Source organism: Pseudomonas sp. TMW22090 (assembly GCF_022496665.1).
GTDB classification, from domain to species: Bacteria; Pseudomonadota; Gammaproteobacteria; order Pseudomonadales; family Pseudomonadaceae; genus Aquipseudomonas; species Aquipseudomonas gregormendelii.
On record NZ_SCFH01000008.1, the window covers coordinates 114383 to 307441 of the forward strand.

Here is a 193059-nt window from a genome sequence, read left to right on the forward strand (position 1 = left end):
CGATAAACGCCATCGACCCCAAGGCATTACGCTCGCTCTCCGGCAGATAAAGTTCAAGGTTGCCCATGCCCGGCATACCCGACGGCCACAGAGTCTGCTTGAGCCAGCGCGGATGGCGGATCACGTCGAATTTGTTGCGCCACGACAGCTGTCGCGGCCTGGCAAAACTGCGCCGGTCCCATTCGCGATTGCCCAGCACCATCGCATCGCAGGTCAACACCAGCGTCCGGCAACCGACCGCGCTGGCTCGCTGCAACAAATCCTTCTGCACGTGTGGATCGCGCATGGCGTACAGCTGGAACCACAGGTCGACCCCAGGTACCGCCGCAAGAAGGTCTTCGAGTGAGGTGTTGGACGCGGTGCTCAACGTGAACGGCAGCCCCCTGGCCGTTGCAGCCCTGGCCAGGTGGATGTCGGCATCGCGATGCAGCAGACCGTTGTAACCCGTTGGCCCGATCAGCATCGGCAGGGGCAGCACCTGGCGCAGCAACAGCCGGGAAGTGTCCGGGGCATGGCACGGCACCATGGCTCTGGTGTGCAGGCCGTAGCCGTTGAAGGCGTTGAGATTATCGCGCAGCGTCAGCTCGTCCTGGGCGCCGCCGTTGAGGTATTCCCACGCGAAGTACGGCAGGCGCCGTTGGGCCATGTGGGCCAGTTCGGCAATGCTGTGGACACGGTCCAGGTCCGTGCCGGTATAAAAACGGCGCATAGGCAGTCCTTGAGAGGTGTGCGTCAGACAACAAGCGATCACAAAAAAAAGCCCGGGAGGAGCAATCCGGGCGAAGGTAATCGGTGCTGAAAAGTGCCCGATGCGCGAGCACCTGAGTCAGCCATTTCAAACAACCGCAAACAACGCTCCCGGACCTCAGAACTTCCAGGTGTACGTGGTGATCAGGCGGTTTTCCTGATAGTCCGGCCCAGACGCATTGCCATTGCCATAACGGGTCTTCACGTCGATGCGACGCCATTCAAAACCCACGTCCTTGAGCGCACCGCTTTGCACAACATAACCGAGCACGATGTTGCGTTCGCTTTCGACGTTCTGGTCCAGGGCATTGCTCCCACGGTCGACTCCAGTGCCGCGCATGTAGCGGGTCATGAACTTCAGGCCCGGTAAACCCATGCCCGCGAAGTTGTAGTCATAACGCAACTGCCATGAGCTCTCGTTAGGCTTGACGAAGGCCACGGTCGACCAGTTCACCAGGTAGGGTTGCGGCGCATAGCCATTGAGCGTCGGGAACGTCGACTCGCCGAGCATGCGCTGATAACCGACACCAAAGGCATGGGCACCCTTTTTCAGGGTGGTCATGAGCCCGTAGGATTTGTTGTCGATATCACCGTACAGCGCCTTGCCGTCTTCACTGTTATTGAAGTAACGGAGGTCGGTCTTCAAGCCGTAACCGGCGCCCAGGTCATGGTTATAGGTCAACCCCAGGTAATGCTGTTTATAGATATCTTCCAGTTGCCCGAAAAAATAAGTGCCTGACAAGTTTGGGGTGAACGCATAAGTGGCACCGCCGAAATTCAAACCGTCACTGCGCCGTTTAACATTGGGGCCATTAAACAGATACATCTTCTCCCGGTTGGAAGACTCCCGGGAACTGATTTCGGTAAATCGCCCACCGGTCAGCGTGAGGTTGTCCACTTCCCTGGATTCGAGCTGCACGCCGTGATAGGTGGTGATCAACTGCCGGGAATCATCCATGTAGGCCACCGGCAGGGTCGGTCGAAGCTCGCCCACTTTCAACTCGGTCTTGTTGTAGCGAACCTTGCCGGTCAACGCCGCACGACCATAGTCGCGGACCTGCTCGCCTTTACTGGCGTCGTAGGGAATGATCGTGTCCGGGCCACGCCCGCCGCCGCCATCCAGGCGATAGGCATACTGGGCCGAGAGGTCCAGGCCGAACTGCAGCGTGCCCTCGGTATAACCCGAGACAGCACGAAAATCGAAGCCCTGGGTCCAGCTGCCGACCCGCGATTGCGGTGCATCGGGCTGTTTGAAATCGCGGTCGATGTAGAAATTGCGCATACCCAGGCTGACCTGACTGTCATCTACAAAGTCGGCGTGGGCAAGCAACGGTGTGAAGACCCCCATCACGGCCGCGGTGGAGAGGCCACGGTTTATCCAGCTCTTCTCAAACATCAAACTTTCCTTCTTTTTTTACATGCACAAAGGCACGACTAGTGGAAGCAGATCAATTCAGCAAAGTGCAACTTTGGCAGTCAATCCGCAGTATTATTTTTATAACCACTTACTGCAAAAAAGTCGTAGCACAGTCATCCGCCGGGACAGCGCCAACCGCTTATAGTTATTTTCAACACTCAACGAAACGGGAAAGTTTTATCGCGATTCAAATGACTCAACAGTTAGCCTTGGAGGCATCTCCCAAGCGGTGGTAGGCACGATTGAAATACACCAGGCCCTCCTGGCTTTCACCGTTGCGGATGCCCAACACCTCACAATAGAAAATGGTGTGCGACCCAACTTCATGGGCCTGGGCGATCCGGCAGTCGAAACTCACCAGTGCCTCATCGAGCAGCGGCGCACCGCTTTCCAGCGTGCTCCAGGAGGCGCAGGCAAATCGCTGGTCGGTGTCGAGGTGACGATTGGAAAACGCCCCCGATACTTCCTGGTGACCTGCGGTCAGCACGTTCACGCTGAGCACACCGTTGCTCTTGAAATGCACGTTGGAAAACGACGAGCGATTCATGCACACCAGCAACGTCGGTGGCTGATCGGTGACGCTGCACACGGCCGAAGCGGTGAAGCCGAAACGACCTGCAGGGCCATCGGTGGTGATGACCGAAACCGCGCCACCAAGCATTGCCATTGAGTTACGAAATCCAGTTGTATCGACCATGGTCTTACCCTCCGGTCTATCAGATATCCAGCACCAGCTTCTTGGATTTGGCCCGGGAACAGCACACCAGAATCTGGTCATTGGCGGACTTTTCGTCATCCGTGAGGTAGACGTCGCGGTGATCCGGTTCGCCTTCGATGACGTCGCACAAACAGGTGCCGCAAACGCCCTGTTCACAGGACACCTCAATCTTGATGCCCACGGCGGTCAGGGCATCGACAATGCTCTGGCCTTCGGCGACCTGGACCGTCTTGCCGCTGCGCTGCGCCACTACCTCAAAACCGGCACCGGAGGCATCGACTTCCACCTGGAAGTACTCGCGGTGCACATGATCGTCGGCGTAACCCGCTTCCAGGGCCTGGGCGATGACCCAGTCCATGAACCCGGCCGGGCCGCAGACATACACATGGACACCGGCTTGCGGGGTGCCCAGCACGCGGGCCAGGTCCAGCTTCTGCTCGGCGGCTTCGTCGTCGAAATGCGTGTGCAGGCGGGCGGCGAATGCGGCGTTGCCCAGTTCATCGAGAAACGCGCTGCGGCTGCGGGAGCGGCCGCAGTAGTGCAGCTCGAAATCACTGTCACGGGCATTCAACGCGTAGGCCATCGCGACCATAGGAGTAATGCCGATACCCCCGCCGATCAGGATCGAGCGCCGGGCATCGCTGGCCAGCGGGAAGTGATTGCGTGGCACGCTGATCTCGATCTCGCGACCTTCCTGCAGCAACTCATGCACGGCCACTGAACCGCCACGGGAGGCCGGGTCCTTGAGCACGCCCAGGCGATAGGCGCCGGCATTGGCCGGGTCGCCACACAGCGAATACTGGCGAACCAGGCCGGTCTTGAGGTGGATATCGACATGCGCGCCCGCCTCGAAGGCGGGTAAAGGCTGGCCGGCCGGATCACTCAGGTCCAGTACGACCACACCTTCGCCCTGCTCTTCGCGCTTGCGCACGACGACTTTCAACAATTGATCGCTCATACAGGACCATCCGAATTTGTTGTCAGGGGGACGCATGTGCGCGGCCCCGCTAATGATTCAAAACATGCAGCGGTGTCTCAGCGCATGAAGATCCCGCCGTTCACGTCCCAGGTGGCCCCAGTAGTGAAGCAGGCGTCTGCGCTGGCCAGTTGCACGATCAGCTTGCCGAGGAACGCGGCATTGCCCAATTGCCGGACCGGGATCGCCTCGATCAGTTTTTCCAGGCGCTCGGGTGGCACGGCGGCACGCACCGCGGGCGACTCGATGGGCCCCGGAGCCACGGCATTGACCGTGACCCCGGACGCTGCCAGTTCCTTGGCGAAAATTTTCGTCAGGGTAATGATTGCGCCCTTGGACGCGGCGTAATGGGCGCCCGTCGCCGTGCCGCCGTTCTGCCCGGCCAGGGAGGCCATGTTGATGATCCGCCCGTAACCCTGGGCCGCCAGGTAGCTGCCGAACACCTGGCAACCGACGAAGGTGCCGCGCAGATTGACGCTGACGACATGGTCGAATTCTTCCGGGCTGATCTGCATCACCGGGGTGGTCATGGTGACTGCGGCGTTGTTCACCGCCACGTGCAATACACCCCAATGTGCAATCACTGCCGCCAGCGCTTGCTCGAAATCAGCCTTGCTCGACACATCGAGCTTGAGCGCCAGGACCCGCTCGCCCGAAGCGTCCAGCTCAGTGGCGGTGGCCTGTGCCGACTCCAGCGAACGGTCGCTGATCACCACCCGGTAACCAGCGGCCAGCAGCTGTTCGGCGATGCTCTTGCCCAGGCCCTGGGCCGCGCCGGTGACCAATGCAACCTGTGTCATGGCAACGTCCTCAAAGGATGTAGCCGATACCGGCAAGGGTATCGGTGGAGTTGATCAGCTGGATCAGCTTGCGCTGGATCTTGAAACTGTCGCCGTTGCGCACCAGTTGAAACGTGACATCGGCGGTGTACTGCTTGAGCACGTCCTTGCGGAATTCGCGCAGGTTCTGCGCACAGCGTACGGTGACTACCCCGTCCTCATCCGACAGCACCCGAAAGCGTGACTGACTGCGCACGGTGCGCGCCCGCGGGGTGGTCGAAATCGACTCGCCGCTGGTCAGCCGGGTCACGCGCAATTGCCGCATGTGGTGATCGTCGTAGGCGTAGTTCAGGGTGTTCTCGAAGTCGGTCTCCAGCGGATCGATCGGGATGATGTAGGTGGCGGTCTCGGTCCACAGGTCGAGCCAATCGACGAAGTCGCCGTGGTCGAGCATGTCCGCTTCCTGCCAGATGAAAGCGCTGACCTGATTGAGCAATTGCAGATTGATCATGGTGTTCTCCGTCGACTCAGGCCGACATCATCTTTTTCCACTGCTGGTAGCCAGCGCGCATGCCGGTCTCGGCGCTCACATCGCTTACCAGCCCGTCTTCGGATTGGGTTTCGCCCGGCAAGCCGCGGTTGAGCATGATCCACAGGTCGGTGCCGGCACTGGCGCCACGCTGTACACGTTCCCAGGCTTCGGAATCGTCCGGGGTACCAAAACCCATCGGGCCCTGGAAGTGCTCATGCAAACGCAGGCGATAACGGTTAGCCACGGCCGGGCCGCCATCCATGGTGATCACGGCGTGATGAATTTCGGTCTCGTCCACCGCGATCGGCTGCAACACCCGGAAGAACGCCATGGAGCAGGCGATGTTGGGGAACAGGTTGAGGTTGAATCCCGACCCGCCCACTGCCCGCACGATGCGGCGCACCGATGCTTCGTCCTGGCCTTCGTTGCGCAACTGCGCGGCCAGGTCTTCGAAACGCTCAGGGATCGGCAGGTCGAGGTTGGCTTCCAGGTCGACCAGGTCGGGGATCATCACCATCACGCTGTGGCCGTTACCCAGGTCTTCGACGTAGCCCGGCCCTTTGACAAAGTCGAACAGCTCAAGGGTCTGCTCATCCACCGACGACAGGAACGACTTGTGCACCAGCGGGAAGTGGTAGGCATCGGTGGTGTTTTCCAGCTGGATCTTCCAGTTGCCGGGGAAGCGAAAGCGATGCTCGCCGCCAACCTTCACCGGGTAGCCGGCGCCCTGCTTCATGAACAGGTCGATCCATTTTTTCGCCGGGCCGAGGAAGTCGACCAGGGGCTCGATGTCATCCTTGAAGGTGGCGAAGATCATGCCGTTGTATTGCTCTACCCGCAGGCTGACCAAAGGCAGCTCGGCCTTGTCCAGGCAGTCGCCGTAGCTCTCCGGATGCGGTACGCCGCGCAGGCTGCCATCCAGGGCGTAGCTCCAGCCGTGGTAAGGGCAAACGAAGCTGTTGGCCTTGCCCTTTTTGTGTTCGCATACCGTGGCACCACGGTGGCGGCAGCGATTGAGCAGCACGTGCACGTCTTTTTTGCGATCACGCACAACGATCACCGGCTGCTTGCCGATGTAGGTGCTCTTGTAGCTGCCGGATTCGGGAATCTCACTGGCGTGAGCGACCCAGATCCAGGTGCTGTAGAAAATCTTGTCCAGCTCTTGATCGAAGATCTTGCCGTCGGTGTACAGCGAGGTGTGCACGCGATCAGGCAAGACCAGGTCGGACGGGCTGGCGTCCAGGTTTACGGCGGTTATCAGGTTATTCACGATCACTCCTCGTCGGCTGGCTCGCCGACTCTAAGAATTCCGGGTAGTACTTGAGGACTGGCCGGGCTTGCCGGGGACAGGCAGGTGCTCGGCACTGTTCCAGCTGTCGACCGGACGGCTGAACAGGTTCTCGGTCTGGAAGTGCGCCATGCGCCACTGCCCTTGTTCCCGGGCGAACCGTACTGTCAGGCGGGCACTGTTGAGGTGCGAGGCACCCGAGGCAAAGGTCGAGGTCTGCAACATCACCCAGCTGGCATCGGCGTCATCACCGCGAACCTGGATCAGTTCCGAGGTCAGGAAGTGCACGTTCAGCGCAAAGTGCGCCGGTTCGACCATGTAGGTGGCGAACATGGCCTTGATGGCCTCGCGTCCGTGGTAACCGCCGAAGCTGTTCTGGTACCGGGCACCCTTGCCTTCCCAGATCGCCTCGGTGGTGAACAGGCCGGCCAGCTCGTCGAGCGGCGAGTGCACGCCCAACTCATCGCACAGAACCATGTAGCGGTTCATGCAGGCACGGATCGCGTTCTCGCTTTCCAGTTGGTCGAGCCGCTGCTCCAGGGTGGGCAAATGCGCGTGTGATGACATGGCGACCTCTCTCGATTCAGCGCTGGATGATCAGTTCGCGACCGGTACGGGCCTCGACCTTGCAGTACTTCCAGAGTTTGTACGGGCCGTTGCCGACGTCGGTGGTGCGAAACAAGTTGCACGCGGCGTGGACGGTTTCGATGTCAGGGACATCGGCCAGCAGGTACGTGGTCCAGGGCCAGCCGGCCGATGGCCCGACCATGCTCTGGTCGTCGTCCATGTTGCCCAGCACAGTGACGCCCGGCAGGTCGGCGATGCCGTTCCACATGGCGCCGAACGCGGCCCAGACTTCGAGAGCCTCGGGACGAGGGGCATCGAAGAAGTTCTGGTTGATGCCGATGCAGAACAACACTCGCAGGGCTTTTTTATCGGTCATGGGGTTCACCATTCAGTAGGAAAAAATTACAGGTAGCCAGGCAACGGCTTGTTGCCGAAGAAGATCGCGCCGGCGTTCTGGTAGGTCATATCGCCCATGAAGGCGTGCTGGGTAATGACTTGGGTGTCGTTGACGAAGCGCGACAGCGGACTGGTGCGGTACACGCCACTCATGCCCGAGAGCATCTGCGCGGTGCGTGCGACTTCGGCGGCAATACGCGTGGCGTGGGTCGATGACAGGCGCAGCATATTGGTCTGCTCGACGCTCACCGGATCGCCCGCCAGGACGCTGGCCCAGGCATCGTCGATGGCCTGGTAGAACCACGAACGTGCGGCGCGCAGCGACGCTTCAGCCTTGGCCATCTCGACCTGGGCCAGTGGCCGGTCAGACAACGATGGCGCACCGGTCACGGAGATCCGCCCGCTGGCCATGCCGCTCAACTCGTCGAGTGCGGCCCGCGCAACGCCCAGGCCAACCACCGACAGCACCTGGGTGGCAAAAGACAGCGACGGATAACGGAAGAACGGCTCATCCAGATTCGATGGGCCGCCGCGCACGAAGGTCCACTCCTCAGGCACCACCACACCTTCGACGACCACGTCATGGCTGCCGGTGCCTACCAGGCCAACCACGTTCCAGGTTTCCTCGATTCGCACTTTTTCCCGAGGCATGACCGCCAGGCGTGGCAGGCCGAGCATGTCGCCGTTTTTCGGGCTGATGCCCACGCCGATCAGTGAAGCACCCATGCAGCCGCTGGAAAATTTCCAGCGCCCGTTGACCTCCAGGCCACCTTCGACAAAGGATGCGGGCTGGGGTGGGAAGATCCCGCCGGCGAACACCACGTCAGGCGATTCGGCATAGATTTTCTTGATGGTTTCCAGCGGCAATGCCGACAGGTAGACCGGGCTCATGCCGAAGCTGGCCACCCAACCGGCCGAACCGTCGGCGATGGAGATGTCCTCGACCATCTGGCAAAACTCGGCCGGCGAACGCTCGTCGCCGCCAAAGCGCTTGGGCACCAGGGCGCGATACACGCCGAGGGTACGGAACTGCTCGATCACATCCTGCGAGATGAATTTCTGTTGGTCGAACTCTTCGCTCCGGGCCCGCTCACGAATCTCGACCAACAGCTTCTGAAACGCTTCATTCGCCGTGATCGGCACGCGGCGCTGTTGATCCAGCTCGCTTGGCGCAGTCATGGTTTTCTCCATAGTCAGCATGTCGATTACTCTTCCAGGCGCCGGACCAGCTCGCGGCCGACTGCACACAGCAGTTCGTCCGCGCCATGGGCGGCAATCAGTTGAAGGCCTACCGGAAGTCCCGAAGCGCTTTCCAGGGGAATGCTCAGAGCCGGGTGACCGGAAAGGTTGAAAGCGCGCACCAGGGAGGTCATCCCCAGGGCCGCACGTGTGTCGGCCGCGTCGGCGACCAGCAAGGGAAAATCGGGCATGGTGGGCATGGCCAGGATCGGCGTGATGGCCAGCGCGGCGTCCACCTCGGCGGTAAACGCCTGGCGCACCTGCTCGGCTTCTGTAACGGACTCCTCACAGGTCAGGCTGGCGGCGCGCAGCCGATCGGCAACATCCTGGCCGACCCGTCCGGTTTCCAGCAGATGGCCACAGGCGGCCCAGGTTTCGGCGTTGATCACCGCCATTCCCGCGCCATATGCCGCCGACATGCCTGGCAGTGATTGCTCGCTAAGCGTGAAGCGCGAACGCTCCAGCGCCTGGTTCACCACCGCCTGGACCTGCTCGTTGGCGTGCACACTGACCAGGCCAATGCGCAGGTTCTGCGGGACAGTTGCCGCCTTGAAGGTCGGGTCGATGATGCGCATGGCAATCATCAGGCTGTCCATGTCCCGCGCCAGCGGCCCAACGCAATCGAGGGTGCTGCGCGCCGGCATGACGCCCTTGCGGCTAACCCGGCCAAAGCTTGGCTTGAGACCGAAGACACCACAGCACGCTGCCGGAATCCGCACCGAACCGCCGGTATCGGTGCCCAAGGCGAAGTCGCACAGACCCGCCGCCACCGCCGCCGCCGAGCCACTGGAAGAGCCACCGGGTATGTACCCCGGGTAGCGCGGATTGGCAGCCGTGCCCGTCCAGGCATTAAGGCCGGTGGTGCCGAACGCCAGTTCATGAAGACTGGTTTTACCGATGATGCGGCAGCCCGCATCCAGGACAGCCTGAACCACTTGTGCGTGTTCGCTGGCGGCTGGCGCATCGGCCAGTGCCTGACTGGAAGCGCGGGTCGAATAGCCGGCAATGTCGATGGTGTCTTTCACCATGACCGAAGGGCCGCTCCCGCCTAAGGCTAAATCCTCGACAACAATCGACATGCTCTATACCTGCTCGTTAGGTGTCACCCGATGGACGCCCTCGGGGTGAAGGCGGCGCAAACGCTTAAATCTAAAATCGTAATATTTACGTGAATTGTCAATTGAATTTTACCGAATAAATGAGTGTGTATTTTCGGTGCAATTTTTCTCCGAGCGCACCACCTGCGTGCAGATTGGTAACACACCTACACAGAGATAAAAATATCGAATTGTTATTATTTATCCATACAAAACATGCACTTAACACCTGCAGGCTGTTCAGAGACCGGCAAATATTTCGAAAAATTTCGAATGCGTCTTTCGGGTAAAACACCGGCATGAAAAAAATAAATAATCAAAAACAAGCCCGCCAAAAACAGTCAAAAATATGGTGTTTTTCTTGTATTTTTATCAGGCATTTTTTAGCTATTTCAGCACTTGGTGATCCAGATCAAAGCCTTGTCGGACATGGCGTGGTGGCGACTTGCCCTGCCTGCGAACGCCCCGCTTCGAACCCGGTCACCGACCTCTCCCTGAAGGTCTCCAGAAGCGTGTGCTGGAGGGTCCGGTAACACCTTGTGGCGCTGCACCAGAAAAATTTCTGGCATGCAATCTGCTGTTTGCTCCGGCAGCAGTTAGAAAAAAAACAGGGCCGTACCTTGGGCCGCTCTCGCTCACATCGTGATCAGGGCGGTCAGCCCATTAGCCTTTTGCAGCGTTGCAACTCCTCGGAGAAAGTCATGCTTTTCAGAAAAGTCGTGTCCACCTTATTGTTGAGTGCCGCTTGCGCCGCCGCCGCGCAGGCTGAAGTGAAAATTGGTGTCATCACCTCCTCCACCGGACCGATCGCACTGGTCGGCCTGCCGCAGAAAAACACCGTGCCGTTGCTGCCAACCCAGGCGGGCGATCAGACGGTGAAGTACATCTCCCTGGATGACGCGAGCGACCCGACTGCCACAGTGAAAGCCCTGAAAAAGCTGATCGACGAGGAAAAGGTCGATGCGATCATCGGCCCAAGCGGCTCACCCAACGCCATGGGCGTAATCCAGTTCGTTGCCGAAGCGGGCGTGCCGTTGCTGGCCCCGGTGGGCACCGCGGCCGTGGTGCTGCCCATGACCGAGCAGAAGAAGTGGGTGTTCAAGACCACGCAAAACGATGACCTGATCGCCAAGGCGCTGTTCGAACACATGGCCAGCAAAGGCGTAAAAACCCTTGGCTTCATCGGTACCGGCGACCCGTATGGCGAGAACTGGGCCAAGGTCATGGCTGGCCTGGCAGCGCAGCAGAACATCAAGGTCGTGGCCAATGAACGCTTCCAGCGCCAGGACACCTCGGTAACCGGGCAGAGCCTGAAAATCCTCGCCTCCCGTCCCGATGCAGTACTGGTCGCAGCACCCGGCAGCTCGGCAGTGATGCCCCAGACCACGCTGTTCGACCAGGGCTATCGCGGCCAGGTCTACCAGACCCACGGCGCCGCACTGCCGGACTTCCTCAAGCTCGGCGGCAAAAAGGTCGAGGGCACCGTCCTGGCCGCCAGCCTGATGCTGGTCCTGGATGAGATCCCGGACAGCCACCCTTCGAAGAAGATCGCCAGCGACTACACCGCCGCCTACGAAAAGCTCAACGGCAGCAAACCGGCGACCTTCGGCGGTAACACCTTCGACGCCGGCCTGCTATTGCAGAAGGCAATCCCGATTGCCGCCGCCAAAGCAGCACCGGGCACCGCCGAGTTCCGTGCAGCCCTGCGTGATGCACTTGAGCAAAGCCACGAACTGGCGGGCACCCAAGGCGTTTACAACATGACAGCGCAAGACCACAGCGGCTTCGACGAGCGCGGGCGCGAACTGATCGTGGTGAAGAACGGCAACTGGATGTTGTTGAAAGACAACTGACCCCGGGCGCACAGCCCGCTGCCTGATTGCCGGCGAGCCGACCTGCGCCGGCAGTCGGGCCTGATATTCAATCTGTAGAAAAGAGCTCCCATTATGAATTTCCAGATAGCCATGCTGCTGGGCCAGGACGGCATGACCAACGGCGCGATCTACGCGTTGCTGGCCCTGTCGATCCTCCTGGTGTTCACCGTGACGCGGATCCTGTTGATCCCCCAGGGTGAATTCGTGACCTATGGCGCCTTGACCATGGCCACTTTGCAAAGCGGTCACCCGACTGCACTGGTCTGGCTGCTGCTCGGCCTGACGCTGATCGATTGCGCACTCGATGTGTGGGGCGCGGCGCGCTCGAGCCAGGCGTTCCGGTTTCCCACGCGAATTGTGTTCAAGCTCGGTTACGCAGGGCTGCTGGCGGTGCTGATCAACACCCTGCCCCTGGCCGAACTGCCGATGGCGGTCCAGGCGTTGTTGACCCTGGCACTGGTGGTGCCGCTGGGGCCGCAGATCTATCGGCTGGTGTTCCAGCCGATCGCCTCGGCCAGTTCGCTGGTGCTGCTGATCGTGTCGATCGCGGTGCACGTCAGCATGGTCGGCATCGCGCTGTTGCTGTTCGGTCCTGAAGGTGCGCGCACCCAGCCATTCTCCGAGGCCGGCCTGGAACTGGGCCCCGTGACCTTCAACAGTCAGACCCTGTGGGTGCTGGCGGTATCCCTGGGCCTGATCGTCGGCCTGTATCTGTTCTTCGAGCGCACGCTGTACGGCAAGGCCTTGCGCGCCACCGCGGTCAATCGCATGGGTGCGCGCCTGATGGGCATTTCGCCGACCCTGGCCGGCAAGTCGACCTTCCTTCTCGCCGCCCTGATCGGCACCCTTTCGGGGATCCTGATCGCACCGATCACCACCCTGTATTTCGACTCCGGTTTTGTCATCAGCCTCAAAGGCTTTGTCGGCGCGATCATCGGCGGGCTGGTCAGCTATCCGGTCGCAGCGCTGGGCGCCCTGGCAGTGGGTCTGATCGAAGCGTTCTCGATGTTCTGGGCCAGCACTTATAAAGAAATCATCGTGTTCACGCTGATCATTCCGTTCCTGCTTTGGCGTTCGTTCACCAGCCGTCATGTGGAGGAAGAAGAATGAATCCGCGCTATCTGTTACTTGCCTTGTTGCTGGTGGTGGGTGTCGCGCCGCTGCTGCTGCCGCCCTACTACGTCACCCTGCTCAATTACATCGGCATGTATGCCCTGGTGGTGCTGGGGCTGGTGCTGCTCACCGGGGTGGGCGGCATGACCAGCTTCGGCCAGGCGGCGTTCGTTGGCCTGGGCGCGTACACATCCGCTTACCTGACCACTACCGAGCAGTTGCCGGCCTGGCTGGCCTGGGCCGGCTCCTCACCCTGGCTGACGTTATTGGTGGGCGTGGCACTCACCGCCTCGGTGGCGTTGATTCTCGGCGCGCTGACGCTCAAGTTGTCCGGGCACTACTTGCCGCTGGGGACGATTGCCTGGGGCTTGTCGCTGTATTACCTGTTCGGCACGCTGGAGTCATTGGGCGGGCATACGGGTGTCGGCGGCCTGCCCTCGATTTCGTTGTTCGGCCTGACGCTGGACAAAGGCGAAAACATTTTCTACCTGATCTGGGCGCTGCTGCTGGTGGCCATCGTCATCACGCAAAACCTCCTCGATTCCCGAGAAGGCCGGGCCATTCGTGCGCTCAAGGGCGGCCAGGTCATGGCCGAGTCGATGGGCGTGAACACCTTCCGTTCGAAGATGGTGATATTTGTCATTTCCGCAGTGTTTGCGGCGATATCCGGCTGGCTGTACGCGCACACCCAACGCTTCGTCAACCCGACGCCCTTCGGCCTGAACATGGGTATCGATTATCTGTTCATGGCGCTGATCGGCGGCGTCGGCAGCGTCTGGGGCGCCTTGCTCGGCGCAGGCATCCTGACGATGCTCAAGCAATGGCTGCAGGACTGGTTGCCGCACCTGCTGGGTAACACCGGCAACTACGAAATCATCGTGTTCGGCATCCTGATCGTGGTGCTGATGCAGCGCGCGCCCGGCGGTCTGTGGCCATTGCTGACGCGCCTGGTACCGGCCCGTTGGCGGGTCCGCGCCAAGGCACAGAAAGTCGATGCAGACGCCGCACCCCTGCCTCGCCGCCAACTGCCCGGGCATGGCGAACTGATCCTCGAGGCCCGGCATGTGACCAAGCGCTTCGGCGGGCTGGTAGCCAACAATGACATGAGCCTGGAGATCCGCTCCGGGGAAATCCTCGCCCTGATCGGCCCCAACGGTGCCGGCAAGAGCACGATGTTCAACCAGCTCTCCGGGGTCGATACACCCACCAGCGGCGACGTGTTGTTCATGGGCCGGAAGATCAACGGCCTGAGCTCGCGGCAAGTTGCCCGCCTGGGCATGAGCCGCACCTTCCAGCACGTGAAACTGCTGGGCAACATGAGTGTGCTGGAAAACGTAGCCATTGGCGCGCATCTGCGTGGCACCCAAGGGGTGCTGTCGGCGGCCCTGCATCTGGATCGTCGCGAGGAGGCCGAACTGCTTGGCGAGGCCCGGCGCCAGCTGGAGCGCGTCGGCCTGGGTGACTACCTGAATGCCGAGGCCGGAAGCCTGTCCCTCGGCCAGCAACGCATCCTCGAAATCGCCCGCGCCCTGTGCGCCGACCCGTGCCTGCTGCTGCTCGATGAGCCCGCCGCCGGCCTGCGCCACAAGGAAAAAGAAGCCCTGGGCATCCTGCTCAGTCGCCTGCGCAGCGAAGGCATGGCGATTCTGCTGGTCGAGCACGACATGGACTTCGTGATGGGCCTGGTGGATCGCGTGGTGGTCATGGAATTCGGCCAGCGGATCGCCCAAGGCCTGCCCGAAGACGTACAGAAGGATCCGGCGGTGCTGGAAGCCTATCTGGGAGGAGTTGAATGATGAACATGCAAGTGGAACCGCTGCTCGCACCGCTTAACCGGGTCGACGACGCCGTGCTCGAAATCAGGGACCTGAGCGTGGCCTACGGCAAAGTCGAGGCACTGAGCAACGCCAGCCTGACGGTGGGCAAGGGCCAGATCGTGACAGTGATCGGCCCCAACGGCGCCGGCAAGACCACCCTGCTGTCGGCGATCATGGGCGTGCTCGGCTCCCGGGGCCAGGTGCATTTCGACGGCAGCCTGGAAACCTTGCCGGAAGTGGAAGTGATGGTCTCCCGGGGCCTGGGCCTGGTGCCGGAAAAACGCGAGCTGTTCACCAGCATGAGCGTGGCCGACAACTTGCTGCTGGGCGCCTTCCAGCGGCATCGCCGGGGTGACCGGCGCTATAGCGAGACCCTGGCCGAAGTGTATGAGCTGTTCCCGCGCCTGTGGGAACGCCGCGAACAATTGGCCGCGACCTTGTCTGGCGGTGAGCGGCAGATGCTCGCCGTGGGTCGCGCGCTGATGGCCAAGCCCAAGCTGTTGATGCTCGATGAGCCGAGCCTGGGCCTGGCGCCACTGATCACCCGGGAGATCTTCCGCATCATCACCTCCCTGCGCGAGCACGGGGTGTCGATCCTGCTGGTAGAGCAGAACGCCCGGGCAGCGTTGCGGGTGGCTGACTATGCCTATGTCCTGGAGACAGGGCAGATTGCAATGCAGGGCCCGGCCCGACAACTCGCGGATGATCCACGGGTGATCGATGCGTATCTGGGGCTGGCGAGCAAGCATCAGGAAATGCTTGCGACCTGAAATTTTGCTACGGCACTTCCCCCTGTGGGAGCCGGCTTGCCGGCGATGGGGCCCTTTAGCCCTGCGTCGATCTGGCGGGCGCATGGCCGGCAAGCCGGCTCCCACAGGGGATCGCGGCGGGCCCGAAGGGATGATTATCGCCTGAGTAGGCGCCTTGTTGAATAATGTGGAGTTACGATGAACGCTTCCCTCCTGCGCATCGGCATTGCCGGTGCCGGTGCCATCGGCTGCACCCTGGCCGCACGGCTGGCCGCTGGCGGCCATCAAGTCAATGTCCTGGCCCGTGGTGACACACTGGCTGCGATCCAGCGAAACGGTGTTCGCCTGACCGACCTGGACGGCCAGCACCATGTGCGGGTCGAGGCCAGTGACAACGCCGCCAGCCTTGGTGAACAAGACCTGATTTTTCTCTGCACCAAGGCCCAGGGCCTGGCCGGCCTGCTGCCGCAGCTGCAACCGATGATCGGTGCCGACACGGTGGTGATCCCGGTAGTCAACGGCGTGCCCTGGTGGTACTTCCACGGCGAAGGCGGACGCTACGACGGGCGCCGGGTCGATGCGGTCGACCCACAGTCGATTCTCAGCCAGGCCCTGGACCTGCGCCACGTGATCGGCTGCGTGGTGTTCATCACCGCGCACTGCCCGGCCATCGCCGTGGCTGAATCCCGGACCCCGCACCTGATGATTTTCGGCGAGCCCGACAACCGTCTCAGCCCACGCCTGGAGCAGGTGCGCGCACTGATCGAAAGTGTCGGCATCGAAGCCCGGGCAACGGATCGCATCCGCGACAACCTGTGGACCAAGATCATCGCCAACATCACCTCCAACCCGCTCTCCGTCATCACTGGCGCCACCCTCGAGCAGCTTTACAGCCTGCCGGAGCTGCGCGAAGTGGTCAGCAGCTGCCTGCACGAAACCCTGCTGACAGCCGCCGCCCACGGCGCACGCGTGAGCATCGACCCGCAGACGTTCCTCGAACTCGGTGCCGGCATGGGCGCAGTGCGCACCTCGATGCTGCAGGACTATGACAAAGGCCGCCCCCTGGAGCTGGCCGCCATCGGTGATGCGGTACTGGAACTGGCCGATTGCATGGCGATCCCGATGCCCGTCACCCGCCACCTTATTGCCCTCGCCCGCTTTCGCGGCGAACAGGCTCGTCATTGACCTACCCAGAAAAGGAATCCGACATGGACCAGACTGCATTGGCACAACCCCGGCAGTACAGCGACGAAGAATGGGCCCTGCGCGTGCAACTTGCGCATTGCTACCACCTGGTGGATTTCTTTGGCTGGACCGAGACCATTTTCAACCATATCTCTGCACGCCTGCCCGGGCCGGCGCACCATTACCTGGTCAACCCGTTCGGCCTCAATTACACCGAAGTGACCCCGGCCAACCTGCTCAAGGTCGACCTGCACGGCAAGAAACTCGAAGACTCGCCCTACGACGGCAACCCGGCCGGTTTCGCCCTGCACAGCGCGGTGCACGGTGCACGCGCGGACATTCAGTGCCTGATCCACACGCACACCACGCCGATTTCGGCCATCGTCATGAAGAAGGCCGGCTTTGCCCATAACGACTTCTACGGTGCCCAGCTCTACGGCCGCATCGGCTACCACACCTTCGAAGGCATCACCCTGTTCGACGACGAAAAAGCCCGGATGATCGACAGCCTCGGCGACAAGCACATCCTGGTGCTGCGCAACCATGGCATTGCCGTCGGCGAAAGCAGCATCGCCAAGGCGTTCTTCCTGTTGTGGACGGTGCAGCGCGCCGCCGAGATCCAGTGCCAGGCCGGCGCCTTGGGCGGCGAAGACAATCCGCTGCCCGAAGAGATCAGCCACAAGTGCGCCGATCTCACGGCCATGCTCATTCGCGACAGCGGCTTCGCGGTGAAATTCTTCGACGCCATGGTGCGCAAAATGCGCGCCGAACGCGGCCAGTGCTGGTAATCGCAGGAGCGGTCAGTGGCTAATCCAAAGGACCAAAGTGTGCCGGCAAGCGTTGCGGCGCAGCAGGAAATCCCGATCTCACGGCTGGACACTCGCGGTCATCTGCTGGCCTGCAACGACGCCTATCTGGCGCTCAGCAAATACGCCAGGGAAGACGTGCTGAACCAGCCCCACGAGCTGATCAATCACCCGCTCATGCCCAGGCGGGTCATCGAGCGCATGTGGCAAACCCTGCGCAGCGGTGTGCCCTGGACGGCCCCCCTCATGGGCCGTGACAAACATGGCACGACTTTCTGGTGCAATCTTTACGTGGTGCCGCTGCTGGAAGAAGGTCAGTTGACGGCACTGGGCACGGCGTATCACCCGATGGACGAGGCCCAAAGCCTGCGTGCTGCGAAACTCTATCAACGCTTGAATGAGGGCCACGGCCCCCTGTCACTGGCCCGGTGCATCCAGGATCACGCCAGCCGCCAAGGCATGACCTGGCTGCTCGGACTGGCCGTCGCCGGCGCCATGGTCGGCGGGCAGATCGGTTGGGCACCGAGCCTGCTGGTGCTCGGTGGCGTGATCGGCGCGGCGTGGCATTGGCGAGCCGGACTGCAAGCAGACATCCGCCGCATCCTGGCCCGACATGATCAAGTCTACAGCGACACCTTGCTGGCCTCGCTGCAGAACGGTTCGGCCTCCCTGACCAACCGTTTCGACATGGCCCTCAACAGCCAGAACACCCGGATGCGCACGGTGATGGCGCGGATCCGCATCAACGGCGAGACCGTGCGCCAGCGTGCGCAGGAGTCTTCGATGCTGGTACAGACCCAGTCTGGCCACCTGCAACGGCAACTGGAGGAAGCCGAACAGTCCGCCGCTGCGGTGCATCAAATGAGCGCGACGATCCAGGAATTGTCGCGCAACTTGCAGCACACCGCCGAGGCCACTCAAGCCGTGGACACTCTGGCTCACGATGGCGTGCGCCTGTCCGGGCAAAGCCAGGGGTCGATGACGGGCCTGAGCCATTCAGTCGAAGAGATCGGCCAGGCGGTCAGTCGCCTGGCGGAGTCCATCGAATCGATCAGCGGCGTCGCCCATGTGATTCGCAGCATCGCTGAGCAGACCAACTTGCTGGCCCTTAACGCGGCCATCGAAGCCGCTCGCGCTGGTGAGAGCGGCCGCGGATTTGCGGTGGTCGCCGATGAGGTGCGCAGCCTCGCCACCCGCACCCGCGAGTCCACCGAACAGATCCAGCGCTCCATCGAGCAGCTGCGCGACGGCAGCGCCCTGGCGCTGGCCACTGCACAACGGGGCGAGTCGGCCGCTCGGGAATCGCGCGCGGATGTGGCACAGGTGCAAACGGCTTTGCAGCGCATCTGCGAGGAAGTGGGGCAGATTTCCGGCATGAGTTTGCAGATGGCCTCAGCCATCGAGCAGCAGGGGCAAGTGGCCCAGGAGATCAACGGGCAGATCGGGCAAATCGTCAGCCTGGCGCAAACCAGCCGCGATCAGTCCCGACGCAGTACTCAGATTGGTGAAGAGCTGCATCAACTGGCCAACTCGCAACTGGACCTGGCGCAGCGTTTTGTCCAGGGGTGAAGGGCCCGGCGGCACGTATCAGGCCTGCCGGCGCAGGGTCTCGGACGGCAGACAGCCGTATTGCTTGCGATACTGCATCGCAAAATGACCGAAGCTGGCGACGCCGTGACGCAGCAGGATATCCGTCACGCTGTCCGCCGGCCCGGCTTGTTGCAAGGCCAGGTGCACCAGCGCCAGGCGCCGGGTGCGCACGTAGTCACTGGGGGTTTGCTGGAGAAAGCGAGTGAAGCCATTTTGCAGGGTGCGGATCGACACTTCACAAAACTGCGCCAGGCTTGCCAGGGCAATGGGTTCGGCAAGGTGCTGCTCGATGTAGTCGCGTGCCTTCTTGACGTGGTGTGGCATGGGCTGGCGTTGATCTTGCAGCAGATCCACCGAGTAATTGTGCGGTAACTGGGTCAGCAGCACCGACAGCAGATAGTCCGACAGGCTTGCACCCATGGCCGAGGGCTGCAGCGACTGGCTGGCGTCGCCATACAACTGGCAGATGTAGTCCAGGGTGCTGCGAACCGTCGCCATGCCCTGATGTGTCGGGTCGACCTGGATATCGAACACCAGAGGCTGACGCAAACGCCGATTGAGCAACACCTGCAACTGGCGTTCGAGGGCCTGCCGATCGACCCGCAAGATGAGGTTGCGGCAGTCCTTGTCGATGCGGATGAAGCTGCGTTGCGAAGGCGAGGAAATGGTCAGCCCACCCTTGCGCAAGACAGCCTGCTGCTTGCCCATACTGACCATCCCGCCACCTTCAAGCGTGACGCGAATCAGGTAGTAGTCGCTGATATCGCCGGCGTCGATTTCCACCGGTGCGCCGTAGTGCAGATCGAACAGCGCCGAACTGCCGAAGAACACGCCGTACAGCTGTGATTGCAAGGCGCCGCCCTGCTGCATTTTCATCTGGTGTGGCCACAGGTAATGACTGACGCGGTCCCTGACCTCGCCGAACCCACCGGAACTCAGCAGGCAATGATCCTGGAGTGAAAAACGTTGATCAAACATGCGCAAGTGCCTCCGAAAACAATGGGCGACCGGTTGTAGACGCCTCGAAATTTAGTGGAAATGGAAAGCAATTTTCACGCCACGCAAACGCTTTCTGCGCGCCCGGAACAGCCTCTGCGCCTGGCGCATAGAGGCCCGCTGAACAAGGGCTTAAAAAGGTCCTGCAACACCCTTAAGCCAAGGGATTGGCAACCTGGACCGCACAACAAAACCAATAAACGCACCAGGGCAATGCGCTCGGGTAACGCTGGCGTCACCGATGCACCCAACTGCGAACAAACGCTGCCGCCGACTGACCGATTGCCAACCCTGAAGGGGCCAACAGCATGACCAGTAAAACACCCACCGAGGTCACCCGTAAAAGCTATGCCTATGAATGGTACATCGTTGCCATTTGCATGTTGGCGTACATTTTTTCGTTCATCGATCGGCAAATCCTGGCGTTGATGATCGAGCCGATCAAACACGATCTGCAGCTCTCCGACACTCAGTTCAGCCTGTTGCATGGCCTGGCTTTTTCGCTGTTCTATGCCTTCATGGGCATGCCCATCGCGCTGCTGGCAGACAAGTTCTCCCGACCAAAAATCATCGCCATCGGCGTGGCGTTCTGGAGCCTGGCCACGGCCCTGTGCGGGCTGAGCAAAAACTTCCTGCAGATGTTCTTGGCGCGCATCGGCGTGGGCATCGGCGAAGCAGCGCTGTCACCGGCCACCTACTCGATGCTCAGCGACATGTTCCCCCGGGAGAAGCTCGGCCGCGCCGTGGCTATCTACTCCATTGGCTCGTTTATTGGCGGCGGCGTGGCCTTTCTGATTGGCGGCTACGTCATCGATTTGCTGAAGAACCTCGACAGCGTCGTGGTCCCGCTGCTGGGAGAAATGCGTCCCTGGCAGGTGACCTTCTTCCTGGTGGGGCTACCGGGGGTGTTGGTGGCACTGTTGATTGCGCTCACGGTCCGCGACCCGGCGCGCAAGGGCCTGAAACTGGACGCCGCGGGCAAGGTCCATGCGCCCAGCATGAAACAGGCATTCACGTTCCTGGGGGTGCACCGCAAGACTTTCGCCTGCCACTACCTGGGATTCTCGTTCTACGCGATGACGCTGTTCTGCATGCTCAGCTGGACCCCGGCTTTCTACATGCGCAAATTCGGCCTCGCCCCCAGCGACACCGGCTACATGCTTGGAATTGTGGTGTTACTGGCCAACACCAGTGGCGTGTTCTGCGGCGGTTGGCTGATCGACTGGCTGGCGAAAAAGGGCTATAGCGACGCGCCGATTCGCGCGGGAGTGATTGGTGCGATCGGCATGGCCGTGCCCGCAGTCGCGTTTACCCAGGTCAACGAACTGTGGATGTCCATTGCGCTACTGGCGCCGGCCATGTTCTTTGCCTCGTTTCCGATGCCGGCGTCCACTGCTGCCATGCAGATCCTGCCGCCCAACCAGATGCGCGCACAGATCAGCGCGCTGTTCCTGCTGATTTCCAACCTGATCGGCCTGGGTGTCGGCACCACGGCGGTCGCACTGCTCACCGACCGGCTGTTCGAAAATCCGGCGCTGGTCGGTTCGTCGATCTCCCTGCTTAACGCCTTTGCCGTCGCCCTGACCCTGTTGTTGCTGATCAAGGGCTGCCGACACTTTCGTGAAAGCCTCAAGCACGAAGGCCTGGCCTGAGGCAAACCGTGGCGTGTCCGCTGGTTTTTTGCGGCGGGCGGCGCGACAATGGCGCCCGCTATCAAACCCAGCTCATCAGAAAGACTACGCCACCTTTATGACCACCCCGAAAAAGCGCCTGAGCCGATACAACCCCGCCAGCGAAGACTTCAAGAAGGAAGAGTTCCCCTTCTATTGGCTCGCGCGCCTGCACGGGCGCTACTCCATGGCGATGGAAAAGGCGCTGAAAAAGATCGACATGGACATCCCGCGCTGGCGGATTCTGTTCATCCTCAAGGAAAATGGCGAGTCGAGCATTTCGGAAATCTCCATCCATGCCATCGCCAAGCTGTCCACCATCACCAAGATCGTCTATCGCATGAAGGCCGATGGCCTGGTGGAAACCAACACCAGCGCCAGCGATGGGCGGGTCACCCAGGTCTCGCTGACCGATGTCGGGCGCCATACCATCGAAGAAATCCAGCTGGGCACCAGCGACATCTTCCGCACCAGTTTCAAGGGCCTCACTGAAGCCCAGATCACCAAACTGAATGCCACGCTGGAAAAAATCTTCAACAACCTGCCGGAAGACTGACCCGAAGGGTCAATCCGGCACCGGTGTCGGCAACGGCTCGCCGGCGAAATGCGCAGCGAGGTTGGCCAAGGTCAAATCCGACATCGCCCGCCGCGTATCCCAGGTGGCACTGGCCATATGCGGCGCCAGCAGCACGTTGTCCAGATCCAGCAACCGCGCATGCGGACGCGGTTCATCCTCGAACACGTCCAGCCCGGCCCCCAGCAGCCGCCCCTCAGCCAACGCCTGTGCCAGCGCAGCCTCATCGACCACACTGCCGCGCCCCACGTTGATCAGGATGCCCTGGCTGCCCAACGCATCGAGCACGCCGGCATCGACCAGGTGATAAGTCGAGTCCCCACCGCCCACTGCAACCAGCAGGAAATCCACCGCCGCCGCCAGGTCGGTGACCGAAGCGTAATAAGGGTAATCCACCGCGAGCGGACGCCGGCCGTGGTAGCTGATCTGCATGTCGAACGCCGCCGCGCGCTGCGCAATCGCCTTGCCGATGCGCCCCAGACCAACGATTCCGAGGCGCTTGCCACTGACCTTGCGAGTGAACGGAAAAGGCCCCTGCTGCCAGCGCCCTTCGCGCACAAAACGGTCCGCCCGGGCAATGCGCCGCGCCGTGCCGAGCAGCAAGGTCATAGCAAAATCGGCGACGTCGTCGGTCAGCACGTCCGGCGTATGCGTGACCGCAATGCCACGGGCCCGGGCCGCTTCGACGTCGATGCCGTCATAACCGACGCCAAACACCACGATCACTTGCAGATCCGGCAGGCGCTCGATCAAACCGGCGCTCACCCGCGACTCGCCATTGGCGATCAGCGCGCGGATACCGCGCAACGTTTGCGTCTCCAGTTCCTCGCCGCTCTCACTGCCCTCAAGCACGTCATAGTCGGCATACAGCCGCTCGCTGAGCATGTCTGGCAGACGCGCAACTTTAAGCACGGTTGATTTCATCGATGCCTCCCGGAACAGAAATGGTAGTGACCTTGCGGCTGCGTTTGCCGCCGCCCAAATAGAGCCCCAACAGGCCCCCGGCCAGCAGCGCGGCGGCCACCAGCAACAAGGCATAGTCATAGCTATGGGTGGCGTCCTTGATCCAGCCCATCACCGGCGGCAAGCCCAGGCCGGCAATGTTGGCAATGGAGTTGATCAAGGCAATCGATACGGCAGCCGCCGGCCCGGACAGGTATTCGGTGGTGGTCGCCCAGAACACCGGCGTCGCCGCCCAATTCAGCCCCACCGCCACCACCAGCAGCACGTACGCCAGCCACTGATTGCCGGTAAACACCGCCAGGGCCAGCAGCACCCCGGCCGCCAACAATGGCCCACCCAAATGCCAGCCCCGCTCGCCAGTGCGATCGGAGTGACGGCCGTTCAGGTACATGAACACGCACGCCAGGAAGAACGGCATCGCCGACAGCAGGCTGACCACGAACGAGCCCTGCTTCGATACCGACTGCACAATCAGTGGCAGAAACAGCGTGACGCCAATGGTGCCAAACGCCTGCAACAACCAGAACAGGCTGAGCAACCACACCTGGCGACTGCGAAAAGCCACATGCCAGGCGTCCTTGTGCGAGATCACCATCGTCGCCTGCTCGGCCTGCATGGTGCGGCTGAGCCAGTCCTTCTGCGCGCTGTCGAGCCAGTGGGTGGAGGCCGGCGTTTCGGGCATGTAACGCAACACCACGTAGCCCAGCACAATCGCCGGAATGCCTTCGAGCAGGAACAACCAGCGCCAGCCATTAACGCCGAACAGGCCATCCAGATTCAGCAACGCACCCGACATCGGCAGACCAATCACCGATGCCAGCGCCGCGCCGATGTAGAACCACGACATGGCCCTGGCCCGGTCGCTGCGCGGGAACCACTGGGAGAGGTAGTAGATGATCCCGGGCGTGAAACCCGCTTCGGCGGCGCCCAGCAGCAAACGCATCACGTACAGCTGGTTGGCGCTCTGGATCAGGCTCATGCCCGCGGCAATGATGCCCCAGGTGATCATGATCCGCGCAATCCAGCGCCGCGCACCGACCTTGGTCAGGATCAGGCTGCTCGGCACTTCGAACAGGATATAGGTCAGGAAAAACAACCCCACGCCAATGCCATACATGCGCAGGCTCAGGCCGAGGTCGGCATTCATCGTCAACGCCGCCACCGAAATGTTCGACTTGTCGATGTAGGCCACCATGTACAGCAACATCAGGAACGGAATCAGCTTCAGGTTGAGCTTCTTCATGGTGCTGGCGTGCAAACGGCTGTCCAGCGAAGGACCAGTCATGGGGGAATTCCTCTTATTGTCTTTATTCTCGGTGGCCGGACGGCGTCGGGTCACTGGGTGGTGACTGACCTTAAACCAGCCGAGAACTTAGTTCAATATGTGAATTATAAACCCATTATGTGGGATTCTAGCTGAAACGAATAAGCCTGCTCATCTGGCGCAATGCTGTTCACTAATGGGAACATCGACCACTGCAGGAGCGAGCTTGCTCGCGAGATACGCCAACGATAACGCGTGAAGCCTGAGTAAACGCGGCGCCTATAAGTTCTTCGCGAGCAAGCTCGCTCCTACAACGGCATTGGAGCCTGCGGGCTTTTTGCCGGGAGATTTCGTCTACGCCTGGAGTGAAGAAGTCCATCTATTGAGATGCCCTCTCCCGTCGGGCAAACTCCGCCGTCCCCATTGGCCGATAACAGGAGTTTACGGATGCCATTTCCACTGACGGAATACAATGAGTTGTTGGCCCTCAAGGGCGTAGGGCCGGCCGTTATCGCTCGACTTGAGCAGATGGGCATTGACTCACTGGCAGTGCTCAGCGAGGCGAGTGTTCCTGACATCCTGGCTCATGCGTCGGCGGCCACGGGGTCGACTTGCTGGAAAAATAGCCCCCAAGCCCGTGCCGCTATTATGGCGGCCATTGAGCTTGCGAAAGGCGCTCAGCTGAGCACGCCTGGTACGTAAGGCAGATCGCCTGTTTCAATCGGTAAATCGTGTCGGGCAAGCGGGAAATCTACCTGGTAAATACCCCGTGCCGCGCGGACGGTCACAGGGTGCGTGACCAGTCTTAAGTCACTGAGCTCCCTCTACGCCGATTGCTGACATCAAAGCCACCCAACGTGCTCTCTGCGATCTCGCCACGCTCTGCCAGGTATTTCGAACAGCCTCATGCTGGCAGAAATAACGGCGGATCGGATGCTGGTCCCGATCGCCCCTCGTGAGTGGGCGATAAAGCAATCGCGGGTCCTGGCGACCGATTGCCGGGCCTCTAACACTGAGGCCCAACACACAGACATGAACTGGATCTATGCATCCGGTCACCAGCACCCGAAGGTAGTCCCCTGAGGGCTCGCTGCCCTGACCGTAAGCGGTCAATTGCATCTCATCAATACAATCATAGAGAGTGCAAAATGAAGTTCAGTTTTGTGGATACTTGCAATCCAGGTCGCCGACGCATCCTGCGCGATGCGTTCACCCTGGCGCTCGCGGCCTCCCCGCTCGCCAGCCTGGCCAGGGCGGCGAGCGACACCAGGACGACCGACACAAATGCAGATGAAGTGACCTTTGCAGCTGGCCCACGGCCGCTGGTGCAATACCCGCAAAAGCGTCCACTGACCTTGGTCACCACCCGCCCACCGCATCTGGAGACGCCTTTTTCGGTTTTCGACCAAGGACCGATCACCCCCAATGACGCTTTTTTTGTACGTTATCACCTGGCTAATTTTCCGCTCAGCATTGACCCGGACAGCTATCGGTTGACCATCAAGGGCGCGGTCAATACGCCGCTGTCACTGTCCCTTGCAGAACTCAAAACCCTTGCCGACCCGGTAGAGATGGTGGCCGTCAATCAGTGCTCGGGAAACAGCCGCGGCTTTTTCACGCCTCGGGTGTTCGGAGCCCAACTGGGCAATGGTTCGATGGGCAATGCCCGCTGGGTGGGAGTGCCGCTCAGGGCGGTGCTGGACAAGGCCGGTGTGAAAGCCGGCGCCAGGCAAGTGACCTGCAATGCAACGTTGCCGGATTAGCACCTTTGGCGCGGCATCGCCTGACACCATGACCTGCCTTGCTCACTCGATACCTACGCCTAGATCAGCGCCCAAACATTACTCCACCTCAGTATCTAATTGTATCGACACGACTAACGCTCGACGATAATGTAAAGGCGATGCATGAAAATCAACGACCCGCACGTGAGGTGCAACGGACACCAATGTCTTTATCCGTTCCACAGGAACTGAGACGTAAACCGAGAGCAATCGACCATTTGCGCTCATCGAGCCAATACTTGGAGTAACAGACTCTTTGGCGATGAAGGCAAACCCTTCCACCAATTGAATCTCTATCTCCGGATACTTAAATTCCTCTGGATAAACCACAGCACCTTTGAAAGTGAGGACAGCGAATTCTTGGATAGCGTCCTCCCCAGACGATACTTCGCGTCGGGTAGCCATTCGAAATGACCACGAAAAGTCCCAAGAAGTAATCTTCGCCTGGTACCATTTAAGAGTATATGGTGAAAGAGTCTGAGCACGCCTAGCACTTTTACCTCGACCGTTGTTAGGCTTTACCATATCCACCTCCCTACAGGGCCGAGTGTCGAGCCAGACAAGAAAACTATCACTAAACTCGACAATAAAAGCCTAGACATACCCAGTAAACTACACACTACGCATAGTTCTACTTTCTTTACACGAGAGTGGTTATACCTCCGGCCCTCTATAAATACATCCACTTGTACATGTCTCGTGAATACGTATTGCGGATAGCTCTGGAAGCAATGGCTTTAGCTCCTGCCAAACCCAAACGGCTAAAACCTCGCTTGTCGGATTTTCCAGCCCGGGAATTTCATTAAGATAATTGTGATCTAAGCGTTCATACAGAGGCGCGAAAATTTCCTTTATCTCGGAAAAATCCCTGACCCAACCCGACGCTCTATCAACAGGGCCATCAATATGAATTGCAATACGAAAGGAATGACCATGCAGACGCCCACATTTGTGCCCTTCTGGAACATTGGGCAGTCGATGAGCGGCCTCAAAAACGAACTCTTTAAAAATCTCCACTGATTCCTCCCGTATCTCACGCGACAAAAAACCAAACAGTTAGACTAAACCTTCCAAGACTCAAGATCGACGCATAGCGTTTCAAACAAAAACTCTACAACTTTGGCTCGCCCCTCACCCAGCGCTGATGCAATGGTGATCACGGAAACCAAAATGGAGTTAACAGTGTGCAAATCGGCGACATCACTCAGGCAATTTAATATTTCTTCAAATTTCCCCAACATAGCAGTTTGGGAAAAGTTTAATGCCTGCACCACATGGGTAGATGGCGTCAGGTAGAGAATATTCGCACGCGTCCGCAAACCGTAGGCTTCAGTCAGCATGCCATACCCTTCAGAAGGGAAAGCTTCGTCCTGCCCTGCAAGCCTCCTCAATGCCTCCTGAAAAGCCATTGATAGATGAAGAATTACTTCTGAGAACTCTTTTACACTGGCGTCACTGGCCAGGGCTGGAGACAGATCCGATGAAACCAAAGTAGGCATATTGCCTCCTAAATAATAGTAATTAACCCTGTTAGCTAGGTACGAGTTCCGAACTTCGAACCACCCTGGTCAAATGATCAGTCAAAAGATGAATATCACCATGTAAATTCTGAACTCCATTCCATGGCCGGTTGCCTGTTTTAAAGGACCACTCTCCCGAATCGAGCGTCCAAGCTGTATATCCTTGTAGCTTTCTAAGGCCTAACTTGAATACTGGGGCCAGTGGCGCTCCTGTAGCACACAACTGCTCCATGACGAACCCCATGGAAATAATCCCCGCGCTATGGACGAGACGAGAGCTTTTAGGGGTGTGACCATGCCAAGCATTTCCAAACACCTCCTGGACCGCCTGGAAAAACTCACTGATGGCCAAGAAACACCGATCCTCACCTCCCGACAACTCAATCACCTCCCGACAGTAACCGTCAGATAGGGAATTCATTACCAGTTTCTGGAGCGACGTATCACCGATGACCCCTGAGGGGTTGGTATGCTGCTTAATCTGTCCTTGCAAAGAAGATCGATCGTCATAATTCAGCATTTCCACGATGCGCGCTGCGCGGGCGCGGGAGGTCATTCTGAATGGAAGGCCGCTGACAGACGGGAGCAGTTCATATACCAGCGACTTCGGTAATGGACTGGTGTTGTTGACGAGAATGAATTGCCGGCGAAGCTCTTCCTGATTTTCACACACAAGAGCAGACACCAGTAGCTGGAACGAACTCCCCTCGAGCCCAGCTAACGCAGATAGGCGCTGCTGACCATCCACAACGAACCCAGGAGGGCCGGATGAAATATCCACCTCAATTTCTGCATAGGCTCCATTTCCTTCCACCACCCGGACTCCACTGGTAAACGCTAACACCACAGCATTGGGCATTACCGCATCGGGACGGGAGAGGTAGTCGCGGATCTCTCGTATGTGCTTGGACACCTGTGGCCGCTGAAAGCCATGAAGGGCGCCACGATCATCACGCTTGACTCGGTCGATGCTAGCGATCGCCAAAATCTGCTCAACGGTAGCCGCAAACGATACCACTTGGTGGGTTGGGCTCTGTAACGCCTTGATTGCGCTGAACTTAAGCAATGAGTCTCTTCCTTCATCGAACGGCCCCCCAGAAAGAGGGGTAGCAGCAGTATTGAGGCTCTTATACCAACCCTTCCGCATAAAAACTAGCCTAAGCTCATTGGCCCATACAGTTATTAAATGGTAAATTGTCAGCCTCAGATAAATGCAACACCCGTCAAAACAGGCCTACAGTTTTCCCATGAGAACCGTCATCATCACCAACTGCACCAATCGAAAACGTCTCGACGGCCTGCCGCCGGTGGTGCTGAACGACGAGTGTTATTCATCGATTGCAGCCATGGCAAAGGCGTGGAAGGGGCAAATAGACCAACGTCCCACCACTCTGATGGCATCTTCACTTTACGTGGGCAGGAGCGTTTCTGACGCGAGGCGCGTAGCAACGAAGTTGGACGCGAAGCTAATGTTTGCGTCGACCGGCTTAGGGTTGATTGAAGGCGATCAGAGATGTCCACCGTACAACCTGACGGTGGCTCAGGATCCGAATTCTATCATCCCACGTCTCGAAAAATTGGGTGTGCGCGCATCAGATTGGTGGGAAGCCGTGAATGTCACCCAATCAAAGGGAAGCGCCCTAGCGGACCTCGTCAGCCAACCCGACATCGACTTGGTGCTCATTGCCCTCTCTTCAAACTATGTCCAGTTGATAGGCGAAGACCTTGGAAAAATCAGGGACACGCAGATTGACAAGCTCAGAATATTCACTTCGCGCCCAGGCATCGAGATGCTTCCCAGCCATTTACGACGCATCGCGATGCCCTATGACGAACGCCTTGAAACCTCAACACTTCCAGGCACTCGCAACGATTTCCCTCAGAGAGCTCTGCGTCATTTCATTGAGATTCTTGAACTGTCGAGTGCTCCTGCTGAGATCGCTCGAAAGAGCGTCAGCGCGGCGATGGATCTTTTATCCCTAGCAAAAACGACCATCCGGCGGCGCGCATCGGACAGTGAAATTGCCTACATGCTTGAGTGTGTGTGGGCTGACTACCAAGGCAGTTCCACCCGATTGTTACGCTACTTAAGGGACGAGGCCCTGGTGTCGTGCGAGCAATCGCGCTTTCGGAGGATCTGGCAAGACATCAAAGGTCAAGACAGCATAGAGAGCAAAGCATGACGAGCGAAGATGCGATTGTGGTGCGTGCACTACGCACCACGCAAGGCGACAACCTTGATGTGTATGCATTATTCATCAGGGGATCTGACCTGGTCCGAATTGCCGACATCAGCCGCCTGTCGCGCGAAGACAGCAGTCCCCTCAAGGGTTTTCAGCGCCCCGAGATTAAGAGTCATGTCAAAGGGATCACTGAGTACCTCAATCAGGGGAATGTACTTTTTCCCAATGCAATTATCTTAGCGCTGTCTCCTGACCTGCGTTTTGTTGCAGCACGCGGAAGCAAGCCGACAGGCGACGCGGGGCTTTCGCAAGCGGGTACGCTGACGATCCCTATCAGGGAGGAAGGAATGAGGTCTGCCTGGATCGTGGACGGCCAACAGCGCTCATTGGCGTTGGCGAAAGCGGCCAATTCGGATCTTCCTGTGCCAGTGATCGGTTTTGTGTCCGACAGCCTGACCACCCAGCGCGAGCAATTCATTTTGGTCAACAAGGCCAAACCGTTGCCCACTCGACTGATCAACGAACTACTGCCGGAGACAGGCAGCATCCTTTTGCCCCGCGAACTGAGTGCTCGCAAAGCACCAGCTGAGTTGTGCGGGCTTCTTAGTCGTGACCCCAACTCCCCTTTCCACAAACTCATAAAGCGGTCGTCCGAGCAAAATAGCAAAGCAGTGATCACTGACACCGCTGTAATAACGATGATCCGCAACAGCATCGGTAATCCGTTGGGGGCGTTGGCACCCTATACCTCCAGCATCGACGGTGCGGCGAACGTTGAGTCAATGTACAACCTACTGACGACCTTCTGGCGGGCAGTGCGTGATACGTTTCCTGAGGCATGGGCACTTGAATCCAAGAACAGTCGACTCATGCACTCAGCGGGGATCATCGCCATGGGCGTGCTTATGGATCGGATCTACGCCAAAATCGGTGGTCAGCGCGAAACCTACGAAGGCGTGTTACAAGAACTGGCCAGAGTCGCCCCTTACTGCGCATGGACAACAGGCCAGTGGCCGATGATTAATGTCCAGTGGAATGAAATCCAAAGCACCCCTCAAGATATCAAGGCGCTGCAAGAAACCTTGATCCGCCTCTATATGACCAGCGCTCACCAATGAAATTTTTATACGCCGACACCCAAGACTACGTAGACCCAGACTACGATTTCATCAACGATCGAAATGCGCCGGGCCGGAAGAGATACTGGGATGACCAGTATGCGCACGAAATGATGACGCCCGTCCCTTATGACGGGCTCTTGGTCTCGATGAGCGCAGTGCGACCGGCAAATGGCGTCGCTAATTCAAAGGTCCGGTACTCGACTTCCGAGCAGCAGCGCTTCTTGAGAGAAGGCGCACGCAAATTTCTACGACTCGATGGCATTCAGTTCAAAGATACGATGGTCCTAGGGGACTGCGGGGCTTTCGCCTATGTAGAGCACCCTACCCCTGCGTATAGCCCAAGCGAAGTAGTAGAGTTCTACTCAGACGCGGGGTTCACCCACGGTTGCTCGCCGGACCACATCATATTCAACTGCGACTCCAGCAATCCTCCAGCGCTGAGCCAGTCGGAAGATGTGCTGTTTCGGTACGAAATTACGCTCAAAAATGCGCAAGAGTTTCTGCGTTTAGTGAAGGAGGCGGAATGGCCTTTCGAACCTCTTGGAGCGGTACAGGGTTGGTCTCCTCAAAGCATGGCGAACGCTGCAAAACAACTCGAAGACATGGGTTATCGCTACTTGGCGATCGGAGGTCTAGTACCTTTGAAAGTCGATCAAATCCATGAGGTGCTGAAAGAGCTTCGAGCGGTCCTTAAGCCCGAGACAAATATTCATCTGCTGGGTTTTGCTAAAGCGGAGAACATCCATGAATTCACCGGATATGGCATTACCAGCTTTGACTCAACCTCCCCCCTTATACGCGCATTTAAAGATGCGAAGTGTAATTACTACCTGGGCAATAACACGAGCAAACTGGATTACTACACAGCTATTCGCATTCCTCAGGCGATTGAAAATCCACGCCTGATGCAAGGAATAAAAAAAGGCATTCTGAGCGCAGAAGAGTTACAAATCAAAGAAAAAGCAGCGTTGCTAGCAATCCGCGACTACGATAAAAACCTGCTCGACTTTGATTCAACTTTAGCCGTGCTAGTAGACTATCTCCGACTGACTCTTTCCGGCTCAATATCGTCATCATTAGAAATGGAAAAGGAAATCGCCAAGCACGTCCGACTAATCTCACCCACGCTGAGAGATAAACCGTGGCAAAAATGCCAATGTTCGATTTGTCAGTCAGCAGGCATCGAAACTATTATCTTTCGGGCCAGCAATCGAAACAAGAGACGTGGATTTCATAACTTAGGCGTGTACCACCGCCACCTTCAGAAAACTCTGGAACTTTCGAAACAATGATCTATCGATTTAAGGGTGTGCGTGCCCAACAGGCCTCCGGGCATGATGTATTTTCGTTTGCGGCCACTCCAAATGAAATTTTAGATTTTTCTGAAATTGAGAGAGTCGGCCGCGATGAAGAAGGCCACCTCAAAGGCTTTCAGCGCCATCAAGTCGCGTCGCACATCAGAGATATTCGTGACTATCTTCAGCGCGACGATGCATTGCTTCCTAACGCAATTATCTTGGCCTTTCTGGATGGGGTAACGATTAAAGACCTCGGCGAGGGTATTGTAGAAATCATTATTGATGCTACCGAATCCAAGCCAGGCTTTGTGGTCGATGGACAACAACGACTCAGCGCCCTTGCGACGATGGAAAAACCTGGATTCCAGGTATTTGTATCTGCATTGATTTGTAAAGACTACAACGAACTGCGACAGCAGTTTGTGCTCGTCAACAATACGCGACCGCTGCCAAAATCGCTGATCTATGAACTTTTACCGACGGTTGACGGCCTGCCAGAACGGTTCACGAGTCGTAAATTTGCTGCTCGCATTATTGATTTGTTGAATTTTCTGCCTAACTCCTCTCTATTTGGCGAGATCAAACAACATACGAATCCTAGAGGAGTACTAAGCGACATGGCGATGCAGAAGTTCGTGATGAACTCTGCGAATGATGGCGCGATTCGTAGCTTCATGAAGTTTGATGACTTTGAGGGGCGCAGCATCGAACTTATCAATAACTTCTTCCATGCAGTGCGTGTAGTTTTCAAATCGGAATGGGAAGGACTAGCGCCCAGGAATTCACGCTTGAAGCACGGGGCGGGTCTGGTTTCTTTGAGCTTCGTTATGGAGTTGCTTTACTCCGATCAAGGCACAACCAGCAAGGAAGGTTTTATCAAAGGTCTAAAGCTTTTGAAACCTCATACGGCATGGACAAGTGGCGATTGGCACATTTCTGAAACCGACCGCCGCCCCTGGAATGGTATCCAGAACACACCCACTGATATCGGATTACTCACCAAGTATCTGACCGAAAAACTCAAGCAAGAACTGAAGCGGCGCTAAATCAGACCCAGTCCCGAGGAGAGCAGTATGCACACCAAAGCCTTAGTTCTTTTTTCAGGCGGACAAGATTCCACCACCTGCCTTGCCTGGGCGCTGGAACGTTACGAGCACGTAGAGACCATTGGCTTTGATTATGGCCAGAGGCATCGAATCGAACTCGAATGTCGGCTGAGTATCTTGCAGGAGGTACGTAACGGATTTCCGAACTGGGCCAAGCGACTCGGTGAGGATCACGTGCTTGACCTCAAATTACTCGGACAGATCAGCGATACGGCGATGACCGCTGAAAAAACCATAGAGTTTGAAAAGAATGGACTTCCCAATACGTTTGTACCCGGTAGGAATCTGCTGTTTTTGACGTCCGCAGCCACTATTGCCTACCGACGGGGCCTCACAGTACTAGTCGGGGGAATGTGCGAAACCGACTACTCAGGCTACCCAGACTGCCGGGACAACACCCTTAAAGCCACCCAGGTGGCCTTGAGTCTCGGAATGGACGCTCCCGTGATCATTGAAACCCCCTTGATGTGGCTCGACAAAGCTCAGACCTGGCGTTTGGCTGAAAACCTAGGCGGTCAAGATTTGGTCAGCCTGATTCAAGAAGAGTCCCACACCTGCTACCTCGGGACTCGACAGGATAAACATGAATGGGGCTACGGATGTGGAACGTGCCCAGCTTGCGAACTGCGCAAAACTGGGTATGAGCAGTACATTCAAGAACGAGATTAACGAAGGTTCAGCGGTGGCGGATCAAAGCACTCGCCACCCCGCTGAATCAGGTGAGTAAACCAAATGACTTACAGTATCAAAGAAATGTTTTACACCCTTCAGGGGGAAGGTAACCAAGCGGGTCGACCCGCGGTATTCTGCCGATTCTCTGGATGTAACCTCTGGTCTGGACGGGAGCAGGACAGGGCTAACGCCATCTGTACATTCTGCGACACCGACTTCGTCGGAACAGATGGTCAAGGTGGGGATAAATTCAAAAATGCTGAAGCTCTCGCTCATGCTATTGATTCGTTTTGGCCAATATCCCACCAGAATCATAAGTATGTGGTATTGACCGGCGGAGAACCTTTACTTCAGGTCGATGACGCATTGGTAGATGCTCTGCACAAGCTAAACTTCAGCATAGCTGTTGAAACCAACGGCACCGTCGCTCCCCCCTTGGGTATAGACTGGCTTTGTGTTAGCCCAAAATCAAGCGTTCAATTAAAGATCACCCAAGGTGATGAACTGAAGCTTGTATTCCCGCAAAGTGACGCCATGCCATATTTGTATGAGCACCTAAATTTTAAACATTTCTACCTTCAACCAATGGATGGCCCACATGCAAAAAAAAATACTGAGGCCACTGTTGATTATTGCAAGAGCAACCCTAAGTGGCGACTTAGCTTGCAGCAACATAAAATATTGATGATTCAGTAGAAATTACTTAACTCAGCTTTAACGCAGGATACAACTGCTTTCCTCGCGGCTGAACTGCTTGAGAACGACCTCATCCTATATCGCAGAAAAAGCATCGCACGTCGTTAGAAAATATATAGTAGATCTCGTCCCTACCCTACCTCTTGACCCTACCTCTTGCGGTCGCATCGCAGGTCTGCAATGCTCGGGATACAAATCTCTATTTTGAGTTTCGAATGGCCCTTTCGCTTAGCGCTTCTACGATTAAATCTTGGTTTCAGTACCGCTGCGAGCGCAAGACGCGCTACGAAATGATGGAATCCAATGAATTGGTCACTGCCGGTGTGGACAAGGTGCCCACGGATGTTGGCGCATGGGCTAGCCTAGGGAACGAGTTTGAAACTGCCATCGTACAAAAACTTATCGCCACGGGACAAGCCTTGCCCCTTGCCCCTGGCGAAGACAAACTGAGCCAAGCACGTACAGAAGCTTTTTTACGAGGCAGCCTCTCGCATAATTATGCCCCACAGGCAACTCTAGACGCCCACCGTACTGCGAGTACCGCGCTGACCCTCCCAGACGGGATATCTCTTCGTCGCTCGTTTCCTGATCTCATACGAGTCGATCGTAGCGTAGAGCCGCCTGTATTCAGTATTATCGACATCAAAGGCACTCAGTCCGCTCGTGCGTTTCACAAAGCTCAAGTGGCTTTTTACGCCGAGTTGCTTGAAAAGCTTCTGGTAGATTTGCGAGTGCCAGGAGTTATTTCCTCTCAAGGAGAAATCTGGTGCATCAAGGAAGGAACCCTTGCAGACGAAGGCATACATCGGTCTGAGGTTTTTGACCTACAACCCTACCGCCGACTCGTGAAAGACTTTTTTAGTCGTGAACTGCTAACAATCAGCCAAAAAGAAGTATCACGTTATCGCGATGACACTTTTTTCCACATCTACTACAAATGCGAACAGTGCCAATACCTGCCGCACTGCATTAAAAGCATCAATAAAGCCGATGCCGCGGATAGAGATATCTCAGCTGTTCCTGGACTTACCCACGAAGGCAAAAAAACGTTACTGCGTAGAGGAATAAGCAATTTAGGTGCGCTCACTGAAGCCCATCTTAACGCCCAAAGCCCTAACCTAAATTGGTCACTACAGCGAAGGGCTGAAGTATTGATCGCCCGTGCAAAGGCTCAGACTCAAGGAAGGCTTCAACGCATTCCGGACCTAGCGACATATTTAATGCCTCCGCGCGTGGACGCGGCACTCTACATTGTTGCGGACTATGACCCGGTAGAAGACAATTTAGTCACCCTCGGATACCGATTCAAGAGCGCGACTAAGAGTCACTCGATAGTGCGCGTACTGAAGGAAGGTGACAAATCAGCAGAAGCAAATGCAATTTCTGATGTTATGGGCAGTCTCATTGAAGACCTCACCGCGATTGATGCACATAATCAACAACACGTTGGAGATCCAAATGCGGAATTGCACGCACATATATTTCTGTTTGAGCCGACAGAAGCTCAGTACTTGCAGAACGCCATCGGTAGACATTTAGACGACCCAAGGATTAGAACCGGACTACTGCATGCGGTGAGGCTCTTTCCGCCTGAAGATTTGGTACCAGAACCGGAGTTGCGCGGTATACACCACCTTCCTGCGACAGCGCTCAGAAGCGTGTTCGAGCAATTGTTTGCATTGCCTGTACGAGTATCCTATGACCTTCGCCAAGTCAGCGAAGCGATCGCCGTCTGCGACGCGAATTTCTGCAACGTTTATAGGCCGCACGGACCGTTCCGGCGCGAGTTTTCATCGCTCTTAGCCATGGATGTAATTCGAGCTCTTCGTAACTCAGAAGATCGAGGAAATCTTGAAGCGATTAAAGCAGATGTCGAGGCTCGGCTTGAGACGACAGCGTCACTAGTTGAATGGTTACTTGAGGAAAACCTTAACTCCGCAAAACGTTTTTTGAGACTTAACAAAAGGCCATTTCGCTTCCAAGCTATGCTCGACCCACTAAACGCGAAGGACTTGGACATATTGCAGGCATACGAGTTACTAGAGGCGCGCTCGTCGATGCTAGCTACGCTGGTTCGGCTTACTCAGGCGTTCCCGCAACGACGCGCAAGCGGACAGTGCATGGCAGAACTCAAACTTTTGAAAAGTGGCAATACTAACGGAAAACTATGGTTACTCTTCAAAATACCTCTGGAAAGCCAAGATAGCGATATATCCTCTGATGATTTCGCTCTAATTTTGACGAACGATGATCCTGATATTCGCCTCAACCCATATCGCTGGGGCGAATGCCGAGTATCGATCGCTCCTAGACAAGATAAACACCAATTCGACAGTATCCTCGTGACCATTCACAAGCCACAAGAAAAACCGCTATTTCAGCAGTGGCTACGCGAAATCGAGGGCCCAGGCTGGTTCCTTGATCGGGTTTACGAAGACTTCACCAGCTACCGCGCTCAAGAATTTCTAGCCTACCTTGACGCTAAATAGAGTCCCGCCCGTGCAAACCAAGGATGACATCAAGCTTTTCCTTCGCAACCCCCAAGAATTTGCGTCCACGCTGCTCCCGAACGATGCCGAACTGTGGATGCAAGGCCTTACCGAGGTGGTGGAACCAGCAATTAATGCTCGAGAACAAGATAAGCCACTACGGCAAGCGCAGCGCGATGCCTGGTTGGGGCTTTCTAATCAACGGGTAGGACTCATTCTTGGACCGCCTGGAACCGGTAAGACTCATGCTCTCTCATGGATGGCAACTGGATATCTAGAAGCTTGCCGACGCAGTGATACGCCCTGCCGGGTTTTAGTGACAGCATTCACCCGTAACGCTATTTCCAATCTCATGGAAGGCCTCACGAAGCGCCTATCTAAGCACCTTCCAGTACCAGTACCAATGTACTACCTAGGGAAACCTGCCGGCCCTCTGCCTGAGGGGGTTGAACAACTACCTGCCATCAGTGATAGCTCAATTGACGAGATCTGGAATAAGCTTTCCGAACCACATGCGATCTTAGGCTGCACGGTCTGGCAACTGAATCGGCTTATCACAAAAGCTCCGAAGCCACCAAGCGATGGCCATACAGTTGCGCTATTTCGGCTCGTCTGCATGGATGAGGCCTCCCAGATGTTGGTATCGCAGGGGCTTATGGCGCTTGCGGCGCTGGCACCAGGCGGGCGCGTATTAATTGCGGGCGATGATCGCCAACTGCCGCCGATTCGGGAGGAACACAAGCACCATACCTCCGGCCCTCGGCTAGGCGGATCGCTGTATTCCTTTTTGCGCTCCTGCAATACCAGCGAATTCTCGCTAGACGAGACATTTCGTCTCAACGGACCTCTAACCCGATATCCCCAGCGCAAGTTTTACGAAGGTAAATATTTTAGTGCTGCGCCTGTTTACGAACGTCGTTTAAACCTACGATCGAACTGGCGCGAGGGACTACAGGAATGGGAACAGCGTGTTCTCGACCCCGAACACCCATTGTGCGTCCTATTGCACGACGGCCCTTCTGCCGCTACTAGCAATGAATTCGAAGCAAAGCTTACCGCTCATCTTACGAGGCTTCTTCGAACCCGACTTGAACCAGGAGACTCAGACGACTCTGACCAAGCTTTTTGGGCCGAGCGCCTTGCAGTAGTAAGCCCTCACCGAGCGCAGAATGCCCTTATTCGCAAACTTCTTGGTGATAGCCGGGGCAGCAAGGTTGTGGTCGAGACAGTTGATCGAATTCAAGGCAAAGAACGCGATGCAATTATTGCGAGTTACACAGTTGCAGACTCAGAGTTTGCGTTAGCTGAAGCAGATTTCATCTTCAGTCCACTTCGGCTGAACGTCACTATCACTCGGGCACGCTCAAAGTTCATACTGCTCGTGTCGCGTAATTTGCTGGATGCCGTTCCGTCCGAACAGGACCAACTCGACTCGGCTCAAATTCTACGAGAGTTTGTATTCGAAGCCCGAGACGCAGGACAGATCGGACTCCCACTACCCAATGGGACGCCTGTTCAAGTCAACATTCGACTGGGCAGTTTCGATGAGTCCAGCGAATTACCGCAGATCAGCACACTACCAAATCCTTTGGTTGTCGACCTTCCACCGATGAGCGCTTGGCTCCAAAGCATGCTGGCGACGATTCGTAGTCAGGCCATGTTGGACAATAAGGGTGTAGCACGCGACTATCTTTTGGCAAAAGCGTTAGCTAGGCAAACAAAGGAAATCTTGTCAGATCTGATTACACTTCACCGACATGGCGTTATTAGCCTAATTCCTGTTCAGACCCAACACGGCGAGTACTTTCGTATTTATCCTCTGGAACCTGCGCGCCGACTCTATAATATCGCCAAAGATACGCTTCTGGCTCACTTGGAAGAAGTGATTCAGCAGACTCGCAATGGTCGATTTCCCCCGCTCTACTACCTAGTGAGAGACCGCTTTGACTGCTTAAGCCCAGACGGTAGCGATCTATTACATCCGATCTGTGCAGACTTGGCAGCGCAGGGCCTAGTCTGCTTCTCCCAGGATAAGTACCAGCGTCTCGTTGTGGATTTGAGTGGAAACAATCCGGAATCAAAAGAAAGAGACATTCCACCAGCTCCCCTTGATGAAAAGTTGTCGGACGTTGACTTTAGCGTTCTGAATCGCCTTGAGGATTTGGAGGCCCGCCGAATAAATTTCGGAGTCTTCGAGGGCTGGCACAATATAGGAGGACTGGCAGAGAGTCTTGTCTTAAGCAAATCAGTAGTAGCAGGAGCAGTGCGCCGCTTAGAACTACATGGCCATTTGCTGCATACCGGAGATGGGCGACTGCGTAGCCGTATGGCCGAACTTGCACGCGAAGTGCGCTATGTTAAGCAGCGCTTCACTCCCGAAGACTCTGACCGACGACCTTTTCTCGTTCGAGGACTTAAGGTTGAGATACGCAATCGCGACAAGCCGAAACCTACTCACCTCTTAAGCACTGTTGTTGCTCAACTCAAAATTTTGGTGCCTAAAGAACCACTGTTTTCAGTTGCGGTTGACGCTTTATCGGCCGCACTATGTCGCGATTGGAAGGTCAAAGACCCCACGTTACGCGGCTTTCAAGCACGTTCTTTACTTACATTAGTACCCGCTTGGATGCAAACAGACGAAGCCTGTGATCGGTTTGTCATAACTGCAGACACAGGAGCAGGCAAGACCGAAGCTGCCTGTCTACCGCTCATCATCGGCGCTTTATATGATCGGCTACGACACATCCATGGCACCCGAGCCATTCTCGTCTATCCCCGTGTGCGTTTGGCGGCGAATCAGGCCCAACGCCTAACCCGCTACTTAGCTGAACTCGCCGTAGATTCTTCGGTGCCCTTACTAACAATTGGACTTCAGAACGGTGACGTGCCTAGAAGCTTCTCCCTCAAAGTAAATGAGGAAGTATGGAAGCCCGGCGTAGGAGCGACTGGATGTTATGAATTTCCCTTCTTCCATTGTCCAAAATGCGACTCTCTCCTGCATTTAAATCCAGGAGCAGGCATCAAGGGTGCCGACCGCCTCGCGTGTATCGGAGCTAAATGCGACTGGGGGTACAGTGGATGGATCGGAAGCAAGCAAGGCCTAATAGAAACTCCACCAGCATTGTTTTTACCGACAACTGAGTCTCTACACCAGTGGTTAGGAGATCCCAGGTACGGATCTCTCTTCGGGGATCACCCAGAGCATGCACCTCCGAGAGCGCTACTGGCTGATGAAATTCACCTCTACTCGCATATTCACGGTGCACAAATCGGATATGCATTACGACGACTACTGGCGCGAGCCGAGGCTAACGGCGGAAAATGTCTCGCCATCGGGATGAGCGCCACACTCGGCGAACCAACCGAAGTGTGGCGTACTCTGGCAGGAGGTAACGCCGTCACGGCAATCCAAGTTGACGATCACGAGCGCGAACTCAGTATCGAGGGCCGCGAGTACTTCTACTTCATTCAACCAGAAGTTGAGTCGCGAGGTAAGGACATCGCGGGCGCCTCCTCTACCATTCAAAGTCTGATGGTACTGGCTCATGGCATGCGACGGCGTACGGGTACAGAAGGTGGTTTCCGCAGTATCGTCTTTCTGGACTCGGTCGATAAAGTCAAGCGTCTGCACCACGACTATCAGGATGCCGAAGAGAACAATAATCTAGCGCGACTTCGCACCTATTCTTTCCCAGACTCCGCCACTGGAGGCCTGCGTCAGCATTGCTGTAAACAGCCCATTGGCTGCGATTGCTTTACGAAGGGTGAATGCTGGTTCTTCGCCGCCAACGACAATCGGCAATGGACGGCAAACGGACTTTATAAGCCGAACTCCCCCCTAAAGGTTACTAATAGCCCGGTATGGTCTGGTGCCGGTGCTCGTGCCGAGGAAATGATAAAAGACAGCGATATCGTCTTTGCTACATCGTCCTTGGAGGTCGGTTATGACGACCCAGATATGACCCTCGTTTACCAACATTATGCCCCGGTCAATCTCGCAAGCTTCATTCAGCGGAAAGGTCGTGGAGGACGCGGGGCAGACGACAGGCCCTTAACCGGAATTACATTGTCGCCCTACTCAGCCCGCGACAGTTGGTATTTTAGAAAGCCTCAAACCCTCCTCGATAGTAAGCACTTTGAAGTACCACTGAACATGACCAACCACGCGGTCGTACGTGGTCAAGCCATCACTCTGGTATTAGATGTAATCGCCCGTCACGAGGCAAAAAAGCGATCGTCGGGAATCGACGGATCGGGTTGCCTACACCCGAGTGTAGCAACCGACGCGGATAGAGCTTTGAAACAAATATTCGGGAACAGCGTCTATTCCATTCTCGATACCGCTTGCATAGATACCTTCTGGCGGACAGTCCAACTGGCGGCAGAACACCCACTCCAATCTGCAGAGAATGCCAACCAGAGGCGTGCCTGGACGCCTTGGGTACCCAAAACTCTATTTGAGACCGTGAACCTCCCAGTACTTACAGTGCATTTTGAGCGGGAGCAAAAAGACGAATGCGTGAATGAGGATATTTCCCTGGCGCTCAACAATATTGCTCCGGGCAACATGACGCACCGCTATGGAAGTAGGGAACTTCACTGGCGAGCCCCTTCCGCTGGACGTCAGCCCTGGCTGGATGCACAGGAAATGGCCGATGCCAATCAACTCGACTTTGGCGGTGCGGATGCCCTATTGCAGTTGCTTCCAGCAGAGGCACGTAAAGAAATCGGCAAAAGCAGCAGCCTGCATCCAGTTGTATTCTGCCCAACGCACATAAAAACTGAAGTTGGCGGTAAGTTGCAAGGTCAGTGGGTCTCTCGATGGCAGGCAAATAAAGACTACACAGAGCTCTTTCAAATTCCTGCCGGCACCCAAACATTGGATGAAGCGCTGAAAGTTCATCACAAGAGCAGCGGCCAGTTACGAGGTTTTCCAGTTATCCAAGCCGACGCCTCGTCTGCGCACAGCAATGACCCAGGTGTGCTATCTGGGATAATCGAACGGTTGGACATCCATACCGGCGGCACACTTACACACGTTGAGAGCGGACTACAACTGGCCCGTGTATATTGGGGGGCTGATAGCGAAGTTCGATTCTGTGATGCACGTGTAGATTCACTTCAGATCAGCCAATTGTTCACCCACCCAAAGACTCTCGAAGCGGTGCTCTTCGGTTATCGAGTAACTACTGAAGGTGTCCGATTCCACATCGATAGTGCAGCCCTTTCTCGATTTGTCGATCATGAGATCGCGGCAATGAGCCCCGATAGTGAAGAGGGCAAGTGGTACCGCCTACAAATGCTGCGATACATCGTTCAGCGGCGTGCACGCAGCGTCGACATGAATAGCTATCAGGCCCAGCGAGCCGCCGAAATTATTGCGGCAGCAGCAGGTAACCCAACTCTGCGCAAGAAACTCCTACAACTGACTAAACTATGGGACAGGCGACGTGTCCGCGAGTTGTTCTTGCAGACCTATCAGGAGGTACTTCATCAGCACCCCTTGCTGTCCGAGCGCCGCACCGAACAGGTCGCGGAGGCTGCGGGTTCACAAGCCTTCCAAGATTTGCTGAGGGAAGTGTTCACCAACCTGGAGAACCCAGAACACTTTAAAATGTATCTGCGCAGCCTTGTGTTGCATAGTCTAGCGATTCGCCTTAAGCACGCTTTTGTTCTGCACGGGCGAGGGGACGAACGCCGTGTAGTCTGTCACGCTAAACTACCAATCCAGTTTGGCATGGCAGCAGACGATATCGTAACGATCGCCGAGAATGGTGAGTATGGAGATGGAACTACACGCACATTCGTGGGACGGTTGGATGATGCCCTCAAGGATCTTGCTGAGGGTTTCCTCACTGAATGTCCCAATGCAGCCGAAGATGCGCTACTAGCACGGGCATGGCAAATGAAGGAGAACCACCCTCAATGGAGACTCCTGAGCCCTCGGGATGCCACAACACTCGATAGTCTTAGGAGAGATCTTCGGCTAGCCGAAAGCGACGAAGTCCCATTCCATACTTTGCTACGTGTGTTGTACGGCGTTGAGTCAATCGGCGACTATGAGTTCGCCTATTACGATCTATGGAGTGAGGCTCGACATATTGAAGATGCGTTGCGAGAACAAATGGGGCGCCAACCCTCGACCTGGGAGTTAGTAAGTGCAGTTGTCGGACGTGCTCGGGAAGGATCTGGAGCAGCCCCCACTACGCACGCTCTGCTGCATTGCTACGCCAGCATTGAGGACGCGAACCAGGAAGACAGCTTGTCAGCAGAAGCACGTCTCGCCGATCAGATTTATCGAATAAGTGGCCACCTGTGCGTCGATGGGTGCCAGGCATGCTTGCACACCGGCAGCGATATTATGCCCGCCGGCATAGTCGAGGCCGCTGTTAGTCGCCGACTGCTAAAGAAATTCGTAGACGCGAACCTACGACAGTAGGCAGAGATGAAACCGAGGCATTGCCGCCTACGCGCTTAGGGAAATAGTTAGCAATCCGACCGCGTGATGTTGTTCAAGCCAGGGCAAAACGCTACCGTTAATACGTGACAAGGGTAGCGCGCCCTGGCTGATGTCTTGCAAGAACGCTAACACGGCTTCATCGGCACCAAAACTATCGAGTTCATCCCGCATAACTTGGCGCTCAGACCGTAAGCGTTCGACCTCGACGACAACCTGAGTTGTCGAACGTTTGCTTACCTCTTTTGCTTGACGTCCTAACATCTCCATGCGTTTTCCCAACTCTCTTGTCTCATCTACCTTGCTGAGGACAGCGCCAAGCGCCCCTATACTGGCGAACTCGCGCTGGATCATCCTTTCAAACGCTTGGTTCACTGCTCTTTTGAGAGCACCGATCTCTCGCTCAAGGTTCGATACGTGGTGGCGAACGTCAAGATAATCTTCACGACTATCGACGCCTGCCACCCGACTACCAAGCTGCTGAATGCACTTTAACTCCGTCCGCACTTCCTCAGGGAGATCTAGATACTTCGTGCACATGGCGAAGTAGACCTCAACTTCTCGAAGTGACTCAACTAGAGACTCGCTTTGTACCACTTGCTCATATGCTTTAACTAATGCATTTCCAAAAAAGGTTCGTTCCTTTGCCGCCGGAATATCCTTCAGCAACACCTCCAGTTCCTCCAAAGGTGCGAGTTCGACATCTGTTGCGTTTTCGAGCACTAAATTCATGACATTTTCTCCAAGTCCGTAAGCATCCCTGCAGCAGAGTCATGCACCTGCAGGCCAAATTGGCGCACCCGCGTAGAATCTCCGCTACTAGTTCCAGAAGTGCCAATAAACTCAAGGGCGTAGTCATAACTCCGCTTAATTGCGTTTTCTCCAAGTGTTAGCAGATCTCGAGCCTGCCGCATGTCGCCTGCTGGTGCTTCAATGCATTTCGCAAGTTTTTCAGCTAACCCTAGTTCCGGTTCGCTGCAATTATCCTCAAGAGAATCCAGCAGAAAGGCTTCTACTCGTCCAGCTGGAGAGCTTTCATTATCATCGAAAAAGTTATCGCTCTTGGCCTTAGTGTAGGCCCCCTTCCAGTCCTTGATTGCATCGGGCGCAGCCTGTGGCAATTGCTTACTAACTTCCACAAGTGCATGGTCGATCCTTTCGACGTGATCGCTCAGACTGCGACCGCGCATCATTGCGAACAGCGCCTGACCACGGTTCTTTAGCCGTTCGCCTTCGTACCGAGGGAGATCCTTTAGACGCCCATCAATCTCCTTAACCAAATCAATAATTTGTGCCATTGCATCTAGCCCTGGGCCCACTTCCCGAGGCGTGGGGGAAAGCCGCAAGCTCTCCTGCATCTGCAGAAGAGCACGAACCACCGCACCAGCATCAGCCACGCCATAACCCCTCCCTTCTCCCTGACGCAACGAGAGCGAAGACCGCAGATTCTCGCGCAGAAGCTTGTGATTTTTATCGGTTTTGGTAAGAACCTCGTTCCAGGAATTAACACGGTCCGTCGGGTTGGTAGTCGGACGGCCTTCATCGCTAAGCAAGCGAACAAATTGTTCAGCTAGCGGTTGATCTGGCTTGACGTCGCCACGGAGCCACGCCCTCGCCAGGAGTACTTGGGCGATATTGCCAGCCACCTGCCAAGGCTCCCCACCATCTAAAGCCAGTAAGCGACGCTCTAGATGTGCTTGAGCAAGTTCGGCCACCCGCCGAAGCATCCGAGAATGAAGGCGGCGATAGGCCTCCTCCACATCGGCTTGCAACTCGGAGCCCGACAATAAGGTGACATGCGCCTCAAGCCCCAGAATGAGCCATTTCTCTTTGGGTACCACAAAGTTACGAACGTCACTTTTGCGCTCGCCCTCGAACTTAATATTGTTCTCAGTGAACACGCGATCAAACAGCCAATCGGAGACGTCGAAACGATGGCGAGGCAGTCCTCTGACCAAGCTGCTGAGCAGACCTTCCCAATCATTCAGACTTCCCAATCGCCCGCCAGACCGCCACTCTGTGAGCTCTTGTACCATCTGCTGCCATTTGTTCCGAATGGAAGCAGTCTTTGCCCCATGTGAACGATGGGTAGCAGGTTGAGCCGTCCGGGGCGTGATCGATGAGGGGGTTCGGCGCAAGGCAGGGGGATCAAAGGACTGCCCCAACTCTTCTGTTGTATCGGTCCTTCCAACTTCACTAGCCACCTGGGTCCTGACAGAAATCGCCCCGCTCGCTGCAGGCATGGCGGTCGCTTCCCCTGGCCAAGGAAGTCCAAAACTTTCAAAGATGGGCGCTGGGATTGCTGCAAACGCTAAGCCTTCATTCCACAGAGTTGTACCTTGCGCACCTGGCGCCCCCCAGAGCGTGACAAGCCGCCGTAAGCGCTCTGCGATTTCCGGTTCATTGCTAGCCGCATACGATAGTTGGTCCTCAAGCCTTGCAGTGACTCGCGTAGCTTCCTGCGGGAGCCAATCGCTACTTTCCACCTCAGATGGAGGAAATATTCGATCATCGAGGGTGGAAGGCGTGAGCAGGACGGGGCCCAGAACGCCTTGGATCATCCCACGCGGAGTCTTGAGCGTCATGCGACCCGACGGATCCGATAGAGCCTCATACATCGTCGTAAGAGCTTGCGATGTTAACGGATAAAGCCCGACCCCCTCACTTGCCCCAAAGGCTTGATGACAACCAAGCCTAACTAGGCATTGATCACATCGATTGGGGATTTGGTCTTGCCTCGCGCCATTATGCCGCCACTCATCCAGAGCGGTGAGGCCCGCCCGTATAGCCCGCAGATAGTTCGCGGCGAAGTGCTCCCGACTCTCGGACGTTAGCAATTGGCTGGTCTCAAGAAACTGCCCTCTATCGCCCTCCCGACCGAGTGTCACACGGTGGGTGATCCTGCCAAGATAGTTGCCTCGCAGGGAATTCATATAATTCGGTGTCAAGCCCACTACAGAGATTAAATCGCACAGATCATCGCTCTGTCTTGTGGTGCTGTCGGTCACGAGGACGTCGATCAATTGGCTGTCAAGACCCTCCCAAGCAGTGATGTCTTCCAGTAGCAGTACTAGGCGTCGCTCTTCGCTCTTCAGTCGACGACGCAGCGTTAGAAAGATCTCCTTGAGCCCGTCCATAGAGATGCCCAATACATTCTGCACGCCATAGTCGCGACGCCGGTTCAGCGCCTCCATGAGTAGGCAGGAATAAGGAACATCATTCTTCAGATCAGCCAGCACCTGATCCGGAGTGTCATTAGCTTCAAGTTGCGCCAATATCGCTCGACTTTCGTGGCGTAGCTTTCTGAGAAACATTAGTGCCCTTGGCGGACAGTCCCGAACCGCAGGCTCAAGCTGACCTAGTTCGGCAATGTCGTACAAGTTAAATCGCGCTACTGCCTGGTCCCGTTGCCCCCCCATACCAGCCATGATTTTAAGCACGCGTTCGGGTCCTTTCCAGCGCTCTTGCACGACAGCCGAATCCAGCAGTCGTGCCAGATCATGTTTTCCGCACTCCTTAGCATCATCTAGCGGTTGTTCAAAATGTGCTTCAGCCAGGCTAGCGGCAAGTGTGCGCTGAAACACATGAACGCGCCCCTCAAAGCTAGCTTCTAGCCGCTGCCCTAACTGATCAAAGAGGTTGCCATACTCGCCCCCAAGTGCATTTTTTAACTCTCGTAAGGCCCCCGGCAAGCTACCGTCGGCGCGCTGGATAAGCAGCACCATGTCCTTCTTTGGCCACTTGACCTTCATCCAACGAATCAGATGCGACTTGCCAGAACCCGGTTCGCCCTCCACTACACAGAAGACGTGACGATTTTCTGGACGCGCTAGTGCCTGCAGAACGCCTTCATCAGTCCCTTCGTCTACATCACTGGCGCGCGCGCCACCGATCGCAAGATTAGTAATGGACTGGTGTACCGCTAAAAAGGCACCTTCGCGGTTAGCTAAAGCTTCCGTCTGGAGAATTTCACGCGCCGCCTGTGCACTCCAACATGCTTTGTAAGGAAGCTCAGGCATGATTATCGGCTCCCAGTGTAAATCTGATGCTAGTAACGGCCCGAACTGGGTGGGCTTCGCCCACTAGCTCATACATACCGGCCGTATCCCCAACCGCAATTAACTCAATGCGGCCATCGTCATGCAGATCCCTTAGTGCATTACTCAACACTCGGGAAAGCCTCCGGCCCATGGGACGCAACCCCTTCCGCTGGGCAAGGTCGATGAACAATGCTCCCCCGTCGATGTAGGGCATTCGTTGTCCGAGGCTGACGAGAAAGTCTGCGAAAACATGTTCGGTAACCGGTGAAAGCGTGTCGACCAATACAGAAAGCTCTCTTTCTAGACGCTCAGTAATTGTTGGGTATAGCGCCCCACGTGCCTGTTGTGGCATAGCGAGCCCCATAAAAGTTACCCACCGAACCCAAGGCGTCAGCTTTGTACTATTAAACCGGCGCTCCTCCTCCGAGTCTGCTCGCAGCGCCTGGGCAAGGACCGTATCGGCCAATTCAGTGTTGTTTCGCTCACGAATCCAATGGGTCCCACCGTACTTTTCAGTAAGAATGACGATGGCGGCATATGCCTCGAGCACCACGTAGTCGGCATGGCCAGAAGGCAACTGGCAGAGTGTTTGATGTACCGCATCTGCAAAGCCGTCGAAACGAAGAGGTACGTTCTCTAAGAGTAAGCGGTAGCCACCATCGGTGGCAGCAATTAACCCTACACTAACAGCCGCGCCGACTGTCTGGCTTAAAGCGGTAGCGTCCGGACCCGGTGCGACAGAGGATTCAGCCGTAAATTGCGGATTCATCCACTGCGGCACTTCATCGCGCTTCATCCATCCACCGTTAGCGTCAAGCAAACGAAGAAGAGACCAAATGCGCTCGGCGGAACCCTGAATGTCTGACAACAAACTCATAAAAATAACCTCACAAGACTAGTCTCCTCGCCATTGACTCAAGCGCTCGCTCCCGAATCGGAGCGACAACAGAGGCAACCTGCGCCATTGGTCGCCCCTCAACTTGCAGATCAGATGATACGACCAGGACAAAACACTGTTCGCGCGCCACGTCTTCCAATGACTCAAGTCGCTGCAAAAGCTGGCGAGGATTTTTATAGTCAACAGAAATAAGTACTGCAGTAGGCAAATTGGCAATCGCGGCATCCGCACGTTCAAGCGTCTCAAAATCATGCACAAAACCAAATTGGCAAGGTGAGTCCTTCAGCAATAATGAAAGCCGCTCCGCAACCCCGGACGGCGCAACAAACTGCTCAATGCCTGCTGCAGCCAGGCGGATTACGAGATCCCTCAACCCCTCTCCGAAATGCTCATCCAGAGGATGCACAACGCTTACGCCTGCGACGAAAGCATGAGGTTTGAAAAAGCACGGCTCCGACCAACGAGCCTTCAAGCCATGGAACGTGACTTCCTGCGGGGGAGTAAACTCGTTGCGCCGGCAAAATTCGCACCGTCCGCATGGATCGACGATATTCGAGCCCGCCTCGACTAAATCAAACGTTCCAGTAAGTATGCAATTTGGTTCGCTTCCATCTATTAAGCAACGAAAGTGTTCAAGGTCTTCACGAGATGCTTGCTGCTCCGCGTCGCGAAGCGCTATCACTGGCACCCAGCGCAGGTCCGTGGCTAATGGCGACTCCAAAAGCCAATTTGCTAGGAGAGTAATCCGCCATACAGGCATCTCAGCGCTATCTTCCACCACATCCACTTGCAATAGCCCGCTACGCTGCAGCAGGTTGAGCAAACTCATGTTCCAAAGCCGGTGGTAATCCCCCTTAATGTCGCCCGATTTATTCCGGCCGGCGTCCAGGACCATGGCAAACCTTGGCTCCCCAGTTTTTTCGTCTGGACTGGAAGTCTGTGCATTAGCTAGTAATGTTTGCCACCGTGATGCCAATAGCTCAGGTGTCAACCAACCGGAGACAGCCTGCCGCCGCGCCAATCTCCAGTCATTATCACTGCCGGCGCTACCAACCCACAGGATAACGGCTAGTCCCTGATGTCCGTCGCGGGAAGCGCGACCAATCTCCTGATAGTAACGTGCCGGGCTTTCAGGCACGCAAGCATGGACCACCGCTCGGACATCGCGCTTATCTATGCCCATACCAAAGGCCGACGTCGCCACCACCAGATCGAGTCGGTCGGCCAACCAATCGTCAACAACCCGCTTACGCTCTCCCTCGCTGCCCATTTCACCGGTATATACCGCCAGGCGCTTGTAACCCCTCTTTGCTAACGTATCTCCAAGTTCGAGTGCATCGGTCACCAAGGTCGTGTAAACCAGGGCCGGACGCGGGAGGCGATCCACCAACTCGATTACCCGTCGCATCCGCTCCTGCGCATTTGGACAACGGTAGGTGACAAGATCGAGTTCATAACGTGGCACGCGGGCGTCAATAGCGAGGAAACGTCCAGAAACTTCATAGGCACGAATGATCTCGTTTCTCGCTGCATCGCCAATGGTGGCAGAAAGCAGAATCGTTCTAATCTCAGGACTAGTCTTCCGGAGCATATGAACTAATCCGGGTAAGCGCTGAAAGTCAGGCCGAAAACTTCGCCCCCAACTCTCGATAATATGGGCCTCATCTATAAACACACCCATCAACCGAGCATTTAGACCAAGAGGCTTGTCGGTCGAATGGCGCGATGCCTCTATCAGCACCTGTCTCACACTTGTACTTAAAGCCATCTCAGGCGATAAAAACAAAAGCGGTACTTCGCCACGCCGGAAAGCATCAAGCAGCGCTCCCCTTTTTTCACCCGATAGCTCCGATACTAACGCGGCGCTCCCTTTAAGCCCGGGATGGGTGGCAAAATGGCTTGCATGGGCCAACGCCAGTGCAACCGTTGGAACAATCACAACCGCACACGCCCGTTCCAGCCCCATCAGAGTGGTTTGCCACCATGCGGGGGCCAACTCAAACAGCAAACTCTTTCCTGCGCCTGTTGGCATCGTCACCAGCAAGCTAGCCCCACTGGGCATACAAGCTAGGGCTTGTATCGCTGCCTTTTGGGTTGGAGTTCGGTAGTGTAGGTAGCGTGAAAATCGCAGAAGTAGAGCATCGGCCACAGCAGTCTGATAAGGCTGTCGCAGTGACACATCTAGCTGCAAGGCCTCATCGATACATACATGAAGCGGATCATGATCTTCCTTCGCATCGAGCAGCAACACTGGCTGACTCTCGATACCGCCAAGACGCAACCCGAATCTGCTCAGAAACTCCTGATCTCCTGGGTGCAGCGCTTCACGGCTTACTGGCAACCGCCCCCCCACCAGCCGCACAGCCTCCTGCCACAGCGCACCACGGTCAGCTCTGGCCTCAGCGGCTTGAAGAGCTTTGAAACAACGCAGTAGGCTTCGAAAGCGCCAGCACTCGCTCTCAGAAACCGCCTCGGCAAGCGTGGTTTTACAGACAGCAATTGCCGTTTCCATACTCTGTGCTGTGGCTTTGAACACTACATCTAAATCAGACATATCAACGCCAAGCCTTCTATTTCGGTAATAGGCTGCCTCACACTTTCCAGCAGCGCCTGGCGTGCTTCGAGGTCGATTCGTGCTTTGCTAGCGGTCTCTGCGGATCCTTGCTCGGCTTGCCATTTAAGCCAGCCGAGTTCAGATCGCAGATATCCCTTCAATTGCTCTACTCGGACCGCAGCCACATCACGCTGACGCTGGGCAATGACGGAGCGTGCTAGCTCAGCGCCCTGCGAGAGCGCAGAGAAAAGGTCCGCTAAATTCGGCAACTCCGAGAGTTGCTCGCGCTTAATCGGAATGGTTCGGGGTGGCTCAGATGGGGTAGTTAAGAGCTTTCGAACTGAGGAGTTTGTTACAACAGCCGCACCCGGGTCCCGCCCCGGTAACAACGCGACCAATTCGGGTATCACTTCCGGCCAATAGACTGATTCTGCCCGCAGCGCCAACCCTGCGGTCATGCCGTCCTCGGCCCACAGTGCCTCGTTGACTCGCGTTTTCACCAGCACATGCAGCAGCCAAGTCCCTTTGAACTTGGGTTCGAATGGGATGGCAAAAGCCGTAACCCGGCCGAGGTCATCACTGCTAAGTGAAGCAAGCATGCTGTCGATCAGTTGATGACCAGGCCCAAAATATTGAAGGTTTTCATGTGCTAGTGCCTGTGACCGATTAAAGGTGCCTTGGAGAAAACCTCCATGGCCACTGGTTAGCCCTGGCAGATCTACCCGGAGGTCATCCTTTTCCCATTTAAACTCGACAGCACCGCTTTCAATTCGACGCGTACGTAGACCAAGCCGGCGCGCCCAGCGGGTCACAACCTCCTCAGCCAGTTGTGAATCACAGGCCTCATCCAAATGCTGCGCTTGCACTGTCGCAAGATCGAGTTGAGGCTTAGTAGCGTCCCAAGAGAGCTCAAAAGCCTCGTCGGTGGCTGCCAGCGCTTCATCAACACGAGCAGACAACTGGGGCAACAAACCTCTAAGTACCTGCGCACCTTCGCCGTAAGCGATGGCCATATCTCTCTGCAAGCGGGGCAAGATAAATTCAAGACCGCCCACTGAGCGTTCAAACACTTTGAACACCTCAACATGGACTGCAAGCAGAGCCTGCTCCGCCGCGAGCGGGCCAGTTAGGGTGATGGAAATCACTGGGCGATCCGCCGCTCGACCGATCCGATCAAGGCGCCCAACCCGCTGTTCAATCCGGGCAGTGGAAAGAGGCAGATCCAAATGAACAACGGCACTAGCATTTTGAAAGTTACGTCCTTCGCCCCCCAGCTCATCGCTAACGAGGAGCCTGCATTTCGGATTATGCTGGAAGACGAAGGCCACCTCAGCCAAATCTGCCTCGGGCATTTCGGAGTGAAATTCCTGAATTTCGCTTGAACTTAAGCATGCCCGAAGAATGCCCACCACCTCCTTCACAGCCTGGGCATCCTGAGTAAAAACCAGGACTTGATGCGAGGCCTCTTCGGCCAAGTGAGTCTCAATCCAACGGACCGCAGATTGAATTCGTTCACAAACCCCTGTTTCCAACCAAGCTTCAGCCAACGGGACTGCGATGTTCAACCACGCCCTCTCAGCTTCAAACGGCGGAGTAGCTGCCAGGATCCGATCGATGATCAACTGCTCCTCGCTTGGACCAGGATCAGATAGAAGCCAGTCTAGGCTGCACTCGTTTCTATGGTTGACTCTATCGACTCCTAACGTAGTCAGTGCCTCCTGGCGCTTGCGTAGAAACGCTAGTGCGTTGTCAGCCGTACTTGTAGCGAAGCGCCAATACAAAGATCGCAGCGCGACCGAAGCCAAGCCATCGCCAACCGGCAACGCCTCCATGTGCCCAAGGAAGATCGCCTCATCGCGAGATGGGGCGTATTCAAGTTGGATGTGCTGGCGAGGCGCCCAATTAAGGCCCAATTGCCGCAAGGTTTTTCTTCGGTTGCGAATTACTCGGTGATCCAGTCGGTAGAACTCCTGGACGTAGGCCACCAGTTCCATGGCAGCGTCGGCGTTGCCCGCGCGCAACCGGTCTATCATCCCACAAGCGTTTGGATCATCGGGCAGAACTTCCACCCATTCCTCAGCGAGGAACTCCAACGAGTCTTGGTCTAGTTGCCTGCCCTCGGCCCTGGCTGACTCCAGAATATTTGCTGTAAAGTTCAAGCGGTCCCAGATGCTCTGCTGCTGAATCTGTCGCTGCTCAAGCATTTCGCCATCTTCCGCTTTATAGACGTCCGGAGCGACCAGCGCCAGAAGCCCTACCAGACTTGCAACGTCGCGCTTGGAAGGCGTTGCTGAAAGTAGCAATACTCCCCAAGCGTTGAGCGCTAGTACTTCCAACAGGCTGTAAATAGGTGTTCCCGGAGGAAACTGGTGAGCTTCGTCGATTACGACAATATCCCACTCTTTGGCGCCCAAAGTCCTGGCAAAGACAGGATCAGTCGTGAGCGCCGTACTCGATACAATTAGCCTCCGTTGCTCCGCGAGGGTTGTTAGTTCAGTTCCGGTGGATGATAAAAGTCGGTTGGCGTCTATATGGACAAACGCCCTCGCACCAAATTTCAGATAGAGTTCATTAAGCCATTGGCGTGACATGGACCCCGGAGCAATGATGAGGATGCGTAATTCAGGATTTTGTGTAAGCAGGGATTGAAGAACCAAGCCGGCTTCAATGGTTTTGCCAAGCCCAACCTCGTCGGCAAGTATGAAACGAGGTAAACGATCCCACAAGACGCGGCGTGCAGTATAGAGTTGATGTCCAAGAGGTCGGACTCGGGCCCCCAGCATCGCAGGCAAACCACTGGCCCCCTCACACCAAAGAGAAAAAACATCTTGAAATGCCCATCTCGCAAAATATTCTTTGGGCTGATACCAATTGAATGAGCGAATAGAGGTCAGGGGATCGCCCTTGCCTCCAATAGGAACAAACTGGCCTTCAACCAAAACCAGTTGAACGCCATCTGCCTGTCGAATTAGATAAGAGAAGAGGCCATCATCATTAGGTTCACGTCGCTCGACAACGATACCGAAGGATACCTTTCTAGGATGGTTGGGATCGGGATACCGTACCTTTGCACCCGAACTGACGGCGAACCTGAATAATGGCTGAGCCCGAAATGAAATGAGAAATTCGGTTCGCTCGGTATAAGAGAAAAGCCTGATCTGCCCCCTATCTGCACTCACCAAGCGACAGGTTCCTTTTTCGGGCAAATTTGGAAGGCTCACCAAAGCGCCGACTGGAATTTCCTTTTGATTAGAATCCTGTGGACCCCGATCCTTCCTATCCAACTCCATGACTACTCCATATGAACCGCTGCGCCAGCGCTCGACGCTAGCCTCGAATACCATACTTTTTTTGCGAAAACCTCGTTGGCATCAATGATAGTCAGCCAAATCGAAGAGGAAACTAACAATGCCTGCGAACTACCAATTTTTCGCTGCAAAGGCGATATCGTGATGGCAAGATTTCGTACATTCCCGCGTCAGCGGTTCGACATTTAGCGAATATCCATCCTTGACTGCCTGGATCATGCAACTGTCCTAGCCTAACTCGTGCTCTCGGGGGTACCTATTCTTCCTTACCGCGCCAGACAATCTGGGCTAACTGGAAATAATGCCACTATGATATCAGCGGAGAAAATTCTACGCAGCGCGCAATTACACCCACGCCTATCGATCGAACGACTAGATCCTGCTTGAGAATCGAGAGAGTATTAATTTTTTTGTGGGGGTAAATGTGGGGGTATTTTTCAGACATGAAAAAGACAAACCTTTTCAGATTAGGCTAAGTCATTGAAAAATATGGTCGGGACGGAGTGATTAGAACACTCGACCCCTAGCACCCCATACATGGGGTAGCCGGATATTAGCGCTCACATCGGCGATGGTCAAATGGGCGGCAAAGGTCGCTGTCGGATGCTAATCCGGTCCTGGCCGCCCCCCGACGCGGCGTCGACGCCAAAGACCAGGTCGGCGCAGAAGCCTGCTGCGAGCACGAAGACATCGTAGTCATCGACCGCCATTAGCGAGTCGTTGCCGTTACCGCCGGTGATGGTGTTGGTCAACGGGTTGTCGGCACCGGTGAAACTGCTGCCGGTGTAGGTGAGTTCCTAGACGTTGTTGCCGAGCAGGTAGCAGACCAGGCTGGTCTGCAACAGGTCGATACCCCCGCCTGCGGCTTCGTTGACCCCATCGCCGAGATTATCGACCACGAAGGTGCCGTTGCCGGGACCGCCTTTCAGCGGGGCTTCGCTGAGCCCGCCATTGAGGCGGGCTTTGCCGCCCAGCCCAAGCAGGACATTGTTGCCCTCCGTGCCCCCAACATCACCGGGCGAGTCAAGACTGTCTCAGCCGACCAGGCCCACCCTGGACTTCGTCGCCGGCTATACCGTCGGCGAAAGCCAGTCGCTGTCGGAGTTGAACCAGCGTAACTACTACAGTTCGACCGGCCTGGATACCAACATCCCGCTGTACCGCGTTGCTGGAGTCAGCGTCCTCAGCCGCCATGCAAGCGCCAACAACCCAAAGTCCAGGACAAACTCAACTCCACCTGTCAGGAAGTCATCACCGGCACCACCCGCGAGTATCGCGGCGTGCAAATCGGCGCCCTGGAAAGGCCGTGGCCTCCAACAAACGCTCGCTGCTGTCGAATCGCATTGACTTCGTGAGGCATGCACAAAAGGGCGGCTCATGGCCATCATTCACCATTCGCGGTAGGATTGCCGCCCTTTCAGGGGATGCCCAGCGCAAGGATTCGCCAACGATGATCAGGAACAAAGCTGTGAAGGTCGCAGTTACCCATTTCGAGGCGCTGCTTGCCTCGCAACGGATGCCACTGGCACTGGACACCTACCAGCGTCCCTACGTCTGGGGCAAGGACAAGGTTCAACAGTTGCTCAAGGACCTGCACGAGTTTAAGTTGGAGATGGCGAACGGACTCGACTACTACATGGGTGCGTTGCTCATTCACCAGGACCGCGCACGGAACAGGCAATTCGTCATTGACGGGCAGCAGCGCCTTACAACGCTGTGCATTCTCTACCATGTGCTGCATGGCACGCTGCCAACCGGGGCCGACTTTGCCTACCGGTCACCGGAGTCGGTCAACAATATCCAACAGGCCCAGCGGATCATCGAAGCCGAGGGGTTAACGAATGACTGCAAGGCCCTGTTCCAGCGCATCATGTTCAGCGTGATAACGGTACCCAACGAAGACCTGGCGTTCACCTTCTTCGATAACCAGAACAGCCGCGGCGTGCCGCTGGGCGCCGCGGACCTGCTCAAGGCTTTCCACCTGCGGGCCATCGAGGGCGAGCACCGGGAGAAACTGCAGGCACGGTTCGCCGGGCGCTGGGAGCATTGGCAGAAACATGACCACTGCCAAGGTATCGCGGGTGACTTTGACGAGTTACTTTTCGGCAAATTGCTCTGGCGCGGCCGGCGCTGGCGTGGTCAGAAGGCACTTCAGGAAGAATCCCGGGACGGCGTGATCAATGAGTTCCAGGCAAATACCCTGCGCCCTGACCAAGGGAACCGGCTGGACATCTCGCCCGCGCCGCTCGCCTATGCTTCGGCGCAGTTGCTGGTCTCCCGGGCGGGCAATCTCAGGTTGAGCCGCGGCGCCTTGCCCGAGCCGGACGACATCGCTGCCCTGCCCTTTTCCCTACGCCAGCCGATCCAGCGCGGGCTCGGTTTCTTCCTGTATGTCGAAAAGTACGCCGCCCTGGTCAACCAGCTTTTCGGCATCTCGACGCAGGAGCGGGCATTCCGGCAGTTCTACAGCGCGGTGACCCTACGCCTCTCGCCGTATCTGCGTGAGCTCTTCTGCCTGGCGGTGGTGATGTTTGTCGATCGTTTCGGTACCCGCGACCTGCTGCGCTTCGCTCTCAGCCTGGACTTTGTCATCGGCGCCATCCGCATCGAAAAGAGCTACATCTTCGCTGCAGCGGTCACCGTCTACCTGCGCGACGCGTCGCTGAACCTGCTGGATGTCATCGCCCAAGCCTATACCCCGGACGAAGTCATCGGTTTCCTGATGTCCGACCCACGCGCCGCGGCCATCTATGCGGCCGAAGAAATCCAAACAGACTCGACGGTACGCGGACGCTACAAGGCCGCGGTGTTGGCGTTCTATGGCAAGGAAGGCAAACTGGCCGGGCGTGAGGCCTGGATCAAGGAGCAATGCGCATGACCATACAATCGCACGCCATCACGTTGCGGCAGATCACCGAGCAGGGCATGTTCTTCCGGATCCCGGTGTTCCAGCGCCTATATGTCTGGAGCGATGAACAGGTACGCACCTTGCTGGAGGACCTGTGGGCCGCGTATGAAGAGCGACGCCCCATCGTCTACTTGGGCGGCATCCTCGTGATGCCCCGGCACCAGAAAGGCTCGACCGTCGAATACGACCTGATCGATGGCCAGCAACGCTTCACCACCTTGTGGTTGTTGGCGCTGACCTTGGGCCAGAACCTCAGACCGTTCCTCGCAGGCGAACACGAAGGCGGGCTTCGCCCGCGCCTGGGTTTTCCCATCCGGCCGGACATCGACAAAGCGTTCAGGGCCATCTGCACCTCCGGCCAGGCACCATCTGTAGAACATGACAAGATCGACAACGCGCTTGGGATCATCGAGGAGTTCAGGAACAGGCATGAGAACGCCGAGTTGGCTGCGTTCAGCGAATATGTGTTGAACAGCTTGACCGTGGTCATGACCCAGTTCCCGGCGACGATGGACCTCAACAAGGTGTTCGAGGTGGTTAACAACCGAGGCGCGCAGTTGCAGCACCATGAGATTCTTAAAGCCAGGTTGCTCCAGCACATCGATAATAGCGCCGAGCGAGAGCGGCATGCCGCGCTGTGGGAGGCTTGCGCCTACATGGACGACTATGTGGAGCGCAATCTGCACCGGATCACTCGGCTCGATGTGCACCACCTGTTCTCGAATGCAGATGCAAAGCGCGATGACGAGCAACTGGCCTGGTCGTCCCGCGTTCTGCAAGCTCTGCGCGATGAGTTCTCCACCACCCGCGCCGCCCCCCCGCTGGCCCTGAGCGAGATCCTGGCCGGCAAGGCGGCTGCGCCCCCCCAGATCGGTGGCGAGCACCTCGAAATATTCCAGGGCACGCGCAAGGTGCGCAGCATCATCAGCTTCTCGATGCTGCTACAGCACGCGTTGCGCATATGGCTGCACGAGCAGGGTGAAGCGGACATTCCCAGGATCAGCGACAAGGACCTGCTGTCCCTGTTCGACACACATTTCCTCAAGCCGTCCTGCCCGGGCTCCAAGGTCCGAAAGTTCATCGCCCTGGTGTGGGAAGTGCGCTACTGCTTCGACAAACATGTCATCAAATGGGTGGAGGTCGATGGCGAAGAACACCACCTCATCCACAACATGCACAAGCGGCAAAGTCCAGCCGCTTCGGGCAAGGTCTACACGACGTTGTTCCGGGAAGAAAGCAGCGATCACGAATTCGCCTTGCTGCAAAGCATGCTCTACCACTCGCAGCAGATCACTACTCACTACTGGCTCACTCCTCTGCTGGCGTACATTCGTGCAAATCGAACGGGCCGGGCCAGCTACCTGCAGCAACTCAAGCACCTGGATAACCACTTACTGTGCACTAGCGACAGCCGGCCATTGATCGAACGCAGCCATGTCTTGCTCAACGATGACGTGGCAACCTTGCCGTTACTCGACCCCAATATGGTTTTGGGCGCAGCCTTGGGCCTGAAGTTCGCGCATTACTGGTTCTACAAGCTGGAGTTCGTCCTCTGGAGCACCAATGCCGCACAGTTGAATAACCAGCAGCGCGCCCAATTTAGGATGACGGCGAAGAGTTCGATCGAGCATATTTCGCCGCAGACGGCACAGGACGTCGACCTCGATACCGTCTCGGACCAGGTACTGGACACCTTCGGCAACCTGGCTCTGGTTTCGCGGGGCATCAACTCCGAATACGGCAACAAGCCGTTCAACGAGAAGCGCCAGCACTTCCAAAACCGGAACAGGGAACGCGTCGACTCGCTGAAAATGAAGCTGATCTACGCCCACAAGCAATGGGGTGACGCGCAGGCCGCGCAACATCAACAGAACATGATCGATGTGCTGGCCGGTTATCTTGCTAGTCAAACCGCTCGCCGATGACAAGCTGCCGGGTATGTTCACCAGAACCGTTTGATTGAGCCACCGGAACGCAGTGGACCGGGGCGCATTTCAGCCGTGCTTTTTCTTGACCTGCGATGCGAGTGGGAGCAATGCAAAATTTTTAGGAACTGAAAGCACCGCATTAGAGCCAAGGCAAAATGTTCTTCGCAGATCCGAATAGCCTATGAGGGCATCGAAAAATACTCCTAAGCCTCGACTGGCCCCTTTGGGACGGGCGCCAGCCAGCCAATACTGACAACCTGGCATCCGTGCTCGGTCCGCAGAGCCCCCCTGAGTCGAGACGCCGAGCACCGGCATTGAGGCTTACACGCCGCTTTCGAAAGACGCCAAAAGACTTTGGTCTTATGCCCCACAGGTAGATGGCATATTGCCCGCAAAATGAGTAGCATCGACGCAAACTTGATGTTTGTCAGTTGAGATGTAGAACAAGGAAGTCTCATGTCCCAAGCGAAAATTACTCTGCCCAGACTGTTCGCGTTGTCACGCCTGATCCCCACCTCAACGCATCCAGTTCCGTACCCACTCGCCAATAGCGATATCCAGGATCAGGCCTGAGGGTTCCCTGTGGACATCCCTCAGTGACGCGCACCATTTTCATCTCACCGGGCGTCATGCGATGTAGGACGCATCGGCATGGATGCTATGCCCATCCATTTCATAATTCTCAAGGAGTCTTGCCATGAGCAACACCCCATTCGACCCGTCGAAATTCACGGTGCCGAAGGCCAAGCCGCTCCCGGTCATTCTTCTGCTCGATGTCAGCGCCAGCATGAGCGGAGATAAGATCCGCAATCTGAATGATGCAGTGCGCGACATGCTGCATACGTTCCGTGGCACTGAATCCAGTGAGACTGAAATCTGGGTCTCGATCATCACCTTCGGATCGCACGTCAATCTGCATCAATCCCTGGCCAGTGCCGGCGATATCCAATGGCAAGCACTTTCCGCCAGTGGCACCACGCCGCTCGGCGTAGCGCTCGACATGGCGAAAGCGATGATCGAAGACAAAGATGTCGTGCCATCACGTGCCTACCGTCCCACCGTTGTGCTTGTCTCCGATGGGCAGCCGGACAGCGGCTGGAAGGAGCCGCTGAACAGGTTCGTCAGCGATGGCCGTTCCGCGAAATGCGATCGCATGGCGATTGCCATCGGTGTTGACGCTGACAAGGCGGTACTCGGCCAATTTATCGAAGGCACGCAGAACGATCTCTTCTATGCGGAGAACGCCAAACAGCTACGGGACAGATTCAAGTTCGTCACCATGTCGGTGGTGATTCGTACGAAGTCGCAGACGCCTAATACCCTGCCGGCCGCGAGCGAGATCGAGGATCGTCAGGCATCGCTGGAACCACAGCCACAGAACACTTCAGATGACGATGGGGGCTACTGGTAATGGCACAAGCAATCGGAGACCCGGACGAACTGGAGCGATTCGCGTATGCGTTGCAACAATTCATCGACTCGCTCAACGACTCAGTAGGCACACTGGACGGTGCATTCGCGTCGCTTGGTGATAGTTGGCAAGACGAGAAGCGCTTGCAGTTCGAGGAGGATTACCAGTCGCTCGTTCAGCAATTGCATCAGTTCAGTGCACATGCAACGGAACAGGTGCCGTATCTGGCCGCACTTGCTTCGCGTCTGCGCGACTATCTGCAGAGCTAGGGAGCTGGGTCGCGATGGCACAAGTTTCAATCGGCAAAGTGGAGAATCTGGAAGACCTCGTGCGCGATTTGCAGTCAGTACGCGAGGCGCTGGAGTTCTCCTGCCACGCCCAAATTGCGGCGGTAGAACACCAATGCGAAGACACTCGCAACGAGTCGCAGTGCAGCGAAAACCTGCTGGAAAGTGCTATCCAGCAGGAGCAAGCGGCCCATCAGGCGCTTGAAAGCGCTCAGCAGGCCCTGGATAGCAGCCAATCGTGGATCGGTTCTGCCGAGTCCTCGCTGTCGGCCTGTCTTGCTCAGCCGGATGCCAACGACGACGGGGCAGGCCCGGACTGCTCGTGGGAGTACGCTTGCGTTGACGAAGCGCAAGCGGATACATACCAGGCCCAGAGCATGCTGGAGTTGGCACAGGCCGATTTCGAACGGGCCACAGAGAACCGTCAGGCCATGGAGCGACGGGTAGATCTGACAAAGCAGGCTCTGGCGATGGCGAGCCAGGCGTTGGCTCAGGCGTTGCTGGAATGCAATGCACGACTCCTGTCCGTGACGCAGGCCATCGATATCGGCATCGCTCGTTTGGCGGCTGCGCAACAGGCACTGGATGCCTACCTCGCGACGAATCCCAGCGCTGCTGACTTCCATGCCTGGCTGAAATGGGACCCGACGCAACACGGTGGCCCTATCACGCCGGATGTACTGCGAGACCGGATGAACCTGTCGGCAGAGCACCGACACTTGCTGCAGGAATATCTCTACCAGCGTAATCCTGATTACCGCAGGCTGATTGACAAGTATCGCGGCCAGTGGGTCACCGCCAATGGCGACGTAGAGCGCAACATCGTCGCACGTCGGGCACGGATACACCTGTGTGGCGAGTTCGGCGAGCAAATCGTTCGACACGCACTTGCTCCACTGGGAGGACGGATCGAAACGCAAGGCCGGACGTTCGTTGGCGACAACGGGCGATACACCAAAACCGACCTGCTGATAACGGACTTGCGAGTGCCGGTGATTCTGGGGCGTGGCGAGGGTATGGGCGCGCCGGTGGGCGGTTCGATGGCATTCGAAGTGAAATGCGGCAAGGCGCAGTACCTGTATGCGCAGAAGGACCACATGGTTTTTCAAGCCGAGGGCCACAAGCAGGCGGATGCGCAATGCACGCTTTGCTCGCGAGACGTCCAGGACCTCTCACCGCAGAAGCAGAAAGAGCTTCGCGACGCCTTGCGCCAGGCCGGTTCGCCGATGGTGGGAATGCTGCCGAGGAAAAACGACATAGATCAGTCCTGCCTGGATTTCATTCGCCAAAGCGAGGAGGAACGGCCATGAAAGTACGATTTGCCATTGTTGACCCCGACATCCTCACGCCGGTCCGGGCTGCCGTTGACCTGCTTAAACATGCGGTCAACAACGGCCACATGGATGACATTGACGCGGCCACGGAGCAACTCCTGGTATTGACAGCCGATTGCCAATCGATCGACTTGTCCGAAGAGGATTGGCGAGCGTTCCTGAATGGGATCTGGAAAGGCAATCCCCGGATCGAATCCAGTTATCTATTGCCGGGCGCGGTATGTGTATCGCTGTTTCCGACAATCGCCGCTGATGCTCAGGTTCTGGAGTTGCCCATGGATGATGAGACGGGAGACACAAATGTTTGACGATGTCATGGGGCTGATGAAGGTTTGCGCTGGCAAATTCAACGAAGGAGTTGCGGATGCATTTTCCAGCTCCATTATCGCCGAGGTGCTGACCCCGATACTCAAGGATATCGATTCACTGCGCAGTTTCAGCGAGGGCTACCAACGGCAGGTGCTGATCATCGATGGAATCCTGGAAGAGGCGCAAACCCTCCAGGCGAGATCAGAGGGACCAGATGCATGAACGGCTCCCTGAAGGCCCCCGATCACACCATGACCAGGATCACCGACGCCCTCGCTGATTATCGCGAAGGACTGGCGCGCATCAACCGTGAATTCGATGCCGCCGCGCTGAAGAAAGATCGGGCTATCCTCGATCTGCAAAAAGACATGGCACAACACCTTACCCCCTTGGCTGAAGAGACGGTGCACCGTCTCATGGCCGAAAGAAAGCAAGAGGACGCCAGCCGGGATCAACGCAAATCGAGCTGGCGATCAGCGTTCACCCGCGAATGGGAAACTATTGCGGCCGAAGCCGTACATTCGAATGTACGACTTCGCCGACAACAGCCCGCGTTAGTAGACTTGGCGCCGACTGCTCCGTCGGTGGCAACAGAAATACCCACAAGCATTTCTCTCGGCGCGTATCGAGTAGGATTTGAGGACCTCGCCTGCTTTGTCCCGCACGTCCTTCCCTTCCCGTTCGTCCATGCCCTCGCCCTATCGGAAGACAACTCGGCACACAAGAAATGGGCACATCTGTTGCTCTTGCGATTGCTCTCGGCTTTGCCACCAGGACAACTGGAGTTAACACTCGTCGACCCGCTGCGCCTCGGGCAATCGCTCGAGCCGTTTTTGTCTCTGCTCAAAGTCGAACAATTGGTACCGGAACAACGAGTGCTCACGCGCTCGGACGAAATCGAGGCCGCGCTTGGCAAAGTGCAGGATGAAGTCGAGCAACTGATTCAACATCGCTTCAATGACCTGTCGTCCAACTGGTCGGAACATAACGCAAACAACGCCGACAACCCCCTTCCTTACAAGGTGCTGGTGTTGTTCAACGTGCCGGAACAGCTCTCGGACAAGAGCCTGTGGTTCCTCCAGCGGATTTGCGAGAACGGTCCGCGTTGCGGGGTCTTGCCCATCATCGCGATTGACGGCGCACGCCTTCAAGACCCGCGCTACGAGAAATTTCGGGCGACGATAAACGCTTGTACCACAGCATTCGACACACTGTTCAACGCCGGGAACAGCGAGCATTGCGGACTTTCATTGACGTACCAGCCCGAGCAATGGCCTCGGCAAGACTCGCTGGGCAGCTATTTCTCTGCGCTCGCCGATCTGTATGCCGCGAAAGCGCGGTTAAGCAAATCGATGCCTGATCTCTGGACGGATTTTGCCAAAGGTGCGACGACCTGCGGCGGCTTCGACATCCCCATCGGCTGGACCAGCGCCGGAGGTCCCACGCCTCTGATCCTCGGTGCAACAACCTCCGAGCACCATGCACTGCTCGCCGGTAAAACCGGGTCCGGAAAATCCAACCTGCTGCATGTGCTGATCCACACGCTATGTGAAAGATACTCACCGGCAGAAGTTGATCTTTACCTGCTGGATTACAAGGAATCAACAGAGTTCAACATCTACGCGGACCCGCCGCTTCCCCATGCCCGGCTGGTCGCTACGGAGAGCGATCCCGAATACGGAGTGACGGTGCTCCAACACCTCGTGGGCGAACTGGAAAAGCGGGCATCCATGTTCAAGACTGTAAAAGTCCGCGACTTCGTCGAATATCGCGAAGCCACCAAGGCTCCGTTGCCGCGAATTATTCTGGTCATAGACGAATTTCAGGTTCTCTTTGCAGGTAATCGCCCGGTCGCGGAGTCAGCAGAGCACCGGCTCTCGCAATTGTTGAAGCAGGGTCGCTCATTCGGCATTCATATTCTTCTCGCGACGCAGACCCTTAAAGGCATCAATGCCCTGTCGCTGGGAAGCATCATTACCCAACTGGGCTGTCGCATAGCACTGGCCTGTGGCCAGGAAGACTCCGCAATGATCCTCGGTGCGAACAACTGGGCGGCAACCGAGTTGCGTAGCCCACCAGAGGGAATCATCAATAATGCCAACGGTGCCAAGTCCGGCAATTTGAAGTTTTCGATTCCACTGGCAGAAAGCAGCTTCTGCCGAACACACATCAGAAGGCTGGCGGATTACGCGACAGCGCGGGGCATGTCGGGCAAAACGAAAGTGTTCAGTGGCTCCCACATGCCCGAGCCGCCAGTCGCGATCGACTATCAGTCGGCCTGCGCAAAACAAGAGGTGCTGCTTCTGGGGGAGCGGCTGACATTTGATGCCGACAAACTGACGGTCCCACTTGTCCACCGCTCGGCATTCAATGTGCTGTTCAGTGGCTACAACGACCCTATCCATGACGGCTTGCTCACCACCACCCTTTCCAGCCTGGCTGCGCTCGACAGTTTCGATGAGGTCATTTATTTCAACGGCCGTGGCGTCACTTCCGACGGCGGTTTCCTCGATGCCTCGCGGGCACTCGGCACACGCTTGAGAGTGTTCGACAACGTCGCTGAGTTACCGCTGCAAGCAATAGCGGACGGTATCGGCACTCGCCGTGTCGCGTTGATCATCGATGGCCTTGATTCCGAGAAACAACTGTATCCATCCGCCTCGTACAAACCGGCGAAAGCAGGCGAACCGCCCTCTCCTGGCGATCTCCTCAAGCGCATTGCCGAAGATGGACCGCGCAAAGGCGTGTTCGTTTTCGCCTTCGTGGACCGATGGCAACGCTGCGCTGCCCTTTGTAAGGATCTCTTCGCCTTTTTTGAGCTGCGCGTAGCATATTGCATGAACGAAGACGACGCCGGATCACTGCTGGCCAGTGGAGGCATTGGCAAGTTCAAAGGTATCGAAAAATCCAATCGCGCCGTTCTGATGAACAGAATGACCAATGAGACTTCATGGTTCCGGCCCTACGTTCAGAAGAGTTCCCTATGAAGAAATTCCTGCTTACCTGGTATGGCCTCACGGATTTCCGCGCCTCACTGGGGTTCGAGAACACCATCGGTCCGATCGCCGGAGCCCTCGAGGCGGAGGACTACTGTGAAGTCGTTATCCTTTGCTATACACGGACGGATGACGAAACCGACAAGCACGCCGGGAGTCAGGGCGATCTGGCAGAAAAGCTGGCGTTGATCCACGACTCTAACCAACAACATGAATACAGCGTCACCAGCGAGTTTGTGTCGACTTTTGCCAACACTCCTGCGGCACATGAACACTATGCCCGCTGGCTGAAAGATAAGCTGCAAGCTCTCGGCAAGCGTACAGACATCTCCCTCAAGAGCGAGAAGCTGCGCGAACTCAACGATAGCGAGGGCATCTACGCTTGCGCCATGCGTGCCTTGGATTCTGTTGCGAAGACAGCCGGAGACAAACTGGTCACCCTCTATTTGAGCCCGGGCACACCGGTGATGGCCTTCATCTGGGCATTGACGGCACTCGCACATCCAACCCTTAAAAAGCGCCTGATCGTTTCGCCTGTCATTGGCAAACCACCCGAAGCCATCAGCTTGCCTGCGGAGTGGCTTGAACGGCATGGTGTCAGCCAGAGTGCGGCACGCAACGCCCATGACGGTTTCGATGTGACTTTTCACCTTTTTGGCGAGCAACGCATGCCCTCTTTGCTCGGCATCCGCCAGTTTGCATCGAGCCGGCATGTTTTCGTCAACTCGAAGGACTTTCCAGCGGCCTGCATGCGGGCATTCATTCACGACGCAAACTTTGACGAACTGGCCGTCGATCCCTGGGATGCCCACGACGTCCAGGAAAAAATCATCGGTCATGCGAGGACTTTGCCGGCAGGCGCGCGCATCGGCGTCAACCTGACGGGCGGAACGAAACTGATGTTCGCCGGGGCGCTCTCCGCAGCCCGTGCGCTGGGGGGCATCCCGTTCTACTTTGACAGTCGCAACCAGCGCGTGACGTATGTCGACAGCCTTCGCCGCGAAACCATCAGACCGATTGACTCGGTCGAAACGTTTTTGCTGCTCAATGCCGACGGACTGAAACTGTCCTCCGTGGCGCCGTTACAGGAGCTATCGTCAGAACGCCGCCGCCTGACCGAAATGCTCTGGAAGCACCGTCGCAAGCTCTCAAAAGACTACAAAAAATTGTGCAGCTTCAGCAGCCAACACGAAAAAGAGCAGCAAAGAAATGCGCCGCTCACGCCCTTCGTTATCGAAAGCAGTGGATTCGTTTTCAGCTTTGCCAAAGGCAACGTCGCCTCCGTCGTGGGCAACGGACTGGATCTGCGTTTCAACGACTGGGCCGACTTTGCGAAATACCTGTCGGGCGGTTGGTTCGAGGAATACGTCTATCTGCGCTGCAAACCTTACGAAGACCGCGGGATCATCAAGGACCTGCGCATCAATCTGACGCTGCAATTGAATCGGGCAAGTGCCAATTCATTCAATGGTAACGTTCCACATAATGAACTCGATGTCACGTTCACAGACGGTCGCTCGCTCTACATAGTGGAATGCAAGGCGGGCTACGTAAGCCAGGAACAAGTGATGAAATTGCAGAACCTGGTTCGCTACTACGGTGGCGTCGAGGGGCGTGGAATCATTGCCTGCTGTTTTGCTCCCCAGTCGGAGTCGGTGCGCAAAAAGATCGACGATGCACGCTTGACGCCCTGGTGCGGAGACACCTTTTCAGCGCAACTCGACGCGCTGATGACCGCGATCGCGCAACGTACCAAATCGATAAGAGCGTCTGTATGACGCTCTTTATGGTGTGTGACATCTCCGGCAGCATGGCTGATCTGGCAAAGCCATTCATCATGCGAACAACCGTCATGACGATTGCGCAGTGGGTACGCTTGGGTTATGGCCGCACACCAATCAGATTGTGTGCCTGGGCCGGCGAAGCTTACTTCCCCGATTGGTCCGAGAATCAGGAGTATCCGGCGCAACTGCTTGCTTGCCGTGGGACGTCTAGCGTTGCAGCCCTGATTCAGTTGCTCGGAACGCAACCTGAAGGGAAAATCCTGCTGCTTTCCGATGGGTTCTGGTCTCACGCCGATACGAAACTACTGAAGCAATGGTCCGCGAGCCTGCCGCCGGACACGCTACGCATTATCAAAACAGGCGCAGATGCGAATCCACGACTCAAAGGCCCCGATGTGTTTGTGACTGACGAGCTCTTCGCCGCGCTCGACGGCTGGCTGGAAGACTGTTCAGCATGATGCTCTGGAAAAGTTTTGGTGCAAGCGTTCGAGGCCCGGCACATATAGCCTCGCGGACTCCCAACCAGGATGCCTGGGCATCGTTCCATCATAACTGGGGGGATGGCATCGTTGTTTGCGACGGGCTCGGCTCCAAGCCGTTGTCCAATGTTGGCAGCGCGGCTGCCTGTGTTGCAGTGGAACGCGCGGCACACGCCTGCCGTGGACAAAGCGAAATAACCCCTCGATTCCTGTCGCAATGTATCCAGTCCAACTGGTTATCACTTATTGCGCCGCTTGAACCCCGCGATTGTGCAGCCACCTGCCTGTTCGCATTCCGGCTTGGAAATGGCGTCATCCACTTGGGAATGCTGGGCGATGGCTTGCTCTCCGCCGTCAGGTTCGACGGCTCGATGTTGGCGCTTAGCGAGGACAAGTCACAGAGCTTTTCAAACATCACGGCCGCACTGTCATCGATCGACTCCGGGAGGGACTGGCAGATTACATCGCTGCCAGAACAAGACTGCCTGGGCATCTTGCTCTGCACCGACGGTGTCGCAGACGACCTGGACGATGTCGACGGCTTCGTGACCGGCGTAATGGAGGCACATCGTTCTCTCGCCACGATGACTGCCAACCAGCGTTTGCAAGAGATGCTCGAAAACTGGCCAACACCAAAGCACAACGACGACAAGACTATCGCCTGCCTCTGCTGTGAGGAGATCAGCCATGGATAAGCCCGCACGAACCGCTCACACAAAACCACTCTGCGATGACTACGGCAATCAGCATTACCTCACTGAAGAACTTGCCAGAGGTGGCCAGGGCGTCGTGTACCGTACGCGAGATGCTGATCTGGCGATCAAGCAACCACTCGACACCTCGGGTGAGCCGGACACAAAAGCCGACCTGCGCCGTCGCTTCCAGAACATCCGTCTGTTGCCAATTCCGTCGCGCATTCCTGTTTCTCTGCCTCTGGCCATTCTGCGAGATGAGCCTGGCTATGTAATGCGGCTATTGAACGGTATGAAACCCTTCAATTTTTTCGATCTAGACGGCGATGCGAAAAAAGCGCTCGAATCTCAGAACCCTGCACTTCCTCGGTGGCTGGCAGCCGTTCCTGATCGGGAGTTGGCATTGCGTCTGTGGCATTACGCCAACACAGGCTCAACCCGGCGCCGCCTGTTTGCGTTGGCGGAATGTGCCTCGATCCTCGCCCGTTTGCACAGCGCGGGATTGGTGTACGGCGACATCTCCGCGGACAATGCGTTCATTGCCGAGCACGCAAGCGATGTCTGGCTTATTGATGCCGACAATATGCGTCTGGAAATGCCTGGTGAAGGCACTTCCGTCTATACGCCGGGTTATGGTGCTCCGGAAGTTGTTCGGGCAACCGATGCTTCGCGCCCGCGATCGGACTGCTGGGCATTTGCCGTGATGGCATTCAAGACACTCGCACTCTGCCATCCATTCATCGGCAAGAAAGTGCTGGAGCCCGAGGATGAAGACAGCGGTTGGGACGCCGAGCCGACGACAGACGAGCGCCCTGCCGATCTGCAGGACCAGGCCTATGCCGGGTATTTCCCTTTTATCGATGACGAGGACGACGATTCGAACGAGGGTGATACCGGTTTGCCCCGCGAACTGGTCGCGACGGCTGGGCTGCGGCGGCTTTTCCACGAAACCTTCGGCGCCGGGAGAAATCAGCCGCATCGCCGTCCGACGATTGCGTTCTGGGCGCTGGAATTGAAGAAAGCCTTCGACCTTTCGCTGCAATGCCATGCCTGCGCCATGAGTTACTTTGCCGATAACCATACGCAATGTCCTTTTTGCCGTGCCCCCCGACCGCCCTTTGCCCGCGCCATAACGCCACGTGGGGAAATCGTGATCCCGGCCGACGCAAAAGAGTTTTCCTTGCCGCACCGTTTGTTTCACCCATTTTCATTCGAGCATAACAACGCGCAAGCGTACGAGGCCGTTCTCGACTTCGACGACAAGACTGCACACCCCGTGCGAGGGACGAAAACCTTTCCCGACACCCTGGTTTTCAAATTCGCAGGAGCAGAGAAATGAAGTTCGACGACATTCCGGCCGAGATCCTTACGATCCGCGTCAAGCAGCCTGACAACGCGGTGGAAGGCTTGCAGGGTCGCGCAGTCCTTTCGATTGAGACCAGTGCGGCGCGTCCCGACGATTTCGATCTGCGTCTCAAAGACTCACTCCTCTGCGTGCGGACCGTCGCGGCCATCGACACCCGTCGCCTCAATGCGGAACTCGCCAGCGGACGCGCAATGCTGGCGCGATTGGTCAATCCTGCCGCTGATGGCAGCATGGAGTTGCAAATCGCATTCTTCTCAGGTGGGTGCCTGGAGATGGGTGAAGTCGACATCGGGGTGGACGAATATGTGGAAACCAAGATCAACGAAATCACCGGGCGCAAGGGTCAAACCAAAGGTGAACGTCTTTACAGACTGCTTGATGAGCATTGCTGCTTCCGACAAGACGGCAGCTCATTCTTTTTCTTGATCGCTGGCCCCGCAATTGATGAAGCGTTGAAGCCGGAGCCTGCCGTGAACAAGACGAGCAGCGACAGTGACGCTCACTTGGAACAAGACCCGGAAACCGCAGATGAGGACGATATCGCGATTGGCCACGCAGCCCTCAGCCAGGACAAACAGCCGACCCGCAGCAATTCCTTCTGTGTTACTGGCGATGGCATTCGCTTTGTTGCGACACAAACCTCGCTGCCGGAGGGTAAATCGATATTCTTGACCACGCGCATGACCAAGTCCCGAGGCAGGACGGATCGCGCACTGCGCCTGGTCAAAGGCACGCTGCGCTTTACTAATTGGTCGCAGACAGGTCAGATCAGCGCTTTCGCCAAGGCGCAGTTAACCGAACTGACGCAGGACGATGTCAGCTATCTGAAAAAATGGGACGAATTCGGCGATCTCGAAGGCGAATTGCTGCTCAAGCGAGCACGGACAGTCGGCGCCTTGCAGTTCTCCGACATGGCCGAGAAACGCGACGGAACGGTCTCTGTTCGCATTTCCCAAGCCAGCGAGACTGCTTTGAAAGCCTTGGAGCAGGGCCTTGTGCCCGAAGTCAAATTGATCGAACAACTCCCGGATTACCTGGAAGACGCATCATTGCGCTTCAAGGATTTCGCGAGCGGAATAGAGCGAGCCGTAGAAAAAGAAAAGCTTCTTCAGCAAGAAGAGCGGAAAAAAACAAACACCCATTTCAAGGTGATCGCTTTCGACAAGGAATCGAAAATACTGACGCTCAAGACTGAAACCTTGCCAGCGCCGTCGGGCCGTTTCATCCTCTCGCTGGCGGGAGAAATCACCCAGATCAAGCGACGGTTATCCGCCCGGCACTCGATCAGTGAGGGCCGCGCAGCCAACCCGCAACTCGGGTTGCTGGTAGAGGAAAAAGGGAAAATCGCACCGGCCCGCAAGCCACCGTCAATCGCACCGCTGACGGCATTTGTTCGCCGCAAGGTGTTCAAGGAAGACCCCACCCCGAAACAACTGGAGGCAATTAGTTGCGCATTGGAAACACCCGACATTGCGCTGATTCAAGGGCCACCCGGGACCGGAAAGACCACCGTTATCGCCGCGATCCTCGAACGGCTGAACGAGATGGCCGACAAACGCGGCGCGAGTATAAAAGGCCAAGTGCTGCTGACCGGTTTTCAGCATGACGCGGTCGAAAACATGATCGAGCGAATGTCGCTTAATGGTCTTCCCGTTCCCAAGTTCGGCACGCGCTCCAATACACCGCTGGAAGAATTAAGCATCTTCGAAAAAAGGATGGACGAATGGTGCGCAAAGCTTGCAACTGAACTGCGCGAGCGAAATCCGCAAATTGCCGAAATCGAGCAGGAAACGGAAATCAAGCTTCTGTGCCTACACTATATCCAGACGCCTACGCGTGCATTGGGTGCAGACCTTGCCGAAAAAGTTGCTTCGCTAGGCATTCGGGTTCTCGGCGAAAACGGTGCACGTCAAGCCGTGAATCTCCTGAACAGGATGCGCCAGGAAGAACAACTGAATGACAGTTCCGGTCAATGGCTGGATGTCGTGCGCCGTATTCGCTGCCGTTTCGAGAGTTTCGCAGACGATGGACCGGATCGAGCCGCTGACGCATTGGACGACTTGCGCGACATGCTCGATCAGGCGGATCACGATTTACTGGACAACGCCAGCCTGTGGCGCAGCGAAGATGGACCGCCGCCATTTCTCGAGGCGCTGGCAAACCTGAAGAAAACACTGCTCGTCCGCTTCACCACTCCTCCCGTCTTTCGCGTAGAAAAACGCAATGACGCCGTCGTTGCGCTGGCAGAGTTGGCCATCAAACGTATCAAGTCCGTGGGACATACTGCCAGGGACAAGCGGTCTGCCGCGTTGGCCGAATTCCTCGCTGAACTCGACAGCAACCCTTACAGCATGCTGGAGGCAGTGTCCGATTACAGTTTCGCGTTCGCGGCCACCTGCCAGCAGAGCGTGAGTGGGAACATGCAAAAACAGAAAGGCATCAGGGGCGATGATGAAAACGACAACCAACAGAGACTGGAATACGAGTATGTGATCGTCGACGAGGCCGCACGAGTCTCGCCGCGCGACCTCATGGTGCCGATGGCACAGGGCAAGCGCATCATTCTCGTCGGCGACCACCGCCAATTGCCCCACATCATCGACGAAGAAGTGGCCGGTCAGATGGAAACCGGCGAAACAGGACCGTCAGAATCCGAATGGCTCAAGAAGTCGATGTTCCAGTACCTGTTCTCAGAACGCCTGAAGACACTGGAGGACAACGACAAGATCCCGCGGCGGGTCACGCTCGACAAACAATATCGCATGCACCCGACCCTCGGCGATTTCATCAGCCGTAACTTCTATGAGCATTTCGATCCATCCGAGAAATTCAAATCCGGGCGGCCTGCCAGCGATTTCGTCCATGCCCTTCCAGACACCGACGGCAAACCCGCGGTCTGGCTGGAGGTGCCCGCGGAAAAAGGGAAGCATCTGCGCCGCGACACCAGTTGGATACGTCCGGCCGAAGCCACTGTCATCTCACGCCAGTTAAGGGTGTGGATGGATTGCGACGCTGGCAAGGATCTGTCGTTCGGGGTGATCTCGTTCTATAAGGCGCAGTCCGAACTCATCAGGGAGCAACTCGGTGCGTTTGCGGAAAACGAGAAGAGGCTCCGTATCGGGACGGTGGACTCGTTCCAGGGCATGGAATTCGATGTCGTGTTTCTGTCGACCGTGAGGACCATGCCACAAGATTGGAAAACCTCTCTAGAGAGTCAAGAGAAGCAGGCACGGTCCCTGTTCGGTCACCTCTGCCTCTATAACCGCCTCAATGTCTCGATGAGCCGCCAGAAAAAACTGCTGGTGGTGGTCGGCGACTCAGGTCTGCTGCACGGGAGACTGGCCGCCGAGCATATCCCGGGACTGGTGGATTTCCATCGTCTCTGCCAGGAACAGGGAGTCATTCTGCAATGTTGAAACTCCTGGACTACGGCACACCAAAGCCGTTCGGTGCTGCCATTGGCGGGCAACGCGATCTGATGTGGCCAGTGAACACTTATCGCGTGACCCTGCCAAAACCCGTTGCAGATGGCGAGCGCCTCAACGCCTTCGAACAACTCATTCTCAAGCTCCTCGCGGTATCCGGTGCGATGGACGCTCAGGCACTGGCGGAGGAAACCCGCATTCCACTCGACCTGATCGAAAGCATCCTTCTGCGCTTGCAGGACAAGGCACTGATTGATCCATTCAACGTTATTGTCGAAAAGGAAGATGTCGGTGCGAACGACGATGAGCAAGTGCCGGTTTTTGCCACCGCGCTGGTGTTTCGCGAACTCGTCACCGGACAGATGCTGCCATTCATGCACTGGTTGGACGACAACAATCCATTGCAGAAACAGGAAGAGAACAAGCGCTATAGGCGCATCCCACTGAATGACGCCCACACGCATAGCCCTCCCACTCAGCGCGATATCATCAGCTTAGTACGCTTGATACAGAGAAGATCGGCGGCTTCGGGACGGGAGGAAAATATTCCGCCGATTCAGAAGATCATGATCATCGATAAAGCAGAACGGCATTTCCTCCACTGTCCGATTGCAATCCAGAAAAGCGATGGTGAATTCCGTATCGCCGACCCGTTCGGCAATGGTTTCTCATTGATCCTTGAACGGGCATTCGACCATCTGCTTGAACAAGATGAAGCGCAGGCCAACTGGTTGAAAAACTGGAAAGCCTCACTGAGCAACCCGAAGGCGCACAACCAGGACGAAAAGCCGAAGGAGGCATTCGAGACCGAAGACAATTGGCTGCGCTTTCCAAAACTTCTTCACAGTCTGCGCCTGCGGCCCAATGCCCCCTTTCACTCTATCGCTCAGATCTACTCGGCCCTGGAATGGGCCCTGTTTTACGCATGCATCAAGTCTCCCTATGAAAGTGAGTTGGAAGGGCTCAAGTTCACAGAGCCTAAAGAGCATTGCGCCTTGCTCGCGCAGGCCGCGACCAAGATCGGCCTGACCGCGCCGCGATCGGGCTTCAGACCCATAAGAGAAGGCAAACTCATCGATTTTCAGAATGGCAAGGCGGAACTGGAGACCCTCCTCGCCATCGCCATCCTGCAAGCAGAAGACGACGAGTCCAATCCCTTGCGGCGCCTCGCGAAACAGCAACCAGAGCTCATAAACCAGCTTCTTCACATCAAAAAGCAGCGCGATGAAAAGGGCCACGGCAAAGGCAAGGCTGACGCCCCGGAGATGGAACTGTCGGACGCAACGTTGATGCGTGAAATCATCGAGACACTGCTTGTGCAGATCAAGTTTTCACAGACTCTCGCGTCCACCTCTCCTTCCGACACAGACAGCGATTTTCGCGCAGACTCGTTGCTGGATGCCCGCGCCAGCCTGCAGAGCGAGTTCGGCTACAAGACATTCAACCGCTTCGGGGCCAACCTGCAAGACCGGCTCGTTCATGTCGAGCGCGCCTTTCTGTCTTTCAAGGACGGGGACGATGCACTCCCATTCGTTCGCGATCTCTACGCAGCTTTGCAGTCCGTCTTCGAGGTGTCGCTGATCTATTGGTTACCCCCTGAGGCCGACGATGCGCAGCTTATCGCGGTCGCCGGAACCAGAGCTGTCAATGCCGGCCTCTGCAGCAAACTGCCTGAAGGTCTGCGCACGGTCAGGCCTGCAGCGGTGCGGCAAACCTTGCAGGGTGTCGGACAGTCGCTGGGGGCATGCGTGATCGCCCTTCTGCTGATGGCTGATGAGGACGTATTGAAGTCAATTGCCAGTACTGCCCCGTCTTTCGTGGACGATATGACAGCTGTGATTACCAAGCGGGGCCACGGCAATGAGCCGCTGCCAATGCTAAAAGAGCAAGTCGCGCAACTTCGCAAAGCATCTTACAAAATAATCAAGACACTGATAGAGGTATAGGGAATGGAGCACTCTGGCAAATTGGAAGATGCCGCGAAGCAGGATGCCGCTGAGCTAATCCGAGAAACCGAAATAGCTGCCCGTGAACAGGCGCTTGCCAAGCGTCAACAATCCTTTGATGAAGAGAAACAGCGCACGATTGCCAAAGTGAATCAGAAGGTGGCCGAACTCAATCAGCTCGAGCAAAAACTCAAGGCCGATGAACAAAAACGCGAGGCCGGATTTGCCAACGAACGCGCTGCGCTGGCAACTGAATTGCGCGACAAGCGCACCGAGCTGGCAGTTGAATTGAGCGATAAACGTACCGGACTGGAAGTCGAACTGCGCGACAAACGTGCCGCGCTCGAAGGTGAATTGCACGATAAACGTGCCGAACTGCAAGTTGAGCTGCACAATAAACGTGTCGGGCTGGAAGTTGAACTGCGCAATAAACGTACCGGCCTGAGCGATGAGTTACGCACTCTGCGTGCCGACGCCGAACGAAAGATTGCCGAAAACCGTGAACAGCAAATTTCCTCCCTCGAAGAAGAGATCGCCAAGCTGAGGGCCAAACGCCTGTCCGAAGTTTGCGATGCCGAAAACGTTGAGCGCGACCGCATCCGCACCGACATCGCCAAAGAACGCGATGCCTGGGCGAAGCATCACGAAGACGCCCGCGCATTGCTAGACAAGGAATATTCGGAGCTTGCGAAACAGAAAGCCGCGCTGTCTGCCCTGCAAGGCGACATCCACGGCCGAAAAATGGAGCTGGAAATTTCCGAGCGGAATCTGGAGCGCAGAGAGCAGCGGCAGGAGCAACAATGGAGCAGACGGAACGACTTACTCGCTGAGGAACTTGCTGCGAATCTGGAAGAAGCACACAAATCACTGAACAAGCACAAACAATCCTATGTCGAGGATAACCAGCGCCTGCGGGACAGCCTCGCTACACAAACCGACCTACTGGGCGTATTTGAGCAGTTGAAACGTCAGCTTGGCGGTAACGACCCGGCCGAGGTCCTTCGCGAGTTGAACAGCCAGTCCGATGAACTCAAGCGTCTGCGGGAAGATCTCGCCACAAGGCCCACCGAAGAAATGCGTCTGAGGACCCAGGCGCTCGAATCGGAGTACAAAACTCAGAAGGCCCGAGCAGACGAACTGTCCCGACAACTCGAGAGCAACAGCGCCGATGTTGCGGAGGTCGGCGAGTTGCGCCGCAAAAACGCCGAGTTCCATGCGCAAAACGTGTCCCTGTCGCATAGGGCTTCTATCTTCGAAGGTTCGGCAAACGAAGCGCAAGCCGAACTCAACCGCCTTCGCGCTGCTTACGAACGCCCTGCGGAAGTCGAGGCGCGTCACAAGGAAATCGAGATTCCGCATATCGCTGCAGAAAAAGTCGTGCAGCCTGCGCAGCGCAAAATCAATGAAATGAAATGGCTCACGGACATTGGCAACGCATGCACCGCCTACGGGTTGAATTTCAATCCGCGCATCCTGAAAGCCTTCCATACAGCGCTGAAAACGTCCGAATGGTCTCCGGTTACCGTACTCTCAGGCGTTTCCGGCACCGGTAAATCCGAACTGCCGCGCCTCTACTCGCACTTTGGCGGCATTTACTTCGAGCCGCTGTCGGTCCAGCCAAACTGGGATTCGCAGGAGTCGATGCTTGGCTTCTTCAATTCGATTGACAACAAGTTCGACGCCCAGCCGGTTCTGCATTTGCTCGCGCAAAGCCAGAAGCAATGGAGTGAAGAATATCCGGGGTTGTCTGACTCCGTCTGCCTGGTACTGCTTGATGAAATGAACCTTGCTCACCCTGAACTCTACTTTGCCGAGTTCTTGAGCAAGCTTGAACTGCGGCGTGGCAAGAAAGGCAAGGATGTACCGTTTCTGCCGGTAAAAATCGGCGCGGGAATGGAGCCTTACAAACTTCCGCTAGGCCGTAACGTCCTGTGGGCGGGAACAATGAATCAGGATGAAACCACCAAATCACTTTCTGACAAGGTGATTGACCGCTCGATTATCATCAACTTCCCGCGTCCGACCGAGCTTAAACGTCGCCTGAAACTTAAGCCTCTTAATGAGAGTAATCGTGGCAACACGCTACACAGAAAGACTTGGGATGACTGGCTGACCAGAGAAAGCATCTTCTCGGAAGAACAAATCAACCCCTTCATGCAGTTCATCGAGAAACTGAATGAGGCGTTGTCTGTGTCCGGCCGGGCGCTTGGCCACCGGGTCTGGCAGTCCATCGAATATTACATGGCCAACTACCCGGACGTCCGGGCGGCTCAAGACGCTAAGGACGAAACCCTGCTGGCCGAGGCCATGCACACCGCCTTCGAAGATCAACTTGTGCAGAAGGTCATGCCCAAGCTTCGCGGGATAGACACTCGCGGCAAGAGCCAGACTGACTGCCTCGATAAAATCCGCAACCAGCTCAATACGGGGGTTTTTATCGGTAAACCATTCAATCTTCGCGAAGACTTCGACCTCGCCTGCGAACTGGGCTACGGCCAGTTCATCTGGCAATCGGCAAACTATCTGAATACGCCAGTCTCGCAATCGCCGACAGAGGACAACAAACGAGTCGCGAGTTCGACCACGGCCGCTGAAGAAACCCCTCCAACCTTGTACATGAAAGACGAGGTCGATCAGAACAAGCGCCACAAGATGTGGAACGGGAGGTCTGCTGAAAAACGCGATGAGTTGCGCAGACAACTGGAGGAAAGCGTAAAGGCCGGGAGAATCGTCGGCAATGATATCTGACCTTTCATCACCGGCGGACATCTCGCTGTCCGGGCTTTACGCCGATAACCGAGGCACGCAAAAGGACAGCGACGTCATCCGCACGTTGCTCGATCAGTCAGACTGGTTTTGCCATGCCGTCGAATTCGACCCGAGAAGCGGACAAGCGCTGCCTCAATCGCTGTCATCGGTGCTGGCAAGAATGTCCGGGTATTCGCCGCCTTCTGCAGGGCGTCCGGTTCGCGACCGCCTCTGGCGCATCGTTGAACACAGCCGCCACTCGGTTGAGCGCCTTTTCCGTGGGCTTAACGAAGCGCCTCGTCGCGAACATGCGCTGCTGCCGGTTCATGCCGTACGCGAACTCGATGCCAACAGTTTCATCAAGCTCAGCAACCGCCCAGGGCGCAATATCCGAGAAAAACTGGCAGGTAACCCTTACCTGCAGGCCGTTCGTCGGTTTCAATCGATCAACTTGCCAGAAAACCGCCTGCTAAAAGCCTTTGTCGAGCACCTCGCACAGCTACTGGAACTGCGCCGGGATATTCTCGGACACGAAGATGATCTGCTCCTGCAAATCCTGACCTGGCTACGTTCCGGCGACGCCCGCGACATCGGTCGCTGGGAGAACCTGCCGCCGAACAACACGCTCCTGTCGCACCGCGACTACCGCCGTGTATGGGATGCCTGGCGCTTGCTTCAGTCGCTGGAGGATGACCTCTCTGCCGATCATTCGAGGCTGCCGGAACGTATCCGGACCAAACGTTTGTGGAACACCTATGCCCAGATGTGGCGGGACGGCACTCACCGCTTCGCGGACATGCCGGTATTTTTCGATTACGACCGTTTCGAAATTCGACCGTGGCTTTCAAAAGTCGTCGCTCAGCGAGTAACGGAGACAATCAACCGCAACGTCAGTGTTGAAGATATCTGTGCTCCGGTTTGTGTCGATTTCGCCACCCTGCGCCCTCGTTATGCCACAGGTACAACCCTCAGCTCTCTGCCCGACGCGTTTCTCTGGCAAAAATGGCGCGATGCGAATACCGCAGTGGCGCTCGACCTTTTCGCCTCCGATGGGATTTATGCTCATGCGCAGGCGACTACCCTGTCTTGGGCGGATCTGTTTTTCTCCAGAACCGATCCCGAGCAACTGGACTCTGCCGCCCGCGTATTTGCCTCAAGACTACACAGCGTGTTCAGGCACGAGACGCTGATCTGGCTGGTTCCCGACACCCTCAACGATTTCGAGCTTGACGTTATCCGGCGCCATGTCAACGCCCGGTTCCAGAATGCGACCCCCCTGCCCCGCAGCATCGCCGCGGCCTTTCAGCGAGCTGATTACTCGAAAGTCAGAAATGACTCCGCGATCGTGGTTATCGATAGCGTCGGCGGCAAAACTTGCGTCACCAAGTTGATTGCCAGGTTCGACCCGGAACTCAAGAAAGTCTTGCCCGAAACGAACGGTTTTTATTGGGAGCGCCATCCTTCGGTCATCATCTCGAACGCGTCTCCAGAGATGCACGAAGAAAAAAAGTACGAGATCCCCACACTCGACGATCAAGGGCAATGGCTTGAAGCACCTCGCGCAATAAAGCTCCCTGTCGTCGACGCCGCGGACTTGAAAAACGACCCGCGCATCGGGCAATTCGCTTTCGCGATCAACTTGACGAACAGTCCGGTGATCGGAGGCACACGCCTTCATTCCCTGCAACAACGCGCAGGGGGGGTCGCACTGTGGCGCGACCAGATTCCCGAACTCTCGATCAAGGCCGTCAGGGATGGACTTCATCGGCGCTGCCACCTTGTTTCCCGTGGTACGACCGTCAAACCGCTGCGTGGCAAGCCGGTCGCAGTTGAGGTTCGCGAAGATTTCACGCTCCCCGCTAACAAAGCTTTTTATCAATTTCCTTTGTTTCTGGGCGACAGTACCGAAGACCTCGGATATTCGGCCCGTTTGGAATCGCCGGCGTTTCCACTCGAGAAAGACGCCGTATGCGAGCTCCGCCTGACTTTTGAATATGGTGCGGACGATCCTTACAAACTGATTTTTAAACCGCGAAACGGATCGTTCCAGCAGGTACACGCTACATGGTGCCGCACTGCAGACGTGATCATCACCGACGCCCCTGCCCCCCAATATCCTGCCCCGATGACATGGGCGGATCTGCACCACGTACAGAAGGATGGCGGCGATGAAACTTCTGATCTACTTGATTGGATAACGAACGCAGTCGCACGGCTGGATCAGGATATCTATATACGTCCCCGAAACAGGACAACCGGTGTCATCAGTACGATATGGCGCCCGGACAAGCACGAAGGGGATTTCACGTTTGCCAACATGGATCTATCTGCAAAAAAGGTCTTCATTCATCAAAAAAAGTTCATTGATGGCACAAGCCACGCGGACTTTGTCGAAGGCAGCAGGATTTCATTTGAAGTCGTCGAGAACGCTGGAAAGTACTCCGGCCGAAATATTGCAGGTGAACATCATCAGGAAATAGAGCGCCTCAAGGTTTTCGATGACGCGTCAATCAGTGCGCAGGTCATCAAAATGCGCAAAGCCCTTTACTACCCTGTGATCCAGATCTGGCGTGATGGGCGTTCGATTGACGATGCAGAATGCCCCCAGGCCTTTGCTGACACAACCCGAACCAACACCCACTACCTCGCGTCACTGTTGCACGAAACTCAGCTTCCGAAACAGATCAAAGACGAAATCCGTTTTTTAATGTGCTGCATGCACAGCGATGCTCCCGATGAATGCGTTCAGTGGATAACCGAGCAGGTCAGCAAGGACAGAATTGACAACCCACGGGCCATCGGTTTTGCGCTCGGTCGTGTTGTCGAGCCATGGCAGCAATCCATCTTGTCCGGATTTATGGAACGTCCGACGGAGAGCGCCCTTCGTGTGTTTGCTTACGCCATCTGGCGAGACAGGCACTTTGTTGAACGATTTGATGTGGAACAGATGACGGCCATCCTTGATTCGCTGAACACTGTCCTGAGTCAAATCAAACCGTGTCCGTCCAAAAAGAGGCCTAATGACAAGAGGACGACCCTCAACTGGCTCCAACAAACCACCGAACCGCTTGAGCTTCTGCTGGGCCTGCTTCGAGCACGTAACTCCCGGGACGCTCAGATCAGGATGCTCCTTCAGCCCCATCAGAAAATTACCAAGGCGTTGGCCACTCAAGTCGAACGGGTGACGGAGTTCGTCGCGCAATCGAATGGTTACCTTTATTCCCGTGTACAGATCAACATCGACAAGCCCGACGGCGACCAGACACCTGATCTGCTGTTCGCCCTGCGGATGTATCTGACCGGTGACGATGGTGCAAACGCGATCCATATCACCAGCATTTCCGATAAAAATGACGAATGAGCAACAGAAACCCGATATCAGATTTCATAAAATCTTGGGAGTCCAGCCAGACCAAGCTGCGTGTACAAGGTCGTGTGTAATCCGTGTTCATTTTCGATGAGGCGCCGATCGCGATCACTCTTGCCACGCAAATGAGTTTGCATGCTGTCTACAGAATCCGGGGCGATTCAAGGTGCTGAGAAACAGATCCGACATCTCCGCTTGAAGATATCGACTCATTACCCATTTCCTCTTCCGAACGAGCAAGGATTTGCCAGATACGGGCTGCTCATCCAGTATACCGAGGCGCGCTGAATACCAATCACTGCCATATTGGAGTTGCTCAGAAATAGCCATTCTCGATCGCTCGCGCACCCGGTGCGCATGGGGGCAAAATTGGGGGCACAATTAGCTTTTTCTGGTTGTAACTACCGTGCTAGAGCGAAGTCAAAATGTTTTTTGGAGAAAACGAGCTTGACTGTATTTACAGGCTTCGGATTCACCAAGCTTTCCGGCGCCGCAATCACGTAAGCATGGCATCCATAGCTTAAACAATCAGGTTAATGCGCGTGATCGGCCCCGAGCTTCCATCACCAGGAAGTTCATAGTCCCCATCGACACGAACCTCCGTCGCGGGAAGCATGTGATATCCGATGACTCTACCGGAGTCTGAGCGACGTCCGGATCACCTCACCAGCAACAGAGAGCTCCGCGCTACCTATAGCCATAGCCCGAAGCTTGCCTCGCGGAATGTCCAGATCGGTAACCCACTGACGAACGTCTTCGCATCTTTAGATTCTTGCATTGGTAGGGGGCGACTAGAAGACACGAAACTTGAACGCCTCTCAGATGGTATAGCTACCGAGATCCAAGATATCCGTGGGAGTAAATGTGGGAGTAATTTTCCAAACATGAAAAAGCCGAACTTATAAGAGTTCGGCTAAGTCATTGAAAAATATGGTCGGGACGGAGTGATTCGAACACTCGACCCCTAGCACCCCATGCTGGGGCCTATATTAACCTAATGACTTGTTTTACAAGGATAATATTGATTCTAGGTGGTGGCAAAACATCCGCTTTTTTGTGCTCATGCAAACGGAAACACGCGGGCTCTAGAGGAGGTTTTGCGCAAGACGGATCCCACGCGAGCGCCAGGCAGACCAACTCGTGTAGCATCCTCAACCCAGCAGTATCGAAAATATAAACAATGGAATGTTTCATGAAAAAGCTCGCGCTATATTTTATCCTTTTCTCTCTGGCTGGCTGCACCACGCAACCAAAGTCTGCACCTACCAAACCCTCGGTCCTTTACCGATATTCGATGAACGAAAATATCGTCCAGTTAGCCCACACGACGGCAAGTTACTACCTGAAGGATCCTGAAAGCGCGAAGTTTCGAGACACATTTTTCCTGACGTCGGACGACCGAGGGGAAGCCAGAGACAGATCGAAAGACTCTTGGTATATCGAAATTAACGGGAAAAATAGCTATGGGGCATACGCTGGGTACACGTGGGCTCTTCTTCCTGCGGGTGGAAAGTCGGTGATCATGGGTAGCTCTCCGACCGGGGCAATAGCAGGTCAGCTTTGCTCGTCAGCAATCTACCCGCCAGCGTGATAGCTCTATCCACCTACGGTTGAGTAATTAAACCATCGTGGCGCATGCCGTCATCAGTTGTACAGTCTTTGTGCTTGGAGAGGTTACGCATCACAGAGGCAAGCATGCATAATAATGGCCTTCAGCCATCCCCCATCTGAAAACCTTGAGCGGCAGACAAAGAGGAAATCTCTGTTGAATAAATTTGGCGTTGCAGGCCTGGTGATTGGTGGTGTTTATTGCGCTTACCTAGCAGTCGGTTTTTTGAGCACAATCGGCAGCTATGGTGCCGTTAAAGATTTGAATGAATGCATGGAAATCTCGGCAAAAGATCCCATTTCAAAGCCTAGAGCAAAAGAGTTTTTGATTAAAATTGACAGTCGGGTGGTAGCTGAAACCACAGCAGCTAATGTCGTACAAGGAGGCGTTGCGCTTGCAGACGCTGCAGTGGGACAACATAGCCAGGACCCCAGCCTTGCTCCAGCACTAAAAGAGTGTCTTGCAAAACTGCAGCAGGCTACCAAAAATTGACAACCTGTCTGACGGACGTCTACTAGACGTTAATTTTGACGGCTCCAGGTTCGCCAGGCACCGGGGTATGAAAGTGAAAATAGCAGCCCCGGAGCCTCAAATCTTCGGCGCTTGGCATTTCAGAACCTCGCCCACGATACCCGCGACATAATAGTCAATGGATGCGGGCACTTACCTACTCAGGAGAACCTGGTTTTGACCTGCTTTCATGGTCACTGGTACAAAAACTGGTACAAGCCCCCCCTTTCTCTAGCGTCCTGCCAAGCTCATATTGCCTCACCCTTAAAGCGAATCGACCGTCCTCATGCCCCGAATGACTGATATCGACCGATTCTGTTGAAAAAGTCGGCCTGACTACACTGCCTGATCATCGACTGATGAAAACGCCCTTTTTTTACGCTGCTACGTGAAATCCGAGCTCGGAAGCCTCTGCCAGAAGTAAAGATTTCAATCTCGGATGCGTACTTTTCTGATGCGCAGACCATGGCCGACTTTCTGAACAGAATCGGCCAACAGCAGTCAATCTACGACGGTGGCTCGACGTAGATCTACGTCCATCGCAAACTCCAAAATAACGAGATCATAACGCGCCGTTATTCCCACCAGTTATAGGGCTGAAATCGTAAAAGGTGTCCATTTTTGATACAGAAATACTCTACTGCTTGAAATTTTTTATCGGACCTTGCGCTGTCAAACTTTGAAGCTACGCTGAGTTTGGTAATTAGCACCTTTTCAGTTACTAACTCACTTCTAACGTGGAGGGCTTGGACATGTCAGGTGATAACGCAGCAAGAACAGCGACACTTAAAACTTTTACTGACCTAGGCATGCAGGGCGCCGAGTGCCTGTCTCAAAATGAAATTGACGCTCTCGGAAATTTGACACTGAATGAGATCAAGGCGTTAATAAAGGCTCAACAGATTCTTCCCAAGGATGCTGCGACCCCCGCAAACATATGTGGCGGAAAAATTTTCTGAGTCGACATAAATTATGGGAAGGGGGCGGCGCCCCCTTCTCATAAAAAAAAGAGAGTAATTGTATGGGCTCAAAAAATTTAAAAACACTATCGATGGCTACTGACAAACTAATCGGAAGTCCTTACGGAACTATATTGAACTCTATAAACCCAGAGACTCAATTTTTGAATTATCTAGCAGCTACGTGTCACATAATTAGATCTAGTGTGGACATCATGAAGGTCGCCATAACGAGCCCCGTAGAACCATATAACCCCAAGCTAACGCCGTACCTTGAGAAGCACATGGAGGAAGAGTCTAATCACTACGAGTGGGCTCTCGAGGATCTCAGATGCGCGACTGATAAGTCTGAAAGCTATTTAACCAATACGTTGTGCGCTGAGGTTTTAGCCGTCCCTGGAATCGCTTACTACCAAATTAGAAATATCACCCCATTTGCCGTAATAGGATATATGTTAGCACTCGAATCACACCCTCCAACAGTACAAGCCATATCGTACTTACAGGCAAAAACTTCTCTCGACGAGTCTGCTTTTAGAACGCTGGCGATTCATGCTGAAGCAGACGTTGGGCACGCTGCGGAAATTTACGAACTAATAGATAGTATAAAGCCAGACGATAGAGAATACTGCGCCATTAGATCCTCGCTTTTAATGACAAATATCGCCTATGGCGCGGCGTGCCGCGCCATACTGGGTTAATGCTTGTGAGCTTCAGGGAGAACTTTAGCGACCGCGGAGCGGTGATAGGTCTGTTTCTTTCAAATAAGTGCAATTTTATTTGTGCCCACTGCTGCACCGAAAGCTCGCCAAGCAAGAATGACATTCTACCGCTCGCTGTGTTGGAAGAGTTCCTAAATTCAGTTTCATCCTCGGATAACGTCAAAGCTTTTCATGCGAGTGGCGGCGAACCTTTTTTACACCCTAAACATCTTCAGAAAATATCTGACTACGCCCATGAACATGGAAAGCTATTTGGCGTCAACACAAACGGCTACTGGACAAATAGCAAACTGATAAAAAAAATGTTAGCCGGAAATGAACTTATCGGGCTCACACATTTGTTTATAAGCTACAGCAAATGGCATGAAAAATTTATTTCTATCGAACTGATAAATGAAGCTATTGACATTGGAATCTCATCACACAAAACAGTTGAGATAATGATAGTTTATGAAAGTGCTGACGAGCTGGAACGCTATCAGGCTGCATTAACATCAGGAAGAAAAAACTTAATAGTCATGAGTTCCCCGATCGATTACATAGGTCGCGCATCTCAACTGCAGCCCGCAGATCGGAGCGTCCAAAAAGATATGGCTTACTCCGCATGCAATGAAGCCAATCGACCTACCCTCCTGAGTAACGGGGATTTTATTGCGTGTTGCAATACAGTCTCATACAGCGCCGGAAATAATGGGCTGCAATTAGGTTCCGCAATGATCAAAAGCGGCGACCAACTATTGCGAGAATATACACAAAGCTTCCATTTCAAAGCTATCGCTCAACTGGGGCCCCAGCTAGTTTCAGCAATTCTAAAAAAAACCCCAGACAAACATGATAACGCATCTAGCGACAAATGTTTATCATGCGAAAAATTGTTGAACACTCATGAGGGCACTGATATTTCATCAGGATTGAGAGGAAGTGGCATAATAAAACTCATCAATTTGTGATGGAGAAAATTGACAATTGACAAGGGCACAAATCCGTATACCGAACCGCTTACAACGTGATGAATTGACTTTCAGTCTCCGGCCGATTTCTTCCTGGCGCAAAGGGCATCGATCAGCCAAAGGCGGCCCGAAAACCCCCTCTCGACTGCGTCTTAGCTCGTAGGACAATAACTAAATCAGGCGTTCTCCGAATACAGCAACACCGAACGCACGAATGATATAGTTAACGTTATATAACGCTGTAGCCGCAGAGGAGGCAGTGTCGTCACACACCACCCCCTATACTAAGATTAGCTTTGAATTGACTCGTCAATCGCATCAATACCCTGGCTAGCAATTGGCCCAATACTAGCTTTTGCTCGGTCCAGCCCATCCCTAACGTTTCTTCGAATTAAGCGTTCTGGTAAATCTTTAAACTGTTCTCTCAACGTACCAGCCTCCGCCATAAGCTCAGGAGTTAACTGAGAAGCGTTGCCAAGGATCATTAGCAAAGGAAGATGAGATTCATCAGTCTTATTAACCTTTCTCCTCAAGGGACCAATTGCAAGATAGTTTACGAGAAAATCCGCGCTCATAACTGGTGAGTCAGGCGGTACGTCATTCATCATAGAACGCAGTCGATGCTTCAAATCAAATGTTTGCCTATCAACAGTTAACCACCAAGCGCTGTAACCGAACGGGGACGCACGCTCCTGAGTCCTAAGTTGTACTACTCCCGCATAACATTCAATATCATGACTGACTAAACGAGATATGGCCATATCGTCCAAAGGAGCCCCGTACTTTTCCTGCCTTCTCTCATATCTTTCCAGCCAAATACTTTGTAGTGCACTTCTTAATTCGGCTGAAGCACGCATACATTCCTCCTCAAGACCAAGAGTCTCAATTCCAAATGTATCATGCAAATAATCAGATAAGTCCTGAATAGGTCTAGACTCTCCCCGGAAGTTGTTGAGCCAATCAGCAAAAGAGCCGGTAGAGCGACCACTTGCAACATAGCGCTCTAGCAAGTAAGGAATAGCGCCTTGCCACTGCGCATGTGGCCGACGAGCGCATATCAAGGATCTATTCATATGTCTTTCAACCTCCTCGATTACACCTGGAGTTACGAATAGTTTCAGCCCAACATCTAGCGCTGTATCTATCATCCTAGTAAACCTGCCCCTGCCGTCCTCGCTAGACAAAAGCGTATCTGAAATTAGAGGTAGAACTACGGTGGTATCGAGCCAAAGAGTGCCGTGCGAAAACATCTTTTCTACTGCCCGCTGCACGTCGGGCGTCTGCTGCAGAAACGCCATCAAAGTGTAAGAGTCAGCAAGGGAGCGCAAATAAGATTGAATTGGCAACGCTTCGCTTAGAAGCACTTCACGTATACCAAGTTGAATCACCGACAACCAATCAACCCCTGCCAGCTTTGGAAGGGTCGATTTAGCTATCTCAGAAATTATTGTATCTTTAAAATCTGCATCGGCCAGCGCAGCAAGCGCTCCTGATTGAACGGCCAATGCGAATGACTGGCTACGCTCAAATAGAACTGCATCCACGACAATCCTCAGCCTTTTAGATAACTCTACTTGGTGCTGGCCCGGTATGCCTCGGGCAGTAACTAGCAGCTTAGCGATTGAATCGACCGACTCCATAAGTTCGGTTTCCGCCAGAGCATTTGCAGCCCTAAACTCGTTAAACCGTACAACCTCATCGTGCGCAAGACAGTATTCATCGCCGGGCCATGCTTTAATTGCGCCTTTACCTAAACGTGTTATTGCAGTATCGACGTGAACACGGAGCTCTTCCGCCTTATGTCTTGGAAAGACCTTTTCGATCCGAGAATACAACTCTAATTTAGTTACACGACTATCCGAGTGCGTGTCGATAAGAGCGGAGCGTACCAAAGCCTCGAAGGCCAGCTTAGTCAACCCTTTTTCTCTGACATCATCCTGCCACTGCAGCCCCAAAAATGTGAGTGCTGCAATTGCCTCGGGGGAGTTTAGTTCAGCACTTACGTGCGGCGACGCATCATATGAAGCTAAATATGGATCTACTATTAAGCAAGCAAGCTCTTCGGCCGCGATTTGTCTCGACTGGGATTCATTTACTCGCTCGCCAAACCAACTTCTATCTCGAATATCCAGTGCTAGGCCGTACTTCGTGCGCAGAGTTTTTTTAAGATCATCCGCGTCCGCTCCAACTTGCTTGTTGGTTACATACATAAGAACCAATGCTTCGGGGAAAGTGTCCTTGAGGCGGCGAACGGTTGCATTGATCTTTGCACGCCAGTCTACTGAGACTGAATATTGTGCGAGCACTTTGGGATCGTCCATTGGAGCAAATAATTCAGAGTCTCTTCCTCCGTCCCCAGATGGGCTCGCCACCGTACGTAACTCATCAAATTCAGCAACTAAAAATACTGAGGCGAGACGTTCGAATGCGGCCCAATCCGAGGACTGAAGTCGGTCCAGCGCTAATTCAAACCGTTTAGATTTCACGCATACTCCTTGGCAACAAACAGCGCCAGCGTAGGTGGTAGAGAGGGTCTGAGAGTTCTGTCAATACGGACTCGCCAGATGCCGGCGGAGGACAAGACCCATAGCTCCGCAGCATCGCAATCAACTGGTTGAATGGCAAGTGGCCGTGCTAACTATGGGCTCACACCAGATCTATGCTGCAGTCCAAGAGAGACTCGCGAATGATCGGCCTGGGTGGAATAGGACCGGTCCATCGACACAGGGCTCCAATTGCGCTAAAAAAGTTTTTACATAGCCTCGGTCGAATGCGGACAGGTGGTCTGCCAGCTCATTCGAACTATCGCACCCCTTGCCGGGCGTTCTGCCGAAAGGCATCTCCTCAAACGCAAAATACCCTCCACAGCTGGTCCAGCTTGGTGGTGTAGCTCTGACTCATCATTTCCCGGCGCATGCCCCAGTCTGGATTGGTGGGTACACTGGCTGCGCGCAGTGTCCCCCTACCCCACCGCCCGTTTATCTCGTCCAGCACTGCCATCACTCTTGTTGCCTCAGCCGGCTGGGAAATGGCGAACAGATCATCGGTGTACTCGCCTGGCTGGCAAAGATTCAGTAACAGCACTTCGGCTTTGCTGTAATTGAAGCCCGGGCGAAACACTCTATCGAGGGCGTCGACGGCAGCCTTGGTCAGCAGGCGTACGTCATCCGTCGGATAGGGTAAATCCACTATCACGCCGTTCGCATATTTGGCCTCTTCAGGATTGAACATCCCGGTTCGAATGCTGACCCTGATTTTCTTGCACAGCGACTTCTGGGCTCGCAGCTTCTCAGATGCCCTCATCATGTAAGTGGCCACGGCCTCCTTGATGGGCGGTAATTCCTTCAACCGTTTTCCGAACATCCGACTGCAGCAGATCTCCTGCTTCGGCGGGTCTGGCTCATCCAGCTCCAAGCAAGCAGTACCAGCCAGCTCCCTGGCGGTTTTCTCGACCACTACACTGAAGTTTTTGCGTAAAGACCACGCATCAGCCTTTGCCAAGTCCATAGCGGTTTTGATGCCCAAGGCGTCCAAGTGCACTTTCATGCGCCTGCCTACACCCCAAACTTCGGCCACGTCCGTGTTGCGCAACACCCAGTCGCGTTTGACCTGGTCGCAAATATTCACGACACCGCCAGTCTGGGCCTGCAAACGTTTTGCTGTGTGATTGGCCAGCTTGGCCAGGGTCTTGGTAGGAGCGATGCCCACGCCGACGGGAATGCCGGTACATCGCAGTACCTGGCTGCGGATCTGGCGCCCGAGTGCATCCAGCCCTTCGATGCCGGTGAGATCGGCAAACGCCTCGTCGATGCTGTAAACCTCAACCGCAGGGACCATCGATTCAATCAACGTCATCACTCGCTCACTCATGTCTCCATAAAGCGCGTAGTTGGACGAGAACGCGACGATGCCGTGGTGCCGCAGCTTCTCTTTGATCTGGAAATACGGTTCACCCATCTTCACGAAAGGCTTGGCATCGTAGCTACGAGCAATCACGCAACCATCGTTGTTTGAAAGCACCACGATCGGAACTTTGGCGAGGTCCGGACGAAATACCCGTTCGCAGCTGGCATAGAAGCTGTTGCAATCGATCAACCCAAAAACCGGCGTTGGCTTAGACATGGCTGCGGACGCTGCAGGTGATCACGCCCCAGATAGAGAGCTCGTCACCCTCGAGTACATACCGCGGAGGGTATTTGGGGTTTTCAGACAACAGGATCACGTCCTTGCCCCTGATGCACAGACGCTTGCAGACCGGGTCATTGTTCAACAGTGCCACAACGATGTTGCCGTGGGCTGGTTCAAGCGAGCGATCCACTACCCCCAAATCGCCGTCGAAAATTCCAGCTCCCTGCATGCTGTCCCCGGTAATCGATACCAGGTAGACGTGTGGTGCACGGATGTTCATCACCTCATCCAGCGATATGTGCGCCTCGATGTGATCAGCCGCCGGCGAAGGAAAGCCCGCCGGGACATGGAACAGGCAAAGTGGCAATTTCCTGCCGCCAACGGCAATGGGGCCTAGAATTGAAAAGCTCATGACGCACGATTCCGATACTGTACAGATATACAGTTAACTTGATTCATGTGCAGCGGTCAATTTCAGGTGCCGAGCGGGCAAAGGGATTCACCGGTATGTGTCCCTACCCATGCCGCCTTCAATGCCCCGGGTGTCACGGTACGTCCTTGAAGAATACGTGGTGCCCCACCTTCAAAGTCTGCTTGGCGCCTTTCGCCCAGGATGGGGGCTTCGGCATGGTCGTCGCGTAGTAGTGAGTCGCGCCGCCGGTGGGGTCTGGCACCTTGCCCGCGATCACCTGGTCAGCAGCGATCCTTGCCTGAGCCAACTCGCGGAACGGGATCGGCTTCGCGCTGCTCAGGTACGCATAATTGGGGTCGTTTTTGTTCCAGCAGCTGAACTGGTACGGTTTCTGGCACACCCCAGCGTAGCCCTCCCCCCACCACGACTTGGCTTTGCCATCGTTGACGCGGTTGCGGATGGTCCAGGCCACAGCGATCTGGCCGGCGAGACTTTCGCCGCGTGCCTCGCCCCACAGTGTTCGAGCCAGGATGTCGCGATCGTTCTCAGTTGCAGTCATAACTTTCCTCCAGACGAAAAAAAGCCCGCACGGGGCGGGCGTGAATCACGTGCTTCTGTCAGCTGGCAGGCGAATCCGGAACGATCTGCACCGGCTTCGAAGTGACGGTTACCTTCGCGGTGTAGGTGTTGATCAGTTGAGCCGTGCGAACGACTGCCTGAGGTTGCGTTGTCACAATTTCCCGCGCATGGGCGTCGGCCTCTTCGGCGGTCGCGAATTCCATCTGGTGAATTGGATCGTAGTTATTGCTGGTGTTGATGACGATAAAGGACATGGTGAATCTCCGGTTTCAAAATTTAGGCAAAAATAAACCCGCTCGATGGCGGGTGATGGGTATTGCAGGGGTGTTACTGGGTTTCGGAAGCCATGGCCTCGGGATCTGCCGGGATGTCAGGCATGGCGGGCTCAAGCGGCCAGACAGGTGAAGCAGGCCAAGTGGCCTGGATGGTGACCTTGCCCAGGGCGAACTTGTAGCCCTTCCACGCTTTGAGGCTGAGCTGCAGCAGTGCTTGTTCGGCTTCGTCCTCTTCGCTCGCCTCGCCGGCTTCGATGCCGTAGCTAAGGGTTTCGATACGGTCATTGATTCGCGTTATGCGTAACGCAGCGTCGGTATTACGCTGCACCAAGGATTCCTTGGCGGCGAGCAGCACTGCAGCACTGGCGGCCGCCTCTTTCATGGCCTTGGTTACAACCTGAGACCAGTCAATCACGCCTAACCGCGCGGGATGGACGGGGTTAAACTTAACCAGCTCTTCGTAAACACCATTTTCATCTGGCAGGGGTCGAGGGAATACCACTTGGCCGTCCGGGACATTTACCAGCGGGACTGGAAAGGCCTGAGCTGGACTGTAGTTCACCGGGTTCGGTAACAGCAGTGTCAGTTCCAGTTCTCCCGCGCGGCGCTCCACGTTACCGAAAAACCAGTTGGACCCTATGGCATTACTCGGCAGAGTGTCGCCCTCGCCCAACTTAGAAAAATCAAACTCTTCATAGTTCAGGTTCAGCTTATTCCCGGTTTTAAAAGCCACCAGAGTGTCATCACGCCGCTGAGGCGAAAGATTGATAATCATCAGTTCCACTTCCCAATTGCGACATAAACTACTACGTTAGAAACTCGCGTATTCGGTGAATAAAAGTTGAATTGCGTGCTGCCACACCAATATGTGGGCGAACCTTCATACCCGGTCGATGGGATGACTGATACCGCACAACCGTTACTACCGTCAACGAATGGCATGGGTAAGTTGACAGTCTTCAAAACGCCTCCCGAATATCCCGTAAACTCACCCCGGCAAATCATCAAACCGTTCGCGAATTTGAAGTAGGTGCCATTGGCATTTGCTCCGACTTCCATGATGTCGCCAGCCGCCATGGTGCCCACAATGTTAACCAAAGCGCCCGTTTTCAAACCCAAGTTGGCGCGCGCACCGGCTACCGTGGTCGACCCCGTACCGCCATCGATCACAGGAAGCGCGGCGGGCAGCGCCCCGGAGGCTGGCGCGCCCAACGCGGCATACAGTTCGTCGATGTTGGCCTGTACTTTAGTGAAGGCACTTCGCGGCGTATCACCACCGGCTCCGTTCGGCGTTGCACCTAGGTTGACTGTTTGTTTAGCCATTATGACTTCCTGAATTTTCTAGAAACATACGCGCGCTCCAGAGACTGAAGTCTTTTGGATTACGCGTTAATTTTGGCGAATACTGCAGGCAGGAAAAACGCGTATGGGTTGTTGAATCCAGCGGTCACCGCATACAGCACACCGGCATTAAAATCCCAAAGCGTTTTCAGAAGTCGGCCAGAGGGCGACCCGGTCACCATGTACATGCCGAAGTTGTTAATCAGCAGATATTCGTTCTCTGGAAAGTTGAACGGAACCGTATAGAAGTTACTGAAGCTCCCAGTCGGCGATGTTTCCGAACGAACGTAGGTCCAGTTTTGAAACGCCCGGGTGAACAGCACGCATGGCGTGCCCGAATCGAACAACAACTTGCTCGAGCCATCCCACAGCCGAAGCCCAAACTGCGCCACCGGTTGTGCGCCAAATGAAGCAGCGAAGTATCGGCCGTTGGGCTGGTTGGTGTTGACGTCATACGCCCGGACGTAAAAACCGGTCCAGTTGCCCGCCGATCCGATCACCTGCATGGCCGTCAGCCCGGCGATACCCCCACTGTCTGGCCGACAGAAAACCAGGGGTGGCTCGACACTCGTGATCACCCTGGGAAAATAAGTGGTCGACCCCAGCCCAGACTCTTGCGTCGGCGCATAGCGGCCGCTGCAGATGAAGTTAAGCCGGGCGTATTCGGAATCGATGACCACCTTGTTGCTGTTATTGGTGAAGCTGAGTCCGAAGCTCATCAGGCAAACCTTATAACCATCAATCGCATGGTTCCACTGGTGGACAGACTGGCTGCGTAAGTGCGCGTGTAGTTGTAGACACGCGCAACCCCAGACAGCATTTCAGTTTCAAATTGATAGGAAGTCGCTTCGTTATATGGCCCCACCGGAATAACGATTGCGACCGAGTTGGAAGCATCACTGCCAGGCACAGAGAAGTCTTGATTGGCTTTATTGTTGGTCGAGAAGGTGACGACCGCAGACATCACCACACGCATCGTGAACGAGTTTTCATCCATCTGGAGCGCCCCATCGGCGCCCCACATCCTCATGCCAAAACTCATGCGGCAAGATCTCCCAGTTGCACGCGCAGGATGCCGTTGGCATCCCAGACCTTCACCGCCCGATTGGTAACCTGCACCCTGCCCTGGCCGGCGACCGTCGAGTTCAGCTCCATGCCACCCGACTTGCTCAGCTTCCAACCGGTGCTATTAGCCACATAGTTGTCCGACTGGATGTTGTCGGCGATCTTGCCGAACGACAATGAGAGGTCTTGGATAAACGCAGACCGGATAAATACCTGGCCGCCCGTTACTGCAAAAGGCGATGACAGCGTGCCATTGATCCCGTTTACGACCGCGAATGTGTCAGCACTCACAAGGAAAGAACTTTGCAAGCCCGCCGGACCGTTCTCGATACCCAGACCCACGCCGGCCGCCACATACTGCCCCTGTGCGTTTACCTGCAGCTTGACCGCCCACATGGCCGACGCTTTGCCATCCGCCGTAATCTGCGCCTGGCTAACCTGCTGAACGACTGCACTGACCTGCTGCACAGCGGCGCTGTTCTGCTGGCCAAGGTTCACGCCTTGTTGCCCTAAGTTCACGCCTTGTTGGCCCAGGTTCACGCCTTGTTGGCCTAAATCCACGGCAATATTGGCGGTCGCCTCGACAGTGTCGGTACGTTTGGCAGAGAGAATGCCTTCCTCGATTCGCGCGGATTGCTCGGTCCATACCCCCACAAAACTGGTCGTTGCCCCTGCAAAGCCAGCCGAATCGCCTGCCATGTCCGGGTTCACCTGCACATAGATCCCGTCCAACTTGGTAGCCTGGGCCGTGATCTGTTGTTCGGTGCTGGTCACGCGCGTGGTCAAGCTGCTGACCGCCGAGGCGTCTGCCTTGGTGTTGGCCACTGACAAGGCGCTGGCCGCTGCTGCAGCTGCGTCGGCGGCCACCTTGTCCGTCACCGCCGCCCAGGCCGAACCCGTCCAGCGTTTGGGCGTGTTTGCGCCACCAGTGATGTCGATCCACAGGTTTTGCGTCAGTTGATCCGCTGCCGCCGGTGCGCCGGTTTGCACGATCACCTTGCCCTTGCCACCGGCCAGGGTGTTCGCCGCGTTTGCCGCGTTTTGCGCAGCAGTCACGTTGCCGTTGGTAGTCGTCAGGCTATTGCTCAGCGACGTCAGGCTGGTGCCCTGACTGGTCAGGGTGGCGCCTTGCTGAGTGACCTTCGAATCAATCGACGACAGCGCCGCGCTGCTGGCCCCCGGACCTGCTCGACCGACAACCACCCAGTCGACTGCGAACACGTCTGCCGCAGATCCGCCGCCAATGTCGAGGCGGATCTGCGAGATAGTGGAGTTGACCCAATCCGAGCCGCCCACGGAGAGCGCCGCCATGTCCCATTCCAGCACCGCGCTTTGCCCATTGGCCAACATTGGGTTTGCCAAGGTTTTGTAGTAACCCGACCCCACAGCGTGCGATGGCGTGGCATAAAACACCTTGCCATCCCAACCCGCACCGGCGATTCGCGTGATCCGCGCCCGAACCTTGGTATACAGCGAGCCGCTGATCCCCAACCCGGATGGGCTGGAGAACGTTGGGTCAGTACCTGTTGAGCTGATCGTTACCTGGCCATCCGCCCAGGCAACAGTGGACCCTCCATTAGTCCAACCCTCCACACCGGTATCGAACTGCCAAAGCGCATTGGGTGCTGGGTCCAAGCCCAGCCCCGCTACATCACCTTGCAACGACGACAGGCTGTTGTTGAGCTGCGTCAGGCTGTCACTTTGGGAAGTGATTGTGCCTTCGGCGTTGGTCACCCGTGAATTCAAGGCCGTGACCGCTGCTGCGTCGGCTTTGGTGTTAGCCACCGAAAGGGCGTTGGCTGCCGCCGTCGCCGCATCGGTTGCCACCTTGTCCGTCACCGCCGCCCAGGCCGAACCCGTCCAACGCTTCGGCGTGTTCGCCCCGCCGGTGATGTCGATCCACAGGTTTTGCACCTGCTGATCGGCCGCCGCCGGTGCGCCGGTTTGCACGATCACCTTGCCCTTGCCGCCGGCCAGGGTGTTCGCCGCGTTCGCCGCAGTCTGCGCCGCCGTCACGTTGGTGTTGGTGGTGGTCAGGCTGTTGTTCAGCCCGGTGATCGAGGTGCCCTGGCTGCTGATCGTCCCTTCCGCCGAGGTCACCCGGCTGGTCAGGCTGGTCAGCGCCGCAGCGTCGGCCTTGGTGTTGGCCACCGACAGGGCGTTGGCTGCCGCCGTTGCCGCATCCGTTGCCACCTTGTCCGTCACCGCCGCCCAGGCCGAACCCGTCCAGCGTTTGGGCGTGTTCGCGCCGCCGGTGATGTCGATCCACAGGTTTTGCACCTGCTGATCGGCCACCGCCGGCGCACCGGTCTGCACGATCACCTTGCCTTTGCCACCGGCCAGGGTGTTCGCCGCGTTCGCTGCAGTTTGCGCCGCCGTCACGTTGGTGTTGGTGGTCGTCAGGCTGTTGTTCAGCCCAGTGATCGAGGTGCCCTGACTGGTCAGCGTCGCGCCTTGCTGGGTCACCGTGGAATCCAGCGAAGCCACTGCAGCCGAAGTTGCATCGATCTGCACCTGATCGGTCACGTCGTCGATGGTGAAATAGTCCAGCGCGACCACGCCACCCAAGTTGTTGTATCCCGCAATCAACATCGGCGAGATGTAACGCGCCCCTGCCTTGAGGGGTTTAGGACTGGCGATGGTGCCCAGTCCCGAACCTCCCGTGCCCGTGGTGTGCCCCTTCACATACGTGACCAGCTCGGTCCATTCCCCCACGACCAGGGTTTTTGAGTTCGCCAGCAGGTAATGCGACGAACTTGAGGAGTTCGCCCCGCTGGTGTTCACCCGGGTCACACCGTCATCGGCGAAACAATCGAGGCCCGCGAAAAACTGCGGCGGCGTACCGGCCCGCACAGACACTTGCTGCACCCGTACCGAAAGCTTGTACAGCCGAGTCGGATCGAACCGGATCTTTTTGTTGGTGGCCCCCCACCAGTTCGAGGCCCCTGGAATGTCGATTGTGAGCGTGGCGCCGCTGACGTTACCTTCCACGTTCGACAACGACTCAACGCCAAATGTTGAAGCCAGAGTCTTCGCCCAGGTATCCACGGCCAGACCGTTGAACAAGCTCTGATAGACACTCGTCGGCGAGTTATCACCGAAGCGCGTCAGGCTGTTGTTGAGCTGCGTTAGGCTGTCACTTTGCGAAGTGATCGCGCCTTCGGTGCTGGTCACTCGCGAGTTCAACGCCGTCAACGCAGCCGCGTCTGCCTTGGTGTTGGCCACCGACAGGGCATTGGCTGCCGCCGCTGCCGCATCGGTTGCCACCTTGTCCGTCACCGCCGCCCAGGCCGAGCCCGTCCAGCGTTTTGGCGTGTTCGCGCCGCCGGTGATGTCGATCCACAGGTTTTGCGCCAGTTGATCCGCCACCGCCGGCGCAGCGGTCTGTACGATCACCTTGCCCTTGCCGCCGGCCAGGGTGTTCGCCGCGTTCGCCGCGTTTTGCGCAGCAGTCACGTTGCCGTTGGTGGTGGTCAGGCTGTTGTTCAGCCCGGTGATCGAGGTGCCCTGGCTGCTGATCGTCCCTTCCGCCGAGGTAACCCGGGTCGTCAGGCTGGTCAGTGCCGCCGCGTCGGCCTTGGTGTTGGCCACCGACAGGGCGTTGGCTGCCGCCGCTGCCGCATCGGTTGCCACCTTGTCCGTCACTGCGACCCACGCCGAGCCATTCCAGCGTTTGGGCGTGTTGGCACTGCCGGTGATGTCGATCCACAGGTTTTGCGCCAGTTGATCGGCCACCGCCGGCGCAGCAGTCTGCACGATCACCTTGCCCTTGCCGCCGGCCAGGGTGTTCGCCGCGTTCGCTGCGTTTTGCGCAGCGGTCACGTTGCCGTTGGTGGTCGTCAGGCTGTTGTTCAGCCCGGTGATAGAGGTGCCCTGGCTGCTGATCGTCCCTTCTGCAGACTCCACCCGAGTAGTCAGGCTGGTCAGCGCGGCCGCGTCGGCCTTGGTGTTGGCCACCGACAGGGCATTGGCTGCCGCTGCTGCCGCGTCGGTTGCCACCTTGTCTGTTACTATGGCCCAGGCACCACCCGTCCAACGCTTCGGCGTGTTCGCACCGCCGGTGATGTCGATCCACAGGTTTTGCACCTGCTGATCGGCCGCCGCCGGCGCGCCGGTCTGCACGATCACCTTGCCCTTGCCGCCGGCCAGGGTGTTCGCCGCGTTCGCTGCAGTCTGCGCAGCGGTCACGTTGGTGTTGGTAGTCGTCAGGCTGTTGTTCAGCCCAGTGATCGAGGTGCCTTGGCTGCTTATCGTCCCTTCCGCCGAGGTAACCCGGGTGGTCAGGCGGGTCAGCGCCGCCGCGTCGGCCTTGGTATTGGCCACCGACAGAGCGTTGGCCGCAGCCGCTGCCGCATCGGTTGCCACCTTGTCCGTCACCGCCGCCCAGGCCGATCCCGTCCAGCGTTTGGGCGTGTTCGCGCCGCCGGTGATGTCGATCCACAAGTTTTGCGCCAGTTGATCCGCCACCGCCGGCGCAGCGGACTGCACGATCACCTTGCCTTTGCCGCCGGCCAGGGTGTTCGCCGCGTTCGCTGCCGTTTGCGCGGCGGTCACGTTGCCGTTGGTGGTCGTCAGGCTGTTGTTCAGCCCGGTGATCGCTGTGCCCTGGCTGCTGATCGTCCCTTCTGTAGATTCCACGCGAGTGGTCAGGCTGGTCAAAGCCGCCGCGTCTGCCTTGGTGTTGGCCACCGACAGGGCATTGGCTGCCGCCGCTGCCGCATCAGTTGCCACCTTGTCCGTCACCGCTGCCCAGGCCGCACCCGTCCAGCGCTTAGGCGTGTTCGCGCCGCCGGTGATGTCGATCCACAGGTTCTGCGCCAGTTGATCGGCTGCCGCCGGTGCGCCGGTCTGCACGATCACCTTGCCTTTGCCACCGGCCAGGGTGTTCGCCGCGTTCGCTGCAGACTGCGCGGCGGTAACGTTGCCGTTGGTGGTCGTCAGGCTGTTGTTCAGCCCGGTGATCGCCGTGCCCTGGCTGGTGTTGACCCCTTCGATGTTGGTGATTTTGCTTTCAGCGGTGCTGACACGTGTGGCCAGACCGTTGGAATCCGTCACGACCTGGCCGACATCCAGCCAATAGGTGGCGTTGGGTGGCGACTTAGCCCCGGTCGCATCCGCCGGTACCGCGATCTTGGCCTGATACAGACGATCGTTCAGACGTGTGGATGCGCCGACGCCATAGGCCTTGTCCTTTTGATACTCGCCCGATTTGGCGATGGTGCTGACCTGGTTGAGCTGCAGCTGCATCGCCGCTTGAGCTTCGGTCAGCGTCTCCTGTGCCTCGGTGAAGTTCGCCTGAGCTTCGGCGAGTGCTTGCTGGCCTTCGTTAACGCGTTCCTGAAGATGATCAGTCACTTCACCGATTTGCTGGTCAAGCTCTACCAGGCGATTGTTCACAGAACCTGGCAATGCCGGCGGACCATCGATCAGCTCGATTCGATCCAACAGCTCTTGGCCCAACTGACTCTCGGTGAGCTTTCCATCCAGCGCATCGAGGTAGGCCCCGACATCGTTTGAAGTCGAAGCCGGCACGTACAGAAAAGCACTTTTGCCGTAGGCGTTCGAGGACCGGACGAAGTAGTAATAGTTGGTGAAAAACCCAAGGCCGGTGTGAGTGAACGACAGGCCCTGTCCCACATACACCGCATCCTTCGGATCGGACTGAGGGACTGTGCTGAAGAAATACTCGTACGTCCCACCGTTCAGACCGCGCAGGGTGTTGGACGGAATCAGGGTGATCGAGTCGATGGACGACTGCACCACACAGGCCTCCGGAATGGGAGGCCCATTCACATTGACGGCGAGCGTAGTTTCGCCCGATCGTGCCATAGGCCCCACTGCTGCCACACTCATCGTGTAGTTGCCGGACACCAAACCGTTGATCGTGCACGTCGTGGAGGTGGCCGGCACATTGTGCGACTGAATCGCCGTTCCGCCCTGGCGAACGATGACCACGTATTCCTTCACGATACCGGCCGGCGGCAGCCATGACAGAACGCCCTGCGTTACCTCGCCCGATCCCAACGGCGCCCATTTGAGGTTGGTCGGCGAGCCAAGGCCACCGGCGGGCAGGTTGATAAAGCCGATCGGGTTGTAGGGCTTCCCAACCGCGTCGCTGAAAATAGGCTGCTCGTATTGGGCCACCGAGACACTGCAGCCCTCTTTGTCGCCCATCGACCAGTTGGTGACGATGAACTCGCCCAAGATATTCAGCGACGGCAAATTCACCCGGATCACGCGCCCGGGCCGGCAGTTGTAGCCGGAGAGGTTCATGGGAATGTTGATGGTCCCGCCGGCGCGCCGGCGCCGAAGCTCGATGTTCGCGAGGCGCTGGCACTGATAGGGGTCGGTGACGTAGGAAAAAGTCAGCGTCTCTGCGGCTTCGCCGCCATCCTCAATGACCCATTGATCGACTCGCACCTCCGGATAGTCAGTTTCAGTCCACGATTGCGAAGGATCAACGAAGGTACCGCGCACGACATTGATCGCTGCATCATTGGCTGGCTCGGTGCTGCCAGTGATCGTGCCCACCACCATGTCTTCGGTGATTTCAAAATCGTGCGGGCCGTAATAGGCACCTGCTTGGAGCATCCAGCGCCCGCCCACGCGAATGAGTTTGCCGGCACACGCCGCTTCCAGCTTCTGCAGTACGCCGGTGCGCTGCTCGTCTGCGCCAATGACGCAGGCGGTCCGGTAACGCTGACTGACCGAGCCGTCGGCATTGGTGACGGTTTCATCGCACACGTTGGCCGCACTGGCGAAGGTCGAAAACACAATCTCGTCATCCGGAACGCCGCAGCGTGCGCGCAGGTACCACAGAATGTGCAGTGCGGTGTTCGCGCTGTAGCCCGTGGCGCCGGTGCGCGGGTCAAAAATATCCTTGCGCCCTTTCACCACAAACCGCGCATCCGGAATGCCGGAGGGGAATTTTTCAGCGCTGTAACGCAGCGAAACGCGCACGAACGAAAGGCCACGGCCGATCTGACTGTCCTTCCAGCCTGGGCAGTTGGTTTTGAGGAACGCGTTCACCTGGGTGGGATTGACGATCAGCTCATAGCTGGCATATGCGCCGAACGAACCGATTTCCTCTTCGCCCAGATAAATGTTCTCCAGCGAGTCGATATCCCCTTCGCTCAGCACGTAGACCATGTGCAGCCATTCGCCATCCGCCTGGTTGCCGGATTGTTCCTGGGCCCACACGAGCACGCCACCCGTGGCAACACGGCCGAGGATAAAACGCACTGGTGCCTTTGAGGATCGGACGGTTTGCGCCGAAGGCTCGTTATCGCGCAAAGGCGACTTGGTGCTGAGCTTCTCCTGTTGCTCAGCCGCATAGAACGCCAGCCCCGCACCGATTGCGGCGCCCCAAGGGCCACCCTGGGCGAACCCTACAACCGCCCCCACCACGACCTGCGCAAGTTTTTTTACGCCCGCACTCATTATTCAACCCTCCATGCCGCCAACGGCTCACACTCAACCCGGGTAACGCCTTCATCGGTCGTGGACCAGAAGTCGCCCGCCCAGAAAACCGCCATGCTTCGCCCGTTCGGGGCGTCGTACAGCACCACGTCGCCACGCTGAACGAAGGCCAAAGACACCCGCTGAAAGCATGCGTCCCAAGCCGCCTCAAGGCTGCCGTGCTGCTTTTTCAGCTGCCGCTTGGCGCCCGCCTCCGATGTGTATTTGCCGCGATACTGCGCAGCTGGATCGACACCACAAACGGCGGCCGAGCAATCAGCGGCGAACAGGCAGCAGTCAAATTCGCCCCAAGAAAAAGGCCGCCCTTGGGCAGCCTTGATCACGTCATGCAGACGCGTGGTCCAGTCCTGATAGCGCATGGCTTTACTCGTAGGTGAATACTGGTGCGTCCTTGGTGGAACCCCAGTAAATGGGCCACTCGGACATTTGGGCGATGGCATAGAAGAAGCGATCGCCTTCATGGCGAGCACGGTGGTTTTCATCGGTGAAACGTTCGGTACCGGTGCGGTTCCACTCGGCCATGCGATCAATCACCGGAACGGTGATGCTGTTGCCTTCCTGGCCATTGCCGGCAAATGAGAACTTGGCGGCATCCATGCGACCCGAGAAGAGGATGTCAGCGGCATAGGTGCCGTTCTCGTCGAACACCACGAACATCACTTTCGCCAGGCGCCCACGACAGCCGCGCACATTGGTTTCGGACAGGATGTAGGCATCGAGGCCGCTCAGGGTCAGCTCGACCGACATGGGAGAGTTGGAGTTATCGCTTTCCTGCGACTGGCTCACCTCGCCAAAGGTGCCGACACCCTCGTAGGTGATGCCGTCGATTACCAGCTGGCCGGTACCGGTGTGCGCGAACACCATGCCGTCGGCAAAATCCAGCTGCACGGCATAGACCGGCATGAACTTGCCGGTGGCGATGATGTTCACCACGCTTTGGCTGAAAGGGAACGAAGACGGCATCAGAAGGCCTCCCTGAATTGAAAGCTGCCATTGGCCACGACGGGCTGCACCGTCAGCTGGTTGGTGTCGTCGACACGGCGCATTTCCGAATACGGATTTTTGTACTCCACGACGGCGCCGGCGGGCAGCGACCGCCGGATCCGCTTGTTGAGAAACACCTGGACCCGTCCCTGCGCCGTCGAAACGGCGTCCTCAACCACCTCAAACATTTCACCCGCGATCGTGATGTAGTCGCCGTAGGCAAAGACTTTTTTGCTGGGCGTCACGCCGCCGATGGTCAGGTTGGTGGCCTGGGCATTACCCGTCACGATGACCGGGGCGCCGATGTTGTCGGTTCTGATCCTGGTGAATACAGGGATATTCACGGTGCCAAACATGCCATGCAGCCTGCCCAGCAACGCTGTCAGCTCGCGCTCATCCTCGTCGAATAGATCGTCGAAGTTGAGCGTGCACAGCCAATACGCACCGGGGTAGCCCATGATTTGTTGTGCATTGGAAAGCGTCGACGTGAATGCCCGGTTGTTGTAGACCATGCCCCAGGTCATTTGCGACGGCCACAGCGAAGCCGGCCAAACGATAGCCATAAAACTCCTACAGCCGGTTATCGGCGCTTGATTAATTGAAGTGCTGGGCCGTTCTGCTTGAGGTCTTTCAGCATCAGTTGGTAGCCGCCTTCAGCGCCGCGACGAGCTGCGTCCTGGATCTGCGCCAGGGTCGACTCATCAGCATTGCCCTTCACCGTGATGTATTGGGTGATCCCGCCGACGGTGGTGGTGGACGCACTTTCATTACCGGCAGCACCTCCCGCTGAACCGCCCACCGCTCGAACACCCAGCGATCCGTCAGCGGCCCGGGTGAGCGGCATGATTGCCTCGGGTCCGGCCTCCGCAAAGATGCCCGCGCCCTTTGCAAAGGCAAAGGTCTGCGGGGTGTTGTAAACACCGCCCGAATAGGACGAGAGACTGGCCGAGCTGTACACACCGCCCTTAGCATTCGCGACCATTGCGCCTTCGCTGAATCCGGTCATCGTGCCCTGCCCCAGCGCCTGGCTGCCGCCGGACATAAAGCCGAAGGCGCTGCTGAGAAAACCGGCAGCGGCCTGCCTGACCTGGATGCGGATCAGGTCCTCGATGATCGAGTCGGCCATGTCCTTGAAGGACAGCTTCCCGGTTTTCACGAAATTGACGATGCCATCTTCCAGGTTGCCGAACGCGTTAGAGAACAGCTCCTGCGTCTGGCCCGCGACGTCTGCAGCCTGGTCCACGTAGTTCTGCAGAGCGTTCGACGCGCCATTGGCCCAGTTGGATTGCGCTACATCCACCTGGCTGTAATAGCTCTGCTGAGCCGACAAGCGCTTGCCGAGCTCGTCCTGCAGAACTTTGGTCTCGCTGGCATAGAGCTCCGGCGAGATCTGCCCGGTGTTGCGCTGCTCGTTCAAGGCGGCCAGGTCGGCCGCATACTTCTGCCGAAGCGCCAGATCGGCGCGAATACGATCACGGGCTTTATCGCCCAGGCCGATACCAGCCAGCTCTTGATCGAATCCATCCTGTGAGGTTTGCGTGCCAGTGCGTTGTGCCGCTTTGAAGGCGGTCAACTTCAGGTCGTCTTCGTTGGCCTTCTTGATCTTGTTTAACGCGTCCAGCTCAGCAGCCATGCCCAGCAGACGTGTCTTCTGCGCCTCGGACAATTTGCCCAGCTTGCCTTCCTGGAGCTCGAAGGAAAGTTTGGCGACCTCGGACGCGTCTTTTTGCTTGTCGCCTGTGGTGTTGATCAGTTCGATCTGGCGTTTGTAGCCCTCCTCCGTAGTTTGGAAGGATTTGAGCTGCTGCTTCGCGGCAGATTCTGATTCGCTTGTGTGCTTCTTAGACGCTTTAGCCGCGGCATCATCGGACGCCTTCTGAGCATCCTTGGCGGCAGCGGCCGAACGAATGGCGACAATCATGCCTTCCGTGAGCAGCGTATTCTCAGCTATGAACCGGTTAGCCGCCGCGAGCGCTGTCTTGTCTTGGGCTGCGCCAAGCTGTTTCTGCAACTGCTCCAGATATTTCTGGCCAACGCCTGCGGCAGTAGCTTTGGCGGCAGCGTTCTCCAACTGGGCGCGGGTGTTTTCATCGGTCTGGCCAGTAAGCGCAGCCAGGGCGGCTTTAAGTTGGGCGACCTGTTCGGCATTCTCTGCCGCAGCGCCTCCACTTTTCTCCAGCGCGTCTGCCATTTCAGCAGTCACACCAGGGACAACGCGTACCTGGTCCGCTACCGATTTCCAGTCGACAACCATACCAGCGGACTGGTCGGCAGAGGCCTTGTTGATGACATCCATCGCAGACTGGAACTCAGCCGGCAGCGGCGCAATGCCGCCCATGAAGCCGGAGGCGCCTGCCAATCCTGCATTGGTCAGACTGCTTTGGAACTCAAACGCAATCGAACCGGCAGCCGTCGATAGATCCTTCTCAGCATCCTCGATGGAAGCCTTTAGTTCGCGAAGGGTGACCGATTGGGTGGCTCGATTGAGTTTGTTGAATGGGTCGACCAATTTGTCGATGGGATCGCTAAGGTCGCCCAGCTTCTTTTCGAGAACACTAGTGTTGTCGCGCAGAGTGAGGAACGCAGCAGCAGCGCCAATGGCGAGAGCTGCGATACCTATAGGGCCGCCGAGCAGCCCCATGATGACGCCACCGGCCCGACCCAGGCCGGCCTGGGCAGCGGCGACCGCGTTTGTTGCCCGCGCTTCGACCATTCGCGCTTCGGCAAGCTGGATCGACATTTGTGTCTGCACAGCCGTGCCGCGTGCTGCGGCCACTTCTTTTTCAGCCAGGAACACCGATGTTTGAGCTTTCTTTTGCTCTGCCTCTGCGGCGAGGAGAATGGCTGCAGCTTGGGCTTTGCGAGCCGCCGCATCTTGAAATGCCGAATAGATGGCCACGCCAGCGGAATCAGCGGCGCTCACGCCGTACTTGGTCAGAGCAGCGATGGCCGCAACGATCGCGATATCCGCTAACGTTCCGAAATTGTCGCCGAGCGCACCGATGCTCCCTGCCAAGACGCCGGTGAAATCGGTAGTCTCATTTAACCTACCGAGATACACAGTGAAGGCATTCGAGAGGTTTTGCACTGCGTCGCGCACTGCAACGCTCATGCTGTCCGCCAATATACCGTTGGCCTCAGCAGTCTTTTGCAACCCCTCAGTGAGCACGCCCAAACCGAGTTGGCCTTGTGCGCCGAGACTTCGGATCTCCTCCGCTGTCTTCCCGGTCGATTTTGCGATGGTGTCCACAACCGTCGGCATCGCTGCAAGTATCGACTGCCAACCATCAGCCTCGACTTTTCCGGTTTGCAGCGCCTTGGAGTAGGCATCGATCGCCGAGCTGGCCTTGTCGGCTGAAGCAGAGTTGGTCACCAGCAAAAAGCTGAAGCTGTCCATCACGTCCAGGGCCTGACCGGTGTCGTATCCCATCGACTTCAGGCTGTCAGAGGTGCGGATGTATAACTCTTGTGCTTCGCTTAGCGGTCGATAGGTGCGCTTGGCAGTGTCCAACAGACGCTGTTGGACCAGGTCGTATTCACCCACGCTGCTCGTGGCCATGCCGATCCGGTCAGACATCTGGCCGTAGGAATCCGCCGCCTCGACGATCTTGCTGATTGAAGCAATCCCGATCGCCCCAGCCAGCGCGCTCTTGATGAAACCGGTAGCTCCTTGCGCGCTTTCTCCGGCTCGATCGAACGCCTCATCAATACCTGCCAAGCTCTTATCAATTTTGCCCGATGCTTGGGCAACACTGGAGTCAGCCCGAGCCATTTCCTGCCGCAGTTGTGCGGTAGTTGCCTCAATCCTGACCAGCATTCCCTGAACGTCTGTGTCAGCCATTGCTTTCTCCGGGCGTAAAAAAACTCGCCGAAGCGAGTTGTTTTTTTGTTGAGCCTTCAGGGCAGCAGCTAATACTGCTGCCCCTCTTCAGACTATTGCTTCGTGTATTTAAAAGGAGAAGGAGTGGTGAGCAGCGGTTCAGGCTTGTCCCACATACCCCGGTAACCTCGAACCTGATAGGAGAGGCCCGGCTTGAGCTCCAGCAGCAGGCCGCTCAAGTCACCACCAGCGCACATGGCGTTGTTCTTGATACTGAGCTGCGCCGGACCCGGCGCGTGATAGAGCTTCACACTTTCCCCATGACTAGTCTTTGCTGCAAGTTGACCATCAAGGTAAACAGACATCCCCGCTCCAAAACAGCTCATTGCCCCCGCATCCTGGGTGAACACGATCCTCGCGTCGTCGGGATTTTTTTGACGGCTGAACGCGTAAACATCTGATTGAGCTACTTGTTTTGCGCGATCCGCAGACACTTGAGTGGTCTCACATCCCGAAATCACGAACGCCAAAACCGTCACGCATATCACTCTCAGCACTTTCAACCCTCCCTGTAGATGGCGGCAATCTATCATCACATCGGGGACAGCAAAAAGACTAAATTATGCCTGCCGCCCCGTCAGAACCTGCCGCAGCTTTTCTGCAACGGTCGACGGTTTCGGCTTCTCCTTCGATCCGGACGGCTTGCCGCCAAAAGGATTCGTCATCTGCGCCCATTCGATTCTGGCGTCCATGGCCAGAAACAACTCAGGGAGCGGCGTACGCCAAGCTACCTCAGGCGACCAGCCCAGCCAGCCCGTGGCCACGGCATACAACCGATCAACATAGCTACCGTCCTCGACAGCGCTTACTCCTTCCCCGCTTCGTTCTTTCCCGACTCTTTCCCTCGCGGGTTATAGAGCGCGACCAAGTAAGCATTGAGTTGGACGGACACATCGAGCACACCGGACTGCCAAACTTGTTCGGCAAGCGCTTCACCCTCCTTGCCCGACAAGCCTGCACCCGCTGCAATTATGCGCGCGCACCCATCAACACTCAGAGCGCTCACTACTTGAGAGGCACCTCGCAGTCCGCCGAAGTGCGCCTCGATTGCACGAACGGCGCCCAAGGTAGGCACCATCATGTAAACGTCATCGCCCACGGTGACCTCAATGGTGCCGTGAAGAGTTTTACTCATGGGTCAAGTCCTTAAAGGCTGGGGCCGAAGCCCCGCCAGTTACGTTGGAAGGATTTCAAGAATGTCGGAGTTGATGCCGATGGTGACGTTACGGCGAACCACGTTATCGGCGGCGCCGGGGGCGACGGTGTTGTTCATCACCTTGCCGCGCATGTAAAAGGTGGTCGGCAGAACGGCCGGGGACGCATCAGGATCGCCGTCATTCAGGGTGACCTTGATGTTGTAGTCGCCTTTGCTGCGGTCCTTGTGAGCCACTTTCAGTTTGGCCTGGCCCAGGTCGCCGTTGTCCAGGCCCACGGTCAGGGTCAGGTCGCCCGCATCCGCAGTACCCTTGTACTTGCGCACTCGACCGTCGCGAAGGGAGGTGAAGTTCACCGCGCTGAAGGTGTCACCGAACTCACCGAGGTCTTCGATCTCGCCCACTTCGACATAGGTATCAGCTTTGTACAGCGCTTCGGTGTCTGCGCCGTTCTTACTGCCGATCGAGAATCGGCAGCCGGCGGCTGTGTTGAGGTTGTCATCGGCCATGGGGAGTCCTCCAAAGGCGCATTGGATAAAGCCGCAGGGCGGCCGGGTGTAGGGTTTAGTGGGTGGTGATTACGCGGACCGTGATTGAGCCCTGGTAAGTGACGCCGTCAGCATCGCGCTGGGCATCGGCTTGTTCGACCCGGACGGATACAGCGCGACCTACAGAAAGAGGCAGCCGGCGTTCGTCTAGGGCGGCAACAACCTCACCGTTGATGCGCTTCACCTCAGCCTGGCCGTGGGCATCAGACCAAACCGACATATAGAGCATGCGAGTCTCGCGCTTACGGCCAGAGATGGGTCGGGCGTTCACCGAGACTTCACGATCAATCGAGATGTAAGGCATCGGCGTGTCCATCGGCGCGCCGTCGTAAACAGGACACGAGACCTCGGCTTCCAGTCGCGCCACCAACGCTTCTTGAAGTGCAAGAGACGGATCAGCCATCGGTAATTCCCTTGCTTGCTTTGCTCAAAGTCCTGGCCACAGCGGCGCGGATATTGGCCAGAACGAACTCTCGATTCACGGCCATCGCCGGTCGAAGCCATGGATGCGCAGGTCGAGCCGGGATATCAGGATAGTTACCGTAGAAGTGGCCACCATCACTTTTGTTCTTAGTGGGCCGCTCGTTCAGGGCATTGCGCCGCCCTTTCAGTTGCGACTTGTCCCGGTTATTGGTGTGTTGTCCACCCACTGCGTTGGCATCAGCACGTCGATAAAGCGCACCGTTGTAACCCTTGGTACCGTACTCGAGAAAGCGTAAATAGAAGAACCGGCGCATGTCCCTTTTACCGCGAATACCGATTTGTGCATCCAAGCCGCTTTTGGAAACGAACGTCTTTAGAGCACCTGCAGCGGCCCCGGTGTCCCTCGGTACCAACTGCCGCATGGTTGCCAAAATCTGGTCCGCAGACTCCTGCATCACTGGGACCAACTCGTTATCCATGGTCTGGTGAATGTTGCGCAGCGTCCGCCGCAACTTAAAGTCGCCAGACATGCGCGAGCGGCGAGCCATGGCTTACTCCTTGACCGCCTCGGTCTTTTTCGTTCCAGGCAACTCCACGACTTCACGAACAAGACCGTGTTTGACCAGGTCGGTGCCTGTCTTGGCGTCGACGGTGAATTCCTCACCTTTGGCTTTTTCGCCAATGGCACCCGACAGGTTGCCTAATGCGATTACTTTCATTGCTCACCTCTATGAATTAGGGACGTTTGAACAAAGCAGTCGAAACATCGACCGTGCGTTGTCGGGCAAAACTGCTTCGATGAGATAGGTCACGCTGAGCCCGTTGGCTACATGCACTAGACGCATGCCAGCGATCACATCAGCGCGAGGCCGAATGCGAATTTCAGCTGAGACGACTGCCTTCAGCTGTTCTGCTATAGGCGCGATGCGCCCGGTGGGCAGAGAAATATCAGCCCATGTTTTGCCAATGTCCGACCAGGTGACGTCGAAGCCGGCCGATGGGTTTTTAACGCGCACTGGCCTCTGCATGATGCAACGATGACGCAATGATCCGGCTCTCATTAAACCCCCCAGCCAACACGATATGGCGTCAACAACGAGCGGGAGCCCATGGGCAATTCAGAAGAAATTGTCCCGACGACCACATCCTCCCGATTCGCGTAGAGACTGCCCGCGATCAGCAGGCAGGCGGCGCGAATGGAAGGATTAATGACTATCGGCTTGCTGCCAGCGGAGCCATCCGCCAATGCAGCAGCGAGCGAAACTTCATCAGCATAAAATCGCCGGTTTAGAAACTGCGCTGCGCTGTCTTCGGCCGCGGCCAAGAACAGCTCGACACTGTCACGATCGTCGTCCTCAGCCCGCAGGTGCTGCATCGCTTCCTCTGTCGAGATTGCGTTCATATCAAGCCTTTGGGTCGGTCTCAGTCGCCAGCCCCTTTGCAATAAGCAAAAGCGCTTCGTGTTTAGGTGAGTCATACCCTGCACCACCAGCCTGACGAATTTCTTTGCCATCCAGGTAACTTCGAATTGGATAGATAACCATCCGATTGCCGGGACTGTCGTCAGTGTCAGCCTCTGATGCTGGAGAGCTGAGCGTTGGCCCATCAACGCTCGTCGCGTCCTGATCGAGTTCGGAAGAAGTAGTGCTGCCCCTTCCATCGGGACCACTAGTGCCATCGGGGACGGGCGTTGATGCTGTTTTTGCTTGAGTCACGCGAGCCATTTTTGTGTCTCCAAAAAAGTAAGAGCCGCTTTTAGGCGGCTCTACATGAAGTCGTGAGAATTAAGGCGCGGCAATCAAAGGGCCAGTGACGAATGCTTCTGGTCGATACACCGCAAACGCCAGGCGCTCCTCAGCGCGGATGGTGACCATGTTGTTCTCGAAATCTTTGTCGTTCTCGGTCGAGACGAGCACTTCAATGCCCATGCGATCAAAGATTTGCGCAGCGAGGCTGAATGCACCCGTGAGGAATTGGTTTTGGACAATCGCCTGTGTTTCAACCACGGGCAGATTCCAAAGCCGCGGCGAAGTGCCCTCTTGTGGCTTGCCGATGATGTAACGATTTTCGCCGTCTTTGAGCAGTTCGATCGCGGCCCAGTCAATCGGGTTAAGCACGATGCCAGTGGATGGAAATTCAGCCAGCGTTGCCTGGAGCAACGCCAGTCGAATGCGATCGATGCGTTGCTCTGCTTCGACGATGATGCCGGCCGGCGAAACATATGCTTGAGCCTGCGGGATGATGCCGTGCAGGTTGTTCCCGGTTCCGTTGCCGTAAAGCAGCTGCGCTTCTTCAGCGAGCAGCAACCCGTAACGCGCCCGGGCATCGATGTAGCTTTGCAAAGCGGCAGCATCATCGAGGATCTGGCGGCTACCTTTGAACAGGTGCGCGATCGTGCGAACGTTGGCGTTTTCCAAGCCGAAGGTCAGTTCACTGTAAGGCTTGGCCAGGCCCTCACCAACAATCGCGGCATTGTTGGTAAAGCCCGTCTCGCGAACGTATTCCACCGCGTTGGAACCTGTGGTGCCGGGGGCAACCAAATCGCGAATGGTCAGTCGACGCTGCGGTGCGAGAATCACACCCAGGCGTTCAGCGGGTACCAGTGCTCCACCCGATGCAGGGGCAGAGGTCAGCGCTGCACGAGGGACCTCGACCCGGCGAGATCCACGGAACGAGCTGCTAACCCCCTCTTCCTGCATCTTGGCCGACACCAACTGACCGGCCGATTGCTGAATTTCTGGATCATGCTGCTTGCCGGCATTGACCAGCTTCTGTTCGGCCTCCTGTACCCGGGCCTGCAGCTCGCCTTGCTTGAGCAGGAGCTCGTCCACCTTGCCGCGGGTTTCAGCCTGCATTTCACCGGAGGCCTTGATTTCCTTCTCGGTGCGCTCGGCATAGGTTTTGATCTGATCGCCAACGGCTTTCAGATCGGCCTGGGTTTGCTTTTGAGAAGCTTCGATTTGGGAAAGATCTACTGGCATGGTTTTGCTTCCTTCAGAAATGAAAAAACCGCCACTTGGGCGGTTACTGATCGGGTTGCTAATTCAGTCGTCTAGCGAATGGGAATGAGGTTCCGTAATGCAGACGCCTGGGTTGCGGTTTCTTCAAACGCGGATACATCAAGGACAGCGCAAGGCATACCCGGCACGACAGCGCGAGGCGTGTCGCCGCCGGCAGCGCTAGGCGTACCGGTCTTGATTTCGGAAAGCAGTTTGCGTCTTTCAGTGCGGGGCATGCCGGACTTTGCGAGGGCCGCATCCAGACGGCGGGCAGAATGCGCTTGGCTCTGCTCCTGATCGGCGGCTTCCTTCACCTCATCGGCGGAAATAAGCCCGGTTGCGAAACCTTTGTCCATGGCAGTGGCGCCGCCCATGTAGGTTTCAGCGTCCAGCATCGCTTCAACGGTTTTCTCATCCTGACCGCTCGTGTCCGCATACAGGCCGATCATCGCGCGGTCGAACTCTTCCATTGTGTCGGCCAGCTCACGGATCGCGTGTCGATTCCCGGCAAAATAGGTCCAGCAGTTGTGGATCATCAGGAAGGCTGTTTTGGCCACCTCACGCTTTTCGCCGGCCATCGCAATAACTGACGCCGCCGAGGCGGCCAGGCCCAACACCTTAGTGGTGACCTCTTGAGAGTGTTCCCGCAAACGGTTGTAGATCGCGATGCCTTCAAACATGTCCCCACCGGGCGAGTTGATGTACACGGTGACGGGCTTGTCGCCGATGGCACGTAGTGCCGCGTCCACCCGCTTAACTGTCACGCCCTCGCCCCACCAATCCTCACCGATGATCCCGTACATGGTGATGGTGTCCGTTCCGGTTTCCATGGCAGCGCGGATATCCGGATTCCACATCTCGAGCGCACGAGGGCTCAGCTCACAGCGGAAGCCGCTGGCTTTGATATTCAGCGCCATTGCTTACTCCTGTTTCTGGCCGAGCCAGTTTTTCAACGCAGCCTGCGCAGCCTGCCCGTCGGTTGTTTGCCCCAATTGATCAATCGGGGTGAGATTGGTTTGTACGGTGAGCACGGCAGCGTTGCCACCCTTGCGGGGAAGGTTCTCTTTAACGCGGCAATCGTCCCGGGTATAGATACCGTTCTGCACCATGGTGCTGTACAGCGCAGCCCGGGCCGCACTGTCCGCTTTGAGAAACGCTTCCAGGGAGTACTCCGCGTAAAAAGTGCGGCGCTCAACCGCAGTCAAAAGACGCTTGTTCACACACTGCTGTATCTGATTGGTGATCGAGCTGATGCTAAAGGTGAGGAAAGCGATCATTTGCTGCTCGAGGCCCGTGCCCCAGTTGCTACCGGCATCGGTTTTGCCGACCATCCAAGGAGGAACCCCAAACCAGCGACAGACCTCCTCAATGCTGTAACCCCGGGACTCCAATAATTGCGCATCAACCGGATTAATCCCGATCGACTCTGGAGTAATGCCCTGCTCCAGCACAGGCGAACGACCGGCATTTAGCGCGCCCGAGACCTGCTTTACGTAATCACGGAATTCTTCGCGCTGCTCAGGCTTAAGTACCCGGTCGACCTTGAAAGCTACCGCAGGAAGAAGGCCGTTTTTGAAGGTGCCGTTAGCAGCGTCATCTGCCGACATCGCAGCGCCGAACACATCCGCACCGTAGCGGATGGCTGATAGCCCAACTCGACCATCCAGACTGAAGGCCGGGATGTGCAGCATGTTTTCGCGATCGATTTTACGTCTGGCGCCTTTTCTCGGACGAAACCAATACTCCACACGGCCATCAGCATCAACCTCGAGGTCGACCCTTGATGGCAAGAGGAAATCCAATGCAACGATCCGCCCTCCAATACGCATGATCTCGGCGAAAGCATTGCCACGCAGCAACATGGCAGAGACCATCGCCTGCCAGAACTGAAAGGCGGTCATGTCTTCGTTGGGACTGGTGTGGATGACGTCGTAGATTGGAAAATCACGCGCATCGCTCCTGCCGCCGTCCAACTCTCGTCGGTAAACGCCAAGGGGCAATCCTGCCACCGAGGTAGAGATGATTCGCACGCAGGACCAGACCGCCGACAGTTTCATGGCGTTATCGACGTTCACCGTTTTTCCGGAACTGGACTGACCACCCAGGAACTGCCCCCAGAATCCGCCGTCGCTCAGTTTTATCGATTTTCCAAACCACTCTCCCACGGAAGCACTGGGCTTTCGGGCTGCACGGCCGATTACGGCCGATAAGGATCTATTCACCGGTCAGCCCCCTACGCACAAAGCCCGCGATGAGAAACAACGCGCCGGCGCCGGCCAGCAAAGACCAGCCAAGGCCTGCCAGAATGTAGACGGCTGCAACCGCTAGACCGAAGCCGCACAAAGCGGTCAATACGAAGACGTGTAATGGTTTCATACGATGATCGGATTCCGAATGGCAGCCATGAAGTCATCATTACCCCGGCCTTCAGGGTTAAGAGAAATCAGGGTCACTGCGTTGAATAGGGCCATCAAGGGATCGATCTTGGCCGAGCCGCTGGCTTGTTTGGTGATCAGGATGGAGTTCGCGCGCGGCTCGACTTTCGCGTTGCTGACGCACCAGGCCATCATGGGTTGTCCGCCGTGCTTCATACCGCCTTCAGCCAACTTGCGTTCGGCGGTCTTGATTGCCCCGCCCAGCTTCCAGCCTTGGCTAATGGCCACAATTTTTTCCGGTGGAATCTCGCGCTCGATCATCGCGTCGTAAATCGCGCCAATTCCGACTGGATCGACACCGACTTTGTCCAGCAAACCCGACGCTTCGACCTGCTCAACCAAGTCGGCCACCTCAAGCACGTCATCGCCAATTCGCTTCGACAAGGTCAGATCGCCGTCTTTCTCAAAATCATGGAAGCGCGGAGCTTCTGCTTTTCTTCGCTCCAGCACGGAGGGATGTGCCCAGGCATGGGTCCACACCAACCAGTCACGGGTTCGTTTGTCGCGTCCAACGGCGGCAAAACCCAGCAAGTCGTCCAGACCACCGCCGTCGATCCCAATGTCGATAACGTCGCATCGGGTAATCAGATCATCGAGAGTGAGTTTCTTCTCTGCTGCAGCGACCCAGTAATCGGCACCGGCCCAACGATCCGAGCGCAATGCGAGTCCAATCTCGACGTTGAGATGCTTTGACATAAAGCCAAGCACCTCAGCCTCGCCCGCCTCCTCCGCTTTTTTCATTTCTCGAATCAGGAATTTCTCGCTGACTGAGTACCCCATGTTCGGGTTGGTGATGTAGAAGTTCTCTGGCTTCCGGTGATCATCGGCATTAAGGATTTTCTGGGGAAACTCGTAAATCACCGGCAGGAAATTAGGATCGATGATCGTGCCGTCACGAACGCCCCTAGCGTATTGCAGCTTTTCCCGAAACACACCCGCAGGTGGCTGGTCGGACTGCGTCGTCAGGTAGATGACGAAACCTTCGGGACGAGACGCTAGCCCGCCGGTGGCTTCGCGCAGCATGTTGGCTGCGTGCGGGTTTTTGCCGAACAGGTGCAATTCATCGACTAGGACGACCGCCGCCTTCTTGCCACCGACTGTGTTCTGATCCGCTGCGACTACCTTCAAAGTGGCGCCGGACTCGCGATGCGTAATGGTTCGCACGTGATCCTGCACATGCAGGAGTGCCGAGAGCTCTTCGTCGTGCTTGACCATATCGCGTGCCGGCGCGTACGCGTTGTTCGCGACCTCTATCGTCGGCGCCAAAATGATGAACTCGGCTGATTGGCGCCAGTTGCGGATCAGGACGGTCAGCATGATCGCCGCGGCAATGGTGCTTTTTGCGTTCTTCTTACTGATGAGGAGGAAGAACTCCTGGATCAGCCGTTCTCCGGTATCGGAGTTGTAAGCCCCGAAAATCGCGCCGGCCAGATCACTGATCCATGGTGCACAGGATTCGCCAATCAGCGGGCTACCAGGTGCGTCGACAATCCGCAGGTCGTTCAAGACCTGCATGCACGCCGCTGCTTCGTCCGGAAACAAAGGCGGGAACGGCACCAACGATTGCCGGTTGATGATCCGCGATTCCCAGTCTGGGCACGCAGTGTCCCAGGTGGGTTCGTTCACTTACTTCACCGATCTCAAATGTGTAGGGGGTGGAGGCGCGGCGCCGAATTTGCCTTTGCCGGCTTTCTTTGCGGCGTCTTCCTTTTCTTCCTTCTTTCCGCCCTCGCCTTTACGCGGATGAATGAACGGCATTAGTGCCTTGGCGGCATCGACCCGGAGCTTCGCGTCGGCGTCGTAGTCATTCATGGTCGCGATCAAAAATGCTTTGGGGTCGGTAAATGTCATCGCCTTGGAAAAGTCGAAAGCCGCTGCGTCATCGCTCTCGCCGACGTCCTGAGGTGGGAGATTCGCGTTCGCGGCTCGGGCCACCCCGTTAACATTTTTGTTAATGGACGAAGCTGCCAGTGCAGCGATTACATTCGGGTGTTTCGCCAATCGTGAACCGGCTACAGAAGCGCTGGAGGCCGCGTATCCTGCGGCAATGGCTGCATCTTTATTGGACGCACCTCCCCTCACAGCGTCGACAAAAGCACGCTGCTTGGTTGTTAACGCCATTAACAAAAAACCTGTGTGAGGGAAAAAATCTGTCCGTGCGGTCGGGGGCGGTGTCCTATGCAAAACCTTCCACGGTTTCGACCCGCCCCGGGGTACTGGAGTGCCACAGACGCCAGTCGATACCGATTCTCATTTGACCGACGAAATCGCTGAACATCACGCTCGCCCCGCGCCTTCGGCTGACTCGGCGGCGGTCTTGTCCTTGTGACAGGGGACGCAGAGAGCCTGGAGGTTGTCCTCATCATCCGAACCACCTCGGGCACGGTTGACGATGTGATCCGCCTCAAGCTGCAGCGTGATGACGCCACAGGCTTGGCATGTGTACTCATCGCGCAAGAGGATTGCGGCGCGTTTACGGCGCCAAGGTCGACCTCCACGACCCGAGCCCCAACCATCCGCTCCCTCCGCTGCAACTGGCGCAGCGAATGGCCTACCTTCAGGTTGTTGCATACGGGCCAGAAGGGTTCTCAGTCGAGACATACGCAACTCCGATCACGGTTGGTGGGCTTACTTGCTCTGACTCCGCTTGATCTGCGCGTCGACTTGGTCGGCACAGGTATCCAGCAGCTTGATCGCCTTGTCCTTCAACTCCCACACGTCGCCATTGAGACGCAGGTCAGCATCGTCCTGATGGACTCGCTCGCAAGGGATTAGCTCAGGGGCCTCTATCCTTACCGCTTGGGTCTTTGTTACCACTGGCGACTTTACTGCGCAGGCCGTCAGGCAAAGGCTGAGCAGCCCAATCACGAACAGGCTTGCTGTTGCGTTTGAGTTTTTCAAAATCCTTCCTCGCCTTGTCGGCCTTCTGTTCGCTGGCCTGGATGCGCAGCGCCAGGTCGGCGCTGTAGGCAGCATTGCGCTGAGCTTCAGCCAGTAATGTAGTGATGGTGGCTTGGCTCTCGGTGTTGGCCTTAAGGGCTTCGTCCTTGGCCTGCGTCTCGATGCGCTTCTCTTCGCGTAAATCCTCAACCCGGAGCTGCTGAATACCGACGAGCAATAAGCCGACAAGAGCGATGATGATTGCTGCTGCGATCGCCTTCATGCTGAGTCCGCCTTCCGACCGAGAAACTTGATGATCAAGTCTCTGATTGCGGTCACGCCGATGAATCCGATCGCGCCCCCTGCGGCAACTGACAGGCTCGGCGGCCAAGCCATCCATTCGATAACGCTACTGGCTGACAGGCTTAAAGCACCGCAGATCAGCGCTTCGAAGATGATCCGCCACTTGTTGGGCTCTTTGGCTTCATACAACACACGCAGCAGCGTGATCGTGAAAGCCATGATCGCGCCCTGCCAGAGCGGAGTGCTGAGGATTAGCCACACCTGCGCCCAGAAGTCGGGATTTTTCTCGGGCATTTTGGACATCCGGGAGTCCTCCCCCTCGGGGAGCGTGAACAAAAAAAAGCCCCAGCAAATGCTGAGGCCTTGAGTAGAATCTAACTCAAATACTACATATGTGTTGTATAAATACATAAATGTTGTAGAATGGACTCATCCAAACAACGAGGCGAGGTGATGAAGTTCAGCGAGTTCAGACGATGGTTGAAGGCCCAAGGGGTGACCTTCGAAGCAGGCAAAGGAAGCCACTTCAAAGTCACCGCCCCAAACGGCAACAAGACCACCTTCGCGGATCACGGCAGCAAGGAAATGCCAGAACCGACCCGCAAGGCGATCATTAAACAACTGGGGCTCTGAGAGCCCCCTTCACAACATCTGAAGCTGAACGATCACCTCCAAGGAGTGACCATGTACGACTACGCAATCCGCTTTGAGGAAGACGATTCCCAAGGCTTGGCCGTGTTCTGCCGAGATCTGCCGGAGCTGAACAGTTTCGGTGAAGACAAGTCTCACGCGATCAGCGAAACCCTGGACGCAATTGAAACCACCCTCTCCATCTATGTCGATCAGCGCCGCGCTATTCCGGCGGCGTCTGAGCCGCAGAACGGAGAGCACGTCGTTCACTTACCAGCGGTAGTCGTGGCCAAGATCGCGCTATGGAACGAGATGATGAGCAGAGGCATGCGCAAGGCTGATTTGTGTCGATCTTTGGGCGTTAGCCAAACTCAAGGCGATCGCCTGGTCGACTTCCTGCATACCTCGAAGATGGAACAACTCGAGAGCGCATTGGCCGTCCTCGGCAAACGCCTATCAGTATCTGTCGAAGCGGCATGACAGGAGGGGTCTTTCGCCCAACTGATTGAATCAGCTCCAACGGCACTCCCAGCTTGGAGCGATGGGTGTGGTAAAGCCGAAAAAAGAAAAAGCCCCGGCAAATGCCGAGGCTCAGTGCACTGTAGAAGCAACAAATGGTGGCCAGCCAGATCTGTAGCGCCTCTCAAGCCACTCCGCGTTTGAAGGGCGATTGACCAGAAAGGAACGGGGGAAACGAGGTGAAATTCAAGAAAAATGAGCCATAAAAAACCCGGCAATCAAGCCGGGTTTTTATAAGCTTTTTTATCAACACATCATGACGGGCTTCTCAATTCCCAGCTCCGCACATGCTTCCTTCAGGTTTTGGTCTGCCTCTTGGAAACGACGAACGCGTGCCAGGGTGAATTCACGATTCGTCAGCCCGTCTTTACGAGGGGTTTCGGAATGCTTGGCCTGGTACTCACTAGCGCTAAAGCTTTTCATGTCTGATTCCTTTCCTTACAAGGGAATAAAGCAATCTTTGTTGCTTTGATATGCTTCTAACAGGTGTTGCAATTCGTGCTTGAAGGTCACGTGAGGCGTAGAAAACGTTGCTGCATGCACTGCATCGAGCCCTTGGTGTGCAAGGTAACGATAGAACAGGTCATCAAACATATCCACCTGATCTCGAACGCTAGCACGAACCGTCTTATCCTTAAAATCATCGATGAAATGATAGTAAGGACCATTAGGCCAACGTGGCCGGTGATACATGAGCACCGCGGGCTTAAGCGGATCAACTGACACAACGCGACCTTGAGTAGGGTCGTTATTGGGGTTGATCGGATCTAGCGCATACCACAACCACAGAGTAGCTGCGCAGCTCATTGCGAAACGCCCTACCGCAATCTCCACATCGGCTTTCGTAAGAGCTAAAGCCTCGATAAGGGTTTTCAACTGCAGTACGTTGCCCCCTGGGTTGGCCCGCAAATAAACGCGAATTTTTCTTCCCAGAGCAGCGTTTTGTAGCACTTGAATTAGCGGCTCTACCGACGCTGGGTCAATGCAGGTGAGCTCAATCGTTTCCCTATCATCCACCTTCACAACCTGAAGCTGTGACACTACAGAGTCAATAGCAGTTCCATCCTGCTCGGCAATCGCACTCACGTCCATGAAAAACCTATGCCAGAGACGCGAAATAGCGTCAAAAAACGTATCCGAATAGTGGCAAATGGCCACTATTACAACTGCAAAAAAGCCCGGCTCTTCAAGGCCAGGCTCTTCTTCAATCCCCTTAACGCGCAGGGATCAGATGATGGGCGGCAATTTCGCTCATTTGCTCACCCCTGTCAAGCCACTTCATCCAGCAACTGCTCTCTGTCCAAGATCTCGGTGACATGTACCACGGCGGCTTCCTCCATCGCATCCAAACACTTGTGGATGCCCAGCCGCCAGCGCCCTCGGGTTGAGTCTGGCCGCGCTTCGGTTTCCCAAGTGTTGATGTCGTAGAACTCATCAGGAAGGATTGCCACGTCAGTAGAGCGTTTGCCCTGCTTGCCCTTCATCTTCGGAATAAACCACACCGTTGTCGCTTTGTAGATGAACAGGGTCGGCGCCGGTGAACAGATGCGCGGAATCGTTCGGGAAATGGCTCCGACACGATTGCCCCTGTTTGTCGAATACCGGCCAACCAGCAGATCCCAGTGGGCGGTGCTCAGCTCCCGATGCAGGAGTGCATGCAGGCAGCAGTCATAGTCGAACTGGTCGCGGGCTGACAGCATAGCCCTGAACCCGCCATTTCGCGGGCCAGAATCTATCAGCTTCTGCCAACTCTGCTTGGTACTGTTGTCGATGTTATCGGCAGCCAGTACACGGACCAGCGTACTCATCACGTCTTTATAGATGCCCATTGTTCAATCCCCTGTGTAGTTCGATCCGCCGGCGCCACGGCGGTTGTTCCGTTCGTATTGTTCGTGAGCACCGCCGATGACCTGGCGCACCTTGGCAATTTCCCCAATAGCGTCCCGCAACCTTGCGTTGAGCATTTGCACGACCTCGATAAGCGGTAGGGTTTTCAGCGTCTTACCGCACACCCAGCCCGAGGCGTGACAGTTCTCGCAGGTCATTTGATGGAAGACGCCGGTGTAAATGCCGGTACCGCGGCAAACGTTGCATTCGACGATGAATTTCAACTCACGCTTGAAGGTCGGGCCGTGCGACTTTTTCATACGGCCTCCATCAGCTGCTTGCGGACCTGGTAAACGTCATCGCCATTTGCGCAGGTGGGCTCGTGGTGGACCTGATACTTCCCGCCGGATCGCATCTGCACTTCCAAGATAGGTTCGTGGTTCACCGTGTACATGAAGATGGCGCTGATATCAGCCGGGCTCACGACGAGTCGGGTGCGCTTCATGATCTGAATCATCATTTTTAAACCTCGCCTATGGTTGATTCTTGAATAGGCCCGCAAGCCTTCTGTTCTGCGGCTTCCAGCGCATTACCAGAATCTCCCGATCTAAAGCGGGTCAATGTCTGAATGCGGTCAAGGCCCTTTGAATCTAGATGCGCGTGCCACTTCTCAAGGGCATCACGCTTGCGGCTCATCACGTCCGACTGGATGTACACCTTCACGTTGTGGCCCATGGCGTGGTTGATCAGCAGCTCACCGATCAGGTGGTCAATGCCGATGTCTGCCCATCCTGTACGGGCCACCTTGCGCAGGTCGTGGCTGGTCCACTCGCCCTGCCCCAGCCGCACGAATACGGCGCTGGCCTGGCCTTCACTGAGTGCATTGCCGCTGCGCGACGGAAACAGGAACTGACCGTCATACCCGCCGGCCCGCTGGATATCGCGATAGCTGATCAACAGCTGTCGCACTTGCTCGGTCAATGGCAGGTGGTGCTCTACACCGGTCTTGGTGTGCTCCGCTGGAATGAACCACTCCCGCTCTGCCAAGCTGATGTGAGCCCAGCGCGCTTGCCGGGTTTCGCCGATGCGAGTGCCATGGCAGAGCATCATCAGGGCCAGCAGGCCGTCTGCCGGGGCACTGTCGATTGCATCAAGCAGACGGGCAATCAGGTCCTGCAGTTGGGTACCGCGCAGCCGTGACGGCTTGATCCCTACCTTGGCCTTGGAGAAGTCGCTGAACTTTACGTCCTTCATCGGGTTGGTCGCGATCAGCCGAAGCTTGAACGCCTGGCGGAAGGCCAGGGCCAGCAGCTGGAAGGCTGATCGCACGTAGTCAATGCCGATGGCTTCTTGTGCGGGCCACATGAACTGATCGTCCAGGGTGGCCTTGTCGACTGACGCCAGCGGCACAGCACCCAGCAGTGGCTTAAGGTGGCATTTGATCAACGACGCGCCGGTCTTTTTGCGCTTGCTCGAAAGGCTCCGGTCCCGCGCCATTCGATCGGCGTACCAGTCCAGTAGCTCATCAGTGGTGACCCACTTCGACAGATTGGAGCCCGTACCCGCTTCGAGGCGCAGACGAATGCCTGGCAGCGCAGCAACGACCTGCTTGGCACTCAGGTCAGGGAAGCTGCCCACGAGATTCCATTTGCCCTTACGCACCAGGTACCACGATGCCCGGGCGCGGTCGCGGGTGAAGCGCAGGTACAGGCCACGGTTCTCAGTGTCACGCAGGTCGCGCACGGCGCCGGCAGCCTGCCGTTTGATTTCGGCATCGGTGATCTTCACAGCAGCGCTGGTCATGCCAGCACCGCCTTGGACTGCTGCTCGGCAGGAACGAAGTTGCCACGCAGTGGCATCAAGTTCTTTTCGTGCTTGATGGCCCACTCACCTCGGAAACTGCACATCCATCCGCCGATCCCGGCCGCGGGCCTGAACTGATATTTTTTCCCCGTGCCGGGCGATACCACTACCTCGCCCGGCAACACGAATCGAACAAGCTCTGCTGTCTCGCCCATATACCCGCCAGAAATCACCAGCGCCAGATCGCCCGGCTTGAAGTTATGGTTCATGCGGCCACCACTGTAGGAGCGAGTCGAAGGTAAGCGCGGATCTGCTCCATCGCATCGAAGTGCCCACGGCACACCACTGCTAGATAGCCCTGCTCGTTCAGTCTACGAATACAGGCCGCCTGGCTCGCCGACACCGCTGCGGGATCAACCGTGGCCTTGAATTCGATGTACAGACCGAAGAACCCGCCCCGGGCCATCGGCAGCACCAGGTCAGGAATACCCGCCTTCACCCCCTGCTGCTTCAACTTCATCGCCACCAGCTTGTGCCGGTGACCACCGTTCGGGACGTGGTAGATCAGCTCAAACACCTGCGGATAGCGCAGCTCGATCTCGGACAGTAGTGCGGCCTGCTCCTGGCCCTCACGATCCACAGATTTGGCGCGCGGAGCCTTCGATTTGAAAAGCTTCATGGTGACCGCATTCATTCGTGATTACCTCTTGCGATGCGAGCCCGGCGCTCAAGACGGCGGATCCCCCATAGGACGCCGCCGGCGGCAACCAACATGAAAGCGATGAAGAGGTGAATCAGGATGTCTTTCAGGAAGGCGCTCATACCTTTTCCCCGGTGATTAGATCAATGACTTCGAAAGTGTCCGGCCACATCAGGACTCCGAATCTCTTTGCCACGGCGCTATGTTCGAAGAGGGCCACAGCACGATCGGGTTTATCGGTGAGGTCCCACTTATAACCGCAGCTGTGCACGGCGAAGCGGTACTCGGCAGGGTTAGTCGGTGCGATACGGGAATCAGGCACGGGCAGCACCTCCGGAGCGCATAGCACGCAGAGCAGCAAGAGCCTGATTGCCAACTTCAGGGGTGCGCTCTGGCTCTGGCCCGGCCAACTCAGCAACCGGTACTGGGCCCAACTGTTCGCCCATCCAGACCTTCCGGACCTGCTCCAGATACCGCTTCTCGAAGCTGATCAGACCAAGCTCTCGGCTGAGCAATGGCAGGCTATTGAACCCGGCAGCCGCCGTGGCGTGGTAAACAGCCGGGTGGAACCACTTCGCTACGCCGTGCATCGTTGGGTGGCAGTTGCGCAACGCCTGCTTGTAGGCGGCCTCAACGCTCGGCAGCGGCGGCGTCAACATCTCTGGGGCTGGCGTGCAGCCCTGAATGAACTTGCCCACGCTCGGGATGAAATCGGAAGGTTCGGCGCGGCAGCGGATCAGGCCGATATCGATCTGCTCCTGGGTGCAGATGCCGTTCTCGATGAACGCCTGCAGCCAGGTCGCTTTCGATTCCTTGTAGGCCCTGGCGTCTGGCCAGGCCTGACGCCACGCCGTGCGGATCGAGCGCAGTTGGCGGAACAGTTGATTTATCACCTTGCCCGTTTCGTGGGCTTGATCCTTCTGTGCCGGGACCAGCAGCTCGGTGTCCGACTCGATGAAATCACCGTGGCGAACCTTGCTCATGGTCTGGGCCGCTATCGTGGAAACCGTTTTCATATCGAACCCCCATTCATCCATTCGGTATTTTCGTCATCGAATTCATCCGTCTGTGCTGCGGTACCGGCATTTCTGGTGTTGTCTCGCTTGGCCCACTTGACCAGTTCGAAGCACCAACCAGCAGCGCTCTGGACAATTGCTGGGCGGGCAGCGAAGAACCCCATGAACGTTTCAAGCATCTGGTCGGTGATGATTTCGGCAGGGAGTCTGGCGATCGCGAGCTGGTCGGACAGCGCCTTCTCGTGCGGAGTCCAAGCGGCGAACATCGCGAAGCGTTGACGATCATCCAGCGCCTCGATTGCCGCCTGGTCCTGCTCAGCAATCACGTCGGCAATCGGCTGCCGCGGCTGCTGTTCGGTTCCTTGATGGTTAATTGATGTATTGGGTGCAGCCGCTGCACCCCGTTCTGTTCCAGGCTGCACCCCGTTCTGTTGTGAGTTGCACCCCGTTGCGTCATCTGCACCCCGTTTTGCACGGGGTGCAGGATTTGCACCCCGCGATAGTTGAAGGTCGTAAACGACTGGGCGGCGGTCATGGCGATCGATGTGAACGGCGGCAATGGCCTGATTGCCCTTCTGGATCAGTCCTGACTTCTCCAGATCGTCTAGCTTGTAACGGACGGTGCGCTCGGACAGGCCGGTGTCTTGGGCCAAGGTAGAAGCAGACGGAAAGGCACCAGCACCGTTGGAGCCAGCGTAGTTGGCCAAGCACAGCAGCACGTGACGCGCGCTTGAGTCTTTCAGGGATTGGGTGGGCAGAGAGAGCGCCCAGGACATTGCTTGAACGCTCACAGCGTAATTCCTTGAAGTTGTTCAGCGAGCGTGACCATGCCCGAACGGGTCACCATCACTTGCTCGACTACCTTGATGTCCTGCCCTTCCCCGCCGCCAACCTTGACCAGCTTGTGCTTGAGCCAGCCAGTATTCAGGCGAGGCTGATATGCGACCCAGCTCGATCGCGCGGTGCGACGATGGATCCAGCGATTCTGGTTTAGCCAGGCGAATAGATTGGTCGGACGAACTCCGAGAATCTGTGCGGCAGTAGTGATGCAGACATCGCCCTGGGTTTTGGCGAGGCGCTGAAGCGCTTCGACTTTTGGCGCCTGCTTGGCGATCACCTGCTGAAGAAGCTGGTTCTGCTCGGCCTGGTCAGCAGCGAGACGTAAAGCCTCGGCAAAGCTGCTTGGAATTTCCAACTGGCCAACGACTTTTGATTCAAGCTCCTGCCACCGATCGATGATGCGGGCGCGCAATTCGACGCTGTAACCCGAGACCACTACGAGCGTGTCACGCTGCGAGAGCAGGAACTCGCGGTAAACCTGACCATTCTGCGTATGCACGTAGGGGGTGTCGTTTGCAGAAACGACACCCTTTGCCAAGTAGCCACGGATGGTTTTCATAACGTTGTCGTGAGTACTGCCAGTCAGATCGGCAATCTCGCGTGACGACATGGTGTGTCGCGACACGTTTTGCGAGCGGACCAAAAGTGTCGCGACATGCGGGGTGTTGCCGGGGGTGATCTGGTTGTGCATAATCATCTCCACAAAGTTTTGCCGCTGTTGAAAAAGCCGACCTCGACCGTCGGCTTTTTTGTTCCCGAAATTCAGGCGGCCTTCACCGAGCTTTCCAGCTCCGCGAGGCTCTCGCGGACATGCGTGATTTCCGTGAGGATTTCGAATTTCTCAGTGCTCGACACATGTCTGTCATCCAGCGCTTCGTGTATGGCGATGGTCAGGTCTGCGACTTCTTTGCCGACGTGGATCAGCGAAGTGGTCAATGCCTTCGGCGCGGGGGAAACCTTAGCGATCAACTCAAAACCGAACTGATCGGCCAGTGTCATCAGCGGACGCATGTCGCCGGTGTGCAGCAAGATCCCGAATAGATGCTCGATGGTCAGGTGATGAGCCGCGTTGTCAGGGTTCGAACGCTGCAGCAGGCTCACGTGCGCCATGCACATTTTCCCGGCCAACTCTTCTGCGCCGCTTTCCTTGATGGTGGTGTGGCAAGCCCTCAAGAAATCTTCCATTCGTAAAACCTCGAATTTGTTTCCGTGGATGCCCGGCGGTACCTGAGCGATCATTTGTTCAGCGGCTTACGCGACTGATTTTTTAGGTGACGCTTCAGTGAGGAGCCAATCCGCTTCGAACGGCTTGCCATTGGAAGCTGCCAACTCAGCAATCTTTTTTGCGTATTGGGTTTCGCCCGTGTAATCGGTGCGCGGTAACGCATTAGCTACCAGCCACTTATAAACAGCTCTCGGAGTTTTCCCGCAGGCCAGGGCCACAGCAGGTACGCCGCCAGCATCATCTATCGATTTCTTGAGCGGCCGCATGAGGCCTCCGAGTAAAATATGAACTTACGGTACATATTATGTCGGAACTGAAAGTACATGCAAGAGCGTGCGATGCTGAACCTATGGTTCACATAGATGATATTCGCGCCGCATTCGTTGTCAGGCTCAAAAAAGCCCTAGCTGCCCATGGGATTGACCAATGGGGGGCAGGAGCTCGTCTGGCCGAAATCGCCAAGGTCACGCCGAAAGCCTCCAGCAAATGGCTAAACGGCGAGTCCTTACCAGGGCCCGCCAGGATGAGTGCTGTTGCGGATGCTCTTGGGGTGAAAATCGAATGGCTGCAGCATGGCTCGGGTGACGAACCCAGCTTCTCCAAGCTCCCAGCGGTGGCGAGAAGTGCTATTGAACAGACCTCTCAATCAGCAGCGGATATTGTTCGGGACATGCTTGCCCAGCAGGGAAAAGGCCTAACCGAAGATGCCCGCAGACGATTACTTGCAGTCGCAGAGGCCGATGACGGTGGCGGCGCTATTGAGGTCGACTACTACCGGCCCGGAGCTGTAGGGGACGAAGTGTGGATTGCGCATTACGACGTCCGGGCTGCTATGGGCGGAGGGCAGATACCTCACGACTATCCAGAGATGCTGCAGGATGTCCGAGTTAGCCCTCAGCATTTGCGCGAAATGGGCGTTGAGTTCAAGGAGCATTTTCATCTCAAGATGGTCACTGGATGGGGTCAGTCGATGGCTCCAACGATCAAGCACCGTGATCCACTCCTCGTCGATATTAGCATCCGTGAATTCGTGGGCGATGGGATCTACATGTTCTCTTGGGAAGGTCACCTCTATATCAAGCGACTGCAGTGGGTGGGCGATGAGCAGATCACCATGCTCTCGGACAACCCCCGGCACCCACCGCAAACAATCAGGGCTGAAAACACTTACATACAGGCGCGCGTGCTCTTGGTGTGGAACGCTCACCTGGTGTAACTTGGTCTAGGCCTGAGCGTCTAGCCTTTGTGGGGGTACGGCAGAGGTTCTGACAATGCCAAAAAACGGCCGGAAGACCCCACTACAGCGACTGATTCAGACATTGATTGATCTATCCAGGCCCTGAACAAATTGGCGGAATGCCTATGGGGCTTTTTACGCGATCGTACGTGTGTCATGCCCCAAGATCTCCCTCCTTGATCGAGCATCAGCTATGATGGCGAATAAATATCAAGGAGGTAAAGACGTGCGGAAAATTGGAGTTTTTCTATTGGTCGTGGCAGTAGCCGCCATGTCGGGCTGCCTGAAAAAGGAGCTCACGGCCGAAGATGTAGCCCTTGTCGGCGAGCTTAAAAAGCAACTGGAAAACACAGAACGAGAAATCCTCAGTGCAGCAGCCGAAGATGCGAGACTGTCCGGCGGACTGGTTAAGGCTCTCATCGGCGCTCGACTTGAGATTTTGAAAACCAACAAGGCTCTTGTTGGGCAGCGAATAAACGCCATTGAAGCAGGGTCGCCGGTTGATACTGTGACCCAGGTGTCCTTGGCTGATCCTGAGGCCGCCAAGACAATTGCTGTCGAGCTTGAAAAAGCGAAAGCAAGTAACGCGATTGCCAAAGCTGAGGCCGCCAGTTACGGAGGTTTAGTTGGCGCATTGAAGGCGGCTGGAGTAGCCACAAACGAACAAACCATCGCCATGCTGGAGCAGCGATTCCTTACTGCCAAATACGGCTTGGTCAGTCAGCCACTTTCGATAGCTTCCAAGAATCAGGCGACGGCTCCTGGGACCGAAGCATTGATAGGCAAGGATGAGGTAGAAGCCTGCGCGAGCACGATCAACAAGTCAGAGCGATCCGTCTGTTACGACGCACTTGCCTCTCGTCATGGCCTAGGCACTTCCTTGCCACCTGAGTCCACAGAGGGGGGCTGGATATCATCCTCAAAACAGGACCCGCTGACCGACGAAACAATAATCACGGCAATGCTGTTCTCTGAAACAGGATCAAGCCGGCGAGGAGACCAACCCGTCTTGATCGTAAGGTGCAGTGGCAAAAACACGGAAATGTTTATCAACTGGCACGACTACCTCGGCAGTGATGCCTTAACAACTTTCCGCATAGGCCAAGAAAAGGCGATAACGTCGAACTGGACTGTATCGACCGACAAGAAAGCCGCTTTCTACCCGGGGTCACCGGTAGGAGCGCTGAAACGGATCATTCAGAGCGATACCTTTGCAGCTAGCGTGACCCCTTACAACGAAAGCCCAATAACCGCAGTCTTCAACTCCAAGGGATCGCCAGAAGCCTTGGCAGATCTTCGAAAAAACTGCGGCTGGTAACATCTTCGATACTGTAGAAGCCCGCGACTGAGCGGGCTTTTGTTGCCCGTCAAAAAGGCGCAGCCCCCTCTATTTCCTTAAGCACTTCAACGGGTCGATTTTCTTCAGCACCCGCTTCCCACTTAATCGTCACCGACTCATCGTCGTTGAAGATCATGTCTATGCCGTCCGTTTCGGATAGCAAGCCCATCACCTCTTCCCACTCCCTCTCCCCGTCCGTGTCCAAGCGGTGGATCGTCACCCAGCGCTGAATCTGCGCAACGGGGTGATTGATCATCGAAGAGACGCGCAGTCCAAGCCGCTCTATTCCGCTGGGTTTTGGTCGTTGAGCCCGTTTTGACTGCATGTTCGCCCATGTCATTCTATCCCCCTATAGCTGTATGTATATCCAGTTACTGGAGAGGATAGCGAACCATTGGTTCGCGGTAAATCCCCCTACAAGCAATCACGAGAATTCCTACATATCTGTACTTTTACACGAAATATGTACTTATGGTACTTGACCTAATATGAACCTATAGTTCATATTTAATCCATCGCAGCGACACACAGGCGCTGCGGAGCACCACTGCTCTTTAACAGCCTGAAGACAGACCCTGATTGCGATCAGGGACCAACAACGCAACACGGAGAGCTTCCGTGTCCGGTAACTCGGCACGCACGGTTCGCCGCGATGGACAGCATCACTTCTGCACCTTGGCGACAGGGTGCAGCGGGATGTAGGCCTACATCAGGCTCGGCTCGACAGAGCAACAGGTGACATCAAATGAAATCAGGAATCAACAATGACTGTGGACATCAGCAACTTCACCATCGCGACTTCCCTTCCAATTTCAGAGACCAATCCGATCGCGCTTGAACTGATCGGCTGGCGGGCGCTGATTGAATGCCCTGACATCGTCTCAATGTTTCCCGATTGCTCGCTGCAGATGAAGGCGCCGACACTCGGAGCTTCCAGCAAGAGCACGAAGCGCACCCGCTGCGAATGGAAGGAGCCGGGGTACTGGCTCTTCTCTAGCGCGGCACACCACTGGAACCGACAAGAGATGCGTCTGCTGAAGGTCAACTCTCTTCAGAAGGTTGTCATTGCCCAAATACATGTGAAGGGCTCGGAGCGGCCTCCAGTCAAGGTGTTCTGGAACAAGGGCAAGATCACCATGGGGTTCCGGTCGAGCTACCTGCAGGACGATCCAGTCAACACAACAGTTCTCGAAAACGTGCCCCTCGGTGCTCTCTTCAAAATCAACATTCACGCCAACTCGACCGGCGCCGTGTCCGTGTCGGCGAGCTGCAACGGGGTTAAATCCACCTCTGCAATCATGCGCCTCGACAACACCTGGGACACGAAGACCCTCGCCTTCCACGGAGGTGTTTACAACCAGATCGATTACTCCGACACCACGGACCCTGACGACGGGTCGGTGTGCATCCTCAGTGACCTCTCCGTAACACACGGCTGATAAAGACCAACCAGCGCCACGTCAGCCTGACGATAACTGCCCGAGCACCCGGTACTCCCCAGCACCAGGCCGCATCGGTCTGCCATCTGCCTTACTGGGCAGGCCAACCGGTAGCGCTGCCGGCGCCCGAAGAGGCCGCACTTGCACTGCGGCACTACCCAGAGATGGCAGACCGATGCGGACGAAGCCCCGGCTTATACCGGCCACCTGCGTCAGCTGAGATAACACTCAGTTAGGTGCGCATTAGCAGGCTTAGTGCTCACCATCATGACCCTTACACGGAGATCACCACCATGAAGTAAGTGACCGATTCAACTGTGTGGCGCAGTAAGCCTGAAGTCTGCGCCCAACATCCTGACAGGCAGCGGCATCTGGGCCGACGGTGTCACCGCGCACCGGCCGAGCAATCGGTAGGCCACCCCAAGTTCAAGGTCACCGCTGATGATTCAAACCCAGGCCGTCGCCAGCAGCGGGCCTGGGAGGCTGTCACGTAGGGTGGTACCCGTGACGCAAACAAAAGCCCGGGTGATCTCGGGCTTTTTTACGCCTGCCTTTATCCGTCAGCACTCTCCCCTGCGCCCAACGGCGAACAGCAGGAAGGCCGAGTGCTGACGAATAAACGCAACCAACCGAGGAATAAGCAATGCACCCATCAATGCAGCAGCGCGCCGACGGGGTTGCCGCGATGCACGCCCGTCGCCACTTGGAGATGTCCGCCATTTACGCCGCGTGCGGCAAGGAGTTGCCCGTGCAGCAGGTGCGCTTCCAAGTGATCAGTGTCAGCGAACACATCTACCGGATCGTTGAGCGCTCCACCGGCAAGGTGAAAGGCATCCGTTTCAGCTGGAAGGCTGCGATCAACTGCGCGCAGATCCTCGAGGCCCAGGCTGACGGTAAGAAGGTCAACATCGAGGGCTGGGGCAAATGATCGGCGTACCAATGCCCCACCCGCGGGATTCGATCCTCTCCGACCTTAACCAGAAGCTCGAACATTACTTCGGCTCAGGAAAGTCGGTGCAGGAAATCCCGCCTGGTGTAACCGGTGAGAAGGACGGCACATTCGGCAGCGCTCACAGCAGCAAGCTGCGCGCCGAGCGGGACAAAGTAGCACCGAGGCTGAAGGAACTGGCGGAGGCCGGCACACCGGCAGCCAAGGCTGCGCGAGATTGCGGCATGGAAGCCAAGCGCGCCCGCCTCATCGCTCGCGAGAACGGCTTCAAGTTCACTTCATGAAGCGGCTCAGCAACCAGGTGCGCCAGCGCCGACGACAAACATGGCTGGATATACCGGCCCACGGAATTGAAGAGGCAGGACATGGCCAAGAGCAACGCAGATCGCTCAGCGAAAGCCTCGGCGAAGAGGCAGCGCCGCGGCGAAGAGGAAATTCGGCTTCACTGCCTGCCCGGCACGCGCCAAGCCCTTGGTGAGTTGATGACCTGGAGCGGAATCGAGGAGCGAGGCGATCACGCTGATGATTCATCACCTGCACAGCCTTGGCCCGGGCGGCGCCCTTTCGCTGCTTGTGCCGCCGCCGCGACACGAATACGCAATAACCGAAAACGTGTCGCGGAAATTGAAGTTAGCCCACGACCGCGAGGCTCTTCGAATTGTTCATGACGAGTAACGTTTTCCGGGAGGCGTAGTTCCCGGCACGTAAAGTAACTCCTCGTCGATTGTGTTTAGTATCGGGATATCTCCTACCCTTCGCATTCTTTCCAGTGCAATACGCGTTGGCGCCACATCAAAGATTCGGCCACGCTGAATGGCGAATAAGCTACCACTTACCCGGAATACACCACAGTCCGGGCAGTCAATTTCGCGATAGTCCCCTTGCGGACGGATTTCTTTCGCAGGCGATCCGCAAACCAAGCATTCCATATTCCCTCCTTGGCCCGACCGAACGCCGGGCCTTGAAGCAATAGCTCACAAACACCTATCTCTCCACCACCGGTCACGGAGGGTGGCGCCTGACGAGAGATAACTCCTAAAACTCGGCGACGATCTGAACAACAGTACCGCCGGTGGTGCTTTTTTACCTTATCGAAATTTCCCTTGACGAAATGACGGGCTTTGCTTGCTAACCATTCTCAGTCTATTGCGTGAAGGTAACTAAGCATCAAACCAGCACCATTTCTTTTATGAACCTATCCTGCAATTTTTTCCCGAGCTCCATTGCATGCGCACGAGCGTAGATGAAATTACCACGCGCTTTGGCATGATTCCGCACAGCCAGTTCTATTTCCTGACTTGAGATCGGATTGCTCATGGACACATGATTAGGGTCCTGCGCGTTATCTAACTTAGACTTCGAAACTTCCAAGATTTCTCTACTCTCCTGCAAGTTTAAACAAACGGTGTAAAACTCCGTGATATCCTCAGCCAAACCGGAAGAGACATAAATGCCAGCTGACTGTACATGGGGACCAAACTCCATAAACTCTCGCTGCATTGATCCCGAACTTGATTTTTTTAGCTGTTCAAAAGCAATGCGAAATTTCTCGTACAATATTTTTTGATAAAGATGAATATTTATTTGATTTGCTTTTTTTGCGGTGGCCACCGCTCGCCAAGAAAGAATCGCTGCAACAACAGAAATCAGCAGTGCGGCGCCCGCAATGTAATTTGCCCAAAACGCTGTATCCAAAATTTGACTCCTTAAGACCGGCCCCATGCCGGGCCGAACACAAATAACCCACCTCAATGAATCACGCCACCGCATCCGGTCATGGAGCGTGGCGCGAGAAAAGGAAGAGATGATCTCCAGTGAGGATTTATTTGGGCTCGGAAGCAGAATTAACACCGTTGTACGAAGCATCCACCGTACCGCGAATCTTTGTTGTCTTACGGAAAACTCTTAACAGTGAATCTAATTCTTTAATAGGGAATTCATTTTTTTTCGCAAGCTCAATAATCTCTTCGATCGGCACATTCTTTTCTATTAGGGATATTAATAACTGACGCTTCTCCGCTAAACCGGAAAACGGATTCCCAGCATCAGCAGTCGAACTCGCCCTAAACTCTAAGTCCCTCACGCGATTTGAAAGGGATCGAGTGTTTGAAAGTATTTCGGCCAAAATACTTTCTTCGGAACGAGGCACAACATCCACTAATTGAGGGTTCGACTCTAATGCTAATGCAAAGCCATCCGCAAACTGGGGCCAATAAGTTTCGAACACCTGCTTTAGAATTCGTTCATCAAGCTTGTTGATCTCCATGCACGAATTTAAAGAGCTTATAAGACTCCACATCGACGATCGCTCAGGAACAGTGTGATTGAACTGAGCCAAAGGATCTTCAATATCACTAGGCTGTAAATCAATCAAAAACGTACACACTCTGTTCGTACTTAATCCTTTCGCAAGCGCGCCAGTTTCGAAAAGAATCCACGGTTTGTTTTTATTTTCTTGAGTCAAGCAAACAATACCAGCTGCCGTATCTTTAAGCTGATCTGAAATCTCAGAAAACCAAATTGCTCCCTTGTCAATATCTCGCGTGGATATCCACGGCTGAGACGCTTGAAGTACACACTTGATCCAGTCGCTGATCAACTCTGCTACAGCCTTGCTCCTTTGCCCTGACCAACTGACAAAAACTTTCATGTCCGCTCCGTGCTCACTATTAACAACCAGGGCGGACTGTCTCATAGCCATCACGCAATTTCCATACGAACAAAAATTCAACGACCAGCAAAAGGTCTCAAAGACATTGGAGTCTTAATGATTCATTACCACGGCACCCCGATCAGCGGTACCCGGCAGGACGGCGCCCGGTTCCTTGCCGGTCGGCACGCGCTGGTTCCCTTCCCGCGCAAGGATGATATAGGCATCGTTGCTGATGCTTGCCAGTCATTCGTGTTCGATAACGGAGCGTTTTCGGTCTGGAAGAAAGGCGGCACACTGGATGTCGACGGATATACGCGCTGGGTTGAGGACTGGCATCAGCACCCCGGCTTCGATTGGGCGTTGATCCCTGACGTCATCGATGGCGACGAAGCCGCAAATGATGCGCTGCTTTCGGCTTGGCCAGTTGCGCTGCGCGGAGTACCGGTCTGGCACCTTCATGAATCGCTTGAACGACTACAGCGGTTGGCCTGCGAATGGAAGACAGTAGCGTTCGGAAGTTCAGGCCAATGGCGCTCGCCGGGCACCGCCGCCTGGTGGAAGCGAATGGGCGCCGCGATGGACGCCATCTGCGATGAACAGGGGCGGCCTCGGTGCCGCCTCCATGGCCTACGCATGCTGGACCCCGCGATCTTCCAGCACCTCCCCTTCGCGTCTGCCGACTCCACGAACGCTGCAGTGAACGGCGGCAGCATCAGTCGCTTCGGGATGTACGCGCCTCCCACTGCTGGCCAGCGCGCGAACGTCATCGCCGACCGGATAGAGGCGCACAACAGTGCGCCGACCTGGCAACGAGAAACTCAAGTTGAGATGGTTCTCTAATAACCGAGTCGGATTCGAAATTTTCTTAACGCTGAAACGCTGCCTTTTGGCAGCGCTGGTTATAAAATTAAGCTAAAAAACAACCAAACACTAGAAATTATCAGTAGACGTCAAGTCACTCCAAGTCTGTGATGCTATTTTATTCGCTACTAAACCAATAACAGACGCCGTATTTTGAGCTTGGGCCATAGCAACCTCCACACCTTTGGTGCTTTTTAGTTTAACACGACGAGGCTGACCATTTTTGTCTTGTTTATAGCCTGTTATAGTAATCCAATGCGCTCTATATCTAAGCCAATCGATCTTAGAGACTCTGTCTTTTAGTTCTGAAACTGATAACGTCGGCTTTTTATCCCAATTAGCCTTTAAATTATTAACCTGTGCGTTATATGCCTCTTCGACAGTTTTTCCAGCATCTTTTGCTCCTATAGCCGATACAAGAGGACCTATCTCATCAATGCGAGACCGGTGATATGCTATTGCAAGCGCCTTTAACGCAAACGGCCAACCATGGACATACAGTTTTCTAAATGGGTCTGAGTCGGCGGGAGTTTCCTCCAACCAGGCCGGACCAAAATTTTTCTCAAGGATCGCAATAAAATCCTTCGCGAAAGGAAGAAAGTGCTTAACATGAAAGTGCTTGAAGTGCTCAGTCTTCAATCTGCCATCCGACACGACGTTCAGCAATATTTGTTCCATCGTGCTCAAATCGACAAGACACTTAGTTGCTGTCTCACTGGTGCTAGTATTGCGACCAGTTGCGAGCCTTGATTCAAATATCGTCCCAGCGATAGCACTAACACGCAACTCACTTAGTGCAGAAGATGTGTCCAGACTTATGACAAGGTTTTTGTTCTTCTTAGAACCCCGGCCATTTCGATCAGCAAAGCTTTGGCCAGCCTTTCGCTCATCCATATTGAGTTCAACTTCAAGAGTCACCACTAGATTTTCTAGGGCACCAACGTCGACCGCATCCTTAGAATTCGCTACCGAAAAAAGGGCTGCCGTCTGCGTTTGACCATCAGACTGCATGAGTGGCGACTTAGGTAAGTATATGATCCCATATAAACTATTCGGATTAGTTTCGTCCAAAGCAACGAAAACAGTTTGATCAAATACAACTGATGACTGCCAACCAGAAATTGTAGGTAGATATAACGGTCTATCACCCCTAATACCCTCTAGTATATAATCTCGAAAATCTATCTTATTTTGCGCCTTTTGCCCCTTAAAGTCGCTTTGAGTACGTTCATGCATCTCGGTCATTCGCAAAGCGTCATAATTATCAGGTGGCGGATTCGAAGGATCATATCTAACCATTTCAACAAATACGCTTAACGTAGGATGTGCAGTGACCAAAACACGCCACTGCCCACTATCGGATACGAAACCTTTTCGACTAAGTGTTGCATGGAGTCTAATATAGTTAGAGGTCGGACTCTGAAACTCGTAAGCACTCCGTTCAAAAGCGTCAAGATCATGAGAGTTGCTTTGTGCTCGTACAATCCGAAGCCCTTGATACTCATCATCCTTAGGAATGCTATTGGTTAAAATAACTTTTTTAGCTAAGTTTGGTATGGCCATATTATTTATTCTCGACATATTCATTAGGAAGAAAAGGAATTTTTGGCAGTACTTGCAATGGTAAACCAATAACAAAACCAGATCGACGCAACCAGGATGGCAAAACTACGAATTCGAGATTTAAGTTCATTACCTCGTTAGCAACGATCATCTCAGGCGAAAAGTGAAACGCTGCAATTACTCCACGGATAGGACGAAAACTCTCTGCCTTTCTCGCCAACGCAACATATTGAAGTATTTGTCCTAATGCCTTGTAGTCGGCGGAAATTTTAAATTCCCATTCTCGTATCAAATCACTTTTATCAATAGTGCGCATATCCGCACGTAAGAGCGTTCCTTCGTAACCCTGTTCTGTTCTGGCCAGAATCTCTCCGTTGCGGTAATCGCTAAGAGCATCTGCGTAAGCATCGCGAACCCTGCATTCGTGCGCATAAATTTTAGCCCCATCCTCCTCTGTCGCTACCGATCGCCCCATCAAACACCTCCTTTCCGTCGAGATGCCATCATAAATCTCGGAGATTTATAGCGCAACATTAAAATTTTAATAGAGCATCTTGCAGTGAATCTGTAAGCGCGATGCACTCATCCAATACCTGATACCCACATCAGTTTTCAACAACTCACCTGCCGGGCAACGGCGGGAAAGGAATCGGTATGTCCGATTTGCAAACGAAATCCACGCCCACACGCGCAAGCAACATCGGTACGGCGAGTGCTTTGGCGTCATTCAGCCCGTCCAGCAATTCCAACATATGTCGGGTAGCTGGGAAGGCTGCATGGGTTCCTTCAAAACCTGCATATCGTGCGTCGGAACACGTATCCGCGCCATTGCTCAACCCGAATGGCTGGCCGATGGAGACTATCTCTGCTACTTCGGTCGCGTCGACGAGAACCTGGCAGCCCTTACTTCAGACATAAGGTCGCAGGATGGTCGCCGATTTCACGCATACCGCTGCAGCCCCCCCTTCCCTCATGGCTCGGCGCCGAAAATCAGCTCAGACCCTGCAAAAAGTCGCATAACCTATCACCAACTTCTGCCGCCACACGCGGCATGGAGCACCCAATGAAACGAGAGCTGATCAAGATCAGTGAGTTCCAGCGCCGACGCTGGGGCGAAAACGGTACACCCCAGTGCCCGCAAGCCATCCGCAACCACATACGTAACGGCGTGGTGCCCGGCGAGCAGATCGGGAAACTCTGGTACGTTGACTGGACAGCATTCAATCGCTCGGACGGCAACGACCTGGTGGCGATGGTATTGAAAGGAGCTGCATGATGGTCCCACGGCCGCGCAACAAGGCGAACAAGAACCTCCCGCAGAACCTGTATTTCGATTCGCGGCGCTCGACTTATCGCTACCGGCGACCGACCGACGGTAAGTGGTTCCAATTTGGCAGCGACCGAATCAAGGCGATTGATGCCGCAAAGCAGTTAAACCTGGAATTCATGCGCGGCTCAGACCTGATCGGCGCTGTGATGGGCAGCTCATCAGAATCCTTTGCCGGTTTCCTAGACACCTACGAACGAGACGTCCTTCCGCCCCGCGATCTGGCCAAAGGAACGCTGGGCCTTTACGCCGTGCACTTCCGGCGTTTCCGTAAGCAGTTCGAGGGAAAGGCCATCGATCAAATCACCATTCGCATGGTCGCGGAGATGTTGGACGCGCTCACCCCGCGCACGGCGAATCAGTGCCGGGCGCTACTGATCGACATTTTCAATCATGCAGCGTCCAAAGGCCTGTGCCCGGACAACCCGGCGACCAGCACCATCAACCGGATCGAGAAGAAGCAGCGCAAGCGCCACACGGTCGACGGGTTGAAGGCCATTCGTGAGAAATCGCCGGCCTGGCTGCAGAACGCAATCGACCTGGCCCTGATCACCGCGCAGCGTCGGACCGACATCCTCGATATGCGCTTCGATGGAGTCAGGGAAGGTTTCCTGTACGTCGTGCAAAAGAAAACGGCCAAGGCCAGTGACGCAGCCTGGATTCGCTTCCGGTTGACGCCAGAGCTACAGGCGGTCATCAGTCGTTGTCGCGATGATGTTGTCTCGCCGTACCTGGTGCACCGGAAACCAGATCGGCTTAAACAGAAGCAGGCGCAGACCAAGGATCACTGGACGAAGGTTGAGGAGAGGTATCTGACTCGAGCGTTCAAGGAAGCCCGCGAGGCGGCTGAATGCTACATGGGGTGGAAGAAAGAAGAGATGCCGGGCTTCCATGAAGTGCGGGCGCTGTCGCTGCACCTGTACAAGAAAGCCGGAAAGGATGGGCAGAAAATCGCAGGCCATGCGAGCGAAGGCATGACCAAAAACTACCAGCGGGACCACGAAGAAATCGTCTGGTCCGAGGCAATTCCGGACCTGAATATCAGTGAAATCACCGGCTAGTTTTGCGCCAGTTTTGCGCGGGTTTTGCGCAGACACAAAAAAGCCGATCTAGATGATCGGCTTAAGTGTCTGATTTTAATCAGGAAATATGGTCGGGACGGAGTGATTCGAACACTCGACCCCTAGCACCCCATGCACGCAGTACCGCTGTAGGTCCTTGTGAAATAGCCGTTTTTACTGGCGCTCGCTGCAATCGAATGCCCACAAGTGCTTACAAGTGCGTGAGAAAGTCACGCAAAAGTCACGCACCCCTCTTCGGCGTCCTGCCGACCGAACACAATCCCGAACCCTGCAGCTCATCGCATCACGCTCGCCCAATCCGCCATCCTCGATTACTGTACATCCAAACAGTATTCGAAAAGGCATCACCGTGGACCCGTACGACATTGAAGACACCAGCGACTGGCTCGGCAGCCCCACGGAGCTCGAAACCCTGAAGCATTACGCGGGCATGCTGGAGGAAGATATCGAGGCGCTGAAGCTAGAGCTTCGTGCAGCCAAGGAAAATATCACTGGGCTCATCACAATGAACGATGAATTGTCCGCCGACCTCCAAAGAAAGCGGACTTGGATCGCGAACCTCGAATCGGAGACCACCGTTCAGTTGACTGATATCCGGCGCCTGAATCAAATTCTTCACCAGAGAGAAGTCGTCATTCGCGAGCTGCAGGCGCTCAAGCTGAATCACAGGAGATGATCATGTGCGGAAGACTCACCCAGTATCGCGGCATTCACGACTTCGTTGAGGCGCTCGCGTTTCCGAACCCACTGATCAACAACACCAGTGAGCAGCCGTTCGAACGCTACAACGCAGCGCCGACGACTCAGCTCGCCCTCTTCCACCAAGAAGGTGAGTTTCTGCGCGCTGATATGGTTCGATGGGGGTGGCGGCCGCACTGGGCAAAGGACCGCGCCGCGCCGATCAATGCCAGGGTCGAGAAAGTCGCCCACGGTCCCTTCTTCCGCGCCATCTGGCCGCACCGCGCAATCATCGCGATCGACAACTGGTTCGAGTGGGTTGATGAGGGTGGCCCGAAGAAGCAGCCCTACCTCATCCGCCACTGCGATCAGTCGCCAATCCTTTGCGCTGCAATCGGCCAATACCCGAACGCGGAACATGAGCCAGGTGAGCACGACGGCTTTGTCATCATCACTGCAGACAGCGCGGGCGGCATGGTGGACATCCACGACCGGCGCCCGGTGGCGCTCACGCCCGAACTTGCCCGCGAATGGCTGGACCCGGCTACGCCGAAGGAGCGCGCCGAACAGATGGTGCTGCTCCAGGGCGAGCCTACCGAGGCGTTCGAGTGGTTCAAGGTTGACCGGGCGATCGGTAACGTGCGGAATCAAGGTCCGGATCTGATCAAGCCGATTGAGGAAGACGGCCTATTTTAAGTCGTGGCCAGGGTGCGGAGTCGCTCCTCGGTTGCCGAGTCGAAGATGACGTAGAGCTTTTCGATGGTCGCCTCATTCAGTGCGCGTGCCGACTCCAGGCCCAGGACAAACCCTTCAGCCCGGGCGCCCGCCTTCACTGCCATGATCATCGAATCGGCTCTGGATATCTGAGCGAGAAGCTTGTCGGCTTCGCGCTCGATCTTCGTGCTTAACTCTATGCCATCCATATCGGCACCTTTCCGCTTTGGGTGAAGCTATAGGATAGCGTCACCCACGCTACGAAAAAACGACTAATCCTCAGGCGGGATGTATATCTCGGCCTCTCCAGTTATAACCTTCTTTTTCCCAACAGTACAAACCGTGTCAAAAGTAATACGTCGCTTGACTGCATCAATGTGCTTCACAGTAACTGTGGCTTTAAGATTGTCGCCGATGTAAACGGGATACTTAAATTGCAAGGTCTGGGAGGTGTATACACACCCATACCCGGGCAGCTTTGTGCCAAACAAAGCGGAAAAGAAACTTGAGGACATCAGTCCATGCGCAATACGCTTACCGAATCTTGATTTTTCCGCATATTCATCGCTTACATGAACAGGGTTATGATCACCGCTAATACCGGCGAATGATTTGACATCAGCATCTGTTATTGTTTGAGAATAACTTGCACTCATGCCTTCTCTAATTTCTTCCAGAGGAATGCTGTCTCGAATCATGATTTCAATGCTTCTTTACCAAGTGGCCTTGCTGGATTACCAATTACAGTGACACCTGGCGGCACGCTTTTCGTGACAACCGCACCCATGCCTACAATGGCACCCTTGCCTATTGTAATAGGCCGCTTAGGCGTTCCTTGCTTAATAATAGCGCCCGTCCCAATATAAGCATGATCTTCAATCGTCACGTTACCATTGCATTTGACGCCAGGTGCAAAGGTTACAAAGTCACCTATCACACAATCATGAGCGACGTAAGAGTATAGGTTTGCGTGAAAGTATTTGCCTATCTTGGCATTTGACGTAATACATGTAAAAGGACTTAATATCGCACTATCATGTATTTCGCACCCATCAAAAACTACGACGTTTTCATGACGTATAGTGAATGGCTTCGCGCCACCAATTTCCATCCTCGAAGAAATACGCTCCCTGGCGCTGCTGTCACCGATAGCGATATTGAAGTATTTGTTCTCAAAATCAGAATTCAGAAACTCATCCGGAGTCATAACTTTACAGCCATTAACCTCAGCTTCCTCCGGATCATCAACGATAAAAACGACAGTACCATCCAACATAAAACACGATAGCTTATCCATCATGTTTTTTACTACTGGCAAAACCTCTCTTCCATATCCGCCAGCCCCATAAATACCATAAACATCCATGTAAGCACCCCATTCGTTTTATATAATTATTCATAATAATTAATTTGAATGGTCAGCACAAGCTCCCCGTGTGTGTCTAGCTTTGGTAGGGCTATGCAAAAGAGGCCTGATGCGTAGTCAAGGCACACCCTTGAAAAAGACGTGGCGGCCGAGCTTCAGGGTCTGTTTGGAGCCATTCGCCCACGTCGGCGGTTTCGGCATGGTGGTCGCGTAATAGTGAGTAGCGCCGCCAGTTGGATCAGGCACGGCGTTGGAGATTACCAAGTCAGCTACCCTCAGCGCTTGGGCGTATTGTCCAGCCGGGATTTGCTTCTCGCCGCTCAAGTAGCCGTGATTAGGGTCGCTCTTATTCCAGCAGCTGAACTGCCACGGCTTCAGGCATACACCGGCATAGCCTTCACCCCACCAAGACTTGGCCTTGCCGTCGTTCACTCGATTCCGAATTGCCCAGGCTACGGCGATCTGTCCAGGCAAACCCTCTCCCCGCGCCTCGCCCCACAAGGTCTTGGCGAGTATGTCTCGATCTCTGGATGCGTCTGTCATATATTTTTCTCGGAAAGCAAAACGCCGGCTTGTTTGCCGGCGCTTTTGGTGGTCTGCAGCAGGGGCTGCGATGTGATTGGTTTCTGGTAGGCCCTGTTTACCTACAAAGCATTTAGGGACAAAATTGCGACTGTTTGATTTGATCCTGCAGCACCCAAACGATTGGTGACGCCTAGCTGAGAAACACTTGAAGGATATAGGGTTAAAGCACTAGCCGTGCCTGTGTCAGTAGCTGCTACTACTACATCTGCCGATTTGGCAATAACAGTAGGAGCCGCTGTTCCAACCATGCAGATGATCGCGTACGCACCGCTACTGCAAATAACTAAATATAGCCCTCGATTCGGATTAGATCTGGCCGTAAATATGCCGCTCGCGCCGTTAAGTAGGTTAAGAGAGTCCTGAATCGACTTACCACCAATGACCTGGTTAGAAGTTGGGTCTCTGTAAACTGAGGTGCTCGACACTTGGTTTCTGCGGAATTTTCCAGTTACTGGAGAGCCTGGAATTATATCCAAAAACGTATTATCTACAGCGCCGTCGTCTTCGTAGGCTACATACCTGTGCTTGCTACCTGTGACGATATCACCAATGAATGAGCAGCCGCTTGCTGATTTTAGGTATATAGCCGAGTTAATTGCGCCAGTACCATTTGAGCTATTCGGGTTAATAATGTTGTTGTTGCGCGAAATTACCCGACGTTGAAATGAACCAGCTGCACCAACGCCAATTCCGTACGAAGGCGCGTTGTATATAGTGTTCGTGTCTAGAACAATGTCTTCTGCCGCAGTTGCATCAGTGGGTCCGCCAATCACGACAATGCCGCCGTAGTTTGGCTGATTTGCTGGGTTGGCAATCGTGATGATGTTGTGATCCAACAAGCAACGACGAGTAACGCCGCCGTAGGCCAAGCCAGCCCCACCCACTAGGATCGCCGGACCAACGCTGCCGATGTGGTGATTAGCTGGATCGGTGCTCATCCGCAGGATGTTTTTACTGACCACGACGTCTTCCACCGCGGACGTGGCGCCCCAGGTTTCCAAGCCGATCGCTTCACGCCACGCATCCGTGAACAGGTTCTTGTAGAGCGTGCCGCCGCTTACGTTGCCGAACGCAATGCCGAAGTTGTTCGGCTGGTAAATTTTGCAGTTCTTTACATCGACGTTTTTTGACTGAATTGTTGCGAAGTCATTGAACGGGCTGATGCCCATCGCGCCGGAGTCAACTCCAGGCCGAAAGCCCCAGACCGAAACATTATCGATGGTCAGCCCATCAATGCCGCCAAGGATGATTCCGTGCTCGGTGTAAAGCCCGGTGCGGTCCACCTTGAAGTTCTTCAGGCTGATATTGCTTTGGCCAACAAGGGCCGGAGACGTCAGCAAGCGGTTAACTGGGCTGGCGAACATGCCCTTGAACACACTGCTATCACCCAGCCCCTCCATGCTGACGTTGCTGAGGAACTCAACATAATTTTCCAGCATGTGCTTGCCGTGCGTCAGCTCTATTTTTCCACCACCTTGGGTGGACATGTCAGAGATAAGCGCATTCAGTCGCGCAGCCAGTGGAAAGGCACTAGTCCCGTTATGCAGCTTGGTAGTCTCGGTTCCCTTAGGGACCAAGCGGAGAACGTTGACGGGCTCCATGTTGATGATGTCTGAAATGGTCTTCAGATAGGCCGGTGAACGGGTATCGACGAACGCGTTCATGTCGGCGCCATGCGCGGCCATTTCTTGGCGCAGGGAATTTTGTCCGTTAGAAATCCACTTGGCGGCGTCCTCATCGAACGTGACTGCGGTTACAAATGGCACTGCTGAATCTTTCGGGCGGTACAGCTCACCCAAGTAACGGACCTGCTGAGTCACTCGAGTAATGCTAATCCCAGGCGCGTAATCGACTGGTGTTTCGTAGCCACTTGAATCCAAGAATTCATTGAACTCTACAACGCGCTCAGCCTGATCGACGTCAAACTCTGACTCACGCCGCGCTTGGGCAGAATCATGCTCCCTTTCCATGCCCTTCCACGACTTGAGCGGAGCGCCCAGGCGGTTAGGCTCATAGTCAGCTTCGGCCGTCATCAGAAGATCAAGGTCTTCCGAGTTATCGATCAAATCTCTCGGATCCTTGGAGCCTGGCGCGTTGCCGGTGTTGTAGGCCATGGTTATCTTGCTCGCAGAGTACGCCTGCGGCGCCGCGAAAGATGCGGTACCGAGGGCGCTGAGTTTTAATAAATTCCGGCGATTAACCATGACGACCAAACCTAAAAAACGGGAACGGCCGGCAGTATACCGGTAGGGATGTCGTGTGTTCGTGAAGGCCTGAAATGGCATTCACTGGGCTGTGATTAGCCTGTGTAGCGAGGCCACTTCTGGGTCATGGCCCTGTCGAAAATATCCGAATACAGAACGTATTCCGGCGCATATACCAGCCAATCCTTGTCGATCAGCGGTCGCTTGAGCAGCCATAGCTGGGCAGTAAAGCGCCAGTGATTTAGCTTGGTCAGGTAGCCACCTTTATAGATGTCGTCGAACTCAGCGGTGTACTTATCGAGCCCTAGCGGCGTCAGCAGTGGGCATTCGAACTTCTTCACGCCAGAGACAAGCGTGTATTCCCACCATGCTTCGAACAGCTGTGCCTGGCCGGCATCGAGTTCCCAGATCACGTTTACCAGCGTGGGTGTGTTCTTGAACTTGCGCCGAGCCTCACTCCTGCCGTTGCCGAGCTTCGAGCGAGTCATGGGGCTGACTGGCTCAAGCCCGTAGTTCTCCCGCAGCGGATACGGCAGGCCTTCCGGGTAATCGATCATGGCCAATCCTTATGCGGGCGCAGTGGCGTTGTCGTAGGTGTAGACGCGGGCGTCATAGGGCATCCCCTTCATGGCCACGTTTCCGTTTGATGGATCAGATTTGGTGACCAGCACCGGGTAGGCCCACTTGCCGTCGGGCCCGAACAGGATCTGCGGCAGGTTGATGTCATGGCTGGTGTCCGGATCGAAATCCAGATCAGCGATGAACACCTGGTACTCATCCACCTGAGTCGCTGGATAGGGCCCGGAAAGCGTGCCGTCAGGCCGGCTGAAGCCGATCTTGTGCGCGCCACCTGCTGACCAGTCGAGCGGCTCGGTTGAGGTGATGACGAATCCACCGGTGACTGCTTGGACATCCTCGATCTGCGCGCTCTGGCAGGTGCCGGGCGCATTGCCGGCAACTGCGCTGAAGCTCAGGTAATCAGAGTTCATGCCTGCCCACAGCGTCTCCCAAGCGTACTGGTCCTGCCGGAACTTCTGGTGCCCACGACGACGCATGCCGAACTGGTATGCCTGATTCCTGTTGTCAACTCCTGGCAGTTTTATCTTCTCGACCTTCTGCCCTTCGTCGCCAGGCCACCGGCATGGAACGGTTTCCCATGACCAGGTAGTGCTCGAGTAAAACTCGACATCCACGCCATCAAAGTCGTTGGCCGATGTGTGTGGGCCGCTGATCACCAGTGGCTTCTCGCTCATGTTCTGCGGCGAGTAGGTCTGAGTCTTCGGCCCGTACTCACGATCAAATACCGCTCGCGGTTCATCCCGCACCAGGCTGACCAGCCCGTTCTTGATAGTCAGTTCGGCCCAGCCGCACGCAAGCGCGTCGTTCAGCTGATCCTTCGCTGTGCTACCGGCGTCGATCGTTCTGTTATAGGTCTGCCCGGCCCCGTAGAAGACGCCGTGCAGCCGATCCCATTCGGCCAGGTCGATGTCGGTATCTTCATAGCCCAGTGACTTCAGGATGTTGAGGCACCACGGAACGATCTCTCGCGTGGGTTCCGGCGGCAGCCAGGTTCCGGCATAACGCAGTGGCAGCTTGCGAGTAGCCTCAACACTGATCTGGCTTTCCGATTGCGCGGACAGGCGATCCCCGCCGCGGACCTTGACCGACATGACCGTCATGCCTGGATAGCTTGCAGGACGCACCTGACGCAGCGCACGAAGGTTGTACCAGTTGATATCGTCCTGCTTCTCGCTGTCGATGCGCCCAGGTTGGCTGACAAAGCGCTTCTTGATGCGCGCCTCAGGATTTGCCATCGGGTACGGCAAGGTGGTGCTGCTGGTAAAGCCCTGGGCATCCCTAGAGTCGCCGGAAACTGTGACATCGATCGCCGTCCAGGCGCCGGCCACATCACCGTCCCGGTATTCGAACGTGTGATAGGAGTTCACACCGTAGATCTGGCCTTCCCGACCGATGCCGCACAGGCCATTGGGGAAGAACACAGTCCATTCCAGCGCGGTGACTTTCTCGCCGTCCGGACTGCACTTAAAAGGCCCCCGATAACCGCCCTCAAGGTTTGACGGGTCAAGGGTGATGACACCGCTCACCGTCTCCGTCAGGTTGAAGCCAGGCCATCCAGTGTCGACCGGACCTGCCGAGGTCAGGCGATCCACCACCATCAGAGTGGAGCTGAAGGCCGTGATCCGGTAGCGCAGGCCGCGCGGGCCGATGGTTGCCAAGCCAGAGCCCAAGGCCAGGCCGACAACTGGCGTCCCGCCGTCGTAGTCCAAGGTCATTTGCGCCGGGACTTCAGCCGTCCCGGTGCTGGCCGGTGTGCCTGTGGTATTCGTCGGGCTGCTGCCAAGGATGTCGGCACCGCCGGTGGCCACCATTGTTTCGCCGCCGAAGGTGCCGAACTGCGTGATGAGCAGGCGACCAGATGACGCGCTGGCAATGAACGGTGCAGAGCCCTTGGCGGTATTGAATGCCGACACCAGCCCGGCAAGGTTCGTGGTTGCCGTGGTCAGGTTTACCGCATACGGCGTGCCGCCCAGCGTCACGGTGACCGACAGCGGCGTGACATTGAAGTCGTAGCGCGCAGGAATGCTCGATCCAAGGATGGCGGACGCGGTACCCGATGTAGGCGGCACAGCCGGCGCGTACGGCGTGTAGCTGTTGACGACGTAGTTGCCAGCATTCGCCCCGGCCACCTCAATCAGCATCCCGGGCGTTGGGCTCAACATCTCCAACGGGCCCTGCACGATGTCGCGCCCTGCCCCGCCATCCACGACGGTGTAGTTGTAGGGCGCCTGAACGCGAATAACCAGACCGCTCTCCCAGTCATCCGGGAATGTCCCGGCGCCGGCAGGGATCGATATTGAGTGTCCATTGAACTGGTAGGCAGATGCTGTTGACGAAGGCGCAATGCTCTTCGACTCGGTCATTTCGAGACCTGCCGAACCGCTGGAGCTGGCCCCGACTTCGCCGACGTTGTACCAGAGCATCGAGGCGGTATCGCCGAGCACGCTTGCACCAGGTGCGTAGACCGTCACCTGCGCGTCGGCGCCCAGCGAGATCAGTGGCGTGTCACCCACCTTGATGGCGTTGATCGGCACGTCCACATCCCCTTCGGAGATGTAGAGCAGCATTTCAACCCACTGCTCGCGAGGTCCGACGAACCTAGTGCACGGCTCAGCCAGGTAGGACGGAAAAACCTTCTGGCGACCTACAACGTGCCGGATGGTTTCGCCAAGCTTGACCTTGTTGCCTCTGGCGCTGGCCTCTCTGAGTGGGTCGCCTTGCTGGGCGCCGGCGGTCGACGGCATGCCTGGCATCTTGGGCATAAGCCACTTGCCGACGGCTTTGACGCCCTTGAACATAGCGAAAGCCATCGAGAATGGGTCGGTTCCTTTCGGTTCGCTCCATATCTGCACAAGGTGCGACGGTTTGAACTTGACCTTGTGCCACAGGTGCTGATCGATTATCTCGCCGTTGAGCTTGATGCTGATCGGAGCGCTCTCGCGGCGCTCGTAATCCTCAAGAGCCATCGACTTCAGCCAATCTTCCAGGCTCATGCGGCGATCAGTAATGAAAGTAGCGATCGGCGCCGAGCCGGCGATCTTGTTTGGGTAAAATTCAATCACGGTAGTAGACCACTCTCGGATAATCGGATTCGAAGTCGCGCACGGTGCGAACCCGCACGCCGCCCGGGTTGGTGTCGATGACCTTCAGGCGTCCCTCGACCTCGACCACCACACCTACGTGAGCCATCAGCTGTCCGCGAAACGCTGCAGCGATTGCCCCCGGCTCTGGAGAGCACTCTTCCATGCCCTGTTTCAGCTCGCGGTAAGCCATGGTGTTATCGCGCAGGCGGTTGCGCCCAACACCGCCAAGGCTCGGAAGCAACGGCAGGCCGAACACCCCGCACCTGATTGCCACGCACAAGCCCCAGCAATCGAAGGCCAGCGGGCCGCGCGCACCATCCACGTAGGGGGCCCGCATGTACTTGGCAAGGTCGGTCATATGTAGATGATCCCCGGCGCTATAGCGGCAGTCAGTTTTCTCCGCGGGTACTCGGTACCCAGCAGATCGAACACGCCGCAGGTGAGCGTTGCGGTGTTGCCTTCGTACTGCCGATTCAGCAGTGACATGTGATAGCGCTCCTGCGGATAGCTCAGGTCGCTTTCTAGGTACCTGCGATAAGCGATCGTGACTCGCGCCTCGGCGGCCCTGGCCTCTTCCAGCTTTTGCTGAACCAGGCCATTGGTGTTGTCCAAGCCAATCAGAATGTTTTGAAATGCGCTGTTGTCGCGGGACGGCAGCGCCTCTTCAAACCCCATGGCTGTGAAAAGCACCGCCCGCCCATCCTCCGTGCCCAGCACGTAGTCGTCATAGCCGGCGCAGAACCGGATCGACTCAGGCCAGATGCTGCACATTGCCTCAATCGAGTTGATGATCATGTCGCTACCCGCAGAGGCGTAGCAGATGGCGATTGGGTTGCTCATGCGTTACCTCCTATGTTCCCTGCGAGCTGAGCCCGTACTTGGCCCGGTTGGCGTCGTGCAGCTCGCCTTCCGAGAAGATGTTCGATACGCAGATCCGGATGACGTCGCCTTCGGTGAGCTGGGTTCTGGTCACCTGCCCGGCCTTGCTGGCGTCCTCGACCAGTTGAACGGTCATGGGTGCTGCTGCCGGCTGGACCTGGGCGCCACTGGTGCCTGCTGCACTGGTTGACGACTTGGAGCCGCTTGCGCTGATACCTGCAGGCATCGCATCGCCTCGGCGCATAGCCTCGACTGCTGCAACACCGCCCGATCGGTTGATGTCCGCCTGGGACCAGACCACCTCGCCCTTGTGGACGATACCGGCCGGCTGATTGACGCCGCCGGGGCCGGTGTATCCGCCCTCGGAGAAGCCCTTGATCAGCGCGAAGGCTGCGAGCAACGCGCCGCCACCGACGACAGCCGCTGCACCGAACGAGCCGATGGACGCAACCAGTGCCGCCGGCAGCCAGGAAGCAAGCGTGGTGCCGGCTGCCGCGACCTGTGCCGTGGTTGTTGTGGCTGTTGCGGTGAGCGATGACGCCGTAGCGATGCCGTCGGCTGCGACCTTGGCTGCGGTGATGGTGCTGGTCGACGCGACTTCAGCGGTTGTCTCAGTCGCGATTCCCGCCATTTTGGCCAGGTGCATCGCCTGCTCGGTTTGTCCGAACGCCAGCTTGATGCCCTGGAGCACAAGCCATTGGGCTCCCATCTGGCCGAGGCCATCGAGAACCGTTCGGGCAAGGCTGTCGAATACGCCGCGAGTCACCTCGCCGAAGCTTTGGCCGTCCAGCGCCATCTTGGTGAAGGCGCTCCCGTAGCCCGATGTGATCGTGTCCAGCGAGTCGGTCATGATCGTTTCGGTTTGATAGGCCACGTCCGCGACCTTGGCCTGATAGTTATCCCATCCGGCCGTGATCCCGTTCATCCAGTTGGCCTGGGCGGCATCAACCTGTGCCCAGCCGTTCTCCATAATGGCTATCTGCTGGGGGAACATCTCGTTGGTTATGTCGATCTGCGCTTGCAGGGCCTGGCGCTGTTTCTCGCCTTGGGCGTTTGCCAGCTCGGTGCGCAGCTGCAGCAGCCGGTCGTTTGTCTCCTTCTCCAGCTTCAGCCGCTCTTGTGCGCGGGCTGCCTGCTCCCCACCCATACCAACAGTTGCGGCCTGGGCGTTCGCGGCGTCCTGCTGGTTCTGCAGTTGCTTCTGGATCTGCAGGCGGTACTGCTCGGCCTGGGTGAGCTCGCCGGTCTTGGAAATCACTGCGGAATAGTTGCGCGATGCCTGGGCCAGCGCCTCGCCGTACTGCTCCTGCGTGATCTTGCCCTTGCTGAGTGCGAACTCGAGCTGCTCCTGCTGCTTGGTCAGCTCGCGCGCGGCGGCGGCGGCCGGATCCGCCAGCTTATAAAGGCTGGCGAACGTGGACTCGGCAGCACTGAGCGCGCCAGTGTCACTCTTCGGCTTGTTCTTCTTGCCTTCCCGCTCCTTGATATCGGCAATCTTCTGCTCGTACCCGGCTCGGGCCTTGGCGTATTCCGCCTGCTGCTTTTCGCCAAACGCGCCCGCCTCAGTGGCGGTTTTCTTGGCGATGTCGAGTTCTTTCAGCTTCTTCTGCAGCCTGTCCATCTCGGACATGGATTCAGCAGTGGCGGAGCGGAGCGTATCCATGGCCGCTTTCGCAGCCGTCTCTCGGGTGTTCTTGTAAGCGGTGTCGAGGGACTGGGCGCCGTTGTTGGCGATCTTCAGCTGGAGGTTTGTGATCTCCTTCTCGACTTCCGACATCTGCTTCTTGAAGTCGGCCGAGCTCCCGACGATGGAGTTCTGGCCCTGTTTGTTCAGTTTGGCCAGGGCCTCATAGGCGCTGGCGAGCTGCTGCTCGGGCGTGTCCTGGCGGCCGACGTTGAGCATGGAATCCCATGCGGACTTGGCGGCACCGGTGATCGCGTTCCAGGCGCTTTCCAGCGTGCCAAGGTTTCCCTTGATCTCGTCAGCGCGACGGCTGATCGCACTGGCGTAGGCTTCTTCCGCAACCATCGCGGCCTGCTGCTTGTCGCCGCGATCCTGCAGTACCCGGATTTCCTCGTACTGCGTGGCAGTGAGGATGTTCAGCTCTTTATCCAGTTCGCGGATTGCGTTGACTGGGTCTTTGGCGATCTTGTTGAAGTTGGCGACCACGTCGTCAATGGATTCGCCTGTCGCGCTCGACCACTTGACCGCAGCGGCCGCCATGCCGGCATACATGATCGTTACGGGGTTGCCGGTAGCCGCCAGCTTGGTCAGCGCCTCTGCTGCTGCGCCAACCGTGACGCCCATTCGCGAGGCTTGCTCAGCGGCATTGATCAGCTCGTTGGCATTGGTATTGGCTGCGTTGCCGTTGGTGATCAGCGCCTTATTGAAGCGCTCGGCCTCGCTGGATCCTTGGTAGTAGGCCACGCCCAGAGCCGCAGCCGCTGCTGCAGCTACAGTGAATGGGTTGACCAGGCCAGCGACGTAGCCGCCAACCGCCTTCAGGGCCGGAATCGCGCCGCCGAAGATGTCCTTCAGTTGTCCGCCCTGCTGGAGAAACACCGTAAACGGCGCCTGTCCGGTGGCAAGGCCAACGGTGATATCGGTGATCTGCGCGGGCAGCATGCGCAAGTTGTTCGACATCTGTGCAGCGGACATGCCGGTTTTCGACAGAGTTTGCGAGGTCTTATCAAGCGGTGCTGTCGTCTTCCCTGCTGCCTTGCCCAGCTGCTCGACGCTTGTTGTGGCGCCGCCAACGGATGCGGCGGCAGTCTCCCCGCTTTTGTCTACTCGCTTCAGGGCATCGCTCAGGCCGTCAGCATTCTTCTCGGCGGCTCGCGAATCAATGGTTATGACGAGGCGTGATTCTTGCGCCATTGCTTTTCTCCGGGCGTAAAAAAACCGCCCGTAGGCGGCTTCTTATTCAATGATGAGTCACCCGGACAGGTCAGATCCGCAGTGCTTGCACTTGAGCGCCTCGATCTTTACGACCTCAGCGCAGAAACGGCATGTCTTGTGGCCTGCGGATGACCCTGTACGTTCTGCCTGCTGGGCGTCTGATTTGCGCAGCCAGGCGAACAGCACGCCAGCCGCGCCGCCGATGAACCCGCCCAGGGCCGCAGAGGAACCATCACGCCCGCCAGTAGCTTGAACCACTACCATGACGAACCCGAAGCCCAGCGCTGCGGTAATGGCCGCGTGAAGCAGGCCGCTGTTTCCGCGCTTGACGGCGATGATCGCTGCCAGGCAGCAGATGAGCGCGAAAAAGATGAAGCCCCAAATCGGTTGCATAGATTCCTCCCTGTTTATGACGGCAATCTATCACCGACCGCCACGGGCGAACTACTTCTCCTTGTCCTTCTTCTTTTCCTGCTCTTCTTCCCAGTGTTTGCGGAATACATCGTCCAGGGCGAAGATCGCCTCGTCGAATTCACGCCGGTCGACGGATGAACCGTAGGCCAGCAGGTACTCGGTGATGGTGCCCAGGGAGATCGGAGCTGGCGCAGCGGCCATGCCGACATACTGCCGGCCACGACTGATCATGTAGTAGGCGGTCAGCAGCTCGTCGCCCACCACATCGATCTCTGGCTGATCCGGTACCGCTACCCTCAGGCGCTCGCGGACTTTTCTTTTGCGGTCGTTCGACTCGCCCGCCCACTCGATCGCCCAGCGGTAGGCTTCGATGGCTTTCCCAGGGTTTCCGCTGCCTGCTCCTTCTGGCGCAAGGCGATGGCTTGGGCTGTCTGCATGACGACGAAGTAGATCTGGGGCAACTGCTCCATCAGCAGCACGCCGCGTTCCGGCGTGTACGGGGCTGGTTTGCCGGGGTCGTCGAACTCAGCAACGCCTTCCCACTCGATAACCAGGTGCTTGCACGCCAGTTCGACGAACAGCTTGTCCGAGTCAAGCGGCGGCAGGTCGCCAAGTTTGAGGACGCTGAACTCTTCAGTGCCGATGCCGTGCTGACCAGACAGCGCCTGCACATGGCGCATGATGATTCGGTAATCGTTCTTGTAGCCTTCCTTCGCTGCCGAGGCCACTTTGATGCGCAGGCCCGCGACTGGCTCAATCCAGCGGGTGCTGACGGTGTCGAGCAGCTCTTTCTTCTGCAGAATAAAGGTCATACGAATCCTTGTTGCCGCCCCGGTGCAGGGCGGCGGTCGTGAGGTTTAAACGGTGACGGTGATGTTGCGGGTTACCGTTTTGGTCGGATCGGACACGCTGGTGGCGGTCGCTACAGCCGAGCCGGCGGCGATGCCAGTGACCAGGCCGGAAGGCGAAATGGTTGCCTTGGTCGGATCACTGATCGACCAGGTAACCGCCTGATTCGCGCCTGCCGGGCTGACAGTTGCGGTCAGCTGCTGGGTTGCGGCTACGGCGATCGACACGGAAGCCGGAGCGACCGACACGCTGGTAGGTGCCACATACGGCGCCCGGGTGATGGTTGGCGGCGTGCGGCGGGCTGCGACGTTGAGCTCAACCTCGATCACATCGGTAGCGGCGCCGTCCGGCCAGTCACCGTTCACTTCCATTTCCGGTAAGTTGAAGGTGTAACGACCATCATTGTTTTCAAGCGTGAAGCTCAGCGCGATCGAGCCGCCGGTCTGCTGCTTGATCCACAGGTTGTACGAGGCAGCGGACCACGCGATGGTGATCGAGCCTGTAGCGCCGAAGATCGTCGGGATGACGTTGCCAACAAACGCGCCGTTGTTGATGCAGCGCTGGGTCTGGACGTTGTTGTCGAAAGTCAGGTCCATGGCGCTGATGCAGGTGCCGCTTTCCGGAGTGGCTTCAACGCCGTCCAGGGTCAGGCTGGTGAAGTTCTTGAAGTTGAACCGGTCAGCGTTCGCCTCGGGTGCAGCGCTGGCGAAATACGGGGTGGCGTCTACCTTGCCTTCCCAGCCGATCGCCGTCAGGTTAGTGGCAATGGTGATGTCGTCGTCGGTACCGAAGGTGAAGGCCATACTGGCGACCTGGGCACCGCGAGCGATCGAGGACACCAACACGTCACTGGCAAACGATGCCAGGGAGTAGCTGATGCGCTCATCGCCCATAGTCAGGACGTTGTTGTTCCAGCGACTGCCAAAGCAGGACTCGAGGAAGTCGTCGATCGCGCCGCCGTAGCGCCACTTCTGGCCGATCTCGCCAGCGACATCAACGGTAGTCGCCGACGTGCCCTGGGACATGCGGGTCTGCGCGATCTCGTTGTTCTCGGCGGTGTTCTGGGTTGGGCCCAGGCCATACGAGGTGCGGATCAGTTCTTTCCAGCCGGTGGCTGGGGTCACGCCCTGCGTCACTTCTTCGACGTAGGCCGTTCTGTTCTTGGCGCCTGAACTCATTGGGTAGCTCTCCTGAAAGGATGTGGTGCTGGGCTCAGTGCGCCCGGTATGGGATTGAAACGTTGACCTGCCAGAAGCCCAGGCCGTCATCACCGATCAGTGCCGACGAAGCAGCGAAGCACTCGAAAGCGCTTTGGCTGAAGAATTGGAAGTGCTCGACCAGCGTGTCAGCGGCCTTGGTGATGGCCAGCGTCCCCTTGTAGGTCGGAACGAACAGTTGAACCACGATGATCCCGGTCTTGCGCACATGAGGCGTCAGGCCGATCTCAGGCGTACTGGACAGGCCCGGGATGTTCGCCAGTCGCGCCCAGATCGATTTGCCGGCCGGGTCAAATGGCACGTTGTTGTTCGGGTAGTCGACGCTGGTAGCCGGGATGCCGGTCCACTGCGTCATGCGGGTGATGACGATGCTGCGGATCTGTTCGAAGGTCATGAGCTATAGGCCTGTGAGACACCAGCAAAGGCGACACCGTAGATGCCCGCCGGTGCCTGGGCTGAGTGGCCGTTCTCGAGCGGCACGCTGTAAATCAGGTTGTTCTGGACGAACACTTGCGTGAACGGCTCCAGGCCGGTCATTGCAGAAAGCCCGCGGCTGATGGTGTCCGAGCCGCTCGGGTCAATGGTTGCTGTGCTGCTGTAGACCGGTGCGCCGACGCTGACGATGTTGTTTCCCCGGAAGCGCCCGGTATCAACCGGCGACCGCAGGACGATTTCATTGAGCAGGGCCAGGGCAATCATGCGGACGCGCTTCACCAGGTCTTCCTCGACCACTTCAGCGAACAAGCTTGGCGGCGTGCTCCACCCTCTGCTCTTGGCCATGTCACTTCCTCATCTGGATCTCGTAGTGAGCGACTGCCGGATCCACGCCCGGGTTGACGATGGTGTAAACCGCAGGCTCGCCCGTCAGCAGGTCGATGGTCGTGATCTTGTGGCCGATGGCGGGCTTGTCGGTGGTTTCGTTCGCCAGACAGATCAGCAGCACGTCGCCGACCTTGATGTTCACGTTGTCGATGCGCCGGCTGTCGTAGTTGTCCAGCACGCCGCGCCCGGTGTAGGTCACGGGCTGGGCGGTTGTCTCTTCGGTCACCGGGTCGTAAACGCCGGGGCCCAGATACTCACCGGTGAACGGCTGCACCGCATCAGCCAGGTCAGTGTCAAACGCCTCGGCCAGGTCGGTCTGGATCTCTTCGCGAAGGCCCATGGATCACCTGTAGACGTTGAAACTGAATGAGCTGCCGCTCCATGGACCCAGCAGCCCAAGGGCGAACTGAACGCCATCAGGCAGCGAAGTGCTTTTGCTCGAGTCGATCGAGGCGAAGGTCTTGCTGGTGGTTACCGATCCGGCTTTGACCGTCTTGGCTTCCAGCGAACCCTCGGTGTGCTGCTGGTACAGCTTGCCCTGGGAGGCGACCACTGCCAGCTCTGCGCCGGCCTGCTTCACCTCTTCAGGAATGGCATCCATGTCGACACCGACCAGATTGAGCGAGGTCAGATAGGCGTTGGCCTGCAGTACTGCGCGCGCCTTCTTGTCATCGGCTGCCCATGTCGACCCGAGTAGGGCGTCCACGTCCGCCACAGTGATGTAGGTTGCCATCTGGCCTCCGCTTGAATGAGTGGGGCCGAAGCCCCGGGTGTTACTTCGAGGCTTTGGTGGCCTTGGCTGCTTCGGTGTTTTCACCGCCGCCGTTGTTGCTTGCCGCCTTTTCGTCGGATTCGGTGCGCGCGGAATCCACACCACCGGTCTCGCCCACGGTCTGCGGGCCGACGGTGATGCTTCCTTCGGTACCGCCGAAGCCCCAGCGAGCCTTTACGTTGGGGTCGATGTGCTTATCTTTTTCTACTGCCATGGTGAATCTCCTTCAAGCTGCCAGCCCCGTCAGGGGCCGGCTATCGGTCAGGCCGACACGGTGGAAGTGATGAACGCCAGTGGCACCTGCTTGCGAGCGAATTTGCGCTCCCAGTTGGTGGCCAGCGCCAGGTCGGACCAGTTCGCCGAGATCGGGCGAGTGGTGGTCGGGGTGCCGGTGATGGTGGCGCTCAGGAACGAGTAGCCCAGTGGGTGCACAACGAAGTTGCGACGGGTCCACAGGGTTTCGGCACCGCCACCGTTGCCGCGATCTGGAGCACGCTCGTATTCCAGGCCGTCTTCGCCTTCCGGCTGAGCCTCGGCGTAACCCAGGGCGCCCGGGCCGAAGATCACGGACAGGTATTTGTTCGGAGTGCCCGCGATCACAGGCATGCCGTCATCAACCACGACGCGCATACCCTGGAAGCGACCGAACTCTGGGATCTGGTCAGCGATCGGGGTGAAGTCGATCAGGTTGAGGATCTGCAGCTCGGTCTGAACAACGGAGTGCATCGCGATGACGCTCAGGCCGCCCAGCTGGCCGGAGTAGTCACCCATGGTGGCTTTGGCGCGGATGATTGCTGCGGCGCTGATTTGGCCGCCGGCGTCGATCACCATGTCGCTGCCGTTGGATGCGACGTTGTCGTTGTAGATACCGACGACGGTGGCGATCGCACGGCGCTGGGCAACCTTCTTCCAGTACGCGATCAGGCGGCCGGCAACGAACTCCAGCGGATCCTGCTTGGTGATGTTCTTCACCAGGCTCATGCAGTTCCAGCCTTCGTTGAGGTACGCAGCGCGCGCCTGCATGGAGGCGGTGTGCACGGACAGCGGTACCGCAATGTCGGTGTACACGTCGTTCGAGTAGTTCGACTCGATGGACGCATCCAGGTCAACCCACCACGGAATGGTGAAGGTGTTGGACGGGCTGGCCAGCAGAGTGGTCATGTCCGAGTTGGTGGTCAGGATGCCCGACTCGAAGAACGCGGTGCGCTCCACGCTGTTGACGGTGATGTAGTCGCGCAGTTCGTCGCGAAACACGACGTCCGAGAGAATGGTTGGCATTGCGGAATATCCTTTTACTTGGCCTCAGCAGCGGCTTTCATGCGCGCGTGCTCGGCGGGGTTGGTTCGGCGAAGCTCAACGCGCTCCATGCCGGTCATTTGGTCCCACGTTTTGGTGGCCCCGCCACCCTTACCCCCGGCAGCCCCGCCACCGTTCGCTTGCGTGCCGCGCACCAATGAGGCGTAGCGCGGCGCTTGCTGGAATTCTTTTGCCAGGTCCTCGAGTGTTGCGATGGTCAGGTTGCCGGCGGCATCCGTGACCTTGACCTGGCCTTCTACGATCTTCAGGCGGCGCTCAACGAACTCAGCCAGGATCTCGGCGTTCTCGCCGTCGGCGATGCCGGTGGCGATCTTGCTGGCAGCTGCGCTGAGATCTCGGCGCTCGCCGCGAGCCGTAATCTCCTGATTCTTGGCGCGCTCAGCCTCCAGTGCCTGCTGGGCGCTGGTGTAGAGCTGCTCGAACTCGCCATTGGCGCGCTGCGACTCTTCCTTGAGGCGGCGCTGCTCGGCTTCGGCAGCATCACGCTTGCGCTTCTCTTCCTTTTTCTCGGTGAGCAGCGTTTGCACCTGGTTGCGCAGGCCTTCGAGGTCGCCACCGCCAGTGGGCAGCCCCTCAACAGCCAGCACGTAGTCTTCGCCCTGGGCTTTGTAGAAAGCCTGCAGGGATGGTTCGAGCGCGTCGTATGCAGCCTTGTCGATCAGATATTTCATTTCATCCCCCGGATGATTTGCCGTTGGCTCAGCCGCGGGCGTAAAAAAACCGGCTCATGGCCGGTCGTTTGATGAGTCGTTGTCAGAGCCCTGCTCGCTCGAAGGCGCGCGGCTCCAGATCTTTCAGTTGCTGAAGGGTGAGCGTCTTGCCGTTGTCGTCGATGAACTTGTCGAGCGTCAGGTCGCCTTTGGTGAACAGGGCGTACCGGCTCGGCCCCAGCACATCGCGCTGGAAGGCCGCAGGCTGGCGCGAAAGCCAATCCTGATAGGTCCTCTTGCTCGACACCTGCGCAGCACCATCAGGCCCTACTGAGGGCCGGGTTGAGCCAGGAATCTCCCGCGCATACTCATCCTTCAGCACCGGAATCTCCGAGGTTCGGCAGTTCCAGTGGAATGGCGGCGAAGGCGCATCGAGTGGCACTACCTGGTTGTCGATTGACCGGCAGAACGGCGATGTCCTGCCGTCCAGCGTGGCGATGCGGCGCTTACCCTTGAGGATGTCGTCGTTGGCCTTGAGCGTCTGCATGCGTGCCGAACTGGCGACATGGTTGGTCATGGTCCTGACGAGCGACGTAGCCTGATCCTGATGCAGCTGGTGGATGCTGGTGAGGCGCCGACCGATTTGCTGGCTGGTCTCGCCCAGGCTGGAACCGATCTGGATCTCGCCGATGATCTCGGCGGCCTTCTTGGTCCCGAACTGGTCGAGCGCGCCGGCGATGCTGATTCGCTGCACACCCTTGCGGGCTTCGAGCTGCAGCGGATCAGCCAGGGCCGCAGCCGCAACCATCTCCGCCGACGGCACGCTGAGCTGAACAACAGCCTTCACGACCTTGCCCAGCATCGTGGCATTGAACTCAGCCTCGTAGACCGCGAACTCGCCGAGGTCCAGCTGCGCCCTGCCCTTCAAATCGTCGTAGATGCCCCGCAAATCGCCTTGGAGCGTTTCTATCTGCGAGGTGTACCGTTGAGTCCCGTATGCGCTCAAGCCCGCTGCAACTCGAACCTTTGCCGTGTTGATGGCTTTGCTGATGAACGATGCGACCCGCTTCAGGTTTCCGCCGGCGTATCGCTGGACGTAGATCTGATGACGGGTCGTGGCGTCCGACAGATAGCCTTCACTACTCATCGTTCACCCCGGGCTTCTGGTCAGCTGGTGGATTCGGCTCGCTGCCCACTACCGGTGCTTCATCCTCGCGGTCGGCATCGATGTCGTCGTCTGTGCGATCCGACTCCAGCACACCGGCCTGGCGCAGGTTGGTGCGCAAGTCCTTCTTGGCGATGACGCCCTGTTGCCAGAGCTGCATCTGGGCCAGGATCGCCTGAGCGTCCATGACCTGATCGAAGAACTCCTGGTTGAGCCAGAACACCGTCCCGGTCTCGTCCACAGTGCCCATCATGAAGCGCTGAGCATCGAAAAGGGCCAGGCGGATCGCCTCGCTTACGTTGCCGGCGATCGTGCCCAGCACCGAGTTATCCGAGCTGTACCGGATGCGAACAGCCTCCGCCGTCTCAGCGCCACCGCCCTGCTGGACGATACGAGCGCCGATCATGAGCATCTGCTCTTCTTTGTCCTTCATCAGCTCGCGGGCCAGCTGGGTTTCGTTGGCCTGCAGCATGATCGCTGTGCCTGACTTGCCCAGGTTGTGCCCACGCCGGGAGCCGATGTGCATGCCGTTCGGGTTCAGTTTGACGAACTCGTCGGGCTGAATGTCTGTAGTAATGAACAGGGTCGGCTGGGAGCTGATGAATCCCGACTCCTCCACCGTGGCGCTGTTGCCGTAGTGCAGGATGTTCACCTCGGCCAGGTCTTCCAGAGGCGCCTTGTCGATGCTGGCGTCGTTGTTCTGGGATCCGAAGAAGTGGAAAGGGATGTGATCGAAGGGCTTGCCGGCCTTGTCGGTCGGGTTACTCTCTTCGCCCTCTGGAACGTCCTCGCTGTACACGCGCTGGACGTACCGGCCGTCGATCATGATCAGTGCCCGGTATTGGTCCTTCGCGGTGAACTCGAAACCGTCCTCGGTTGGCTCATTGATCTTTTCGTGCAGGACGACCAGCACCAGGCGGCGAACGCCATCGATCACGTCCTCGCGCCAGTTGACGATGCTCTCTGCTGGGTAGAAGTGCACGTAGGCTCGGGCATTGGCTGCCTGGGCAACAGTCAGTGCTGTCTGGCCCTCGGGCAGTTTGACCTTCGGGAAGTCCACCAGCAGCCCGCCGCGCCCCGTGTCGAGGCACTCGCCGGTCGCTTCTTTGCTCAGCTGCTCAAGGCTCGATCCGTCTCCGCTAGCATTTTCCAGCAGATAGTTGATAGCAGATGGAAGCGCGCTCTCTGCTGTCTTGCGAAACACGGCGCCCAGCAGGCCGGTGCGCGTGCGACCAACCACGTTCAGGAACATGGCCCGCTTCTTCAACTGCTCATACCGCGCCCGGTTCTCAGGCGACAGGTTGAGCGGGTCAGGCATGGGCAGGTATTCGTCGTACTTGCGAACTTCTCGCGGGCCAGCTACGCAACGCTTGACCAGCTGCCAACCGGGCAAGGCGTCGTCGTACTCCTGCCGTTTGGCGCTGTAGTTGGGCATATTGGCCTCAGAAGGTGAAGGTGACAGGGATGTGGGTCATCGGCTTGATGATCGGGTAGTCGTGGTGGATGAAGTAGCCGCCAGCGTCGTTCGCGTGGTCGACTCCTGCTGTTTTGTCAGGCTCGCCGTTCGCTGCCCACACCTGCTGCTCAAGGCCGTCGGCATAGGTCGGGCAGGTGAACGGATTCACCAGGTACCGGCGCTCGCCTTGGGCATTGCAGAACATGGCGTTCATTGAGTTGATGCGGTCCTTCACTGGCGGGTTAGCCGCCGGCGCAATCACCGAGAAGCCGGCCTGCCGTAGAATGGCAATGTCCGTCTCGCTGGCGTTGACCGACTTGCGCGAGCCGCCCGAGGCGTCCGGGTAGATCCTGATTTCGCAGGTCTTCTCGTAGTCCTTTCCGTTGTGGCGCCAGTAGCGCTCTTTGATGCGCCTGATCATGTCGGGCGTGTCGTACCCATCGACCAGCTCATCAGCAGCACGCGGCAGGCCGGTGTCTCGCTTGACGTGCGTGATCGCCGCCATCTTGCCGACGTTGAAGTCCATGCCGATGAACAGCGGCTCGCCGGGCTGCACAGTGTCGAAGCAGCTGTTCAGCTTGCGATCGTACGAGTGGTAGATCGAACCCGATGTCAGGTTGACGAACTGACCGTTGAGGTAGGCCAGGATCAGCTGCGGCGGGTACGACTCCATCAGCGACTGGATGTAGTCAGGTGGCAAGTTCAGTTCGTTGTCGAACGTGCTCGCCTGCACCAGGCCGTACATCTCGCCCAGTGAAGGCTTGTCGCGGACCTGCTTGAGGAACTGCTGATAGACGAACTTGTAACCCTCAGGGGTCGTCGTTACGTCCACCCCGTTGCGCAGCCCTGGCAGGTTGTAACGCATCCGGGCAATGATCTTGCGCCAAGCTTGTTGAGCCTTGATTGCGGTCAGCACGTCCAGCTCGTCGACCAGTGCGTGACCGATCTTGAAACCGACAATCGTCTGCGGCTTCTCCATCGACCGGCAAATCACCGTGCCGCGATACTGCCGGCCGCTGTAAACGTGAACCTCATGGTTCGCCTGGTTGATCTTGGTCTTCAGCCCCCAGTCAAAGGCCACCTCATCCATTGTCGGATAGAAGATGTCCCGGATCTGCGGGTAAGTCGGTGCGAAGTAACCAGCGTTGACGCCTGGCCATTCCATGAAGTGCTTGCTCAGCGCGGAGCAGCCAACCCACGTCTTGCCAGAACCGAAGCCGGCAACGAAGGCTTTGAACTTGTGGGGAAGCTGTAAGAATTTTGACTGCGGGACATTAAGGCTCGGCATTCGGCTTCCTCGCGTCCACTACATCCACCTGAATGCGGGTCGGGATTGCCGGCTCATCATCCGGATCGTCCTTGCGGTTCCGGTTGACGTAGATGTCACCCACTTCTTTTGCGGCCTGCTCCAGCAACTGGGCAGTCAGCGCCATGTTCTTCATGTTCTCGGCTTTCTCAGCCATGCGGCCCAGAGCGCGCAATCGATACGCGCGGTTGGCGATCGGGATGTCTTCTGTCTCTTCGCGAAACTTCTTGCGGGCGCCATGGAACAGCTCAGTCCACTTCGCGCCCAGGCCTCGACCAGCGAACTTTGTCGGGTCGTGGGATTCGCACTGCTGCCGGCTCAGCTCAAGGCCAAATTCTTTCTTGACCGACTCAACAACTTGAGATGGCGTATCAAAGCAGGCAAGCGCCTGAACAATGAAGGCTTTGACCTCGCTTCGTAGCACTGCCATATGGTTGTCATCCGTCAAAACCCGTCAGGAACTCAGGCCGACTTGAGCAGACAGGTTCCGCAGGCCCTCGATATGTTCAATTTCCCTACCTCAGCAGGTTTGTTTGCAGCGTCCACCAGCTCCTGCACATCAGGGCTCGCGCCATAGCGACGGACCACACCGACGAACTCTTCGACGTCGTGGCCGCGCATCTCCAGCTTGGGCAATCCTTCCTGTGTGAACCTTGGGGCGCCGTACTTATCCTTCGCCTGGGCGATGTGATAGAGCTCATGCTCGACCAGTGCGCAGAAGTCTGCATCGGAGCACTGTGAGCAGTAGTCGGCGGCCAGGGTGATGATGTAGGCCGGAACATCGCCGAACCAATCCATCATCTGCTGTTCCATCCGAGCCTTCTGCCAACCACCCGCACGGAACGCGACCTCTTCGGCTTGGCCTACTACGGTGCGTCCCTTCTTGCTGAATGCAGACGATGCCCACATCACGCGGATGTCAGCGTCGATCAGATGGGCATGGTCTTCATTGTGGATGCTGCCGGTGCCGGAAAGGATCTCGGTCTGGAGCCACTCCCACACTTCAGGGGCGGGAGTCAGGCGAATCCCGAAGCTGGACTGGTCAACCAGTGACACAGGGGGCATTGGCCTATCCATGGGAATTCACTCCACCGTACAGCGAGGCCAGATCGACCGGGCGAACGCCAATGCATCGTCATGGCTCAGCGCTTGATCCAGGGTCAGCATCGGGAATGGCTTGTAGCCTGCTACCGATACCGACCAGTTGCGCTTGGTCACGCACCCATCCGGGATAGGCCGGCAACACCAATGCTTATGGTTGTCTCGACATCCTCAGCGGAAAGCTTCTTCTTCTGGATCGCGCACAGATCCTTCAGGTGGCTTTGGAGAATCAGAGCCGTAAGGCCTTGAACCTCGTTCGCCGTCTGCGCAGCGCTGGTGATCGCGGACTCTAGCGGGTCGATGGCATAGCCAGTGGTGAAACCCTGCAGCGCCTCGACCTTGCCCAGCGCCGAATCAAACTCAGAGGTGTCGATGTCAATCTTCAGGCTGCCAAGCGTCTTACCCTCATCGGCGCCCTGCTCTCTCAGGCTGAAGATGGTGTCGGACACCCGGGGCTTTTCACCGGGACTGCCCAGGCCACGCTCACACGAAAGGTCATGGGAGGCGATCTGTACGTGATGGCCGTACTCAGCGCGAAGTGCTTTGTCGATCAGCTCCAGCACATGCGACTTGCCAGTACCGGTTCCGCCAATCACCACAATCTCGATTACCTTGCTCATGCCCTACCCCGCAATCAGAAACAGAAGACCGATGACCGCAACGACTGCCAGGCCTACAGCTCCCAGCATGGATACAGCACGGGATGAATTGGTGTTCGATGCCATGGTGATTCCCTCGTCGCATTCCGCGACACAATTTGCTTGCTCGCGAAACGTGTCGCGGATTCGGTTACTTGGTCAGCTTCGGCTGCAGGATCACCCGGGCAATCATCACCAGGACACCCAGCACGCCATAGGCAATCGGCGGCAACACAGCCTGCAGCGATGGCATCAGTTGCTCAGCGATACCCAGGGCGGCAATCGCAGCTCCCGCCTGTACGCTGGTCAGGCTCATGGCCTGCTTCCAGTTGTCGATCAATTGCATCGGGAACACCTCGGGTTACTTGCTCTTGCTGCGCACGATCTGGGCGTCGACTTGGTCGGCACAGGTGTCGAGCAGCTTGATGGCTTGATCTTTCAGCTCCCACACGTCTCCATTCAGGCGCAGACCGGCTTCAGCTTCTGCCGCGTCTATTCGCTCACATGGCACCAGTGCAGGTGCTTCAATTCTTACGGCCTGCGTCTTTGTTACCAGTCCCGGCTTTGCCCCGCAGGCCGTCAGGGAGAGGCTGAGCAGCCCAATCACGAACAGGCTTGCTGTTGCGCTTGAGGTTTTCAAAGTTCTTCTCCGCCTTCTTGGCTTTGTCTTCGCTGACCTTGATGCGCTTGGCCAGGTCTGCGCTGTAGGCCGCGTTACGGGCCGCTTCAGCTTGCAGGGTGGTGATGGCGGCCAGGCTGACGGCATTCGCGTCGACGGCCTTCTTCTTCTCGCCGGCCTCGAACTTGACGTCAGCGCGCAGGGCCACGACCTGGTAGTGCTGAATGCCCACCAGAAGGAAGGCGAACAAGGCGATGATCCCGGCGACTGCGAATGCCTTCATACCGAGTCCACCTTGCGCCCGATGAACCGGGTCACCATTTCTCGGATGGCTGTCACGCCGAGGAACCCAATAGCCCCTCCGGCAGCAACAGAAAGATTCGAAGGCCAGGCCATCCACTCGATGACGCTGCTGGCAGACAAGCTCAACCCCCCGCAGATCAGCGCCTCGAAGACGATTCGGCGCTTGCTGGTTTCTTTGGCGTCGTACAAGACACGCAGGAGGGAGATGAGGATCGCCATGATTGCGCCCTGTAGGAGCGGATTGCTCATTGCCTCCCAGAACTTGGCCCAGCTCTCAGGTCTGTCTGGCATGGCAGGCATCCGGTGTTCTCCCCTTGGGGAGCATGAACAAAAAAGGCCCCAGATCATTCTGAGGCCCTGAATAGGAGCGCATGTCTTTCCACGCTGTCAGCCAGAGACCCTCTCTACGTCGACGCCCTAATGCATCGATCTCGCAGATCCAGTCTCGCGCTACCCCGTAAGCATGGTGAGGACGAGGTACGCGGGCTGCCGGTGTTTTGTCGTAGCACTGCACTTGCCGGCTTATCAGTGTCCAGGCCTTCCGTGAGGCCGCCCTGGCTGCGGTGAATGAGTCGGCGACAGCAGCACTCCCAGCTCGGAGCAATGGGTGTGGCTGTGCCGAAAACGAAAAAACCCGGCGCGAGGGCCGGGTTCGTGGAGCAAGTTGCCGTAGGCAAAATACTCAATATGGCAAAATGATGCCCTCAGCCGCACGGGAAGTCAAGCGGCCTTTTTCATCTCGTAGATAACCGCTCCGATGGGGCTGAGAGCCATTCTGTCGACGTCTTCGCAGCAGTCGAAAGTGAGGCGCACAACCGTCTCCCAATCACGATCCCAATTGAACGATTCGAGTCGCACTCAGTACTCGGCGAGCAGCCAGGCGCGGAAAGATTCCGGCTTGCTCATCGGGTCATCGTTTGCCGACTGGCCGCCCTGGTGCATGTACCGGTACCGGCGCATAACTCCCTTCACCACGTACTCGAGCTTTTCTCGCTTCGCCGCGGTCATTCGCTTGGACTTCGAAATCACCATGCCAAAGATCATCTCCTCGGCTGCTTCCCGGATATCGTCGTCTCGATTTGCCGCGTACATGTACTCACCGAACAGGCGAACCTGCGGGTGGAGCTTGGCGATTGCCGACTGGATGTGCCCAGCCAGCGCGCTGTGCATTGCGTGGTTCGCTGTCGGACCGCGCTCAGTCGATTGAACAACCACTCCAAGCTGGACAACGTCCGATGTCTGGCCTGGTGCTGGGTTGTAGGTGCAGTCGTGCCACGCTTGACGTGCAGAGTTGATATTCATGCCGCTCTCCCCTTCAGCTCTCTTGTTCTTGCCCGGTAGTCGGCGGTCATCGCCTTCAGCTCTTCGACGGTGTACCTCTTGGCCTCATGAGGCCCTTCCAGCCAATCCACAGCCTCGGCACCGATCCGCTTCACCAGAGCTATGCGGTAGTTCACGATGTTGCCGGACAGCTGGGTATTGCACGGTGAGCACTGGCGGTGGCAGTTCAGCGGCTCGAAGCGCAGCGCCGGGTTACTGCCAACGGTGCGGTAATGCCCGGCGTCGTACTTGCCCTGGTGGTGCCGGCCGCAGCTGATGCATGGCAGCTCGGCGTCACGCTCGCGCACCCAGGCGTTGAAGGCGATTTGCGTATCTTTGAGGTGCTCGGCCCGGCTCTTCAGCTTCTCCTTACGGACCTTGATCTCCCGGCGTTCGACCTGGGCAAGCGACTTGCGCGCCTTCTCCTGATTCACTTCCTTGATCGCCAGTCCGCAGGTGTAGTTGCACACCGCTTGCCCGAGGCGCTGCGGGACGAATGAGGCCCTGCATGCTGGGTTCTTGCAGCTCTTGGCTTTGGGTTGTTTGATGGCGAGCATCAGTACCTCCCCTGCCAATGATCTTTCTGCGTCCAGCGCACCTGGTGCTCGGCGCCGAAGCATTCGATCCAGGTGATAAGGTCCGCGCATTGCTTCACGCTCAGTTTGCTTGTGCGCTCATACACGACATCGAAGCCGTGCCCATCGAGCGCTGGTATCAATTGCGGCTGATCGCCGGCCTCGCGCAGCCACGCGGCAGTCAGCAGGCGCTTCCAGATCAGTACGGACCACTCCTTCTCGGCGTGGCGCACCTGTTTGGATATGTCGGTCAACATGGCATGCAGCTTGGCGTTCTGTTCGGCGGATCGATCCACATCCTTGATCACCACCATTTTCGGCTTGGTGAAGTCGGAGCCATGGAAGAAGCCCATCAGTCGAGTGACGTCGCGTTGGTCGCGTATTGCGAACTCGGTGCTCATGCCGTCACCGCCATTGTGATCAGGACGCAGAACACGCCAATGGAGAAACCAGCTAGGGTGCAGGCTGCTGTGATTGCGATGTTCATGGCGTCACCAGTTCGGCAGGGGCTTGCACGGTGTCGCAAGCGGGCGAGTGGGCCTTAATCAATTCTGCGGCTCGCATAGCAATTGAGAGCGCTTGAAGATTGGTTTCATCGTGTTCAAGCATTTTTGCGATGTGGAAAGCATCCTCTGGCGATATAGGCCCCGAAAATTCAGCGCCCAGGTAGTGATCAACCTCTTCACCCGCGCCATATTCCGTCAGTGTGTATTCGAGAAGCTGGCCGCATGTTTCGCAGTGGCAGCAGCCGTCATTTTCTTGCTGCCACCCGCCATCAACGTACTCGGCGCGACCCGCTGTAACCTCTGCGTCTGCGCAAGACCGGCAGTAGGACGGGCCTTGATCAACGGAATCACCGCCGATCCAGTGCGGGAATGGAACATCCAGGGATCTCGCGTGCTCCCAAAGAACCAATAACACCGCGCCAGGCAGGTCTTGCTTCTTCGCTTCCACGAATTCGGTCATTGGAATGCCTCCTTGCCCTGGCCTTCGCCAGCTTGTTTCTGCAGTAGTGCCAAACGCGCAGATAGGTCATTGGCGGCATTGATCCGCATCAGAATCTTGTCTTCTTCGCTGGCCTTTCTCATGTGCTGGAGGGAGGCCTTGATGACTCCGATCCGCCCCTTGATCTCAGCGCTTGGCTTGGCCTTTTCCGGTCCGCCGAGTAGTCCAGCGATGGCGCGGCCGTCCTCGGTGACGGGTTCGTGCGTCAGGTCTGCCAGATAGAGCCGCCCTCTCTCTTGCGGTATGCGCTTGAGCTGGACGGCCTTGGTGATGGCTTCGAGGCGACGGTTGGCGTCGAACCCAACAGAGACGTGCCAGTTGACCGGTTTCCCTTCCTCGCGAGACTGGATGACCAGACGCTCGTAAGCGCTGATGAAAGCCATCCGCGCGCCCACCTTGTCGCCGAGATCGAGAACAGGCCGTGCAGCACCGAGAGCCAACTGAATTTCGTCAGTCATCACCACGGTGTCGCTCTCGTCGCTGGACAGCAGCGCGATTGACCATGCTTCGTCCTTGCCTGGGCGCCCATCACCCGCCTGAATGCGCTGGAGGATCGCGGCCAAGGTGAGCTTGCCGGTCAGCTCCCGGCGGCACGACTGAAGCGCTGCGCGGATATCTGCCGGGTTGTAGCCTGCGAGATCCTCAGCCATCAGCTGGGCTGCCGACGCGCTGATAGTTTGACCAAGGGTTTCAGCAGTCGCGCAAATGGCGCCAGCGAGGCGTGCGACGTCTTCAGAGGAAAGCATTGCGCGGCCCTCCTTCGCGGATGTTGCGGCCGGCTTCCTGGGCGGCGTTGATGTTCGCCTGGGTGTTTTCCATCTGGCGGGCAGTCACGGCGTTGACTTGGCGGCCTGTCAGCCATTGTGTGCGGATGCCCTCGGCGCGCTGGACCAGCAGACCAAGCTCATGACTGGCGCGGATGAAGAACGAGTCGTTCACGGTCACGTAGAACATCGCGACCTGCGGGGCCTCATCAGCACCCAGGCGTTGTACGAGCTGGGCGATCTGGGCATTCACCTTGGCGTTACGCACCGGCTCCACGCCATAGCGATCAAGGTAGGCAATCGTGTAGGCGTCCCAGGTGTTGGCGTTGGCGATCTGGGCGTCAGTTTTCTGCCGTGGTGCTTTGGGCTTCAGGACCTTCACGTTCGACGCCGCCTGAGCGCCAGCGACTGGCAAGAGATTTTGATCTTCGCTCGAGGGAGCGGGAATCGGGAATCCAGAATCAGAAGAGAGGGAATCAAGAGAGAGGGAATCAGCCGGGAAAGAACTGTACTCGCATGGTGCTTGCCCGGTGCTTTCCTCATACCAGTCTGGTGCAGGCTCGAAAACCTCAGCAGGAATGGTGCTTTTAGCCTCTTTGACGTGAGGGTTCTGGTGCTTTGCCCAGCTCACAATCTGGATGGCGCGGCAGCCGGCGGCGGTATACCGACGGATGAAGCCGTAGGACTCCAGGCCACTCAGCATGAATTCGATGTCGACGTTGTCCGCCGGGAACAGGGCCATCTTCAGGCGGCGAGGACGATCCTCAAGGCGACCCTCACGGTCAGCCTCAGTCCACATGCCAATGAAAAGCAGGCGTGTTGCAAAGTCGAGCTCGGCCAGGTGCTCGTTCGAGAAGAACCCCGGTTTTATATTTCTGGATCTGGCCATCATGCGGCCCCCTTGAGTGCTTTGTCGTGAGTGAACATGCCATCCCACGTCTTCTTCATTGGAAGCTCGCCAGCGAGGTACAAGTCGTACAGGCGAATGGCGCCCTTCTTGAGCAGCACAGGCGTGAACGATACGAACGGCTCTTTGCCGTGAGGGGTGACTTCGTGCTGATGCTCGGTCATGTACCTGTCGCGGGCGTACGAAGCCACGCGGAAGCGCAGACCAGACTTGCTCTCGTTGAACAGCCAGTTGCGACCTTCGAGGTACTTGCCCACCTGCATGACGTTGACCCCATTGAGGCCCTTGCAGAATTGGGTATGAGTCATCCCTTCCTTGAACAGGTTCTCCATGGAGTGGATTTTTTCGGCTTGGGCTTCGACCTGGATGGTCAGCAGCAAACGTTGCTGCTCTGCTTCGAAGGCGAGCTGAATGAGATCCATGCGGGACAGCTCGCGGGGCTGTGCAATCTGTCCTTCCAGTTCCTGCCAGCGATCAACGAGCGCTGCGGTGAACTCAGGGCTGAGCTGCGCAACGACAACGAAGCTGTCGCGCTTGCAGACCAAATACTCGGAGGCCTTGCGTCCGAGGCTGTCGAGGTATTCCCCCATTGGGGGAAGAGCGATAACCGTCTTGCCGGTGGAATCAGTGCGGACGGCCAATCGCTCAATGGATTGTTTTACTTTGTCGTGACGTGATCCGACCAGATCGGCGATCTCGCGAGACGACATGGTTTTTTGCGACACGTTTTCAGAACCGGCAAAACGTGTCGCGAGATTGGCCTTGGGGGTATTGATGTTTGTTGTGGATTGCATATAATCGGTCCCACAGAGATGTTTAAGAGAGCCAGGCCACGAACCTGGCTTTTTTTCGTCTGGGATTTGGCAGAGGCCCTCTCGGTTACCCGGAAGAGTCCCTGCCAGAGGCCCTCATTGGGGTCACCAGTTGAAGGACCTTGGCCTTCTTCCTTCCCACCTCAGAGAGCGCACCGCTGGCGATGGCGCTCTCCATCATTGCGTTGACTGCCTGGTTGAAACTCCAACCGTTATGACGCATCAACTCCTCAACCCTTTTCCGTGTTACCGGAGGCAGTTTTTCCAGCTCAATGGTCATTCGGGACTCCATAGGCCCGTCAGCCCGCGATATCTTCTTGTTTGTCCTGCATCAGTTCCTGGATGACGCCGTTGGCGACTGCCCATTCAATGATTTCGTAGAGGTAGGTCGCGTGCTGCATACGGGTTTTGGTGGCGGCTTTACGCAGAATCCGATCCAGCACCGGTTCGAATCGAACCTTCACCGGAATGGCGCGCTTTTGATTGGGATCCATGTACATGCTTGTTTTCCTTGCGGCTGATGAAATTGGTTTAAGCGGCTTGAATGAGTGCTGGCGGGAACGCGTCGTCCAGAGTGACGGTCGCGCCGCTGGCGTTGAGCGCAGCAACAATGCGACGGCACTCATCAAGGCCAGGCTTGCGGCGGTCGTTCTCGTAATGAGCGATAGCGCCTTGGGTCAGGCCTACGGCTTTAGCCAGCTCAGATTGGGTAATCCCGATCTTTTCGCGAATCGTCTTCATGTTGGACATAGCGGTTCTCCATTTACTTATCCGGATATTACGCATAGTAATTTTATCCAGCAAGGAAAATTACGATATGTCACTGGATGCAGAAAATACGCGGCGTAATATTCTCGGGATGACTAAATGGTATGAGCTGGCTAAAGCCAGGATGAAAGAGCGTAAGATCACCCAGGAAAAACTTGCCGAGCACCTCGGCATTACCCAGGGGGCGATCGCTCATTGGTTCAGCGGAAGGCGTGAGCCGGACCTTGAAACCATCAATAAGGTGCTTGCCTATTTGCAGCTTCCCTTATTGGGCGTTGGTTACGAGCCAAGCAGCTATGTGCCAGGCTCGCCAAACGAAAAGGATTACGCGCTGATACCTCAATTCAAGGCTCGAGGATCGTGTGGTGACGGCTACCTCAATGATCACGTAGAGCTCACTGATGGGCTTGTTTTTAAACGAGATTGGCTACGACGCATTGGTGCCAAGCCGGAAAATCTGTATGTCATCTATGCCGACGGCGATAGCATGGAGCCCTACATATTTCAGGGTGACGTGGTCCTCTTCGACACCTCCGAGACAGAGCCGAAAGACAAGCAGGTCTATGTGATTCGGCGCCCTGATGGCGGCAACAGCATCAAGCGCCTAATCCAGCAACTCTCGGGCGCCTGGCTGATTCGAAGCGACAGTCCGGACAAGGCAGAGAACCCGGACGAGCCAGTTTCCGATACGTCGATTCACTCGATGCCTATCCTCGGGCGCGTCATATGGCGCGGCGGCGGCGTCGGGTAATATCTGTAATACTGAAACGCTGGAAAACCACACCAGGGACGAACAATGAAGAAAGCACTTATCATCGCGGCCGCACTGCTTTTGGCCGCTTGCGCAGGAACCCCTTTCACTTTCGGTCAGGCCAACAAGGTCAAGATCGGCATGACTGAGGATCAGGTCTACGAGATCATGGGAAACCCCTACTCCGTGGTGAGTAAGCCGGATTCTCAGATGTGGGTCTGGAGCCACGCCACAGCGTTTGGCGGGGCCAAGTCGGTTTCATTCGAGTTCAAGGATGGCAAGGTGGCCACCGTGCCGAACATTCCGAAATCATTCCTGCCTGAGTCGTCCACCGAATAAGCCCTGTCCAAGCAGCACCAAGGAAGCCCGCCACTGAGCGGGTTTTTTTGTGCTCGCAGAAAAATATATTACGGTAAGTATTGACCTCAATAATTACATTGCGTAATGTTCACCCATCGCAGCGACACAGTCCCTGCGAAGGGCCTCTGAGAGACCCTCCAGTTCTTTAGCTCTACAGATTCACCTTGCCGGATAACAACCGGCCCAGATTTAAAGGCAGCGATGAACCGGCCTAAACGGTTCAGAGGGGTGGCAACTGCCCCGGGCGTGCAGCGTAAAGCGCCGAGAACAGTTATCCAGCGGGAGAACAAGCCGAAAGGCCCGCGGCTGGAGAGAAAGAAACACCCACAGATTTACTGATGCCGCTTCGATGAGGCGGCATTGGAAATCAACGGGAGTCACAAAATGCTCAACATCAACGAAGCTGAACTGAAGAAATCCATCGTGTCGAACGTCGCCGATCAGTTGCTGCGAGAGGATGAAGACCTCTCCGAGATGGTGGCGAAAGAGGTGAAAAAGCGCATCGACAAAATCTTCGATGAGCGCGTTACCTCGCAGATCCAGAAGGCGATCGACGAAACAATCAATGGTTCGTTTGAGCGTGAATATCGCCGGGTGAATCAGTGGGGCGATCAGGAAGGCCCTTCCACCACTCTGCGCAAAGAGCTGGAGAAGACGGTCACTGCCTACTGGAACGGCAAGGTGAATCCTAGTGACGGCAAGACTGCTACCAGTGACTACAACACCGTTACACGGGCTCAGTGGCTTATGACCAAGATCTGCGCCGAAGACTTCACAAAGCAAATGCAGCAAAGCGTGGCGAACGTAACCGGCGCCCTGAAAGATGGTCTGCGCAATCAGCTTGCCAATCAAATGGACACCATGCTGAACGACCTTTTCAAAATCAAAAGCCTGCAAGACCAAGGCAAGGTCGAAAAGCCGTATTGAACAACCAGCGCCACGTCAGCTTGACGATAACTGCCCGATCTTTCTTGCCGGCCCGGATCTCGTACCCCTGGCAAGACCGCATCGGAGTGTGATCTGAAAGCGCAGGCTGATGCGAAACGACGCAGGCTCACAAGTGCGGCGCCGATGGGCGAAAGCAGGTCGGCTCGGTTGAACCTGACACTTCACACGCAAGCCGGAGATCAGCGCCGGCCAGATCACACCCCGATGCGGATGATTCTGCACCGCGCAACGCGGCCCCCTGCATCAACGATTAAACGCATCACGGTGAGCCTTATGAGATTTAAGGCTCACTGCTCTCGACATTACCAACCGACACAGCTCGCATGCACTCCCCTCCGCGCCCAACGGCAACCAGCGGAATGGATGAGTGCAGCCGAGTTTTGTTGGATCAACCGAAAACTGGAGGCCGCCATGAGCGATGCCGCAAAACCTCGCCGCGTAAAAGCGAAGGTCACCCGCCTTGTAACCGAGTGGGCAATCGTGAGCCTTGACCGAAACGGCAATCTTGATGAGTACGTCGAAAGCGTTGAAGAGGTCGAGCACATCGATGTCACGGACCTCCACAGCATCGACAGCGTGATCAGCTACCACGATTAACCCCGCCACTCTGGAGGCGACCATGAACGCAGCACTGATTGCTCAGTTGAACTACGAAAACCGGACGCCGCCTCCAGTGAGCGAAAGCCCTAAGGATGAGGCGCGGGCCGAGTGGCTGTACAACGCCGCCGAGGAGTTGCTTAGAGGCTGTGGCGTGTCCTTCCAGCGACGCATGCGCAAGCCGCAAGGCGTGACCGCTGCACAGTTTGCTCTGGCGGTTGATGAGCACGTCAACAAGCGCCTTGCTGACTGCGAGATTGAAACCTCGGCCTTGGGCTGGCTGCTGATCTCCGCCGAGCGGGGACAGGCAGACAAGACGTCCACCGCCGAGCTACTGGGCCGAAGCGATCACCCGCTGGGCAAGCTTGGCGAGATTGCCGAGGAACTCCTCGCACCGATGGCTGACGACGCCATCAAGGCCCAGGCCGGTCAATGAGCCCTCACATTCTCATCGACCAAGACCTCGACGAACTGAATCACCCTGGCTGCCCTGAAGGCTACGAAGTGCTGGTGATGCGAAACATCACCGCCTTCCTGCAGGCCCAGAAGATCAGCATCGAAGAATTCCACCACTACTGCGAAAGGCTGAATCGTGCGGTTGCGAGCCGGCCAAGGAGTTGCAATGAGCACTGCACCGGTTAAAACGCTGATCGATGAGCAAATCGAAGATATCGAATCGAAGCTCATCATGCTCGGCTTCGGCCTTCCGTTTAACGAAGTGATCGGCATGTCGCGTGAGCGCAAAGTGTCGAGCCTGCCTCAGCGCTTGGCGGCAACCATGAAAGGCGGTCGCATCGCGGTAAGGGTTCGGCCTTGACCGGCTACCAGCGCGCTAAGCGCATTTACCTCTGGCGCGGCTCAGCACTCGTCCTGATCGGCACCACCTTCGTAATGCTCGCCAGCTCCTACTGCTCTCAGCTCACCCAATAACCCACACCTTCAAACGCTGCGTGCATCGCGGCAAGGATTCGTCATGTCCGCAGAACAACAACTGGCCGTTGTGCCGCCGCAAGAAACCGCCCTGGCTGTCTACTCCGCCGAAAAAGGCCTGGAGCCTTGGCTTCAGGTGATCCGCAGCAAGATCGATGGCTTCACGCCGGACATCAGCAGCCGCAAGGGCCGCGAGGCAATCGCCTCAATGGCCTATGCAGTAGCCCGCTCCAAGACTGCGCTGGACGACGTCGGCAAGAAGCTGGTGGCCGACCTGAAGGAAGTGCCGAAGAAGATCGACGCCGAGCGCAAGCGCGTTCGGGACACGCTGGATTCGTGGCAGGAAGAAGTGCGTCGTCCGCTGAACGAGTGGCAAGCCGCCGAGGATGCTCGCGTCGACAAACACAACAGCGGCATCGAAACCATCAAGGCTTACCTGGTACTCGCAGATCAGGAGCCGGCGGCGATGATTGCTGAGCTCATAGCGCAACTCGAAAGCGTTGCTATCGACCAATCTTGGGAGGAGTTCGAGGCGGAGGCTGCCAGGGCCAAAGACTCGACGCTCACCGGCCTTCGCAGCGCGCTGGGAAAACAGGAAAAGGTAGAAGCCGAGCAGGCCGAGCTGGCCAGGCTGCGCGCTGAAGCAGAGGTGCGCGCCAAGGCAGACTATGAGGCGGAAATCGCCCGGGAAGCGGCAGAAAAAGCCCAGCGAGAGGCAGAAGAAAAAGCTCAGGCTGAGCGCGATGCGGCTGCCAAGCGTGAACAGGCGCTGATTGATCAAGCCGCCCAAGCTCAGCGTGACGCAGACCAGAAAATCCGTGATGCCGAGGCTGCGGCAGCCAACCAGGCGCTGCAACTGCAACTGGCTGCCGAGCAAGCCGAACGCCAGAAGATACAGGCCGAAGCCGATCGTGTTGAAGCGATCCGGCGCGAAGAACAGCAGGCAGTAGAAGCGGAGCGGCGCCAAGCCGAGGCGGTTGAGCAGGCTCGACTGGCAGAAGTTGCCCGAGCGAATGCTGCAGCAGATGAAATCAACCGTCAGGCGGCGGCTCGCGAGGCTGACAAGGCGCACAAAGGTGCCATCTACAAAGCAGCAAAAGAAGCGTTCATCGCCAACGGCATGAGCGAGGAATGCGCGCGCCTGGCAGTGAAGGTAATTGCCAGCGGCTTTATCCCAGCAATCAGCATTACCTACTGAGGAATCGACCATGGCAGGTGAAATCATTCTCCCGGAGCCGCGCCGTCAGGCAGTCGTTCCGATCAGCAATGACAGCAACATCATGGCCGTCATCAGCCGGGCGGCTGCCGACCCTACTTGCGACATCGACAAGCTCGAGCGCCTGATGGCGATGCATGAGCGCATGCAGGCCCGTGATGCCGAGGCGGAATTCAACGCTGCCATGGCTGCGATGCAGAGCGACATCCCAAGCATTGCGGAGCGCGGCGCCATCGTCGTGAACGGCCAGAAGCGCAGCGACTATGCGACGTTCGAAGACATCAACGATGTGATCAAGCCGATCATGCAGCAGCACGGCTTCGCGATCACATTCAAGGTCGAGAACATCGCCCAGGGCCTGAGCGTCACCGGCATCCTCATGCACCGCGCCGGCCACCGCGAAAGCACCACGATGCTCTTGCCACTCGACACCAGCGGCAGCAAGAACGCCGTCCAAGCGGTTGGATCGTCCACCAGTTACGGCAAGCGATATGTGATGAGCGCCCTGCTCAACCTGACGACGCGTGGTGAAGACGACGACGGCCACGCCGCTGTACCGACCGCCACTGTGACGGCCATTCAAGCCCGTCAGCTCCAGTCACTGCTCGACAAGTGCAGCGATAAGGCGAAGGAAGCGTTTGCCGGTATGTACGGCACCACCAACGACGTCAGCAAATCAGAATTCGACCGGGTGCTTGGCGGTCTCACCAAATCTGCGGCGAAAGCGGAGGCAGAAAATGCGAATCATCAGTGAAGTAGAGCAAGGCACGCAGGAATGGCTGGATCTGCGATTGGGCATCGTGACGTGCTCGGAGCTGGATAGCCTGCTGGTCAATGGCAAAGGCGAGGCCGGCTTCGGTGCCGGCGCCTTCACCTACATGAACACGCTGATCGGCGAGCGCATCACCGGTGAAGCTGCCGACCCTTTTCAAGGAAACCGGCACACCGAGCGCGGTCATGAGTACGAAGGCATCGCACGCGGCCTGTATCAGGCTCAGGCCGACGTCACCACGCACCAGGTGGGGATCATCCTCAATCACGGCATCGGCTACTCGCCAGATTCTCTCATCGGTGAAGACGGTCTCTCTGAGATCAAAACCAAACTGCCGAAGTTTCAGGTCGAAGTCATCCTATCCGGCGATATCCCTAAAGAGCACGTTGCTCAGTGCCAAGGCGGGCTATGGGTGTCGGAGCGTGAATGGATCGATTTCGTTTGCTACTGGCCCGGGATGCCGCTGTTCATCAAGCGCGCCTACCGCGACGAAGTGATGATCAGGAAGCTCAGCGAACGAGTAAAAACGTTCTACGAGATTCTTGATGAGCGCATGAACAAAGTATTGGGGATCGCAGCATGATCAGTACAGAACTCAGCATGATTGAAATGCTCAACCCGCTCCGCCATGAACTGGCAATGCTTCAGGACGCCTTCATCCTCAAAGGCGGGACTATTGAGGAGCTTCCCAGTTGCGGAATCATCCACCGCCCGCCGAATTACAACCGGAGCAAGACGCCGAACTTCCAGAGCGAGCCAGCAAAAGCCGACTCCGGCGCGCAGGTAGTGCGCATTCGCGAACTGGCCAAGACCTTAAATCGCTGCGAGATCTGCGAGAAAGAAGGGATATCGCTCGGCGTGCTGCGCGGGATCGGCCGGCGCTACAGCATCGAATTCAAGGTCGGGCCGAAGAAAGCGTTCGCGCCGAATAAGGCAACAGCTGAGTCAGAGGCCTTGCTCGTCATTCGAGTGAAGGAGTGCATGGCGAAGGGCATCAACCGGAGCCAGTGCGCGAAGGCATTGAGCATCAGCACTACACTGCTCCTCAGGCTGATCAATGACTACAGCATCGACTATCCGAAGATGAAGCCCGCCTTTCGATGAAGCACCGAGTCCAGCAACGCAAACGACAGGCCTGGCTGGTGATCCCTGCCAGCGGAATAGAAGAGGTAAACCATGGCAGCCGCGCAGAAAGAACGATCGGCAAAGACTGCGGCGAGGCGAAAGACTCGCGGCGAGGAAGAAATCAGGCTGCATTGCATGGCCGGAACACGCCAAGCACTCGCTGAGCTGATGGCCTGGAGCGGCATCGAGGAACAGGGCGAGGCGATCACTCTGATGATTCACCGGCTACATGAGTTAGGGCCTCAAAAGTGCCTGCCGATGCTTGATCCGCCGCGACACGTTATTGAGGTGTCCCAAAACGTGTCGCTGGCTTTTCACCGGAAGAGTCTGCAGATGATTCAGCAGGATCCGGGGGATGAGGTCATCAACCCGGCGATCAGTCCTTTTTAGTAGGCTTCACGGCGGGCATAGGAACTTTGATCTGCATGGGCGGCAGATTGCGCTCGTTCACTTGCGGGCGCCCGTCTGGCTTTGCGCCTGTAGGACGATTTGCTTTATCGGTCATATCAAACTCCGTAGTGGGCTGAGAAATATTCGGCTGCCTGGGTCGATGCATTAAGCATCCTGCCCTTGCGCACTGGTATTACCATGCTTCCGAATTTATCGGTCATGATTTTTTGTTTCTGTTCCTTTATGTCATGCCTCGCCTTGTTCACCTGCTTATCCGACAACGCACCTTCTGCGACGTCAAACCAACCGCGCTCAGCTTTATCTGCGAGCGCGCCCATGGCCAAAGCCGAGGCACCTAAAGCCTTGATGCGAGCCTTGAACGGCATCAGCAAAGACAAGACAGAGATGACCTGAGACACCGCGATAAGTGAGGCCCATACCTTGGGGTACTCGCTCCAGACCGCCCACGCACCTATCGCTCCGCTGGACACTAAGGCCAAAAATATCCTGAAGCCAAGATCCCACCGCTCGGAGCTCAGTTGATAGAGCACCAGGTAATTCTGGTGAGCCCTGATTCCAACCATTTCATTCCAATACTGCTCCTGATACATCGCTGATTTCCCTGGTCGGCTTATGCCGGTCACACAAATACCCCTTTTCAACGAATCACGCCAGCCGGCGAGGATCCTCTATGAATATTTACCGGCACACGTTCGCCGCTACCTGCCCAAACGATGGGGACTTGATCGTTTATCGACTCGAAATACGCAGCCTCCGCATGATCTGGGTCGAGCACATAAAGGCGGCGACGGCACTCATCAAGGCCGGTATCCAAGAACAGATCGCCGATCAGCTACAGGAAACGCTTGGCGGTCACCTTATCCTCACTGGTACGCACCAAGGCATCGACATCGAATCGATAAGGCTGCCTGAATGATCGCTTATCACGGCACCCCTGTCGGCGGCACCCGCCAGGACGGCGCCCGCTTCCTGGCAGGGCGTCACGCACTGGTGCCGTTCCCGCGCCAGGATGACATCGGCATCGTTGCTGATGTCTGCCAGTCGTTTGTCTTCGACAACGGAGCCTTCTCGATCTGGAATAAAGGCGGAACCCTGGATGTCGACGGCTACACCCGCTGGGTTGAGCAGTGGCACCGGCACCCGGGCTTTGACTGGGCGCTGATCCCGGACGTGATCGATGGTGATGAGGCTGCGAACGACGCGCTTCTTTCAGCCTGGCCAAGGGAGTTGCGTGGAGTTCCTGTCTGGCACCTACACGAATCGCTTGAGCGTCTTCAAAGACTCGCTGCTGAGTGGCAGACCGTCGCAATAGGCAGTTCCGGCCAGTGGTCAAGTCCAGGCACCCGGCCGTGGTGGAAGCGCATCGGCGCGGCGATGGATGTGATCTGTGACGATTACGGCCGGCCAATGTGTCGACTCCACGGGCTGCGCATGCTTGACCCTGCAATTTTCGAGCTACTGCCGCTAGCTTCTGCCGACTCCACGAACGCCGCGGTGAACGGAGGCAGTATCGCCCGCTTCGGTATGTACCCACCTCCGACTGCCGGCCAGCGCGCGAACGTCATTGCCGATCGCATCGAGTCGCACAACAGCTCGCCGATCTGGCAGCGAGAAACGCAGGCCGAAATGGCGCTCTGACCACTCAAAACCAGCCCGTACGGCTGATCAAGTCGGCCAGGCGGATCAGTGCAGAAATCAGGTTCAGCCATTCGATCAGTCGTTTCATAGGAGCTCCTTGGAAACTCAAAGCCACGAAGAACGCTTCGTAGTCTCTAGGTGGCCCAATTAACTCGAAGTCCAGAATCAACCCATTCCACTGCCCGGGCATGACCCGGCATAGGACGCCCCATGCCCACAGAAAACAAACCGGCCGAGCCGTTCCAGCGCGAAGACCGATACATCGTTTTGAAACTCAATCGCCTGGCGAAAGACGAGGTTGAATATCTGCGCGACTGCCAGGCGAAAGCGATGGTTGATTGTGTAGTGGTTGAGCGCGACTGGCCTGAATACCACCTTGTATGGGCGATGCTTGAGCACCGCATGGCCGGTAAGCCGGTGCCAGACTTCAATGCCTGGCGCCGCGCAGATGAACTCCAGCAGCGCCTGAACGCAGCGGATCAGCGGATTGATGAGCTGGCGACCAGTGAGGCTGCGGCGCGGGAAGAGCTCGACACAATGACGGCGGGAGCTAAGGCCTTGCGCGATGAGTGGCGAGCAGATCAAGCGCGCCTGAAAACCGCCGAGCAGCGTAATACGGTCCTGGTCAGGTCCATCGAATCAATCAATGCATCTGCGTCTACAGCGCACGTCAGCCAAAGCCTTTGGAAGCTCAAAACCGTCATGGCAACTATTGCGCGGATTACCAACGACGCCCTCAAAACCACCGAACCGGGAGCAAGCCATGAGCAATAACGACATGATCAGCTTCGCGCGAGAACTCAGTGATGAGCTTGCCGAGCTGATAGCCGAAAAGGCCCGCGTCTGCGGCGGTGGCGCATTCGACATTTGGGAGGCGATTTGTGATCAGTTCGGTACGCAAGCCCAGCACCAGGGCGAGCCGGTGGCGTGGATTAACTCGGCAACAGGTCACGTCACAACAAGCCCGGTGGTTGTCATGGACTGGGATGATGAGAAAGAGCCCGTCCAATCGCTCTACACCTCGCAGCCCGCGCCGGTATCGGTGGTGCTGCCTGAGCGCTTCAACAACGCCCTGCCATTTGATGGGTCGGAGCGCGGCTACGATGTTGGCTGGAATGGCTGCCTTGACGAATTTGCCCGCCTCAACACTCCGCATTAACTCGCTCCCCCTTCAAAGTCTGCCGCTATCTCGAGGAAGCTGAGCGGCAAGTACCCGCACTTCCCGCGGTAGCCAACTGGCGAGCTCGACCGACACCCCAAGCCAAAGCTCTGGTCATTGATTCGCCAGGGCGTGGGTCAACAGCCTCTTCATGCAGCGCCATGCCGCTGTGAGCATAAATGCCAATGAACATTTGAGTCTCGCCGGCACGCGATAGCCTGACTTGCACGTCGATGAAAGTCCCATCATGTAGAGTTTCATCGTGTGTTCTGCTGTGGAGCTCGGGATCTGCCCACGCCCAAAAAACATCGCCTCGAAGCCTCATAGAGCCCTCCTGCCCTTTCCTTGTGAGGGTTAACAAAGATCAAAATTAGACTCATTCGAACCAAGCGCAACCGTGCCGAAGGGGTATCGGACAGTTGGTCGTAACAGCTATACGAATTCAAATTCTCTGTACAACTTTCAGCCGCTATAGCGGCAAGGACGAAGTCATGACTGCACAAAAGCCAATCATCATGTTCGACGCTCCGGAAGCAGCCAGCCTCAAAACGGTAACCGGCTGGGTCTCCGCTGACGGTCGTTTTTTTGGTGGCGACGAAAACCTTGCCCGCTACTGCGGCGCTACTCATCGCCGCTGCGACGTAAACCCTGAGCACCAAATCTATGAGGTCAACAGCTACTGCAAAGAGTGTCACCAGGTACGGCGCCAAGCGAAATTCGCTGCGATGCCGATCAAAGAATGGGCCGGGGAACCGCTGGTTATCTTCGACAGCGACCAATATTTTTTTGATGAGGACAGTCTGCGTGACTATCTAATTGACAGCGATATCGAGCTCGCCGACCTGCAGCTCTGCATCTGCGAACCGAACTATCCAAGTCAAATCGATCCAGCAGACCACTTCTGCGAGGACCTGCCAGAAGACGGTGAGGTCCGCGACGACCAGTTACTTGCGGCATTCGAACTGCTGAACGAGATGATTCGCCAGTCTGAGCCGCTGTCGTGGTCGGAAGGCGAGTTCGCTGCATCGCTTCCACAATCGCTCATTGATGAAGTCATTTCAGCTCGGGAGGCAGCATGATCATCCCCGCCCTCGCCTACATGGTCTGGCTCATCTACTCGGGGCCACGGTGATGAACAGACCAGTAACCGAACAGGATTTCAGAAAGCCAGAATTCAGGGGTGAAAAGCCGGAGGACTACGAATTCCGGGAAGACGGCGCCGTTGTCCGCAAGGATCGCTGGCAAACGGCGATCCATCGGATCCGCTGCACTGTCGGGCCTAAAGGCCGGGAATTTGAGATCGCGGACGTAGTCAAGGCCGTCGAGCTGATCGCAGGCAACTGGCATGACGCCGACCCAGAAGAGGATCCGGGTGTGCCGATGATTGATCTGCGGCTTCCCTGCGGAACGATCCTGGCTCGGTGCGAGCGCCGCTCACTGCCTTTCACCTACCACTGGGAATTTGGCGCTATCGATTTCACCAGAAAAGACTTCGGCGCTGACGTCATCGAGTGGCAAGAGTCACCGCCAGCGCCCGCCGAGCCCATCTAACCACTCTTCCACCTACCAGCCTGCCGGTGAACGGCGGGCGAGGATTTCAATGACAGAAACGCGAGGTTGTAGCAGTGAGTGGTAGCCAGCGCTTACGTATTCGAGCAATTAAGTGCCGGCTACCGATTAATTTTAAGCTGCAGATGTTCGCTGGGTCTGAGGAGTCAATGGAAGACCGGCACTTGGCGCACCTCCTATTACTACATTGCCGGACGCAACTGCACGTGCTCGACCAACACCCCAAGCAAGCGCAGTAGTCATTGTGTCGTTCGGCAGATGGTCGTGTGCTTCTTCAAATATCGCTAATCCACTTTTATCGTAAATTCCGATAAAAAGCTGTGTTCTTCCTCTCCTGGAAACCCTTGCCTGAACATCAATGATGGTGCCGTCACTAAGCACTTCGTCATGCATGCGGCAATGCAGCTCGCAGTCAGCCCAAAGCCAATACTTCGAACCTCTTCGCATCATCTTCGCGGTCTCCTTCTTGTTTGCTTTCGATGAAACCAACGCGGAGAAAAATATTCGCCCCTGCAACCGGGAGTGTCAATGCCAGCAATGCTGCCAATTGTCGGGTGACGCTTTCATAAAACCACCTCCAACCACCTTCTGCCGCCACGCGCGGCATGGAGCACCTATGTCTGCAGAACTGGCGCAGGCGCCCTCTCGGCCCCGGCGCGAAAGCATCCTCCCCCGCTTCATCCGTGCCGGCGCTGCTCCCATCTACCTGGGCATGTGCCGCGCCGAATTCGATAAAACCGTGCGCCCCTATGTCAGCGAGTTTCCCATCGGCGAGCGCGGTGTCGGCTTCGACCGGCAGGAGCTGGATGACTGGGCAACGGCGTACGTCGAGGCCAAAGCAATTGATAAAAAACGCGCCCCGGAGCAACAATTGCCCCGCAGCGAGCGCCTGAAAGGAGATAAATCATGGCGCGAAAATCGATTACCGGCCTCTCCGAGAGGAAAGGCATCTGGCATATCGACAAGAAAATCAACGGAGAACGACTTTACGAAAGCACTGGAACTGGTGACCGGGAAGAAGCGGAACGCTACCTGATCTACCGACTGGAGCAGATCCGGCAGCAGAAGGTGTACGGCGTAAAGAAAGTGCGGATCTGGCGGGAGGCGGCGACTCGCTTCCTGCTGGAGTTCAAGGATCAGCCTTCAATCAAGCTCTCGGCGCACCACCTTTCCCAGCTGGACCCGTTCATAGGCGACATGCCGCTGACCCACATTGATGACCAGGCCCTGGTGCCGTTCATCAAGGACAGGTTGGCGACCAAGAAGCTTGAAGGCGGCAAGGTGAAAAAAGGCGTCAGTAACAGGACGGTGAATATCTCGATCGAGCGTGTGGTTCGAGTTTTGTCGTTGTGTGCCAGGAAGTGGCGAGACGATGAGCGAAGGCCATGGCTGGATAGCGTGCCGATGCTCACGAAGCTTGAAGAGAAGAAGTCGAGCCGCAAGCCGTACCCGATGTCATGGCCGGAGCAGTCGATTCTTTTTGGAGAGTTGCCGGCGCACCTGCAGACGATGGCGCTGTTCAAAGTGAACACCGGCACGCGGGAGCAGGAGGTCTGCAAGTTGCGCTGGGATTGGGAGATTTCGGTACCGGAACTCGGTACCAGCGTCTTTCTGATACCTGCGGACTTCGGCGGGCGTCACGAACGGTCAGGTGTGAAAAACGGTGACGAGCGATTGGTTGTGCTCAACAACGTGGCCAAGTCAATCATCGAGCAGCAGCGGGGCCTGAGCAAGGAATGGGTTTTCCCTTACAACGGCAACGCAATGCACCGGATGAACGACTCAGCCTGGAAGAAGGCGCGGGTGAGAGCGGCGAAACTCTGGCAGGAGGAAAACCTTCGCCCCGCTCACCCAGGTTATGCATCCATAAGGATTCACGACCTCAAACACACATTTGGCCGGCGGTTACGCGCAGCAGGCGTTACCGAGGAAGACCGCAAGGCACTTCTGGGCCACAAGAACGGCAGCATCACCAGTCACTACTCGGGCGCTGAGCTCGGGCATTTGATCGAAGCTGCGAACATGGTATCAGCAACCGATTCGCGTGGACCGGTCCTGACAATCTTGAAGAGGAAGCAGGCGTGAAAAATCGAGAAGTCACGCAAAAGTCACGCACATGAAAAAGCCCAACTCGCGAAAGTTGGGCTAAGTCATTGAAAAATATGGTCGGGACGGAGTGATTCGAACACTCGACCCCTAGCACCCCATGCCATTAACTTATGGATCTCACTGGACGTCCAGAAACACCGACAGACCGCTTAAAGTCAGCTATTTAAAGGTTAAATACTAGAATCTTTGTCTATCAACCTTCATAAACGCCCAGCATTAGCTACCATTTCTGTTTACCCCTTTGTTTACCCCTGAGATCGATATGACCAGATACCCCAAAGCAGGCAAAGGTGGAGAGTGGAAAGTAAAAGAACTGCAAGTCATCCCTGCTGATTGGAAAGGCGACACTATTAGCGACGGGGGCGGGCTATCTGGAGAGATTCGCATCAATGCGGACGGCTCAATCAGCATCCGCTTTAAATACGCATTTCGCTGGAACGGCAAGGTAGCGTGGCATCAATGCGGAACATTCCCTAGCTCCGGGATAGCCAGCATCCGCAGCGAACGCGACTGGGCACGCCAGAGGGTGGCCGAAGGCATCAATCCCAGCGACGAGAAGAAGGCTAACCGGATTAAAGAGCAGGCAACCAACAAGGCCATCATTGCCGAAGCTGAACGCAAGGCCACCGAAAATTTGACAGTAGCCGACCTCTTCGACGAGTGGCTAAAGGATGGTGTAGCCCGTCAGGACGGCAATGCAGAGTTGAGGCGCAGCTTTGGTAAGAACGTGCTGCCCTTCATCGGCAAGAAAGCTCTGCGAGATTTGACCGAGAAGGATTTGCTCGCAGTGCTACGAACATTACGAGCACGCGGCCTGAACCGGGGCGTGGTCATCCTGAACAGTGATATGGGTCAAATGCTGCGCTGGGCGGAAAAGCGAAAGCCCTGGCGCGTCTTAATGATTGACGGAAACCCAGCCGAACTGGTGGAAGTCGAAAAGCTGCTCGACTACGCCTACCAGGAACAGCGTGATCGGGTTCTGTCTGCGGATGAAATCAGGGAGTTGCGCGACATTTTCGAGAGCATGGAGCGCGACTATGCCGTCCTGCCAGCCGGCCAAAAATATTCCGGCGTGCGTCCCTTGGAACGAAAAGCCCAGCTCGCATTGTGGATATGCCTGAGTACCCTCTGCCGCATCGGTGAATTGCTAAAAAGTGAGTGGCAACACGTCGATCTAGAAAATGGAACGTGGCTTCTCCCAGCCGAAAACACCAAAGGACACCGAGGCAAGCGGCAAGACCATCATGTCTTTCTTTCTGCCTTCGCCCTGCGTCAGTTCAAGGAACTGCATACCCTGACAGGCGAGTCCTCGTACCTGTTCCCCGCCACCAACAACATCGGCCATGTTGATCTCAAAAGCATCTCCAAACGTGTGGGCGACCGGCAAGAGAAATTCAAGAATCGTAGTAAGCCACTATCTGGCCGCCGCCATGACAACACGCTGGTGTTGAGCCATGGTACCAAAGGTGGATGGACACCACACGACTTGCGCCGCACGGGCGCGACGATGATGCAGGAACTTGGCGTCACCTTGGAAATTATCGACCGCTGCCAAAATCATCTATTAGGCGGATCCAAAGTACGACGCCATTACCTGCACCATGACTACGCCAACGAAAAGCGTAACGCCTGGCGCTTACTAGGGGAACGCTTGGAAAAGTTGACCAATCCCGATGCCGAGGAAGTGGTGCCGATTAAACACGTTTGACCGAATATTTGGCACAAGTCAGCCTTGAGAAAGCCAATCTAATTCGAATGAAAACTCGGATTGTTCTGGTACTGTGAGCCGCAGAGCCCCATATCGATCAGCAACTTGGAATCAATAGCACTCTTAGTCAGCATCCAATAGCCGATTCTGTTGAAAAAGTAGCTCCCCAGTCTGGGCTGCGGCAAAATCTCTGCATTGGCCGGCGGGGATCGCACAGCATGATGGAACAGTTATCGAGTGGGCACGAGCGACTTTTTTACTCGTTCAACCTTGAAGATCACATCCCAGCCAATCACCTTCTGCGCCGCATTGATCGGTGCCTCGATCTGAGCGACCTGCGCGCCCTTACCTCGCCGATTTTTATAGCCCGATCGGGCGCCCCTCGATTGACCCTGAGCTGATGATCCGCATGCTGATCGTGGGCTAGTGCTACGGTATTTGCTCCGAGCAGCGGCTGTGCGGACCCATTTGAACCTGGCGTATCGCTGGTTCTGCCGGTTAAGCCTTGAAGATGAAGTCCCCAATCATTCGACCTTTTCCAAAAAACGACACGGCCGTTTTCGGGACAGCGATCTCTTTCACTGGCTGTTCAATGAAGTGCTGCGTCACTGCATAGACACAGGCCAGGTCAAAGGCGAAGGCTTTGCCGTTGACGCGGATGCGAGTCGGCAGAGCCGGTGTGGGTTACACATGCGCCAGCACTTTCATCCGAGTAGCGCGGCGGTTGGCGCATAGATAAGCACAGTGCGGCTTCGCCGCAACGAACACCGCGATCACTCTAGCCAATGCAGTCTCGGTACCAGCGCGCATTTCCATCGGCTCCATGGCGAGCCTGATGGAGCTGATGCGGATCATCGCAGCAAGTCTCGAAGAAAGCTCGCGCAAGCAGCAACACTTTCAGTTGGCCAGCTTACTTTGACGGTGCCTCGTGGGTGCAGGATTTCGACGCAGATATTCGGCGATCCAGCTTACGAATTCACTTCGGCCAGTTGCATAGATACCGGAATGAATGCAGGTTGCAGCGCCGTATTTTGCTGCGTGTGTACCCGAATCCATTTTTGGACGAGGTTCGCGTTGAGGCTATGGCTGAGCGCGATGCTGGCAATCGAAGCACCGGGCTGGACACACTCTTGAATGACCTGTGCTTTCAAGGATTTTCAATAGGAACGGCGTGTTTGCTGCATGAAATACCCGCTTAAAAGGCTAGAACTGGTGCCCACTTAAATTTAAGTACACACCATGTCTTGGCTTTGCGGGGCTGGGTAGATGACTTGGCAGGACGGATACAATTGATGCAATTCAGAAATACCTACATCAGCAAAAGTAGGGTGTTTGCTTTTGGCTGCTGCGCTTCCCTAATTAAAAGGAGAAGTGGCCATGCCTGAAGATCAAACCCCTGCCCTGCTCTACCGCCTTAACCAGAACACCATGGCGCTCGGATGCGCCATCGAAGAGATCCGCATCCGGATCGATCAGCGCGGCTCCGCGGATACGTATGACCGAGTCAACGAGCATCTAAGAGGTGCTGGCAGACAAGAGTGATGCCATTGCCGAGTTGATGGCTGACCTCGTAGCCAGGTGAAAACCGCAGGAAAAGATTGACCCGGAAGACTGAAACCAGCCCAATGAGTGCAGCCCGGTCAAGTGCAGGGTTTTCGTGTGAGCCGAAACACTTGAACAACCTTGGCTTGTCTGTAGGCTACTGTTACGCCGACTTTTTTTGACGCTTCTGCTGATACATCGCCTGATCCGCGATTGTGAGAGCTTGAGAAATTCGTATCGTCTTGTTGGTTGCAGCGAGCCCATAGGAAGCCTTGACTCCCTCACTCTCGAGCGCTAGTTTTATCCTCTCGCACAGTGCAAGGCCACCTTCTAGATCGCAGTTAACTCCGATAATTCCGAACTCATCACCCCCTAGCCTTGCCACAACATCTTCCGCCCTTGAGGCTTTCAACAATGCAGTTGCTGCACGTTTTATTAGTGCGTCGCCGGCAGCATGGCCGAGGCAGTCGTTAGTCTCCTTCAGCCCATCTAGGTCAACAACGATGACGACCGAGGATTGGCGATAGCGCTGGTATCGTGCCTCCTCCTTTACAAGAAGCTGATCCCATCCCGCGCGGTTATAAAGCCCCGTAAGCGCATCCGTCATTGCTTGTGCCTGATAGCGCTCAGCTCTTCGTTCTTCCTCGTCGGCTTTCAACTCCATCTGCAAAATCGTGCTAAGCATGCTGCCAACCAACTCGATCAGATCTTGATTATCAGCAAGGCTGTCTGGCTGCGGCTTGGGATCAATGCCACACAAGGTGCCAAACAAGCTGCCATCAGAGAGTAGAAGGGGCACGCCTATGTAGGCACCTATCGGAATTTTCCGACCTATTTCCGACGCAGCATAGGCCGGCACTCGACTTGAATTGGGGGCGATATTGGGACCATTCCCTTCCACCATTTCGCTACAAAAGGAATCGCCCCAATTAAAGACATCACCAGGAGCGACGCCATAGCCTTGATCGTCGCGATGAATAACTGCCCAGTCATTGCCCTCAGTTCTCGTGACCATACACATCTGGAAGCCTAATTTGCGGCGAAGAAACGCCAGCGCTTTTTTAGACGCGCTTTCAAAACCATCCATGATCACTCCCAATAAGGTTAACCAATCACAAACACGATAAAGTGAAGAGCCTCCACTGCCGCTGGTTGGCTGAAGGTTATAGTGCTAAGCACCGTAAGAATACATAAGCCGCGCAGGTTGGGGGTATCGCAGAACATTACATATAGGCGCCAACGCCGAATTGACCTACGTGCCGACGCAAGACTGACCCAACTCCAATCGGCAGAAGTCCAGCACAGGAAATGGTTCGCGAGGAATCAGACTGGGTCAGTGGCATCTCGGTAACTGGATCAATTCGGCATCGGCGCCAACACGGAAGCGTCAGTAGACGCCTCGGACACGCCGATTGTGCGACATATCAAGATCAAGGCCGCTGCAAACCCTCACGCCCCTGCATGGGATGAGAACTTCGAGTCCCGATGGGGCAAAAGAATGCTTATCTCTCCAAAGGGTCGAGCCAAGCTTTATCGGGTGAGGCTACAGCAGGGTGGCCGCTGCTGCGCATGCCTTAAGCCGGCCACCAAAAACACACCATGGCATAGCGTCGATGCGGATCACTGGGCAACCTCACGGATAAAACGGGCGCAACCATCAGGATCTGAGGATGGCCACTTCAAGGTGAGTTTTTGCTGCCCAAAAGGAACCTCGATGCTGACAGACACTTGCTGATCGGGCTGGGTTCGGGACTCTAGTTTCATCGGAACGAAAGCGGGCAACGCCGGCGCCTGACGATCACGATAAGCAGGTATCCATTTACGAACGAGATTGGCGTTGATGCCGTGGCGTAAGGCTACGCTGGCCATCGACACGCCAGGTTGCAGGCATTCCTGGACGACTTGGGCTTTAAAGGGTTTGGGATAAGAGGTTCGTTGGCGCATAGTAATCCTGACGATAAGGGCGATGGTGTCCACGTATTTTTGAACTGACACCATCGCCCTTATAGTTGGGATCGGGTAGGTGACTTCGCCGGACGCTTACACTGGTCGGCCTGCGCATTGAGAAGATCATCAATTCACCTGCCGCCCTGAAGCTGGGGCTGGCCGAACTGATGTAGTGGGTCGGGATCACTGAGCAGGGCGAGGCGCTTACATTGATGATTCATCATGTCCAAGACCTGGGCCCGGCAGGTGTTGTGCGGTTTGTTGGCCCGGGCCACAAAATCGAAGATTGCCAAAACGTGGCGCGCATTTCAGACAGTGCGCCGATTAGGTCTGGTGCCTGGCCTGTAACCTTGGCAGCACTGGATGACTTGGTGAAATGGACTGGCGCAAACGATCAAAGCGCGGCGATGAGGTTGATAATCCCTCCCCTTCACGAAGTCCGGCGTGAGCACGTCCTTTGCTTCCTGCTACCACCACCGAAACAAAAATAGGTAGTACCCGAGACCGTGGCGCGAAAGCTTGAGCTCGCCTAAAACCGCGAAGCCCTGCGCATCTACCGCGATGAATAATCTCGCTTGAGCAATTATGCTCTTGCAGCGGCCAACGCCATCTCATGAGCTTTGCTCATCACTTGAATTGCATTTGATACATGCGGGTGCCCTACGCAGAGGTATGGTGCGTTACCCAACAAGCCCGCTGCCGCATTATCCAGCAGAGTTTTTACATCGAGCCCACTGGCAATGGCCGCCCCAATGATGGCTACCAACGCTTGCTCAAGCGCAACTTCTCGATCAGTAATCATCCGCATTTCCTCCTTCCGGCTCAATACAGGGAGGACAGCAATACTCCACACACACCCAAAATGCCACTACTCACTGTCGCATCCGGTCACGGAGGGCGGCGCCTACCCGAGGTAAGCGCAATGCCTATTCTCCACAGCATCATCCACAAGATCGACAAGAAGCCCGACGGCAGCCCAGCGATCCTGCATTGCAGTGTCAGCGAGCTGGCAGAGAACCAAGCTCGCGACGAACTGGTCAACCAGTTCAATGAAAGCTATAACGCCAAGACCGGCAAGGCTTGGGGCTTCTTCCAAGGGCAAGAATGGTCGGAAGGCAAACGACTACTTCCGAGACTTCATCGACTGCCAAGAAGGTGTGGACGGTCATCGACCATTCCCGCTGACAAGAAGACCCTGAACAAATTCCGGCACTTCACCGGCCGCTCCGAAGGCCTACCGATCAGCTGATGCGTGCCGCCGCCTAACACCTACCGCAACGCTGCGCTCTGGATGGAGGGCGGCGCCTGACTGGGGATAACCTCGACCCCACAATTCGAAAGCCCCAATGGGCTATGGCGGCGTCTTGGTTACGCCGTTGAGCGTGAGCCGCGCGGAGTACGGACGATTCGCCGTCCAGACGGATCGGCGGTGAGCATCGATAGTGAACGAGGCCAGCACACTGGAGAGATTGAAGCTGCGCGGCAGGAGCTGGAGCGCCTGCCTCGGGCCAGAGTGAGTATCAGGCAGCTCAGCTCGATATCTTCGCCTAACCCGCCCTCAGCTACTGCCCCCGAATACCAACTAGAAGACGCGCGAAGGCGTCCGGCAACATTTGTTCAGCCAGCGATGGAGATGTGCGTTCTGGTTCCGTATGGAGGACGCATTGATGTGACCACAGAAACCTCGTACTTCCTCACTGGTTTGCCTAAAGCATTGAGCTCTTCGTAATAGTGCACTTCGGTATCTTTCTCGCTATCCGGTCCCAACCATTCAAAGTCATTGCGGACTAGCTTATGGCCCTCTGGAATTCCAATTATTTTTTTATGCTCGTCAATCATTGAGGCATCCTCGGCCCGATTCCATATCTCGCCTTAACCAATACGCCACTTCAACGAATCACGCCAGCCGGCGAGGCAGGCGCGCACCTGGAGGCACTCAATGTCTACCCCCCATAAAGCGGATTGATCTGTCGTGCCCGCGCATCCGCCGGCGCGTCCTGCGGGCTATCAAATCGGGTTACAGCCTAGCTGGCGAACCGATTATCGGCGCATGGCTGTGCACTCCCGGCACTCTGGTATTCAAGCTTGACGAATGGCGCGATCACCCCAACGACGTGCACGAATGGGTGCCGCTATGACACCTCATGAATTCATCGAGAAGAACATGCACGACGAGCTGGTGAAGCAGGTATTCAAAGAGGGGATTTGCTTCTCCGTGTCCCGCCACGCTGTGGACTATTACCGCCAGCGCAGCATGTTCAAGAAGAACGTTATTGCGGATTTGCTGGCCTGGTCGAATAAGCGGGCGAAGGAGATGTCGCAGGGACTCTCCCTCGCATATTGAAATTCAAGTCGCCCAGTGATCGTCGACGAACTTCTCGGCCGCCTTTATTCCCGAGTGAAGCGCCTCTTCATACGTCGGCCAGCTTCCGAAAATCACATCGTACACAACCAGCTGGCTATCAGTAGGCCTATCGGGCTGCTGGTCAGGAGAGACGAAGATCCTCTGGTAATTCCCCCTCACCGAAAAAGAGATGAGCAAATTTTCTTCTCGATAGGAGTAGACGTAAGAAGGCCAAACTTCACTCATAAATCGCTCCTTGATCCGGCCTTATGCCGGACCATCAACCAATAGCCCACAAACTAACTTCACGCCAGCCCGGGCATGACCCGCCCAAGGACACCCCATGCCCACAGAAAACAAACCGGCCGAGCCTGGCGATCCGCTGGAATGGCAAGGTAGCGTGGCATCAATGCGGGACATTCCCTGACTCTGGGATAGCCAGCATCCGCACAGTACGCGACCGGGCACGCCAGAAGGTGGCCGAGGGCATCAACCCCAGCGACGACAAGACGGCTAATAGAATTAAAGAACAGGCAGCCAACAAGGCCATCATTGCCGAAGCCGAGCGCAAGGCCACCGAGAACCTGACAGTAGCCGATCTATTCAACGAGTGGCTAACGGACGGTGTGGCCCGTCAGGATGGCAATGCAGAACTAAGGAAGGTCTGAAGTAGTCAGCGATTTTTGATGCCCTCGTTGGTAGAGGTTCAAAAAGCGCTGGCTGGTCAGAAATCAGACCTTTCCTGTTCTTAACTCATCGCTTCACCCTTGAGCGACGCCTTTTCAAGGCGCTTTTCCCGCATTACAGCCGCACCTATCCCGCGACCAGCAGTCGTTTTCGCATTATCCACAGGTTCGACAGGGCAAATAGCGTGGCCTGTTGCGCGGTGTTTTTCATCAGGCCGCGAAAGCGCACTTTCGTATAGCCAAACTGACGCTTGATCACTCGGAATGGATGCTCAACCTTCGCCCGCACTTGTGCTTTCGCATATTCGATTTTGCGCCGCAGGCGCCCGATCAAACTCTTTTTCGCGTGTTTTTTATAGCTGCTGGGCCGGGCGGCAATCGACCAGATCATCTTGCGATTCTGATGCTCAGGACGCTTGTCCAAGCCGATGTAACCAGCATCGCCAGACACGTATGATTCCTCGCCATGCAGCAACTGATCGACCTGCGTCACGTCCGCCACATTGGCCGCCGTGCCCACCAGGCTATGCACCAAACCCGACTCGGCATCTACGCCGATATGCGCTTTCATCCCGAAAAAATACATGTTCCCCTTCTTCGTCTGATGCATTTCTGGGTCGCGTTTGCCATCTTTATTCTTGGTCGAACTCGGCGCATGAATGATCGTCGCATCGACCACCGTACCGTGGCGCAACATCAGGCCACGGTCGCCCAGACAACCGTTGATGACCTGCAAAATCCGCCGGCCAATTCATGTTTCTCCAACAAGCGCCTGAAGTTGAGGATCGTGGTTTCATCGGGAATCCGATCCAGATGCAGTCCCGAAAACTGGCGCAGGATAGTGGTCTCGTACAGCGCTTCTTCCATCGCTGGATCGCTGTAGCCGAACCAGTTCTGCATCAGATGAACTCGCAACATCGCCATCAGCGGATACGCCGGACGACCACCTTCGCCTTTCGGATAATACGGCTCGATCAAGGCAATCAGACCCTTCCAGGGCACGACCTGATCCATCTCGATCAGAAAACGCTCGCGGCGGGTCTGCTTACGTTTGCCGGCGTACTCGGCATCGGCGAAGGACATCTGTTTCATCGGGGCTCAACCGTCGTGTTCGGATCAGGCGGCTATTTCACCAAATCTGAAAGTCTTTTTCAGATGGTATGGACGCCTCCCCCCGGCAGCGGGCCGACCGCAGCACCTCTACATCGATAGAGGATCCTCGCTGCCCCGGCATCTAGGTGCCAAAGTGGAGAGTGGAGAGTGGAGAGTGGATAACAAACACCACTTGAGCAGGAGGATCCACCATGAAACATAGCGTAATTGGCATGGACATCGCCAAGAAGGTTTTCCAACTGCACACCGTTGACCCATG

Annotated in this window: 202 protein-coding genes and 8 pseudogenes (1 of these 210 running past the window's edge); 80 read left to right on the forward strand and 130 right to left on the reverse strand. The window is 56.5% G+C overall.

All coding sequences use genetic code 11. The features are described from left to right. The 11 genes from EQV97_RS21755 to EQV97_RS21805 form a co-directional block, all read right to left on the reverse strand. Window positions 1-709, reverse strand: the 5' portion of a protein-coding gene (locus EQV97_RS21755; RefSeq protein WP_240889899.1) for an alpha-hydroxy acid oxidase. It extends 485 nt beyond the left edge of the window; only the first 709 of its 1194 coding nucleotides appear in the window; its start codon is at window positions 707-709; the stop codon falls past the left edge of the window. 156 nt (window positions 710-865) lie between these two features. Further along, on the reverse strand, window positions 866-2143 hold the full coding sequence (locus EQV97_RS21760; RefSeq protein WP_240889902.1) for an OprD family porin: 1278 nt from the start codon (window positions 2141-2143) through the stop codon (window positions 866-868). Between the two features lie 217 nt (window positions 2144-2360). Beyond that, window positions 2361-2861: a flavin reductase gene (locus EQV97_RS21765; protein WP_122838390.1), complete on the reverse strand. Its 501-nt coding sequence runs from the start codon at window positions 2859-2861 to the stop codon at window positions 2361-2363. A gap of 19 nt (window positions 2862-2880) precedes the next feature. Continuing rightward, on the reverse strand, window positions 2881-3840 hold the full coding sequence (locus EQV97_RS21770) for a PDR/VanB family oxidoreductase (protein WP_122838389.1): 960 nt from the start codon (window positions 3838-3840) through the stop codon (window positions 2881-2883). A 77-nt stretch (window positions 3841-3917) separates the two neighbouring features. Then, window positions 3918-4658: an SDR family NAD(P)-dependent oxidoreductase gene (locus EQV97_RS21775; protein ID WP_240889904.1), complete on the reverse strand. Its 741-nt coding sequence runs from the start codon at window positions 4656-4658 to the stop codon at window positions 3918-3920. A 10-nt stretch (window positions 4659-4668) separates the two neighbouring features. Further along, complete coding sequence (locus EQV97_RS21780) at window positions 4669-5145, reverse strand: aromatic-ring-hydroxylating dioxygenase subunit beta (RefSeq protein WP_240890098.1); 477 nt, start codon at window positions 5143-5145, stop codon at window positions 4669-4671. Window positions 5146-5164: 19 nt separating this feature from the next. Further along, entirely contained in the window at window positions 5165-6439 is a 1275-nt protein-coding gene (locus EQV97_RS21785) for an aromatic ring-hydroxylating dioxygenase subunit alpha (protein WP_122838387.1), read from the reverse strand. 30 nt (window positions 6440-6469) lie between these two features. Continuing rightward, the gene (locus tag EQV97_RS21790; RefSeq protein WP_240889907.1) at window positions 6470-7024 is read right to left on the reverse strand and encodes a nuclear transport factor 2 family protein; all 555 of its coding nucleotides are present in this window, start codon (window positions 7022-7024) and stop codon (window positions 6470-6472) included. A 16-nt stretch (window positions 7025-7040) separates the two neighbouring features. Then, on the reverse strand, window positions 7041-7400 hold the full coding sequence (locus EQV97_RS21795) for an IacB protein (RefSeq protein ID WP_084317862.1): 360 nt from the start codon (window positions 7398-7400) through the stop codon (window positions 7041-7043). A gap of 26 nt (window positions 7401-7426) precedes the next feature. Then, complete coding sequence (locus EQV97_RS21800) at window positions 7427-8599, reverse strand: acyl-CoA dehydrogenase family protein (protein WP_122838632.1); 1173 nt, start codon at window positions 8597-8599, stop codon at window positions 7427-7429. A 26-nt stretch (window positions 8600-8625) separates the two neighbouring features. Beyond that, window positions 8626-9738 carry an amidase gene (locus EQV97_RS21805; protein WP_240889910.1) on the reverse strand — a complete coding sequence of 371 codons (1113 nt, stop codon included), beginning with the start codon at window positions 9736-9738 and terminating at the stop codon, window positions 8626-8628. Window positions 9739-10457: 719 nt separating this feature from the next. On the opposite strand from EQV97_RS21805, the gene EQV97_RS21810 reads away from it, so the two are divergent. The 7 genes from EQV97_RS21810 to EQV97_RS21840 all read left to right on the forward strand — a co-directional run bounded on the left by EQV97_RS21810 (window position 10458) and on the right by EQV97_RS21840 (window position 18869). Continuing rightward, complete coding sequence (locus EQV97_RS21810; RefSeq protein ID WP_240889912.1) at window positions 10458-11609, forward strand: ABC transporter substrate-binding protein; 1152 nt, start codon at window positions 10458-10460, stop codon at window positions 11607-11609. A gap of 93 nt (window positions 11610-11702) precedes the next feature. Then, complete coding sequence (locus EQV97_RS21815; protein WP_122838383.1) at window positions 11703-12740, forward strand: branched-chain amino acid ABC transporter permease; 1038 nt, start codon at window positions 11703-11705, stop codon at window positions 12738-12740. Then, on the forward strand, window positions 12737-14539 hold the full coding sequence (locus EQV97_RS21820) for a branched-chain amino acid ABC transporter ATP-binding protein/permease (protein ID WP_240889914.1): 1803 nt from the start codon (window positions 12737-12739) through the stop codon (window positions 14537-14539). Before EQV97_RS21815 ends, EQV97_RS21820 begins: the two co-directional genes overlap by 4 nt. Then, window positions 14539-15330 (forward strand): ABC transporter ATP-binding protein, encoded by a 792-nt coding sequence (locus EQV97_RS21825; protein ID WP_240889916.1) that lies wholly within the window; start codon window positions 14539-14541, stop codon window positions 15328-15330. Before EQV97_RS21820 ends, EQV97_RS21825 begins: the two co-directional genes overlap by 1 nt. Window positions 15331-15507: 177 nt before the next feature. After that, window positions 15508-16494 (forward strand): 2-dehydropantoate 2-reductase, encoded by a 987-nt coding sequence (locus EQV97_RS21830; protein ID WP_240889919.1) that lies wholly within the window; start codon window positions 15508-15510, stop codon window positions 16492-16494. A 23-nt stretch (window positions 16495-16517) separates the two neighbouring features. Beyond that, window positions 16518-17282, forward strand: a complete 765-nt coding sequence (locus EQV97_RS21835) for a class II aldolase/adducin family protein (RefSeq protein WP_122838379.1) — start codon at window positions 16518-16520, stop codon at window positions 17280-17282. Between the two features lie 15 nt (window positions 17283-17297). Further along, window positions 17298-18869 (forward strand): methyl-accepting chemotaxis protein, encoded by a 1572-nt coding sequence (locus tag EQV97_RS21840; RefSeq protein ID WP_240889925.1) that lies wholly within the window; start codon window positions 17298-17300, stop codon window positions 18867-18869. Between the two features lie 18 nt (window positions 18870-18887). On the opposite strand, the gene EQV97_RS21845 is transcribed toward EQV97_RS21840, so the two are convergent. Beyond that, the gene (locus tag EQV97_RS21845; protein ID WP_201146734.1) at window positions 18888-19868 is read right to left on the reverse strand and encodes an AraC family transcriptional regulator; all 981 of its coding nucleotides are present in this window, start codon (window positions 19866-19868) and stop codon (window positions 18888-18890) included. A gap of 326 nt (window positions 19869-20194) precedes the next feature. Between EQV97_RS21845 and EQV97_RS21850 the strand changes: the two genes are divergently transcribed. Together EQV97_RS21850 and EQV97_RS21855 are read left to right on the forward strand one after the other, a co-directional pair. After that, window positions 20195-21538 (forward strand): MFS transporter, encoded by a 1344-nt coding sequence (locus EQV97_RS21850; protein WP_205896096.1) that lies wholly within the window; start codon window positions 20195-20197, stop codon window positions 21536-21538. A gap of 97 nt (window positions 21539-21635) precedes the next feature. Further along, the gene (locus tag EQV97_RS21855; RefSeq protein ID WP_122838376.1) at window positions 21636-22112 is read left to right on the forward strand and encodes a MarR family transcriptional regulator; all 477 of its coding nucleotides are present in this window, start codon (window positions 21636-21638) and stop codon (window positions 22110-22112) included. Window positions 22113-22121: 9 nt separating this feature from the next. Here the strand turns inward: EQV97_RS21855 and EQV97_RS21860 are convergent, their stop codons facing one another. Then, window positions 22122-23054 carry a 2-hydroxyacid dehydrogenase gene (locus tag EQV97_RS21860; protein ID WP_240889926.1) on the reverse strand — a complete coding sequence of 311 codons (933 nt, stop codon included), beginning with the start codon at window positions 23052-23054 and terminating at the stop codon, window positions 22122-22124. Continuing rightward, complete coding sequence (locus tag EQV97_RS21865) at window positions 23035-24378, reverse strand: MFS transporter (RefSeq protein WP_240889927.1); 1344 nt, start codon at window positions 24376-24378, stop codon at window positions 23035-23037. The genes EQV97_RS21860 and EQV97_RS21865 overlap by 20 nt, the downstream gene beginning before the upstream one ends. Window positions 24379-24804: 426 nt before the next feature. Here EQV97_RS21865 and EQV97_RS21870 point away from each other — a divergent pair, with 426 nt between their 5' ends. Next, window positions 24805-25059, forward strand: a complete 255-nt coding sequence (locus tag EQV97_RS21870; protein ID WP_240889929.1) for a helix-hairpin-helix domain-containing protein — start codon at window positions 24805-24807, stop codon at window positions 25057-25059. A 446-nt stretch (window positions 25060-25505) separates the two neighbouring features. After that, window positions 25506-26096 (forward strand): annotated as a pseudogene (locus EQV97_RS21875) (molybdopterin-dependent oxidoreductase); the annotation flags it as partial. A gap of 102 nt (window positions 26097-26198) precedes the next feature. Here the strand turns inward: EQV97_RS21875 and EQV97_RS21880 are convergent. From EQV97_RS21880 to dbpB (EQV97_RS21895), 4 genes are all read right to left on the reverse strand, one after another. Then, window positions 26199-26546, reverse strand: coding sequence for a hypothetical protein (locus EQV97_RS21880; RefSeq protein WP_177048110.1), 348 nt, complete (start codon window positions 26544-26546; stop codon window positions 26199-26201). Between the two features lie 249 nt (window positions 26547-26795). Beyond that, entirely contained in the window at window positions 26796-27158 is a 363-nt protein-coding gene (gene queD, locus EQV97_RS21885; RefSeq protein WP_240889938.1) for a 6-carboxytetrahydropterin synthase QueD, read from the reverse strand. 44 nt (window positions 27159-27202) lie between these two features. Beyond that, entirely contained in the window at window positions 27203-27640 is a 438-nt protein-coding gene (locus EQV97_RS21890) for a hypothetical protein (RefSeq protein WP_073637885.1), read from the reverse strand. A 31-nt stretch (window positions 27641-27671) separates the two neighbouring features. After that, window positions 27672-28727, reverse strand: coding sequence for a DGQHR domain-containing protein DpdB (gene dbpB / locus EQV97_RS21895; protein WP_095974524.1), 1056 nt, complete (start codon window positions 28725-28727; stop codon window positions 27672-27674). A gap of 181 nt (window positions 28728-28908) precedes the next feature. Here dbpB (EQV97_RS21895) and EQV97_RS21900 point away from each other — a divergent pair, with 181 nt between their 5' ends. From EQV97_RS21900 to EQV97_RS21935, 8 genes are all read left to right on the forward strand, one after another. Continuing rightward, window positions 28909-29844 carry a hypothetical protein gene (locus EQV97_RS21900; RefSeq protein ID WP_240889939.1) on the forward strand — a complete coding sequence of 312 codons (936 nt, stop codon included), beginning with the start codon at window positions 28909-28911 and terminating at the stop codon, window positions 29842-29844. Beyond that, entirely contained in the window at window positions 29841-30962 is a 1122-nt protein-coding gene (gene dbpB, locus EQV97_RS21905; protein WP_240889940.1) for a DGQHR domain-containing protein DpdB, read from the forward strand. The genes EQV97_RS21900 and dbpB (EQV97_RS21905) overlap by 4 nt, the downstream gene beginning before the upstream one ends. Next, window positions 30959-32257, forward strand: coding sequence for a tRNA-guanine transglycosylase DpdA (gene dpdA, locus EQV97_RS21910; protein WP_240889942.1), 1299 nt, complete (start codon window positions 30959-30961; stop codon window positions 32255-32257). The genes dbpB (EQV97_RS21905) and dpdA overlap by 4 nt, the downstream gene beginning before the upstream one ends. After that, complete coding sequence (dbpB, locus tag EQV97_RS21915; RefSeq protein ID WP_095965350.1) at window positions 32254-33309, forward strand: DGQHR domain-containing protein DpdB; 1056 nt, start codon at window positions 32254-32256, stop codon at window positions 33307-33309. The genes dpdA and dbpB (EQV97_RS21915) overlap by 4 nt, the downstream gene beginning before the upstream one ends. 27 nt (window positions 33310-33336) lie before the next feature. After that, entirely contained in the window at window positions 33337-34038 is a 702-nt protein-coding gene (queC, locus tag EQV97_RS21920) for a 7-cyano-7-deazaguanine synthase QueC (protein ID WP_240889948.1), read from the forward strand. A gap of 63 nt (window positions 34039-34101) precedes the next feature. Then, window positions 34102-34737 (forward strand): 7-carboxy-7-deazaguanine synthase, encoded by a 636-nt coding sequence (queE, locus tag EQV97_RS21925; protein ID WP_240889949.1) that lies wholly within the window; start codon window positions 34102-34104, stop codon window positions 34735-34737. Window positions 34738-34952: 215 nt separating this feature from the next. Further along, window positions 34953-37226, forward strand: coding sequence for a hypothetical protein (locus tag EQV97_RS21930; RefSeq protein ID WP_240889950.1), 2274 nt, complete (start codon window positions 34953-34955; stop codon window positions 37224-37226). Between the two features lie 10 nt (window positions 37227-37236). After that, the gene (locus EQV97_RS21935) at window positions 37237-43665 is read left to right on the forward strand and encodes an AAA domain-containing protein (RefSeq protein ID WP_240889953.1); all 6429 of its coding nucleotides are present in this window, start codon (window positions 37237-37239) and stop codon (window positions 43663-43665) included. A gap of 27 nt (window positions 43666-43692) precedes the next feature. Here EQV97_RS21935 and EQV97_RS21940 read toward each other — a convergent pair whose 3' ends face one another. The 6 genes from EQV97_RS21940 to EQV97_RS21965 all read right to left on the reverse strand — a co-directional run bounded on the left by EQV97_RS21940 (window position 43693) and on the right by EQV97_RS21965 (window position 55235). After that, complete coding sequence (locus EQV97_RS21940) at window positions 43693-44415, reverse strand: hypothetical protein (RefSeq protein ID WP_240889955.1); 723 nt, start codon at window positions 44413-44415, stop codon at window positions 43693-43695. Next, a complete protein-coding gene (locus EQV97_RS21945; protein ID WP_240889956.1) occupies window positions 44412-47702 on the reverse strand; it encodes a hypothetical protein in 3291 nt (1096 codons plus the stop codon). The genes EQV97_RS21940 and EQV97_RS21945 overlap by 4 nt, the downstream gene beginning before the upstream one ends. Next, window positions 47695-48600, reverse strand: coding sequence for a hypothetical protein (locus EQV97_RS21950; protein ID WP_240889957.1), 906 nt, complete (start codon window positions 48598-48600; stop codon window positions 47695-47697). The genes EQV97_RS21945 and EQV97_RS21950 overlap by 8 nt, the downstream gene beginning before the upstream one ends. Window positions 48601-48610: 10 nt before the next feature. Next, window positions 48611-51175, reverse strand: a complete 2565-nt coding sequence (locus EQV97_RS21955; protein WP_240889963.1) for a DEAD/DEAH box helicase — start codon at window positions 51173-51175, stop codon at window positions 48611-48613. Next, window positions 51163-54465 (reverse strand): SNF2-related protein, encoded by a 3303-nt coding sequence (locus EQV97_RS21960; protein WP_240889971.1) that lies wholly within the window; start codon window positions 54463-54465, stop codon window positions 51163-51165. Before EQV97_RS21960 ends, EQV97_RS21955 begins: the two co-directional genes overlap by 13 nt. A 593-nt stretch (window positions 54466-55058) precedes the next feature. Then, window positions 55059-55235: a hypothetical protein gene (locus tag EQV97_RS21965; protein ID WP_240889973.1), complete on the reverse strand. Its 177-nt coding sequence runs from the start codon at window positions 55233-55235 to the stop codon at window positions 55059-55061. A 295-nt stretch (window positions 55236-55530) separates the two neighbouring features. On the opposite strand from EQV97_RS21965, the pseudogene EQV97_RS21970 reads away from it, so the two are divergent. From EQV97_RS21970 to EQV97_RS22075, 22 genes and pseudogenes are all read left to right on the forward strand, one after another. Beyond that, window positions 55531-55861 (forward strand): annotated as a pseudogene (locus tag EQV97_RS21970) (channel protein TolC); the annotation flags it as partial. A 72-nt stretch (window positions 55862-55933) separates the two neighbouring features. After that, window positions 55934-57361: a DUF262 domain-containing protein gene (locus tag EQV97_RS21975; protein ID WP_240890099.1), complete on the forward strand. Its 1428-nt coding sequence runs from the start codon at window positions 55934-55936 to the stop codon at window positions 57359-57361. After that, the gene (locus EQV97_RS21980) at window positions 57358-59316 is read left to right on the forward strand and encodes a DUF262 domain-containing protein (protein ID WP_240889975.1); all 1959 of its coding nucleotides are present in this window, start codon (window positions 57358-57360) and stop codon (window positions 59314-59316) included. Before EQV97_RS21975 ends, EQV97_RS21980 begins: the two co-directional genes overlap by 4 nt. A 700-nt stretch (window positions 59317-60016) precedes the next feature. Further along, a complete protein-coding gene (locus EQV97_RS21985) occupies window positions 60017-60730 on the forward strand; it encodes a VWA domain-containing protein (protein ID WP_240889979.1) in 714 nt (237 codons plus the stop codon). Further along, window positions 60730-60999 carry a WXG100 family type VII secretion target gene (locus EQV97_RS21990; protein WP_088235354.1) on the forward strand — a complete coding sequence of 90 codons (270 nt, stop codon included), beginning with the start codon at window positions 60730-60732 and terminating at the stop codon, window positions 60997-60999. The genes EQV97_RS21985 and EQV97_RS21990 overlap by 1 nt, the downstream gene beginning before the upstream one ends. Window positions 61000-61013: 14 nt before the next feature. After that, complete coding sequence (locus EQV97_RS21995; protein ID WP_240889980.1) at window positions 61014-62327, forward strand: hypothetical protein; 1314 nt, start codon at window positions 61014-61016, stop codon at window positions 62325-62327. Further along, on the forward strand, window positions 62324-62659 hold the full coding sequence (locus EQV97_RS22000; RefSeq protein ID WP_240889981.1) for a hypothetical protein: 336 nt from the start codon (window positions 62324-62326) through the stop codon (window positions 62657-62659). The genes EQV97_RS21995 and EQV97_RS22000 overlap by 4 nt, the downstream gene beginning before the upstream one ends. Beyond that, window positions 62652-62882, forward strand: a complete 231-nt coding sequence (locus tag EQV97_RS22005; protein ID WP_240889982.1) for a hypothetical protein — start codon at window positions 62652-62654, stop codon at window positions 62880-62882. The genes EQV97_RS22000 and EQV97_RS22005 overlap by 8 nt, the downstream gene beginning before the upstream one ends. Then, the gene (locus tag EQV97_RS22010; protein ID WP_240889983.1) at window positions 62879-65647 is read left to right on the forward strand and encodes an FtsK/SpoIIIE domain-containing protein; all 2769 of its coding nucleotides are present in this window, start codon (window positions 62879-62881) and stop codon (window positions 65645-65647) included. The genes EQV97_RS22005 and EQV97_RS22010 overlap by 4 nt, the downstream gene beginning before the upstream one ends. After that, on the forward strand, window positions 65644-67434 hold the full coding sequence (locus tag EQV97_RS22015; protein ID WP_240889984.1) for a DUF1887 family CARF protein: 1791 nt from the start codon (window positions 65644-65646) through the stop codon (window positions 67432-67434). Before EQV97_RS22010 ends, EQV97_RS22015 begins: the two co-directional genes overlap by 4 nt. After that, window positions 67431-67898, forward strand: a complete 468-nt coding sequence (locus EQV97_RS22020; RefSeq protein WP_240889985.1) for a VWA domain-containing protein — start codon at window positions 67431-67433, stop codon at window positions 67896-67898. Before EQV97_RS22015 ends, EQV97_RS22020 begins: the two co-directional genes overlap by 4 nt. After that, window positions 67895-68614 (forward strand): PP2C family serine/threonine-protein phosphatase, encoded by a 720-nt coding sequence (locus EQV97_RS22025; protein ID WP_240889986.1) that lies wholly within the window; start codon window positions 67895-67897, stop codon window positions 68612-68614. Before EQV97_RS22020 ends, EQV97_RS22025 begins: the two co-directional genes overlap by 4 nt. Next, on the forward strand, window positions 68607-69950 hold the full coding sequence (locus EQV97_RS22030) for a serine/threonine protein kinase (RefSeq protein ID WP_240889987.1): 1344 nt from the start codon (window positions 68607-68609) through the stop codon (window positions 69948-69950). Before EQV97_RS22025 ends, EQV97_RS22030 begins: the two co-directional genes overlap by 8 nt. After that, window positions 69947-73393: an AAA domain-containing protein gene (locus EQV97_RS22035; RefSeq protein WP_240889988.1), complete on the forward strand. Its 3447-nt coding sequence runs from the start codon at window positions 69947-69949 to the stop codon at window positions 73391-73393. Before EQV97_RS22030 ends, EQV97_RS22035 begins: the two co-directional genes overlap by 4 nt. Beyond that, the gene (locus EQV97_RS22040) at window positions 73387-75348 is read left to right on the forward strand and encodes a hypothetical protein (protein ID WP_240889989.1); all 1962 of its coding nucleotides are present in this window, start codon (window positions 73387-73389) and stop codon (window positions 75346-75348) included. The genes EQV97_RS22035 and EQV97_RS22040 overlap by 7 nt, the downstream gene beginning before the upstream one ends. 3 nt (window positions 75349-75351) lie before the next feature. After that, a complete protein-coding gene (locus EQV97_RS22045) occupies window positions 75352-78096 on the forward strand; it encodes a chromosome partitioning protein ParA (protein WP_240889990.1) in 2745 nt (914 codons plus the stop codon). Beyond that, on the forward strand, window positions 78086-81457 hold the full coding sequence (locus EQV97_RS22050; protein ID WP_240889991.1) for a DNA-binding protein: 3372 nt from the start codon (window positions 78086-78088) through the stop codon (window positions 81455-81457). Before EQV97_RS22045 ends, EQV97_RS22050 begins: the two co-directional genes overlap by 11 nt. Window positions 81458-82655: 1198 nt before the next feature. Next, a complete protein-coding gene (locus tag EQV97_RS22055) occupies window positions 82656-83054 on the forward strand; it encodes a hypothetical protein (RefSeq protein WP_240889992.1) in 399 nt (132 codons plus the stop codon). A gap of 174 nt (window positions 83055-83228) precedes the next feature. Then, window positions 83229-83564: a hypothetical protein gene (locus EQV97_RS22060; protein WP_240889993.1), complete on the forward strand. Its 336-nt coding sequence runs from the start codon at window positions 83229-83231 to the stop codon at window positions 83562-83564. Window positions 83565-84334: 770 nt separating this feature from the next. Then, entirely contained in the window at window positions 84335-84541 is a 207-nt protein-coding gene (locus EQV97_RS22065) for a hypothetical protein (protein ID WP_240889994.1), read from the forward strand. A 215-nt stretch (window positions 84542-84756) separates the two neighbouring features. Then, on the forward strand, window positions 84757-85242 hold the full coding sequence (locus EQV97_RS22070) for an iron-containing redox enzyme family protein (protein ID WP_240889995.1): 486 nt from the start codon (window positions 84757-84759) through the stop codon (window positions 85240-85242). Next, window positions 85221-86213 (forward strand): radical SAM protein, encoded by a 993-nt coding sequence (locus tag EQV97_RS22075; protein WP_240889996.1) that lies wholly within the window; start codon window positions 85221-85223, stop codon window positions 86211-86213. The genes EQV97_RS22070 and EQV97_RS22075 overlap by 22 nt, the downstream gene beginning before the upstream one ends. 290 nt (window positions 86214-86503) lie before the next feature. Here EQV97_RS22075 and EQV97_RS22080 read toward each other — a convergent pair whose 3' ends face one another. From EQV97_RS22080 to EQV97_RS22235, 32 genes and pseudogenes are all read right to left on the reverse strand, one after another. Continuing rightward, window positions 86504-88699, reverse strand: a complete 2196-nt coding sequence (locus EQV97_RS22080) for a hypothetical protein (protein WP_240889997.1) — start codon at window positions 88697-88699, stop codon at window positions 86504-86506. Between the two features lie 358 nt (window positions 88700-89057). Continuing rightward, the gene (gene umuC, locus EQV97_RS22085) at window positions 89058-90335 is read right to left on the reverse strand and encodes a translesion error-prone DNA polymerase V subunit UmuC (protein ID WP_240889998.1); all 1278 of its coding nucleotides are present in this window, start codon (window positions 90333-90335) and stop codon (window positions 89058-89060) included. Beyond that, window positions 90328-90753 (reverse strand): S24 family peptidase, encoded by a 426-nt coding sequence (locus EQV97_RS22090; protein ID WP_240889999.1) that lies wholly within the window; start codon window positions 90751-90753, stop codon window positions 90328-90330. Before EQV97_RS22090 ends, umuC begins: the two co-directional genes overlap by 8 nt. A gap of 133 nt (window positions 90754-90886) precedes the next feature. Then, window positions 90887-91312 (reverse strand): cell wall hydrolase, encoded by a 426-nt coding sequence (locus EQV97_RS22095; protein WP_240890000.1) that lies wholly within the window; start codon window positions 91310-91312, stop codon window positions 90887-90889. A 58-nt stretch (window positions 91313-91370) separates the two neighbouring features. Beyond that, the gene (locus EQV97_RS22100) at window positions 91371-91586 is read right to left on the reverse strand and encodes a hypothetical protein (protein ID WP_240890001.1); all 216 of its coding nucleotides are present in this window, start codon (window positions 91584-91586) and stop codon (window positions 91371-91373) included. 73 nt (window positions 91587-91659) lie between these two features. Then, a complete protein-coding gene (locus EQV97_RS22105) occupies window positions 91660-91989 on the reverse strand; it encodes a phage tail protein (RefSeq protein WP_240890100.1) in 330 nt (109 codons plus the stop codon). 392 nt (window positions 91990-92381) lie between these two features. Beyond that, entirely contained in the window at window positions 92382-92930 is a 549-nt protein-coding gene (locus tag EQV97_RS22110) for a hypothetical protein (protein ID WP_240890002.1), read from the reverse strand. A gap of 59 nt (window positions 92931-92989) precedes the next feature. Beyond that, window positions 92990-93667: a hypothetical protein gene (locus EQV97_RS22115; protein WP_240890003.1), complete on the reverse strand. Its 678-nt coding sequence runs from the start codon at window positions 93665-93667 to the stop codon at window positions 92990-92992. After that, on the reverse strand, window positions 93667-93978 hold the full coding sequence (locus EQV97_RS22120; protein WP_240890101.1) for a hypothetical protein: 312 nt from the start codon (window positions 93976-93978) through the stop codon (window positions 93667-93669). The genes EQV97_RS22115 and EQV97_RS22120 overlap by 1 nt, the downstream gene beginning before the upstream one ends. Before the next feature lie 8 nt (window positions 93979-93986). After that, entirely contained in the window at window positions 93987-99260 is a 5274-nt protein-coding gene (locus EQV97_RS29005; RefSeq protein WP_346769744.1) for a DUF1983 domain-containing protein, read from the reverse strand. A 93-nt stretch (window positions 99261-99353) separates the two neighbouring features. Then, window positions 99354-101453, reverse strand: a pseudogene (locus EQV97_RS22130) (fibronectin type III domain-containing protein); the annotation flags it as partial. After that, on the reverse strand, window positions 101453-101851 hold the full coding sequence (locus EQV97_RS22135) for a hypothetical protein (RefSeq protein WP_240890004.1): 399 nt from the start codon (window positions 101849-101851) through the stop codon (window positions 101453-101455). The gene EQV97_RS22135 and the pseudogene EQV97_RS22130, both read right to left, overlap by 1 nt. Window positions 101852-101855: 4 nt before the next feature. Beyond that, complete coding sequence (locus tag EQV97_RS22140; protein ID WP_240890005.1) at window positions 101856-102455, reverse strand: hypothetical protein; 600 nt, start codon at window positions 102453-102455, stop codon at window positions 101856-101858. Next, entirely contained in the window at window positions 102455-103039 is a 585-nt protein-coding gene (locus EQV97_RS22145) for a hypothetical protein (RefSeq protein ID WP_240890006.1), read from the reverse strand. The genes EQV97_RS22140 and EQV97_RS22145 overlap by 1 nt, the downstream gene beginning before the upstream one ends. A gap of 17 nt (window positions 103040-103056) precedes the next feature. After that, the gene (locus EQV97_RS22150) at window positions 103057-106317 is read right to left on the reverse strand and encodes a phage tail tape measure protein (protein WP_240890007.1); all 3261 of its coding nucleotides are present in this window, start codon (window positions 106315-106317) and stop codon (window positions 103057-103059) included. A 92-nt stretch (window positions 106318-106409) separates the two neighbouring features. Beyond that, window positions 106410-106835, reverse strand: coding sequence for a hypothetical protein (locus tag EQV97_RS22155; protein WP_240890008.1), 426 nt, complete (start codon window positions 106833-106835; stop codon window positions 106410-106412). Window positions 106836-106916: 81 nt separating this feature from the next. Further along, window positions 106917-107048, reverse strand: a complete 132-nt coding sequence (locus EQV97_RS29010) for a hypothetical protein (RefSeq protein WP_346769740.1) — start codon at window positions 107046-107048, stop codon at window positions 106917-106919. Window positions 107049-107161: 113 nt separating this feature from the next. Then, window positions 107162-107491: a hypothetical protein gene (locus tag EQV97_RS22165; RefSeq protein ID WP_240890009.1), complete on the reverse strand. Its 330-nt coding sequence runs from the start codon at window positions 107489-107491 to the stop codon at window positions 107162-107164. Between the two features lie 39 nt (window positions 107492-107530). Further along, entirely contained in the window at window positions 107531-108019 is a 489-nt protein-coding gene (locus EQV97_RS22170) for a phage tail protein (RefSeq protein ID WP_240890010.1), read from the reverse strand. 55 nt (window positions 108020-108074) lie between these two features. Continuing rightward, on the reverse strand, window positions 108075-108461 hold the full coding sequence (locus EQV97_RS22175) for a DUF3168 domain-containing protein (protein WP_122838267.1): 387 nt from the start codon (window positions 108459-108461) through the stop codon (window positions 108075-108077). Beyond that, window positions 108454-109029, reverse strand: a complete 576-nt coding sequence (locus EQV97_RS22180; protein WP_240890011.1) for an HK97-gp10 family putative phage morphogenesis protein — start codon at window positions 109027-109029, stop codon at window positions 108454-108456. Before EQV97_RS22180 ends, EQV97_RS22175 begins: the two co-directional genes overlap by 8 nt. Before the next feature lie 3 nt (window positions 109030-109032). Then, a complete protein-coding gene (locus tag EQV97_RS22185) occupies window positions 109033-109200 on the reverse strand; it encodes a hypothetical protein (RefSeq protein ID WP_205892910.1) in 168 nt (55 codons plus the stop codon). A gap of 9 nt (window positions 109201-109209) precedes the next feature. Further along, window positions 109210-109542, reverse strand: coding sequence for a head-tail adaptor protein (locus EQV97_RS22190; RefSeq protein WP_205892909.1), 333 nt, complete (start codon window positions 109540-109542; stop codon window positions 109210-109212). Then, entirely contained in the window at window positions 109542-109883 is a 342-nt protein-coding gene (locus EQV97_RS22195) for a head-tail connector protein (protein WP_240890102.1), read from the reverse strand. Before EQV97_RS22195 ends, EQV97_RS22190 begins: the two co-directional genes overlap by 1 nt. Window positions 109884-110265: 382 nt before the next feature. Further along, entirely contained in the window at window positions 110266-111462 is a 1197-nt protein-coding gene (locus EQV97_RS22200) for a phage major capsid protein (RefSeq protein ID WP_240890012.1), read from the reverse strand. A gap of 71 nt (window positions 111463-111533) precedes the next feature. Beyond that, on the reverse strand, window positions 111534-112397 hold the full coding sequence (locus tag EQV97_RS22205; RefSeq protein ID WP_240890013.1) for a head maturation protease, ClpP-related: 864 nt from the start codon (window positions 112395-112397) through the stop codon (window positions 111534-111536). Between the two features lie 3 nt (window positions 112398-112400). Next, window positions 112401-113702 carry a phage portal protein gene (locus EQV97_RS22210; protein WP_240890014.1) on the reverse strand — a complete coding sequence of 434 codons (1302 nt, stop codon included), beginning with the start codon at window positions 113700-113702 and terminating at the stop codon, window positions 112401-112403. 150 nt (window positions 113703-113852) lie between these two features. Then, complete coding sequence (locus EQV97_RS22215) at window positions 113853-115541, reverse strand: terminase large subunit (protein ID WP_240890015.1); 1689 nt, start codon at window positions 115539-115541, stop codon at window positions 113853-113855. Next, window positions 115542-116036, reverse strand: coding sequence for a terminase small subunit (locus EQV97_RS22220; RefSeq protein ID WP_240890016.1), 495 nt, complete (start codon window positions 116034-116036; stop codon window positions 115542-115544). A gap of 156 nt (window positions 116037-116192) precedes the next feature. Next, complete coding sequence (locus EQV97_RS22225) at window positions 116193-116516, reverse strand: HNH endonuclease (RefSeq protein ID WP_346769741.1); 324 nt, start codon at window positions 116514-116516, stop codon at window positions 116193-116195. 175 nt (window positions 116517-116691) lie between these two features. Next, window positions 116692-117078, reverse strand: a complete 387-nt coding sequence (locus EQV97_RS22230) for a hypothetical protein (protein ID WP_240890017.1) — start codon at window positions 117076-117078, stop codon at window positions 116692-116694. Further along, entirely contained in the window at window positions 117075-117401 is a 327-nt protein-coding gene (locus tag EQV97_RS22235; protein ID WP_162437677.1) for a phage holin, lambda family, read from the reverse strand. Before EQV97_RS22235 ends, EQV97_RS22230 begins: the two co-directional genes overlap by 4 nt. Window positions 117402-117551: 150 nt before the next feature. Here EQV97_RS22235 and EQV97_RS22240 point away from each other — a divergent pair, with 150 nt between their 5' ends. Next, window positions 117552-117731 carry a type II toxin-antitoxin system HicA family toxin gene (locus EQV97_RS22240; protein ID WP_072458260.1) on the forward strand — a complete coding sequence of 60 codons (180 nt, stop codon included), beginning with the start codon at window positions 117552-117554 and terminating at the stop codon, window positions 117729-117731. Between the two features lie 51 nt (window positions 117732-117782). Continuing rightward, on the forward strand, window positions 117783-118208 hold the full coding sequence (locus EQV97_RS22245; RefSeq protein ID WP_240890018.1) for a type II toxin-antitoxin system HicB family antitoxin: 426 nt from the start codon (window positions 117783-117785) through the stop codon (window positions 118206-118208). Between the two features lie 285 nt (window positions 118209-118493). On the opposite strand, the gene EQV97_RS22250 is transcribed toward EQV97_RS22245, so the two are convergent. The 15 genes from EQV97_RS22250 to EQV97_RS22315 all read right to left on the reverse strand — a co-directional run bounded on the left by EQV97_RS22250 (window position 118494) and on the right by EQV97_RS22315 (window position 125924). Beyond that, entirely contained in the window at window positions 118494-118670 is a 177-nt protein-coding gene (locus tag EQV97_RS22250) for a hypothetical protein (protein WP_240890019.1), read from the reverse strand. Window positions 118671-118685: 15 nt separating this feature from the next. Next, a complete protein-coding gene (locus EQV97_RS22255; RefSeq protein WP_240890020.1) occupies window positions 118686-119339 on the reverse strand; it encodes a hypothetical protein in 654 nt (217 codons plus the stop codon). Window positions 119340-119515: 176 nt separating this feature from the next. After that, window positions 119516-120076, reverse strand: coding sequence for a hypothetical protein (locus EQV97_RS22260; RefSeq protein WP_240890021.1), 561 nt, complete (start codon window positions 120074-120076; stop codon window positions 119516-119518). Window positions 120077-120079: 3 nt separating this feature from the next. Then, a complete protein-coding gene (locus tag EQV97_RS22265; protein ID WP_240890022.1) occupies window positions 120080-120394 on the reverse strand; it encodes a hypothetical protein in 315 nt (104 codons plus the stop codon). Beyond that, the gene (locus EQV97_RS22270) at window positions 120391-120594 is read right to left on the reverse strand and encodes a hypothetical protein (protein ID WP_240890023.1); all 204 of its coding nucleotides are present in this window, start codon (window positions 120592-120594) and stop codon (window positions 120391-120393) included. Before EQV97_RS22270 ends, EQV97_RS22265 begins: the two co-directional genes overlap by 4 nt. A gap of 2 nt (window positions 120595-120596) precedes the next feature. Continuing rightward, window positions 120597-121877 (reverse strand): site-specific integrase, encoded by a 1281-nt coding sequence (locus tag EQV97_RS22275; RefSeq protein WP_240890024.1) that lies wholly within the window; start codon window positions 121875-121877, stop codon window positions 120597-120599. Further along, entirely contained in the window at window positions 121874-122146 is a 273-nt protein-coding gene (locus tag EQV97_RS22280) for a hypothetical protein (protein WP_240890025.1), read from the reverse strand. Before EQV97_RS22280 ends, EQV97_RS22275 begins: the two co-directional genes overlap by 4 nt. Then, the gene (locus EQV97_RS22285) at window positions 122143-122571 is read right to left on the reverse strand and encodes a VRR-NUC domain-containing protein (RefSeq protein ID WP_240890026.1); all 429 of its coding nucleotides are present in this window, start codon (window positions 122569-122571) and stop codon (window positions 122143-122145) included. Before EQV97_RS22285 ends, EQV97_RS22280 begins: the two co-directional genes overlap by 4 nt. Next, window positions 122568-122699 (reverse strand): hypothetical protein, encoded by a 132-nt coding sequence (locus EQV97_RS28905; protein ID WP_276614340.1) that lies wholly within the window; start codon window positions 122697-122699, stop codon window positions 122568-122570. Before EQV97_RS28905 ends, EQV97_RS22285 begins: the two co-directional genes overlap by 4 nt. Next, window positions 122696-122899 (reverse strand): hypothetical protein, encoded by a 204-nt coding sequence (locus EQV97_RS22290; protein WP_240890027.1) that lies wholly within the window; start codon window positions 122897-122899, stop codon window positions 122696-122698. Before EQV97_RS22290 ends, EQV97_RS28905 begins: the two co-directional genes overlap by 4 nt. Then, window positions 122892-123593, reverse strand: a complete 702-nt coding sequence (locus EQV97_RS22295; protein ID WP_240890028.1) for a replication protein P — start codon at window positions 123591-123593, stop codon at window positions 122892-122894. Before EQV97_RS22295 ends, EQV97_RS22290 begins: the two co-directional genes overlap by 8 nt. Next, window positions 123590-124369, reverse strand: a complete 780-nt coding sequence (locus tag EQV97_RS22300) for a helix-turn-helix domain-containing protein (protein ID WP_240890104.1) — start codon at window positions 124367-124369, stop codon at window positions 123590-123592. Before EQV97_RS22300 ends, EQV97_RS22295 begins: the two co-directional genes overlap by 4 nt. Window positions 124370-124380: 11 nt before the next feature. Beyond that, window positions 124381-125124 (reverse strand): phage regulatory protein/antirepressor Ant, encoded by a 744-nt coding sequence (locus EQV97_RS22305; RefSeq protein WP_240890029.1) that lies wholly within the window; start codon window positions 125122-125124, stop codon window positions 124381-124383. Window positions 125125-125195: 71 nt separating this feature from the next. Next, window positions 125196-125618, reverse strand: coding sequence for a phage regulatory CII family protein (locus tag EQV97_RS22310; RefSeq protein WP_240890105.1), 423 nt, complete (start codon window positions 125616-125618; stop codon window positions 125196-125198). 66 nt (window positions 125619-125684) lie between these two features. Then, window positions 125685-125924: a helix-turn-helix domain-containing protein gene (locus tag EQV97_RS22315; RefSeq protein WP_240890030.1), complete on the reverse strand. Its 240-nt coding sequence runs from the start codon at window positions 125922-125924 to the stop codon at window positions 125685-125687. 83 nt (window positions 125925-126007) lie between these two features. On the opposite strand from EQV97_RS22315, the gene EQV97_RS22320 reads away from it, so the two are divergent. Further along, complete coding sequence (locus tag EQV97_RS22320) at window positions 126008-126874, forward strand: LexA family transcriptional regulator (RefSeq protein WP_240890106.1); 867 nt, start codon at window positions 126008-126010, stop codon at window positions 126872-126874. Window positions 126875-127088: 214 nt separating this feature from the next. Next, a complete protein-coding gene (locus EQV97_RS22325) occupies window positions 127089-128213 on the forward strand; it encodes a type VI secretion system-associated protein TagO (protein WP_240890031.1) in 1125 nt (374 codons plus the stop codon). Between the two features lie 49 nt (window positions 128214-128262). On the opposite strand, the gene EQV97_RS22330 is transcribed toward EQV97_RS22325, so the two are convergent. After that, window positions 128263-128574, reverse strand: coding sequence for a DUF1654 domain-containing protein (locus EQV97_RS22330; protein WP_240890032.1), 312 nt, complete (start codon window positions 128572-128574; stop codon window positions 128263-128265). 424 nt (window positions 128575-128998) lie between these two features. Here EQV97_RS22330 and EQV97_RS22335 point away from each other — a divergent pair, with 424 nt between their 5' ends. The 4 genes and pseudogenes from EQV97_RS22335 to EQV97_RS22350 all read left to right on the forward strand — a co-directional run bounded on the left by EQV97_RS22335 (window position 128999) and on the right by EQV97_RS22350 (window position 131297). After that, window positions 128999-129673, forward strand: a complete 675-nt coding sequence (locus tag EQV97_RS22335) for a polysaccharide lyase family 7 protein (RefSeq protein WP_240890033.1) — start codon at window positions 128999-129001, stop codon at window positions 129671-129673. Window positions 129674-130316: 643 nt separating this feature from the next. Continuing rightward, a complete protein-coding gene (locus EQV97_RS22340; protein ID WP_240890034.1) occupies window positions 130317-130601 on the forward strand; it encodes a hypothetical protein in 285 nt (94 codons plus the stop codon). After that, window positions 130598-130906 (forward strand): hypothetical protein, encoded by a 309-nt coding sequence (locus EQV97_RS22345; protein WP_240890035.1) that lies wholly within the window; start codon window positions 130598-130600, stop codon window positions 130904-130906. Before EQV97_RS22340 ends, EQV97_RS22345 begins: the two co-directional genes overlap by 4 nt. Before the next feature lie 81 nt (window positions 130907-130987). Next, window positions 130988-131297, forward strand: a pseudogene (locus EQV97_RS22350) (hypothetical protein). Between the two features lie 492 nt (window positions 131298-131789). Here the strand turns inward: EQV97_RS22350 and EQV97_RS22355 are convergent. Then, window positions 131790-132317 carry a hypothetical protein gene (locus EQV97_RS22355; RefSeq protein WP_240890036.1) on the reverse strand — a complete coding sequence of 176 codons (528 nt, stop codon included), beginning with the start codon at window positions 132315-132317 and terminating at the stop codon, window positions 131790-131792. A 127-nt stretch (window positions 132318-132444) separates the two neighbouring features. Further along, window positions 132445-133272, reverse strand: a complete 828-nt coding sequence (locus EQV97_RS22360) for a TIR domain-containing protein (protein ID WP_240890037.1) — start codon at window positions 133270-133272, stop codon at window positions 132445-132447. Window positions 133273-133389: 117 nt separating this feature from the next. Between EQV97_RS22360 and EQV97_RS22365 the strand changes: the two genes are divergently transcribed. Further along, entirely contained in the window at window positions 133390-134115 is a 726-nt protein-coding gene (locus EQV97_RS22365) for a hypothetical protein (RefSeq protein ID WP_240890038.1), read from the forward strand. 90 nt (window positions 134116-134205) lie between these two features. Here the strand turns inward: EQV97_RS22365 and EQV97_RS22370 are convergent, their stop codons facing one another. Continuing rightward, window positions 134206-135699 carry a hypothetical protein gene (locus EQV97_RS22370; protein WP_240890039.1) on the reverse strand — a complete coding sequence of 498 codons (1494 nt, stop codon included), beginning with the start codon at window positions 135697-135699 and terminating at the stop codon, window positions 134206-134208. A 1-nt stretch (window position 135700) separates the two neighbouring features. Beyond that, window positions 135701-136174 (reverse strand): hypothetical protein, encoded by a 474-nt coding sequence (locus EQV97_RS22375; protein ID WP_240890040.1) that lies wholly within the window; start codon window positions 136172-136174, stop codon window positions 135701-135703. A 588-nt stretch (window positions 136175-136762) separates the two neighbouring features. On the opposite strand from EQV97_RS22375, the gene EQV97_RS22380 reads away from it, so the two are divergent. The 4 genes from EQV97_RS22380 (at window position 136763) to EQV97_RS22395 (ending at window position 139482) form a co-directional block, all read left to right on the forward strand. Beyond that, window positions 136763-136975: a hypothetical protein gene (locus EQV97_RS22380; protein ID WP_045060620.1), complete on the forward strand. Its 213-nt coding sequence runs from the start codon at window positions 136763-136765 to the stop codon at window positions 136973-136975. Then, complete coding sequence (locus EQV97_RS22385; RefSeq protein WP_240890107.1) at window positions 136975-138087, forward strand: phage integrase Arm DNA-binding domain-containing protein; 1113 nt, start codon at window positions 136975-136977, stop codon at window positions 138085-138087. Before EQV97_RS22380 ends, EQV97_RS22385 begins: the two co-directional genes overlap by 1 nt. A 217-nt stretch (window positions 138088-138304) precedes the next feature. After that, window positions 138305-138784, forward strand: coding sequence for a hypothetical protein (locus EQV97_RS22390; protein WP_240890041.1), 480 nt, complete (start codon window positions 138305-138307; stop codon window positions 138782-138784). A gap of 2 nt (window positions 138785-138786) precedes the next feature. After that, on the forward strand, window positions 138787-139482 hold the full coding sequence (locus EQV97_RS22395) for an SOS response-associated peptidase family protein (RefSeq protein WP_240890042.1): 696 nt from the start codon (window positions 138787-138789) through the stop codon (window positions 139480-139482). On the opposite strand, the gene EQV97_RS22400 is transcribed toward EQV97_RS22395, so the two are convergent. The 41 genes and pseudogenes from EQV97_RS22400 to EQV97_RS22595 all read right to left on the reverse strand — a co-directional run bounded on the left by EQV97_RS22400 (window position 139479) and on the right by EQV97_RS22595 (window position 169857). After that, window positions 139479-139709 (reverse strand): hypothetical protein, encoded by a 231-nt coding sequence (locus tag EQV97_RS22400; RefSeq protein ID WP_240890043.1) that lies wholly within the window; start codon window positions 139707-139709, stop codon window positions 139479-139481. The genes EQV97_RS22395 and EQV97_RS22400 overlap by 4 nt on opposite strands. Window positions 139710-139772: 63 nt before the next feature. After that, window positions 139773-140198, reverse strand: coding sequence for a MaoC family dehydratase (locus tag EQV97_RS22405; RefSeq protein ID WP_240890044.1), 426 nt, complete (start codon window positions 140196-140198; stop codon window positions 139773-139775). Beyond that, window positions 140195-140866 carry an acetyltransferase gene (locus EQV97_RS22410; protein ID WP_240890045.1) on the reverse strand — a complete coding sequence of 224 codons (672 nt, stop codon included), beginning with the start codon at window positions 140864-140866 and terminating at the stop codon, window positions 140195-140197. The genes EQV97_RS22405 and EQV97_RS22410 overlap by 4 nt, the downstream gene beginning before the upstream one ends. A 117-nt stretch (window positions 140867-140983) precedes the next feature. Beyond that, window positions 140984-141409 (reverse strand): cell wall hydrolase, encoded by a 426-nt coding sequence (locus EQV97_RS22415; protein ID WP_240890046.1) that lies wholly within the window; start codon window positions 141407-141409, stop codon window positions 140984-140986. A 101-nt stretch (window positions 141410-141510) separates the two neighbouring features. After that, on the reverse strand, window positions 141511-143655 hold the full coding sequence (locus tag EQV97_RS22420) for a right-handed parallel beta-helix repeat-containing protein (protein ID WP_240890047.1): 2145 nt from the start codon (window positions 143653-143655) through the stop codon (window positions 141511-141513). Between the two features lie 95 nt (window positions 143656-143750). Continuing rightward, the gene (locus EQV97_RS22425; RefSeq protein WP_240890048.1) at window positions 143751-144212 is read right to left on the reverse strand and encodes a hypothetical protein; all 462 of its coding nucleotides are present in this window, start codon (window positions 144210-144212) and stop codon (window positions 143751-143753) included. A 9-nt stretch (window positions 144213-144221) separates the two neighbouring features. Beyond that, window positions 144222-147296, reverse strand: a complete 3075-nt coding sequence (locus tag EQV97_RS22430; RefSeq protein ID WP_240890049.1) for a host specificity factor TipJ family phage tail protein — start codon at window positions 147294-147296, stop codon at window positions 144222-144224. After that, a complete protein-coding gene (locus EQV97_RS22435) occupies window positions 147289-147675 on the reverse strand; it encodes a hypothetical protein (protein ID WP_240890050.1) in 387 nt (128 codons plus the stop codon). The genes EQV97_RS22430 and EQV97_RS22435 overlap by 8 nt, the downstream gene beginning before the upstream one ends. Beyond that, window positions 147672-148157 (reverse strand): DUF1833 family protein, encoded by a 486-nt coding sequence (locus EQV97_RS22440; protein WP_240890051.1) that lies wholly within the window; start codon window positions 148155-148157, stop codon window positions 147672-147674. Before EQV97_RS22440 ends, EQV97_RS22435 begins: the two co-directional genes overlap by 4 nt. Window positions 148158-148167: 10 nt before the next feature. Beyond that, window positions 148168-151074, reverse strand: coding sequence for a phage tail length tape measure family protein (locus EQV97_RS22445; protein WP_240890052.1), 2907 nt, complete (start codon window positions 151072-151074; stop codon window positions 148168-148170). Between the two features lie 57 nt (window positions 151075-151131). Next, the gene (locus EQV97_RS22450) at window positions 151132-151488 is read right to left on the reverse strand and encodes a hypothetical protein (RefSeq protein WP_240890053.1); all 357 of its coding nucleotides are present in this window, start codon (window positions 151486-151488) and stop codon (window positions 151132-151134) included. Between the two features lie 51 nt (window positions 151489-151539). Continuing rightward, the gene (locus EQV97_RS22455) at window positions 151540-151770 is read right to left on the reverse strand and encodes a hypothetical protein (RefSeq protein ID WP_201777875.1); all 231 of its coding nucleotides are present in this window, start codon (window positions 151768-151770) and stop codon (window positions 151540-151542) included. A 35-nt stretch (window positions 151771-151805) separates the two neighbouring features. Continuing rightward, a complete protein-coding gene (locus tag EQV97_RS22460; protein WP_240890054.1) occupies window positions 151806-152321 on the reverse strand; it encodes a hypothetical protein in 516 nt (171 codons plus the stop codon). Window positions 152322-152366: 45 nt separating this feature from the next. Further along, a complete protein-coding gene (locus tag EQV97_RS22465) occupies window positions 152367-153536 on the reverse strand; it encodes a phage tail tube protein (RefSeq protein WP_240890055.1) in 1170 nt (389 codons plus the stop codon). A gap of 34 nt (window positions 153537-153570) precedes the next feature. Then, window positions 153571-153969, reverse strand: a complete 399-nt coding sequence (locus tag EQV97_RS22470; protein WP_240890056.1) for a phage tail terminator-like protein — start codon at window positions 153967-153969, stop codon at window positions 153571-153573. Next, entirely contained in the window at window positions 153966-154355 is a 390-nt protein-coding gene (locus EQV97_RS22475) for an HK97 gp10 family phage protein (protein WP_240890057.1), read from the reverse strand. The genes EQV97_RS22470 and EQV97_RS22475 overlap by 4 nt, the downstream gene beginning before the upstream one ends. A 1-nt stretch (window position 154356) precedes the next feature. Then, window positions 154357-154737 carry a glutamate 5-kinase gene (locus EQV97_RS22480; protein ID WP_240890058.1) on the reverse strand — a complete coding sequence of 127 codons (381 nt, stop codon included), beginning with the start codon at window positions 154735-154737 and terminating at the stop codon, window positions 154357-154359. A gap of 3 nt (window positions 154738-154740) precedes the next feature. After that, window positions 154741-155130: a DnaT-like ssDNA-binding protein gene (locus EQV97_RS22485; RefSeq protein ID WP_240890059.1), complete on the reverse strand. Its 390-nt coding sequence runs from the start codon at window positions 155128-155130 to the stop codon at window positions 154741-154743. 40 nt (window positions 155131-155170) lie between these two features. Continuing rightward, window positions 155171-155383 carry a hypothetical protein gene (locus EQV97_RS22490; RefSeq protein ID WP_240890060.1) on the reverse strand — a complete coding sequence of 71 codons (213 nt, stop codon included), beginning with the start codon at window positions 155381-155383 and terminating at the stop codon, window positions 155171-155173. 47 nt (window positions 155384-155430) lie between these two features. Next, complete coding sequence (locus tag EQV97_RS22495; protein WP_240890061.1) at window positions 155431-156447, reverse strand: hypothetical protein; 1017 nt, start codon at window positions 156445-156447, stop codon at window positions 155431-155433. A 14-nt stretch (window positions 156448-156461) separates the two neighbouring features. Continuing rightward, window positions 156462-157157, reverse strand: coding sequence for a hypothetical protein (locus EQV97_RS22500; protein ID WP_240890062.1), 696 nt, complete (start codon window positions 157155-157157; stop codon window positions 156462-156464). Between the two features lie 82 nt (window positions 157158-157239). After that, window positions 157240-158283, reverse strand: a complete 1044-nt coding sequence (locus EQV97_RS22505) for a phage minor head protein (RefSeq protein ID WP_240890063.1) — start codon at window positions 158281-158283, stop codon at window positions 157240-157242. Beyond that, complete coding sequence (locus tag EQV97_RS22510) at window positions 158276-159736, reverse strand: DUF4055 domain-containing protein (protein ID WP_240890064.1); 1461 nt, start codon at window positions 159734-159736, stop codon at window positions 158276-158278. Before EQV97_RS22510 ends, EQV97_RS22505 begins: the two co-directional genes overlap by 8 nt. 7 nt (window positions 159737-159743) lie before the next feature. After that, complete coding sequence (locus EQV97_RS22515) at window positions 159744-161045, reverse strand: terminase family protein (RefSeq protein ID WP_240890065.1); 1302 nt, start codon at window positions 161043-161045, stop codon at window positions 159744-159746. Beyond that, window positions 161032-161493, reverse strand: a complete 462-nt coding sequence (locus EQV97_RS22520; RefSeq protein WP_225568800.1) for a DUF2280 domain-containing protein — start codon at window positions 161491-161493, stop codon at window positions 161032-161034. Before EQV97_RS22520 ends, EQV97_RS22515 begins: the two co-directional genes overlap by 14 nt. A 32-nt stretch (window positions 161494-161525) precedes the next feature. Continuing rightward, on the reverse strand, window positions 161526-162140 hold the full coding sequence (locus tag EQV97_RS22525; protein ID WP_240890066.1) for a putative metallopeptidase: 615 nt from the start codon (window positions 162138-162140) through the stop codon (window positions 161526-161528). Between the two features lie 6 nt (window positions 162141-162146). Then, window positions 162147-162281 (reverse strand): hypothetical protein, encoded by a 135-nt coding sequence (locus EQV97_RS28910; RefSeq protein ID WP_276614341.1) that lies wholly within the window; start codon window positions 162279-162281, stop codon window positions 162147-162149. Beyond that, complete coding sequence (locus tag EQV97_RS22530) at window positions 162278-162784, reverse strand: hypothetical protein (RefSeq protein ID WP_240890067.1); 507 nt, start codon at window positions 162782-162784, stop codon at window positions 162278-162280. Before EQV97_RS22530 ends, EQV97_RS28910 begins: the two co-directional genes overlap by 4 nt. 169 nt (window positions 162785-162953) lie before the next feature. Continuing rightward, a complete protein-coding gene (locus EQV97_RS22535; protein WP_201148352.1) occupies window positions 162954-163148 on the reverse strand; it encodes a hypothetical protein in 195 nt (64 codons plus the stop codon). A gap of 178 nt (window positions 163149-163326) precedes the next feature. Beyond that, complete coding sequence (locus tag EQV97_RS22540; RefSeq protein WP_240890068.1) at window positions 163327-163704, reverse strand: hypothetical protein; 378 nt, start codon at window positions 163702-163704, stop codon at window positions 163327-163329. After that, window positions 163701-164015, reverse strand: a complete 315-nt coding sequence (locus EQV97_RS22545; protein ID WP_240890108.1) for a phage holin, lambda family — start codon at window positions 164013-164015, stop codon at window positions 163701-163703. Before EQV97_RS22545 ends, EQV97_RS22540 begins: the two co-directional genes overlap by 4 nt. A gap of 429 nt (window positions 164016-164444) precedes the next feature. Next, window positions 164445-165026: pseudogene (locus EQV97_RS22550) on the reverse strand (hypothetical protein). Continuing rightward, the gene (locus EQV97_RS22555; RefSeq protein WP_240890069.1) at window positions 165023-165601 is read right to left on the reverse strand and encodes a recombination protein NinG; all 579 of its coding nucleotides are present in this window, start codon (window positions 165599-165601) and stop codon (window positions 165023-165025) included. The pseudogene EQV97_RS22550 and the gene EQV97_RS22555 overlap by 4 nt, the downstream one beginning before the upstream one ends. Further along, window positions 165601-166020 (reverse strand): recombination protein NinB, encoded by a 420-nt coding sequence (locus EQV97_RS22560; RefSeq protein ID WP_240890070.1) that lies wholly within the window; start codon window positions 166018-166020, stop codon window positions 165601-165603. The genes EQV97_RS22555 and EQV97_RS22560 overlap by 1 nt, the downstream gene beginning before the upstream one ends. Before the next feature lie 82 nt (window positions 166021-166102). Beyond that, window positions 166103-166585, reverse strand: coding sequence for a hypothetical protein (locus tag EQV97_RS22565; protein WP_240890071.1), 483 nt, complete (start codon window positions 166583-166585; stop codon window positions 166103-166105). Next, window positions 166582-167370 (reverse strand): hypothetical protein, encoded by a 789-nt coding sequence (locus EQV97_RS22570; RefSeq protein ID WP_240890072.1) that lies wholly within the window; start codon window positions 167368-167370, stop codon window positions 166582-166584. The genes EQV97_RS22565 and EQV97_RS22570 overlap by 4 nt, the downstream gene beginning before the upstream one ends. Continuing rightward, window positions 167357-168280 (reverse strand): hypothetical protein, encoded by a 924-nt coding sequence (locus EQV97_RS22575; RefSeq protein ID WP_240890073.1) that lies wholly within the window; start codon window positions 168278-168280, stop codon window positions 167357-167359. Before EQV97_RS22575 ends, EQV97_RS22570 begins: the two co-directional genes overlap by 14 nt. Next, a complete protein-coding gene (locus EQV97_RS22580; RefSeq protein WP_240890109.1) occupies window positions 168277-169005 on the reverse strand; it encodes a Rha family transcriptional regulator in 729 nt (242 codons plus the stop codon). The genes EQV97_RS22575 and EQV97_RS22580 overlap by 4 nt, the downstream gene beginning before the upstream one ends. A 169-nt stretch (window positions 169006-169174) precedes the next feature. Next, on the reverse strand, window positions 169175-169387 hold the full coding sequence (locus tag EQV97_RS22585) for a hypothetical protein (RefSeq protein WP_240890074.1): 213 nt from the start codon (window positions 169385-169387) through the stop codon (window positions 169175-169177). A gap of 19 nt (window positions 169388-169406) precedes the next feature. After that, the gene (locus EQV97_RS22590; protein ID WP_045060895.1) at window positions 169407-169607 is read right to left on the reverse strand and encodes a hypothetical protein; all 201 of its coding nucleotides are present in this window, start codon (window positions 169605-169607) and stop codon (window positions 169407-169409) included. A gap of 31 nt (window positions 169608-169638) precedes the next feature. Beyond that, window positions 169639-169857: a helix-turn-helix transcriptional regulator gene (locus tag EQV97_RS22595; RefSeq protein WP_045060894.1), complete on the reverse strand. Its 219-nt coding sequence runs from the start codon at window positions 169855-169857 to the stop codon at window positions 169639-169641. 67 nt (window positions 169858-169924) lie between these two features. Between EQV97_RS22595 and EQV97_RS22600 the strand changes: the two genes are divergently transcribed. The 12 genes from EQV97_RS22600 to EQV97_RS22655 all read left to right on the forward strand — a co-directional run bounded on the left by EQV97_RS22600 (window position 169925) and on the right by EQV97_RS22655 (window position 176964). Next, window positions 169925-170626: a LexA family transcriptional regulator gene (locus tag EQV97_RS22600; RefSeq protein WP_240890075.1), complete on the forward strand. Its 702-nt coding sequence runs from the start codon at window positions 169925-169927 to the stop codon at window positions 170624-170626. A gap of 45 nt (window positions 170627-170671) precedes the next feature. Beyond that, complete coding sequence (gene bamE / locus EQV97_RS22605; RefSeq protein ID WP_240890076.1) at window positions 170672-170965, forward strand: outer membrane protein assembly factor BamE; 294 nt, start codon at window positions 170672-170674, stop codon at window positions 170963-170965. A 405-nt stretch (window positions 170966-171370) separates the two neighbouring features. After that, entirely contained in the window at window positions 171371-171913 is a 543-nt protein-coding gene (locus tag EQV97_RS22610; RefSeq protein ID WP_240890077.1) for a hypothetical protein, read from the forward strand. 432 nt (window positions 171914-172345) lie between these two features. Next, window positions 172346-172531, forward strand: a complete 186-nt coding sequence (locus EQV97_RS22615; protein WP_240890078.1) for a hypothetical protein — start codon at window positions 172346-172348, stop codon at window positions 172529-172531. Between the two features lie 22 nt (window positions 172532-172553). Beyond that, window positions 172554-172967, forward strand: a complete 414-nt coding sequence (locus EQV97_RS22620; RefSeq protein WP_240890079.1) for a hypothetical protein — start codon at window positions 172554-172556, stop codon at window positions 172965-172967. Next, window positions 172964-173173, forward strand: a complete 210-nt coding sequence (locus EQV97_RS22625) for a hypothetical protein (protein WP_240890080.1) — start codon at window positions 172964-172966, stop codon at window positions 173171-173173. Before EQV97_RS22620 ends, EQV97_RS22625 begins: the two co-directional genes overlap by 4 nt. Continuing rightward, window positions 173154-173348, forward strand: coding sequence for a hypothetical protein (locus EQV97_RS22630; RefSeq protein ID WP_240890081.1), 195 nt, complete (start codon window positions 173154-173156; stop codon window positions 173346-173348). The genes EQV97_RS22625 and EQV97_RS22630 overlap by 20 nt, the downstream gene beginning before the upstream one ends. Before the next feature lie 156 nt (window positions 173349-173504). Continuing rightward, window positions 173505-174659 carry a hypothetical protein gene (locus EQV97_RS22635; protein ID WP_240890082.1) on the forward strand — a complete coding sequence of 385 codons (1155 nt, stop codon included), beginning with the start codon at window positions 173505-173507 and terminating at the stop codon, window positions 174657-174659. Between the two features lie 10 nt (window positions 174660-174669). Continuing rightward, on the forward strand, window positions 174670-175431 hold the full coding sequence (locus tag EQV97_RS22640; RefSeq protein ID WP_240890083.1) for an ERF family protein: 762 nt from the start codon (window positions 174670-174672) through the stop codon (window positions 175429-175431). Then, on the forward strand, window positions 175415-176032 hold the full coding sequence (locus tag EQV97_RS22645; protein ID WP_240890084.1) for a lambda exonuclease family protein: 618 nt from the start codon (window positions 175415-175417) through the stop codon (window positions 176030-176032). The genes EQV97_RS22640 and EQV97_RS22645 overlap by 17 nt, the downstream gene beginning before the upstream one ends. Beyond that, window positions 176029-176553: a hypothetical protein gene (locus EQV97_RS22650; RefSeq protein WP_240890085.1), complete on the forward strand. Its 525-nt coding sequence runs from the start codon at window positions 176029-176031 to the stop codon at window positions 176551-176553. The genes EQV97_RS22645 and EQV97_RS22650 overlap by 4 nt, the downstream gene beginning before the upstream one ends. Window positions 176554-176625: 72 nt before the next feature. Next, the gene (locus tag EQV97_RS22655; RefSeq protein ID WP_045060884.1) at window positions 176626-176964 is read left to right on the forward strand and encodes a hypothetical protein; all 339 of its coding nucleotides are present in this window, start codon (window positions 176626-176628) and stop codon (window positions 176962-176964) included. On the opposite strand, the gene EQV97_RS28915 is transcribed toward EQV97_RS22655, so the two are convergent. After that, the gene (locus tag EQV97_RS28915) at window positions 176951-177079 is read right to left on the reverse strand and encodes a hypothetical protein (protein WP_276614342.1); all 129 of its coding nucleotides are present in this window, start codon (window positions 177077-177079) and stop codon (window positions 176951-176953) included. The two genes, EQV97_RS22655 and EQV97_RS28915, sit on opposite strands and share 14 nt — an antisense overlap. A 1-nt stretch (window position 177080) precedes the next feature. Next, on the reverse strand, window positions 177081-177575 hold the full coding sequence (locus EQV97_RS22660; protein WP_240890086.1) for a hypothetical protein: 495 nt from the start codon (window positions 177573-177575) through the stop codon (window positions 177081-177083). 80 nt (window positions 177576-177655) lie between these two features. On the opposite strand from EQV97_RS22660, the gene EQV97_RS22665 reads away from it, so the two are divergent. From EQV97_RS22665 to EQV97_RS22680, 4 genes are all read left to right on the forward strand, one after another. After that, complete coding sequence (locus EQV97_RS22665; RefSeq protein ID WP_240890087.1) at window positions 177656-177901, forward strand: hypothetical protein; 246 nt, start codon at window positions 177656-177658, stop codon at window positions 177899-177901. Beyond that, window positions 177898-178623 (forward strand): hypothetical protein, encoded by a 726-nt coding sequence (locus EQV97_RS22670; protein ID WP_240890088.1) that lies wholly within the window; start codon window positions 177898-177900, stop codon window positions 178621-178623. The genes EQV97_RS22665 and EQV97_RS22670 overlap by 4 nt, the downstream gene beginning before the upstream one ends. A 267-nt stretch (window positions 178624-178890) precedes the next feature. Then, window positions 178891-179397: a hypothetical protein gene (locus tag EQV97_RS22675; RefSeq protein ID WP_240890089.1), complete on the forward strand. Its 507-nt coding sequence runs from the start codon at window positions 178891-178893 to the stop codon at window positions 179395-179397. Next, complete coding sequence (locus EQV97_RS22680; protein ID WP_240890090.1) at window positions 179387-179782, forward strand: hypothetical protein; 396 nt, start codon at window positions 179387-179389, stop codon at window positions 179780-179782. Before EQV97_RS22675 ends, EQV97_RS22680 begins: the two co-directional genes overlap by 11 nt. Before the next feature lie 25 nt (window positions 179783-179807). Here EQV97_RS22680 and EQV97_RS22685 read toward each other — a convergent pair whose 3' ends face one another. After that, the gene (locus EQV97_RS22685) at window positions 179808-180107 is read right to left on the reverse strand and encodes a hypothetical protein (protein ID WP_240890091.1); all 300 of its coding nucleotides are present in this window, start codon (window positions 180105-180107) and stop codon (window positions 179808-179810) included. Between the two features lie 166 nt (window positions 180108-180273). Here EQV97_RS22685 and EQV97_RS22690 point away from each other — a divergent pair, with 166 nt between their 5' ends. Beyond that, the gene (locus EQV97_RS22690; protein WP_240890092.1) at window positions 180274-180861 is read left to right on the forward strand and encodes a hypothetical protein; all 588 of its coding nucleotides are present in this window, start codon (window positions 180274-180276) and stop codon (window positions 180859-180861) included. Window positions 180862-180913: 52 nt separating this feature from the next. Further along, entirely contained in the window at window positions 180914-181333 is a 420-nt protein-coding gene (locus EQV97_RS22695; RefSeq protein WP_240890093.1) for a hypothetical protein, read from the forward strand. A gap of 132 nt (window positions 181334-181465) precedes the next feature. Here the strand turns inward: EQV97_RS22695 and EQV97_RS22700 are convergent, their stop codons facing one another. Beyond that, window positions 181466-181801 (reverse strand): hypothetical protein, encoded by a 336-nt coding sequence (locus EQV97_RS22700; protein WP_240890094.1) that lies wholly within the window; start codon window positions 181799-181801, stop codon window positions 181466-181468. Then, complete coding sequence (locus EQV97_RS22705; protein WP_240890095.1) at window positions 181764-181958, reverse strand: hypothetical protein; 195 nt, start codon at window positions 181956-181958, stop codon at window positions 181764-181766. The genes EQV97_RS22700 and EQV97_RS22705 overlap by 38 nt, the downstream gene beginning before the upstream one ends. Window positions 181959-181967: 9 nt before the next feature. Here EQV97_RS22705 and EQV97_RS29015 point away from each other — a divergent pair, with 9 nt between their 5' ends. The 4 genes and pseudogenes from EQV97_RS29015 to EQV97_RS22725 all read left to right on the forward strand — a co-directional run. Beyond that, window positions 181968-182387 (forward strand): hypothetical protein, encoded by a 420-nt coding sequence (locus EQV97_RS29015; RefSeq protein WP_225570569.1) that lies wholly within the window; start codon window positions 181968-181970, stop codon window positions 182385-182387. Further along, the gene (locus EQV97_RS22715; RefSeq protein WP_240890110.1) at window positions 182273-183436 is read left to right on the forward strand and encodes a tyrosine-type recombinase/integrase; all 1164 of its coding nucleotides are present in this window, start codon (window positions 182273-182275) and stop codon (window positions 183434-183436) included. Before EQV97_RS29015 ends, EQV97_RS22715 begins: the two co-directional genes overlap by 115 nt. 286 nt (window positions 183437-183722) lie before the next feature. Further along, entirely contained in the window at window positions 183723-185168 is a 1446-nt protein-coding gene (locus EQV97_RS22720) for a site-specific integrase (RefSeq protein ID WP_138726067.1), read from the forward strand. A 218-nt stretch (window positions 185169-185386) separates the two neighbouring features. Then, window positions 185387-185840 (forward strand): annotated as a pseudogene (locus tag EQV97_RS22725) (transposase); the annotation flags it as partial. Between the two features lie 12 nt (window positions 185841-185852). Here the strand turns inward: EQV97_RS22725 and EQV97_RS22730 are convergent. Further along, window positions 185853-186053, reverse strand: coding sequence for a hypothetical protein (locus tag EQV97_RS22730; protein ID WP_240890111.1), 201 nt, complete (start codon window positions 186051-186053; stop codon window positions 185853-185855). Window positions 186054-186136: 83 nt separating this feature from the next. After that, the gene (locus EQV97_RS22735) at window positions 186137-186319 is read right to left on the reverse strand and encodes a transposase (protein WP_240890096.1); all 183 of its coding nucleotides are present in this window, start codon (window positions 186317-186319) and stop codon (window positions 186137-186139) included. Window positions 186320-186545: 226 nt separating this feature from the next. Here EQV97_RS22735 and EQV97_RS22740 point away from each other — a divergent pair, with 226 nt between their 5' ends. After that, the gene (locus EQV97_RS22740) at window positions 186546-186710 is read left to right on the forward strand and encodes a hypothetical protein (protein ID WP_321144355.1); all 165 of its coding nucleotides are present in this window, start codon (window positions 186546-186548) and stop codon (window positions 186708-186710) included. Between the two features lie 163 nt (window positions 186711-186873). Here EQV97_RS22740 and EQV97_RS22745 read toward each other — a convergent pair whose 3' ends face one another. The 3 genes from EQV97_RS22745 to EQV97_RS22755 all read right to left on the reverse strand — a co-directional run bounded on the left by EQV97_RS22745 (window position 186874) and on the right by EQV97_RS22755 (window position 189459). Further along, complete coding sequence (locus tag EQV97_RS22745; RefSeq protein WP_198832259.1) at window positions 186874-187797, reverse strand: sensor domain-containing diguanylate cyclase; 924 nt, start codon at window positions 187795-187797, stop codon at window positions 186874-186876. 533 nt (window positions 187798-188330) lie between these two features. Further along, on the reverse strand, window positions 188331-188654 hold the full coding sequence (locus tag EQV97_RS22750) for a transposase (protein ID WP_045060712.1): 324 nt from the start codon (window positions 188652-188654) through the stop codon (window positions 188331-188333). 586 nt (window positions 188655-189240) lie between these two features. Then, complete coding sequence (locus EQV97_RS22755) at window positions 189241-189459, reverse strand: hypothetical protein (protein ID WP_045060615.1); 219 nt, start codon at window positions 189457-189459, stop codon at window positions 189241-189243. A gap of 120 nt (window positions 189460-189579) precedes the next feature. On the opposite strand from EQV97_RS22755, the pseudogene EQV97_RS22760 reads away from it, so the two are divergent. Next, window positions 189580-189759: pseudogene (locus tag EQV97_RS22760) on the forward strand (nucleoid-associated protein); the annotation flags it as partial. A gap of 515 nt (window positions 189760-190274) precedes the next feature. On the opposite strand, the gene EQV97_RS22765 reads toward EQV97_RS22760, so the two are convergent. Continuing rightward, window positions 190275-190496 (reverse strand): hypothetical protein, encoded by a 222-nt coding sequence (locus EQV97_RS22765; RefSeq protein WP_045060613.1) that lies wholly within the window; start codon window positions 190494-190496, stop codon window positions 190275-190277. Between the two features lie 283 nt (window positions 190497-190779). On the opposite strand from EQV97_RS22765, the gene EQV97_RS22770 reads away from it, so the two are divergent. Beyond that, window positions 190780-191001: a hypothetical protein gene (locus EQV97_RS22770; protein ID WP_045060612.1), complete on the forward strand. Its 222-nt coding sequence runs from the start codon at window positions 190780-190782 to the stop codon at window positions 190999-191001. A gap of 3 nt (window positions 191002-191004) precedes the next feature. Here EQV97_RS22770 and EQV97_RS22775 read toward each other — a convergent pair whose 3' ends face one another. After that, on the reverse strand, window positions 191005-191247 hold the full coding sequence (locus EQV97_RS22775) for a hypothetical protein (protein ID WP_138726077.1): 243 nt from the start codon (window positions 191245-191247) through the stop codon (window positions 191005-191007). A gap of 230 nt (window positions 191248-191477) precedes the next feature. On the opposite strand from EQV97_RS22775, the gene EQV97_RS22780 reads away from it, so the two are divergent. Beyond that, window positions 191478-191669 carry a hypothetical protein gene (locus EQV97_RS22780; protein ID WP_045060610.1) on the forward strand — a complete coding sequence of 64 codons (192 nt, stop codon included), beginning with the start codon at window positions 191478-191480 and terminating at the stop codon, window positions 191667-191669. Window positions 191670-191814: 145 nt separating this feature from the next. On the opposite strand, the pseudogene EQV97_RS22785 reads toward EQV97_RS22780, so the two are convergent. After that, a pseudogene (locus EQV97_RS22785) lies at window positions 191815-192779 on the reverse strand (IS5 family transposase). Window positions 192780-193059 lie beyond the last annotated feature (280 nt).

Bases quoted from the DNA above. Each gene is read 5' to 3' on its own strand.
- EQV97_RS21850 (WP_205896096.1), top strand. From the start codon at position 20,195: ATGACCAGTAAAACACCCACCGAGGTCACCCGTAAAAGCTATGCCTAT.
- EQV97_RS22720 (WP_138726067.1), top strand. From the start codon at position 183,723: ATGACCAGATACCCCAAAGCAGGCAAAGGTGGAGAGTGGAAAGTAAAA.
- EQV97_RS22660 (WP_240890086.1), bottom strand. From the start codon at position 177,575: ATGTATCAGGAGCAGTATTGGAATGAAATGGTTGGAATCAGGGCTCAC.
- EQV97_RS22690 (WP_240890092.1), top strand. From the start codon at position 180,274: ATGACTGCACAAAAGCCAATCATCATGTTCGACGCTCCGGAAGCAGCC.
- EQV97_RS22020 (WP_240889985.1), top strand. From the start codon at position 67,431: ATGACGCTCTTTATGGTGTGTGACATCTCCGGCAGCATGGCTGATCTG.
- EQV97_RS22410 (WP_240890045.1), bottom strand. From the start codon at position 140,866: ATGGATGTTTATGGTATTTATGGGGCTGGCGGATATGGAAGAGAGGTT.
- EQV97_RS22115 (WP_240890003.1), bottom strand. From the start codon at position 93,667: ATGAGCTTCGGACTCAGCTTCACCAATAACAGCAACAAGGTGGTCATC.
- EQV97_RS21945 (WP_240889956.1), bottom strand. From the start codon at position 47,702: ATGCCTGAGCTTCCTTACAAAGCATGTTGGAGTGCACAGGCGGCGCGT.
- EQV97_RS22335 (WP_240890033.1), top strand. From the start codon at position 128,999: ATGACTGTGGACATCAGCAACTTCACCATCGCGACTTCCCTTCCAATT.
- EQV97_RS21775 (WP_240889904.1), bottom strand. From the start codon at position 4,658: ATGACACAGGTTGCATTGGTCACCGGCGCGGCCCAGGGCCTGGGCAAG.
- EQV97_RS21845 (WP_201146734.1), bottom strand. From the start codon at position 19,868: ATGTTTGATCAACGTTTTTCACTCCAGGATCATTGCCTGCTGAGTTCC.
- EQV97_RS22245 (WP_240890018.1), top strand. From the start codon at position 117,783: ATGTACGACTACGCAATCCGCTTTGAGGAAGACGATTCCCAAGGCTTG.
- EQV97_RS29015 (WP_225570569.1), top strand. From the start codon at position 181,968: ATGTCTGCAGAACTGGCGCAGGCGCCCTCTCGGCCCCGGCGCGAAAGC.
- EQV97_RS21975 (WP_240890099.1), top strand. From the start codon at position 55,934: ATGATCAGGAACAAAGCTGTGAAGGTCGCAGTTACCCATTTCGAGGCG.
- EQV97_RS22305 (WP_240890029.1), bottom strand. From the start codon at position 125,124: ATGCACAACCAGATCACCCCCGGCAACACCCCGCATGTCGCGACACTT.
- EQV97_RS22005 (WP_240889982.1), top strand. From the start codon at position 62,652: ATGTTTGACGATGTCATGGGGCTGATGAAGGTTTGCGCTGGCAAATTC.
- EQV97_RS22380 (WP_045060620.1), top strand. From the start codon at position 136,763: ATGAAACGAGAGCTGATCAAGATCAGTGAGTTCCAGCGCCGACGCTGG.
- EQV97_RS29010 (WP_346769740.1), bottom strand. From the start codon at position 107,048: ATGGACGCCAGAATCGAATGGGCGCAGATGACGAATCCTTTTGGCGGC.
- dpdA (WP_240889942.1), top strand. From the start codon at position 30,959: ATGAAATTTTTATACGCCGACACCCAAGACTACGTAGACCCAGACTAC.
- EQV97_RS22480 (WP_240890058.1), bottom strand. From the start codon at position 154,737: ATGGGCCTTCGCGAAGAGATCCAGACCGACCTGGCCGAGGCGTTTGAC.
- EQV97_RS29005 (WP_346769744.1), bottom strand. From the start codon at position 99,260: ATGCAGCTGCAGCTCAACCAGGTCAGCACCATCGCCAAATCGGGCGAG.
- EQV97_RS22295 (WP_240890028.1), bottom strand. From the start codon at position 123,593: ATGAAAACGGTTTCCACGATAGCGGCCCAGACCATGAGCAAGGTTCGC.
- EQV97_RS22590 (WP_045060895.1), bottom strand. From the start codon at position 169,607: ATGTACATGGATCCCAATCAAAAGCGCGCCATTCCGGTGAAGGTTCGA.
- EQV97_RS22470 (WP_240890056.1), bottom strand. From the start codon at position 153,969: ATGACCTTCGAACAGATCCGCAGCATCGTCATCACCCGCATGACGCAG.
- EQV97_RS21880 (WP_177048110.1), bottom strand. From the start codon at position 26,546: ATGGCTACCCGACGCGAAGTATCGTCTGGGGAGGACGCTATCCAAGAA.
- EQV97_RS22560 (WP_240890070.1), bottom strand. From the start codon at position 166,020: ATGAGCACCGAGTTCGCAATACGCGACCAACGCGACGTCACTCGACTG.
- EQV97_RS21930 (WP_240889950.1), top strand. From the start codon at position 34,953: ATGGCCCTTTCGCTTAGCGCTTCTACGATTAAATCTTGGTTTCAGTAC.
- EQV97_RS22500 (WP_240890062.1), bottom strand. From the start codon at position 157,157: ATGAAATATCTGATCGACAAGGCTGCATACGACGCGCTCGAACCATCC.
- EQV97_RS22235 (WP_162437677.1), bottom strand. From the start codon at position 117,401: ATGTCCAAAATGCCCGAGAAAAATCCCGACTTCTGGGCGCAGGTGTGG.
- EQV97_RS22495 (WP_240890061.1), bottom strand. From the start codon at position 156,447: ATGCCAACCATTCTCTCGGACGTCGTGTTTCGCGACGAACTGCGCGAC.
- EQV97_RS22185 (WP_205892910.1), bottom strand. From the start codon at position 109,200: ATGAAAGTAATCGCATTAGGCAACCTGTCGGGTGCCATTGGCGAAAAA.
- EQV97_RS22650 (WP_240890085.1), top strand. From the start codon at position 176,029: ATGATCAGTACAGAACTCAGCATGATTGAAATGCTCAACCCGCTCCGC.
- EQV97_RS22745 (WP_198832259.1), bottom strand. From the start codon at position 187,797: ATGGATGGTTTTGAAAGCGCGTCTAAAAAAGCGCTGGCGTTTCTTCGC.
- EQV97_RS22475 (WP_240890057.1), bottom strand. From the start codon at position 154,355: ATGGCCAAGAGCAGAGGGTGGAGCACGCCGCCAAGCTTGTTCGCTGAA.
- EQV97_RS21795 (WP_084317862.1), bottom strand. From the start codon at position 7,400: ATGACCGATAAAAAAGCCCTGCGAGTGTTGTTCTGCATCGGCATCAAC.
- EQV97_RS22740 (WP_321144355.1), top strand. From the start codon at position 186,546: ATGCCTGAAGATCAAACCCCTGCCCTGCTCTACCGCCTTAACCAGAAC.
- EQV97_RS21765 (WP_122838390.1), bottom strand. From the start codon at position 2,861: ATGGTCGATACAACTGGATTTCGTAACTCAATGGCAATGCTTGGTGGC.
- umuC (WP_240889998.1), bottom strand. From the start codon at position 90,335: ATGTCTAAGCCAACGCCGGTTTTTGGGTTGATCGATTGCAACAGCTTC.
- EQV97_RS21865 (WP_240889927.1), bottom strand. From the start codon at position 24,378: ATGACTGGTCCTTCGCTGGACAGCCGTTTGCACGCCAGCACCATGAAG.
- EQV97_RS22110 (WP_240890002.1), bottom strand. From the start codon at position 92,930: ATGGCTAAACAAACAGTCAACCTAGGTGCAACGCCGAACGGAGCCGGT.
- EQV97_RS21940 (WP_240889955.1), bottom strand. From the start codon at position 44,415: ATGAATTTAGTGCTCGAAAACGCAACAGATGTCGAACTCGCACCTTTG.
- EQV97_RS22280 (WP_240890025.1), bottom strand. From the start codon at position 122,146: ATGAACCATAACTTCAAGCCGGGCGATCTGGCGCTGGTGATTTCTGGC.
- EQV97_RS22765 (WP_045060613.1), bottom strand. From the start codon at position 190,496: ATGATTGACGAGCATAAAAAAATAATTGGAATTCCAGAGGGCCATAAG.
- EQV97_RS22070 (WP_240889995.1), top strand. From the start codon at position 84,757: ATGAAGGTCGCCATAACGAGCCCCGTAGAACCATATAACCCCAAGCTA.
- EQV97_RS22415 (WP_240890046.1), bottom strand. From the start codon at position 141,409: ATGACAGACGCATCCAGAGATCGAGACATACTCGCCAAGACCTTGTGG.
- EQV97_RS22615 (WP_240890078.1), top strand. From the start codon at position 172,346: ATGAGCGATGCCGCAAAACCTCGCCGCGTAAAAGCGAAGGTCACCCGC.
- EQV97_RS21990 (WP_088235354.1), top strand. From the start codon at position 60,730: ATGGCACAAGCAATCGGAGACCCGGACGAACTGGAGCGATTCGCGTAT.
- EQV97_RS22365 (WP_240890038.1), top strand. From the start codon at position 133,390: ATGATTCATTACCACGGCACCCCGATCAGCGGTACCCGGCAGGACGGC.
- EQV97_RS21960 (WP_240889971.1), bottom strand. From the start codon at position 54,465: ATGGAGTTGGATAGGAAGGATCGGGGTCCACAGGATTCTAATCAAAAG.
- EQV97_RS21760 (WP_240889902.1), bottom strand. From the start codon at position 2,143: ATGTTTGAGAAGAGCTGGATAAACCGTGGCCTCTCCACCGCGGCCGTG.
- EQV97_RS21995 (WP_240889980.1), top strand. From the start codon at position 61,014: ATGGCACAAGTTTCAATCGGCAAAGTGGAGAATCTGGAAGACCTCGTG.
- EQV97_RS22170 (WP_240890010.1), bottom strand. From the start codon at position 108,019: ATGGCCGATGACAACCTCAACACAGCCGCCGGCTGCCGATTCTCGATC.
- EQV97_RS22670 (WP_240890088.1), top strand. From the start codon at position 177,898: ATGATCGCTTATCACGGCACCCCTGTCGGCGGCACCCGCCAGGACGGC.
- EQV97_RS22695 (WP_240890093.1), top strand. From the start codon at position 180,914: ATGAACAGACCAGTAACCGAACAGGATTTCAGAAAGCCAGAATTCAGG.
- EQV97_RS22045 (WP_240889990.1), top strand. From the start codon at position 75,352: ATGGAGCACTCTGGCAAATTGGAAGATGCCGCGAAGCAGGATGCCGCT.
- EQV97_RS22625 (WP_240890080.1), top strand. From the start codon at position 172,964: ATGAGCCCTCACATTCTCATCGACCAAGACCTCGACGAACTGAATCAC.
- EQV97_RS22620 (WP_240890079.1), top strand. From the start codon at position 172,554: ATGAACGCAGCACTGATTGCTCAGTTGAACTACGAAAACCGGACGCCG.
- EQV97_RS21890 (WP_073637885.1), bottom strand. From the start codon at position 27,640: ATGCCTACTTTGGTTTCATCGGATCTGTCTCCAGCCCTGGCCAGTGAC.
- EQV97_RS22420 (WP_240890047.1), bottom strand. From the start codon at position 143,655: ATGGTTAATCGCCGGAATTTATTAAAACTCAGCGCCCTCGGTACCGCA.
- EQV97_RS21950 (WP_240889957.1), bottom strand. From the start codon at position 48,600: ATGAGTTTGTTGTCAGACATTCAGGGTTCCGCCGAGCGCATTTGGTCT.
- EQV97_RS22225 (WP_346769741.1), bottom strand. From the start codon at position 116,516: ATGTCTCGACTGAGAACCCTTCTGGCCCGTATGCAACAACCTGAAGGT.
- EQV97_RS22700 (WP_240890094.1), bottom strand. From the start codon at position 181,801: ATGATGCGAAGAGGTTCGAAGTATTGGCTTTGGGCTGACTGCGAGCTG.
- EQV97_RS22580 (WP_240890109.1), bottom strand. From the start codon at position 169,005: ATGTCGTCTCGCGAGATCGCCGATCTGGTCGGATCACGTCACGACAAA.
- EQV97_RS22555 (WP_240890069.1), bottom strand. From the start codon at position 165,601: ATGCTCGCCATCAAACAACCCAAAGCCAAGAGCTGCAAGAACCCAGCA.
- EQV97_RS22220 (WP_240890016.1), bottom strand. From the start codon at position 116,036: ATGGCGTTAACAACCAAGCAGCGTGCTTTTGTCGACGCTGTGAGGGGA.
- EQV97_RS21870 (WP_240889929.1), top strand. From the start codon at position 24,805: ATGCCATTTCCACTGACGGAATACAATGAGTTGTTGGCCCTCAAGGGC.
- EQV97_RS22630 (WP_240890081.1), top strand. From the start codon at position 173,154: ATGAGCACTGCACCGGTTAAAACGCTGATCGATGAGCAAATCGAAGAT.
- EQV97_RS22310 (WP_240890105.1), bottom strand. From the start codon at position 125,618: ATGGAAGATTTCTTGAGGGCTTGCCACACCACCATCAAGGAAAGCGGC.
- EQV97_RS22140 (WP_240890005.1), bottom strand. From the start codon at position 102,455: ATGCCGTCTTCGTTCCCTTTCAGCCAAAGCGTGGTGAACATCATCGCC.
- EQV97_RS22240 (WP_072458260.1), top strand. From the start codon at position 117,552: ATGAAGTTCAGCGAGTTCAGACGATGGTTGAAGGCCCAAGGGGTGACC.
- EQV97_RS22600 (WP_240890075.1), top strand. From the start codon at position 169,925: ATGTCACTGGATGCAGAAAATACGCGGCGTAATATTCTCGGGATGACT.
- EQV97_RS22545 (WP_240890108.1), bottom strand. From the start codon at position 164,015: ATGCCAGACAGACCTGAGAGCTGGGCCAAGTTCTGGGAGGCAATGAGC.
- EQV97_RS22120 (WP_240890101.1), bottom strand. From the start codon at position 93,978: ATGAGGATGTGGGGCGCCGATGGGGCGCTCCAGATGGATGAAAACTCG.
- EQV97_RS28905 (WP_276614340.1), bottom strand. From the start codon at position 122,699: ATGAGCGCCTTCCTGAAAGACATCCTGATTCACCTCTTCATCGCTTTC.
- EQV97_RS22300 (WP_240890104.1), bottom strand. From the start codon at position 124,369: ATGTCCTGGGCGCTCTCTCTGCCCACCCAATCCCTGAAAGACTCAAGC.
- EQV97_RS21860 (WP_240889926.1), bottom strand. From the start codon at position 23,054: ATGAAATCAACCGTGCTTAAAGTTGCGCGTCTGCCAGACATGCTCAGC.
- EQV97_RS22340 (WP_240890034.1), top strand. From the start codon at position 130,317: ATGCACCCATCAATGCAGCAGCGCGCCGACGGGGTTGCCGCGATGCAC.
- EQV97_RS22320 (WP_240890106.1), top strand. From the start codon at position 126,008: ATGGTTCACATAGATGATATTCGCGCCGCATTCGTTGTCAGGCTCAAA.
- EQV97_RS22090 (WP_240889999.1), bottom strand. From the start codon at position 90,753: ATGAGCTTTTCAATTCTAGGCCCCATTGCCGTTGGCGGCAGGAAATTG.
- EQV97_RS22450 (WP_240890053.1), bottom strand. From the start codon at position 151,488: ATGCAACCGATTTGGGGCTTCATCTTTTTCGCGCTCATCTGCTGCCTG.
- EQV97_RS28915 (WP_276614342.1), bottom strand. From the start codon at position 177,079: ATGACCGATAAAGCAAATCGTCCTACAGGCGCAAAGCCAGACGGGCGC.
- queC (WP_240889948.1), top strand. From the start codon at position 33,337: ATGCACACCAAAGCCTTAGTTCTTTTTTCAGGCGGACAAGATTCCACC.
- EQV97_RS22315 (WP_240890030.1), bottom strand. From the start codon at position 125,924: ATGCGGCCGCTCAAGAAATCGATAGATGATGCTGGCGGCGTACCTGCT.
- EQV97_RS22000 (WP_240889981.1), top strand. From the start codon at position 62,324: ATGAAAGTACGATTTGCCATTGTTGACCCCGACATCCTCACGCCGGTC.
- EQV97_RS22565 (WP_240890071.1), bottom strand. From the start codon at position 166,585: ATGACCGAATTCGTGGAAGCGAAGAAGCAAGACCTGCCTGGCGCGGTG.
- EQV97_RS22250 (WP_240890019.1), bottom strand. From the start codon at position 118,670: ATGAAAAGCTTTAGCGCTAGTGAGTACCAGGCCAAGCATTCCGAAACC.
- EQV97_RS22515 (WP_240890065.1), bottom strand. From the start codon at position 161,045: ATGCCGAGCCTTAATGTCCCGCAGTCAAAATTCTTACAGCTTCCCCAC.
- EQV97_RS21800 (WP_122838632.1), bottom strand. From the start codon at position 8,599: ATGACTGCGCCAAGCGAGCTGGATCAACAGCGCCGCGTGCCGATCACG.
- EQV97_RS21805 (WP_240889910.1), bottom strand. From the start codon at position 9,738: ATGTCGATTGTTGTCGAGGATTTAGCCTTAGGCGGGAGCGGCCCTTCG.
- EQV97_RS22370 (WP_240890039.1), bottom strand. From the start codon at position 135,699: ATGGCCATACCAAACTTAGCTAAAAAAGTTATTTTAACCAATAGCATT.
- EQV97_RS22270 (WP_240890023.1), bottom strand. From the start codon at position 120,594: ATGATGATTCAGATCATGAAGCGCACCCGACTCGTCGTGAGCCCGGCT.
- EQV97_RS22610 (WP_240890077.1), top strand. From the start codon at position 171,371: ATGCTCAACATCAACGAAGCTGAACTGAAGAAATCCATCGTGTCGAAC.
- EQV97_RS22665 (WP_240890087.1), top strand. From the start codon at position 177,656: ATGAATATTTACCGGCACACGTTCGCCGCTACCTGCCCAAACGATGGG.
- EQV97_RS22570 (WP_240890072.1), bottom strand. From the start codon at position 167,370: ATGCTTTCCTCTGAAGACGTCGCACGCCTCGCTGGCGCCATTTGCGCG.
- EQV97_RS22465 (WP_240890055.1), bottom strand. From the start codon at position 153,536: ATGAGTTCAGGCGCCAAGAACAGAACGGCCTACGTCGAAGAAGTGACG.
- EQV97_RS22260 (WP_240890021.1), bottom strand. From the start codon at position 120,076: ATGGGCATCTATAAAGACGTGATGAGTACGCTGGTCCGTGTACTGGCT.
- EQV97_RS21825 (WP_240889916.1), top strand. From the start codon at position 14,539: ATGAACATGCAAGTGGAACCGCTGCTCGCACCGCTTAACCGGGTCGAC.
- EQV97_RS22585 (WP_240890074.1), bottom strand. From the start codon at position 169,387: ATGACCATTGAGCTGGAAAAACTGCCTCCGGTAACACGGAAAAGGGTT.
- EQV97_RS22540 (WP_240890068.1), bottom strand. From the start codon at position 163,704: ATGAAGGCATTCGCAGTCGCCGGGATCATCGCCTTGTTCGCCTTCCTT.
- EQV97_RS22705 (WP_240890095.1), bottom strand. From the start codon at position 181,958: ATGCCGCGCGTGGCGGCAGAAGGTGGTTGGAGGTGGTTTTATGAAAGC.
- EQV97_RS22030 (WP_240889987.1), top strand. From the start codon at position 68,607: ATGGATAAGCCCGCACGAACCGCTCACACAAAACCACTCTGCGATGAC.
- EQV97_RS22640 (WP_240890083.1), top strand. From the start codon at position 174,670: ATGGCAGGTGAAATCATTCTCCCGGAGCCGCGCCGTCAGGCAGTCGTT.
- EQV97_RS22010 (WP_240889983.1), top strand. From the start codon at position 62,879: ATGAACGGCTCCCTGAAGGCCCCCGATCACACCATGACCAGGATCACC.
- EQV97_RS22230 (WP_240890017.1), bottom strand. From the start codon at position 117,078: ATGAAGGCGATCGCAGCAGCAATCATCATCGCTCTTGTCGGCTTATTG.
- EQV97_RS21770 (WP_122838389.1), bottom strand. From the start codon at position 3,840: ATGAGCGATCAATTGTTGAAAGTCGTCGTGCGCAAGCGCGAAGAGCAG.
- EQV97_RS22015 (WP_240889984.1), top strand. From the start codon at position 65,644: ATGAAGAAATTCCTGCTTACCTGGTATGGCCTCACGGATTTCCGCGCC.
- EQV97_RS22395 (WP_240890042.1), top strand. From the start codon at position 138,787: ATGTGCGGAAGACTCACCCAGTATCGCGGCATTCACGACTTCGTTGAG.
- EQV97_RS21980 (WP_240889975.1), top strand. From the start codon at position 57,358: ATGACCATACAATCGCACGCCATCACGTTGCGGCAGATCACCGAGCAG.
- EQV97_RS21815 (WP_122838383.1), top strand. From the start codon at position 11,703: ATGAATTTCCAGATAGCCATGCTGCTGGGCCAGGACGGCATGACCAAC.
- EQV97_RS22685 (WP_240890091.1), bottom strand. From the start codon at position 180,107: ATGAGGCTTCGAGGCGATGTTTTTTGGGCGTGGGCAGATCCCGAGCTC.
- EQV97_RS22195 (WP_240890102.1), bottom strand. From the start codon at position 109,883: ATGAACGCAATCTCGACAGAGGAAGCGATGCAGCACCTGCGGGCTGAG.
- EQV97_RS22510 (WP_240890064.1), bottom strand. From the start codon at position 159,736: ATGCCCAACTACAGCGCCAAACGGCAGGAGTACGACGACGCCTTGCCC.
- EQV97_RS22750 (WP_045060712.1), bottom strand. From the start codon at position 188,654: ATGCGCCAACGAACCTCTTATCCCAAACCCTTTAAAGCCCAAGTCGTC.
- EQV97_RS22330 (WP_240890032.1), bottom strand. From the start codon at position 128,574: ATGACATGGGCGAACATGCAGTCAAAACGGGCTCAACGACCAAAACCC.
- EQV97_RS22655 (WP_045060884.1), top strand. From the start codon at position 176,626: ATGGCAGCCGCGCAGAAAGAACGATCGGCAAAGACTGCGGCGAGGCGA.
- EQV97_RS22485 (WP_240890059.1), bottom strand. From the start codon at position 155,130: ATGGCAACCTACATCACTGTGGCGGACGTGGACGCCCTACTCGGGTCG.
- EQV97_RS22105 (WP_240890100.1), bottom strand. From the start codon at position 91,989: ATGAAAGAGGCGGCCGCCAGTGCTGCAGTGCTGCTCGCCGCCAAGGAA.
- EQV97_RS21955 (WP_240889963.1), bottom strand. From the start codon at position 51,175: ATGTCTGATTTAGATGTAGTGTTCAAAGCCACAGCACAGAGTATGGAA.
- EQV97_RS22505 (WP_240890063.1), bottom strand. From the start codon at position 158,283: ATGAGTAGTGAAGGCTATCTGTCGGACGCCACGACCCGTCATCAGATC.
- EQV97_RS22095 (WP_240890000.1), bottom strand. From the start codon at position 91,312: ATGACTGCAACTGAGAACGATCGCGACATCCTGGCTCGAACACTGTGG.
- EQV97_RS21790 (WP_240889907.1), bottom strand. From the start codon at position 7,024: ATGTCATCACACGCGCATTTGCCCACCCTGGAGCAGCGGCTCGACCAA.
- bamE (WP_240890076.1), top strand. From the start codon at position 170,672: ATGAAGAAAGCACTTATCATCGCGGCCGCACTGCTTTTGGCCGCTTGC.
- EQV97_RS22325 (WP_240890031.1), top strand. From the start codon at position 127,089: ATGATGGCGAATAAATATCAAGGAGGTAAAGACGTGCGGAAAATTGGA.
- EQV97_RS22385 (WP_240890107.1), top strand. From the start codon at position 136,975: ATGGTCCCACGGCCGCGCAACAAGGCGAACAAGAACCTCCCGCAGAAC.
- EQV97_RS22490 (WP_240890060.1), bottom strand. From the start codon at position 155,383: ATGGCAGTAGAAAAAGATAAGCACATCGACCCCAACGTAAAGGCTCGC.
- EQV97_RS22445 (WP_240890052.1), bottom strand. From the start codon at position 151,074: ATGGCGCAAGAATCACGCCTCGTCATAACCATTGATTCGCGAGCCGCC.
- EQV97_RS22400 (WP_240890043.1), bottom strand. From the start codon at position 139,709: ATGGATGGCATAGAGTTAAGCACGAAGATCGAGCGCGAAGCCGACAAG.
- EQV97_RS22345 (WP_240890035.1), top strand. From the start codon at position 130,598: ATGATCGGCGTACCAATGCCCCACCCGCGGGATTCGATCCTCTCCGAC.
- dbpB (WP_095965350.1), top strand. From the start codon at position 32,254: ATGATCTATCGATTTAAGGGTGTGCGTGCCCAACAGGCCTCCGGGCAT.
- EQV97_RS22755 (WP_045060615.1), bottom strand. From the start codon at position 189,459: ATGATTACTGATCGAGAAGTTGCGCTTGAGCAAGCGTTGGTAGCCATC.
- dbpB (WP_240889940.1), top strand. From the start codon at position 29,841: ATGACGAGCGAAGATGCGATTGTGGTGCGTGCACTACGCACCACGCAA.
- EQV97_RS22535 (WP_201148352.1), bottom strand. From the start codon at position 163,148: ATGCAATTGATCGACAACTGGAAGCAGGCCATGAGCCTGACCAGCGTA.
- EQV97_RS22595 (WP_045060894.1), bottom strand. From the start codon at position 169,857: ATGTCCAACATGAAGACGATTCGCGAAAAGATCGGGATTACCCAATCT.
- EQV97_RS22055 (WP_240889992.1), top strand. From the start codon at position 82,656: ATGAAAAAGCTCGCGCTATATTTTATCCTTTTCTCTCTGGCTGGCTGC.
- EQV97_RS22360 (WP_240890037.1), bottom strand. From the start codon at position 133,272: ATGAAAGTTTTTGTCAGTTGGTCAGGGCAAAGGAGCAAGGCTGTAGCA.
- EQV97_RS22435 (WP_240890050.1), bottom strand. From the start codon at position 147,675: ATGACCGACCTTGCCAAGTACATGCGGGCCCCCTACGTGGATGGTGCG.
- EQV97_RS22205 (WP_240890013.1), bottom strand. From the start codon at position 112,397: ATGGCGCTGAATATCAAAGCCAGCGGCTTCCGCTGTGAGCTGAGCCCT.
- EQV97_RS22100 (WP_240890001.1), bottom strand. From the start codon at position 91,586: ATGTCCTTTATCGTCATCAACACCAGCAATAACTACGATCCAATTCAC.
- EQV97_RS22200 (WP_240890012.1), bottom strand. From the start codon at position 111,462: ATGCCAGTAGATCTTTCCCAAATCGAAGCTTCTCAAAAGCAAACCCAG.
- EQV97_RS21830 (WP_240889919.1), top strand. From the start codon at position 15,508: ATGAACGCTTCCCTCCTGCGCATCGGCATTGCCGGTGCCGGTGCCATC.
- EQV97_RS21985 (WP_240889979.1), top strand. From the start codon at position 60,017: ATGAGCAACACCCCATTCGACCCGTCGAAATTCACGGTGCCGAAGGCC.
- EQV97_RS22190 (WP_205892909.1), bottom strand. From the start codon at position 109,542: ATGAGAGCCGGATCATTGCGTCATCGTTGCATCATGCAGAGGCCAGTG.
- EQV97_RS22775 (WP_138726077.1), bottom strand. From the start codon at position 191,247: ATGAGTGAAGTTTGGCCTTCTTACGTCTACTCCTATCGAGAAGAAAAT.
- EQV97_RS22150 (WP_240890007.1), bottom strand. From the start codon at position 106,317: ATGGCTGACACAGACGTTCAGGGAATGCTGGTCAGGATTGAGGCAACT.
- EQV97_RS22275 (WP_240890024.1), bottom strand. From the start codon at position 121,877: ATGACCAGCGCTGCTGTGAAGATCACCGATGCCGAAATCAAACGGCAG.
- EQV97_RS22135 (WP_240890004.1), bottom strand. From the start codon at position 101,851: ATGCGCTATCAGGACTGGACCACGCGTCTGCATGACGTGATCAAGGCT.
- queE (WP_240889949.1), top strand. From the start codon at position 34,102: ATGACTTACAGTATCAAAGAAATGTTTTACACCCTTCAGGGGGAAGGT.
- EQV97_RS22255 (WP_240890020.1), bottom strand. From the start codon at position 119,339: ATGGACGTGAGTGCGATTGCCGAGCAGGATGGAACTGCTATTGACTCT.
- EQV97_RS21855 (WP_122838376.1), top strand. From the start codon at position 21,636: ATGACCACCCCGAAAAAGCGCCTGAGCCGATACAACCCCGCCAGCGAA.
- EQV97_RS22425 (WP_240890048.1), bottom strand. From the start codon at position 144,212: ATGATCGATTACCCGGAAGGCCTGCCGTATCCGCTGCGGGAGAACTAC.
- EQV97_RS22375 (WP_240890040.1), bottom strand. From the start codon at position 136,174: ATGGGGCGATCGGTAGCGACAGAGGAGGATGGGGCTAAAATTTATGCG.
- EQV97_RS21900 (WP_240889939.1), top strand. From the start codon at position 28,909: ATGAGAACCGTCATCATCACCAACTGCACCAATCGAAAACGTCTCGAC.
- EQV97_RS22530 (WP_240890067.1), bottom strand. From the start codon at position 162,784: ATGAGCAAGGTAATCGAGATTGTGGTGATTGGCGGAACCGGTACTGGC.
- EQV97_RS22460 (WP_240890054.1), bottom strand. From the start codon at position 152,321: ATGACCTTTATTCTGCAGAAGAAAGAGCTGCTCGACACCGTCAGCACC.
- EQV97_RS22040 (WP_240889989.1), top strand. From the start codon at position 73,387: ATGTTGAAACTCCTGGACTACGGCACACCAAAGCCGTTCGGTGCTGCC.
- EQV97_RS22145 (WP_240890006.1), bottom strand. From the start codon at position 103,039: ATGGCTATCGTTTGGCCGGCTTCGCTGTGGCCGTCGCAAATGACCTGG.
- EQV97_RS22645 (WP_240890084.1), top strand. From the start codon at position 175,415: ATGCGAATCATCAGTGAAGTAGAGCAAGGCACGCAGGAATGGCTGGAT.
- EQV97_RS22265 (WP_240890022.1), bottom strand. From the start codon at position 120,394: ATGAAAAAGTCGCACGGCCCGACCTTCAAGCGTGAGTTGAAATTCATC.
- EQV97_RS22165 (WP_240890009.1), bottom strand. From the start codon at position 107,491: ATGAGTAAAACTCTTCACGGCACCATTGAGGTCACCGTGGGCGATGAC.
- EQV97_RS22180 (WP_240890011.1), bottom strand. From the start codon at position 109,029: ATGGCTCGCCGCTCGCGCATGTCTGGCGACTTTAAGTTGCGGCGGACG.
- EQV97_RS22025 (WP_240889986.1), top strand. From the start codon at position 67,895: ATGATGCTCTGGAAAAGTTTTGGTGCAAGCGTTCGAGGCCCGGCACAT.
- EQV97_RS22770 (WP_045060612.1), top strand. From the start codon at position 190,780: ATGGGTGCCGCTATGACACCTCATGAATTCATCGAGAAGAACATGCAC.
- EQV97_RS22035 (WP_240889988.1), top strand. From the start codon at position 69,947: ATGAAGTTCGACGACATTCCGGCCGAGATCCTTACGATCCGCGTCAAG.
- EQV97_RS22440 (WP_240890051.1), bottom strand. From the start codon at position 148,157: ATGAGCAACCCAATCGCCATCTGCTACGCCTCTGCGGGTAGCGACATG.
- EQV97_RS22680 (WP_240890090.1), top strand. From the start codon at position 179,387: ATGAGCAATAACGACATGATCAGCTTCGCGCGAGAACTCAGTGATGAG.
- EQV97_RS22285 (WP_240890026.1), bottom strand. From the start codon at position 122,571: ATGAATGCGGTCACCATGAAGCTTTTCAAATCGAAGGCTCCGCGCGCC.
- EQV97_RS22525 (WP_240890066.1), bottom strand. From the start codon at position 162,140: ATGGATAGGCCAATGCCCCCTGTGTCACTGGTTGACCAGTCCAGCTTC.
- EQV97_RS22050 (WP_240889991.1), top strand. From the start codon at position 78,086: ATGATATCTGACCTTTCATCACCGGCGGACATCTCGCTGTCCGGGCTT.
- EQV97_RS21810 (WP_240889912.1), top strand. From the start codon at position 10,458: ATGCTTTTCAGAAAAGTCGTGTCCACCTTATTGTTGAGTGCCGCTTGC.
- EQV97_RS22405 (WP_240890044.1), bottom strand. From the start codon at position 140,198: ATGATTCGAGACAGCATTCCTCTGGAAGAAATTAGAGAAGGCATGAGT.
- EQV97_RS22065 (WP_240889994.1), top strand. From the start codon at position 84,335: ATGTCAGGTGATAACGCAGCAAGAACAGCGACACTTAAAACTTTTACT.
- EQV97_RS21835 (WP_122838379.1), top strand. From the start codon at position 16,518: ATGGACCAGACTGCATTGGCACAACCCCGGCAGTACAGCGACGAAGAA.
- EQV97_RS22175 (WP_122838267.1), bottom strand. From the start codon at position 108,461: ATGGCTGATCCGTCTCTTGCACTTCAAGAAGCGTTGGTGGCGCGACTG.
- EQV97_RS22520 (WP_225568800.1), bottom strand. From the start codon at position 161,493: ATGGCAGTGCTACGAAGCGAGGTCAAAGCCTTCATTGTTCAGGCGCTT.
- EQV97_RS22635 (WP_240890082.1), top strand. From the start codon at position 173,505: ATGTCCGCAGAACAACAACTGGCCGTTGTGCCGCCGCAAGAAACCGCC.
- EQV97_RS22575 (WP_240890073.1), bottom strand. From the start codon at position 168,280: ATGATGGCCAGATCCAGAAATATAAAACCGGGGTTCTTCTCGAACGAG.
- EQV97_RS21820 (WP_240889914.1), top strand. From the start codon at position 12,737: ATGAATCCGCGCTATCTGTTACTTGCCTTGTTGCTGGTGGTGGGTGTC.